Consider the following 192,652-nt stretch of genomic DNA (forward strand, 5'->3'; position numbering starts at 1 on the left):
TGATCACCGCCTCGCCGCCGATTTCCGCTAAGGATTCCAGAGCGCCCACCCCCCCCCCCCCCTTCCCCCCTCCCCCTCCCCCCCCCCCCCCCCCCCCCCCCCCCCCCCCCCCACCCCCCCCTCCCCCCCCCCCCCCCCCCCCCCCCCCCCCCCCCCCCCCGGAGCCGAGGAACGATGAAGGAGGGAAGAAGGGAAGGGGGAAAGGGGGGAAGGAGCCCGGGGGCCCAGGGGCCTTGACTCAGCCGAGCGGCGGCGGAGCGGTGGACCCCCGCACGACGAGCTCGGGCTCGAAGAGAAGCTCGCCGGGGTCGGTCTGCGTGCCCTGGATCTGGGCGCAGAGCAGCTCGACCGCCGCGCGACCCATCGCCTCGATGGGCTGGCGGACGGTGGAGAGGGGCGGCTCCGTGCAGTTCATGAAGGCGGAGTCGTCGAATCCGACGACCGACACCTGCGACGGAACCGAGAGCCCGCGCCGGCGCGCGGCCCTTATGACCCCCAGGGCGAGCGGGTCACTGGCGCAGACGATGCCGGTGACCCCGCGCTCCAGGAGGCGGTTGGCGGCCGCCTGCCCTCCTTCGAGGGAGAAGATCGACCGGACGACATGCTCGTCGGGCAGCTTGGAGCCCGCCGCTTCGGCCACCGCGCGGGCCGCTTCGAGCTTGCGCCGCGACGGGATGTGGTCTCTCGGGCCGAGGACGAGCCCGATCCGCTCGTGCCCGAGCGAGGCGAGGTGGCGCCACGCCTGCTCGACGGCGACGGCGTCGTCGCAGGAGACGCAGGGGAAGCTGAGCCCCTCGATGGAGGCGTTGATGAGGACCACCGGGATGTTGCGCTCCGCCAGCTGGTGGTAGTGGTCGTGCGGCGCGTCGGCCTGCGCGAACAGTCCGCCGGCGAAGACCACGCCGGACACCTGCTGCTGGAGGAGGAGTTCCACGTAGTCGGCCTCGGAGACGCCGCCCTTGGTCTGCGTACAGAGCACGGGGGTCAGCCCCTGCTGCGCGAGCGCGCCGCCGATCACCTCCGCGAACGCGGGGAAGATGGGGTTCTGCAACTCGGGCAGGACGAGCCCGACAAGGCGCGCGCGCTCGCCGCGCAGCTGGGTGGGCCGCTCGTATCCGAGCACGTCCAACGCCGTGAGGACGGACCGCCGCGTAGCCTCGGAGACACCGGGCTTGCCGTTGAGCACACGGCTGACCGTCGCCTCGCTGACTCCCACCTTCTTGGCCACTTGAGCAAGTCGTCGCGTCATGAACGCAAGACTATCGCAATTCACGCAAGAATGTTGCGTGCCCCCGTCAACGGAGGGGGACCTCGAAGCCGCGACGTGGACGTCTGCCGGTGCGCGCTGACGGCGAGGTCCGGGACGGAAACCCAGGCCATCAGGAAGTGGTGCGGTCCGGTTGCGGGCCGCCGATGCCGGCCGTGGCGGAGCACGGGCAGGGTATTGGTGAGCGGGCAGAGGCCCACCTCGCAGTCGAGCGAGCCGTCGAGACCGGGGCGGTACGCGCCGTCCACGGTTCAGCGTCCGGAGTCGTTGCGCAGGTCCGACTCCCGAGTCGGCGCCGCCGTCTCGACCGTGACGTGGAGGCGCGAGGTCACGTAGCCGTCGGAGGTTTCGAGCGTGTACGTCAGCCAGTACGGCTCGGGGTCCAGAGCGACAGCGCGTCCGCGCGCGGTCAAGGGAGCCCCGGGCGAGGTCGACCACGCGGCCGAGTAGCCCGAGCCGGGGAAGATTTCCCAAGTGCGCGCGAGGCGCCGGGATCCGCTCATGCGGGCCACGCGCGCGGCGGCGTGGCGTCCGCCCCGAACTCGGCGGCGACCTCGGCGAGCGCGGAGGTGAAGCACGCGGCGAAACCGGCCGCGACAGCTGCTCCGGGTTGGTGGTGCCGGGCACCCTCTTGCGCGGCGGGGCGAGGCGGACGTCCATGACCCGGCAGTCCCGGCCCGGCCCGGGAACGCCGCCGGCTCCCCGGAAAGGAACGTGAGCGCCGCCTGGTGGCCTAACCCCGCGCGCCCGGTGCGCGGTCCCTGCGCAGAGTGAGTCCCACACGACGCGACGGCGCCGGCCCCTTCCCCTTGCGGGGCGGCGCCGGCCCGCCGGAACCGAGGGAAGGCAAGGCACAGCATGAACAGCGCGGCACAGGTCGACCTGACGGGCAAGCAGGCTTTGGTCACCGGCGGGGCCCGGGGGCTGGGCGCCGCCATCGCGCGGCGGCTCGCAGCAGCCGGCGCCTCCGTCCTGGTCGCCGACGTGCGCAAGGACCTCGCTCAGGAGCTCTGCGCGGACCTCGTCGTGGCGGGCGGCCGGGCCCGCTTCGTCGAGATGGACGTGTGTGACCCCGACGCGGTGGCGGCCGTCCTCGGGGACGTCGAGGCGGACGGCGGTCGGGTGGACGTCCTCGTCAACAATGCGGCCGTCGACGTGTCCAAGTCCGTCGAGCACCTGACCGCGGAGGAGGTCAAACACGTGGTGACCACCAACCTGCTCGGCCCGATGTACCTGTGCCTGCAGACGTACCGGCGCATGGTGGCCGCCGGCGGGGGCCACATCGTCAACATCCTCTCCACCGCCGCCAACCGGACCTGGACGGAAGCGGGCCCCTACGCGGCGAGCAAGTCCGGGCTGCGGGCGTTCACCCACACCCTGTTCAAGGAGGCGCAGCGGGACTGCACCGGGATCGGTGTCACCGGGATCATCGCCGGCGGAATGGAGACCGCCTTCATCATGGACCGGTTCCCGGAAGCCGACACCGCTCTGCTCCAGAGCCCGGAGATCGTCGCCGACACGGTCATGTACGCGCTGTCCGTGCCCGCCGGGAGCGTGGTCGGCGAACTGGTCGTGGTGCCCCGTCGCGAACCCTCCTGGCCCTGACGGGAGGCTCGACCATGATCCGCCCTCTGAGGTTTTCCCCCACCACGGTGGTGGTCACCGGTTCCGACTCGGGAATCGGCCGCGCCGTCGCCGTGCGTCTGGCCACGGCCGGACTGGACGGACGACCAGGAAGGCACGGGTGCAGGGCGGGCACCCCGCGGTTGCCCGCCGATCCGCGACCGACTCAGGTGTGCGGGCGGCTGGCAGGCGACTACGGCCTGGCGGCTGAGCCTGCTGTCCCCTACCGGCGCGGTCGACGCGGGTTCGTGGCAGCCGGCTGCTAGCTTCGCCCGGTAGCAGCGGACTGACGGCGGAAGGACCCACCGGTGGGCGGCGCGGGAAGCACGTACCAGGGCGTCGGGCAGCGCGCGTACATCGGTTCGTTCACCTCCGGCGGAGGCCTCGGGATCACCACGGCGGCCGTGGACCCCGTGACGGGGGCGCTCACCGCACTGAGCGTCGTCGACGGTCTCGGGGACGCCTCGTGCCTGGCCCTGTCCGTCGACCGACAGGTGCTCTACGCCGCCGGGGGGACCGATCACGGGCTGGCGGCCGCATACCGGATCACCGCCGACGGTCTCACCCCGCTCGGACGGCCCGTATCCGTCGACGGCCTCGGTCCCGCACACCTGAGCGTCCTCGGGGACCGGCTGCTGATCGCCAACTACACGTCGGGCAGCGTGAGCGTTCTCCGGGTCTCGCACGACGGACGTGTGGAGGGCCCCGCCGTCGTCCTCGGCCACCGCGGCCGCGGGCCTGACCCCGAACGACAGGCCGGCCCGCACGCCCACCACGTGATGCCCGATCCGAGCGGCCGCTGGGTGCTCAGCGTGGACCTCGGAACCGACTCGGTACGCGTGTGCGTGCCCGATCCGGCCGGCGGGCCCCTCCGCGTACGTACCGAGACGCCGCTGCGTGCCGGGAGCGGTCCCCGGGAGGTGGCCTTCCACCCTCGCGGTGACGTGGCCTACGTGATCCACGAGCTGGAACCGCAGTTGACCGTCTGCCGGTGGGACGCCGGCTCGGGGCGCCTGCACCGGACCGGTGAGCTCGCGCTGGGCTCGGGCGACGACGCGGCGGACGCCAGGGAGTACCCGTCGGTCGCGCTCGTCTCGGGGGACGGCCGCTTCGTCTGGGCGGCGATCCGGGGCAGCAACCTCATCACCACCCTGTCGCTGTCCGACGGCCCCGAGATGCCACGGATCACGGATGTCGCGAACTGCGGCGGTCAATGGCCGCGGCATCTGGCGGTCGGCCCGTCGGCGCGTCATCTGTACGTGTCCAACGAGTGGTCCGGTGACGTCACCTGGTTCGAAACCGATCCCGGCAGCGGGCGACTCCACCTGGCCGGCAGGCTGGACGTCCCTGCCGCCGCCTGCGTCGTCCTCGCCTGACCACGGCCGCGGTCACCCGATTGCCTGCTCCCACGTGCCGGTCCACCCCGGCTCCAGCAGGCTGAGGGGCGTACCTGCGGGGTTCTTCCCGGCACGAGCGGGCCCACCTCCCGCCCCTCCCGGTTCCTGCGTCCCGCGCTGTCCCCGTCAGCACGAGGAGATCACCATGGGCTCATCGCATGTGCCGCGCTGGGAGCATGCTGTCGTCACCGGCGGTGCGGGCTTCGTCGGCTCGCACCTGTGCTCCGCCCTGCTGGCCGCAGGGACCGCCGTCACCTGTGTCGACGACTTCAGCACAGGGCGGCCCGAGAACGTCTCGGAACTGGTCGACCATCCCGGATTCGCCCTGCAGGAGACGAACGTGTCGCGGCCGTTCAGCGTACGAAGGGACCCGGACCTCGTTCTGCACCTGGCCTCGCCCGCTTCCCCCGCCGACTACCTCCGGCTGCCGCTGCACACGTTGGAGGCCGGCAGTCTCGGCACGCGCAACGCCCTGGAACTCGCGCACCGCAACGGGGCCCGCTTCGTCCTCGCCTCCACGTCCGAGGTCTATGGCGATCCGCAGGAGCATCCCCAGAACGAGCGGTACTGGGGGCACGTCAACCCCGTCGGCCCCCGTAGCGTCTACGACGAGGCCAAACGCTTCGGCGAGGCGCTGAGCACGGCTCACGCCTCGGCCCTGGGTACGGACGCGTGCATCGTGCGGCTGTTCAACACCTATGGTCCGCGCATGCGGGGTTATGACGGTCGCGCCGTTCCCACGTTCATTCGTCAGGCGCTCGCAGGTACCCCCCTGACCGTCACCGGCGACGGCCTGCAGACCCGTTCGCTGTGTTACGTCGAGGACACCGTCGCCGGTATCCTCGCGGCGGCCGACCACGGGATGCGGGGGCCCGTCAACCTCGGCAACCCCGACGAACTCACCATGCTGGAGCTGGCGCGGTGGATCGTCGAACTGACCGGTTCCTCCTCGGAGATCGACTTCATCGAGCGGCCGACCGACGACCCGACCGTGCGCTGCCCCGACATCACGCTGGCGCGGGACAAGCTCCAGTGGGAGCCGCGAGTGGGGGCGGAGGACGGGCTGCGCCGCACGATCGCCTGGTTCCGCGCGCACTGCGACGACTGACCCCCTGCGGGCTCCCTCGGACGTGCGCCGGAAGCTGCGCCTGCCCGTGCGCGGCCCCGCCCGGCACCCCCAGCCGAAAGGTCTCTCTCACGATGCGCATTCTCGGAATCAACGCGCTCTTCCACGACCCTTCCGCCGCACTCGTCATCGACGGCCGTACGGTCGCCGCCGCCGAGGAGGAACGGTTCTCCCGTCGCAAGCACGGCAAGCGGCCGGTGCCCTTCTCCGCGTGGGAACTGCCGGAACAGGCCGCGGCCTGGTGCCTGAAGCGTGCCGGCCTGCGTCCGCAGGACCTCGACGCCGTGGCGTACTCCTACGACCCCGCTCTGGCGCGGCCGGCCGACGCCATGGGTCTGGACGATCCGTGGGACCACCTCCGCCAGACGTACGCGCGCGAGGCCCCGGGATTCCTGGCGACCGCCCTGCCCGGCCTGGACCCCGGCCTCGTGCGCTTCGTTCCGCACCACATGGCCCATGCCGCGTCCGGCGCGTTCGCGGCCGACGGCGCGGACCGGAGTTCCGTCCTGGTCCTCGACGGACGCGGCGAACGCGCTTCGCACCTGGCGGCGCGCAGGATGGGCGACAGGCTGGAGCCGCTGTACGCGCAGGACCTCCCGCACTCGCTCGGACTCGTCTACGAGGAACTCACCGAGCACCTGGGGTTCTTGAGGTCCTCCGACGAGTTCAAGGTGATGGCACTCGCCTCCCACGGAAGCCCACGGATGCTGGCCGAGCTCCGCCGCTACGTGTACCCCACGGGCGACGGCGGCTTCCACGCCACCGGTGTCCCCTGGAAAGAGTTCTGTCCACCCCGCGGCGCGGACGAGTGGTGGACCGGGGCCCACGCCGATCTCGCCGCCAGTGCGCAGGCCGTATTGGAGGAGACGCTCCTCGACCTGGTCCGCTGGCTCCACGGCCGCACCCACGACGACGTCCTCACCCTCGCCGGGGGCGTCGCGCTGAACTGCGTGGCCAACTCCCGCATCGCGCGCGAGGGCCCGTTCTCCCGCGTGTGGGTCCAGCCCGCCGCCGGAGACGCGGGAACGGCGCTCGGTTCCGCGCTGCTCCTCGCCGCCGGGGCGGGGGACGCCCCCGAGCCCATGGCCGGAGCGGATCTGGGCCGCGACTGGTCGGACGCCGAACTCGGTGCCTGGCTCAAGACGGCGGGAGTCCCCTTCGAGCGGCCCCCGGACATCGCGGTCACCGTCGCGGAGGCGCTCGCCGACAACGCCATCGTGGCCTGGTTCCAGGGGCGTTCGGAGTTCGGGCCGCGGGCCCTGGGGCATCGATCGCTGCTGGCCCATCCCGGGCACGCGGGGAACCTGGAGCGTCTCAACGACGTCAAGGGCCGCGAACAGTTCCGCCCCGTGGCCCCGATGGTGATCGCCGAGCGGGCGTCCGAGATCTTCGACGGACCGCTGCCCAGCCCGTACATGCTGTTCGTGCACGACGTGGCTGCCGGTTGGCGCGAGCGCATCCCGGCCGTGGTCCACGTCGACGGCACGGCCCGCATCCAGACCGTGGATCCGCAGCGTGAGCCCCTGGTGGCGCGCATGCTCACCGAGTTCGAACAGCGCACCGGACTGCCGGTCGTCGTCAACACCAGTCTGAACACCGCCGGCCGGCCGATGGTCGACGACCCCCGGGACGCCCTGGAGTGCTTCGGCTCGTCGCCGGTGGACCTGCTGGCCATCGGGCCCTACGCCGTGCGCCGGGACGGCATCTTCCGTACCACCGAGGAAGGTTGACCACCATGCTCCAGGCGTCCGCGCCCCCGCCTCCGTACGCGATCGTCGTGCCCACCCTCGGCCGGCCCAGCCTCAGGGCCTGCCTGGACGCCGTGGCGGCCACGACGGTCTCCGGGCGCGGCCCGGTGCGGATCGTTCTCGTACACGACCGTCCCGGCCCCGACGGAACTCCGCCGGCCCTGGACGTTCCCCCGGTGCTCCACTCGATCACCACCGTCGTGGCCGGCCGGGCCCGCGGCCCCGCGGCCGCCCGCAACACGGGAATGCGGGCGGCCGGTCCGGTGCCCTGGATCGTGTTCCTCGACGACGACGTGGTGCCGGGACAGGGCTGGGGCGAGGACCTGGCGCGTGATCTGGTGTCGGCTTCCCGCGACACCGCGGCCGTCACGGCCCGCATCGACGTCCCCCTTTCGTCCGGCCGCCGCCCCACGGACTGGGAGCGCAACACCGCAGGCCTGGCCACCGCCCGCTGGATCACCGCGGACATGGCCTTTCGCCGGGAGGCGTTGGACGCCGCGGGCGGCTTCGACGAGCGCTTCCGGCGCGCTTTCCGCGAGGATGCGGAGCTGGCCCTGCGCCTGATCGAAGGCGGCTGGGTCCTGAGCCCCGGAAGTCGCCGTACCACTCATCCGGTCCGCCCCGCAGACCGCTGGATCTCGGTCCGGCTCCAGGCCGGCAACGCCGACGACGTACTGATGGGCCAACTGCACGGGCACGACTGGTGGCATCGGGCGGGCGCTCCTCGCGGGCGCCTGCCGCGCCATGTCGCCGTGACCGCGGCCGCCGCCGCGGCCGTGGGCTGTGCGGTGACAGGCAGGAGGGGCGCCGCCGCGTGGTGCGCGGCCGGCTGGATGGCGGGCACCGCCGAGTTCGCCGCCGCCCGGATCGCACCCGGCCCGCGCACCCGGTCCGAGGTCGTCACCATGGCGCTCACGAGCGCGGTCATCCCCGCTGTGGCGGTCTGGCACTGGCTGCGCGGGACGGTCGTACACCGCCGTGTCCACCGAGCGGATCCGGCGGCGCCGCCCGGGAGCCGCTCGGCGGCTCCGGAGGAGGTCCCCCGCGAGCAGGTGCGGTCATGAGGAACAGGCCCGCCGGAGGCACGTCCGTCGGTGGGTCGCCGGCCGGAGCCCTCCCCTGGCTGTGGGACCGCCCCGGTGCGGCCCGCATCCCGCGGCGGTCAGGGACGGCAGGCCGGCTTCCGGAAGCGGTCCTCTTCGACCGTGACGGCACGCTCGTCGTCGACGTCCCGTACAACGGCGACCCCGCCCGGGTCTCTCCCATGCCCACGGCGCGGGCCGCGGTGACCGCGCTGCGCGAGCTCGGGGTTCCGGTCGGTGTCGTGAGCAACCAGTCGGGCGTCGCCCGCGGGCTCCTGACGCAGGAGCAAGTGGCGGCGGTACGCCGACGCGTGGACGAACTGTTCGGTCCGTTCGACGTGTGGGCCGTGTGCCCCCACGGCCCTGCGGACGGCTGTGGCTGCCGCAAACCCGCTCCGGGCCTGATCCTCGCCGCGTGTGAGCGGCTGGGCGCGGCCCCCGAACGCACGGTGGTCGTCGGGGACATCGGCTCCGACGTGCGGGCCGCCTCCGCCGCGGGGGCGCGCGGGGTGCTGGTGCCGACGCCCGTGACCCGTCCCGAAGAGGTCGCGGCCGCCGGCGAGGCGGCGTGCGATCTGCTCACCGCCGTGCGCCTCTTCTCGTCCCCGGCCGGTTCCGGAGCCGGCCGGGGCACGGACGTCGTGCCGATCCGCGGACCGGTGCGGGAGCGCCCGCACGTTGTCGGCGGTGGCGGATGAACGCCCCGCGCAGTCTCGTCGTACGCCTCGACAGCGCCGGGGACGTGCTGCTGGCCGGTCCTGCCGTGCGCGCGGTGGCGGCCTGCTCGTCCCACACCACGCTGCTCTGCGGGCCGCAGGGTGTCGCCGCGGCTCGGCTGTTGCCCGGCGTGGACCAGGTGCTGGTGTACGAGGCACCTTGGGTGGGGCTGGAGCCGGGCCGCACCTCGCGCGAGGAGTGCGGCCTGCTGGTCGACGCCCTGGCAGCCGGCCGCTTCGACCGTGGCGTGGTCCTGGTGTCCCACCACCAGTCCCCGCTGCCGGCGGCCCTGCTGCTCGCGCTCGCGGGAGTGGAGCAGGTCGCGGCCGATTGCGAGGAGTACCCGGGATCCCTGCTCGCGCTGCGCCACCACCGGCTGCCGGGCCGGCACGAGGCGGACGCGGCGCTCGACCTGGTGCGCGACTTCGGTTTCACGCTGCCCGACGGCGACGACGGCGCCCTCCGCGTGTCCGTCCCGCCCGACACGACGCGGTTGACCGGCCCCGAACCCTACGTGGTACTGCACCCGGGAGCCGCGGTGGCCGCCCGCGCCTGGAGCCCGGCCAGGGCGACGCGTGCCGCGGCCGCGCTGCACAAGGCGGGGCACCGGGTGGTGGTCACCGGCAGCCCTGCGGAGAAGGGGCTGACCGCCGAGGTGGCCGGCCGTCACGGACTCGACCTGGGCGGCGTCACGGGTGACCTGCACGAGCTGGCCGGTGTCCTGGCCGGCGCGCAGGTCGTGGTGGCGGGCAACACGGGTCCGACCCATCTGGCCGCGGCCGTCGGTACGCCCGTGGTGTGCCTGTTCGCACCGGTGGTGCCGGTCGACAGGTGGCGGCCGTACCGGGTGCCGCACGTGCTGCTCGGCGATCAGCGGGCCTTGTGCGCGGGCAGCAGGGCGCGGGTCTGCCCCGTCGAGGGGCACCCCTGTCTGGACTCGGTGGATGACGGCGAGGTGCTGGCGGCCGTCGCCGGACTCCTCACGGACAGCCGGACGGGTGGCCGCCGGCCGCGATCGCCCGAGCCGAGCGAGACCGATGGAGGAGTGACCGTATGAACATCCTGCTGTGGCACGTGCACGGTTCCTGGACGACCGCGTTCGTCCAGGGACCGCACACCTACCTCGTACCGGTCACCCCGGACCGGGGGCCCGACGGGCTGGGCCGCGCCCGCACCTTCAGCTGGCCCGATTCGGTGCGGGAGGTCACGCCGGCCGAACTGGCCGATGCTCCGGTGGACCTGGTCGTGCTCCAGCGGCCCCACGAGATGGAGCTGGCCGAGCGCTGGCTGGGCCGCCGCCCCGGACGCGACGTTCCCGCCGTGTACCTGGAACACAACGCACCGGACGGCGACGTACCGCGCACCCGTCACCCCTGCGCCGACCGCGAGGACCTGACACTGGTCCACGTCACCCATTTCAACCGGCTGTTCTGGGACAACGGTGCCACCCGCACCGAGGTCATCGAACACGGCATCGTCGACCCCGGGCACCTCTACACCGGTGCGCTCCCCCGTGCGGCGGTGGTGACGAACGAACCGATCAGGCGGGGCCGTCACACCGGAACGGACCTCCTGCCCGAGCTGGCCCGGGCGGCGCCGCTGGACGTCTTCGGCATGCGCACCCAGGGCATCGCCGAGCACCTGGGGCTGCCCGAAGAGCGCTGCCGTGCCTACGAGCTGCCCCAGCGCGAGCTGCACGCGGCGATGGCGGAGCGCCGTCTGTACCTCCACCCCGTGCGCTGGACCTCGTTGGGGCTGTCGCTGCTGGAAGCCATGCACCTGGGCATGCCCGTCGTGGCGCTGGCCGCCACGGAGGCCGTGGAGGCCGTCCTGCCCGGCACCGGGGTGCTGTCCACCCGGCCGGAAGTGCTGGCCCGAGCGGTCGTCCACTACCTCAACGAACCCGAGGCGGCCGCCGAGGACGGCGAGCGCGCAAGGCAGGCCGCGCTCGAACGGTACGGCCTCAAACGCTTCTTGGCCGATTGGGAGCGACTGATGACGGAGGTCTGGTCATGACACCCCCCACCGCCCGTTCGATACGGACGCCTCACCGGCTCCGGCCCCTGTCGTTGGCCCTCGTCTCCGAGCATGCCAGCCCCCTCGCGACACTCGGCGGTGTCGACGCCGGCGGCCAGAACGTGCACGTCGCCTGCCTGGCCGGGGCGTTGGCCGACCGAGGTCACCGCGTCACGGTGTACACGCGGCGGGATTCCCGGGAGCTGCCGGAAAGCAGCCGGTTGCGGCCGGGGGTTACGGTGCATCACGTGTCGGCGGGACCGGCCGAACCATTGCCCAAGGACGAACTGCTGCCGCACATGCGGGAGTTCTCGTACTACCTGATGCGCCACTGGCAGGAGACCGGGCCGCCCGACCTGGTTCACTCGCATTTCTGGATGTCCGGGCTCGCCTCGCTCGCGGCGGCGCGGGAGCTGGCTCTGCCGATGCTGCACACCTACCACGCGCTGGGGACCGTCAAGCGGCGGCACCAGGGAGCCGCCGACACCAGTCCGCCCTCACGCATCGGTTGCGAGCGGGAGGTCGGATTCGGCTGCGACCGGGTCGTGGCGACCTGCCGCGACGAGGTCACCGAACTCGCCCGGATGGGCATCCCGGAGGACAAGGCCGACATCGTTCCGTGCGGCGTGGACGCCGAGCGGTTCCGGCCGGACGGACCGGTCGCCGAGCGCGGAACCGCCCACCGCCACCGGCTGCTCCAATTGGGCCGGCTCGTTCCCCGCAAGGGGGCGGCCCTGTCCATCGCCGCTCTCGCCCGCCTACCCGAGGCGGAGCTCCTGATCGCGGGCGGCCCCCCACCCGGCAGTCTCGACTCCGATCCCGAGGTGCGGCGGTTGCGCGCCGTCGCCCGGGAGGCGGGAGTCCTCGACCGCGTGCGCTTCGTCGGCGCGGTGCCCTGCGACCGCGTGCCGGCCCTGTTGCGCAGCGCCGACGTCGTGCTGTGCCCGGCGGACTACGAGCCGTTCGGCATCGTGCCGCTGGAGGCCATGGCCTGCGGCCGGCCGGTCGTGGCCAGCGCCGTCGGCGGCCAGCAGGACACCGTCGCCGACCGCGAGACCGGATGCCTCGTGCCGCCGGGAGACGTCCTCGCGCTCGCGTCGGCCACCGCCGAACTGCTGGCCGACGACACACTACGCCGGGCGTACGGGGAAGCCGGGCGACGGCGCGTCCTGAGCCGTTACGGCTGGGCCCAGGTCGCCGCCGCGACGGAACGGTCCTACCGCTCGGTGCTCGCCGGTCGGCTCGTGGTCGCCGGGACGACGACGTGAGCCCCCTCTGCCGCTCCTCAGTCCGTCCTGCCTCTGTCAGACGAACGTGTCCGGTCGGTCACGACCGGACCGGTCTCCGTGCAGTACCGATTGCCTGAAGGAGGTGGGGTGCGGTCTGCTCTCCCGAGCGGCCGCCCCAACGCCATGAGCCGATCTCCCGCAACCACAGGAGCCCAACAGCACTGCCAGGCACTGGAGGACGCGCTGAGACGTTTGCGCGCCCAAAGTCTGGACCAGCTCGCCCACTGGGGACAACGGCTCGCCGCAGTGCTCCCCGCGGGAGGTCGGCTTCTCGCGGCCGGCAACGGCGGCAGCGCTGCCCAGGCACAGCACCTGACCGCTGAGCTGGTCGGCCGCTACCGCGAGGAGCGGCCGGCCTACTCGGCCATCGCCCTGCACGCCGAGACGTCCAGTGTCACCGCAATCGGCAATGACTACGGATTCGAGCAGGTCTTCGCCCGGCAGGTCGCGGCGCACGGCCGGGACGGTGACGTCCTGGTCCTGCTGTCGACGTCGGGGCGCAGCGGCAATCTGCTGTCGGCCGCGATGACGGCCCGCGCGGCGGGCGTGGAGGTGTGGGCCCTGACCGGAGCTGCCCCCAACCCGCTGGCGGAGGCCGCCGACCAGTCGCTGTGTATCGACGCCGCCTCGACGGCGACCGTGCAGGAGGCCCACCTGGTGGCCGTGCACCTGCTGTGCGAATCCTTCGATGCGGCCCTTGCCCCCTCCGGCACCGCCGTCGTCAGGACGGCGCCTCGACGCGCCGTCGCCGCCGTCAGGAGGACTCCGTGACCGGCCGCGAACCGCTGGTCGTGGTCGGCGACGTCCTGCTGGACCGCGACATCCAAGGGGTCGCGTCCCGTCTTGCTCCGGATGCCCCGGCGCCCGTGGTCGACGTCACCGACGACCTCTCACGACCCGGAGGCGCCGGACTGGCCGCTGTGCTGGCCGCCCGTTCCGGCCGGGAGGTCATCCTGATCACGGCACTGGGCGAGGACCGTGCCAGCAACCGCGTACGGGAGCTGCTGGACGGCCGTGTCCGGCTGGTGGGGCTTCCGCTGGAAGGCTCCCTGCCGGTCAAGACCCGGGTGCTGGCCGACGGCCGTCCCCTGGTCCGCGTCGACCGGGGCGGCGGCCGGGTCGGGCCCCCCGATGCTGCCGTGGGCCGGGCCTTGGCTGACGCGCACGCCGTCCTGGTCGCGGACTACGGCAGGGGCACGGCGCAGGCGCTGCGACCCCTGCTGACCGACAGCGCCCGCCGCGTCCCGTTGGTGTGGGACCCTCACCCGCGGGGCGGACCACCGGTACCCGGAGCCCGCCTGGTGACACCGAACGCGGCGGAGGCGACCGCGCTGTGCCCCGATGAGGGGGACTCCTTGGCGGCGCACGCCCGGCGCGGCGCGGAGCTGGCGGAGCGCTGGGGTGCCGCTGCGGTGGCCGTCACCCTCGGCGAAAGGGGGGTCCTGCTGACCCGTCCCCTGTCCGAGGCGCCGATGCTCGTACCGTCCCCGTACCGAGCCGTGGGCGACGCGTGCGGAGCGGGCGACTGCTTCGCCGCAGTGGCGGCCTCCGCACTCGCGGACGGAGGCCTGCCCGAGGAGGCGGTACAGCAGGCGGTGGCCGCTGCCGCGGCCTTCGTGGCGGCGGGTGGCGCCTGCGACCACGACCTGTGGAGAGCGTCCTCCCGGAGCGGCTTCGCCCGGCCCGCGGGCGGCGACGCCTTCGCGACGGCCGCGAGCGTACGGGCCCGGGGCGGAACGGTGGTCGCCACGGGCGGCTGCTTCGACCTGCTCCACGCCGGGCACGTCGGCCTGCTGGACAGCGCGCGGCGGATCGGCGACTGCCTGATCGTCTGCGTGAACTCTGACGCCTCGCTGCGGCGTCTCAAGGGGCCGGGGCGCCCGCTGAACCCGTTGGAGGACCGCGTACGGGTGCTGGCGGCGCTCGGCAGCGTCGACGCCGTCGTGGCCTTCGATGAGGACACGCCCCAGACGTTGCTGAGCTTCCTGCGGCCTGACGTGTGGGTCAAGGGCGGCGACTACTCGGCCGACGATCTTCCGGAGGCGCGGGCACTGCGCGCCTGGGGCGGTCAGGCCGTCGTACTGCCCTACCTCGACGGCCGTTCCACGACCGGGCTCGCCGATCGCGCAGCCCGGGCCGCCTCCGATGCCCGTTCCCCCGCCCCCTGAGCGGCCCGGGCCGGACGCCCTGGGGCGCGGTCAGGCGGCGGTGCTCAGCCGGGCCCGTGTGGGCACGACCGCCTCGGGAACCGGGATGAGCGCTCCGCCGCGGGGTTTGCGGCCCTTCAGCAGGTAGCCCGTGACGACGAACGTGCCGATGGCCAGTCCGCCCACGATCAGTGTGACCCGGACACCGGCCAGCTCCATGGAGAGGCCCAGCATCGGCGGCGCTGCCAACCCCCACACGGTGCGGATGCTGGACCAGGCGCCGAGCACACGGCCCCTCATGTGGGCGGGCGGGTCCGTCTGGAGCACCGTGGACTGGGCGGTGTCCCCGACGGATTCCGCGATCGCCATGGGCACGACGAGGACCAGGAGCACCAGGAGGGAAGGGGCCAACCCGGAGAGAATTTGCAGGAGGGCCCCGGCCAGGGTCAGGACGGCCACCATGCGGACGCTCGGCCTGCGCAGCCGGGCGCCCAGGACCGCCCCGACGATCCCGCCGACGGCCAGCATGGTGGAGACCTTGCTGAAGGAACCCGCGTCCCCGGCGAGGGGTCCGGTGACCAGGACCACCAGGGTGAGCGAGTAGTTGCGGCCGAACAGCGCACTGACCCCGTTCAGGGCGGCGAGGGCGACCAGTCGCGGGCGCCGCATGAAGAAGGCCAGCCCCTCCCGGGCGCTCATGCCCTGCGCCGCGACCGTCTCGGGTGCCGGCCGCTCAGTGGGGGAGGGTTCCGCCGGCCGGGTTGCCGCATGGGGGCGGGCCGCCTTGAGGAACGGGATCACGCAGGCCACGAACAGGAACGACAAGCCGTTGGCCGCATAGGCCGCCGCCGTGCCCAGGAAGCCGACGGCCACGCCGGCGAGTGCGGCGCCGGCGAGCCTGCCGGCGCTGTGGACGAGCGAACCCACCCCGATGGCCGACGGCACGTCCGGGGCGCGGACGAGATCGTTGCCGAGCAGCGCGCACGCAGGGCCGTCGACCGTGGCGATCAGGCCGGTCACCGCGGCCAGCGCCAGCAACACCGGGAGATCGAGACCGTCCAGCGCGACCAGCAGGGCCGTCACCAGCGCCACCGCACCGAGCAGGGCCTGCGCGACGGCAGCGGTCAGCTTGCGGGGCAAGCGGTCGACGGCTGCGCCGCCCGCAAGGCCGAGGAGCAGGCCGGGCGCCATCTGGATGGACACGGACAGGCCGGTGGCGGCCGCCGATCCCGTGATCTGCAGGACCAGAAGGTTCTGTACCGTCAGCTGCATCCAGGTGCCCGCGTTGGACACGAAGTTCGCGACGGCCCACCAGCGCATGCTGCGGTAGCGGAGGGAGCGCCACGGAGATCGGTCGACGGAGCGGTCGGGCACGGGGGCGGAAGAGGACGCGGACACAGAGGCAGACACAGGCAGGACCCAGGGTGGAGCGCGAAGCGCAGGAGGCGGAGGGAACGGGCGTTCCGCACCGCCCGACGCGCACGGCGACGCCCGGCAGCAGAAGGGGGAGGAACTGGCCCGCGGACCATGGTGGCAGAACCTCCCGCCCGCCTCGGTGACCCGGGCCACCCGACGGGCCCACTGCGAGGCCCCGGACCCTGGCCTGCCAAGGCCGACGGGGCAGCCGGTGTGTTTGCTCACAGCGGCCGTCCGGAGCCGTCGGAACACCTTGCGGCCTAGCCCGGCGTGCCCCGGAGCACGCTCCTCGGGACAGTGGAGTGCAGCAGCCGCGCGACGCGGGCTCTTTCTGGGTGGAGCGGCTCGGCAGCGACCCTGGAGGGAGCACCGCTCAGGTGCGGATCCCGACCGGCGACAGCGGTCGGATCAGCGGCCCGCCGCCCCTCGCGAGCTTCGGAAGGACCTCATGAGTCTGCACCATCCGGCAGGCCCAGCTCCGACAGAGCACAAGCTCGCCTACAGCCGCCCCCAGGTCATCGTCCTGCGGGCGCTGGGCCTCGGCGACCTCCTCACGGTGGTGCCCTGCCTCCGGGCGCTGCGCAGGAGCATGCCGGACCGCGACATCGTCCTGGCCGCACCCGCCCGGCTGGGCACCGTCGCCGTTGCCGCCGGCCTCGTCGACCGTGTCCTGCCGACGACCGCGCGGGGCCGCGGCGTGCCCACCGCACTGAGCTGGGCGGGACCGCCGCCAGAGCTGGCTGTGGACCTGCACGGGAACGGGCCGCCCAGCCGTATGCTCCTCCAGCGGCTGCGGCCGCGTCGGCTCCTCGCCTACCGGCACGCGGGGACGGGGACCCCGGACGCCCTCGGACCCGAGTGGCGCGACGACGAGCACGAGCGCGAGCGCTGGTGCCGCCTGCTGCGCTGGTACGGCATCGAAGCCGACCCCACCGACCTCTCGATCGCCGCCCCTGCGTGCGCCTCGCCCGCCCCGGGTGCCGTCGTCGTCCACCCCGGCGCCGACGCCGGTGCTCGACGCTGGCCCCCGGAACGGTTCGCGGCGGTTGCCCGCGCCTTGCGCCGAGCGGGCGAGGACGTGGTCGTCACGGCGGGCGTGGGCGAGGGGGCGCTGGCGCGACGGGTGGCGAGCGACGCCGGACTGCCACAGGAGGCGGTCGTCGGCGGCTCGTGCGACGTGCCCTTCCACGAACTCTGCGCACTGGTCGCCGGTGCGCGCTGTGTCCTGGTCGGCGACACGGGTCTGGCGCACCTCGCGACGGCCCTGGGTACGCCGTCCGTCGTCCTCTTCGGCCCTGTGGCCCCCTCCCTGTGGGGCCCGCCCCCTCACGCGAAACACCGGGTGTTGTGGTGCCCGCGCGAAGGAGAGGACCCCTTGCGGCCCGGCGACGCGCACGCATCCCTGCCCGATGCGCGGCTCCTGCGCATCTCCGTCGGCCAGGTGGTCGAGGCGGTGCTCGGCCTGCCCTTGAACGGCGGCGGACCGCGTGGGTGATCGTGCGGTACCCGTGGTGAGCGCCTTGCAGAGGATGAATCAGACGCCCCTGCCGTCCTGCATGCATGTCCGCTAAACGGCCCAAGTCGAGCACGCCTCTGGCGCCTTGGCCTGCTGCTCCCCTCTGCATGCGAGGCACGCAGGCAGATGCCGACTTCGGCTCCGGACACGTAGCGCCGGCTGGTGCGGCCCGCTGAGGGGAGGGGCGGGTGGTCAACGAGCGGAGCGGAAGGTGCCTGGTCTGCGGCTGAGTCCGGCGATGGCTCCGGACGGGACGAAGTCAGCGCTTGCGCTGGCCCTGGATGTGCCGTGTTCGTGGCCCTCGTGTGCGCGGAAGTCGAGAACGCGGCGCAGGGCAGTTGCAGCGGCCCTGCGTTCTCGGATTTTGCCGTCGGGCAGGCTGCCCAGCTTGTCGATGAGGTCCAGCAGCTGCCGGGGTTGCGGCCGCCAGGCGTAGACGATCAGCCGAACGCCGCGGAATTCGAGCCGGCGGGCCAAGGTGAGGAGACAGTGCAGGCCATTGAGGTCCATGAACGGGACGCGCTCCATGGTGCAGGCCACGACCGTGGTGCCCTCGCCAGCCGCGTGATCGACCTGGTCGAAGGCGGGACAGCTGTCAAGGTCGAGGTCTCCGACGGGTGTCAGGCAGAGGGTGGTGCCGTAGCGCCTGGTCGCAATACGGAAGGCCGGTTTCATGGCGGCTCACCTCGCCATCTCTGGAGCACCATAGGCACGGCGCCCCCGACGACACGGTCTCTTGAAGGAATTTTCGGCCTCAGCCGCACCTAGGGCAAGTAGGTGAGGCCGAAACCGCCGGACGGTCTTGCACCCGCTTTCCGCGCTGAGGCAGGATCGAGTAGGGCCATTCCCGTCCACAGCGGGCGGGAGTGCACCAGAACGGCCGGTCCTGGCGAGGTGATACCCATGGAACGCGACTTGCGGATCGTGACGCGACGTTTCGGGCCCACCGTGCACCTGGCTCCGGACGGCGAACTCGACTTCGACTCCCGCTCCGTCATTGCGGAAGCCCTCACCGTCCTCGACGAGAATGTCGTCGTGGTGGTGTGTGACATGACACGCCTCCGGTTCCTCGACGTCACGGGCCTGCACGCACTCCACGATCTCGCCGCGTGGCTCCACGAGCGCGGGCTCGCGTTCTTCGCCTTCGGATGGCAGCCACAACCGCAACGGCTCCTGGACATCATCGACAGCCTCTACCCGTCTCCGGAAGCCGGCTCCGAGCCCACAGCGCTGCTGCGCCGCTCCCTGCGTGACGCGGCTGCATCCCAGCGTGAGGCCGGTGCGGAGGCAGCCCGGGCGAACGCTGTCGTCTACGGGGCCCCGAAACCCGGCTAGCGGGGCGCCAGGGCTTCCGCGCGGAATCCGGCCGGCGCGTGGCACCGCGCAGGGCCGGGCTGCGGGATGCCGACGACCTCGGCCCGAGCCGCCGGACGGGGTTGCCAACAGTTCCTGGCTCCGCTGGCCACCAGTCGTCCCGCGCTACCAGTACCGGTCACATCGCACGGGCTCTGGACGATGCGGTACGAGCTGGCCATCCGCCCACCACGCGCTGCAGGCCCAGGAGCTGCCTGGGCAGATGGAGCGGGACTTGGCCCGGCGCCTTCGGGGTCGGGGGTTGCCTGTGCGCGGCGCCGGACGATTCCGCCGTCCGCCGGGCGTTCGATGGGCCGCGGTCAACGACTCCCGCCATTGCACGCACGCACGCCAACCCGCCGCGGGTGCTATCGCTCAGGACGGCGACCGGGTCGAGGGAGCGTGGAGGCGGCTTGCGCCTTCGGCGGGGGTGATGTCGGTGGTGGCGGCGAGCATGCCGCTGGCGGTGTCGAAGATCGCTTTCCCGGTCAGGGCGGTCTGCGTGCGGGTGGTGACGTCCTCGGGTCGCAGCGGTTGGCGGTTCCTGAGCGCGCCGGTGGTCAGCCTCGTGTGGCGCAGGGGGAGGGCGTGGACCGCGTTACCGGTGGTGAAGGCCTCGATGCACGGTCCCTGCTTGACCTCGGACTGCCAGATCTCGGTGGGTTCCGCGGCGTGCTCGGTCGCGATCCCACGCGCTGCGAGCGGCCAGGGCCTGCCACGGTGCGGGGCGCGCACAGCCCCACTGGCTTAGCTCCGGCTGCTTCGGGCAGGCGCCTTTTGTGCCAGCAGCGCCTGGTCGGGGCGCGGGCAGGCCCGGCACAGCGCCCTCTGAGACGGCCGGTGCTGTGGAGTGAGCGCGTCTGAGGACGTACGGCATCGAGTGGGGCCTTATCAGGCGCCTTTTCAGTTTCGGGGCGCCAGGTACGGGAAAGGCCGCTGCGGCATTCCCGTCCGCTCGCACATGAGCCGCAAGGACCTCGTGCAAGCGCGCCCTCTCCCGGAGCTAAGGGCGAAAGGCGAAAGGCAGGCGACCAGGTGACGTTGCGACCACCGGTGGAGCCGATGCTGGCGCAGGCCGTGGAGTCGGTGCCCGGCCCCGGCGTGCTGGGCGAGCTGGCATTCGAGCAGAAATTCGACGGCTACCGGGTCCTTCTGTTCACCCCCACCGGCCCGGACGGCGCCTTGCTGCTGCAGACCCGGCGCGGATCGCTGGTCCAGGACCGCTTCCCCGACCTCGTCGTCGCGGCGGACAAGCTGCCCGGCGGCCTGGTCCTGGACGGGGAGCTCGTCGTCTGGGACATCAAGGCGGGTCGGCTGTCCTTCGAGGGACTGCAGCGCCGCACCGCTGCCCGCGGCCGCCGCAGCACACGCGCTCTCGCCGCTTCGCTGCCCGCGTTCTTCATCGCCTTCGACATCCTGCAGCAGGACGGAAGCGAGCTGACCGGCTACCCCTACCGCCAGCGCCGCCTCCGCCTCGAAGCGCTCTTTGCCCTCCACCGGCTCACGTCCCCCTGGACGCTGTGCCCCATGACCACGGACCTGATCAAGGCCCAGCAATGGCTGGAATCCTGGACCGAGATCTCCGGCGTCGAAGGCATCGTCGTCAAAGCCATGAACCAGCCCTACCACCCAGGACACAGAGGCTGGTACAAACTCCGCCGCCGGAACACGACGGAGGCGATCATCGGCGCGATCACCGGCACCATGACGCGACCGCAGCTCCTCCTCCTCGGCCGTCGCGACGCCTACGGCGACCTCCGCTCGATCGGCCGCACGGCCCCGCTCCGTGCCGAGCTGACACGCCTCGTCGGCGGCAACGTGATCGCGGCCGATGCGGGACATCCCTGGGAGGGATGGCACTTCGCATCGGCGCGGGGCAGCCGGGGCCTCCTGGACGTGACCCTCGTACGGCCGGAGCTGGTCGCGGAGATCAGCGCCGACACGGCCGTCGACGGAAACGGCGTCTTCCGACACCCGGCCCGCTTCAAACGGCTGCGCCTGGACGTGACCGCGGAGGAGGTACCGCTGTTCAGTCCCGGGCCGTCACGGCCACCAGCTGAAGGTTCTGGGTGAGCACCTGCACCGTGGGAAGGGTGTGCTCACGGGTGACAGTCGGGGGCCGCTCAGCGCGCCGGCCGGATAACCTGCTCCGTCCGCTCGGCGACTTCGCCCGCCGGACCGCAACACCTGCGACGGGGGCGGCGCGCTGCTTTCGACCCACGCACGCCGGAATCGGAGTTCTTCGTCGGTCATTTCCTCCTCCCCGGCGCCTCGGGTCAGTTCAGGTCCGCAGACTGCCGTGCAGCCGTCCGGCACGCGGATGATGGCCGCGACCAGGTCCGTCACCGGCGGTCTCCCAGGTCGGGATGGTCGAGCAGGCCGACGTCGCTTGGGCCCGGCCCTTCCTCCAGGTCGGCCACCTGCTTGAGGCTCTCCGTCCACTGACGCCACTTTCGGATCGGCCTGGAAAATGCGGACGGACTGGGCCGTGACGTTGCCCGCACAGAGAACGTTGAAGTACCGCCGGAGCGGCGCACCTACCCGGGCCGCCCCGCTCCGGCCACCGACGACGGGTGGAGGACGCTGTTCGGGGTGACCGCCGCCGCCACCGGACTTCTCGTCGCCGCGTTGCGAGGCGGACTTGCCCTGGGTCGAACTGCGGCTCGCCGTCTTGCGTTCGGGAGGCGTGCGTCTACCGGGCGGCGCGCACGTGGCACGACGTACGAGCAGAGGATGTGAACGGCCATCTGCGGGCCGGAGCCGACGTCGATATCACGGCGAAGGACTTCCGCACATGGCACGCGACGGTCCTGTCCGCCGTCGCCCTGGCCGTCTCCGAGGACATGGCCCATGCCTCGCGCCACCCGTCGCCGGAGCCCGGAGGCGCATGCGGTCCGCGAGGTGAGCCGATACCTCGGCAATACGCCCTGCCGATCACCTGGACGCCCGGGAGCCCGTAGACGCGATCGGTGCGTCGATGGGCTGCGGCACCTGCCTTCACGCCGCCGTCCGGCAGCCGGACCGCTTCTCCCGGCTGGTGCTGCTGCTCCCGGCGACCGCCTGGGCGAGCCGGGAGGGGTATGCCCGCGCGCACCGGGCCGCCGCCGACACCATCAGCGGCAAGGAGCCGAGCACTGGCTCGCTACCAGGGGGGTGCGCAGGGCTCGTGCGGCGGCTCGAGGTCAGCTGCCCTCTTCGCGCGGGCCATCCTCCTCAGCTCCAGGAGCCTCTGGAGGCGCCTTCTTTTCGCCGCTGCGAGTGCGGGAAGACCGGTCGGTGTCAGGGCGAACCGGATTCAGACCCGCGCGACGTGTCTGCTCCTTCTCTTGGCGGCTCTGGTCCGCTTCCGGACGCCGTCCATGTGCACGACCCATAAGGCTTCCTCCTCAGCCAGGAATACCTACACAGTCCCCCGAATGGCCGCGATGCGCATTCTTGGGGCCCGGCCGCTGTCACACCGAGGGCGGGGCGGGCGCGCACTCGCCGCGTTCAACTGTGTCGGCACAGTGGAAATCCTCCGTATGGACGGTACCGTCCGGTGCCCGACAGGACGGTACCTGGCCACGGTGCAGGCGGGCAGCCCTGTCAGTCGACGGAGAGGGCCTGGAGGAGGTCGCCGACCTGGGGGTCGGGCAGGGCCCGGGCGACGTCGGCCTGGGCGACGATCCCGACGAGTCGGTGGCCGTCGATGACGGGCAGGCGCCGTACCTGGTGGTCGGCCATCGTGCGCATGATCTCGGCGGCGTCGTCATCGGCTCCGATGGTGACCGCTTCGCCCTGGGCGAGTTCTCCGGCCTTGCACTGGGCGGGGTCCTTGCCGGCTCCGAGGACCTTCACGACGATGTCGCGGTCGGTGAGCATGCCCTTGAGCTTGTCGTCGGTGCCGCAGATCGGCAGCGCTCCGACTCCCATCTGCGTCATCTTCTTCGCGGCCTCAAGGACCGTTTCCTCGGCGCCGATGCACTCGGCACCTTCCGTCATGATCTCGCGAGCCGTGGTCATCCGGCCGCTCCTCTCGGTAGGCGTCGTCATGGCCGTGCCCTTGGGCCGGAACGGCGGGTGTGCGGGCACTGCCCGGGCCGCTGCCCGGGCGCCCGCGCACCTGCGTTCCACTCAGGTGTACTCAGGTGTGCAGGCGGCTGTTGGTGCCGTCGTGGCTGTCGGCGTGGTCCTCGTCGAACCAGTAGTCGCCAGCGGCCAGGTAGCGGAATGAGTGCACGCTCTTGCCGGGCAGGGCGACGGTGACCGCGCGGGTCCCGTCTTCGCGGGGCAGCAGGGTGTGCATACCGGGCTGCCACTCGTTGAAGTCACCGACCACGCTGACCGGGCCGGGGGGTGTATCGACGGGCAGGACGAAGGTGACCTGGGTGCGGTCCTTGAGCTGCTTGCGTTCCAGCACGGAGTCTCCCGGCGGCAGGGGCGGATCGTCGCGGACCATCCTCCATCCGGCGGCGCCCGGCGAGGGTCGGACACGCCAAGAGCAGTCACCTTCATGGTCCTGCACTGGGCCGAAGCGCGTACATGCTGCCCGTGCCCGTGCCCGTACCTTGCTCGTGCCAGCGCGGAGGCGGGCCCTCCGGTGCAATCCGCAGGCCCACAACGGTTTCTGCTTCACACGCTGCCTTCGCTCGTCGCTACCCCTAGCCGAAGGCCCTGCTCAACGGCGGGGCAGCGGTGCGGGAAATCTCGCGCGTAACGCCTCGAGGAGTGGGCCTGCCGGCCTGCCGGCCATGCTCCCGTGTCGCCGCCGCTGTCGGACACGGTGGCTGGACGGACAAGGCAATGTTGCCGTGATCCTCTTCGCTGCTCGAGACGAGTGGCGAGTCCTTCGGTGGAGCGCAGGCCTACCGCTACTGGCTCCGGGGACTCCCGAGGCGATCACCGTTCAAGCCCGCACTCCGTCCCCGTCCAGGAGGCGGGCCGCCGCCTCGACGGCCGGCGGCAGCGGACGGCGTGAGCGCAGCGCCGCCGGAAGCCGCCTGAGCATCCCCACCAGCGCCTGGCGGGCCTCCGGGTCGCGCGGGGCCTCAGCCGCGAGCCGGCGGGTGTGCTCCACAGCGACGCCCACCGGGCGGCGCAGCCACGCGGTGAGGGCGGCGTTGCGGCGCTGGACCGCAGGTCGGCCGGGCCGCACCCCACCGGTCGGCCGGTGCACGGCCACCACGTCCGGAAGGTGGCACACGCCCCACCCGTATGCGGTCAGGTCGTAGGCGAGCAGGGTCTCCTCGCCTCCGAGGAACAGGATCGGGTGATAGCCGCCGGCTTGGAGGTAGGCCTCCCGTCGGGCGACGGCGGCGCAGGCCAGGAACCCGAGCACCTGTGGGCCGGGCAGATCGACGGCGCGCCCGAGCGGGGAGGCGGCGAGCATGCCGTTCAGAGGATCGGGTTCGCCATCGGGACCCACGCGGACGCAGGCGGCGAGCAGTCCGAGGCGCGCGTGCCGGTCCAGCAGGTCCGCCGCGCGCGCCAGGGATCCCGCCTCCCACCAGGAATCGTCGTCGCTGAACGCCACGTACGGCGTACGCGCGTGGCGTACGCCCAGATTCCGGCCCGGAGCGCCGAGATTACGGCCGGGCGACAGCAAGGTGACCTCCGGCCGCAGCCGCGCGACGGCCTCTGGGGTCCCGTCTGTTGAGGCGTTGTCGACGACGATCAAAGGCGGCCGCTCGGGCAGCGCTGCCAGCCGGTCGAGCGTGTGCAGCAGCTGGTCGCGGCGGTTGTGGGTGATGACGACAACGCTGGTACGGGGATCGGGCGTCACGGCGGGGCCACCTCGAGTGGGGTTGACGGGATGCACGAGGCCCACGGGAGGCCTGTCGGATCGCATGAGGCCCCGTGGGATACGTGCGGAGAAGGCGGGTCAAGCTGGTCCGGCGCCCTCAGCCGCCCGGCGCGGTAGGGACCCCCCTCGGTGCCGATCGGTTCTCAAGGGCTTCTCGGCTTGCTCCTCAGGTGCGGCCTCGACACCGGCCGGGGACTCCCCGACGGGTGCCGGCCTGGTGGTAACCCTCGCGGGCGCTTGCCGTGCCCGGCACGACGTGCTCCCGCGCCTGACTCTCCGAACCCGAGTGAGCTCCCGGTTCCTCGCTGCTCCGGGCACGCTCGTACGTGGTCTGCCGCGCGGCGTCCGGTGGGTGCTTGGGCATCTCGGTGTCCTTCTGTCTCGATCACCCTCTTGGGGCGGCTGCCGCGACAGGCAGGCGAAACAGCGGTGAGCGCCGGGCCGGCGGCACCTGTCGCGCAGGAGCCGCCGGCCCGGCGAAGGGGGAGATGCCGACCTCTCAGGAAGGTTCTTTGCCTCGCCCGCTCATCGCGTCACGCAGGCGGTCGACGAGCCCGACCCCCGGGGCGAGAAGCTTGTTGGCGGGCGGCTTGTCCGGGGCGGACGGGTGAGGACGCGTGGGCGCCGTCTTCTTGGCCTGGCGCACCTTGTCGCCGAGCGTCTCCAGCATCTCCGCGGAACAGGCTTGCCGCAGGCGAGGAAACAGATTGTTCTCCTCGTCGTTCACGTGCCTGCGGATCTCCGTCATCAGCTTCGTGATGAGCTCGTCGAACCGGGGATGATCGGCGTCGCATCCCTCCAGTTCCTTCATGATGCGTTCCGCTGAGGCGTGATCCTCCAGTTCCCTGTCGGCCATCGTGTCGCCGTCCGGAACGTGCTCGCGCACGGCGGGATACAGATGCGCCTCTTCGGCTACCGAATGCCGGACGAGTTCCATCGTGACCTGGTCGGCGTACATCTTCCTGCGGGCGTCACCGGAGGGCATTTCCTCGATGTTCGCGAAAAGTTCCTCGACCTCCTCGTGGTCGGTCATCAATTCCGCGATCACATCACCGCCGTGTCCCATGGGGAGCGCCTTTCTTTGTGAGGTTGCCAGCCACCCAGTGAAGCGCGGGACGCGCACAGAACGTGGTTCCGCTCAACTCAGCGTGTCGCCCGCACGGCGCCGAAGGCGCTGTGACCTGCGCCGTTCGGACGTCCGCCGGGCGATGAAGTCTCCCTTTCCTCCCTTTCGCTATCCCTCTTACTCCCAATGGCCCCCCATGTCGGCAGACTCCTGTCTCCCCTTGCGCATTGCGGCGACGGCCCGCCGCGTGCTCGGCAGTCGGCCTTCGGCATCAGCGGCATGCGGGCGGCCGAGTGGCTGCGGGCCGCGATGGAGCGATGGCTGATGGCGCACGCCCACCCCGCCGCGCCGGTGCCAATCGGCGCCTCGGCGTCACCGCAGCGCTGAGGCGCCATAACGACATCGAGCCTCCCCCCCCATGCCGTAGCCGGAGCATGTGGCCGGTGCGCCGGCTCGGCGTGGAGTCGCAGAGTGCGTCGCCTGCGCGCCTGCGCGCCAGCCGCGCCTGCGCGCCTGCGCGGCTGGTCGGGTGGTCTGCGGGGGACGAAGGGGGTCGGTGGGTACTGGCGGGGCATACGTACGAGATGCCGCAGTGGTGGTGCCCCAAGGGGGGAAGTCGCGTGAACCTGATCCTGATGTCCGGAGCGGTTTCGCCGGGCAGACCGGCGCTGGAGCGTACAGTCGGCGCGCTCCTGTGCGCAGGCACGGTCGCCGTCCTCGTCGGCGGGTGCGGAGCACCCGCAGCCCGGGTGGACGGGGCACGGGCCGCCGGTGAACGGTTCGAGCGAGCTCTGGCATCCGGGGACCACGAGGCGGCCTGCCTGCTGCTGGCACCCGAGACGAGCGGGCAGCTGGAGCAGGACGAAGGAAAGGCGTGCCGAGAGGCGCTGGGTGCGGAGGAGCTGCCGGCGGCGGGGGCGGTCCGCACGACCGAGGTGTACGGGCGGCAGGCCATGCTGAGACTCGTCGGCGACACGCTGTTCCTGTCGCAGTTCAGCGGGGGATGGAAGGTCGTCGCGGCCGGCTGCACCCCGCAGGGGGAACAGCAGCCCTACCAGTGCGTGCTGAAGGGCGGCTGAGGATGCGCTTCCTCTTCGTGACCTGTCTCGTGGTGGTGGTGGGCGGGCTCGGCTACTTCATCGCGATCGGGGCGATGCAGCGATGAGTGACGACAAGCACGGGAAACCGCGACGGGGCGGGTTCTGGCGGGACAACAGCCTCACCCTGGCGTTCGGGATCGCGTTCCTGCTGGTCCTGCTCGGGCAGGCCGTCGCCGGGCACGCCGAGTTCAACGACCAGCTCACGGTCGACGGCCTCCAGCGGATCGGCCTGGGGGAGTACGTGACGACCTCCGACTTCGCGGTGGACGTCACCGAGAACTGGCAGTCGGAGTTCCTGCAGTTCTTCCTCTACATCTTCGGCACCGTGTGGCTGGTCCAGCGGGGCTCACCCGAGTCCAAGGAACTCCACAAGATCGGTACCGAGTCGGACGAGGAACAGCACCTGGGCGACCACGCCAGGAAGGACTCGCCTCGCTGGGCGGCCACGAAGGACTGGCGGCAGCGCCTGTACTCCCGCTCGCTGGGCGTCGTCATGGGGTGTCTGTTCATCGGGTCCTGGTTCGCGCAGTCGATCGCGGGCACGGCGGCGTACGACGAGCAGCGGCTGCGGCAGCTCCAGGCCCCCGTCGGCTGGGGCACGTACCTGACCCTGCCGGACTTCTGGAGCCGCACCCTGCAGAACTGGCAGTCCGAGCTCCTTGCGGTCGCCGCCATGGTCATCCTCTCCGTCTACCTCCGCCAGCGCGGCTCACCCGAATCCAAGCCCGTGGGCACCGCCCACACATCGACGGGCGTCGAGGGCTGACGCCTCAGGCGAGGTGAATGAACCAGTGCCTGCTGTAGTGCTCCGTAACCGCGTCAGCGCACTCAGGGCGCGGAGCGGTCGACACGGGAGAGCGTTCACACAACGAGCAACGAACACCAGGGTGGACGGGCGGCGATCAAGTGCCCGTTTTGGCCTGATCTGGCGGGGCGGGTGTGCGCCATGGACCAATCCAGAGCACCGGTACTCGAAGCGCTGGCCGCTGACCACGAAAGCGGCCAGGCCTCGAACCCATTCGTGCCCCTGGGACGCGGAGAGGGGCGTGGCACCCACCCCCGCGCGCGCGGCCCGCGCTCGGCGAAGCGTTGAGATCGCTGCCCCGATCATGAACCACATGGCCCTGACGGAGCTGCGGGACGCAACCGCGGTCGACGACTTCCTTTCCCGGCACACGCCCGCCCTCCTCCTCATCGACTCTGGCGGCCTGGATGAGCAGCCGGATGCGGTCCTGTCAGGCGTCCGTACCCGCCGGCCACGTGTACGCGCGGCATTGCTCCGCCCCGGAGCCCGACGGCGTCAGCCGTCTGTCGGATCCTCGCCGAACGGAGCCCAAGCCCGCAGTACGTCGCAGCGCTGGTGGCCGCCGGTGATGCTCGACCCGGAGTGGGTGAGTGCCCACCGCGAGGACTTCGATGTCTTCCACCTGCACTTCGGCTTCGACGCCCAGAGCCCGGCCCAGCTCTCCGCACTCGTGGACGCTCTTCGCCGGCACGGGAAACCTCTGGTCCATACGGTGCACGACCTCCGCAATCCCCATCAGCCGGACCCGGCCACCCACGATGCCGCCCTCGACGTGGTCATCCCCGCGGCCGACCACCTGATCACCCTGACTCCCGGCGCGGCCCAGAGCATCCGCACGGCGGGCTCCTGGGCCCGCGGGTGGCCTCATGGGCGTCGCGAGCATCGTGGGAGGTCGCCGGGCGAACCGGCTGTGGACGGGTTCAACGGTGAGCGGGAGGGTAGGCGACGGCCACGATCCGGATCCGCTGGCGAAAGGCAATCACCGATGTTGATGGCTCACCCGGCCGTGCTCCCCGGTCTCGTCGACCGCTACTGGGCGCTGTCCGTACTCGACGCCGCCGAAGGCGAGTCGCCCGTGCGCGGTGAGATCGAGGACGTCGCGCGAGCGCTCTGTGTGTCCACCGGCACGACGGACGTGCACGCCGCCCTCATTGCAGCCCGCCACCACCTGCCCGGCACGGGCACCCTCGACGACTCCGTGCTCGTCTCGGGCTGATCGATCAAGCAGTCGGAGGCGGGGCGGGATGCGTGTGGAGCGTGTGGTGCGTGCGGTTCGGGGGCACGCTGCAGCCTGCGGGCGGTTGGTAGGACGCGGACCGACCACGGCCGGTGCCGATGGCGGCAGTTGCCCCGCGAAGTTCACCCGTTCGGACGCGAAGGGGTGCCAACGCGCTCGGTGCGGCAGAGGCTGGGCCCATGGCCGCCAAGCTGATCATCTATCCCCCCGACCAGCAGGGCTGGCGCCGTGTCCGCTATGACGGCGTCGCCATCGGAGTGGCACACCGCCCAGCCGATGTCCGAGCCTTCCTCGCCGCTGCCGGGATGGAGAACGCCGAGGACGTCGACCTCACCGATCCCGACTTCGTGGAGTGGCGTGGGGCCGGCCCCGAGGCGTGGGAACCCTTTCCCTGACCTGCCTCCCCGTTCAGCGATCCCACGCCGACCGTGGACGGCCGTACGCCGACCAGAGGAGAAGAGCGGTGACTGAGACGGGCCCGATCGTCGTGTTCGCGAACTTCCTCTCCGACTTGGCGGTGGATCTCGACGAGGGTCAGATCCTGACCACGTGGGCCCAGCAGGCGCCGCGGAAGGCGTGGCTGCTTCGGCCGGGGGACGTGTTCGTCACTCCTGTGCCGCTGAGTCGGGAGTTCTTGCGGTACGTGTACGACCTGACGGGGGTGCCCCCGGACTCGGTGGCGGTCGTCGAGGTACCACCCGCCGGCGCCGTTCCCCTGGCCCGGGCGGTGCGCGAGGCGGGCCTCGTCGAGCACGTCCGGGCTCTCGCGGGGGACAGGGGCGCGGCGCTGCTGCCGACGGCGCTCGACGCGTCGGCGATCGCGTTCGCCCGGGACACCGGCATCGCGGTGCACCCGTACCCGACGGTCGAGGCCGCCGAGGTAGCGCTCCAGATGACCATGCTGCTCAACACGAAGACCGGCTTCCGTGAGACGGCCGGGCAACTGGGCATGCGGCTGCCCGCGGGGCGGATGTGCCGGCGCCCGGAGACCGAAGGCGTGGCCCGCGAGCTCCTGCGGGACCACGAGCGTGTCGTGGTGAAGCCCGACCGTTCGGCGGGAGGGCACGGAATGCGCTTCGTGTCCCGCGATGATCTGAGGGGCGAGGCGAGCCTGCTGCTCGATACGGTCGGCGGGCCCGAGGGCCTGTGGGTGGTGGAGGAGTGCCTCGAGGTGGCGGAGTCGGTCAGTATCCAGATGGAGGTAGCGGCCTCCGGGGCACACGCGCTCTTCAGCGGTGCGATGCGCACCGTTGAGGGATCCTTCACGGGATACGCCTCTCCCCTGCCGCCGTCCTGCGCGCACGTGGCCGGCGAACTGGAGGAGTGGGGGACGGCCCTCGGCCGGCACCTCGCCGACCGCGGCTACGGCGGGCCCTTCGGGCTCGACGGGCTGGTCGACTCGGACGGCCTCGTGTACGCGAGTGAGAGCAACATCCGTCGTACGGCCACCACCACCCCCCACGCCATGGTCACCCGGCTGACAGAGGGAAAAGCCGAATCCGACCCGGCCTGGTCGGTGTCGAAGGGTTGGACGCGGAGCCCCATGGACTTCGAAACGGCTCTCTTCCGGCTGCGCGCATCCCGCCTCGCGTTCGACCCGGAGCGCGGCGAGGGCGTGGTTCTCTACGCGGACGCGCCGCCCGACGGCCGTTCCTGGCGGTACGCGGTGATCGCCGGGAACGCCGGCGACGTGGACGAGCAGGAAGCCGCGTTGGCCGAGGTCTTCGGATTCGAGGGCGGGTGACTCCTACGACGCCGGTCCCGACACCCTCCTGGGTGTCGGGACCGGCGTCGTCGTGCGGGAATGCGATCAGGCGGGTCGGCCGCCGAAGGGGGCGCCGGTGCCGTAGTACGTGCCCAGCTCCTCCCGGTAGCCGGCGTCGCCGAGGTGCTTGTCCCGGTGGAACTCGGGAGCGTTTTTGATCTGTTCCTTGGTACGGCTGACGAAGACCTTCTGGTCCTCCGTGTCGATCCTGACGACGGTGCCGGCCGGCAGGAGCACCTCCTTGCCGAAGATCCACACGCCGGTGTCCACGACCAGGTAGGCGTCACCGACCTCGTCGGAGTGCTTGTCGACCTTGCCGATGCTGCCGTCGGTCGCCTCGACCTTGTAGCCGGTCAGATCGGTACCGGCCAGGTGGCCCGCGGTCGGCTGGTAGCTCCACACATGCTCAGTCACGCGAAAAACAACTCCTCCGGTCAACGGGAGACGGCGGAATAGCGAACTCTCCACCGAACCTCCCTGTTCCGTACGTCGTGTTCGGCGGTTGTGCTGCGTTCCGCCTGGACTTCGCCTTCCCCGCCTTTTGCGACTTCACGCACCCGGATCGAAATACGGGACCGGGGCGGCCGTCGGGCACACGACATGCATTCGATTCCTATGTGTTTCTTATCCTGATGGCTGGACAAGAGATTCTGCCTGCATTCTGCGACGACGCGACGGCGCGACGGAGCGGTGTCGGGGCCGATGCATCTGGGGAGACGTTTTACGCCGCTTGGCCCCATCCCCCAACCGATGAAGCGTCCTACGGGCAGAACATCTTCCATGGACAGCAACCACGAGATGGATCCGGCACACCAGGTTCCTGACGGTGTCGACGAGAAGACGGTGCGCGCTCTGGGCGCGCTTTCGAAGGCGCTGGAAACCACGGAGCGGGCCCGCGGTCACCTCTACGGGTTCCATCAGCTGACCGGGACCGCGGACTTCGAGCTCGGCGACGCGGCCCGGCTCTTGCGCGAGGCAGGGCACGAGGAGCAGGCCGATCGGGTGGAGCGTGAGATCGTGGGCCGCAATGTCATCCCGGGCCACTGGACGTTCCAGATCGTCGAGGCCTACAACTCCACCTACTACCAGCCCTTCGCCGCAGTGGAACGGGACGTCGTCGACGAGGTGGCCGGCGGGCGGGGTCACCTCCTGGAGGCCCGCCTCAAAACGATTCGCCGCACCCACCACCACCCCGACCACACCGCAACGCCCCCCGCCTGAAAGAAGGCCGCGTCGGCGGGGCGCGGGTGAGTCCTCCGGAACTCAGCTGACGACCGGGCCTCATCAGACGGGATGGAGCGGGAGCGCAGAAGCTCCCTCATGCCGCGGCGTGCGCTCCGACTGCCTGCCGGTAGGCCACGTGCCCGCCCAGCGCACCGCTGACGGCTACCGCAGCCATCCCGCCCAGTGCCCACAGCCGGCCCTTCGCCGAGCGGCCGCGGAGCCGAGCGGCCAGTGACGCGGTGTAGCAGGCCACCGCACAGACGTTGGAGGCCGCGTGGACCAGGCCGACCCGGGCCTGCTCGGGCGGCAGGTCCGCCCAGTCCGCCCAGCCGGCCACCGCGGCTGGTGCGACACCGGCCAGTCCGACGGCGGTCAGGATGGTCGCCGAGTGGTGTGTCCCGGGCACGAAGTCGAGTACCGAGGCCGACAGCCAGCATCCGATGGGTACCTGCACGAGCACGGGGTGCGCGGGGTGGCCCAGCGGCCTGCCGCGCAGCAGATCGCGCATGCCGCCCAGGGGGAGCGAGCGGATCCCCCGCTGCAGCGCCTTGATGGCCGGATCGGCCACCGTTGTCCGTTCGAGCCGGGCCAGGGTCTTCAGCCAGCACGCCGAGGCAGTGTCGAGCACCGCGGTCGGCCCGGCCGTGGGTGAGGTGTCGATGCGTGAGTTCATACACGACGCCTACCCGCTGCCCTGCCGTCGTCCCGTCCTGGCCTCGACTGCACCCGAACGACAGGCCCGCCAAATGGGGGAGCCGCGCTCTCCATCACCGTCCCGATCCGGCGGGTTTCCGGCCCTGCCGGTGGCTGTGCTCGCCGGGAAGCGGCAGATCGCACTCCGATGAACGACCGACCCCGACCCGCTCCCGGCGCTCCCGCCTCCGAGACGAACGCACTCGCGACGAAATCGGCCGGACCGTCGAGGCTCCGGCCGCCGGCCGACTTCAAGGCACAAACCAAGGAGGCCGCCGCGCAGGTGGGGGACGGCGCGGCCCGTGCCGGCCAGTTCGCGGCGGACAAGCCCCCCGATCGGGCGCCGTGGCCTAATCCTTCTGGTCGCGCGCATGCTCGTCCGGGGTCTGCCAGGAGTCCTCGCGGCGCTGGGCGACGGGGTTCTGCGCGGCCGGAGGTGCCTCCCGGCGCCTGCGTCTGCTCCCGTACCAGAATGCACCGATCAGGAGGACGACGAGGACCACTCCGGCGAACATGAGGAAGAGCGAGGCCTGGCCTTCGGCCGCGAGTGTTTCGATAGCGGTCATGCGCGGCCCCTACCCGCGATTCACGGACCTACCAGACGCCGAACGGGTTTATGTCGAAGGGTGTGCATGCGCGGCGTACCCAAGCGGACGGCGTAGGCGTGTCGCCCATCCTGGCCAATCCCGTGTTTCGGACGAGCACTCGGAGGGTGGGCCGGGTACACGGGCGTGGGGTGGCGGTCGCGTCGCCCGGCAATTGCGAAGTCTGGAGGCTGTGGTGGACGGGATCGTGCTGCTCAAGGAAGACCACAAGACGGTCGAGAGGCTTTTCAAGCAGTTCGAGAAGGCCGGCGAAGATGCCCACGCGGAGAAGCGGAAGATTGCCGACCAGGTGATCGACGAGCTGACCACGCACACCTGGATCGAGGAGAAGATCTTCTATCCGGCTGCCCGGGAGGCGGCGCCCGACACCAAGGACCACGTCCTGGAGAGCATCGAGGAGCACCACGTCGTGCTGTGGATGCTGTCCGAGCTGAAGGACCTGGACGCGGCCGATGAGCGGTTCGACGCCAAGATGAGCGTGCTGATGGAGAACGTCCGTCACCACGTCGAGGAGGAGGAGAAGGAGTGGTTCCCCGATGTCCGCAAGGCCATGGGGCGCAACCGCCTGACTGAGCTCGGCGAACAGATGGAGGCGGCGAAGAAGAAGGCTCCGGGCGAGCCCCTTGCCGTCCCGAGCGCCAAGCACTGACCGGGGGTTTTCCCCCTTCTCCCGACTGTCGCTCGCCGCCCACCCATAAGCCCGCGGGTGGGCGGCGCGCGACGGTCAACTCGCCGGATAGGGCGCTGCCTTGAGGTGTCGAGCGAGGTGGGCGGTGTTGGCTGCCAAGGTGGCCGTGGTGGCGGCGGTCTTCTCGGGGGTCTTGTCGAGGTCCTGGTAGTCGGTGCCCTGCATGGCTTCACCGACCCAGTAGGTGACGGCGTTCGGTGCGAGGGAGAAGCCCACGTCGTTGAGGCCCTGGAGGAGGTCGGCGCTGACCTTGTGGGCGCCGTCCTCGTTTCCGACGACGCAGACCGCGGCGACCTTGCCGTAGGTGAGCATGCGGCCCTCGTCGTCGCTCTCGCCGAGCTCCGCGTCCAGGCGCTCCAGGACCCGCTGGGCAATGCTGGACGGGTGGCCGAGCCAGATGGGCGTCGAGAGGATCAGGATGTCGCATCCCAGGATGGTGTCCCGGATCTCCGGCCAGGCGTCTCCGTCGCCCATGTCGGTCTTCACACCGGGCTTCACGTCGTGGTCGGCGATCCGAATCGTCTTGCCCGTCACGCCGTGCTCGGCGAGGGCGGCCATCGTCTGCTCGGCCAGCAAGTGGGAGCTGGACGGAGCGGGCGAGGACGAGAGGGTGCAGACGAGCGCGACAGCACGGAGCGGAGTGTGAGTGTTGAGGTCCATGATGTCCGGCTACCCGCACACCCCGCTTTGATGTCGTAGGCGACCCCGTTCATCTGCTTTGGCTCATTCAGTCAGAGGTCGCCCTCGGCCACTGATCGAGCCCGCCTGGCGTCTCTCCCGTCCCGTCTACCCCACCCCTACGCACACACCACGCCGGGCCATGCGGAATCGCGGAACCTCACGTACTGGCGACGCTCTGCCAGCCCGACCGGAGATCGGCCAGGAGGCGGCCGGCATCCGTGAGGAGCGTGCCCTGCAAGGCGTGTACGGCCGGGGAGGCGTCCGGGGTGGTCCGTTCCTGCCGCTGGACCCGCTCGAGTTCTGCGGCTGCTTCGTCGATCTCCGCGTGGAGGAGGTCCGGGTCGGTGGGGGACGCCTGGCCGATCTCCTCCATCGCGGTGGCCACGGCGCGCAGGACAGCGCTGAAACGGGGCCGGAAAGGGGCGGGGAGATTCCCGAGTTCCCCACTGTCCAGGGCGTAGTCCAGGGTTCGGGTCATGGAGCGCAGGTGGTCCATGCCGCGTTCGGCGACGGTGATCGCTTCCCGGGCGCGGGGGAGGGCCTCGTCGGAGCCGCCGGTGGGCCGGCGGGGGTTCATGCGGCCGTTTTCGATCTCGGTGTCGATGGCGCGGCGGATGCGCTCGCATTCGGCGGACAGCCCGTGCCAGTCGCGTCGCCACTGGCGCAGGTGGTCCCGGGCGGGCTCGCTTGCTTCGAGGGTGTCGGCGAGGTCGGTGAGGCGCTGGGCCATGGTGGTGTAGAGCTCGCTGACGGCTTGCTTCCGATGGTGGGTGTGCCGGGCGGGAGCGAGAACGAGATGGGCGGTGAGGCCGCAGAGCGCGCCGATGCCCACGGCCGCGATCAGGTGGCCGATGTAGTCGATCTGCCCCTGGCCGGAGGAGAACGCGAAGAAGCCGACGACGGCGACCTGGGCGCCCTGCTGCCCGAAGCGCCGGACTTTGCCGACGCAGAGGGCGGCCAGGGTGAGTATGCCGAACGTCCACCCGTGGATGCCGGCCAACGCCGCCAGGGAGGCGGCGAGCGTGGCCCCCGCTGCCATGGCCAGCACGTACTGGAGGCAGTCGCGCACCGAGCGGTACACGGTGGCCTGTAGTGCCACCAGAGCGGTGAACGGCGCGAACGTCGAAACCGACGGTGGCAGCAGGTAGCGCGCCAGGACCCACGCCGCCATTGCCGCCATCACGGTCTTGGCGCCGAGCAGGACCTCGTCCCGTTCGCTCCCGGCTCCTCGCGCCGCGCGCCGTAGATAGTCGGCCCGCTCCGTCAGCGCCGACCAGATCCTTCGCACCGTTGCCTCTTCGGACAAGCTCGACCACCTCCGGTGCGCGCCTGCCCCGCCGATTGCGCTCGACGCTCCGACCCACGTGAGACCGGGCCTTCAGGGAGCCGCGAAGCGCCGATGAGCGCTCGGCCGCGGAGCCGGTCGAGGCGAACCGGGCGAACGCCCGCATGGCGTCATTCGGCGCGTCTGCTCGCCTGCAGCCGTTGCACGGGACATCGGGACCCCGAGGAGCGGCTCTGCCCGGAACCTTCTGGCGCTGGAGGCCTCCCATGGGGAGAACGCGCAGGGCGGCGGCATGGGCGGGGCGGGGCAGGGCAGGTGCGGGGCATCTGACGGTTTGATGCACAGGCGGCGACATGCGAAGCGTAGGTGTGGAAGAAGAGCTGCTGCTCGTGGACGCGGACAGTGGCGCCCCGCTCGCTGTGTCGGGGGCGGTGCTGGCGGCTGCGGAGCGCTCGGCCTGGCGGCGCCCCGGCACGAGCGGTCGAGGGGACCACGAGTTCGAGAAGGAACTGCAGAAGGAGCAGCTGGAGTTCGCCACGAAACCCGTCACCGAGATGGGTGAGCTCCAGGAGGAGATCGTGCGCATCCGCCGCGAGGCGGCTCGCCATGCGGCGACTGCCGGAGCCGTGGTGGCGGCGGTCGCGACATCCCCGCTGCCCGTCAAGCCGTCGTTGAACGTCGGACGACGCTACCGCTGGCTGGGCGAGCAGTTCGGACTGACCGCGCAGGAGCAGCTGACCTGCGGGTGCCACGTCCACGTGTCGGTCGCGTCGGACGAGGAGGGCGTCGCGGTCCTGGACCGCATCAGGCCCTGGATGGCCGTCCTGACGGCGATGAGCGCGAACTCGCCCTTCTGGCAGGGCGAGGACAGCGGCTACGGAAGCTACCGCAGCCGGGTGTGGAACCGGTGGCCGTCCGCCGGCCCGGTCGACATCTTCGGCTCCGCCGACCGCTACCACGAGCAGGTCCGCGCGATGATCGACACCGGAGTGCTGCGCGACAAGGGCATGATCTATTTCGACGCCCGCCTGTCGGCCACCTACCCCACCGTTGAGGTCCGGGTCGCCGACGTCTGCCTGGACCCCTCCACTCCGGTTCTGCTCGCCGCCCTCATCCGCGGCCTGGTCGAGACGGCGTCCCGTGCCTGGCAGGACGGACGGCCTCCGGCCAGGATCGGTACGAGTCTGCTGCGCCTGGCCTCCTGGCGGGCCGGCCGGTCCGGCCTGGACGGACCCCTGCTACACCCCGGAACCATGCGGGAGACGTCTGCGGAGGACGCAGTCGAGGCCCTGTACCGGCACGTGCGCGAGGCGTTGAAGGACCAGGGCGATGACGAGCGGGTCCGGGAGGGCATCGCGCACCTGCACGAACGGGGGAACGGCGCCCGCACGCAGCGCCGGTTGCACGCGGACGGGCAGGAACTCGCATCCGTCGTCACTCGCTGTGCGGAGATGACGGTCGAGCCCTGAGGCGCTGCGGCGGCTCGGGCAGGTCCCCTGGCGGCGGCCGATGTGATGTGAGTGCCGAACTGGGCAGACGCGGGGCGTACCGATGTGAAGGTGAAGAGCGATGAACGGAGTGCGCGATGACCAAGGCCAGGAAGCACGACCCGGCGCCCACCCCTCCGTCGCAGGCCCCCGGCGAGAGCGGCGACCCGGAGGCCCGCGAGGAGGCGGAGGAAGCGGTGCTTGCCGGCACGCACGCAGGCGAGGCCGGCGACGCCTTGACTCCGAGCAGCGATGCGCAGCGTCGGGCCGCTGAGAACGCGAAGACCGCCGACCGGGACGTCTGACCGGGGCCGTAGTACGGGCGGGCCGAAGCGGCTGCGCGAACGGCCCGGCAGTCAGCCGGCGCTGCGCGTTCCGGGCGGATCCTGCGGGTCGACGCCGGTGGAGGCGGATGCGTCCTTGGTACCGCTGGGGCGTTGCGAGCGGCCCTTGGGGCCCGTGTCGTGCATGCCCTCCTCGTCGCTGCCCGCCTTGCTCCGGTCCTCGCCGCGATCGCTCATGCTCTTCACGGGCCGGCCGTGCGGGTTTCCGGCTTCCTCCTTGGAGACCTTGCGGCCGGGGCCCTTGGCGGGGGCGTGCTGCTCTGGGTGGAAGGAGCGATGGGCGCTCGGATTGTCCTGCTGACGGGTCTCGTCGACGTCGGGCGACCAACCGTGCTGCTCGGTTCCCTTGTGCGGGCTCGGGCCTTCGCCGTGCCGGGGTTGGGATGACTTCGGCTGCTTAGCCATCATGTGGCTACCTGCCTTCCGGATAGAGGGACCCCCCTCCCTCCGCGCTGTGCGGAGCACCCCGAGCTGATGGTTCCAGCCAACAGGCGCCGGCCACTGGTGCCTGCGTCCTGGGCTACCCCATCCAGCGTAGGCGCATCCGGCGATCGGCGTATGGGGGCCGACGCACTGCGGGCCCGCCCCACTACGGGCCCGACCGCCCCCGCACCCGCCTGGACGTGCAGTCGCGGGCCAGCCCGGCGGCCGCCGCGTCGGAGAGTGGCACGCCCGCCCAGTCGCGGACGGCGAGGGCGAGGACGTTGGCGGCCTCGTCGAAGAGCACCACGCGGTCCTGCAGCCGATCGGCCATCGCTTCGCGCCACCGCCGGGTGACGTGCTCGCCCAGCGCGGCGACTCCGGCGCCGTCCTTGAGGAGGGCGATGAACATCGCCTTGCGCACCCGGTGCACGTCTCCGTCGAGGGTGTGGACGGCACCCTGACCGAAGAGGGGTCCAGGACCGGGTCGGGCAGGGCCGCGGTGCGTACGACGTGCTTCTCGTCGTAGAAGAAGGCGACCGCGTCCGGGCCGCGCAGGGCGATCGCGGGCCGACCCATCAGGCGGGTCCGGACCGTGCCGTCGAGGCTGCGGCGTAGGTGGCCGTATGCCTCAAACGCGCTGGGCGCGGTGGAGGAGGCCGTGGAGGCCGTGCGCGCGCAGGGCGGCCCGTGCGGCGTTCGCACCGGGTGCTCCGTGGACGCCGCCGCCGGGGTGGGCGGCCGCGGAGGCGAGGTAGAGGCCCTTGACGGGGGTCTCGGGCCGGCCGGTGCCGGGAGTGGGACGGAAGATGGCCTGCTGGTGCAGGGCGGCGGTGCCGTTGTTGATGGCGCCGTTGTGGAGGTTCTCGTTCATGGCCTGGAGGGTGGTGGGGGCCAGGATCCGGCGGGCGCCGATCAGGGCGCGGAAGCCGGGTGCGAACCGTTCCACCTGTGCTTCGACGCGGTCGGCCATAGCCTCCTGTTCGCGGGCGTCCCAGCGCCCGGTGATGTGGTCGGGGCCGGCGTCGGAGGTGATGTGCTGCGGGAGGTGGGTGTAGGCCCACGCCGATTCCGTGCCGGCCGGTGAGCGGCTGGGGTCCGCGGTGGTCATCTGGCCGAAGAGGGCGAACGGCTCGTCGGGGACCTGTCCCATGGCGATCTGTGCGGCGAACCGGGTCAGGCCGTCGACGCCGTCGGCCAGGTGGACCGTCCCCGCCCCGGTGGCCTGCGGCGCCGTCCACGGCACCGGGCCGGTCAGCGCCCAGTCGATCTTGAACGTCGCGAAGTCCCACTGGAAGCGTTCAAGGTCCCGCAGAAGGCGGGAGGGCAGATGCTCCTCGCCCACGAGGTCCCGGTACAGGGCCAGGGCCGACGTGTCGGCGAGCACGGCCCGCCGCGCGCCGACGGTCTCCCCGCCCGCGGTCCTGACCCCGACCGCCGTGCCCCCGCGTACGACGACGGACGCGACACGCTCCCCGCAGCGCAGGACACCTCCACGGCGCCGCAGGCGACTCACGAGCGCCGCGGTCAGGGCGCCGGCCCCGCCGACGGGGACCGGGAAGCCGTGGCTCTGTCCGAGCATCGACATCAGCCAGCCGAAGCCACCGCTGCCCGCGGCCTCCGGAGCAAGATCGGCGTGCAGGGCGTTGCCGGCCAGCAGGAGCCGTCCGCCCTCGCCCCGGAACGCCTCCTCGCCCAGGCGGCGTACCGGAAGGGCCAGCTTCCGGGCCAGCCGCAGACCCCCTGCGGCGCGAAGTTTCGCGGCCAGCCGGAGCCCGGAGCGGACTGGGGGGAAGGGCGTGAACAGGGCCTGCACGAGGTCCGGCCCCACCCGGGTCCACGTCCGGTACAAGTTCTCCCAGGCGTCGGCGTCGGCAGCCTCAAAGCCGGCCAGTCCGGCGCAGGTGTCCTGTACCCGTCGCTCCAGCACCGCGCACCTGCCGTCCAGCAGTGGGTGGGCGAGTACGGAGGGGGCGCGGCTCCACCTCAGGCCCTCCGCGGCCAGGTCGAGACCCGCGAGGACCGGGGAGGCGGCGGCGAGCGGGTAGAAGGCGCTGAAGACGTCCGAGACGAATTCCGGGTGCACGCCGCGGTCACTGCGTACGGCTCCTCCGGGCTCCTCCTGCGCCTCCAGGACCTCCACGCTCCACCCGGCGTCGAGCAGCACGTTCGCGGCCACCAGTCCGTTGGGGCCGGCGCCGATCACCACCGCGTCAGGCACGGAGCACCTCGTCGGGCTGCTGCTCCACGACCCTGGCCAGACGGGCCAGCATGCCCCGGTGCCGGAACTGGAGGGCCGCTTCGCTCACGGAGTTGTGCAGGGAGCCACCCAGGCCGCGCAGGGGGTGCTCGTCGCAGATGACAAGGGTGTCGTCGCCCCACGGCCGGAGCTGGAGGAAGATCCTCGCTGTGCCGAGGGCCTTGAACGAGGCCTCCAGCTCCAGCTCCTTGCCGAGTTCCCTGTGGCGTACCGTCGTCACCCCTTCGGCCGACCAGGGGCCCGCCCGCACGGTGTAGCGGAGCCGGGATCCGACCTCTGGCCAGAGCTGATCGAGCGGTGTGGACTCGGACGGGCCCACCACCCACTCCCCGTACAGGGTCGGGTCGGCGAGGACGGCCCATACGCTTCGAGGGGGGCGCCGGATGAGCTGATGACGGACGGCCACAGGGAATCCTCCTGCTTCCGGAGAGGTAGGTGTATGGCACACCGCGCGGTAGGACAGCGAACGGAAGGGGTCGGGCCGGCCCCGGCCCGAGGGCGCGTCACACGGTCAGCGGCCGAGGGCGTTCTTGAGCTGCTGCTTGGTCATCGTGGAACGGCCCTCGATGCCGCGCTTCTTCGCCTCCTGGTAGAGGTCGTCCCTGGTGCGTTCGGAGGAGCTGCCACCGCCACGGGACTTCTCGCCGCCGCGCTGCGAGGCGGACTTGCCCTGGGTGGAACTGCGGCTCGCCGTTTTGCTCTCTCCCGACTGGGCGCGTTCCTTGTTCACCGTTCGGGAGGCCATCTCCTTCGCGCGGCCTTCCGACATACCGCGCTTTTCGCCCGACTCCTTGATGTGTTCGTACTGACGCTCGCGCTTGGGGCTGGAACCTCGGGGCATGACGGAACCCTTCATCGACGGTGTGTGTCACGGTCATGGTGCGCGTACCCCGACCACGGCGCATCTCACGCAATTCGGACCAGGAGCTCTCGTCGCGAGGTCGGGCCCGTGCCGTTCCTTGCGGCACATGGGGAGATCGGGGTCCGATCGTCCCAGGGGACGTGTGCGGGCGCGTTACTCCGGGGCCTCTGCCAGGCTCGCCGTGTGCCCGCAGGGCAGTGGGTCGCGGCACACACGCGTACCGGTCGCACCGCCGTATCGGAGGAGGGGTAGCCGGTGACGGCACGAAGCGCCGCGGACCGGGCGTCAGAGGCCCGCCACCGCCTTCTCCCGCTGGCGGGCCCAGGCCCGGGCGGCGAATCCGGCGTCGGCGAGGACGTCGGCTGCCGTGCAGGCCAGGGCGTCGGCGGCCGCCAGCATCACCTCGCGCCCCCGTTCCGAGGCGGCGGCGCGCGCGAAGGCGGGGGTGTGGTCCGAGGCCTCGTCGCCCAGGATGGCGACGAACGGGTGGATGGCGGGGACGCGGCTGCTGACGTCGCCGATGTCGGACGATCCAAGGAACACCCCGCCGACGGGCTGGGTGAGTCGAATGCCCGAGCGTGCGAGATGCAGGCCGAACCGGTCCGAGAGGACGTCGTTGTCCCGGAAATGGGCGTAGCCCTTGCCCAGCCGGGTCACCTCCACCGTAGTGGCGGTCGCGGCCGCCACCCCTTCCGCCCAGGCGCCGATTTCGGCCACCAGCGCATCGAGGGCGGCGCTCGTGGCCGCACGCAGGCCGAACAGGCCTTCGGCGAAGACCGGCACGATGTTGGTCGCCCTGCCTCCGTCGGTGACGATCCCCTGGACGTGTGAGCCGGACGGCAACCGCCTGCTCATCACAGCGGCCGTGTTGAACAGCTGGATGAGGGCGGCCAGGGCGTCGATCCCGCGGGTGGGATCGCCCGTCGGATGTGCTGCCCGGCCGTGAAATCCCACCCGTACCTGCGTCTGCGCGGTCAGCGGCGCCCATGACCAGTCGTGCACGCCGGGATGGAACATCAGCGCCGCGTCCACACCGTCGAACACGCCGGCGTCGACCAGGGCGACCTTGCCCCCGCCCCGCTCCTCCGCCGGTGTCCCCACGGCGAGCACCGTGCCCTCGAACTCTTCCTCCAGGACGGCGTGCAACGCCAGTGCGGCACCCAGCCCGGCCGCGGCGATCAGATTGTGTCCGCATGCGTGCCCCAGGTCAGGCAGCGCGTCGTACTCCAACAGCAGTGCCACGCACCGCCCCCGCCCGCTTCCCGCGCGGGCCACGAAAGCCGTGGCGAGTCCGGCGGTCCCCGGCTCGACGGCGAATCCCGCCCGCCGGAGTTCGTCAGTGAGCAGCCGGGCCGCACGGTGCTCCTCGTAGGCGAGCTCGGGATCCGCGTGCAGGGCACGGCTGACGGCCCACAGATCGTCCGCCCGGCGGCCGCACTCCCGCCGCAGTCGCGCGTACAGCTCATCGGATGGATCGCGCACGTCGCCCATGTCGCCTCCTCGCAGCCCTGTGCCCGCTTCTGTCCAGCGGGCGGCCGATTACGCGCTTGTGCCGGGCGGTGAAGCCCTCGGTCTGCGGGTGACTGCTCAGCGGGCGCATCCTGGAAACAGGAGGACCGGACGACAGGGTTGCGGATGGGCGGTGGCGACACGTGGGCATGCGGAGGGACAGCCGGCCCCTGCGGGGCCGCACGGTCGTGGTGACCGGCGCGGCGCGCGGGCTGGGAGCGGCCCTGGCCCGGGCGTTGGACGACAGGGGTGCGCGACTGGCCCTCCTGGGACTGGAAGGAGCACGCCTCCAGGAGGTGGCCAGCTCATTGCGCAACGAATCGTCCTGCTGGGAGGTCGACGTGACCGACGATGCGGCCATGGCCGACACGGCCCGGCAGGTCCGCACCCGTCTGGGACCGGCGTCCGTAGTGGTGGGCAATGCGGGCGTGGCCGAAGGAGGCCCGTTCGCCGACTCGGATCCGCAGGTCTGGCGCCGTGTCATCGAGGTCAATCTGATCGGCAGTGCTGCGACAGCACGCTGCTTCCTGCCCGACCTCCTCGACACGCACGGTTACTACATGCAGGTCGCCTCCCTGGCGTCGATGGGGACGTCCCCCCTCATGAGCGCCTACTGTGCCTCCAAGGCGGGCGTCGAGTCCTTCGCGCACGCCCTGCGCGCGGAACTCGCCCACCGAGGTGTGGCAGTCGGCATCGCCTACATCAACTGGACCGACACGGACATGGTCCGGGACGCCGACCGCCATGCCGTCCTGCGCGAACTGCGCGCCCACATGCCGGCGCCCGCACGCAAGGTGTACCCGGCGGATCAGGTAGCCGACAGGCTGGCCACCGCCGCGGAACGACGGGCGACGTCCGTCTACATGCCCGCCTGGCTTCGTGCCGTCCAACCGGTACGGGCCTGTCTCCCGGCCGTCGTCACTCACATCGCCCGCACCGAACTGCCGCGCATCGAGCGTACGCAGCCCTTCGAAGCCACCGGTCTGCTGGGCGCCGGCGGCCACGCCGACGAACGCCGCGCTACCGCGCGGCGTTCGGAGCGGGGGAGCGCGGACGGACCCGGCGGGTAGACACGCGGTATGTCCCATGTCGGAGCAACTGAGCCCCCCGGGGGGCGGGGCCGGTCGTGAGACTCCGTACGAGTCGTCCAGATCGACCGGGCTGGACCCGTCGGCGCGCCGGGAGCGGATTCCGCTTCGTCGACTCCGAAGGCCACCGCATCGCCGCGTCCTCGTCGACGCCCGGACACTGCCGACCCCCGCGACAGGTTCCTGGCTGCCGCCCCGGCCGGACGTTCTGCGGCGGCGCCGCGGCGTGGTCGCGGCCGCGAACGGCGATCGCCCCCGACGAGTCGGATTTCGAGCCCGGCGCCCTTGCCGGGGCCGGTCCGGGTCAGGGCAGAGGTGTGCCACCGGTGGCGTTGACGATCTCTCCGGTGATGTAGCTCGCCTGGGGCGATGCCAGGAATACGTAGGCCGGCGCCATCTCGGCGGGCTGGGCGGGGCGGCCCAGGGGTGACTGCTCGCCGAACTTCGTCGCGTCGGGCATCGTCGCGGGGATCAGCGGCGTCCACACGGGCCCGGGTGCGACTGCGTTGACGCGGATGCCGCGCTCGGCGAGCATCTGGGCCAGCCCGTGGGTGAAGGAGATGATCGCCGACTTCGTCATCGCGTAGTCGAGGAGGTGCGGGCTCGGCTGGTACCCCTGCACCGAGGTGGTGTTGACGATCGAGCCGCCACGCGGCATGTGTGCGAGGGCCTTACGGGTCAGCCAGAACATCCCGTACAGGTTGGTCTTCATCACCCGGTCGAACTGCTCCGTGGTGATCGCCTCGATGCCGTCGGGCTGAGACATCTGGTAGGCGGCGTTGTTGACGAGGAGGTCGATGCGCCCGAGTTCGTGCACGGCCCGGTCGATCAGGGCCGCGCACTGCTCCTCGTCACGGATGTCACATGCGACAGGTACGGCCTTGCGGCCCGCCTCGCGGATCAGGCGCGCGGTCTCGGCCGCCTCGTCCGCCTCTTCGGGGAGGTGGGTGAAGACGACGTCCGCACCCTCGCGGGCGAACGCCAGGCAGACGGCCCTGCCGATGCCGGAATCGCCGCCGGTGACGACGGCCGCCCGGTCAAGCAGTACGTCGTGACCCTGGTAGGAGTCCTCGCCGTGGTCGGGTCGTGGCTCCATCCGCTCAGTGGAACCGGGATGGTCCTGCTCCTGGTCCGGAAAGGGAGGGCGAGGGTGAAGTGTCACCGGGTCGGGGAGCTGGGGCTCTTCCTGAGGCATGTGATCTCCGTCGGGGCCCTTCTCGGGCAGATGGGGGGTGTGACGTCACGGTCATGGTGTGCGCATCCCCATCGGCCCGCCATCTGACGGCGGCGGCCGGCCCTGCGCATCCGGCGTGGACGGCGTCCAAGGGGCGAGAGGCGTTCTACGCCGACACACCGCAGCCGCGATCAGGCATGCCGGTGAGAGCGCCGGCCTCCGATGACCAGGCGGTAAAGGGCCAGGAGTATGACGGAGCCGATGATGGCGGCGATCCAGGTGGAGAGGTCGAAGAAGCCGTCGATGGAATCGACACCGAAGATGACCTTGCCGAGCCAGCCGCCGAGAAGGCCTCCCGCGATACCGATGAGCATGGTGATGATGATGCCGCCCGGGTCCTTGCCCGGCATGATCGCCTTGGCGATGAGGCCGGCAAGCAGACCGATGAGAATCCACGCAATGATGCCCACGATGCGTCTCCTGCTTCTTGAGATAAGGCCAGGGTCACATCGCTTCTTCACGCGTCTCGCGCTCTCAAACGTGCGCCGCGGCCCCCGGGGGCCGCTGACCGGCCCGCGCTCACGAACGGTGGTGGACCTCGTGAGCACGTCCCATCGGCCCCACCACCCCGGATGACAGAGACTGGAACCAGCAGACGGATCGAACCTCGCGAGCCCGCGCCCACGGCGGTCCGCCGCCGACGGACGGTGACAGGCTGGACGGACGGGACGAAAGGCGGCGGCTTCCATGCCTCGCACAGCGCTCATCGTGATCGACATGCTCAACACCTACGCACACGAGGACGCCGAGGCCCTGGTCCCGTCCGTCCGTCAGGCGCTGCCCGGGGTCACGGGACTGTTGAAGCACGCCCGGGCCAGCGACTCGCCCGTCATCTATGTGAACGACAATTTCGGGGAGTGGCGCTCGCACCACGGGGAGATCCTGCGGGCTGCCCTCGACGGCCACCACAGCGACCTGGTGGAGCCGGTCGCGCCCGACGAGAACTCGCTCTTCGTCGTCAAGGCGCGGCACTCGATCTTCTACGAAACCCCTCTGGCCTACCTGTTGGGTCAACTGGGGACCGAGCGCCTGGTCCTGTGCGGGCAGGTGACCGAACAGTGCGTGATGTATTCGGCTCTGGATGCCCACATCCGGCACTTCGACGTCGTGGTAGCGGCTGACGCGGTCGCCCACATCGACGCCGACCTGGCCGAGGCGGCCCTGCGGATGATGCGTTGCAACATGTCCGCGGACATCTGCGCGGTGGACGACATCACCTTCGATGCCCGACGTGTGGAGTGAACAAGGCGGGTGACGGGCGTCGCTCGCCGTGAAGAGCCGCCGACCGCTGGAGCACCCTGCTGGACTGCCCGCCCCCCCACCCCGTGGGCACTGCTCTCGGCCTTCCCGCAATGTCACCGGGAAGCGGAGGTGTGTTTCGCGGCGACACCTGAGGTGCATGAGGCGCCCGTGCCGGGGCAGGCGGCGCATCGGGGCGGTAGGCACCCTGTGACTCCGACGTGTGTGAAGGAGCAAGATCGTGATGATGACTCACCCCGCGGTGCTGGCACGTCTGGTGGAGGAGTACGAGAGGGAGTCGGAGCTCCGGGCCTCCGGCCCCCACGGACCGGTGCGGCAACAGATGGAGGACGTGGTCTACACGCTGTGCGTATCGACAGGGACGCGCGACATAGACGCAGCGCTGGCCGCGGCGCGAGAGCGGCTGCATACCGCATGGCTCGGTGACGCCGATGACGCGGAGGCGGTGGCACGTGCGGCGGGGTGAGCGGGCCGCCGCCGCTCAGACGGCAGTGGCCAGGACGGCGTCGACGCTGACGACGTAGCGAAAGCGCCGCCGGGAACGGGTTTTGCCCCGCGGGGCCCTCAGCACCGAGCGCGAGCGCGGCCACCCGTTCCAGCTCGGGCCCATCGGCCCGGCGCCGGCGGGTAGGCAGGCGAGGGGAAGACGGCGTCACCCACCAAGCACGCCTACGACGGCCGGCCGCCGAGAGACGAATCCAAGCCCGTCGGCACCGCCCACACATCGACGGCCCGCATCGGCCCCCGCGTCCGCCCCCGCATCGGCAGTGCGGTCCTGGGGGGGCGAGGAAGAGCGACCGCTTAACGAGCGCTGGGGTGGGCAGGTGCCTCATATGTCGATCGCCTGCTTGGGCCGGCCTGCCCATCGTCGGCCGAAGGGGCGCGGGAGTGTAGTAATGGCGTACGTGACCAGGTGCTCCACGATCAGCGAGGCCCTGTGCCCCCGAGGTGCCGTGCATGCGGGGGGCTCCCCGTGTGCGGCTTGAGCGGGGAGGTGCGTTTCGACGGCCGGCGACCAGACCTCGCTGCCGTCGAACGCATGACCGATGTCTTGGAGTCGCGGGGACCGGACGGCAGAGGGTCGTGGTCGCAGGGCGCCGTGGCGCTCGGGCACCGGCGTCTGAAGATCATCGATCTTTCCGAGTGGGGCTCCCAGCCCATGACCGATGCGCAGCTGGGACTCACCGCGGTCTTCAACGGTTGCGTCTACAACTACCGTGAGCTGCGTGACCGCCTGGAAGGGCTCGGTCACCGCTTCTTCTCCCGCTCCGACACCGAGGTGGTCGTCAAGGCGTACGCCGAGTGGGGCTGGGAGGGCGTCGAGTCCCTCATCGGCATGTTCGCCTTCGCGGTGGTGGAACACCACACCGGCCGTGTCGTACTGGGCCGCGACCGACTGGGCATCAAGCCCCTGTACGTCACACAGGACAGCGACCGGCTGCGCTTCGCCTCCTCCCTGCCCGCGCTACTGGCGGGCGGGGGCGTCGACACGTCCCTCGACCCGGTGGCGCTGCACCAGTACCTGAGCTGGCACGGCACGGTCCCGGCGCCCCGCACCGTCCTGAACGGCGTACGGAAGCTGCCGCCGGCCACCGTCCGCGTCATCGAGCGGGACGGTACGCACCGCGACCACTGCTACTGGCAGCCGTCGTACACCCGGCACTCGGAGTTCGGCGAGGACCCGGCGCTCTGGCAGGAGGCGGTGCACGACGCGCTGCGCACGGCGGTGCGGCGGCGCACGGTCGCGGACGTCCCCGTGGGCGTCCTCCTGTCGGGCGGGCTGGACTCCAGCCTGATCGTGGCGCTGCTCGCCGAGGCGGGGCAGGAGGACATCGCGACCTTCGCGATGGGCTTCGAGGCGGAGAACGGGGAGGACGGAGACGAGTTCCGGTATTCGGACCTGATCGCGCGACGGTTCTCGACGGACCACCACCAGCTCATGATCCCCTCCGACCGGCTGCCGTCCGCGCTGGAAGCCGCGATCGGGGCCATGAGCGAGCCGATGGTGAGTCACGACGCCGTGGCGTTCCACATGCTGTCGGAACAGGTCTCCAAGGAGGTCAAGGTCGTGCTCTGCGGCCAGGGCGCGGACGAGGTGTTCGCCGGCTACCACTGGTACCCGCAGATCGCCTCGGCCGCCCGGCCGGATGCCGAGGGGGCTTACGCGGACGCGTACTTCGACCGGACGCACGCCGAACTCACCGCCATGCTGCACCCCGGCTTCGCCGCCGACCACGACGCCTCGATGGAGTTCGTCCGGGCGCACATGGCCGCACCGGGAGCGGAGACCGCCCTCGACGCGACCCTCCGCATGGACGTCCACGCGCTCATGCCCGACGACCCCGTCAAACGGGTCGACAACATGACGATGGCCTGGGGCCTGGAGGCGAGGGTGCCCTTCCTGGACCACGAGCTCGTCGAGCTGGCCGCGGCCTGCCCCCCGCAGCTCAAGCTCGCACAGGGCGGCAAGGCCGTGCTCAAGGACATCGGACGCGAGATCCTTCCCCTTGAAGTCGTCGACCGGCCGAAGGGCTACTTCCCGGTCCCCGCGGTCCGGCACATGGCGGAACCCGTGCTCGCTCGCGTACGCCACGCCCTCACGGCTTCGGAAGCACGCCGGCGCGGCATCTTCGACCAGCGCATGGTCCACGAGCTGCTCGAGGCACCCAACCGCCATCGCACCAGACGCGGGGCCAACACCCTCTGGCAGATGGCGTCGTTGGAAATCTGGCTGCAGACGCACGGAATCAAGTGAGCGGTCGGCCTGAAGCGGAAGCCCGGGAGAGGCGGCCCATGCCCCTGGACCACACGAGACCCCTGAGGCGCACGCACGAAACGCCCCGCGGGCCGGCCGGTCGCCCCGATGCCGGAGGGTTCCCGGCAGAAGACCCGCTGCCCGGTCCGGCGCCGGCCCCGGCGCCGGTTCGGATGCCCGGCCATCGCGGCGTCGACCCGCCGACCCTCCTGGCCGCTCATGGATGCTGGTACCCGTCGGCCGACCCGACGGGCGAGCGCGTGGCGTTCATCTGCGACAGGGCCGGGGTCCCCCAGCTGTGGAGCGGGCCCGCCCGGGGGACGGAGGTGCACGTGCTGGACGGCGACCCCGACCCGGTGACCGAGGTGTCCTGGTCGCCGGACGGGCGCTGGATCGCCTACACCTCGGCGCCGGGGGGCGGGGAGCACACCCGGGTGCTGGTGGTGCGCCCGGACGGCACCGGGCGTCAGGTGCTCGCGGGCGCGGAGCCGGGGAGTTCGGCCCACCTCGGGTGCTGGACGCGTGACGGCACCGCCCTCGCCGTCACGGTCGTCCAGCCCTCCCCGGCGCGCTCGGAGCACGCCGGACCGGGACACCTGCTGCCGGAAGCGGAGGGTGCGTCGCCGGCCGGGGGAAGGACAGCGACCGCGGCGTCGCCCGAAAGCGACGGCCCCGCCCTCGGCCCGGCCCGGAGCGGCGGGCTGGCGGCCTACCTGCTCGACCCGGACGCGGCAACCGCGCCGGTTCTGCTGTTCGGCGAGGAGGGAGCTCCCTCCTTGCGCGTGTGCGACATGAGCGCGGACGGTCGCTTCGCGCTCCTGCGCCGCGGCCCGCGCGGCCGCCGGGAGGCCCTCGTACGCGACACGGCCGCGGGCCGCACCACCTTCGCGCTGCACGTCGCCGACGGGGACCCCTGGACCGGCCGGTTCTCCGCCGACGCGCGCACGCTATGGCTGCGCAGCGACGCGGAACGGGAGTTCGCGGCCCTGCTGAGGGTACGGCTGGACGAGGAGGGCAGGTCCCGGGGGCTGTCCGTCGCCGTCGAGCGGGAGCAGTCCGCCCTCGATCTGCTGAGCGTGCCCGACCACGGCCGGTGGGCCGTGCTCGCCTGGAACGCGCACGGCGCGACCGAGCTAGAGACCGTGGGGCTCACCCCCGACCATACGGTCGGCGACTTCGGACCGCGCCACCATCCCGTCCTGCCCCACGAGGTGGTGACCCGGATCGCGCCCGTGGAGCGCGGCGGGCTGTTCGCCGCCCTGTCGGGATCCCGGCGCAGGCCCGGCATCTGGGAACTGGACGAGGCCCTCGTCCCCGCGCGCACCGGCTGGTCGGCGCGGGACGAGGACGCGGTCCCGCCGGGGCGGCCTCCCGTACGCCCGGTTCCCCTGCGCTGCGAGGCCCGGGACGGGCTCACACTCGGTGGCTGGTACTACCGTGCGCCGGACCAGAACCCGGGCCGGCCGGCCCCGTGCGTCATCCACCTCCACGGCGGACCGGAGGAACAGGAACGGCCCGTGTTCGATCCGCTCTACCACGAACTCCTCGGCCGGGGCCTGGACGTGTTCGCCCCCGACGTCCGCGGCTCGTCCGGCCGGGGCCGGTCCTTCGTGGACGCCGACCTCGGCGCCGGCCGGTTCGCGGCGATCGACGACGTCGCCGACTGCGCCGCACACGTGGTCTCGCTCGGCTACGCCGACCCGCTGAGGCTCGGGGTGATGGGCCGCTCGTACGGCGGCTACCTCACCATGGCCTCCCTCGTGTGGCATCCGGACCTCTTCCGGGCCGGGGTCGCGGTCTGCGGAATGTCCGACTTCGGCACCTTCTTCGCCGGTACGGAGCCGTGGATCGCGCAATCCGCGGCCGCCAAGTACGGGCACCCCGAACACGACCGGGAACTGCTGCGCTCCCTGTCCCCGATGAGCCGCATCGATCAGCTGCGCGCCCCGGTGCTGGCCGTCCACGGGGAGCACGACACCAACGTGCCGCCGACGGAATCGGAGCAGTTCGTCCGCGCGGCGCGCGACCGCGGCGTGCCGGCACGGCAGCTGACGCTACGCAACGAGGGCCACGAATTCCTGCGGGCGGACAACCGGCGGCTCTACCGGCGCGCTGCCGCGGACTGGCTGGAGCGGCATCTCGGTCCGGCCCCGTGACGATGTCCGTTTTTCGCCGACGGTCTCGGGGCAGGCGCGAGGCATGAACCAGTCGAAAGCGCCGGTACTCGATGCGTTGGCCGCCTACCACGAGAGCGGGCAGACGCCGTTCACGCCTCCGGGCCACAAACAGGGACGGGGCGCCGACCCCAGGGTGCGGGCCGTGCTCGGCGAAGCGGTGTTCCGGTCCGATGTGCTCGCCACCAGCGGCCTGGACGACCGTACGTCGTCCCACGGCGTCCTGGAGGAAGCACAGGCACTGATGGCGGACGCCGTCGGGGCGGACCACGCGTTCTTCTCCACCTGCGGCAGCTCCCTGTCGGTGAAGTCGGCCATGCTGTCGGTCGCCGGTCCGCACGAGAAGCTGCTGGTGGGACGGGACGCGCACAAATCGGTGGTGTCGGGACTGATCCTCTCGGGCATCCGGCCCGTCTGGGTGGACCCACAGTGGGATGCCGAGCGTCATCTCGCCCATCCGCCGACCGCCGAGGACTTCGAGGCCGCCTTCGCGGAGCACCCCGACGCCCGCGGCGCGCTCGTGACCACACCCACCCCCTACGGCACCTGCTCGGACCTGGCCGCCATCGCCGAGGTCTGTCACCGCCGGCACCGACCCCTGATCGTCGACGAGGCGTGGGGAGCCCACCTGCCCTTCCACCCGGACCTGCCGACCTGGGCCATGGACGCCGGGGCCGACGTGTGCGTCACCTCCGTCCACAAGATGGGCTCCGGACTGGAACAGAGCTCCGTCTTCCACCTACAGGGCGACCTGGTCAAACCGGAGGTGCTCAAGAGCCGTGAGGACCTGCTGGGAACCACCAGCCCGTCCTCGCTCGTCTATGCGGCGCTGGACGGCTGGCGCAGGCAAATGGTCCAGCACGGCGAGGCCCTCTACGACCACGCACTCACCCTCGCTCAGAAGACGCGTGAGCGGATTTCCCGCATCGACGGCATGCACGTGCATGGCCGCGACGACTTCTGCGGGCCGGGCCGGGCGGCGGACATGGACCCCCTGCAGATCATCATCGACATCAGCGCGTGGGAGGTCACCGGCTACCGCGCCGCCGACTGGCTGCGGGACAAGCACCGCATCAACCTCCACATCGCCGACCACCGCCGCATCAGCGCGCAGCTCACCCACGCCGACGACAGCGACACGGCCGAACTGCTTCTGACGGCTCTGACCGACCTGGCCGCGCATGCCGCGGAGCTCCGCACCGGACAGCCCGTGAAGGTCCCGTCGCCGTCGCGGCTGAGGCTGGAGCAGGCCGCGCTGCCCCGCGACGCCTTCTTCGGTCCCGCCGAGCAGGTGCCGTGGGAGAAGGCCGAAGGCCGTATCGCCGCCGAAATGCTGACCCCCTACCCGCCGGGCATTCCCGCGGCCCTGCCCGGCGAACGCCTCACCGCAGACGTCCTGCGCTACCTGCGGACCGGGGTCGAAGCCGGCATGGTCGTGCCGGACGCGGTCGACACGGAGGTCATGAGCGTCCGCGTGCTCCGCGAAGAGTGACCACGGTGCGGAGCGGGAGGGCTTCGCCTTGCTGCCCGCTCCGGAGGGGTGGCGGGCGGCAGGACCGCGGGGCGGGTGGGGTGCGGTCGCTGTCCTCGACACCCACCTCGACGCACCCGTCCTGCACCTCAAGGGCCGGCCGGTACGGACCGGGGGCGTAGGCGCGGGACGGCTCGACCCGCCAGGCCTCGGCCCCGGGGTGCACGCAGGCAGGAGGAACGTCCGGCGTCGTGGTGCCTTCGGCCGCCGCGAGGGAGGAGGATGGAGGAAGCGGGCTGCGGCAGGAGGTGGAGCACCGTGGAATCGGTCCCCCCGGAGAACGAGCAACGGGTCGTGGCTGAACGCGGCCGAGAGCGATCATGAGGAGGTTCACCAGACCACTGGAATGATCATGGTGCATCCAGGGGTCGATCCCCCCGATGCACTGGCCCGCCTGAGGGCCCACGCCTTCTCCCACGGAAAATCCGTGACGGATGCGGCTTTCGACGTGATCGCCGGGAGAATCAGGTTCCATGATGAGGCCCGCCCCCACCGGTGGGTTGGAGCAGTGAAACGGTGACACCGGCATGACCACCACTCGAGAGCAGCAGCTTACCGAGGCGTTCGTCGCGCTCAGCGACACCCTCGGCGTCGACGTCGATCCCCTTGTCCTACTCGGACGCCTCGTCCACCACAGCGTCGCCCTGACCCCCGTCGACGCGGCCGGCGTCATGCTCGCCAACAGCCGCGGCGGCCTGCGCTCCGCGATCACGACCGAGCACGCCGCCGAGCTCACCGAGATCTGGCAGTCCGAGGTGAAGCAGGGGCCGTGCATCGAGGCCTTCACCACCGGCAACGTGGTCCACGCCCCCGAACTGGCGTCGCAGCACAATCGCTGGCCCGACTTCACGCCGCTCGCCCGGGCGGCCGGATACGAAAGCGCCCACGCCCTGCCCCTGCGCCATCGCGGGCAGACCATCGGCGCGCTCAACCTCCTGGCCCGCCACCCCACCGCCCTCACCGACGCGGACACCACCCTCCTACGGGCCCTCGCCGACGTCGCCACCACCGCCGTGTTGGCCTGGGACCGCCAACCGCTGCGACCCGAGGACGTCACCACGCGCACCCAGACGGCCCTGACGGGGAAAGCGATCTTCGACACCGCCAGTGGCATGCTCGCCGCCACCGCCGACATCACCCCCGCCGAAGGAGCGAGCCGGCTCCACGGCTACGCCCGCAGCCACCACCTGCGCCCCACCGATGTCGCCGACCAGCTCGTACGCCGCACCCTCGACCTTCACACCGTCCTGGCGGCACGCGCTTGACCCCCGGCGGGGCTGCGGGAGCCCCGCTACCAGCGCCAGGCCGGAGGCTTACGGAGGCGCACCGGGTCCTGTCCCCTGTCCCGGGGAGGCCGAAAGCATGACCCTGAGACCCGCCCGGGCCGGTTCCCACACCGTGCGGAGGCCGCACCGATGCGCTGTCGCTCCGCCGGTCACCCGCTGTGCTGAATCGGGCACGCCGGAGGGAAAATCCCCACAGTCCGGTTCGCCGGGCGAGCGCAGGGCACGCGCACGGTGGGGGGCACAGCCACAGCAGCGACCGATAGAAGCGAAGCAGCACCGTCTGCGAGGAGGCGTCATGCGGGCACTCACCTGGCACGGGAAGCGGGACGTACGCGTCGACACCGTGCCCGACCCCACGATCCGCGACCGCGACGACGTGATCGTCAAGATCACGACCACTGGTCTCTGCGGCTCGGACCTGCACCTCTACGAGGTTCTCGGTGCGTTTCTCGACGCCGGCGACATCCTGGGCCACGAACCCATGGGCATCGTCGAGGAGGTGGGACCGGACGTCACTTCTCTGAAGCCGGGGGACCGAGTGGTGATCCCCTTCAACATCTCGTGCGGAACGTGCTTCATGTGCGACCAGGGGCTGCAGTCCCAGTGCGAGACGACACAGGTCCACGAGCACGGCACAGGCGCGTCGCTCTTCGGTTACACGAAGCTCTATGGCCAGGTCCCGGGCGGGCAGGCCCAGTACCTGCGCGTCCCGTTCGGGAACTCTCTTCCGATCCGGGTTCCTGACGGGCCGCCGGACGACCGCTTCGTCTACCTGTCCGACGTGCTGCCCACGGCCTGGCAGGCCGTCGAGTACGCTGCCGTTCCCGAGGGTGGCAGTGTCGCCGTCCTGGGCCTGGGGCCCATCGGCGACATGAGCTGCCGTATCGCCGCTCACCGCGGCGCCGGCACGGTCATCGGTATCGATCTCGTTCCCGAACGCCTGGAGCGGGCCCGCCGGCGCGGCATCCACACCCTCGACATCCGGGAGTGCGGCGAGAGCCTGACGGACGCCGTCCGAGCGCTCACGGGAGGACGGGGCCCCGACGCCGTCATCGACGCCGTCGGCATGGAGGCCCACGGCAGCCGTATCGCCGCAGCCGCGCAGGGCATCACCACCCTCCTGCCGGACTCCCTGGCCGCGGCCATGATGAAGCGTGCAGGAGTCGACCGGCTGTCCGCGCTCCACACCGCCATTGACCTCGTCCGACGCGGCGGCACGATCTCGGTGTCCGGGGTCTACGGCGGTGCGGCCGATCCACTGCCCCTGCTGACCATGTTCGACAAGCAGCTCACGCTGCGCATGGGGCAGGCCAACGTCTGGCGCTGGGTCGACGACATCCTCCCCCTGCTCACCGACGGGGATCCCCTCGGCGCCGAGGACTTCGCCACGCACCGGCTGCCGCTCGAACAGGCGCCGGACGCGTACGCGATGTTCCAGAAGAAGCAGGACGGCGCCGTCAAGGTCCTCTTCACCCCTTGATCCGACAGGTCGCGGCCGCCCGCGGTGATGCGTCGCCGTTTCACTCCGACGGACGGGCAGGCGATCAGGCCGGCAGGCAGATGCCCGGAACGCCGCTGAGGCGGGTGAGAAGCACCTGGCCTCCGTTTGGGAGCGGGTGCCTCCCGGTCATGGCTAGAACGTACAGCAGCCCGTCCCCTGGAGACATGCGATGACCACGAAGCACAGCCCTGCCGCCCCGGAGCCGGACGAGAACGGCGTGCCGGGCAAGCCGGGACCGGTATCACCGGCCGTGGCCGAGCCGACGCAGCCCTCCGAGCCCCTCCCGCCGAAAGCGGACCAGGAAGGGCCGGAGACCGTGAGCCCCACCGGGCAGGCCACCGGGGCGGAGCAGGCGCGGATGGCGCAGAGCGGTGCCTATCTCACCACCGCCCAAGGGGCACGGCTCCACGACACCGACCATTCGCTGAAGGCCGGAGCGCGGGGGCCGGTTCTACTGCAGGACCACCATCTGCGCGAGAAGATCACGCACTTCGACCACGAGCGGATCCCGGAACGGGTGGTCCATGCGCGCGGCGCCGCCGCCCACGGGGTCTTCCAGGGGTACGGAACCGCAGGCGAAGTGACGCGTGCCGCCTTCCTCGCGAAGGACGTGGAGACGCCCGTGTTCGTCAGGTTCTCCACCGTGCTCGGTTCACGCGGCTCGGCCGACACGGTGCGCGACACCCGCGGGTTCGCGACGAAGTTTTACACCGAGGAAGGCACATTCGACCTGGTCGGCAACAACATCCCGGTCTTCTTCATTCAGGACGCCGTCAAGTTCCCCGACATCATCCACGCCGGCAAACCGCATCCCGACCGGGAGATCCCGCAGGCGCAGAGCGCCCACGACACCTTCTGGGACTTCGTCTCGCTCCACACCGAAGCCACGCACCACACCCTGTGGAACATGTCCGACCGCGGCATCCCGCGGTCCTACCGGATGATGGAGGGCTTCGGCGTCCATACGTTCCGCCTGGTCAACGCGGCCGACGAAAGCGTGCTGGTGAAATTCCACTGGAAGCCCAAGCTGGGCGTGCACTCCCTGGTCTGGGAGGAAGCGCAGCTGATCAACGGGATGGACCCCGACTTCCACCGCCGTGACCTCTTCGACGCCATCGAATCCGGCGCCTTCCCGCAGTGGGAGCTCGGCATCCAGGTCTTCCCCGACACCCCGGACCAGACCTTCGAAGGCATCGACCTCCTCGACCCGACGAAGATCGTCCCTGAGGAGCTCGCGCCGGTCCAGCCGATCGGGCTCATGACCCTGAACGCGAACGCCAAGAACTACTTCGCCGAGACCGAGCAAGTCGCCTTCCACCCGGGACACTTGGTCCCGGGCATCGACGTCACCGACGACCCGCTGCTCGCAGGACGGCTCTTCTCCTACCTCGATACGCAGATCAGCCGACTCGGCGGCCCCAACTTCGGGCAGATCCCGATCAACCGGCCGCACGCGCCCGTCAACGACATGCTCCGCGACGGCATGCACCAGACCGCTGTCCACACCGGGGTCGCCCCCTATCACCCCAACAGCCTCGATGGCGGCTGCCCCTTCTTCGCCGGAGCCGACATGGGCGCCTTCATCGAAACGCCGGTGAAGGTTCCGGCGGCGAGCAAGGTCCGTGAGGCACCCGCCTCGTTCTCGGACCACTTCTCCCAACCGCGGCTGTTCTGGCTCAGCATGACGCCGCCCGAGCGTGAGCACATCATCGCCGCGTACACCTTCGAACTGAACAAGTGCTACGAGCAGGCCATCAAGGAACGCACCCTCCAGGTCCTCGCGAACATCGACCCGCAGTTGTGCGAACAGGTCGCCACCGGTCTCGGACTGCCGGCCCCCGCGGCCACCGAGCCGCTCGCCGAGTCCGACCCCAGCCCGGCCCTCTCCCAAATGGGCGGCACCTGGCCGACCGACGGCCGCGTCATCGGCATCATCGCCGATCCGGAGGCCGACCTGGACGGTGTACGGGCCGCCCGGCAAGCCATCCTCGACGCCGGCATGGTGCCCCTCGTCATCGCCCCGACCGGCGGCACCCTCGACCCCGACGGCGCTCCGATCACCATCCAGCGGACCTACGCCACCGCCCGCTCCACCGAATTCGACGCCGTCCTGCTCGCCGGCGTCCCCGCGGCAGGGGCGGACGCGTACGGCGCCCGCGACGCCAAGGCCGGCACCGCCCGGCCGCCGCGAGCCGTCGATCCGCGCGTGCTCCTGCTCGTCACCGAGGCGTACCGGCACGGCAAGGCCATCGGCGGCTGGAACGGCGCGGGCCGGCTCCTCGAGACCGCCGGCATCACAGCCGGCGACCCGGGTATCGCCCTGGGCGAGGACGGCGCAGCCGTCGTGGAGACCATGACCGCAGCCCTGGCCGAGCACCGGGCCTGGGACAGGTTCCCGCCCGCCGTCTGAGGGGCCAGAACGCCGGGAAACAACGGGAACGGGCCCACCGCGACGTGGCTGCGGTGGGCCCGATCTCTGGCGCCGCTCGCGCGACAGCGGGGCGTCAGCCGGGTCCGCCCAGCGCGATCTTCCACACTCGGGTCGCCACCTGGAGGTTGAGCCGGTCTTCGACGTTCGCGAGGTCGTTGCCGCTGATGTCGCGGATGCGCTGGAGGCGATAGCGCAGCGTGCTGCGGTGGATCGCGAGGGATTCGGCGGTCTCGTCGTAGTTGCCCCCGCAGTCGAAGTACCGGGACAGGGTCTCCACCATGGCCGCGTGGTGCCGGGAGTCGTAGTCGATGAGCTGCCCGAGCCACTCGTGGACGAACGTCTCCAGCTCCCGGTAATCGTTGCCAGGTCCCAGGATCCGGTAGAGGCCGAGCTCGTCGAAAAAGGTCGTGCCGTAGCGCTCGCGGGAGTGGCGGCGCACTTCCATCGCGCGCTGCGCCTCCTGGTAGCGGTGGGGGATGTCGTCCAGCGATTCGCACGGGGCGCTCACCCCGATCGTCCCGGACCGTGTCCCGGTCTCCAGGGCGAGCGCCTCGTACAGGGCGCGGGCGTGCGGTCTGTCGTCGGCGACCAGGACCACGTGGTCGGAACGTCGGGTCAGCAGCGAGCGCATGCCCACGGCAGAGGCCGCCCGGCCCACGGTCTGCGCGAAGGAATCGTCCGTCGTCCGGTTCGACCACTGCACCACGATGATGTAGTGGCTGCGGTGCAGGTCGTGTCCGACTGCCTCGGACCGGGCGTAGGCGCTCGCCTCGTCCGTCCCTGCCAGGAGGTCGTCGACCAGCTCGCGGTGCAGCCTCAGCTCCACTTCGGCCAGATTGCGCAGGTGTGCCAGCTCCAGGGCGAGCGACGTGGCGGCGTGTTCCAGCGCGAGTACGGTGTGTTCGTCGGTCTGGCCCCGGGCGTCGACCAGGGCGAGAACGCCCAGGATCTCGCCGTGCGGGCGGACCAGAGTGATCAGCCGGTCCTTGATCCGTACCGGTCCGACCTCCCGGGCAACGGCGTGCAGCATTGCGTCCTGGCGCACGGGGTCCGGTTCCGGATAGGGGTCGGGGCGGCTGGGGCCGGTCCAGGACCTCAGCCGACCGAAGCGGTCCTCGACCAGCGCGGGGAGTCCAGTGAACTCGTGCAGTGCGCGGGTGATGGCTTCCTCGCCGCCGCCCGAGGCAGCGACGTCGGCCATGAGCGCGTGAACGGCCCGCTGGTACCCCAGCTCGGCCACGACGGAGATCAGCTGCCGCTGGAGGGCTGTTCGTTCCTCCCTCAGCCGGTGCATCTTCAGCGCGTCCTCGCGTTGGCGGCGGTGCATGAAGGCGACCGACAGAGCAGCAGCGGTGTGCCGGACGAGCGTGGCGAGCAGGGATCGCTCGGCCACGGTGGGCCGGGATCGGGACGTCACCACGAGGTAGCCGTGGAGTCTCTCAAGTCCGCGCAGCCCCAGGGCCCGGCCCCAGGGCCGGCCGGGTACGGTCACGGGGCCGTCTTGCCCGGCCAACTCCCGCACCCTCCGGTCCACGGCCAGGGCAGGGATCTGCCCGTCCCTCGGGCTGGGGACCAGCTCGCCGTCCACCCGCAGGTATCCGGCCTCGGCACTGTACGGCCCTGCGGCGGTTATGTGGTCCATGGCCAGGCGCAGGATCTCGGCTTCGTCCCGGGTGTCGAGCAGGGCACAGGAGAGCACCATCAGTTCGTGGGGGGCATGGTCTCCCGGGGTGGGAACGGGTGGGCGGGGCCCACTCCGCGCGGCTGTGGACTGCCGTCCGGCCCTGCCCCGTGGAAGGCTGCCCTCCCGGTCGGAGCGGCGGAGGTACGGGTTGTGCGCTCGGCTGCCGGCCATGGGATCACTCCACTCTCGCCGAGGTTCTCCCCGAGCCGGCGGGGTACACGTTCCCGGCCGTTCCCGGCCCAGCCAGCCGGCCAGGGGAGTACCCCTTCTCCGGGCCCTCAGAGAGGTGACGGTGACCCTTCCTGTACGCCTCCCCTATCAACGTACCCGGGATGTCCGGAGTCCTCGTGTCGTGCTCGCAGGGCGAGGGACGCCGTTGTTCTTTGACCTGTCGGGGGCAGGCGTATCGCTGCTCGGTGCGCCAGTCTGGGACGTGCCGGGGGGCCGTCGTCCGCACCGACAGGAAGGACCGGACGACGACCGAGCAGCCTCGCAGGAAGCCGAACGCGCCGTCGACCACCTCTCGGACCAGGGATTCCCGGTGCGCTGATCGGCTGGCTGTTCGGCCGGAGCCGCAGGACTTCGCCTCCGTCCCCCGGGCGCAGCCCAGCCGGTACGACGTCGTCGTGGACGAAGCGGTCGACGAGGCCGTACGGCTGCTCGGCGGGCTGCGGACTACCGGTGCCGGCGGGCGTCCCGCCCATACCTGAACGATCGGATCCGCAGTGTCGGCGCATGCCGCCGCACGGGGAGGAGTTCCTCATGGCCAAGGCAGTGGGCATCGATCTGGGCACCACGAACTCGGTGATCGCCGTGTGGGAGGGCGGCGAGCCGTCCGTCGTGCCCAACAGCGAGGGCAACCGTACGACGCCGTCCGTGGTGGCCTTCACCGATACCGGCGAGCGCCTGGTGGGCCAGCTGGCCCGGCGCCAGGCGATCCTCAACCCCAAGGGCACCATCTACTCGGCCAAGCGGTTCATCGGCCGGCACTTCGACGAGATCTCCGAGGAGGCCAGGGCGGTGGCGTACGACGTCGTCGAGGGCGACGGCGGGGCGGCCCGCTTCAAGGTGCGCGACAAGCTGTATGCGCCTGAGGAGATCAGCGCCCAGGTGCTGCGCAAACTCGCCGACGACGCCTCCAAGCAGCTGGGGGAGCGGGTCACGGAGGCGGTCATCACGGTGCCCGCCTACTTCAACGACGCTCAGCGCACCGCCACCAAGGACGCCGGACGGATCGCGGGTCTGGAGGTGCTGCGGATCATCAACGAGCCGACCGCGGCGGCCCTCGCGTACGGCATGGACAAGAAGGAGCACGAGACGGTGCTGGTCTTCGACCTGGGCGGCGGCACCTTCGACGTGAGCATCCTCGACGTCGGCGACGGCGTGGTGGAGGTGCGGTCCACCGCCGGCGACAGTCACCTGGGCGGTGACGACTTCGACCGGCGCCTGGTGGATTACCTCGCGGACGACTTCCAGAAGGAGAACGGCATCGATCTGCGCAAGGACCCGCAGGCGCTGCAACGCCTGTTCGAGGCGGCGGAGAAGGCCAAGACCGAGCTGAGTTCGGTGACGCAGACGCAGGTCAGCCTGCCGTTCGTCACCGCCGACGCTTCGGGCCCCAAGCACCTCACCGACTCGATCATGCGGTCCACGTTCGAGCAGATCACCGGCGACCTGGTGGAGCGGTGCCTGGGACCGGTCCAGCAGGCCATGGCCGACGCCAAGGTCGGCGAGAGCGACATCGACGAGGTCATTCTCGTCGGCGGCTCCACCCGCATCCCTGCCGTACAGGCCCTCGTGCGCCGGCTGACCGGCGGCAAGGAACCCAATATGAGCGTCAACCCCGATGAGGTCGTGGCCCTGGGCGCCGCGATCCAGGCCGGGGTGCTCAAGGGCGAGGTCAAGGACGTCCTGCTGCTCGACGTCACGCCCCTCTCGCTGGGCGTGGAGACGCGCGGCGGCGTGATGACGAAGATCATCGAGCGGAACACCACCATCCCGGTGCGCCGCTCCGAGACCTTCTCCACTGCCGAGGACAACCAGCCGGCCGTCGATGTGGTGGTCCTCCAGGGGGAGCGGGAGCGCGCCGCGGACAACCGGGTGCTCGGCCGGTTCCAGCTCACCGACATCCGGCCGGCGCCGCGGGGCGAACCGCAGATCGAGGTCACCTTCGACGTCGACGCCAACGGCATTCTCGAGGTCAAGGCCCGCGACCGGGACACCGGCAAGGAACAGGGCATCACCATCAGCGAGAGCTCCAACCTGGACCGCGGCGAGGTCGAACGCATGGTCCAGGAGGCCGAGAGCAACCGGGGCCAGGACCAGGCGCTGCGCGAGGCCGTCGACGCCCGCAACGAGCTCGACGCCGTCGCGTACCAGGTCGAGAAGCGCCTCGCCGAACTGGGCGACGCAGCCCCCGCGCACGAGAAGGCACGCGCCGAAATGCTCGTGTCGGATGCCCGGGCGGCGGTCAAGGAGGAGGCGGGCGCGGAGCGGGTGCGGCCCCTGACCTCCGAACTCCAGCAGGTGCTGGCAGGGCTGGTGGCGCATCAGGGCGGTGCCGCCACGGGAGGTCCCGGCCAGGACACCACCGGGGGCGGCGCGACAGGCGGTGGCGGTGACGACGACGTCATCGACGCCGAGTTCGACAAGGACTGAGGAACCGCCATGCCGATCCACCCCAGGGAACCCGACCCCGCCGCCCCGGACCAGGCCGGCCCGGCTCCGCAGGGCGCCGTACGCCCTCCCCGCGGCGATCTTCCGCCCTCGGGCCCGCCGGCCGGGCCGGGGTCTGCCACGGACGAGGAACCCGGCCCCGACGCGGCCGGCGGCCCCGCACCCTCCGAGGACGAGTACACGACCGCGATCCGGGAACTGGAGGACCGCTGGCGGCGCGCGCTCGCCGACCTCGACAACCTCCGCAAGCGTCACGCCAGGGAACTGGAGCGCGAGCGGATGGTCGAGCGGTCCCGGACGGCCGCCGCCTTCCTGCCCGTCCTGGACAACCTCGAACTCGCCCTGACCCATGCGGGAGCCGACCCCGGCGCGATCGTGGAGGGCGTCCGGGCGGTCCGCGACCAGGCGGTGAACGTCCTCGAACTGCTCGGCTTCCCGCGGCACGCGGAGACCGGCATCGCCTTCGACCCGGCCCGGCACGAGGTGGTCGCCGTCGTCCAGGACCCCGACGCGGAACCGGGCACCGTCGTCGAGGTGCTGCGCCCGGGCTACGGAGACGGCGAACGGCAGCTCAGGCCCGCCGCCGTGACGGTCGCGAAGCGGGAGTGACCGGTCATGGCACGGGACTTCTACGAGGTGCTGGGCGTGTCGCGGACCGCGAGCCAGGACGAGATCCAGCAGGCATATCGCAAGCTCGCCCGCAAGAACCACCCGGACGTCAACAAGGACCCGGAGGCGGAGGAACGCTTCAAGGACCTCAACGAGGCGTACAGCGTCCTGTCGGACCCGAAGACCCGGGCCCGTTACGACCGCTTCGGCGAGGACTTCCGCAAGATCCCCGAGGACTTCGACGAACGGGTCGCGGCCGGAGCGGGCGGCGGCTTCCGCGGTGGGAGGACCGCGGGCGCGGGCGGCCCCCGCGCCCGGTACACCACCGGCTTCGGCGACGACTTCGCAGCGGAGGACATCGACATCGAGGACCTGTTCGGCTCGCTCTTCGGAGCCGGCGCCGCCCGCGCCGGTGTACCGGGAGCCGACCAGGAGGCCGAGCTGCCGCTCACCGTGGAGGAGGCGTACCGGGGCGGCCGTCGCACCGTCACGCTCGCCGGTCCCACCGGGCAGCCGCGGCGGTACGAGGTCAACGTGCCGCCGGGCGTCACCGACGGGCAGCGCATCCGGCTGGCGGGCGAGGGCGGCCGGGGCCGTGGTGACGCCTCCGCGGGCGACCTGTACCTGCGGGTGCGCGTCCAGCCCCACCCCCGGTTCCGGCTGGACGGCCGTGACCTGCACGTCCAGCTCCCGATCGCCCCCTGGGAGGCGGCCCTGGGCGCGACCGTGCCGGTGCCCACCCCCGGCGGCGGCACGGCCAAGGTCACGGTGCCCGCGGGCTCCTCCAGCGGCCGGAGGCTGCGACTGCGCGGCGAGGGCATGCCGAACCCGCGCGGCGCAAGCGGCGACCTGTACGCCGAAATCCGCGTCATGGTGCCCCCCACCCTCGGCGACCGGGAACGCGAACTGTTCGAGGAGCTCGCCGCCACCTCCTCGTACGACCCCAGGAGGACGCGATGAACGACCGACCCCCGGGAGCGGCAGGCATCGGCCGGGCCGGCATGGGCGACCGTCCGGTACGAACGGGCACCGACGTCACCACCTCGACGGCCGTCCGGTACGCGCTCGTGCGCGTTCCCAGGCTGTCCCTGGACGCCGTGGCCCGGCGCTCGGGCCTCCACCCCGACCTGGTCCGCCGGTTCGTCGCCCTCGGCCTGGTCGACGCCGAACGCGACGCCGCGGGGCACCTGGTGTTCGATCCCACGGCACCGGCGGTCCTCGCCCGCATCCAGCGGCTGCGCTCCGGACTCTGCCTCAACTACGCCTCCATCGGCCTGGTGCTCGACCTGCTCGACCGCATCAGCCTGCTCGAAGCCGCCCTGCGCGGCCGCGGCACGAGGAGTGAAACACCCCCATGGACATGAACCGTCTCACCCAGAAGTCCCAGGAAGCCCTCCAGGAAGCCCAGACCGCGGCCGTCCGCATGGGCCAGACCGAGGTCGACGGGGAACACCTGCTGCTCGCACTTCTCGACCAGGAGGACGGTCTGATCCCGCGGTTGCTGCAACAGGCCGGCACCGAGCCGGAGGGACTGCGCGCGGCCGTGCGCGAGGATCTCTCCCGCCGCCCGAAGGTCACCGGCCCCGGCGCGGCACCCGGCCAGGTCTTCGTCACTCAGCGCCTCTCTCGCCTGCTCGACGCCGCCGAACGGGAGGCCAAACGCCTCAAGGACGAGTACGTGTCGGTGGAGCACCTCCTGCTCGCCCTGGTCGAGGAGGGCTCCGCGACCGCCGCCGGGCGCCTGCTCAAGGAGGCCGGCGTCACCAGGGACTCGTTCCTGAGCGCGCTCACCCGGGTGCGCGGCAATCAGCGCGTCACCTCCGCCAACCCCGAGGTGGCCTACGAGGCGCTGGAGAAGTACGGCCGCGATCTCGTCGCCGAGGCCAGGCACAGCAGGCTCGACCCGGTCATCGGCCGGGACGCCGAGATCCGCCGCGTCACCCAGATCCTCAGCCGCAAGACCAAGAACAACCCCGTCCTCATCGGCGACCCCGGCGTCGGCAAGACCGCCATCGTCGAGGGCCTCGCCCAGCGCATCGTCCGCGGCGACGTGCCCGAGGGACTCCGCGACAAGATCGTGTTCGCCCTCGACATGGGCTCCCTGGTCGCCGGCGCCAAGTACCGCGGTGAATTCGAGGAACGCCTCAAGGCCGTGCTCAGCGAGGTCAAGGCCGCCCAGGGGCGCATCCTGCTCTTCGTCGACGAACTGCACACCGTCGTCGGCGCGGGCGCCGCCGAAGGAGCCATGGACGCGGGCAACATGCTCAAGCCGATGCTCGCCCGCGGCGAACTCCACATGATCGGCGCCACCACCCTCGACGAGTACCGCAAGCACATCGAGAAGGACGCCGCCCTCGAACGCCGCTTCCAGCAGGTGGTGGTCGACGAGCCCAGCGTGGAGGACACCATCTCCATCCTGCGCGGACTGCGCGAACGCCTGGAGGTCTTCCACGGCGTGAAGATCCAGGACACCGCGATGGTCTCCGCGGCCACCCTCAGCCACCGCTACATCACCGACCGGTTCCTGCCCGACAAGGCCATCGACCTCGTCGACGAGGCGTGCGCCCGGCTGCGTACCGAGATCGACTCGATGCCCGCCGAACTCGACGAGATCACCCGCCGCGTCACCCGCCTGGAGATCGAGGAGGCCGCCCTCTCCAAGGAGACCGACCCCGCCAGTGAAGCCCGCCTGGAAGAGCTGCGCAGGGAACTGGCCAACTTGCGGGCCGAGGCCGACGCCAAACACGCCCAGTGGGAGGCCGAACGGCAGGGCATCCGCCGCGTGCAGGAACTGCGCAAGGAACTGGAACAGGTCCGCCACGAGGCGGAGGAGGCCGAACGCGCCTACGACCTCAACCGCGCCGCCGAACTCCGCTACGGCCGCCTCCAGGACCTGGAACGCCGACTCGCCGCGGAGGAGGAGCAACTGGCCTCCAAACAAGGGAAGAACCGGCTGCTGCGCGAGGTCGTCACCGAGGAGGAGATCGCCGAGATCGTCGCCGCCTGGACCGGCATCCCCGTCGCCCGCCTCCAGGAGGGCGAACGCGAGAAACTGCTGCGCCTCGACGAGATCCTGCGCGAGCGCGTCATCGGCCAGGACGAGGCCGTCAAGCTCGTCGCCGACGCCATCATCCGCGCCCGCTCCGGCATCCGCGACCCGCGCCGCCCCATCGGCTCGTTCATCTTCCTCGGCCCCACCGGCGTCGGGAAGACCGAGCTGGCCAAGACGCTGGCCCGGACCCTGTTCGACTCCGAGGAGAACATGGTCCGCCTCGACATGAGCGAGTACCAGGAGCGGCACACCGTCAGCCGGCTCATGGGCGCACCGCCCGGATACGTCGGCTACGAGGAAGGCGGCCAGCTCACCGAGGCCGTACGCCGCAAGCCGTACTCGGTCGTCCTGTTCGACGAGGTCGAGAAGGCGCACACCGATGTCTTCAACACGCTGCTGCAGATCCTCGATGACGGCCGCATCACCGATGCTCAGGGCCGCACCGTCGACTTCCGCAACACCGTGATCATCATGACGTCCAACATCGGCTCCGAGCACCTCCTCGACGGCGCGACCGCCGAGGGCGAGATCAAGCCGGACGCCCGCGCCCTGGTGATGGGCGAGCTGCGCGGGCACTTCCGCCCGGAGTTCCTCAACCGCGTCGACGACATCGTGCTGTTCAAGCCGCTCGGCGAGCGGCAGATCGAACGGATCGTGGAGCTGCAGTTCGACGAGCTGCGACAGCGGCTCGCCGAACGCCGCATCACCGTCGAACTGACCGACGCGGCCCGCGAGGTGATAGCCCACCAGGGCTACGACCCCGTGTACGGGGCCCGGCCGCTGCGGCGCTACATCTCCCACGAGGTCGAGACACTGGTCGGGCGCGCCCTGCTGCGCGGCGACGTCCAGGACGGCGCGACGGTCCGTGTCGACGCCGAGCACGGAGAGCTGGTGGTCACCTACGACCAGCAGGAGGAGGGGGCCCGGGAAGCGAGGGCGGCGTGAGCACCACCCGGACGACGACGGTGACCTGCCCGAACTGCGGGCGCGGCAACCGCATTCCCGTGGCCGCAAAGGGCCGACCCAAATGCGGCCACTGCGAACAGCCCCTGCCCTGGATCGTCGACGCCGGCGACAACGACTTCGCCGAGATCGCCGATCAGGCCACCACGCCCGTCGTCGTCGACCTCTGGGCCACCTGGTGCGGTCCCTGCCGCATGGTCAGCCCCGCCCTCGAACAGGTCGCCCGCGACCTCGCCGGACGGATCAAGCTCGTCAAGGTCGACGTCGACCAGAACCCCGGGCTCGGCCGGCGGTTCGAGGTGCAGGCGGTGCCCACGCTGCTCGTCCTGGACCACGGCGAGACGATCGCCCGGCAGGCCGGGGCGGCACCCGCGCACGTCCTGCGCTCATGGGTCGAGCAGGCGATGGCCAGCCGCCACACCGCTGCAGGAGGGTGAACACGATGGACCGGATGGTGCGGAAGCCCATGAAGCAGCGGCCCCGAATCCGCCTCCCGCGGGCCGCAGCCGAGCTGCCCCACCCCACGGAAGGAGAACCATGACGCACGGTGCGGTCCGTGAGACACCGGACCGGTACGGGGCGTTCCCGCGCCTGACACCGGAGCAGCTCCAGGATCTGACCGCCCACGGTGAGCGTCGCGGGACCGCCGAGGGCGAGGTGCTGTACCGCGAGGGCGAGCCGTTCCGGGAGTTCCTAGCGATCCTCAGGGGAACCGTCGAGATCCTCCACGACCACGGCGGGCCCGACGAGCGCACGGTGGCGGTGCACGGACCCGGCAGGTTCCTCGGTGAACTCGGACTGCTGGAGGGGCAGGCGGCATTCGACACCGCCGTGGTGCGCGAGGCCGGCGAGATCCTGGCCGTGCCGGTGCAACGGCAACGCGCCCTGGTCGGCAGCGACCCCGTCCTCGGCGACCTGATCCTCCGCGCCTACCTGGGCCGCAGGTACCTGCTCATCGGCCTCGGCGCCGGCTTCCGCATCCTGGGATCGTGCTACTCACGGGACACGCTGCGGCTGCGCGAGTTCGCCGCCCGCAACCGGCTGCCCCACCGCTGGGTGGATCTGGAGAGGGACAAGGAGGCGGAGTCACTGCTGCGCCGGTTCGCCATCCGCCCAGAGGAGACACCGGTGGTCCTCTGGAAGGGCGAGCGGGTGCTGCGCAATCCGAGCAACGCCGAACTCGCCCGGCTCATCGGGCTGCCAGCCCCCTCACCCGAGACCGGACGGTGCGACGTCATGGTGGTCGGTGCGGGCCCCGCGGGACTCGCCGCCGCCGTTTACGGTGCCTCCGACGGCCTCACCACGGTCACCGTCGACGCCGTGGCCACCGGAGGCCAGGCCGCGACCTCATCCCGCATCGAGAACTACCTCGGCTTCCCCTCGGGCCTCTCCGGGGGCGAACTCATCGAACGCGCGGTGCTCCAGGCCCACAAGTTCGGTGCCCGCCTCATGGTGCCGGCGCAGGTCAGCGGGCTCACCCCGCAGGACGATGAGTACGTCCTCACCTTCACAGACGGGTCCCGGGCCCGGGCCGGCGCCGTGGTGCTCGCCTCGGGCGTGTGGTACCGCAGGCTCGACGTGCCCGGCATCGACCGCCTGGAAGGCATCAGCGTCTACTACGCGGCGACGATCCACGAGGCCAGCCTCTGCCGGGCGGCCCCGGTCGCCGTAGTGGGCGGCGGGAACTCCGCGGGGCAAGCGGCGCTGTTCCTCGCCGACCACGCGTCCAGGGTCCACCTCCTCGTCCGGGGCGGCGACCTCAACGCGGACATGTCGCGCTATCTGGTGGACCAGGTGGAACGGCACCCCAAGATCGAGGTGTCGCTCCGCACCGAAGTCCAGGGCGCCGGCGGAGAGGAGAAGCTGGAGTCGCTGACGGTGGAGGACAACGCAACCCATGAGCGCCGCGAGCTGCAGGCCGCGGCGCTGTTCGTGTTCATCGGGGCCCGGCCGCACACGGAATGGCTCAGGGGCGTGCTGGCCCTGGACGAGAAGGGCTTCGTCCTCACCGGCGCCGACGCCCAGGCGGCGGCCGACGCGAACCAGTGGGTCTCCCTCGGCCGCGATCCGTTGCTGCTGGAGACCACCCTTCCCGGGGTCTTCGCCGCCGGGGACGTCAGGAGCGGCTCGGTGAAACGGGTGGCCTCGGCGACCGGTGAAGGCGCCATGGCCATCCGCCTCGTGCACGAGCACCGCGAAAGGAGGGGAAACCTGGTCACCGCCGGCCCCGAGGGTCGTCGGCCGGTAGCGGGCCGGTCGGTGTCCTGACGCGACCCCTGGCAATGGTGCAGACGGCCCGGCACACGCTCGGCTCCCGGTGACCCCCAGCAGACCCCGCCGACGGGTAGCCCCCGGCCAGGCGTTGTCGGGAGACGACGAAACCGCATGCCCACGAAGGAGGGTCCAGCCATGGGGAAGCCGTCTCGGGGCGTGACAGTCGTGGCTCTCTTGGCGGATCCGGACGCGCCGACGGAGATCGCACAGCGCATGGCGCGGCTGCTTCCCGCTCGGCTCGCCGACAAGTCGGGCCGCGGGCGTCGGTTTGACGTGGAGGTGATCAGTGAGCCCTTCACCTCGGGCACGGAGGACCTGCCCACGTTGATGCGCAGGATCATGGACCGCGGGATCAAGGAGAACTGGGACATCGTCGTGGCCCTCACCGACCTTCCGCTGCACTCACACGGGCGCAAGGTGGTGGTGGATCTGAGTCACGAGCACGGCTTGGCGCTGCTGTCTCTTCCTCCACTGGGGGGTCTGCGGCTGCAGACGAGGGCTCGGCGCGCCGTGGAAGAAGCCGTGCTCGGCCTGGAGGATGCGCGTGCCCTCGGCGCTGAGGGGGCCTCGCGAAGTCAGCCGCTTCAGGGACCCTTCGCCGGTCGTCACACGCCCATCCACCTGGGCGCGGTCGGCGAGGAGGAGACCGCCGATCTTCGCTACGTCGTCAGCGGGCCGCGCGGCTACCTGAGGGTGCTTGCCGGCATGGTCCGCGCCAACCGGCCGTGGCGGTTGGTGCCGGGCTTGTCGAAGGCCCTGGCGGCCGCGCTCGCCACGGGAGCGGTCGCCACCGTGAACTCCACCACCTGGAGCCTGGCTGAAGCCCTGAGCCCGCCACGCCTCGTGATCGCCATGATCGGGTCTGTCGGGGTCATGATCGGCTGGCTGATCATAGACGGGGAACTATGGCATCGATCGGGTGAGCGCTCGCCGGAGGCGAGGCAAAGGGCGAGACTCTACAACGCCTCGACGGTCATAACCGTGGGCATCGGCGTACTCGTCTGCTACGCGGGCCTGATCGCCATCAACTTGGTGTGGGCACTGTTCATCATCAACGACCGAGTGTTCACTTCCGCGACAGGAGCCCCGCTGCACGCCACGGAGTACCTGACGTTGTCGTGGTTCGTCGCTTCGGTCGCCACCGTGGGCGGCGCGCTGGGATCAGGCTTGGAGAGCGACGAGGCGATTCGGGCAGCCGCCTACTCCAAGCGCGAACAGGAACGTCGCCACATGCTCCGGGACGACTCCGGTGACCAGTCCTCGGAGTGAACCGGTGCCGGCGCGAACGGCTCACGGACGAGGGTGACGGCATCACCGCTCACTGTCGGCCGACGTGCCTGCGGTCCGGCTACGCACGGTCGGCCTTCGGACCAGCCCACGCCGGCTGGACAGGAACCGGTGCGCCCCAGGGGCCTGACGTCGCGCGAGGCGCAGGAGGCGCTCCACGCGGGGGGCCGTGGCCGCGCGAGGGGACGGATCAGGGCCCGCGCCCCGGGGTGGGTGACGGTTCCGGCGACGAGGAGCCCCGCGCCTCCTGGCGCGGGAAGTAGTCCCCCGGCCGTGTCGAGCGCCGCCACACGTACGTCGCTGCGGCCATCACGAGGATCAGCCCTGTCAGGATGAGCAGTTCGATCCCCTCGACGTTCCACCGGAAGGACTTCTCCGCCTCGGCCGTCACGATGAGCACCTTGCGGATGCCGGCAATCAGGCCGACGACGAGGAACGGCTCCGCGTCGAGGGTCTGGTTCCTGATGGTGAGGCGGACGGTGTGGAGCAGCTCGGCCACGATGAACAGCACGAGGCCGTTGTCCAGGGCGGAGAGAACGACCGCCTCCTCCTCGTACGGCCCCTGGATCGACCTGATGACGTCGTGGACGACCCCGACGGTCAGGAGCCCCGCGAGCAGTACCAGGAGCGCCGCGACGACGAGGTGGATGCCGTCCTCGATGAGCTGCAGGAGGCCCTGTACCCGGCCTCCGTCCTCGGTCTTCGGGAGTTTGGGTCTCACAGTCGGCATTCTAGGGGCGCCCCGGCCGGCAGGCGCGGTGTGCTGCCAAACGGGTGGCTTAGGGGATTCCTCCCGAGAGGCGCTTCGTCGGTCAGCGGCTGAGCTGGACGGCGGTGGCCGCGACGGGGATCGGGATTTCGAAGTGGACGGTCCCGTAGCCGCCGTGCTCGCCCGTCGTGCGGGCGTCGCAGACCTCGTCGGCCATGCCGCGCCAGAAGACCTCCGCGCCGGGGATGTCGACGTTCGTGTGCAGGTAGATGGCGTCGTAACCGGGGACGCCTGCGGCGAACTCGCAGGCCGTCCTGACCATGGCACGGGCCAGTCCGTGTCTGCGGTGGTCCGGGCGTACGTACACCCGCAGGAGCTGCGCCGTGCGCCCAGAGGGGTAGCGCTCGCTGAGCCAGCGGGGGTGCGGGGGGTGTGCAGGGCCGCGGGAGTTGAGCGCGGTGGTGCCGACCACCTCTTCGCCCAGGACAGCCACGACGAGGGTGTGGCGTGGGTGCGCGAGGTAGGTGCTGTCGAGGTCCACGACGTCGTCGTGCCACTGGGGTACGTACCCGTAGTCGAACTCCCGGTAGAACGTGTCGAGCATGACGCTCCGCGCGCCGGGCACGTCCCCTCGCCGGGCGTGCCGTACCACGTACGGGCAGATCTCTTGCCCCTGTGTCAGGTCCCTCATGGCTCGGTGGCTCCCTTCCGGCACTCCGGTCTCGTGAGCGGCAGGCTACCGGAAATCTGACCTATTGGAAATGAAAACGATTTCAGGTAACTTCCTCCTCGGTTCGGTGCGGACGTCTCCCGTCAGGCGGTCCGCTTCGCAGGTATGCCCACCTGCCGTGACGGCATTTTGAGAGGAAGTCCCTTGGCGCATCTGCTGGTTGTCGAGAGCTGGGTGGGGTCGATGAGCAGGCTGCTGCCCAGGGCGATCGGGGAAGGCGGGCACGAGTTCACCTTCGTCACCCGGGACCTGCACCACTACCTGCGCGGCGCCGGTTCCGACGGCACGCACCCGCTGCTGGCGGCGCGCAACATCATCACCGCGGACACCAACGACATGGCGGTGCTGCTGCCCCACCTGGACCGCCTCCACGCGGTGCTCGCCTTCGACGGGGTCGTCTCCTCCTGCGACTACTACCTGCCGGCCGTCGCCCGGATCGCCGAGCGGCTGGGCCTGCCGGGCCCGGCCGTCGAAGCCGTCGGAGGGGCGTGCCGCAAGGACGTGACCCGCCGGGCGCTGGCCGAGGCCGGCGTGCCGGGCCCCCGTTTCGCGCTCTGCGCGGACACGGGGCAGGCCGAGGCCGCCGCCCGGGAGATCGGCTATCCGCTGGTGGTCAAGCCCGTGGACCTGTGCGCCGGGATGCTGGTCCGCGAGGTCCGTGACGAGCGCGAACTGGATGCGGCCTGCCGGGCCCTGGCCGAGTTCCCGGTCAACGCGCGCGGGCAGGACCGGATGCCTATCGTCCTCCTGGAGGAGCTCCTCACCGGCCCAGAGGTCAGTGTCGAGACCGTCTCCTTCGGCGGCGTCACGCGCGTGGTCGGTGTCACGGACAAGAGCATCGGCGGGGCGCCCGCCTTCATCGAGACCGGTCACATGTTCCCGGCGGACATCGCACCGGAGTCGGAGCGGGAGGCGGTCGATACGGCCGTGGCTGCGATCAAGGCCCTCGGCCTGGAGCACGTCGTGTGCCATACCGAGATCAAACTGACGCCTGAGGGCCCCCGGGTGGTCGAGGTCAACCCCCGGCCCGCAGGCAACCGGATCACCGAACTCGTCCGGCACGTGACGGGCATCGACCTGGCCGCCGCCTGCGTGGACGTCGCCCTCGGCCGCACGCCCGACCTCACGCCGCGCGCGACCGGCGTGTACAGCGCCGCCATCGCCTTTCTGCTTCCCGACACCACCGGCACTCTCATCGGCATCGAGGGCGCCGCCGAGGTCCGGGCGCAGCCCGGGGTCCTGGAACTCACCCTTGCCGACCCGGGCCGTTCCGTTCGGGCCGCGACCAGCAACAACGAGTACCTCGGCCACATCATGACCGCCGACACCAAGGGCGGTGGGGCAAGGGAAACCGCCGAGCGGCTCCTCGCGCACCTGCGTCCCACTCTTGAAGAGCAGGGTGCCGCGTCGACGTCGGTGGTGCCGGCATGACCGCACCCACGCTGCACGAGCCCGCCGTACGCACCGTCGACCAGCTCGTCGAGGCGGTCCGGGCGGGGACGTACGGCCCCGATCCCGCCCGGGAGCGCATCGCGCTCGCCTTCACCACCGCCCAGGCGGTCCGCCACGTCGGCCGCGGCAGCGGATACCGCAACGAAGTTCTCAGCCTGCGCCTGGACGCGGCCGTCGGATCCTGCGCCGTTGAGCCGGGCGCCCTGCCTGCTGCGGCACTGGACGACTGCGTCGGCGCCTCGGTGGCCGAGCTCCTCGGCCACCCGATGCTCCCCGTACGAGTCGCCGCGCTCGACGCCTACCTGAGTCACGTCCGCCCCCACACTCCAGACCACGGCGCCCGCCCTTACGCCCTACCGGCCGGTGGTTCCCTGCACCGGTCCAGAGCCCGTGCACGCGCTGTGGTCGATCTGCTGCCCGCGACCGGGCTTCGCCGGGTCCTCGTCATCGGCGTCGTCAACTCCCTGCTGGAACAGCTCCGTGGGCGCGGCCTGGAATACGTGCCCTGCGACCTCAAGGGTGGCACCACCGAGTGGGACGAGTCCGTACGGACCGATGCCCTCGCGGAGCTGGAGCACTGCGATGCCGTCCTCGCCTCCGGCATGACCCTCGGGAACGGCACGTTCCAGCCGCTGCTCGACCATGCCGCAGCCACCGGTAAGCCCCTGGTGATGTTCGCGCAGACGGGCAGCGCGGTCCTCCCGCGCTTTCTGGGTGCCGGAGTCAGCGCCGTGTCGGCGGAGCCCTTTCCCTTCTTCTGGCTCGACGGCGGTCCGGGCGTCATCCATCGCTACGGAGGCACCCAGTGACCGTCGCACCCCTGCTGTACCGCCCGCTGGCCCACAGCACCAGCCCGGAGCTGCTGTCCCTGGTCGGCCGTACTCCGCTCGCGCGAATCCGTACGGAACTGCCGTACGCGCACCCGGGTTTCTGGGCCAAGCTCGAATGCCTCGGCGCCGGCGGAATGAAGGCGCGGTCCGCCGTGTCCATGCTGCGCGGTGCCCGACAGCGCGGCGAACTCCGCCCGGGCGCCACCGTGGTCGAATCCACGTCGGGGACCTTGGGGATCGGGCTCGCCTTTGCCGGACAGGCCCTCGGGCACCCGGTCGTCCTGGTCGGCGACCGCGAACTCGAACCGTCCATGCGGCAGTTGCTCCGCGCGTACGGCGCACACCTGGAGCTGGTGGAGCGGCCCGCCCCCGAGGGCGGCTGGCAGGCGGCCCGGATCGCCCGGCTGCGCGAGGTCCTGGCCCGGATCCCGGATGCCTACTGGCCCGACCAGTACAACAACCCCGACAACGCGGCGGGTTACCTCGCCATGGCCGCCGAACTCTGCGGGCAGCTGGACCACTTGGACGTCCTGGTGTGCAGCGTCGGTACCGGCGGCCACAGTGCCGGGCTGATCGGCCCGCTGCGCCGCCGCTGGCCGCGCCTGAAGGTGATCGGCGTCGACTCGGTCGGCTCCGCCATCTTCGGCCAGCCCGCCCGCCCGCGCCTGATGCGGGGGCTCGGCAGCAGCATCCATCCGCGCAACGTCGCCCACCACGCCTTCGACGAGGTGCACTGGGTGGGCCCGGCCGAAGCGGTCGACGCCTGCCGCAGGCTCGCCCGTACCAGCTTCGTCAGCGGCGGCTGGAGCACCGGAGCCGTCGCCCTCGTCTCCGCCTGGGCCGCCCGGGTGGAAGCGGGCGCGGTCGTCGCGACGGTCTTCCCCGACGGGCCGCACCGCTACCTCGGCACCGTCTACGACGACGACTTCTGCCACGCGCACGGCCTCGACCGGGCCGAACTCGCCCTGCGCCCGCTGGAGATCGCCCACCCGCACGCGACCGAGGCCGTCGGCTGGACCCGCTGCCGTACCGTCGTCGACCCGGCGGCAGCCACCTTGCCGCGGCTGCCCGCGCCCGCTCGGGGAGGCGCCGCATGAAGCTCACCTGGCACACCACGGGACTGGAACTGGCCGAGCCGCTGCGGATCTCCCGCTCGGTGATGGCCCGCCGCGACGCGGTCTGGGTCGCGATCGAGCACGGCGGCATGACCGGCTGGGGCGAGGTCGTCAGCAGCGACTATCTCGGCCTGCCCACCACCCGCATCGTCCGGCACCTCACCACGGCGTGCCCCGCCGTCGAACGCCTTCCCGACCCCGAGACCGCGTGGGGCGAACACCTGGCGGACGAACCGCCGGGCTTGCCGCAGCTGCCGGCCGGTGTGCTCGCCGGGCTGGAGGCGGCTCTGCTCGACCTGGTCGGCAAGCGGGCCGGCCAGCCCGCCTTCCAGCTGCTGGGTACGCACACTGCACCGGCCGCGCAGACCACCCGTACGATCGGCATCACCGCACCCGTACCGGCCGCCGCCCAGGCGGCCCGGCTCGCCATGGGCGGCTTCACCGCCCTCAAGGTCAAAGCGGGATCTCCCGATCCGGCACAGGACCTCGCGCGCGTGGAGGCCGTACGCACCGGAGCCCCCGAGGCGAGCCTGCTGCTCGACCCCAACGGGGCCTGGACGGAGCGCCAGGCCCTCGACCTGCTCCCGCGCTTCGCCGACCTCGGCGTCACCGCGGTGGAGCAGCCCATCGCACCGGGCAGGCCAGACGCGCTCGCCCGCGTGGCCAAGGAATCCCCGGTCCCCGTCATCGCCGACGAGGACGCCGTCTCCTACGAGGACGCCGTCGCGCTCGCCGGACTGGTCCACGGAGTGAACGTCAAGCTCGCCAAGTGCGGCGGCGTACGGGCCGCCCTGCGCATCCACGAGGCCCTGCGCGGCAGCGGCACCGACCTCATGCTCGGCTGCCTCACCGCCAGCTCCCTCGGCATCGCACCGGCCGTGCACCTCGCCGACCGGGCCCGCTGGGTCGACCTCGACGGACACCTGCTGCTCGCCGACGACCCCTGGACCGGCATCGGCGGCACCGACGGCACCGTACGGGCCGCCGACCGGGCCGGACTCGGCGTCAGACGTACTCACATGGCGGTCGTACGGTGAAGATCCTCAGCTCGCTGCGGGGCTTCCCGGTCGCCGTACGTCTCCTCCTGGTCAACCAGCTCGGCGTCAACACCGGCTTCTACCTGCTCATCCCGTACCTCGCCACCCATCTCACCGACGACCTGGGGCTTTCGGCCGTTGCCGTCGGCATCGTCCTCGGCCTACGCAATCTCAGCCAGCAGGGCCTGTTCCTGATCGGCGGCTCGGCCGCCGACCGGCTCGGCGCCCGCGGGGTGATCATCGCGGGCTGCGGGCTGCGCACGGTGGGTTTCGGCTTGTTCGCCCTCGGCGACGGCCTGCCGCTGCTGCTCGCCGCGTCCATACTCAGCGGGCTGGCGGGAGCCCTGTTCAACCCCGCCGTGCGCACCTACGTTGCCCAGGAGGCCGGCGAGCGCAAGGCCGAGGCGTTCGCGCTGTTCAACGTCTTCGCCACCATGGGGGCGCTGCTCGGCCCGCTGCTCGGCACCCTGCTGCTCCTCGTGGACTTCCGGGCCGCAGCCGTCACCGCAGCCGGGGTGTTCGCCGTCCTCACCCTCGCGCAGCTGCTGGTGCTGCCCGCCCGCGAGGTGCCGGCTCCCGACACCGGTGTCCTCGCCGACTGGCGCGAAGCGGCGGGCGACCGTCGGTTCCTGGCGTTCTCCCTCGCCATGGTGGGCATGTACGGCCTGCAGAACCAGTTGTATCTGCTGCTGCCCCGTGCGGCGACCGATGCCTCCGGCTGGGGCGGCTCGGTCGGACTGCTGTTCCTCGCCGGGACCGTCGCCAACCTGCTGTTCCAGCTGCGCATCACCCGCGCACTGAAAGCCCGGGGGAGCAGGGGGCGCTGGATCGCCATCGGCCTGGGCATCATGAGCCTGGGATTCCTGCCCCCGATGCTCGTGGCGGGCCCCGCCACCGCCCACCCCCTGCGCCTCCTGCCGGTGCTCGCCGGAGCCCTGCTGCTGCACCTCGGGGTGATGGTCGCCCAGCCATTCGTGATGGAGCTGATACCGGCCTTCGGCCGCGCGAACCTGACCGGCACGTTCTACGGCCTCTTCTACGCGGTCTCCGGAGTCGCGGCGGCTGCCGGCAGCGCGGCCATCGGCTGGTCCATGGACACGGCCGGCCACACCGGCCTTTCCTGGCTGCCGTACGCCTGCTGCCTCGCCCTCGGCCTGATCTCAGCCGCGGCCGTGGCGCACCTGCACCGAAGACGGGCCCTGCCCCGCGACCCGGCCCCGGAACCCCTGCCCCTTCGCGCGCCCGCGCGCCCCCGAAGCGAGACCCGATGACAGCGACCACCAGCGGCAACCTGCTCACCGACAACCCTGCGCTCTACGAGGAGCGCTTCCCCGACCCCGAACGGCTCGCCGCCCGCTGGACCGAAGACGTACTGGCCCGCCACGGGGCCGGTCCCCGCGTGCTCGATGTCGGGTGCGGCACCGGGCGGGACGCTGCCTGGCTGCACCACCACGCCGGCCGCGAGGTCACCGGCATCGACACCTCGCAGGCCATGCTGGCCCACGCGCGCACGCACCACCCCGGCCCCGGCTACCACCCGGCCGACATGCGCGACTTCGACCTAGGCGATGCGACGTTCGACGCGATCGTCTGCCTGGACAGTGCGCTCCTCTACTGCCACACCAATGAGGACCTCACCGCCTTCCTCGCCCGCTGCGCCGCCCACCTCGCCCCCGGCGGGCTCCTTGTTGCCGAAATGCGCAACGGGGCCTTCTTCCTCGGCAACACCGAACTCCTCGACGGCCCGCGCACCAACACCGTCGCCTGGCGTGGCAGCACGTACACGTCCCACACCACCCTGTGGATCGACCACGGCGCACAACTCCTGCGCCGCCGGAGAATCTGGACCGCCGACGACGGCTGCCCGCAGGAAGAGCAGCGCTCCGCCTGGAGGCTCCTCTTCCCGCAGGAACTCCGGTACTTCCTCACCACCGCCGGGTTCGAGGTCCTCGCACTGCACGACGGACCCGGCCCCCGCACCGAACCGCCGTGGAGCGAAGGCGAGGCCCCGCACGAGAGCACGAGTTCCGACCGCCTCCACCTCATCGCCCGGCTCACGCCCCACCCCAGCAACGGAGACACCCCCGCATGAACGACGCCCGTTCCAGCCTCGCCCGCAGAGGCTTCCTCATCGCCACGGGCGCCACCGCCCTCGCCTTCACCGCCGCCTGCGGCACGGGCGCCACCACCCCGGACGCCAAGAACGCCGCCGACGGAGCTCCCAAGCGGGGTGGCCGGCTACGCGCCGCCTTCGCCGGTGGCGGCGCCAACGAGACCCTCGACCCGCACGCCGCCAACCTGTTCGTCGACGCGGCCCGTGCCAAAGCACTGTTCGACAAGCTCGCCGACTTCGGTGCCGACCTCGCCGCCGTCCCCCGGCTCGCCGAGCGCTGGGAGCCCAACGACGCCCTCGACACCTGGAAGATCACCCTGCGCAAGGCCGTCTTCCACGACGGCCGACCTGTCACCGCGGAGGACGTCCTCTACAGCTACCGCAGGATCGCGGACCCCAAGGGCACGTTCCGGGCCAAGGCATCCCTGGAGCCGATCGACCTCGACGCCACGCGGGCGGTGGACGCCTCCACCGTCGAGTTCAAGCTCAAGCGCCCGTACGCAGAATTCCCCCACGTCCTTGCCGCGTTCGGCGCGTACATCGTGCCCAAGGACGCCACGTCCTTCGACAAGCCCATCGGCTCCGGACCGTTCGGCTTCGTCTCCTTCAAGCCGGGCAGCTCCCTCGTCGTCCAGCGCAACGACGCCTACTGGGAGGGTGCCCCGCACGTGGAGGAGCTCGAATTCGTCGTCGCCGGCGAGGAGTCGGCACGGGTCAGCGCTCTGCTCGGCGGTCAGGTCGAGTACGCCCACGAGCTGAATCCGGCCACCGCCCGCACCCACGAGGGCAAGGGCAAGGTCGACATCGTCCGCCTTCCGGGCAGCGCGATGCAAGGCTTCGTCATGAAGACCGACCGCGCGCCGTTCAACGATCCCCGGGTCCGACAGGCCTTCTTCCTCATCGCCGACCGCAAGGAACTCGTCGACGGCGCCCTCTCCGGCGCCGGCGAGGTCGGCAACGACCTCTTCGGCAAGGGCTACCAGTACTACCCCGCCGGCCTGCCGCAGCGCGCCCAGGACCTCGACCAGGCCCGCGCCCTCCTCAAGGAGGCCGGCGCCGAAGGGCTCAAGGTCACCCTCGACACCGCCCCCGCAGCCACGGGCTTCGTCGAGGCCGCCGGGATCTTCAAGGAGCAGGCGGCGAAGGCCGGGGTCACCGTGGAGATCAAGGTCGGCAACAAGGACACGTACTGGAAGGACATCCTGAACGCCGGCACCTTCGCCTCCTACCGCTCGGGCGCCATGCCGATCGAGTCCCACATCTCGCAGCGGCTGCTGACCGGCTCCACCACCAATGCCACCAAGTGGCAGCAGAAGGACTTCGACGACCTGTACCAGCAGGCGCAGTCCACTCGTGACGACAAGCAGCGCGCCGCACTGTACGAGCGGATGCAGCGCCGGCTGCACGAGGAGGGCGGCTTCCTGATCTGGGGCTTCGCCGACTGGATCATCGCCACCGCACCGAAGGTGCGCGGGGTGTCCAAGACGGCCCCCGCCAACACCCTCGACTGGGCCCGCTTCGACAAGATCTGGATCGCGTGACACCTCACCTGTCATGGATCGGCCGCCGCCTGCTCCTCGGCCTGGGGCAGACGGCGGCCGTCGTCCTGTTCGTCTTCGCCCTCACCGAGGCGCTGCCCGGTGACGCGGCCGTCGCCCTCGCCGGCGACCAGCCCGATCCCGCCCGCATCGCGCTCATCCGCGAGACGATGGGCCTGGACAGGCCCGCCCCCGAACGCTTCGCCGACTGGGCCGTCGGCCTCCTGCACGGCGACCTCGGCACCTCCCTGGTCAGTGGACGGCCCGTCACCGATTACCTGACCGACGGTCTCGGCCCCACCCTCCTCCTTGCCGGCGCCACCCTCGCGCTACTCGTCCCCCTCTCGGTCGCGCTCGGCGTCCTGGCCGCCCACCGCGAGGGCGGGCCGCTCGACCGAACCGTCAGCGCCCTGACCCTCGCCGTGCACGCCGTACCGGAATTCGCCGTCGGAGTCCTGCTCGCCACGCTCTTCGGACTGTGGCTGGCCTGGCTGCCGCCCACCGCCGTCGGCGCCGACCCGTTCACCGAGCCCGCCGTCCTGGTCCTGCCCGTCGTCGTCCTGCTGTCGCGGCCCGTGTGCACCATCAGCCGCCTCGTGCGCGCCGGGATGATCGACGCGATGGCATCGCCGTACGTCGCCCAGGCCCGCCGCTACGGGGTCTCCGGCGCCCGGATCACCTGGACCCACGCCCTGCCCAACGCACTCGCCCCCGCCACCCAGCAACTGGCCCGTACCTGCGACTGGCTCCTCAGCGGAGTGATCGTCGTGGAGGCCCTCTTCGTGATCCCGGGCCTCGGCACCGTACTCATCGAAGCCGTCGCGGCCCGAGACATCCCCGTCGTCCAGGGCATGGCCGTCGTCTTCGGCATCGTCACCGTCGCGGTCAACCTCGCCGCCGACCTGACAGCCCGCCGCTTCGCGCCCCGATCCGAGGTGGCGGCGTGAGGCAGACACCATCGAGGTTCCTCCTCGCCCTCGCGCTGATCGGACTCCCCATCCTCCTCGCCCTGGTGGGACCTCTTGTGGCGGGCCCGGCCGGCCCCCGCTCGGTCTCCTTCGCCTCCCCCGAAGGGCACTGGCTCGGCACCGACTTCAGCGGACGCGACGTAGGGCACCAGGTGCTCCTCGGCGGCCGCTCCGTCGTCCTCGTGGCGCTCGCCGCCACCGCCCTCGCCTACCTCGTCGCCGTCCCGCTGGGCCTTACCGCCGCCCTCACCCGCCGTACCTGGCTGGAGGAGGCACTGATGCGGCCCCTGGACGTGGTCATCGCGGTCCCCTCCCTCCTGCTGGTGCTGCTCGTCGCGTCCACCCTCACCCCGGGTCCCGCCGGACTGACCGTCCTGGTCGGGCTGGCCGCCGTGCCCGACGCCGCCCGGGTCGTGCACGCGGCGGCCGTCGAGATCTCTTCCCGGCCCGCCGTGGAAGCACTCCGGATGCAGGGCGAATCATGGTGGCGCACCGCCATCGGGTACGTGGCCCGCTCCATGCGCCGCACTCTGGCCGCCGACGCCGGGATCCGCCTCACCGGAGCCCTCTACCTGGTCGCGACCGCCGCCTTCCTCGGCGTGGGCGTCCAGCCGGACGCCGCCGACTGGGCGGTCATGGTCGACCGCAACCGCACCGGCCTCTTCCTGCAGCCCTGGGCGGTGGTCGTGCCCGCCCTGCTCATCGCGGCCCTTTCGATGGGCACCAACCTCCTGTTCGACGCCGCCCTCCAACGGCACACCCCCCGGAAGGGAGCGACGCGATGACCCTCGTCGCAGAGGTACGAAACCTGCGGGTCGACATCGGCGGACGCGCGATCGTGAACGGCGTGAGCCTCGCCGCGTGCGCGGGCAGGATCACCGCCGTCATCGGCCCGTCCGGCAGCGGCAAGACCACCACGGGGCTCGCCCTCCTGGGCGAGTACCCGGCCGGCGCCGTCGTCGAGGGGGAGGTGCACACACCCGCGGGCCCGGTTGGATACATCCCCCAGCACCCGGCGTCGGTCCTCAACCCCGCCCGTCGGGTGGGCGCGCTCCTCGCGGACATCGCCGCCCGACAGCGAGGAGACAGGCACGCGCGCAGGCGCCGCGTCGAAGAGGCCTTGCGCCTGGCTCAGCTCCCGGATCCAGAGGCCGTGCTGCGCCGCTTCCCCCACCAGCTCTCCGGCGGCCAGCAGCAGCGGATCGTGCTCGCTCAGGCACTGCTGCTGGGCGCCCGCGTCATCGTCGCCGACGAACCCACCACCGGGCAGGACGTCCTCACGAAACAGGGCATCGTCGCGGAGCTGGCGGCCGTGGCCGCTCAGGGAATCGCCGTCATCCTCCTCAGCCACGACCTGGACGTCGTACGGCAACTGGCCGACGAGGTCGTGGTGATGCGAAACGGGTGGGTCGTGGAGCGCGGACCCGCGTCGTCAGTCCTGGAGGCCCTCACACGAGAGAAGCCGGGCGCTGCGCGAGCGCCCCGCCCGCGAGGGACGGTGCGTGTGGAGACGCGGAATCTGACCGCACGGCACCGCACCACGCGCGGGGTATCCGAGGTGCTGAGCGACATCGGAGTCTCGGTCGCGGCGGGGGAGTGCTTGGCGCTCGTCGGTCGCTCCGGCAGCGGCAAGACCACCCTGGGACGCTGCCTGGCCGGGCTACACCGCGCGTACGAGGGCACGGTCCTGCTCAACGGGATGCCGCTGCCGCGCAGCCTGCGCTCCCGCAGCAGCGCCGAACTGGCCGCCGTGCAATACGTCTTCCAGGACGCGAAGGCCGCCTTCGACGAACACCGGCCGGTCCTCGACCAGGTCGCCCGCAGCTCCGTACGGCTCCAAGGCGCCACCCCGGCAGAAGCGCGCCGTACGGCCGTGAGCACCCTCGGCGAGTTCGGCCTGAGCGAAAGGCTTGCCGGGCGCCGCCCCGGCGAGCTCTCCGGCGGCGAACTCCAACGGGCGGCGCTGGCCCGGGCCCTGCTGGCCGGGCCCAGCGTCCTGATCTGCGACGAGATCACCTCCGGCCTCGACGCGAAGACGCGGACCACGATCCTCGACGCCCTCGCTCGGCTCAGGGAACACAGCGAACTCAGCCTGGTGTTCATCACCCACGACCTCGCGGCCGCCGGAGCCCTCGCGGACCGGATCGCGGTCCTGGACGCAGGGCGCATCGTCGAGGCCGGCCCGGCCCGTCAGCTGATCGAGCGGCCGCAGCAGGCGATCACCAACGAGCTGCTGTCCGCCTCGCTGACAGCGCTGACAGCGCTGACAGGCCACGCGCCGGAGTGCTGAGGGCGCGGTGCCGGGTCGGTAAGTAGAGGGCCGGGTCAAACGGGGAGATAGTGGAAGTGATGACCGTTTCGGTTTCTCACCGGCAGGCTGCCGGTGTTGAGCGTCGCCTTCGCGCTCGTGGCGATGGAGGGGGGCATCCTGCTCGCCCTCGGCAGCACCATCCCGATCAGCCCGTACGTCACGACCACCTCGTTCCGGATCTACCTGGTGTGCCGACTGGCCGGCGGTCGGCGGCGCACCGCCCCGGGGGTCAAGGCGGCCCGGGCTCGGCTCGACCCGGTGGGCGCGGCGGGTCCACACTGAGGAGGAGGCCGTCGCGCCGTCCGGCGTGTACGGAAGGAGCTGCGCATGCACCCCCTCGCGATAGCCGGTGCGGCAGCCGGCAAGCTGGCCCATTACGCGATATCCGGCGTGGTGGGCGGACTGATCATCAAGAACGCACCCGCTGCGGCACCGGCCGCCCGCAAAGCGCTCGTCAGCGGTATCGCGGGCGGGATCGTGGCAGGCAGATGGCTGTCTTCGGCAGCCGAGGAGGCCCGGCTCAAGGCCGGTGACATGCTCGCCGAGGCCCGTACGACGCTCGGCGAAGAGGTACCCCCGCCGTCCGCGGTCAACGTCAATCACGACGATCACGGACACGAGCACTGATCATGTCGACCGTCCTGGTCCGCTCGGTGGCCGCGGGGCGCGTCCGACTGTCGGTGCCCTGGCTGAGAGCACGGCCCGGCTGTGCCGGCCTCGTCGACGACCGGCTGACCGGCATCAGCGGCTTCCGCGCGCTGCGGATCTTCCCGCGTACCGGCAGCGTCGTGATCTGGATGGCCCCCGACCACTTGAACGTCGAACAGCTCATCGATGCCCTCGAAGAGTCCCCGCCCGCCGCCGTGGTCGCGGCCAAGCCTTCCCGGTCCCTGCCCGACACCTCCACCGGAGAGGTGGCCCGGCTCGTGATCGGCGGAGCGGTCCTGGCCTTCGTGGCGCTGCGGCGCCTGCTGGGCAGGCCCCGGATCTCCTTCGGATCCTCCGGGCTGCTCGGCGTGGTGACCGTCTTCACCGGTCTGCCGTTCTTCCGGGGAGCCTTGAGCACACTGCGCGGCCGCAGCAGTCCCGGTACGGACACACTCGTCACGGCGGCGACTGTCATCTCCCTCGTACTCCGGGAGAACGTGGTCGCCCTCACCGTCCTGTGGCTGCTGAACATCGGCGAGTTCCTCCAGACCCTCACCCTGCGCCGCACCCGCCGCGCCATCGAGGAACTGCTCACCATCGGTGACGAGCGGGTCTGGCTGGTACGCGAAGGAGTCGAGCTCGAAGTCGAACTGGAGACCGTGGAGCCCGGCGACACCGTTGCCGTGTACGAACACCACCGCATCCCCGTCGACGGGCACGTGGTCACCGGCGAGGCCCTGGTGGACCAGGCAGCCGTCACCGGTGAGGCGCTGCCCGTCTACGCCCGGGAAGGCGCCCACGTCTACGCCGGCACCATCGTCACCTCCGGCTCGCTCACCATCCGCGCGGACTTCGTCGGCCGGGACACCACGGTCGGCAGGATCATCAGCCGGGTCGAGGAGGCCCAGTCGGACCGGGCTCCCATCCAGACCGTGGCCACCCGCTTCACCCAGCGCTTCGTCCCGGTCTCCTTCGCCCTGGCCGCGCTCACCTACGTCGTCACCCGTGACGCACGGCGCGCGATGACCATGCTGCTCATCGCCTGCCCCTGCGCGGCCGGGCTGGCCACGCCGACCGCCATCAGCGCGGCCATCGGCAACGGCGCCCGGCGCGGCACCCTCATCAAGGGCGGCACGCACCTGGAGGGCATCGGCCGGGTCACCGCGGTCGTCTTCGACAAGACGGGCACCCTCACCTTCGGCAAGCCGCTGGTCACGAGCGTGGTGACCCTCAGCGAGGACGTCACCGCCGACGAGGTGCTGAGCCTGGCGGCCTCCGGCGAACTGCACGCACGCCACCCGCTCGCCCAGGCCATCGTCGCGCGCACCGAGGAACAGCACCTCCACGTGCCGATCCACCAGGCGTGCGAGGTCGTCCTCGGCATGGGCATGAGGGCCGAACTCGACGGCACCCGCCTCCTCGTCGGCAGCCCCGCCCTCCTGCGCCGGCACGGAGTCGACCTCACCGACGATGCCCAGAGCTGGACGGACCGGCTGCGCGCGGGCGGTGAGACGGTCATCTGCCTCGCCCACGACGAGGACCTGATCGGGATGCTCGGCGTCTCCGACGCCGTACGGGCCGGCGCCGAAACCGTCGTGCAGCAGCTGCGCGACCTCGGGGTATCCCGCCTGATCCTGCTCACCGGCGACGCGCCGGAGACCGCGCAGGTCGTCGCCGACACCCTCGGGATCACCGAAGTCCACGCCCACGCGCTCCCGGAAGCCAAACTCCAGCTGATCCGGGACCTCCAGGCGGAAGGCCACACCGTCGCGATGGTCGGTGACGGCACCAACGACGCCCCGGCCCTGGCGCTCGCCGACGTCGGCATCACCATGGGCGAGCACTCCTCCCATGTGGCCCTGGAGACCGCCGACATCGCCCTGGCGGGCAACGACCTGCGCCAGGTCGCGGCCGTCGTGGAACTGAGCCGTCACACCCTGCGTGTCGTCCGGCAGAACTACGGGCTCGCGATCGGCGTGAACCTGCTGGGCCTCGTCGCGGGCGCCGGTGGTTCCATGAATCCCGTTCTCGCGGCCCTGCTGCACAACACGAGCAGCATCGCCGTGGTCGGCAACTCGGCACGCCTGGTCAACCACACTCCGCACCTGCCCCGCGTGGGCGACGACGTCCTGCGGCGGGCCCCGCTGGAGGAGCGCCGCGTGGCACACCGCGATCCGTCGCGGCGAATCGACGACGAGCCCGAGCAGTAGCCGCGCCGGTTCCTTCAGAGCACGGGCTGTCCGCTATCGGGCGGCGTACGGGAGCAAGGCCATCTCGCGTGCGTTCTTGATGGCCAGGGCGAGTTGGCGCTGCTGCTGGGCGGTGACGCGGGTGACGCGGCGGCTGCGGATCTTGCCCCGGTCGGAGATGAACTTGCGGAGCAGGTCGGTGTCCTTGTAGTCGATGTACGTGATTCCTGCCGTGTCCAGCGGGTTGGGTCGGGACTTCAGCGGCTTGCTGGGGTTGGGGCGGCGGGCCATGCGTATTCCTCGGGGTGCAGGTGTCAGGGGTGTCGGGTCAGCGGGTCGGGCGGGTCAGGAGACGGAGTCGAGCAACGGGCCGAAGGCGGCGGGGAGCTCCTTCCACGCCTCCCGTCCGGCCGTGTACTCGGCCTCGGTCAGGAGGCAGGAGTCCAGGAGCTGTTCGATCCCGTCGCGGTCGAGGCCGGGCGAGGTGAACACCAGGTGCTGGCAGCAGTCGCCGTGCTCGGGGTCCCAGTCGAGGGCGGCCGCGGCCTGACGCATGGCGGGGACCAGGTCCCAGGCGGCGTCGGGGAGCGAGGCCAGCCAGGGGCCGGCGCTCTCCACGCACAGCGCGCCGCCCGCGGCGTCCCAGGCGAGCAGGGTGTCGGGACGGTCGGCCAGCCAGAACCGGCCGCGGCTGCGGGCCGCGGCGCAGCACAGGTCCTCCAGGGCCTCGTAGAGCCGCTCGGGGTGGAACGGCCGGCGGCGCCGCCAGACCAGCGTGGCGACTCCGGCCTCGTCGGCATCCTGGGGGAGGAGCGCGCAGGCGGGATGCTGGGCGGCGGCAGCCGTCTCCACATCGAAACCGGCGAACACCAAGCGGGTGAGTTCGCTGGAGCCGGTGGGCACCCGGCGGGCCGTCGGGTGCAGTTGGGCGAGCAGGGCGCGGTCCTCGTCGTCGGCCTCCTCGCTGTCGGCGATCGCGAGGACCGGCGCGTATTCGAGCTGACGGGCCCACGTGTCCCCGACGGTCCGCTGGTCGGTGGCCGCCGCGGCGAGCCCGGCCTCGCTGAGGTCGTCCCCGTTGCCGAGACAGGGCAACGCGAGCGCGGGGTCGACTGCGGTGATCACATTGGTGAGTTCCAGTACGTCACCGGCGTGAGCGGCCACGACCTCGGCCATCGCCCTGGGCTCGACCGAGTCCCAGAGTTCCACGACGGCCAGGCGGGTCAGTCCGCCGGCGGCCAGCCGCTCCAGCTCGGGTACGAGGTCCTCGCGCAGTGCGCAGCAGGCGCAGTCGTTGACCAGCGGAGTCTCGTCGGCGGATATCGCACCCCCGGAATCGCGCAGTGTGCGAAGGACGTTGCCGTCGGCTGCCGAGGACAGATCGTGGTGCAGGGCGATGCTTCCCGGCACGGCGCGCAGCAGGTGCTCGACGGTCTCCTTGCGCGCGTCGGCGTGCATTCCGCCGACGATCACGACGGGGAGGGTCACTTACTCCCCCCGTAGCGGCGCTCGAAGCGTTCGACGCGGCCGGCGGTGTCCAGGACGCGTGCGGTGCCGGTGTGGAAGGGGTGGCTCTGCGAGGAGATCTCGACGTCGATGACCGGGTAGGTGTGGCCGTCCTCCCACTCGACCGTCTTCTCGCTGGTGGCGGTCGAGCGTGTGAGGAACGCGAAGTCGGCGGCCTTGTCGCGGAAGACGACGGGCCCGTAGGCGGGGTGGATTCCAGGCTTCATGGGGTTGCTCTTTCTGCAGGGCGGGAGCGGTCAGCGCTCTTCGCGGAAGTCGACGTGCCGGCGGACGACCGGGTCGAACTTGCGCAGCACCATGCGGTCCGGGTCGTTACGCCGGTTCTTGCGGGTGACGTACGTGTAGCCGGTGCCGGCGGTGGAGCGGAGCTTGACGATCGGACGTACTTCGTTGCGTGCCATGGCAGCAGTATACGGGAATGGGAATCATTTTCAATAACTGGTCGGGCTCTCCCCTGGAGGAGCGCCGGACCTCACCGGCGATGTGTCCCTTGGGGGACCGGGCCGGACGGTGCCGTGGCTGCGACCACCGTCCGGCCCGGAGTTTCAGGCCGCTTGAGGGGCGGCGGGTTCGTGCTCGCAGGCGTCGTCGATCCCGTACGTCTCCCAGTCCGGGAAGTCGTCCACGGCGGGCACGGCTTCGCCCGGGCCGAGCAGGCAGGCTTCGAGGGCCGCCCGCAGTGCGTCGGCGCGCAGGCCCGTGCCGATGAAGACGAGTTCCTGGCCCTGCGTGGCGTCCGGTCCGCGGGCGCCCGAGGGCTCGAAGCGGGCCACCGCGCCGGCCTGGGACCAGAGGCCGGTCACGCGGGGGCGGCTGGCCAGCCAGAAGAAGCCCTTGGAGCGCAGGATCTGCCCGAACGTCCCGCTGTCGAGCCCCTTGGTGACGAAGTTCCAGAGCCGGCCGGGGTGGAACGGCAGGTCCGAGCGGAACACGAGCGAGGAGATCCCGTACTCCTCGGTCTCCGGCACGTGGTCGCCGTTGAGCTCCTTGACCCAGCCCGGGGCCTGCTGGGCCCGCTCGACGTCGAACAGGCCCGTACCCAGCACCTGCTCAAGAGCCACCTGCCCGCGGACGGCGGGGACGATCCTCGCCTCAGGGTTGAGCCGCGAGAGCGTCGCGCGGAGCCGGGCGACCTCCGTCGGCCCGACCAGGTCGAGCTTGTTGAGGACGATGACGTCCGCGAACTCGATCTGGTCCATGAGGAGGTCGCTGACGGTGCGCTCGTCGTCCTCGTACTGGTCGAGTCCGCGAGCGGTGAGCTCATCGCCGCCGGCGAGTTCGGGCAGGAAGTTCGCGGCGTCCACGACGGTGACCATGGTGTCGAGACGGGCGAGGTCGCCCAGGGTGGCGCCGTCGTCGCGGGGGAACGAGAACGTGGCCGCCACGGGCATCGGCTCGGAAATGCCGCTGGACTCGATGAGGAGGTAGTCGAAGCGCCCCTCGCGGGCCAGCCGGTCGACCTCCTCCAGCAGGTCGTCGCGCAGGGTGCAGCAGATGCACCCGTTGGTCATCTCGACCAGCCGCTCCTCGGTGCGCGACAGCGCGGCCTGTCCGCCGCGGACGAGGGCGGCGTCGATGTTGACCTCGCTCATGTCGTTGACGATGACCGCGACGCGCAGGCCCTCGCGGTTGCCGAGGACGTGGTTGAGCAGGGTGGTCTTGCCGGCTCCGAGGAACCCGGACAGAACGGTGACGGGGAGCGGGATGTTCGTCGGGCGTGCCATCGGCTCAGCCTTCGGGGTGCAGCAGGCCGCGTTCGTACGCCTTCACCAGTCGCTGCGGGACCTGGTACACGGAGCCGTCGACCGTGATGGGGACGAGCTGCGGGGTCGTGGCCTTCCACCGGGCCCGGCGGTGGCGGGTGTTGCTGCGGGACATCTTCCGCTTGGGGACGGCCATCGGGATCTCCTGAGGTGTCGAGGTGTTCGGCGCGAGCCTATATGAAAACGACGACCATTTTCAATTGACGTTCTTACTCCGCCTCCCCTGATCTCGGCTTGCCGCAGTCGCACCGGCCAGTGGTGCGCTCTTCGTTGAAGTGGGAGGCCCGGGCGGAGTGGTCCGCTCGGTGGATCGTGGATCGCGGCCGACGCACCCCACCGGATCCCTGTGGTGGGGTGCTGGCCGCAGCGGAGTGTCATCCGGGTGGGATCACCAGGAGGACTTGGTTACGCCGGGGAGGAAGCCGGCATGCGCCTGCTGGCGGGTGCGTACGCGGGAGAGTCCGAACTTGCGCAAGTAGCCGCGGGGGCGGCCGTCGACGCTGTCGCGATTGCGCACGCGGGTTGCGCTGGCGTTGCGCGGCTGTCGGCGCAGTTGCGCCAGTGCGGTCCGGCGCTCGTCCTCGGTGGACGAAGGGCGGCGGATGATCTCCTTCAGTTCGGCCCGCCGCGCGGCGTGGCGCTCGACGACCTCCTTGCGCTTCTCGTTCCGCGCGATCTTGCTCTTCTTCGCCATCAGACCTTCACTCCTCGCGCCCGGATCCGGGCCACGGCGGCCTCGATGCCGATGGCGTCCACCGTCTTGATCGCCTTGGCGCTCAGGGTCAGGCGGACGTTGCGGCCCTCGCTGGGCAGCCAGTAGCGCTTGCTCTGGATGTTCGGGTCGAAGCGGCGTGACGTGCGCCGGTGCGAGTGGGAGATGTTGTTGCCGAACCCGGGCTTGGAGCCTGTCAGTTGACAGTGGGCGGACATGGGTGATTCCTGCCTCTCTCTAGGCGTATTTATTGGTAATGGAAACCATATCCATATACTAGCCTCCTCGTCTGCGAGGTCTCCGCCCGACCGCCGGCTTGGTCCACCACGGGAGCCGACTCCACCGGCGTCGACCACAGGAAGCGTCGAAGCGCCCGCGCGATCGTGGACGTGGCGGGCCCTCCGGCGAGGCTCGCGCTGCGTCGGTGATGACGTGGTGCTTCGAGCCGGGCCGGGCACGGTCGATCGGGCTCGGCCCGGTTTTGGGCCGCCCCGACGGGCCTGGTGGTGGGAGCCGTCGATCACCGTCCGGGGCCAGTCCAGCTTCCCGGCACGGTGCGGCTCGGTCAGCGGCGCCTGGTGCAGCCGGTCCCGCACCCCGGCCTCGTGCCAGTCCCCCAGCCGGCACCAGGATGTCATCCCGGACCCGAAGTGACTCGGTCAACGAGCTGGCCAGGAAGGGGATATGGCTACGACCAGGCTTTCGATGAGGTGCCCTTACTCCCGTAGCTGACGGCCTGCAAAATAGGGTGCGGTCGGCTGAACTGGGGTGATAGGTAAGCGATGTGACAGAGAGTCTTGAGTTTTCCGCCCTGCTGCAACTGATCGACGAGCGGTCGGCCGCGTTCCGGAGTGCGGTTGCCGCCGCGCCCGGCCTTGAGGCGCCGGTGCCGTCCTGCCCCGAGTGGACGTTGTTCGATCTGGTGCAGCACCTGGGTACGGGCCAGCGCTGGTGGGCCGCAATCGTCGCCGAGGGCCCGGCCGAGGCTCCGCCGGCCAAGGATGTCGCGGCGGTGCCGCGCGAGCTGGAGGCGCTGCTGGCCTGGTACGCCGAGTCGAACGAGCTGCTGCTGAGTGCGCTGCGCGGGGCCGGCCCGGAGCGCGGGTGCTGGACGTGGTGGGGCGCCGGCGTATCGCCGACGAATGCCTGGGGCGTTGCCCGGCGCCGGGTGCACGAGGTGCTGGTGCACACCTACGACGCCCAGCTCGCCGCAGGCGCCGTGCAGCCGATGCCGGTGGACGTAGCGATCGACGGCGTGGCCGAGTTTCTCGACACCTGCAACTCCACCCCGGCGGCCTGGCCGCACGAGGCCGCCACCATCCACTACCACGCCACCGAGGGCCGCTCCTGGCTCCTCGCGTTGGACGGCACCGGTGCCTGGCCCGCACCCCTCACGGACGACGCCGTGCCCGCCTCCGCTGCGGCCACGGGCACGGCGGAGCAGCTGCTCCTCTTCGTCTGGGGCCGCCTCACGCTGAGCGACCTGAAGATCGAGGGCGACCAGCAGGTGTTCGAGCAGCTGATCGCCTGGGAGCCCGAGGAGTAGCCAGTCATACCGCCAGCGAACGGCCTTGATGACGTCCGCCTCGGTGAACATCGCGAACAGCTGCGCGTCCGCGCGGCGGACGGCCAGTACGGTCTCGTAAGGGGATAGGGCCGCTCTGTCCGTACGGCGCGATGGCATTCGGGATGGGCGCCGTGAGACATTCTCGCCGGCCATGGACGAAGGGTGGAACACCGGCTGGGCCGGGTGCTCGGGCACCGGAGACGCGGTTCGTGCGGGGAAGGATCCAGGCGCCCTCGCCGAACAGGGCTTGCCCCGTACGCAGCATCCTCGTCGGCAGCTCGCTCGCATACGTGGCATGGGGGTACTCGCCAGCCGCGTCGAATGCGGCTTTAACCGAGTCCCAGGCTCCCTCGTCACCGCTGAGGCAGAGGCGTCTCGTGATCCTCTCACCTGACGCTGACATCGACTCCGGGCGAGGCACCCACCGGTGGAAAGCCACAAGCAACCCGGCGATACCCCACACCCCCGACGGGATAAAGCGCTCTTTCAGGCCGGATCCGCTACCGCGCAGTCCGCTTGCCCGCTCTGCCGCCGGGCCGGGTCAGGCCCGGAGGCGGCGGGATAGAGGAGTCGGGCCGACTCAAGGGCGGTCGCGACGAAGGGGCGGATGGCGGGGGAGTTGTGCGACTTCAGCCAGACGGGAGCCCGGTCCAGGCGTGGCATGCCGGTGAGCGGGACGTAGGCGATGCCGGGACGGGTGTAGAACCGGGTGACCTGCTCGCCAACGATGACGGCGCCGGTTCCTGAAGCGACCACTTGCAGGGCTTCCATGAACGTCTCTATCTCGGGGCCCGGGGCGATCGGCCTGCCTTGTGGCGTGCGGTCGGGCCAAAGCTCGGAGAGCCATGTTCCGGGGGGCGTGCCGGCGACGCGTACGAGCGCGACGTCGGCGAGGTCCTCCATGGTCACGCTTTCGCGGCGGGCCAGGGCGTGGTTCGCGGGAACTGCCAGCATCCGCGGCTCGGAGAAGACCACGGGCCCGACGGCGATGTCGGGTTCGGTGATCGGCAGGGCGAGGATGAGGATGTCGACCTCTCCCTCGCGAAGTCGCGTCAGGGCGTTGAAGAGCTGGACCTCGCGGATGTGGACGCGCCAGCCGGGCTCGCGTTCGGGGAACATGTCGCCCGCCTGATGGGCGATCTGGCCGGCGGCGGCACCCATGAAGCCGACCCGCAAGGTGTCGACGGTCGCGCGGGTGCTGCTGACAGCGCGGGCGAAGGCGGCCTGGATCTCTTCGTACGCGGGCCGGACTTCGTCGTGAAGCCGGTGGCCGAGCGGAGTCAGGCGCACGCTGCGGTTGGTGCGCTCGAACAACGGCGCCCCGACCCTGCGTTCGAGTTTCTTGATGAGCTGGCTGACCCTGCCGGTGGTCACGTGCAGGCGTTCCGCAGTACGTCCGAAGTGCAGCTCCACGGCCAGCCCGAGGAACGCTTCCATTTCCAGGCGTTCGAGCACCCGGCCACCACCCCCTCGTTCGGCCCGTGTGTTGAACCTGGCTAAACACGGGTTCCCATATTGAGTGTTGTTCGGACGATCTCCAAAACGAGAGGCTGTGGGTCGGCCCGGCCGGCGATCGATCGCCCAGCCAGGATGCCGCAACCACCCGCTTCTCATCCGAACCGAGGAGATCTCCCTTGGGCAAGATCGTCACCCTGCCCTGCCCGTCACGCGACGACGTCACAGAGGTGTGCCCGTGACGCCACCGTCGTTGTGGAGCAGGCGCCGGATACTCAGCGCCATGGCCGGGGCCGCCGCGGTGCCGGCCATGGGGTCCGTCGTCACCTTGAGCGCCGGCCCGGCCCGGGCCGCCGAGGGCGACCCGGGCAACGGGCTGCCCCATACCGATCGGGGCAAGGCCGTATGGGCCTACAAGAGCGGCGGGCGGGCGGTCCGCGAGGCCGCTGCCGCCGCCCTCGTCGGCACCCCGGCCGCAGTTTCCGCCTTCCTCACGGGCGAACTGCCGCTCGCGACGGCGGACGACAACCGGTTCGGCGTACTCGCCGTCCTCCCCCTCGCGGACAAGTCGGTCCGCGAGAGCGCGAACGCGGCCCTGTCCGCGGGGGACGCGGCGATCGCCGCCTACCTGCGCGGCGGCTACGCGCAGTCGCTCGACACGGACACGCGGGCAGCGGTCTTCACCGTCATGAACAACAGCGGGACCGCCGTCAAGCGGGAAGCCGCCAAGGCGCTGGAGCTCGGCACCCCGGCGGCCATGCGCACGTTCCTGCAGACGACGCAGCACACCGCGCAGCAGGAGGACGAGCGGGCCGAGGTCTTCACGATCCTCACCACCGCCTCCCCCGAGGTCAAGAAGTACGCGGAGCGCGCCCTGGGCGACGGTTCTCCCGAGGCGATCCGCCAATTCCTCGCCTCCGGCCAGCACATCGCGCGTGCCCGTGACGAAGAAGCCGCGACGGTCGACCAGTTGGTCAAGATCGTGATCCGGGAGGGCAACCGGGCGAAGCTGCAGACGGAACAGGCCGTGGCCGCCTCGAACCGGGCCAAGGACGCCGCGGAAAAGGCGAAGGCCGCCGCGCTGAAGGCCGCCGCCGAGGCGAGGGCGGCGCAGAACGACGTACGGAAGTCGGCCAAGGCGGCGAACAGCGCCGCGAGTGCCGCACGGGGCGCCGCGAGCGCCGCACACACGGCCATCTCCGCATCCCGTACCGCTCAGGCCGCCTCCAGCCGCGCCGCGCAGGCCGCTCAGGCCGCCGCCGGCGCCGCCGCCGCCGCGGGCCGTGCCGCCTCGCGGGCCTACGGCGCGGCCATCGCCGCCTCGAAGGACGCCGGCAAGGCCTCAGCCGCGCGCCAGGCCGCCCAGGGCGCACGGGACGCGGCCGGGCGTGCGCGCACGGCTGCCGCTGCCGCCGAACAGGCCGGCGTCGCCTCGCAGCAGTCGTCCTCCGCCTGCGCCGCCGCCACGAGCGCGGCCCAGAACGCGGCGGCCGCCGCGAACGCCGCCGCCGACGCGGCCGCCGCCGCCGGCAGCGCCAAGTCCCAGGCGGCCGAGGCCAGGGCTGCTGCGGCCGAGGCAGACACGGCCGCCGCACGCGCCGCCCGCGCCGCGACCATTTCGCAGACCCTCGCGAACCGGGCCGCCACCGCCGCCCGTGCGGCACGCGACGCCGCCAACAGTGCCGCGGCCCATGCGGAGAAGGCCGCGGCAGCCGCGGACGACGCCGCGGCGAACGCGGGCAAGGCGATCGACTACGCCAAGCGTTCCACCGCCTACTCGGAAGCCGCGCTGCAGGCTGCCAACGCGGCGGCCGAGGCGGTCAAGGAAGCCCGGAGCGTGGAGCAGGCGGCCCGGGACGCGGAGGGCGCCCGTATCGCCGAGGACACCGCGATGGGAGTCGAGGAGGCCCGCCTCAGGGCACAGGCCGAGATCGACGAAACCGCTCGGGCGGCCAGGGAGCGCACGCAGGCGGACAAGACCGCCTCGGACATCAAGGACCTCGTCGCGAACGCCACCGCGGCATTGCGCGGCGGTGACTCGGCCACGGCCGTCACGGTCGGCCGGATGGCCGCCGTGAGGCTCCTGGACTCGCCGGGCACGTGGACGCGCGACGCCGCGGAGTTCGCCCTCGCAGGCGCCGAACACGATGTCGCCAACTGGCTCGACACCGACCGTCTCCTCGCCGAGCAGCAGGACGACCGGGAGACCGTGCTCGCCCTGGCCGGGACGGCCGGGGCGGAGGTCGCCGAGGCCGCCCACCGAGCGCTGGCGAGCGAGGATCCGAACGCGGCCCGCGATTTCCTCACCCACGGGGTCATCGAAGCCTCCGCCACGCGGAACCGCGTCATCGTGTTCGAGCTCCTGAACCAGAACCCGGGCAGGAACGTCAGGGCCAAGGCCGAGGCGGCCCTGGCCGAGGGAAGCGCCACGGCCCTGCACCGCTTCCTCACCATCGAACTGGTGGACGCGGTGAAGGTCGACGACCAGGCCGAGGTGTTCGCCCTCCTCTCCGCCGGCGGCCCCTACATGAAATCGGCCGCGCAGATCGTGCTGGAGGGCCCCGCCCGCATGCGGCGGAGCTTCGTCCTGGAGGACCGGTTCAACGTCGCCCGCCTGGACCAGGACCACGCCACCCACGTCGCCGCGATCCGCGCCTCCATCGCGCACGCCGCCAAGGTAGCGGCGAAGGCCCTGGAGGACGCGGCACTGGCTTGCAAGGCGGCGGCCGAAGCCCGTCAGTCCGCGGTGGACGCCAGCAGTTGGGCTCTGAAGGCGCAGGGCCATGCCGCGGACGCCGAGAACGCGGCGCGGGACGCCCGGACGAACGCCGATGCCGCCGACGCGTCCGCGGCAGAGGCGGCCAAGTCGGCGGCGAGTGCCAAGCAGGCGGCATCCGCGGCCCAGGTGGCCTCCCGTTCCGCGAACCATTCGATGCGGCAGGCCGTGTCGTCGGCGCGGCAGGCGGTCTCCTCCGCGTCGAGCGCCCAGGCGAGCGCCAGTCAGGCCGGCGCCTCCGCCCTGCAGGCAGGTCGGGACGCGAAGGCCGCCGCCGACGCGGCCAGCGAAGCCCGCGCGATCGTCATCGCGAAGTGCAGGGCCGAGGCCGTGGCAGCGGCGCGGCAGGCGGCCGAGAAGGCCAGGCAACACGAGGCGAACGGCACCGACCCCTCCCAAACCTCCGCCAGCGACACTCCCTGGTACGTGGAGAAGGAACTGTGGCCCGCCGACACCGGCAGCGACAAGGACTGGGCGCTGGTCACCAAGCACTGGTCCACGATCGCCGGCCTGGCCTCGCTCGGTGTCATGTTCGGTGGATTCCTGTTCCCGCCTGCCTCGCCTGTCCTGGGCCCAACCGCTCTCGTGCTCGGCGGCGTCTCCGTGGCCATCAAGGGAGTCAGCACCTATTTCACGGGCCAGGCATACGGCTGGGACAGCAGCGAATTCCACACATCACTCGGGCTGTTCGTGCTCGGCGGCATGTTCCTCGGGAAGTCCGCCTGGCTCGAAAAGTCGGGCCTGGCCCACGCGGTGGGCGGCAAGATCTCGGACTTCACGGATGAAGCGGTGAGCACGATCATCGGCTTGCTGAAGTGGTAGACCCCTCGGCCCATCCGTGTTCACGGCTGCCGCGGCGGCCGACTCCCTCCGCATGAAAAGGAACGACACAATGAAGCTCGTACGACGCGTCATCGCGACCACGGCGGCAGCGGCGGCCTGTATCGCCCTCGCCGTCACCGCGACGCACGCCAGTGAGGCCCCCGCCCAGGGCACGGCTGCGGTGAGCGCCGACCTGCCCCCGTACGCGATGGAGGACTTCGCGTACCCGGACGCCGCGAGGATCCAGTCCGAACTCGGCATCACCCTCAAGCGCGGCGACGGGCACATCACCCTCGCCGACTGCGCCTCCGCCACGGGTCTGATGGAGGTGTACTCCCGGACCAAGGGCAAGTTCTGCTTCCGCGCCACCGGGAAGACCGGCCACCTCAGCCTGGAGATACCCGCGGTCTACGGAATGAAGGGCGACGCCGCCCACCAGGCCGATGTGACGCTGACCGCCGAGGGCAGCAAGCAGAACGTGACCGTGGCCCCGAACGAGTGGAAGGGCGTGGGCGAGGCCGCCGACCCCGAACGTCGCGACCACGTCCTCGTCGAGATCACCGTCTCCTCGTAGCCCTTCACCGACGGCCGGCGGGGGGAGATCTCGCCGGAGCGTCGCCTTCGCCCCCCTTCCGTCCGCCGTCTCGCGCGGCCGGAACGCCCTGACTCGATTTTCGGAGAACGTCATGTCGAACGTACGTAGGCGCAGAGCGTGGATCGGCGGCTCCGCCGTCGTCGCCGCGATGGCCGGAGGCCTGCTGGCCTCGCCTTCGCACGCCCTGCAGGGAACCGCGGCCGACGCGGCCACCCACGCCCACACCGCCAGCATCGTCATCGGCAACGCCGAGCGCGCTTGCACGGGCACCCTCGTGGCCCCCCAGTGGGTCCTGTCCGCCGCGAGCTGTTTCGCCGACGCGACCGGCGCCGTCCAGCCCGGCAAGCCCAAGACCGCCACCACGGTCACCGTCGGCAGGACGGACCTGACCCAGACCACCGCGGGAGCCACCCGCTCCGCGATCCGGCTCGTCCCGCACCCTGAGCGGGATCTCGTCATGGTGAAGCTGGACACCGGCATCGCCAACCTGAAGCCGGCTGTCCTGGCCACCACTCCCGCCGGGGCCGACGAGGCCGTGCGGGCGGCCGGCTTCGGCCGGACCAAGACCACCTGGGTCCCCGACCGCCTGCACACCGCTGCCTTCACGGCGGTCGGCAACGGCTCCGCCGACCTCGCTCTGACCGCCTCCGGCGACGGGGCCATCTGCCAGGGTGACGCGGGCGGCCCCGTGCTGCGCGAGAAGAACGGCACCCAGGAGCTCCTCGCCGTCACCAGCCGTTCGTGGCAGGGGGGATGCCTCGGCACGCCGTCCACGGAGACCCGTACGGGGGCCGTCGCGACCCGTGTGGACGACGTGCGGTCCTGGGTCGCGAGCACGTCATACGCCGTTCCGGGCGACCTGACCGGCGACAACAAGCCGGACCTCGTCGCGGTCGATGACACCGGCCAGCTGCGCCTGTACCCCGGTACGGGCACCGGCGGCCTCGGCACGCACACGATCATCGGCACCGGCGGCTGGTCGGGAGCCTCCGTGACGCACCGGGGCGACTGGAACGGCGACGCCATGGAGGACGTCGTCGCCCGCGTCGGCGGCGAGGTCCGCGTCTACCCCAACCTCGGCAACGGCACCCTGGGCGCGCCGATCAAGATCGCCGCTGGTCTGCCCATCGCCGCCCAGGTCGTCAGCATCGGTGACACCAACCGCGACGGGAAACCGGACCTGGTCGTCACGCACACCAACAAGCTCTTCCTGTACCCGGGTGTCGTCGGCACCGCCGCGGCCGTCGGCGCTCCCGTCGTCATCGGCAACGGCGGCTGGGACGTCATGGACCTGAGCGCTCTCGGCGACGCCAACAAGGACGGCCGCCCGGACCTGCTGGCCCGCGACACCCGCGACGGCATCCTCTACGCCTACCTCGGCCAGCCCGACGGGAAGACCTTCAGCGACCTCAACGAGTTCGGCCGCGCCTACACCACCGCCAACCGACCGCTCATCGCCGGCGCCGCGGACGCCAACCTCGACGGCACGGCCGACATGTGGGCCACCGCCGGCGACGGCACCCTCAAGTTCTACAAGGGCGGCGCCGACATCCACGGCCCCATCGACGGCCCGAGCATCCAGGTCGGCAGCGGCGGCTGGGGCGCCATCAAGTCCATCAGCTGACCCGGCACCGGGCTCCGGCCCGGACTCCGACGTCGCCCGCCTACCGGCCCCGGCAAGAACTCTCTTGCCGGGGCCGGTGGGCGCTGCGTTCCTGTGTCCGTCTTGCCCCCCACACGTCGGTGACGTGGTCATCGCTCCATGGCAAAGCCCCAGGTCAGCGACCTGGGGCTTTGAGTCTGTCGCTACCAGCTCTGCCACGCCGGGGCGGGGTAGAGGGGTGCGCGCCGCTTGCGGGCTTCGAGCCCGAGGAACATGGCTCCCGAGGCGAGGGTCGCGAGGAATGACACCACCATGGCCAGCGGCAGCAGAACGTTGGCGGGTTCCCCCAGGCCCAGCCACAGCGCTGCCGTACCCATCGCAAGGGCCACCAGCAACAGAATCCTCGCCGTGAGCGACAGCTTGCCGCTCACCGCGACGAGGGCATACCCGATGAGCAGCCCCGGCGCGACGGCCACCATCAGGCCCAGGAACAAGAAGACGAGCAAGGCGATGATCATGTCGTACCGACCTCCGGATCTCATGGCCAACTCGCGCCGAAGGCAGACGGATCCACGTCCCCCTGGTCTGGCAGGCCTTTCCGAACGCCATGCTGTCAGATGTTCTGAACGCGTTCAACTCGGCTCGTGGACGGTGCCGCAGGAGGGGAGCAACGCCCCGGTACCCCGGGAAGGGCCGTGCCGGCAGGCTTTCGTTGTGTCGCCCGTCGGCCCGCACATCCGGGGGAGGCCGATGGACCGGAGAAGCTTGACGCGAAGGGCCCCCGCGCTGCGTGCGCGGGGGCCCGGTGGCGGTGGCTCAGTCCTTGTCGGGCCGGCCGGGAGGGATCAGGAGCTTCGCCGGATCGGTCAGCCCGGTGCTGTACTCGGTACGGCTCCGCCCGTGCCGGTGGCGGCCGGTGCGGTCAGCCGATGAGTTCGGCGAGGATCCACTCGGCGAGACGCTCCGTCACGAGGCTGTGCTCGGAGTTGGTGTCGTCGCAGTGGAAGGCGTCCAGCTCGCTACGGCCGGCAGGGAGGTCGTTGAGGGGGGTGGTGAGGTCGACGTCCCAGGTGACGGGGTCGTACTTGAGGGCGACGGCGCTGACCGAGGGCACGAAGCAGCCGGAGCGGTGGCGCTCGTCGATCGTGGCGCCGAGCGCGTCGGCGAGCATGCCGTAGGAGGCGAGGGTGCCACCGGGCGCGCCGTCGAGTGGGGGGACCTCGCTGGTTCGGCTCGTACGGTAGCCGAGGACCAGGGCCGACATCCGTACGACTTCCTGGAGCCGGCCGAAGGCCGGCTGGGTGCGCAGTACCGCGCGGGCGATTCCCGGGGCCCTCCAGTCGAAGACCAGCTCGTCGGGCAGCAGCGGGCCCGCGGTGCCGTCGCCGGTGCCGTTGGCGACGCCGATCCTGCGCAGGCCCGGCTTGGACGGGAACCATCCGATGTCCTTCAGGTCCTGGAGGAACCGGACACGCTTCTCGCTCCAGGTCGCGACGGCGCCGGAGTCCTTGGCGTTGGGCACCCAGGCCCACAGGAGCTGCTGGGCGGCGGCGCTCCTGATCAGCTCGGCCTGCTTCGGCTTGCCGGAGGGATCGGGGACGGACTCGAAGAAGTACGCCAGCTGCTGGAGTGCGACCGGGATCCAGGCGCCGTTGTGCGGGGAGTCGTAGGACAGGTAGATGCGGCTCTCGTGGTCCTCGCCCTCGTTCTCCATCCAGGCCAGCGCGTATCGGGTGATGAGTCCGCCCATGCTGACGCCGCCCACGATCAGGGGGGCGCCGCCCTCCTGCCGGTCGGCGATGGCCTTGCGGATGGCGCTGACCGCGACGGCGGCGTTGGCCTGGATGTGGGTGTGGCGCTCCTTGAAGCCCAGCAGGATGACGTCCACGCCCGCGGCGAGCAGCTGGCTGAGCAGCCGCTTGCCGTCGGCGTTGTAGGGCGCGTCGAGGTGGGCGTAGAGACCGCCGAGTTCGCTCTCGCCGTAGTTGAACCCGTCCGCGAAGATCATCGGGTTGACGAGGCCCTTGTGGGGCGTGCCGTCGGGGGCGAGGCCGTAGTAGACGGCGGCGGTGCCGGTGGCCGTCTCGCCCTCGTACTCCCACGCGCCGGTGAGCTGCCACACCGTATTCGGCTTGTTCACCTTGCGGGCCGTGTCCGCCCGCAGTGCGGGGGTGAACAGCACTCCCTGCCGCAGGGATTCCGGCGCGCTGCCCTGCTTCTTGTCGGCGCCTTCCGCGTCCGTCCACGGATCGGGGCTGACGTCGACCCTCGGTTCGCCATTGCGCATAGCCATGTACTGCCGCCTTGCCTTGTCAGTCGGATGAGTCACCGCAGGGACCGCCTTCGGCCGGGTGGTGCCGCGCCCCGGTGGCCGTTCTGGCTGCCCGGGTACGCCTGGCGCCCGCGCCGGTGTCGCACCACCGATGGCCTGCGCGGTCCTGCCAACGGGGAAGGTATGTGCGCTGATCGGGTCCGGGTGGCAGCGACACCGGGCGCGCGCACCGCGCCAAGGCGCACCGGCCCCATCGGGCCCCGCGCCCCCGTGCGCCTCCGGCAGCGCCTCCAGGAGCAGGTCCTCCAGCCCACGAAGACCGAAAAGCCGGCCGGGATTTCCTGTACCTCACCGCCGATGGACGACTTCGGGGGACGTGACCGGGTCCGGTGTCGGTTGCACGGGGCGCTCACGGGGTGACCTCGTCCGCCTTCCTGGCCGGCTCCGGGGCCGGCGGGAGGTCCTGTCCGGCGCGGAGTGGGCCCGTCAGGAGGAGCAGTGCGCACAGCGCGTTGCCGCCGTAGAGGAGCCACAGGGCGTCGCGTTCGCCGAGGAGGGCGCCGAGGGCGCCGCCGAGGAGGCTGCCGACGGGAATCGTCCCGTACATCACGAAGCGGATGGTGGAGCCGACCCGGCCCAGCAGGTCCGGCGGGCAGTACGCCTGCCGGAAGCTCACGATGATGACGTTCCCGGCGACCACCCCGGTCATCAGGCAGAACTCCCCGACCAGGAAGGCCAGCAGCCCCACCCCGTCCGTCGTGAGCGGGATGAGCAGGCCGAACGGGCCCCCGCAGAAGGCGCACAGCAGGACCGCCCGGGCCGTGCCGAACCGGCGGGCCAGGCGCGGCGAGATCACCGCGCCCAGGACCCCGCCCAGCCCGGCCAGCGCGATGAGGGCACCGATCAGCGCGCCCGGCGCGCCCACCGTCCGGCTCAGGAACAGGATCGACAGGGACTGCGCCCCGGCCAGGAACAGGTTCATCGCGGCGTCGCACAGCAGGATCGTCCGCAGGAACGGGTCCCGGGTGAGGAAGGCCACGCCCGCGCGGATCTCCTTGACCAACGACCGTTTCGCGGCGGCCCGTTCCCCACCGCCCGGCGGGCCCTCCGGGGTCCGGATCCGCATCAGCAGTGCCGCCGAGACCAGGAAGCTCAGGCCGTCGGCGAGGAAACCGGCGGCCGCGCTCCCGGCCTGGGCCAGCGCTCCGCCGGCCCCCGGTGCGAGGACCTCCGCGACCGATTCGCTGGTCTGGAGCCGGGCGTTGCCGTCGGCGAGCTCCTCGTGTGGCAGCACGGTCGGCAGGTACGCGCTGTAGGCGGCCCGGAAGAACACGTCGGCGGTGCCCGCCAGGACGGCCACCAGCATCAGTTGAGCGGTCGTCAGGGCCTCCAGCCAGACCGTCGCGGTCAGCGACAGCATCAGCAGCGCCGACACCACGTTGCACACGATCATCACCGGCCGGCGGCGCATCCGGTCGGTCCACGCCCCCACGGGCAGCCCGAACAGCAGCCACGGCACCCAGGCCGCGGCGTTCAGCACCCCCATGGTGAAGGGCCCCGCGTCCAGCGTGTCCACCGCGATCAGCGGCAGCAGCACCCGGGTGGCCGCGCTCCCGAACTGGCTCACGGACTCTCCCGCCCACAGCAGCCGGAAGTCCCGGCGGCGCAGCGCGCCGCGACGGGCGCTCACCGGCCCACCGTGCCCTCGCCCAGCAGCGCGGCGATCTCGGCGGCGGGCTTGGGCGCCATCATCTCGCCGTGCGCGCAGGGCACTTCGTGGTGGGCGACTGAACCGGTGACGTACGGCTCCCACACCCGCGGCCCGGGCGCGTCCGGCTCGTGGGCGGCGGCGGCCAGCGTCACACCGCCCCGGAACACCCCCGGACGGTGGGCGGCGGCCAGCCGGTCGTGGTGGACGTAGGCCGCGCCCAGGGCGGCGACGGTGTCCCCGTCGAAGACCGACAGCGGGCCCTCCTCGGCGGCCGCCGCCGCCACCAGCTCGGCGAGGGTCAGCGGACCCCCTCCGGCCGCGCCGTACTCCTCCCGCGGCGGATAGCCGAGCGATTCCAGCAGGTCCCGCAGCGGGTCCGCGGCCGGGGCCGCCGTCTCGCCGGGGGCCGCCGGATACCCGTCCAGCAGGGTGAGCCCGGCCACCTCCTCGCCGTCCTGCTGGAGCGTCACGGCCACCTCGTGCGCGACCACCGCCCCGAAGGACCAGCCCAGCAGGTGGTACGGGCCGTGCGGCTGCGCCACGCGGATCCGCGCCGCGTACTCCGCGGCCATCTCCGCGACGCTCCCGGGCCGTGCCCCCGGCTCGCTCAGCGCCCGCGACTGCAGGGCGTGCACGGACCGCTGCGGGTCCAGGTGTTCCAGCAGCCCCCGGTACACCCAGCCGGTGCCCGCGCCCGGATGGACGCAGAACAGGGCGGGCGCGCCGGGCGCCCCCGTGCGCAGCGTGACCATCGGCGCCAGCGGGTCCGCGTCCCCGCGGGGGACCGCGCCGCCGGAGCGGGCGGCGAGCCCGGCGACCGTGGGCGCGGCGAACAGGTCCTGGACCCCGAGCTCCTCGCCCAGCGCCTCGCGCACCCGGGCCATCAGCCGGGCCGCCAGCAGGGAGTGGCCGCCCAGGTCGAAGAAGCCGTCGTCGGCGCCGACGACGTCGACGGGCAGCCCCAGCACCTCGGCGAACAGGCCCGCCAGGACCTCCTCCCGCCGGCTGCGCGGCGCCCGGCGCACACGGCCGTCCCCGGCCGCGCCGGGCTCCGGCGCGGGCAGCGCGGCCCGGTCGAGCTTGTCGTTCGGCGTCCGCGGGAACGCGTCGAGCACGACGAACGCCGACGGCACCATGTGCGCCGGCAGCGTGCCCGCCAGATGGGCGCGCAAGTCCGCCGCGTCCACCGCGGAGCCCGTGCCGCCGTCGCCGCCGGGGGCCGGGACCACGTACCCGACCAGCCGCTTCGCACCGCCGGGGCCGTCCTCCCGTACGGTCACCGCGGCCCGGTCCACCCCGGGCGCCGCCGCGAGCGCGGCCTCGATCTCGCCGGGTTCGACGCGGAAGCCGCGGATCTTGACCTGGTCGTCGGCGCGGCCGAGGTACTCGATGCGGCCCTCGCGGTCCCAGCGGACGAGGTCGCCCGTGCGGTACATGCGGGCCCCGTCCTCGAAGGGGCAGGCCACGAACCGCTCCGCCGTCGTCCCCGGGCGGCGCAGGTAGCCCCGCGCCAGCCCGGCACCCGCCAGGTACAGCTCGCCGGGCACCCCCGGCGCCACCGGGTTCAGCGCCGCGTCGAGCACGTAGGCGCGGACGTTGGCGACGGGAGCGCCGATGAGCGGGCGCTCGCTGCGCGCGGTGTCCCACCACAGGGCGTCGACCGTGCACTCGGTGGGTCCGTACAGGTTGTAGGCGAGCATCCCCTCCGTGGCGCGCAGCCGGCTCCACAGGCCCTCGCCCGCGGCCTCCCCGCCGATCAGCAGCAGCCGCGGCGGGGCGTTGAGCAGGCCCTCCTCGATCAGGTGCTCGGCGTGCGTCGGCGTGGTGTCGACGACGTCGAGGGCGGCGTCGGCGACGTGCCGGGCGAAGGCGGCGGAGTCGCGGCGCATGGCGTCGCCGATCAGGTGGAGTTCGTGCCCGGCCACCATCCACATCAGGGCGTCCCAGGAGGCGTCGAAGGACAGCGAGGCCACCAGCGCCACCCGCAACTGCCTTCCCGCAGAGATCCGTTCCGCCTCCGCCATGGTGTGGGCGCGGTGGAAGGCGTACAGGTTGCGCAGCGCGGCGTGGTCGACGACGACGCCCTTGGGCCGGCCCGTGGACCCCGAGGTGTACACGACGTACGCGGCGTCGCCCGGCCGGGGCCGCCGCAGCGGCCCGGCACCGGGCGCGGAGGCGGCGGCCGCGTCCTCCTCGTCGGTGAGGACGAGCGGGACCCGCGCCGTCCCCGCGAGCGGCAGCAGCGGGGCGGTCGCGGAGTCCGTGACCAGCAGCGCCGGGGCGGAGTCGGCCAGCATGTGCGCGATCCGCTCGGCCGGGTATCCGGTGTCCACCAGGACGAACGCCGCACCGGCCTTGAGGACGGCGAGGATCGCGGCCACCGCCGCCGGGGAGCGCGGCAAGGCGATGGCCACCACCCGCTCCGGACCCGCCCCGTCCCGAACGAGACGCCGGGCGAGCCGGTCGGACCAGGCGTCGAGGGCGGCGAAGCCGATCCGCTCGGCGCCGTCCACCAGCGCGGTCGCGTCCGGGGTGCGGGCGGCACGCGCCGCGAACAGCTCGGGCACGGTGGCGTCCGGCACCGGCAGCGCGGTGTCGTTCCACTCCGTCAGCATCCGCCGGCGGGCCGCGGGCGTCAGCGGGTCGGCGGCCGAGACCGGCAGCTCCGGCGCCGCCGTGAGCAGCCGGACCATCCGTACCAGGGCCGCGGCGAGGTCCTCGGCGGTGGCGTGGTCGAACAGCTCGGCCGCGTACTCCAGGAAGCCCGAGATCCCGGCGGGGCGGCCCTCGGCGTCCCGGCGTTCCTGGACGTCCAGCGTCAGGTCGAACTGGGCGACGTCGAAGCGGAACGGCTCGGGGCGGACGTCGAGGCCGGGTAGCGCGAGCGTCCCGTCCTCGCCGTCCTGCACTTGGAGCAGCACCTGGAAGAGGGGGTGGCGGGCGAGGGACCGCTCGGGGTTGACCGCCTCCACCACCCGCTCGAAGGGCACGTCCTGGTGTTCGTACGCCGCGAGGTCGGTCTCCCGGACCCGGCCCAGGAGTTCGGCGAAGGTCGGATCGCCCGAGACGTCGGTGCGCAGGACGAGGGTGTTGACGAAGAAGCCGACGAGGTCGTCCAGGGCCTCGTCCGTACGGCCCGCGACGGGCGTCCCGATCGGTACGTCGGTCCCCGCGCCGAGCCGGGACAGGGTCACGGCCAGCGCCGCCTGCACCACCATGAAGAGGGTGCAGCCGGACTCGCGGGCCAGTTCCAGCAGTCGGCCGTGCAGCTCGGCGTCCAGGCCGACGGGGACGGAGCCGCCCGCGAAGTCCGCCACCGCCGGGCGCGGCCGGTCGTAGGGCAGGGCCAGCTCGGCGGGCGCGCCGGCCAGTGCGTCGGTCCAGAAGACGAGTTGGCGGGAGACCGGGCTCGCGGGGTCGTCCTCCGCGCCGAGCAGCTCCCGCTGCCACAGGGTGTAGTCGGCGTACTGCACCGGTAGCGGTTCGAAACCGGGCGCGGCGCCCGCGCACCGGGAGGCGTACGCCTCGGACAGGTCCCGGAACAGCGGCCCCCAGGACCACCCGTCGAGCGCGATGTGGTGCACCACCAGGGCCAGCACCCACTCCTGGGGCCCGGCCGCGAGCAGCGCCGCCCGTACGGGGGGCCGCGCGGCCAGGTCGAACGGGCGGGCCAGCAGCGCGTCGAGGGCCCCGGCGGTTCCCCCCGGACCGCATTCCACCAGGTCCAGGGGCACGCCGCCCCCTTCGGGCAGCACCCGCTGGTACGGCTCGCCCGCCGCCTCCGGGAACACCGTGCGCAGGGCCTCGTGCCGGTCGGTGACGTCCCGCAGGGCCGCGGCCAGCGCCGACGTGTCCAGCGGGCCGCGCAGCCGCAGCGCGAACGGGCAGTGGTAGCCCACGGACTGGCCCGCCCGGCTCAGGAACCACAGCCGGCGCTGGGCGGCCGACAGCGGCGGGGCCCCGGGCCGCTCCGCCGCCGCGGTCAGCGCCGGACGGGGGGCCGCCCCGGCCGCGGAACCCTGCGCCAGGCAGGCGGCCAGCCCGGCCACCGTCGGGTGCTGGAACAGCAGGCGGATGCCCAGGTCGCCGCCCAGGACGGCCCGGATCCGCGAGAGCAGCCGGGTCGCGAGCAGCGAATGCCCGCCCAGTTCGAAGAAGCTGTCCTCGGCGCCCACCGACGGCAGCCCCAGTACCTGCGCGAACAGCTCCGCCAGGAGCTCCTCGCGGGGCCCGCGCGGGGCGCGGGAGGAGAGCAGCGCGCCGAAGTCCGGCGCGGGCAGCGCCGCCCGGTCCAGCTTCCCGTTCCGGTTCATCGGGAAGGCCTCCAGGACCACGAAGGCCGAGGGCACCATGTGGTCCGGCAGCCGTGCGGCGAGCCAGCCGCGCAGCGCGCCCGGCTCAGGCCTGCGGCCCGCGGCCGCCACCACGTACGCCACGAGGCGCTTCCCGGCGGGCCCGCCGCCCCGGGCGAGCACCGCGGCCTGCGCCACCTCCGGGCAGGCCCGCAGGCAGGCCTCGATCTCGCCGGGTTCGATGCGGAAGCCGCGGATCTTGACCTGGTCGTCGGCGCGGCCGAGGTACTCGATGCCGCCCTCGCGGTCCCAGCGGACGAGGTCGCCCGTGCGGTACATGCGGGCCCCGTCCTCGAACGGGCAGGCCACGAAGCGGCCCGCGGTGAGCGAGGGGCGGTTCAGGTAGCCGCGGGCCAGGCTCGGTCCGGCCAGGTACAGCTCGCCCGGGATGCCCGGGGCGACGGGCCGCAGCCCGGCGTCCAGGACGTACGCCCGGGTGTTGGCGAGCGGGCGGCCCACGAGCGGCTCCTCGCTGAGGGCGGCGTCCCACCACAGGGTGTCGACGCTGCACTCGGTGGGCCCGTACAGGTTGTGGCAGAGCATCCCGTCGGCGGCCCGGACCCGCGTCCACAGGGCCGCGCCCGCCGCCTCGCCGCCGAGCAGCAGCACCTTCGGCCGGTGCGCGGGATCGTCCAGCAGGCCCTCCTCGACGAGCTGTTCGGCGTAGGTCGGGGTGACGTCCAGGGCGTCGATGCCGGCGCGGGCGATGTGCCGGACCAGCGCGGCCGCGTCGCGGCGGGTGTCGTCGTCGATGAGGTGGAGCTCGTGGCCGGCCACCATCCACAGCAGCCCCTCCCACGACGTGTCGAAGGACAGCGCGGCCGTCAGCGCCATGCGCATCCGGCGCCCGCCGTGCAGCTCCTCCGCGCGGGCGATGACCCCGGCCCGGTGGAAGGCGTAGAGGTTGCGCAGCCCCGCGTGGTCGATGACGACGCCCTTGGGCTCGCCCGTCGACCCCGAGGTGTGGATCACGTACGCGGCGCTGCCGGGCAGGATCCGGCGGCCCGGGACGGGACCGGGGGCGCCCTCCCGGACCGGGCCCGGCGCGTCGACGAGGACGCGGACGGCGCCGGTGTCCGGGAGCCCCGGGGCGGTCGCGGCGTCGGTCACGACGGTGGTCGTGGTGCCCAGCAGCCGGGCGATCCGCTCGGCCGGGTAGTCCGTGTCGACGGGAACGAAGGCGGCGCCCGCCTTGAGCACCGCGAGCAGCGCCACGACGGAGTCGGCGGACCGGGGCAGAGCCAGGGCCACCAGGTGCTCCGGGCCGACCCCGTGCCCGGCGAGCCGGTGCGCCAGTACGTCGGCGCGGGCGTCGAGTTCGGCGAAGGTCAGCGCGGTGTCCCGGAAGACCAGGGCGGTCGCGCCGGGGGTGCGGGCGGCCCGCTCCTCGAACAGCTCGGGCAGGGTCTCCGCGGGCACCGGCGCGGCCGTGTCGTTCCAGCCGGACAGGACCAGCGCGCGCTGCTCGGCCGAGAGCGGGTCGGCCTGCCCGACCGGGGCGGCGGGGTCGGCGGCGAGGCGCTCCAGCACCCGGGTGAGGGCGGCCGCGAGGTTCTCGGCGGTGGCCCGGTCGAACAGGTCCGTCGCGTACTCCAGGGCTCCGCCGATCCCGGCCGGGGCTCCGCCCGAGTCCCACCGCTCCTGGAAGTCGACGGTGAGGTCGAACTTGGCGACGTCCCAGGCGGCGGACTGCTCCGCGCACTCCAGGCCGGGCAGGGCGAAGGCGGGGCCCTCGCCGCTGTCCAGGGTCATCATCACCTGGAAGAGGGGGTGGCGGGCGAGGGACCGTTCGGGGTTGACCGCCTCGACGACCTGCTCGAAGGGCGCCTCCTGGTGCTCGAAGGCGGCGAGGTCGCTCTCCCGCACCCGCTCCAGGAGCTCGGTGAAGGCCGGGTCCCCGGAGAGGTCGGTGCGCAGGACGAGCGTGTTGACGAAGAAGCCGACGAGGTCGTCCAGTGCCTCGTCCGTGCGGCCCGCGACGACGGTTCCGATCGGGATGTCGGTGCCGGCCCCGAGGCGGGACAGGAGCACCGACAGGCCGGCCTGGAGGACCATGAAGAGGGTGCAGCCGTGCTGCGGGGCCAGTTCCAGCAGCCGTCCGTGCAGCCCCGCGTCCAGCTCGACGGGGACGGAGCCGCCCGCGAAGCTCGCCACCGCGGGGCGCGGCCGGTCGGCGGGCAGGGCAAGTTCGGCCGGGGATCCGGCCAGCTCCCGCGTCCAGAAGGCCAGTTGCTCGGCGAGCAGGCTCTCCGGGTCGCCCTCCGCGCCCAGCAGTTCGCGCTGCCACAGCGTGTAGTCCCGGTACTGCACCGGCAGCGGCTCGAAGGCGGGCGCCCCGCCCGCGCACCGGGCGGCGTAGGCGGCGGCCAGGTCGGTGAGGAGCGGCCCCCAGGACCAGCCGTCGGTGGCGATGTGGTGGATCACCAGGGCCAGCACCCACTCCTCGTCGCCCAGGGCGAAGAGGCGGGCCCGCAGGGGGAGTTCGGCGGTCAGGTCGAAGACGTGCCCGGCCTCGGCGGCCAGCGCGTCGGCGAGCGCCGCCTCGCCGAGGCGGACGACGGGCAGCTCCGGCGCGCAGTCGGTGATCTGTTGCACGGGCTCGCCGTCCACCTCGGGGAAGACCGTCCGCAGCACCTCGTGCCGCCCGGTCAGATCGCCGAGGGCCGCGGCCAGCGCCCCCGGGTCCAGCGGACCGCGCAGCCGGGTGGTGAGCGGGCAGTTGTACGCGGCGCCGGTCTCGCCGAGCTGGTTGAGGAACCACAGCCGCCGCTGGGCGAACGAAACGGGAAACACGGGACCTCCGGGGGCGTGCGTGGTGGTGCGGGGGCGGGGGGACGGCTCAGGCACCGGCGGCGCGGCGGAGCGTGGGACGGGCCTTCGGCGCGTCGGTGAGCAGGGCGGCGGTGCGGGCCGGGGTCGGGTGCTGGAAGAACTGGCGGATCTTCAGCTCCCGGCCGAGTTCGGTCCGGATCCGGCTGATCAGTCGGGTGACGAGCAGGGAGTGGCCGCCCAGGGCGAAGAAGTTGTCGTCCGGGCCGACCTCGTCCCGGTCGAGGACCTCGGCGTACAGGGCGCGGACGCGGTCCTCGGTGCTGCCGCCCGGGTCCGCGGCCGGCTCCGGCGCGGCGGGGGCGGCCGCGGCCGTGCGCGGGGCCGGGCCGTCGACCGAGCCGACCGCCCGCTCCGGGGCGGCCGCGAGACCGCGCAGCACCAGGGCCAGGTCCGCCGCCAGCCGCTCGGCGCTCGTACGGTCGAACAGCTCGGTCGCGTAGGTGAGTTCCCCGATGAGGCCCAGCGGGGTGCCGTCGGCGGCGCGCTGCTCCCCGAGGTCCACGCCGAGGTCGAACTTGGACACCGCCCACTCGACGGGGTGCGGCTCCGCCGTGAGGCCCGTCAGGCGGGGGAGGGCGGGCGGCTCGTTCTGGACCTGGAGCAGCACCTGGAAGAGCGGGTGCCGGGCGAGGGACCGCTCCGGGTTCACCCCCAGGACGACCCGCTCGAAGGGCACGTCCTGGTGGGCGTAGGCGGCGAGGCCGGCCTCCCGGACCCGGGCGAGGAGGTCCGTGAAGGACGGGTCGCCGGAGAGGTCGGTGCGCAGGACCAGGGTGTTGACGAAGAAGCCGACGAGGTCGTCCAGTGCCTCGTCCGTGCGGCCCGCGACGACGGTCCCGATCGGGATGTCGGTGCCGGCCCCGAGGCGGGACAGGAGCACCGACAGGCCGGCCTGGAGGACCATGAAGAGGGTGCAGCCGTGCTGCCGGGCCAGTTCCAGCAGCCGTCCGTGCAGCTCCGCGTCCAGCTCCAGGGGGACGGAGCCGCCAGCGAAGCTCGCCACCTCCGGGCGGGACCGGTCGTAGGGCAGGGCCAGCTCGGCCGGGGCGCCGGCCAGTTCCTTGGCCCAGAAGTCGAGCTGACGGGTGATCGGCGCGTCCGGGGCGCCCTCCGCGCCGAGCACGGACCGCTGCCAGACGGTGTGGTCCCGGTACTGCACGGGCAGCGGCTCGAAGGCGGGCTCCGCGCCCGCCAGGCGGGCGGCGTAGGCGGTGGCCAGGTCGGTCAGGAGCGGCCCCCACGACCAGCCGTCGGTGGCGATGTGGTGCACCACCAGCACCAGCACCCACTCGTCCCGCCCCAGCTCCAGCAGCCGGGCCCGCAGCGGCAGTTCGGCCGAGATGTCGAAGCAGTGGCCCGTCGCCTCCCGTACCGCGTCCGCGACGGCACCGGCGTCCGCGACGGCACCGGCCTCCGCGACGGCGAGGACCTCCAGCGGCACGTCGGCCGCCGCACCCTCCAGCAGCCGGATCACCGGTTCGCCACCGCACTCGTCGAAGACGGTCCGCAGCACCTCGTGCCGGGCCACCACGTCGCCGAGCGCCGCACGCAGAGCCGGCGCGTCCAGCGGGCCCCTCAGCCGGTAGGCGAAGGGCACGTTGTGGTGGCCGGACGGGCCCTCCGCCTGGTGCGCGAACCACAGCCGGTGCTGCGCCGAGGACAACGGCGTGCCCTGCCCGGGCTCCGCACGGCGCAGCGGCGGCCGCGCCCGGTCGGCGCTCCCGGCCAGCTCCGCGAGCGCGGCCACGGTCTGCGCGCGGAAGACGTCGCGCAGCGGCAGCTCGACCCCGAGGGCCGTACGGATCCGGCTGACCAGCCGGGTCGCCAACAGCGAGTGGCCGCCCAGGTCGAAGAAGCCCGCGTCGGCGGCGACCGCGTCGAGGCCGAGCACCTCGGCGAACAACCCCGCCAGGATCTCCTCCCGGGGGGTACGGGGGGCACGCCCGCCGGCAGCGGGCAGCGCGGGCTCGGGCAGGGCCCGGTAGTCCACCTTGCCGTTGGGCGTCAGCGGCAGCGCGTCCAGGACCAGGACGTACGAAGGCAGCATGTAATCCGGCAGCAGCCGCTCCAGCCGACGCCGCACCGAGGGGCCGGAGACCTCCCCGACCACGTACCCGGCCAGCCGCTTCTCGCCGTCCGCGGCGGCCCGTACGGCGACCACGGCCTGGCGGACGCCCGGGCAGGCGGCCAGCGCGGCCTCGACCTCGCCGGGCTCCACACGGAAGCCGCGGACCTTCACCTGCTCGTCGGCCCGGCCGAGGAATTCCAGCAGCCCGTCGCCCCGCCACCGGGCGAGGTCGCCGGTGCGGTACATGCGCGTCCCGGGCGCGCCGAACGGGTCGGCGACGAACCGCTCCGCGGTGGCCGCGGGACGTCGGTGATAGCCGCGCGCCACTCCGGCACCGGCGAGATACAGCTCGCCCGGGGTGCCCGGCGGCACCAGCCGCATCCGCTCGTCGAGCACGTAGGCACGGGTGCCGTCCAGGGGGCGGCCGATCGGCACCGGGCCGTCGGCGTCCGCGGCGCCGGTGATCAGGTGGGTGGTCGCGCACAGGGTCGCCTCGGTGGGCCCGTACAGGTGGCGGACCACGGTGTCCGGGCAGGCGGCCAGCACGGCGCGGACCGCGGCGGGGCTGACGACGTCGCCGCCGGTCAGCACCTCGCGGACGCCGGCCAGCAGGCCGGGGTCCTCCTCGGCGACCACGCGGAACAGACCGGCCGTCAGGTGCACGGCGGTGATGCCCGCCCCGCGGATCAGGGCGCCCAGCCCGGCGACCGTCGGCTCGCCCTCGGGGGCGACGACGACCTGCCAGCCCGACAGCAGCGCCACCCACAGCTCATAGTCGGCGATGTCGAAGGCGTGCGGCGCGTGGAACAGGACGCGCTCGGCGCCCCGGGTGTGCCAGCCCCGGTCGGCCACGAGGTCCAGGACGTCCCGGTGGGTGACGGCGACGCCCTTGGGCGCGCCGGTCGAGCCCGAGGTGTGCATCAGGTAGGCGAGCTGCTGGGGCGGGCACGGCGCGGGGGTGAACCCCCCGCCGTCCGCGAGAGCGCCGGGGGCCTCCGCCGCGCCGGCCAGGACCGTCCGCACGCCCTCCGGGGCGAGCCCGGCGTGCGCCTCGTCGACCAGCAGCACGGAGCAGCCCGCGGCGTCCAGGATCCGCCGGGTGCGCGCGGCGGGCTGGCCGGTGTGCAGCGGGAGGTACGCGCCACCCGCCTTGAGGACGGCCAGCATCGCCACGACCACGTCGGGGGAGCGCCCCATCAGCAGCCCCACCGGGGTCTCGGCGGTGACACCGAGGCCGGCCAGCCGCCGCGCCAACCGGTCGGCGCGCCGGTCCAGCTCCCCGTAGGTGATGGCGTCGGGGCCGGACACCAGGGCCACGGTAGCCGGGTGCAGCGCGGCCCGGCGGGCGAACTCCTCGTGCACGGTGCCCGCCGCGGTCTGCTGCGGTCCCTGCGGCAGCCAGGCGCCGAGCAGCTGCTCGCGCTCCTGCTCCAGCAGGACCTCCAGCGCCGAGACCCGGCCGCGCGGCGCGCGCACCGCGGCCCGCAGGACTCCCCGCAGCCGTTCCACGAGGGCGCGCACGGTGGCCTCGTCGAACAGGCCCGTACGGTACTTGGCGACCGCGCGCAGTCCCTCGCCCGCGGAGTCCGCCTCGGTGAACTGCAGCGCCAGCTCGAACTCGGCCCGCGGTACGTCGACCTCCTCAGTCACCGCGGTCAGCCCAGGCAGCTCCAGGCCGGCGGCGGCCGCCCGGCGCATCGTCAGCGCCACCTGGAACAGCGGGTGGTGGGAGAGCGAGCGGCGCGGGTTGACCGCCTCGACGACCTGCTCGAAGGGGACGTCCTGATGGGCGAAGGCGGCCAGGTCGGTGTCCCGGACCCGCTCCAGGAGTTCGGCGAAGGTCGGATCGGCGGAGACGTCGGTGCGCAGGACCAGGGTGTTGACGAAGAAGCCGACCAGCTCGTCCAGGGCTTCGTCGGTACGGCCCGCGACGACCGTCCCGATCGGCACGTCGGTGCCCGCGCCGAGCCGGGACAGGACCACCGCCAGCGCGGCTTGAAGCACCATGAAGACGGTGCAGCCGTGCGCCCGGGCCAGCCCCTCCACCTGCGCGGTCAGGGCCGCGTCCAGTCCGAAGGCAACGGCCGCGCCCGCCGGATCGGCCACCTCCGGCCGGGGCCTGTCGGTGGGCAGCACCGGCTCCTCCGGCAGCCCGGCCAGCGCGGTGCGCCAGTACGACAGCTGCTCCTCGGCCGCGCGGTCCAGCAGGGCGCGCTGCCAGAGCGTGTAGTCGGCGTACTGCACGGCCAGCGGCGGCCGCGGCTCGACGCCGCCGCCCGTGCGGGCCGCGTAGGCGTACGAGAGGTCGCCGAGCAGCGGCCCCCAGGACTCGCCGTCGGTGGCGATGTGGTGCAGGGCCAGCACCAGCGTGTGTCTCTCGGGCCCGGCCGTCAGCAGCGCGGCCCGCAGGGGTGTGTCGGTGGCCAGGCCGAAGGGGCGTGCGGCGATCTCGTCGATGTCCGCGCCGGCCGCGTCGAGGAGCTCCAGGGCCGGCGGGGCCGGGGGCAGCACGACCTGACGGGGCTCGCCGTCGGCCTCCGGGTGGACGGTGCGCAGGATCTCGTGCCGCTCGGCCAGGTCGGCCAGTGCCCCGCGCAGCGCCTCCACGTCGAGCGGACCGCCGAGCCGGAGCGCGACCGCGCTGTGGTAGGCCGGGTTCGGCCCGTCGAGCCGGTCCAGGAACCACAGCCGGCGCTGCGCCGGGGAGAGCGGCAGCTGCGCCGGGCGCGCCTGCGGCCGCAGCGCGGGACGGGCCCGGTCCGCGCCGTCGATCAGCGCGGCAAGCGCGGCCGGAGTGCGGGCGGTGAACACCTCACGGATGCCCAGCTCCGCGCCGAACGCCCCGCGCACCTGCGCCACCAGCCGCATCGCCAGCAGCGAATGGCCGCCCAGCTCGAAGAAGTCGTCGTCGGCGCCCACTTCGGGCAGGCCCAGCACCGACGCGAACAGGCCCGTCAGGATCCGCTCCCGCTCGGTGCGGCCACTGCGGCCGCCGGCGCGCAGGGCGGGGGCGGGCAGGGCCCGACGGTCGAGCTTGCCGTTCGGCGTCACCGGCAGCTCGTCCAGCACGACCACGGCCGGGACCATGTGCTCGGGCAGCGCGGCGGCCAGCTCGCCGCGCACCCCGGCGGGCGTCGGCGCGGCGCCCGGGCGGGGCACCACGTACGCCACGAGCCGGGGATCGCCCGGGCGGTCCTCGCGGACGACGACGGCCGCGTGAGAGACGCCCGCGCAGCCCGCGGCGGCGCTTTGGACCTCGCCCGGCTCGATGCGGAAGCCGCGGATCTTCACCTGGTCGTCGGTGCGGCCCAGGTACTCCAGGACGCCGTCGGCCCGCCAGCGCACCAGGTCGCCCGTGCGGTACATGCGGGCCCCCGGCTCGAAGGGGCAGGCCACGAACCGATCGGCGGTCAGAGCGGGCCGGCCGAGATAGCCGCGGGCCAGTTGCACGCCGGCCAGGTACAGCTCGCCCGGGGTACCGGGCGCCACCGGGGCGAGCCGGCCGTCCAGGACGTACGTACGGGTGTTGGCGGCGGGACGGCCGATCGGGACGGTGGCGTCCCCGGCCCGGCAGGGCCAGAGCGTGACGTCGACCGCGGCCTCGGTCGGGCCGTACAGGTTGTGCAGCTCCGCGCCGGGCAGGACCCGGAAGAAGGCGTCCTGGGTGTGCGGGGGCAGCGCTTCGCCACTGGCGATCACCCGGCGCAGCGAGCGGGCGTCCGCCGCGGCGGGCTCGCGCAGGAACACGTCGAGCATGGACGGCACGAAGTGCGCGGTGGTGACGGACTCCCGGGCGATCAGGTCGGCCAGGTAGGCGGGGTCCTGGTGGCCGCCGGGCTTCGCGACGACGAGGGTCGCCCCGGTCAGCAGCGGCCAGAAGAACTCCCACACCGAGACGTCGAAACCGCTCGGCGTCTTCTGCAGCACCCGGTCCCCGGCCCCCAGACCGTACTCCCGCTGCATCCACTCCAGCCGGTTGACGATGGCCCGGTGCGGGACCAGCGCGCCCTTGGGGCGGCCGGTGGACCCGGAGGTGAAGATCGCGTACGCCGGGTGGTCGGGAAGCACCACCGGCCGCGGTGCGGGATCCGCCGCGGGGAGCGGGACGTCCAGCCGCAGCGTCGGCGTCCCCGGCGTCTCCCAGCCGGTGCTCAGCACCAGTGCCGGGGCGGCGTCGGCCATGATCCCGAGGTTGCGCTCCTCGGGCTGGCCGGGGTCGACGGGCAGGTAGGCGGCCCCCGCCTTCAGCACCCCGCACAGGGCGACCATCAGGTCGAGGGAGCGCGGTACGGCGACCGCGACCAGGCTCTCCGGTCCGATGCCGCGTGCCGCGAGCACGTCCGCGAGGCGGCCCGCCCGCTCGTCCAGCGCCCGGTACGTCAGGGACTCCCCCTCGAAGACGACGGCGGTGGCGTCCGGGGTCCGGGCCGCCTGCTCCGCGAGCAGCGCGGTCAGCGTCGACCGGGGGAGGGCGGCGGCGGTGTCGTTCCACTCGGCCAGCACCCGGTGGCGCTCGGCCGCGGTCAGCGCGTCCAGGACCTCCACCGGCGCGTCCGGGTCGGCCGTCCATCGCTCCAGCAGCCGCACCAGCCGCTCGCCCAGCTCCCGCACCCGCTCGGCGGCGATGAGCGCGGGGTGGTGGCTCAGCCGCAGCCCGAGCGCCGCGCCCGGCTCGACCACCAGGGTCAGCGGGAAGTGCGTGGTGTCCCGGAACCGGATCCGCGCTTCGAGGCCGAAGCCGGGCAGGTCGAGCGCGTAGTCGCTCATCGGGAAGTTCTCGAAGACCAGGTTCGTGTCGAAGAGGGCGGACGGGGAACCGGCCAGCTTCTGGATCTCCGTCAGCCCCAGGTGATCGTGGTCCACCAGTTCTGCCCGGTCGCGCTGGAGCTCCGCGCAGACCCGGCGCAGCGGGGCGGCCGCGTCGATCCGGGCCCGCACGGGCACGGTGTTGATCAGCATGCCGATCATCCGCTCCGAACCCGGCAGTTCGGCGGGGCGGCCGCTGACCGTGAGACCGAAGACCACGTCGTCCTGTCCGGTGGCGCGGGCCATGAGCACCGCCCAGGCGCCCTGGACCACGCTGGTCAGCAGCAGCCCGCACTCCCGGGCCCGCGCGGTCAGCGCCGCCGTCCGCTCCTCGTCCAGCCGCACCACCACGTCCTCGGGGGTGGCGCCGGGGGAGACCCGGCCGGCGCCGTCCGCGATCCGGCCGGGGGCACCGAGACCGGCCAGGGCGGTGCGCCAGGCCTCCTCGGCGGCGGGCCGGTCGCAGCGCGCGAGGTGCGCCAGGTACTCCCGATAGGGCCGCACCGGCTCCGGCTCGCCACCCGCGTACAGGGTGAACAGCTCGCGGAAGAGCAGCCCGAACGACCAGCCGTCCAACAGGATGTGATGAGCCGTCACCAGAAGCCGGTGCCGGTCGTCCGCCAGCCGCAGCAGCGTGAACCGCAGCAGCGGCGGGCGGCGGCTGTCGACGCCCTGTGCCCAGTCCTCCTCCGTCAGCTCAGCGGCCCGTTCCGCGGCCGCCCCGGCGGGCAGAGCGCCGAGGTCGTGCTCCTGCCAGGCCGGCTCCATGTCCCGGCGGACCACCTGGACGGGATCGCCGTTCTTGCGGTGGGTGAGGACCACCCGCAGGTTGGCGTGGCGGCGCAGCAGCTCCCCGGCGGCCCGGCGCAGCCGTCCCGCGTCGAGCGTCCCGTCCAGGTCGACGGTGAACTGGGCGATGTAGAGGTGCTTGGAGTCCTCGTCGTACCCGGAGTGGAAGAGCATGCCCTCCTGCAGCGGGGAGAGGGGCAGGACGTCCTCGATGGCCGGCCGGCTGGTGTTCATGGCTGATGTCGCTTTCTGGGAAACCGTCGGAGAGCGGCGGCGGGGCGGGGGTGCGGTCCGGTGGGGGTCAGAGGAGGCCGAGGGAGGCCGCGAGGTCGTCCAGTTCGTCCTGGCCGATCGCGTCGAGCGTCAGGCCGGAGGCGGGCGGGACGGTGGACGGGACCGCGGGGCCGGTGTGGTCGGCGTGGACGACGAGGGCGCCGAGCATCCGGAACCAGCCCTCGGCCAGCGCCCGGACCTCCGCCTCGTCGTGGACGCCGTCGGCCCAGGCCCAGTCGGCGTGCAGGACGGGTCCGTCCGCCGACTCCAGCACGAAGGCGTTCACCTCGACGGCGTGCGCCATCGGCATGCCCGGGCCGGGGGCGTCGAGCCGGGCCCCGTGGGCGGGCAGCAGCTGCCAGTCGCCGCCGCCCGGACCGCCCAGCCGGCCCAGGTAGTTGAAACCGAGGCCCGCGGGCTCCGCCGCGGCGAGCTCCTTGCCGACGACCGGGTCGAGGTGGCGCAGCAGGCCGTACCCGATGCCCTTGCGCGGGATCGCCCGCAACTGCTCCCGGACCCGCCGCAGCGCCTCGGCGGCGGTGGGGCCGCCGTCCTCGGCGTCCGCCGCGCCCAGACCGTCCAGGGCGAAGCGGGTGGGGAAGAGAGTGGTGAACCAGCCGACGGTACGGGAGAGGTCGGCCTCGGCTCCGATGTCCTCCCGGCCGTGGCCCTCCAGCTCCACCAGGACCTCCGGGCCGCAGGGCCGCCACCGGGCCAGGGCCAGGGAGAGCCCGGTCAGCAGCACCTCGTTGGCGTCGGCGCCCAGCCGGTCGGCCGCCGACGACAGCAGCGGCCCGGCCGTCGCCGCGGGCAGGGTCAGGGCGAGGTGCCCGGCGCGGTCCTCGTGGTCGCGGGCCGGGTCCAGCGGGCGGCGGCCCGCGATGCCCGCACCCGGCCGCACCACACCGCTCCAGTACGGGGCTTCGGCCGCGGTCCGCTCCCCGGCCGCCTCCGCGGTGAGCAGCTCGGACCAGCGGCGGAACGAGGTGGCCACCGGGTCGAGGGCGCCGGCGGGAGCCCGTCCGGCGGCGACCGCCCCCCAGGCCCGGGTGAGGTCGCCGGTCAGCACCCGCCAGGAGATCCCGTCCACGACCACGTGGTTGACGACCAGGGCCAGCGCCCCGGGCAGCCCGGCCCCGGCGTCGAACCAGACGGCCTGCACGATCACCCCGCCGCCCACCGAGAGCCGGTCGCGGGCCGCGCGCACCTCCCGCCCGACCTCCTCGGCGGTGGCCTCGCGGCCCTCCGTCGCCACCCGGCGCAGGCACTCCGCGGCGCGCACCGACCCGGCCGGGCGGGTCCGCCAGCCGGAGCCGTCCCGGACCACGCGCAGCATGTCGTGCCGGTCCAGGACCGCCTGCAGCACCTCGGCCGCGCTCTGCCCGGTCAGCCCGGCCGGGGTCCGCACCACCAGGTACTGGTAGTAGCGGTCGGCGGGCCCGCCGCGCTCGTCGAGCCAGCGCATCACCGGCGTCGGCCGGACCGGCCCGACCCCGTCGTCGGCACCCGGCCGGGCGGACCCGGCACCCGGCCGGGCGGCGGCGGCCAGGGCCGCGATGTCCGGCAGGGCCAGCACGTCCCGGACGGTGATGCGCAGCCCGGCGCGGCGGGCCGCACCGACCACCTGCACGGCGATGATGCTGTCACCGCCGAGCCGGACGAAGCCGTCCTGCGGGCCGACCTCAGGGATTCCGAACAGGTCCGCCAGGACACCGCACAGGATCCGCTCCGCCTCGGTCACGTCGATTCCTCTCATGGTCTTCCTCGTTCTCGTTCGCCGCGGGCCTCCACGGGCACCCGCGCGTGCTTGTCAGACGGCGGCGCGGGCCGGGGCGAACAGCGCCCGCAGGGCGGCCCGGTCGACCTTTCCGTTGGCGGTCACCGGCAGGTCCTCCACGGGCCGGAAGTGCCGGGGCACCATGTACGCGGGCAGGTGCGCCGCGCACGCCGCGGCCAGTTCCACGGGCCCGGGGCCGTCCGCTCCCGTCCGGGTCCACACGGCTGCGAGCCGGCGAGACCCCGCGACCTCCACCGCCACCACCACGGCCCGGCGGACCCCGGGGACCGCGCCCAGGACCGCCTCGACCTCGCCGGGCTCGACCCGGTACCCGCTCACCTTGAGCTGGTCGTCGGCCCGGGCCACGAAGTGGAAGTCCGCCCCGTCGAACCGGACGACGTCCCCCGTGGCGTACGTACGGCGCGGGGTCCCGTCGCGGTGGGGCAGCGTCCGGAAGCGGGCCGCGGTCAGCTCCGGGTCGCCCAGATAGCCGAGGCCGACACTGCCCCCGCCGACGACCAGCTCCGCCTCCTCGCCCGCCGCGAACGGCCGCAGCACGCCGTCCGCCTCGCGCAGCAGCTCCGCCCCGGCGACGGCACCGCCGATCGGCGGGTGCTCGGGCCAGGACGCGGCCTGCCGCGGGTCCAGCCGGTACTGCGTGACCACGTGGGTCTCGCTGGGCCCGTACTCGTTGACCAGGGCGACCCCGGCGGCCGCGCAGAAGTCCCGCACCTCGGAGTTGACGACGAGGCGCTCGCCCGCGACCGCGATCTCCCGCAGGTCGGGCATCGCGTCCGGTTCGAACACGGCGGCCGTGGCCAGCGCGTGCAGCCCCACCACCGGCAGGAACAGCCGGGCGACGCGCTGTGCGCGGATCAGGTCCATCAGCGCGAACGGATCCTGGCGTTCCTCGTCGCAGACCACGACCAGCGCGGCCCCGGCCAGCCAGGTGGCGACGATCTCCTCGTAGCCCACGTCGAAGCCGATCGAGGCCGCCTGGAGGGTGTGCGGCGGGCGGTCGTGGGCCCAGTGCCGCACGTGCCAGTCGCCGAGCGCGGCCAGCACCGACGGGGGAACGGCCACCGACTTGGGCTCACCGGTCGATCCGGACGTGGGGATGACGTACCCGACGGTCCCCTCGCGCAGCTCCTCCAGCGGGGCGCCGCGCAGCTCGCCGAAGGCGACCTCGGCGGGGCCGAGCCCGGTCGGCGCGGTGTGGTCGGGACGCACCAGCAGGGCGCAGAGCCGGGCGATCCGCGCGGCCCGCGGCGCGGGCATGCCCGGGTCGACGCAGACCACGCCCAGGCCGGCCCGCCAGGCGCCGAGCACCGCGGCGCAGCGCTCCCAGGACCGTTCGCCGTGGACGGCGACCACGTCGTCCGGTCCCAGGCCGCGGGCGGCGAGCCCGCCCGCGATCTCGGCGGACAGCCGGTCGAGTTCGCCGTACGTGCGGGCGACGCCGCCGTCGACGACGGCCACCGCCGCGGGGTCGCGCCGGACGGCACGGATCAGGGGCCGGACGAGCGAATGCCGCGGTCCGGGCGCGTCGTCGGTGTGCATGGACGTTCCTTCTGGGGATGGTGCGGGGCAAGGGGGGAGGAGTGCGGGCGGGGCGACGGGCTCAGGCATGCGGTGCCGCGCCGTGCTCGCCGATCAGCGCCGCCAGCCGGTCGAGCCCGTCCTCGATCCGGTCGGGGTCCAACGAGCTGCACGACAGCCGCAGTTGGCGCCCGGCCCGCTCCTGGTCGCTGAAGTGGCGCATCGGCGTGAAGAGCACCCCGTGCCGGACGGCGGCCTCCTCGACCAGGGCGTCGGTCACCGGGAACGGCACGTCGAGCACGACGAAGAAGCCGCCCGCGGGGGTGATCCACCGGATCCCGGGCATCCGGGCGAACCGCCGGTGCAGCCCCTGGAGCAGACAGCGCAGGTTGCGCCGGTAGACGTCGATCTGGCGGCGGTTGGCCTCCAGCAGGCTGCCGCCGTGCTCCAGCAGCATGCCGCCGACCAGCGCCTGCGTCACCGGCGAGGTGTTGACGGTCAGCATGCTCTTGGCCCGGGCCAGCTCGTCGGCCAGCAGCGCCGGGCCGCCCGCCCCCGTGACCCGCTGGTCCGCGACGGCGAAGCCCACCCGGGCGCCGGGGAAGCAGGTCTTGGCCAGCGAGCCCAGGTAGACGACCCGCTGCCCGGTGTCGAGGGACTTCAGCGTCGGCGGCCGGGAGCCGTCCGCCAACCGGAAGTACCCGTACGGGTTGTCCTCCAGCAGCAGCACGTCCTCCTGCTCCGCGACCTCCAGCAGCTCCCGGCGCGTTCCCGTATCCAGGCAGTGGCCGCTCGGGTTGGAGAAGTCCGGCACCAGGTACAGCGCCCGGGGCCGCTCGCCGGCCGCGCGGACCTCGCGGATCCGCTCGCGCACCTGCTCCGGACGCACCCCGCGGGGGCCCTCGGGCACCGACCGCACCGGGAGGTCCAGCAGCCGGGCCGCGCCGGTCAGCCCGACGTACGTCGGGTCCAGGGCCAGCACCACGTCCCGCGGGCCTGCCTTCAGGGCGCGCAGCACGAGCCACAGCGCTTCCTGCGCGCCCACCGTGACCAGGACGGCCTCCGGGTCGCAGACGATGCCCTCGTCCCCTTCGAGGTGACGGGCGATCAGCTCGTGCACGACGCCCTTGGTGCGGCCGTACTGGAACAGCTCCCGCCGCACCCCGGCCTCGTCGTAGCCCTTGTCCGCGGTGAGGTGGTGGATGTACGTGTCGAGGTAGCGGTGCAGGTCGGATGGGTCGAAGAAGTCCTCCGTCGGCCGCCCGGGGGCGAAGGAGACCGCCTCGGGGAACCGTGCCGCGATCTCGTTGAGGAAGGTCATGGACAGCAGCGCGGGGTCCGCGAGGGACGCGTGCAGATCGGCCCGGTCCAGGGCCACAGAGGTGAGGGTCACCGGCCCGCCCCCAGCGTCGTCAGCCAGGGGGCGTCGGCGGGGGTGCCGCAGCCCGACAGCTCCAGGGCGGAGCGCAGTTCGGCCGCCAGCAGCCCCAGCACCCGGGACACGCCTTCCGCGCCGTCCGCGGCCAGGCCCCACAGGACGGGCCGGCCCAGCAGCACCCCGTCCGCGCCGAGCGCCAGGGCCTTCAGGACGTCGGTCCCGCCGCGGATCCCGCTGTCCAGCAGCAGCCGGCAGGACGGCGGGACCGCCTCCCGGACCGCGGGCAGCATGTCCGCGCTGGCGACCGCGCCGTCGAGCTGTCGGCCGCCGTGGTTGGAGACGACGACGGCGTCCGCACCGACCGCGGTCGCGGTCGCGGCGTCGCCCGGGTCGAGGATCCCCTTGACGATCAGAGGCAGTCCCGTCTGCTCCCGCAGCCGGGCCAGGTCGTCCCACCCCAGGGCGCGGGCGAAGGACTCGGCGGTGTGCTCCGCCACCGCGCACGTCCCGGCCCGGCGCTCGGCGGCCCGGCGGGTCGTGGCCGGGTCGAGGTGCGCGGCCGCCACGCCCGCCGGCAGGGCGAAGCCGTTGCGCAGGTCGCGCAGCCGCCGGCCCATCGAGGGGACGTCCACCGTGACCATCACCGCGGCGCAGCCCGCGTCCTCGGCGCGCCGCACCAGCTCGGCGGTGAGGCCCGGGTCCCGCTGGCAGTACAGCTGGAACCAGGTGACCCCGCCGAGCGCCGTGACCTCCTCCACCGGCACGCTGCTCAGCGTGCTCAAGGTGAACGGCACCCCGGCGGCCGCCGCCGCACGGGCCGTGGCCAGCTCGCCCTCGGGGTGGAGCAGCCGCTGGTAGGCCATCGGCGCGACCGCCACGGGCAGCGCCGCCCGGCCGCCCGGGAGTTCGGCCGACGTGTCGAGGGCCCCGGGGCCCGACAGGACGCGGGGGACGAGGCGGATCCGGTCCAGGGCGGCCCGGTTGGCGGCCAGGGTCAGCTCCTCGCCGCTGCCGCCCGCGATGAAGTCCCAGACCTCCGGGGGCAGGGCCCGGCGGGCGGGACCGGCGAAGTCCTCCAGACGGACCGGGACCGTCGAGGTGTCGTGACCGCCGCTCACCGCAGGACCTCTCCGGCGCCCAGCCGCTCGGCCTCGACGGCCTCGTACAGGGCCTTGATGTTGCCGTTGCCGAAGGTGCGGGCGCCGAACCGCTCGATCACCTCGTGGAAGAGGGTGCGGCGCGGGTGGGTGGAGCGGGTGAAGATCTGGAAGAGCTGCCCGTCGTGGTCCTCGTCGACCAGGACGCTGATGCGCTGGAGCTCCTGCGTGGAGTGCCGGGCCAGGTCGAGCCGGTCCGCGAGCATCGTGTAGTAGGTGTCGGGGACGCTCAGGAACTCCACGCCGCGCTCGCGCAGCGTCCCGACCGCCCGGACGACGTTCCGGGAGGCGAAGGCGATGTGCTGGACGCCCGAGCCGCCGTGCTCGGCGAGGAACCGGTCGATCTGCCCCGGATCGCGGGAGGTGTCGGGCTCGATCAGGGTCAGGGTGACCTCGCCGGAGGCGCTCTGCACCACCTTGGAGTTCATGGCCTGCGCGCCGACCCGGATGAGCTCCTGGAAGATCATGCGGAAGCCGAGGACGCGGGTGTAGAACTCCACCGTCCGGGCGAGCTGCCCGGCGGGCAGGCAGACCGCGAAGTGGTCCAGCTCCTCCAGGAGTTCGCCGTCCGCGTCCGGTGCGGCGGCGCCCGGCAGCGGGGTGAAGCCCGGGGGCAGCCCGGCCGGGTCCGGCTCGACGAGGGTGTGCACGACGTCGCCGAACCCGGAGATCACGGCCCGGGTGCGGCCGTCGGGGTGCCGGCGCGGCACGGTCAGGGGGACCGCGCCGCGGGAGACCGCCTCGTCGAAGACGGCGGCCACGTCGGGCACGCTCAGCGCGATGTCGGCGACGCCGTCGCCGTGGGCCAGGACGTAGGCGGCGCCCGGGTGGTGCGGCGAGCGGGCCTGGGTGAGGACGAGGGAGATCCGGCCCTGGCACAGGAGCAGGGACTCCGCGTCGGCGGACGCGGCGCGGGCGACCGCACGGAAACCGAAGCGGCCGGTCATCTCGGCCGCCGCCGACGCGAGGTCGGCGACGTAGGACTCGACGTGGCTGATGCCGAAGGCGGGGGAGAAGGTCATGGAGCTGCCGTTCGTCATGGGGCCGCCGTCCCTCGCGGGGCGGCGGACAAGGAGAGGACGGGGGCGGGGGCCGCGGCGGCCCCGTTCGTCAGCGAGGGGATCCGGGCGGGCAGGCCCCGCCACACCTCCGGGGTGTAGAAGTGGCCGCCGGGCAGGACGTCGTGGCGGAACGGGCCGTCCGCCAGCGCCGCCCAGCGCGGACCCACGTCCTCGCCGATGACCGGATCCGCGTCCCCGGAGAAGACCTGGAGCGGGACGCCGGTCCGGGCACCGGGGGTGTGGGTGAAGGTGTCCCGTGCGGCCAGGTCGGCCCGCATCAGCTCCACGGCCATCTCGGTCAGCTCGGGTTCTTCGAGGACGTGTCCGGGCAGCAGGCCGTGGGTGGTCATCCAGCCGAGCAGCTCGTCGTCGCGCTGTCCCTGGGCCAGGAACCGGTCCCGGTCGGTGACCCCGCGGTCCGGGGCGTTGCAGGCGGAGACGACCAGGGCGCGCGGCGGGGGCGCGCCCGCCGCGGCGAGCCGTACGGTGACGTCGAAGGCCATCCAGCCGCCCATGCTGTGCCCGAACAGGACGTACGGGCCCTGCCCGGCCACCGCCGCGACCCCGGCGGCGGCGTCCGTCGCGAGCTCGTCCCAGGTCCGGGCGAACTCCTCGGCGAACCGCCCCTCGCGCCCCGGATAGCAGACGGCCACCAGGCCGGCGCCGTCCGGCAGGGCCGGGATCCAGTCGTGGAAGGTGGCGGTGCCCCCGCCGCAGAAGGCGAGGCAGACCAGAGTGGGCGCTCCCTCCCCGGTCTCCTTCAGGCGCACCGCGGTGGTGTCGAGGACGCTCACGAGGCCTCCCCGACGGCCGGGGCGCGCACCGACCGAGCGTGCCGGGCCAGGTCCGCGAGGACGGGGAAGCGGTAGACGTCCTTGGTCCGCAGCGCGATCCCGGCGTTCTTCTTCAGCCGGGACACCACGCGCAGCGCCAGCAGCGAATGGCCGCCGAGCGCGAAGAAGTTCGCCTCCGCGTCGACGCCGTCCCGGCCGAGGACCTCGGCCCACACGCTCGCGATCAGCTCCTCCAGCGGGCCCTCGGGGGCGCGCCCTGAGGACTCCGGCCCGGCTGCGGGGGCCGTCGGCAGCGGCGGCAGCGCCTCGGTGTCCACCTTGCCGTTCGGCGTCAGCGGGAGCGCGTCGACCGTGACGAAGACGGACGGGACGAAGTACGCGGGCAGCGTGGCCCCGCAGTGCCGGCTCAGCTCCGCGTCGGTCACCCGGGCCCCGGGAAGCAGGACGCAGTACGCCGCGAGGAGGGTGTCGCCGTCCGGCCCGGTCCGGGCCACGGCGACGGCCGCCTCCACCGCCGCGTGGTCGCGCAGCCGGTCCTCCAGCTCGCCCGGCTCCACCCGGAAGCCACGGACCTTGAGCTGCCGGTCGGTGCGGCGCAGGAACTCCAGACCGGAGCCGGCCCGCCAGCGCACCAGGTCGCCCGTGCGGTACATCCGGCTGCCGTCGGTGGCGAAGGGGTCCGCGACGAACCGCGAGGCGGTCAGCCCGGGCCGGCCGACGTAGCCGAGGGCCACTCCCGGCCCGGCCAGGTACAGCTCGCCCGTGGCGGCCGGCCGCAGCCCCTCGTCGAGGACCTGGGCGCGGACCCCGGCCAGCGGCTCGCCCAGGCGTGGGGTGGCCCCGGTGATCCGGGTCGCGGTGGCGTCGACGGTGCACTCGGTCGGGCCGTACAGGTTCCAGGCCTCCACGGCCGGGTCCTCGGCCAGCGCCCGCCACATCGGTACCGGCACCGGCTCGCCGCCCAGCAGCAGCCGCAGCGGACGCCCGGGCCGCAGCCGCGGACCGGTCAGCCGCCAGTGCGAGGGGGTGCAGTCGAGGTCGGTCACGCCGTACGCGTCGAGCAGCGCGTCGAGCCGGGCCGGGTCCGTGCGGTCCTCGTCGTCCAGGACGACCAGGGTGTCGCCGCGGCACACGCGGACCCACTGCTGCACGGACGCGTCGAAGGACAGGCTGGCGTTCCAGGCGACCACGCGGTGGCCGGGCGGGTAGACGCCCCGCTCTTCCAGGCCCGCGACGAGGGCGGTGACGCCGGCGTGAGTGACCTCCACACCCTTGGGCAGCCCGCTGGAGCCCGAGGTGTGGATGACGTAGGCCGCGGTGGCCGGGTGCCCGGCACGGCCGGACGGCTCCGCGTCGGCCTGCGCGGCAGGCGCCGCCATGCCCGGGTACGCCGTGTCCGGGGCGGGCGTGTCCGGGGCAGCCGTGTCCGGGTCCAGGACCGGCAGGCCCTCGGCCCACTCGGGCGCGTCCCCCGCCCGCCCGACCACCGCACGCAGCCCGGCGTCGGCCGCGATGTGCGCGAGCCGCTCCCCGGGGTACGCCGGGTCCAGCGGGACGTAGGCCGCACCGGCCCGCCACACCGCCAGCGGGACCACGGCCCAGCCCGTGCCGCGGGGCAGGCTCACGCCGACCCGGTCGCCCGGGCGGACGCCGAGCCCGCGCAGCGCCGCGGCCAGCCGGGCCGTGCGCCCGGCCAGCTCCTCGAAGGTCAGGGCACCGTCCGCGGCGTGCACCGCGGCCCGGCCGGGGAAGGTCCGGGCGGTCTCCAGGAACCGCTCCACCAGGTTCGTCGGCTCAGCCACGGGACACCGCCGCCACGGTTCCGGCGCGCGGGGCGACGGTCGGGGCGCAGTCCGCCACCGCGACCGGGTCGCCCATGGCCACGACGATCCGCCGGTCGCCGCGGAAGGGGTCGCGGCCGTGCGCGGTCAGGACGTTGTCGACGATCAGCAGGTCCCCGGGCTGCCAGGCGCGGCGCACGGTGACCCGCTCGTAGGCGGCGTTGACGGCCGCCAGGTCCGCCTCCGTCAGCGGGACGCCGTCACCGAGACCCGTGTCGAAGGGCAGCCCTTCGGGGCCGAGTTCGTCCAGCAGGACCTCGCGCAGCTCCTCGTCCAGCGAGAAACGGTTCCAGAACGCCATGTGGTTGAACCAGACTTCGTCGCCGGTCTGCGGGTGGCGGACGATGCCCGGCCGCACCTGGCTGGTGCGCAGCGTGCCCTCTTCGTCCCAGGCGCAGGCGATGGCGTTCTCGGCGCAGTACGCCTCGACCTCCTCGCGGGTGGTGGCCCCGAAGGCGGACTGCCAGGCGACCGAGAGGGTCTCCGAGTAGGTGCGGGTCAGAACCCAGCCGGAGGCGCGCATCCGCTCGACCAGAGCGGCGGGGAGCGATCGCAGCACCTCGCGGCAGTCGGTGACGGGTGTCGCGCCGCCCTCCTCGGGGGCGGTCAGGCAGCCGAAGAGCAGCAGGCCGGGGAAGGTCAGTGTGTAGCTGTTCTCGTTGTGCGGGCGGATCGCCTGCGCGGCGGGCAGGTCGGTGGAGGAGAAGACGCCGGAACCGAAGTCGCTGCGGGGGGTGGCCTTCTCGCGGTACGGGGTGGCCCGGCGGACCAGCTCGTCGCGGACGACGGCGAAGTCGTCGACGCTGCGGACCGGCAGCCCGCTCACGTACACGGCGCCGAACCGGTCGAGTCCGGCGCGCAGTTCGGCGCCGTGCTCGGCGACCCAGTCCCGAGCGGCGGCCGCGTCGGCCAGCTCGGGGGCGCGGACGGTGGCCGGGGCGCCGGGCTCGATGAGCCAGTCGAGGACACCCGCGAGGGGGGCGGCCTCCGTGGCGGTGGCCTCGGCGGCGGTGGCCGCTGCGGGTGTGGTCGGGTGGGGGCTCATGCGGCACCACCCGCGGTCGGCGCCTGCGCGGCGTGACGGAGCTCCAGGGTGCAGCACTTGACGCTGCCGCCGCCCTTGAACAGTTCGGACAGGTCGACGCCGATCGGCGTGAAACCGCGCTCGGCCAGCCGGTCCGCGAGCCCGCGGGCGGCCTCGGCGAGCAGGACGTTCCGCCCGTCGGAGAGCGCGTTCAGCCCGAAGGCCTCGGCGTCCTCCTCCGTGGCCAGCAGCGCGTCCGGGTACAGCTCGCGCAGCACCGCCTGCGACTCGGCCGAGAAGGCACCGGGGAAGTACATGATCTCGTCGTCGTCGAGCACGGCGAGGGCGGTGTCCAGGTGGTAGAAGCGCGGGTCGACCAGGGTCAGGCCCACCACCGGGGCGCCGAGCACCCGTTCGGCCTCGGCGTGCGAGGCCGCGTCGGTGCGGAAGCCGGTGCCCGCCAGGATCCGGGACCCGGCGACCAGGTAGTCGCCCTCGCCCTCGTTGACGTGCTCCGGGGCGACCACCTCGGCGTAGCCGTTGGCCTCGAACCAGGCCTGGTAGGCGGGGGCTTCGGCGGCGCGCTCGGGGTGGCGGAAACGGGCCATCAGGACGCGGTCGCCGAGCACGGTGGCACCGTTGGCCGAGTAGACCATGTCGGGCAGCCCCGGAACCGGTTCGATCAGGTCGACCGTGTGCCCGAGCTCCTGGTAGAGGGCGTACAGCCGCTCCCACTGCAGGACGGCCAGGTCGGTGTCGGTCGGCTTGGCCGGGTCCATCCAGGGGTTGATGCGGTAGTCGACGGTGAAGTGGGACGGGCGGCACATCAGGTAGTGCCGGGGACGGGCGGTGCGCTGGACGGTCATCGGCTCAGACCTCCCCGAGGGCGGCGACCAGACCGGCCGGACGCAGATCGGTCCAGGTCTTCTCGATGTGGTCCAGGCAGTCCTGGCGACCGGCCGGGCCGTGGGTGGCCGTCCAGCCGGCGGGCACCTCGATCGAGGCGGGCCACAGGGAGTGCTGGTTCTCCTGGTTGACGAGGACGAAGTAGGTGGCTTCGTCGTCCTCGAAGGGGTTGGTCACGGGTGCTCCAGTCACGTCGTGGTGGTGGGGATCGCGCCGGGTCGCGCGAGGCTGGTGGGTCCGGTGGCGAGTTGCCAGCCGTGGAAGGGGGAGGGAGGCGCGAGCACGCGGCGGCAGATGGCCAGGGCGGCCTCCGCGGCGGTCGTCCCGGGCGTGGCCACGGTGAAGAGTCCGAGGTCCACGCCGTGCGGACCGCTCCGCACACTGATGTGCTCCAGGCGCTCTCCCGGGCGGGCCGCGCCCCAGAGCAGGCGGAGCAGGCGGCCGTCGTCCGCGGGGCCGGGGCCGGGGCCGGGCCCGGGCGGGACGAGAGAGACGAGGGTCAGCTCCACGCGCCCGGGTCAGTCCCAGATGAGGCCGTACGTGACCGCGCCCGGGGCGGCCGGGAGGGGCGCCGAGGCCGCCAGGACGGTGGCGGCCCCGGCCGTGTCCGCACCGGACGGCCCGCCGCCGGCGGTGAGCGCGAGGGCGGCGCAGGCGACCGCCGCGGCGACGGCCACGGCAGCGGTGCGGACCGGACGGACGGTGGTGCGGACGCGAGAAGTCATGGAGGTGCCCTCATCGGGAGTGGGGAAGGGGTGCCGAGCGGCACGCCTCCATCCTCGCCAAGGTGTTGACCTGGGGGAACGGGTTCAGGGGTGGCGGAAGCGGCCAGGACGCTTTGGGACAGCCGCCCCCGGCCAGGCCCCCGGCCGGCGGCCGGCCGGAGCCGCGTTGACCCGCGTTGACCCGCGTAGAGGGCGTGTCTATGTCACGTAGATCTCCGGCAGACAGGCTGCTCGCAGATCGATGGGGGCGACCGCATTTCAAGAGGGGAACCGATGTCCGTGACGCTCGACCTGGAGGAGCTCGACCAGACGGTGTACGAGGAGGTGCTGGCCCGGCCCGAACTGGGCCTGGTCGAACTTGCAGCCCGGCTCGGGGTGGAGCCCGACCGGGTCCGCGACTGCCTCGACCGGCTTTTCGAGCTGCGCCTGGTCCAGGCGTCCTTCGAGACGCCCGGCCGCTTCACCGTCGTCGACCCGGTCCTCGGGATGCAGCGGCTCTTGGACCGGCAACACGAGGAACTCGTGCGCCGGCACCGGCAGGCCGCGGGCCACCAGCAGGCCCTCGTCCGGATCCTCGCGGGCGCCGGCTCCGGTGGCCGCCCGGCCGAGGGCGTCGAGCGGCTGGCCGGACTCGACGCCGTGCAGCGGCGGTTGGAGCGCCTGGCGCTGGAGGCCAGGACCGAGGTGCTGACCTTCATGCCGGGCGGCCCCCAGTCCGCGGCCGCGCTGGAGGCCGCCGAACGCAACGACGCCCTCGTGCTCGGCCGCGGCGTCGCCATCCGCACCATCGGGCTGGACCTCGTACGGGAGGATCCGGGCACCCTGCGTTACAGCCGGGAGCTGCTCGCGGGCGGCGGGGCCTTCCGTACGGTCGCCGCGCTGCCGACCCGGATGGTGCTCGTCGACCGGACCCACGCCCTCGTTCCCATCGACCCGGCGGACAGCCGCCGGGGCGCGCTGTTCCTCTCCGCGCCCGGCATGATCGCCCCGCTGGTCGCGCTCTTCGAGCGGGAGTGGGGCGCGGCCGTACCGCTGGGCGCGGATCCGTCGGAGGGCGTGTACGTACCCACTGAGCAGGAGCGCTCCCTGCTGGGCCTGCTGGCCGAGGGCCACACCGACGAATCCGCCGCCGGACAGCTGCACATCTCGGCCCGCACCGCCCGGCGGATCATGGCCTCGCTGATCGAACGGCTGGGCGCCCGCAGCCGGTTCGAGGCGGGGCTGCGCGCGGCCCGCCTCGGATGGGTGTGACCCGGACGCGGTCCCTCCGCTCCGCCGCGCGGACCCGGCCGGGCCGCCACCGCGACCCATTCCGACGGAATGGTCATATGAACCGCTTAGGATGACGCTCCGTACATCGGCGGGCCAGGACAACTGGGGACCAACCGCCGTGTGGAGCTGTGCGCGCGCACAGGGGGAACTCGTGAAATTCTTCGTGCTCGGATCCGTGGGCGTGTCCCACGGGGGACCGGTGCAGACCGGTGGACCGCCGCAGCAGCAGGCCACCCTCGCCGTCCTGGTGCTCCGCGCGGGCCATGTCGTGCCGCTGCACGAACTGACCGCCGCGGTCTGGGGGGAGTCCGCCCCGGGCTCCGCGGTGATGATCCTGCGGACCTACGTCTGGCGGCTGCGGAAGCTGCTGGAGGGCGGGGAGCCCGGGAAGAGCGGGGCCCAGATCCTGGAGTCCGCGAACGACGGCTACCGGCTCGCGGTGCCGCCGGGCTCGGTCGACGCCGTACGGGCCGAGGAGCTGGCCGCGAAGGCCGCCCGCGCCCACGCGGCCGGGGAGCCGGAGGTCTGCGCCGAAGCACTGGCCGAGGCCGGGTCCCTGTGGCGGGGCGAGCCACTGGCCGGGGTGCCGGGGCCGTTCGCCGAGAGCCAGCGCTCGCGCTTGGCGGAGCTCCGGCTGCACCTGCTGGAGGAGCGCCTCGGGGTGGACCTGCTGCTCGGGCGGCACGAGCGGGCCGTCCCCGAGCTCACCGCCCTCATCCGCGAGGAGCCGCTGCGGGAGCGCCCGTACGGGCTCCTGATGCGCGCGCTGTACGCCGCGGGGCGGCAGGGCGACGCCCTCGCCGTCTTCGGCCGGGCCCGCGAGGTGCTGGCCGACGAACTCGGCCTGGACCCGGGCCCGGACCTCCGCTCCCTGCACGCCCGCGTCCTGTCGGGCGACCCGGCCCTCCTCCCCGCCGCCGCGTCCCCGGCCCCCGGCCGCGAGGGCATACCGCCCGCACGGTTCCCGGCCGCGCCCTCCGGCGCCGCGCCGACGGCACCCGCGGGAGCGCACGGTGTCGCCCCGGGCGGCGCACCGGCTTCCGGTGGCGCGCCCGCGGGACCCGAGGGGTTCCCGGTGGTGTCCGCCGGGGCCGCCGGGACCGCCGGGGCTGCCGGGGCCGCCGGGGTACCGGCCGGGTTCGCGGGGGCGCTCGCCGCAGGGCCGGCGGGGGCGTACGGCATCGGTCCGGCCGGGGGGCCGGGGACCACGGTGGCGGGGGCGCACGGGCCCGGGGCCGCGGCAGCCACCGGGGTCCCCGGGGTTCCCGCGGCCTTCGGGGCTCCGCGGGCCGGGGACCCGGGAGCCGACCATGCCGGGACGCAGGACGGGGCCCGGACCGCGGAGCCCGGGCCTGCCGCAGCGCCTGACCTCGCGCAGGGGCACGGCGCGGCCGCGGCCGGGTACGCCCGACCCGCCCAGCTCCCGGCCGACATCGCCGACTTCAGCGGCCGTGCCGCCGAACTCGCCGCCCTCACCGGCGTCCTGAGCGACCCGGCCCGCACCACCCTGGCCGTCGCCGCCGTGAGCGGGATGGGCGGCATCGGCAAGAGCGCCCTGGCCCTGCGGGTCGCGCACCACGTCAAGGACGCCTACCCCGACGGCCAGCTCTACGCCGACCTCCGCGGCACCGGCAGCGACCCCGCCGACCCCGGCACCGTCCTGGCCAGCCTGCTCGGCGCCCTCGGCGTGCCCCGCCGTGAGGTGCCGCCCTCGACGGAGGACCGCGCCCGGCTCTTCCGTACCGTCCTGGACGGCCGCCGGCTGCTCCTGCTGCTCGACGACGCCCGGGACATCGCCCAGGTCAAGCCGCTGCTCCCGGGCGCCGCGGGCTGCGCCGTCGTCGTCACCAGCCGGGCCCGCCTGGGCGGGCTGCTGTCGGGACGCCACGTCCAGCTCGCGGAGTTCACCCCGGCGGAGGCGCTCGGGCTGCTGCGCCAGATCGTCGGCGCCGACCGGGTGGACCGGGAGGCCGCGGCCGCGGCCGCGCTGGTCGAGGCCTGCGCCCGGCTGCCGCTGGCGGTCCGCATCGTCGCCGCCCGCCTCGCCGCCCGGCCCGGATGGACCGTCGCGCACCTGGTGGCCCGCCTCGCCGACGAGCGGCGCCGGCTGACCGAACTGCGGGCCGACGACCTGGCCGTCGCCGCCGTCTTCGAGCTCGGCCACCGCCAGCTGACCGCGCCCCAGTCGAGCGTGTTCCGCCGGCTCGCCCCCGTCTCCCGGCCCGGCATCGGGCTCGCCGCGGCGGCCGCCGCCCTGGACCTGGCCGAGCCGGAAGCCGAGGAACTGCTCGAAGCCCTGGTGGACGCCGCCCTGCTCGAATCACCGGAGCCGGGCCGCTACCGCCACCACGAGCTGGGCCGGGACTTCGCGCTCAACCTGCCCGCCCCGGCCGGTGAGCCCGGCCCGCCGGTGCAGCACCGCCTCCTGCACCACCTGCTGGACATGGCGGCCGAGGCCTTCCAGTGGATGATCCCCGGGGACCCGGTGCACCGCTCGATCGTCGCGGCGGCCGCCGAACCGGGGGAGGGACGGCTCGCGGACCTCACCGAGGCCCGCGACTGGGTCGTCGCGGAGTTCGACTGCGCACTGCACGCCGTCCAGCTCGTGGTGCGGCGGCCGGACGCCGCGGACACGGAGCAACTGACGATGGCCGCCGACCTGCTGGTCGCGCTCAGCTCGTTCGGGCAGGACATCCCGTACGCGCGGATCACCGCGACCGCCGCCGAACTGGCCCGGGCCGCGACGCTGCGCGGCAACGACCGCGCGGCCGGGCGCGCCCACTTCCTCACCGGGAACGCGGCGCTCCAGGCCACCGATCTGGGCCGCGCCCGCGCCGCCTCCGAGCTGGCCGTGCGGGCCTGCCGCCGGGCGGGCGACCGGGCGATCCTGCAGCAGGCGTACAACGACCTCGGGGTGATCGCCCAGTTCGAGCACCGCTTCGGCGAGGCGGCCGAGTGCTTCGACGAGGCGCTCGTCCTGGCGAGGGAGCAGGGCCACCGCTCGGGCGCCCTGACGATCACCCTCAACGCCGCCCTGGCCCGCGTCCGCGGCGGCCGCGCGGCCGAGGCGCTGCCCGCGTGCGACGAGGCCCTGGAGGCGCTGCGGGAGATGGCCGACCACCACGGGGTCGCCCACGCGCTGTGCGTGCGCGGGCAGGCCCTGCACGAGCTCGGCCGGCTGGAGGAGGCGCTGGCCGCGTACGAGGAGTGCCTCGACCTGTGCGACGCGGTCCGGATCCCGGGCCAGCGCGCGCAGGCCGAGTACCGCTGCGCCCGGACGCTGAGCGACCTCCGCCGGAGCCGGGAGGCGCTGGAGGCCTCCGCCCGGGCCGTGGCCCATCTGCGCACGGTGCCGGGCCGGGGCCGGGACCGCGGCTACGCCCTGCTGATCCACGCCGGGGTCTGCCTGGCGGCGGGCCGGCGCGAGGAGGGGCTGAGGCACGCGGGCGAGGCACTGGAGGTGTTCGAGCGGGCGGGCCTCCCGGAGGCCGAGGAGGCCCGCACCCTGCTGGGATCGGGCGTGGCGGTCAGGCGCGGCTGTTGAACTCGTTGTGGTCGTGGCGCGGGCGGGGCCCGGTGGCATCGTCGGCCGTGACGCTCGTGCCGCGGTCCGCGGTGAGGACGGGGGCGCCGGCGGTGGCACCGACGGCGAGCAGCGCGAAGAGCGCGGCGGGAACGAGGAAGGCCAGACGGCGCGTGACGGACGTGCGGAGGTGCGGCACGGTGGATCCTGTCTGTTGGTCCAGGTGCCGTGTGCGGCCCCTGGCTGGCTTGCGGGCGGTTCTGCCGAGGAGACTCGCAGCCGTCCATCTACGTTTCATATACGCGGGTCAACCGGTGAGGGCAAGCGCCCTCCGGGGCCTCGGCCGGGGACGGGCCCCGGCTACTGCCAGGGCGCCCGCGCCGGGCCGGCCCGGTTCGCAGACACCCCTCGGACGGGACCATCTAGGATGTCGGCCGCGCGTTGATGTCACGTGCGGTTGACGTCGCGCCGGGCCGTGCCTCATGGGTTGTCTTGCGTCCGTGAGCCGTCCGGGTAGCTGTTCCTACGGGGGAGAACTTCGGTGTTCGGAATGATCAGGCCATGCCGTCATCGCCTGGGCGAGGGCTTGCGTACCGAGTGGATGGCGCATCTGTGCGGGCTGTGCCTGGCTTTGCGCAGCGAGTACGGGCAGTTCGCGAGGGTGGCCACCAACTACGACGGCTTGATCGTCTCGGTGCTGACCGAAGCGCAGTCGGTGCGTACCGGGGACTGGCGGCGGGGTGCCGGTCCGTGCCCGCTGCGCGGGATGCGGTCGGCGGACGTGGCACAGGGTGAGGGCGCGCGGCTGGCGGCGACGGTGTCGCTGGTGCTGGCCGCAGCGAAGATGCGTGACCATGTGGCCGACGGCGACGGCCTGGTGGGGCGCCGCCCGGTGGCGCTGGCGGCACGCCGGATCGCCCGCAAATGGGACCGTGCGGGCGTCGCGGGCGGTGAACGACTCGGCTTCGACACCGCGCTGCTGCTCGCGGCGGTCGAGCGCCAGCCGGACATCGAGCGGTCGACCGGCCTCGGCGGCTCGCTGCTGACGGTCACGGAGCCCGCGGAGACGGCGACGGCAGCCGCCTTCGCGTACACCGCCGTGCTCACGGACCGCCCGGGCAACGCCGAACCGCTGGCGGAAGCCGGCCGCCTGTTCGGCCGGCTGGCGCATCTGCTGGACGCGGTGGAGGACCTGGAAGCGGACGAGGCGTCCGGCGCGTGGAACCCGATCGCCGTGACCGGCGCGGACCGCGCCGAGGTGCGCCGGCTCTGCGACGACGCCGTCCGTGGAATCCGACTCGCCCTGAACGACGCCGTGTTCGTCGACGGGCGACTGGTGCAGGCACTTCTGGGTGGCGAGTTGGAGCGTGCCGTCGATCGGGTCTTCGACCCTCGGCACCGTCACCATCAGCACCGCCGCCAGGCGCCGGGTCCGCGCATGCTGCCCTGGCTGGGCCGCCGTACGGAGCCGGAAACGCGCTCGGGGGCCGGTACGGGCACGGGCACGGCCTGCGGCGTGGGGGAGCTTACGGGCGCGGCCCCGGAGAGCGGGGTGATGGCGTCGGGCCGACCGTCGGAGGGGCAGTGCCGGCGGTGTCACGCGTGGGGCCGGTTGTGCCGGGATTGCCGGTTGTGCTCCAGATGTTGCCGCTGTGACGACGACGCCGGCCAGGATGACGCAGAGCCCGTGCAGTTCGGCGACGGCAACCGCAACGGCGGCTCGAGCCGGGATGGTTCCGGCAGGGACGGTTCCGGGGGTGACGGCTGGTTCGGCGGCCAGGGCGGCGGCAACCCGGGTGGGCCCTCCGGTGGTTCGGGCGGCGGTCATGGGTCCGGTGGCTCTGGTGGTTCCGGCGGTGGCTCGGGTGACGGCTGTGGTGGTGGCGGCGGTGGCTGCTGCAATCCGTGCAAGTGCTGCTGCGACTGCTGCGACTGAACGAAACGGATGAGCGTGGTTCCCCGCCCGGCGGGGAACCAGGTGCCGCACTTCTCGTCGCTGTGCGTCGACGAAGGCGTAGGCCACCGGCCGTACCGCCCCCTGTACGACTTCGGTGCCGAAGAATCCGGCGCAGAGCGGAAGAAGGGGGTCTCTGCGTCGTCGGCGCCGGTCTGCTCCGGAAGCCATGCCTTCGCCGTCCCGGGTCGGCAAAATGGTTTGAGCTCTGGCGGCGGCACCGACAGGATCGGAGAAGACCGATGAGTTCTGCCCGGCGCCGCAGTCTGTCAGTGGGACCGCCACGCGCGGAGGACACTCACATGACGGAAGGCACCATGCCCGCACCACACGAAACCCCCACCCTCTCGCCCGCCCGCGTCACCGCCGTGCTGCGGATTCTCGTGCTGTCCACGTTCGTCGTCCTCCTCAACGAGACGATCATGGTCAACGCGATCCCGCGGCTCATGCGCGATTTCGAGGTCACCGCAGCCGCCGCAGGGTGGCTGTCCACGGCCTTCATGCTCACCATGGCCGTCGTCATCCCGGTGACGGGGTGGTTCCTCCAGCGCGTGACGACCCGAACCGCCTTCGGTCTCGCCATGGCGCTCTTCCTCGCCGGCACGGCTCTGGCCGCGGCCGCGCCCGCCTTTCCCGTACTGCTGGCCGCCCGCGTCATCCAGGCCAGCGGCACCGCCGTCATGATGCCCCTGCTCATGACGACGCTGATGACCCTCGTGCCCCCGCACGACCGCGGCCGTGTCATGGGCAACATCACCCTCGTCATCTCCGTCGCACCCGCCCTCGGCCCCGCCTTCTCCGGTGTGCTGCTGCAGCTGGGGTCATGGCGCCTGCTGTTCCTGGCCGTGATTCCCATTGCCGGAGCCATGGCCATATTCGGTCGGCGCAACCTGGTCAACATCGGCGAGCCGCAGGCGGCCCCGATCGACTGGTTGTCCGTGCCCCTGGCGGCAGCGGGCTTCGGCGCCCTGGTCTACGGTCTGAGCGGGCTCGGTGCCGAGAACGCGGCCCAGGCCCCCGTGCCCCCGGAGGCCATCACCCTGGCCGGCGCCGTGCTCGTCGGACTGTTCGTATGGCGACAGCTGGCACTGCAGCGCTCGTCCGCACCGCTGCTCGACCTGCGCGCACTGACGTTCCGGCACTTCTCCGTGGCGCTCGGCCTGATGTGCCTGTCCTTCATGGCCCTCATGGGTGCGTTCATCCTGCTGCCGATCTACCTGCAGGAGGTGTGCGGCCTGACCTCATTGCAGACCGGGCTGCTCCTCATCCCCGGTGGCCTGACCATGGGCCTGCTCGGACCACAGGTCGGCAAGCTCTACGACCGGTTCGGCGCACCGCGCCTGGTCGTACCCGGAGCCGTGCTCACAGCGCTTTGCCTCGCGCTGTTCGCGCTCACGGGCGAAGAGACCTCGCCGTGGCTGGTGCTCGCCCTGCACGTGGCACTGAGTGCGGGCATGGCGTTCGTCTTCACCCCCGTCTTCACCTCCGGCCTGGCCGTACTGCCGCCGCACCTCTACCCCCACGGCTCCGCCATCCTGGGCTCGCTCCAGCAGGTCGCGGCCGCCGCCGGCACCGCCCTGGTCATCAGTGTCATGTCGGGACACGCCGCCACGGCGGCAGCCGAGGGCGCCGACGCCACCGGCGCCCTCGCCACGGGCATCCGGTGGGGATTCGGCGTCGGCGCCGTGCTCGGCGCCCTGGCCGTGCTGGTCGCGTTGCTGATCCGCACTCCGCCCGTTCCACAACAGCCTGCTGAGCGGGAGGCCCAGGACGAAGACGGCACCACGACGAACAAAACCGCCCACTCACCCACGTGAGTACGCGTACTCACTCCGGGACCGGTAACCGCACTCATCCGCCGCACATCCCGCTCGCATAGCGTCCTCGTATGCCCCACGAGACCGTGCCAAACCTCGCCACCCCTGACTCGATCCAGTCCAGGGCCTCCTCTTGCCTCCTCAGGGCTCTGGGATGCGGCGGCGCGGCGCTCGTCGGCGTACTCGCTCTGGTCGTCACGCTCGCGTGGGGGTCGACGGACCTCCCACGCGTCGCACCCGAGGAGATGGCGGACCGTGCCCTCCAGCGTTCCCAGAAGGCCTACGAGGTCATGGGGTTCGAGCGCACCATAGAACCCGGAGTCGAGGACATCGGAGTCAGTACGGAGAACACCTTCGGCTCCGGGTTCTGCTACGACGGGGGCCTGCTGGGACTGGAGGACAAGACCGTCGACGGCGCCTACTCGATGAGCCACAACTGGGCACTGGACCACGTGCCGGCGAGCCAGGCGGTTCCCGGCCTCCGCCGACTGCACCGGTTCTTCCAGGACAATGGCTGGAAGGTCACGTCCTACGGCGAGGGCGGGCAGGGCAGGGACTGGGAGTTGTTCGTCCAGCGGGCCGGCGGCGACGAGCGGATGTCCTTCACCTGGTACCCGGACCGGGAGTACTTCACCGGCGGCGTCAGCATGCCCTGCGCCTACGATCCGGAGTGGAAGAACGGGGACTCCGGCCCTGCCGGGGACGACCAGAGGCCACCCGCCTTCGGGCCCGCACGGCGGGACTAGCCCGCCGCTCAGGAAGGTCCTCCCTCGGCCTCGACGAGGGAGGACCCCGCGTGCAGGTCAGCGAGGGGTGAGGAGGCAGAACTCGTTGCCCTCCGGGTCGGCCAGAATCGTCCAGGCGATCGCGGACTGGTCGATGCCGGGGTCGGTGGCGCCCAGGGCGCGCAGTCGGGCTGCTTCCGCTTCCAGGTTGTCACCGGGGTACGGGCAGATGTCGAGGTGGACGCGGTTCCACACGCTCTTGGCATCGGGCGTGCGGTTGAACTCCAGGTAGGGGCCGACGCCCTTGGCGGAGCGCATGGCCGCGTGGTCGTCGGTGACCTCGTGCAGCGTCCAGTCCATCGCCTCGTCCCAGAACCGGGCCATCGCTCGCGGATCGGCGCAGTCGACCACGACCGCGGCGATCGGCCCGGTGTCCCGGTAGATCGGACGGGGCTCCAGGACGCAGAACTCGTTGCCCTCCGGATCGGCCATGACCGTCCAGGGGACATCGCCCTGACCCACGTCGGCGAGCGTCGCGCCCAGAGCCTTCAGGCGCGCGACCAACTCCGCCTGATGGGCGGTCGAGGTGGTGGCCAGATCAAGGTGCACCCGGTTCTTGACCGTTTTGGGTTCCGGGCGGGCGATGATGTCGATGCAGACGGCCGCGGGGTCGGGGTACGCGAAGCCCACGGGTTCGAGGTTGGTCACGCCGGGTCCCTCGCTGTCGACACCCCACCCGAGTGCCTCTGCCCAGAACCGGCCGAGCGCGGAGTCGTCCTGGGCCTTCATATTGATCTGTACGAGTCTTGTCGCCATGCCTGAGATCCTAGAAGCCGCCTGCCGCCTGCCGCCTGCCCGGTGCTGGAGGTCCGAGCCGATCAGCCGCTGCCGACGAACAGCGGCGCGGTGATACTGAAAGTAGGCCGACTGCTCAATCCCTGGTCTCTGATCACTCTGGGTAGTCGCCGCGGCAATGCCCGCTGTGCGGTCCGTTCGGCAGGTCGAGCAGGTCGAAGGGTGGCAGCGATGGACGCACCGGCGCCGGGCTCGGGCGAGGTGCCCGAGGACCCGTTCGAGCTGCACAACTCCGCCTCGGCGGTTCTGGACGACCACGGCAGGGTCGTCGGCTGGAGCGAGCGCGCACAGGAACACCTCGGCTACCCGCCCGAGGAGGTGCTGGGCCGCATGGCCCTGGAATTGCTGTTCGACCGCCGTGATCATGGCGTGGTCCGGGAAGCGGCGGCCGCGTGCGAGCGCGACCGGGGCTGGTCCGGCGTCCTGCCCGTCCTGCACCGCAGCGGGCGACGGGTGGAGCTGGGGTTCCGTGCGCGCGCCGTCATCCGCGCCGGCTCGGCCCGCGAGTGGTTCCTCGTCGTCGCCCCGGCGGAGGAGATGCGCCAGTGGGAGACGGATCGGTCGGTCCTGGACGGTCTGTTCCGGCGCTCCCCGATCGGTCTGTCCGTCCACGCCCCCGATCTGAGCATCCTGCGGATCAACCGGGCGCTGGCCCGGTTCACGCAGCTTTCCGCGGCGGATATCCGGAGCCGGCGCATCGGCGATTTCCTCATCGGTCCGGACGTGGAGACCATCGAAACCCGGCTGCGACGGGTGCTGGAGACGGGCGCCCCCCTGATCTTCACCGAGCAGCCCTGTCGCCTGAGGAGCGACCCCGAGCACGAGCGCGTGGTGTCGGTGTCGGCGTTTCGGATGGAGGATCCCTCCGGCGGGATCCTCGGCGTCACCCAACTGGTGGAGGACGTCACCGACCGCTACCGGGCCCGGCGGCGGCTCGCCCTGCTCAACCGGGCGAGCGCCCGCATCGGGACCACACTGGATCTCGGCCAGACCACTCGGGAGCTGGCCGACGTCGCCGTCCCCGACCTCGCGGACGCCGTCTCGGTGGATCTGCTGGAGTCGGTCGCCCGAGGCGACGAGACCGCCGAGGAGGCGAGCGGACCGGTCCGCAGAATGGCCGTCCACTCGGTCGTGCCAGAGGCGCTGAAGGTCATGTACTCCGCCGGAAACGTCTTCCGCTTCGACCCCCGTACCCCGCACGCGCGGTGCCTCGCCGAACAGCAGCCCATCCTCGAACCGGTGCTCCGGAGCAGCACCGGCTGGTACTTCGCGGATCCGGAGCGCAGGCGGCGCGCCCTCGCCCTGGACGCTCACTCACTGATCGTCGTACCGCTGACGGCGCGCGGTCTGCTCCTCGGCCTGCTCAGCCTGTGGCGGGCCAGGCGGCCCGAGCCGTTCGAGGAGGACGACCTCACGCTCGCGGAGGAATTCGCCGCCCGGGCCGCCGTGTGCATCGACAACGCCCGCCGCTACACCCAGCAGCACCAGGCCGCCTTGACCTTGCAGCGCAGCCTGCTGCCGCAGGAGTTGCCCGAATACAGCGCGGTCGAGGTCGCGCACCTCTATCTGCCGGCCGATCCCGCCACCGGCGTCGGCGGCGACTGGTTCGATGTCATCCCGCTTTCCGGAGCACGCGTCGCCCTCGTCGTCGGCGATGTCGTCGGCCATGGGCTGCACGCCGCGGCCACCATGGGCCGCCTGCGGACAGCCGTGCACACCCTGGCCAGCCTCGACTACGCTCCCGACGAGGTCCTCTCCCACCTGGACGACCTGGTCAACCGCCTGGCAGATGAGCAGGAGCCTGCCGGCGGACGCTCGGGGGGCCGGCAGATCGTCGGCGCGACATGCCTCTACGCCGTCTACGATCCCACCTCGCGGCGCTGCACCCTGGCCCGGGCGGGCCACCTGCCCCCCGCCGTGGTGGCCTCCGACGGCACGGTGACCCTGCCCGACCTTCCCGAGGGGCCGCCGCTGGGTCTGGGGGGACTCCCGTTCGAATCGGCCGAATTGGAGCTCGCGGAGGGAAGTCTGCTGGCGCTGTACACGGACGGCCTGGTCGAGGCCCGTGGCCTCGACCTCGATGAGGGACTCTCGCGGCTGCGAGAAGCCCTGTCCCGGCCCGGCCGCTCGCTGGAGGAGACCTGCACGGCGGTGCAGGACGCCCTGCTGCCGGATCACCCACCGGACGATGTCGCGCTACTCCTCGCCCGCACCCGCGTGCTGGCGCCGGAGCAGGTCGCCTCCTGGGAACTGCCCTCGGAGCCTGCTGCCGCCGCCCGGGCACGGCACCTGACGGCGGCCACCTTGACCAAGTGGGGCCTGGAGGAGCTGGCGTTCACCGCCGAACTGGTCGTCAGCGAACTGGTCACCAACGGCTACCGGTACGGCGGCGGCACGCCGGTGATGCTGCGGCTCATCCGTGATCGCAGCCTGATCTGTGAGGTCTCCGACGGCAGCAGCACCGCTCCGCACCTTCGGCGGGCGCGTATCACCGATGAGGGCGGGCGCGGTCTGTTCCTGGTGGCCCAGCTCACCGAGCGATGGGGTACCCGCTACACCCGGGACGGCAAAACCGTCTGGACGGAGTTCCCCCTCGCCGCGGCAGCGGAGAGGCAGTTCGCGGCCGTGACGAACACCGCGCCCCTCGGTGACGCCGGGTGAGCCGAAGCCAGTGGTGCTCCGTCGGCACGAAGGTCCGATGCGGGATCCGGCGCTGCGTCCGGAGGTGACGATCAGAACAGGCCGAAGGCAGGACAGCCGCGCGCCATTTCCAGCCCGGACCCCCGCGTCCGGTTCCGACCGTCTCCCACGCCGTCGGCGAGCTCTCCAAGGGCGCGTTCGACGGGTTCGGCGCGATCCTCAACCGGATGGCCGCGCCCTGAGCCAAGGCATACCGGAACACCCTCAGGGCGTCGGCACCGCGGTGGTCTCGTCCGTGCCCCGGGCGGGTCCGTGCCCGTACGACATGCGCGCGCGCCGGTCGGTGCGGTCGGGTGCCGCCGCCAGGGCGCGGGAGATCGACACGAGCAGGTCGCGGTCCTCGGCCTCCGCGGCGTGCATGGCGGCCACCGCGAGGTTGCTCTGGTCCGTCCCCGGCGGCGACTTGCGCGTACGGGCGTCGGCCGCCGCCGTGAACATGGCGGCGAGTCCGGCGGCCACGGCCTCGCGCTCCGGGGCCCCGCTGTCCCTGGCCCGTCGGTAGGCCGGCTCGCGCACCTCGTCCGTGCAGTAGGCGCACAGTTCGAGCATCCAGTCGTGGATGGTGGTCATCCGGTAGAGCAGGACCTGCTCGGGTCCGGCGTACCAAGGCGGGGGCAGGAACATCGCGTTCCTGGGGGAGGGACCGGGGCGGCGTACCAGACGCCACAGGGGCCGCAGGGCGGTGATGCCGAGCAGTGGGTTCCACACCCGGTCGATCAGACCGGGTCCGTAGGCCGGTACGAGGAGTCCGACACTGATCATCATCCCGCTCACCGTGATGAAGGGCGCCAGGCTTTCGTTCAGCGCGTCCCAGTTCCGTCCCGTCCAGCGGGCCGCTATGGCGGTCAGCTTGAGCGAGCCGAAAACGATGTTGCCCAGGGCCGCGATCACCAGGACGAGCAGCCCGACCCGCAAGGACCTGTCGACCGTGGTCTTCGGCTCGTGCGCCGTCCTGCTGTCGATGTCGAGCACCCACTTCCAGCACACGACGGTCGTGGCCACGCCGGCAGCGACGTACGCGAGGAGATAGGTCACGAGCATCGCGCTGATGAACGGGGTGGAGGCGTAGTACGTGTCGAAGTCCCGCGGACGTTCCACCGGCACCTCGCCCAGGGCGAAGAGCCCTACGAGAGCCACGATCACGACGCCGCATCCGATCTTCCACACCCGCACGCGCCGGCGCGTACGGGCGAACTCCCCCGATCCGCCTCGCCAGTAGTCCAGCAGCACCAGGGACGCGCACGAAAAGGCGGTCAGGATGCAGTGGACGAGGAGGGCCGAGAGGTTGCTGATGCCGGTCAGCCGGTTGACGGCGGTGATGGTCGGTGCCGAGGAGAAGACGAAGCCCGCGCAGGGCAGGAGCAACAGGAGGTTCACCATCCGGACCGCCGGACTCCGCCACCCCCGCAGGAGTGCGGGCAGCTTCGCCAGGAGGGCGGCGCCCAGTAGGAGGGCGGGAACGTAGTAATCGGCGCCTTGGTGGACCATCAGCCCCCCATCGATGCCCAGATGCGGCCGGCCAGATCGTCGGGCGGCGTGCTGCCGCGCTTGCCGAGCAGGAAGGGCCGGAACTTCGCCGCGAGCATACGGCCGAACCTCTCCGCCCGCCGTTCCTCGGCCACGCTGTAGTCGGTGCGCGCCGCGACATCGGTGACCACGTCACCGACGGTCCACTGGTTCCCGAGCGCGCGCGCGGCCACGGCCCTGTCGGCGACCCTGCCGGGCCGACCGGACCTGTGCTCCTGGCGGTGCCACAGCTCGTGCCCCAGTATCACCATCTGGTGCATGTGCAGGGTGTTCTCCTCCACCACGACCAGTTCGTGGTCGCCCAGGTCCAGCCAGAGCCCGCTGACGGTGTTCGGGGGGAACGTCGCCAGCATCAAACGGACTTCTCGGCCGCTGCTCTCCGTCAGATAGGCGCAGATCGCCCGGAACAGCTCATGCGGATCCTGTTCGGCCGGGCGCGACACCCCTGCGAAGAGTTCGTCCCGATGGCGTTTCATTGCGCGCGAAAGATTTACTGCGTCCCACATGTCTTCCCTACCCGGACGCATCCCTTGTCGAAGACGTTCTCGAACCTCGAACGCTGCGCGGCCACACGGTCGGTTCATATTGCCAGACGACGCGATCGGTGCGATGCGGATCATGCGGTGGCGTCGGCGTACAGAGGCTCCGGGGTCCGGGGCCCGGGGTCCGAGACGGGCTGGTCACGGACACACCCTCCCGCGGACCGGGACTGGTACGGACATCCCGCGTTCGCGACAGTAGTCACTCCGCAGGGCTCAGGCAAGCACGGCCTTGACACGCATCGTCCCTGGCCAGCGGCCCCTTGACCGGATCGCCCCGCCGGAATTTCGGCTCGGGGTGAGGCGGCTGTCCGTGCGCGTCCGCGCGGCCGGCGGAGCGCAGGAAGACGATCCGGGCCACCACCCGGCGGTGGTGCTCCTCCACCGGCTCGGCCCGGCTGCCGTCACCCTGCGACAGCGGCTCACCGCGCGGCGCTGGCGCCGGGCGACCCGCCGGGCGAGACGTACGCCGGCACCCGAGCCGGTGAGGTGATCGTTGAGGTACACGGTGAGGAAGGACGGCCCCGGTCCTGCCGGGGACTTGACGTCGCGCATGGCGAAACCTCCGATCGGGGCATCCGGCACCGGTGGCCGGCCGCCTGCACGGGCCGGCGGACTCGGACGCGGCCACGGCCGGTCATCCGTCGAGGGCGGGCAGCACCTTCTCGCGGTAGGCGGCGAAGAAGGCCTCCTGCCCGGGGCCCATCTGCCCGACATAGACCTCCTCGAAGCCCGCGTCCACGTAGGCGCATACGGCGGCCACGTGCTCCTCGACGTCGTCGCCGCAGGGCACGTTCTCCGACACCTGCTCGGGGGTGACGAGTTGGCTCGCCTGCTCGAAGTGGGCCGGTGTCGGGAGGACTTGGGCGAGCTCGCCGGGAAGGTGTTCCGTGGGCCACAGCCGGTGTGCGGTGTCCACGGCTCTGTCGCGGTCCGTGTCCCAGCACACCTTGAGACCGCCGATCACCGGTTTTTCCCCACCGCCGGCGTCCCGGAAGCGGCCGATGGCCTCCTGGTCGGGGCCCATGGTGACGAACCCGTCGCCGATGCGGCCGGCGAGTTCCGCGGCCTTGGGGCCGAAGCCGGAGACGTGGACGGGCAGCCGGCCGGCCGGCGTGGTGTAGAGGCGGGCGTTGTCGACTGTGTAGTGCGTGCCGCGGTGGCTGATCTGGCGGCCGGTGAAGAGTTCGCGCATCACCTCGACCGCTTCCTCCAGCATGTCGGCACGCTCGTCGAAAGAGGGCCAGCGGTCGCCGAGGATGTGCTCGTTGAGTGCTTCGCCGGTACCCACGCCGAGGGCGAAACGCCCCTCCAGCAGTCGGCTCGACGTGGCGGCCGCCTGGGCCGTCACGGCTGGGTGCAGGCGCATGGTGGGGCAGGTGACGAGGGTGGTCACCGGCAGGTCCACGGTCTGCGACAGTGCTCCGATCATCGACCAGACCAGCGGGCTGTTGCCCTGCGCGTCGTTCCAGGGATGGAAGTGGTCGGAGATGGCCAGGCGGGTGAAGCCGGCGTCCGCGGCACGGCGGGCCTGCTCCAGCAGTTGGCCCGGGGTGAATTCCTCGCAGGCCAGGAAGTAGCCGAACGACGTCATGGGTCTCGTACCTCCGTGGAGACGGTGGAGACGGAGCGGTCGCCCCCGGTCGGCGCGTGCCCATGACGCGGAGGGACAAACATCGCAGGCCAACGCTGTCGACGGTGCCGCCGGGAGGTGGGCCGTGGCGAAGACGACCGCACCCGTCATCATCGACAGACTCAACGCGTACGACCACGAGGACGCCGAACGCCTGATCCCGCCCGTCTCACGGGCCCAGCCCCGCGGTGGCGGACGTGCTCGAACAGGCCCGGGGGTCGCCCGGGACGCCGTCGCGCACCTTCTCAAGGACCTGGCCGAGGCGGCCCCGCGCATGAGGGAGATCAACAGGTCCGCCCGCATCGTGACCGCGGCCGACGCCTTCCGTTAGCGGGCCCACGCCCGGGGTAGTCGCTTGATCGGGGCTGCTTCCACGACCGCGCGAGAACGTGAGGAGGGGCCATGACCGGCGCGGAAAGGCTGGCGAAATATCACAGGCGGCGGGACTTCGCGAAGACGGCCGAGCCACGGGGCGGGGCTGCGGGAGCTGCGGCCGACGGTGCGCCTTCTTACGTCGTGCAGATCCACGATGCGCGCAGCATGCACTTCGACTTTCGTCTTGAAGCCGACGGCGTGCTGAAATCCTTCGCCGTGCCCAAGGGGCCTTCCCGGGATCCGCACGACAAGCGCTTCGCCACGCCCACGGAGGACCATCCGCTGGAGTACCGCGACTTCGAGGGCGTGATCCCACCGGGCGAGTACGGCGGAGGGACGGTGATCGTCTGGGACGAGGGCACCTACCGCAACCTCACGTCGGACCGGGACGGCAACGAGGTTCCGCTCGCCGAGGCACTGGACCGCGGCCACGCATCGTTCCGCCTCGACGGCCGCAAGCTCCACGGCGGCTACGCGCTCACCCGGATCCGAGACACCGGCGACGGGACGCGAGAGGCGTGGCTCCTGGTCAAGGAGGCGGACGAGCGGGCCACCTCCGCCGATACGCCCGACCCCCGGCGGGCCCGGTCGGCCCGTACCGGCCGCACGCTCGGGCAGGTCGCGGCGGCCGCACGGTCGGCGGGTGACGAACGGCTCCTGAACCTCACCGGCACCCGCTCACTCCTCACCTGAACGGGTGCGCCGGACCCGGAATGAGATGACCGGGGGCGGGAAGGCGCAGCACAAGTGCCGGGATCGCACATACGAGCCGAGGAGGGTCGTCATGCCTCGTGGTTCCAGCCCCAAGCGGGAACGGCAGTACGAGCACATCAAGGAGAGCGCCGAGGAGCGCGGCGAGAGCACGAAGCGCGCCAAGGAGATCGCCGCCCGCACCGTGAACAAGGAACGTGCCCGCTCCGGTGAGTCGAAGACCGCCTCCCGGTCCTCGACCGAGGACATGTCCTCCTCCCGGCGCGGCGGGCAGCGCTCCCACAGCGGTGCGCAGGGCCCCACCAAGGAACAGCTGTACAACGAGGCGAAGCACAAGGGGATCGAGGGCCGTTCGAAGATGGACAAGGCAGAACTGAAGCGGGCGTTGGGCCACTGAACGGTCTGTGCGCATGAGGAGAGGAGGCTGCTGTGACCGAGTTCGACATCTGGGTCTATCGTCCGGACACGGGGTACCAGGCCGGTACTGACATCGTCGGTTACAAGGTCGAGGCCACGGACGGCAGCATCGGCAAGATCAGCAAGCACTCCGAGAAAGTCGGTGCCTCCTACCTGGTCGTGGACACCGGGGCGTGGATCTTCGGCAAGGACGTGCTGCTGCCCGCCGGAACGATCAGACTGATCGACACGGCGGAGGAAAAGGTCTACGTCGACCGGACCAAGGACCAGATCAAGGACGCTCCCGAGTTCGACGCGGCCAAGTACGGCGGCGAGCCGTCCTACCTCGAGCAGTTCGCCAAGTACTACGGCCAGCCGCACATGTAGCGGGTACCGGCCACCGCCTGACCGTTGCGTCTGGGACGCAGAGGGCGCGTGCGGTGTTCGAGTCGGTACGGCAGCAGGGGGGGGGGAGGGGGGGGGGGGGGGGGGGTTGGTCCCTTCGGTGTCTGGCTTTTTCCTTGGTTCGTGTTTCCCTCTCTTTTTCGTTGGGGATACGGAGTGCTTTCTTCGTTGTCCCCGCCGCCCACCCCCCCCCCCCCCCCCCCCCCCCCCCCCCCCCCCCCCTGCCCCGTGCGGTGCCGGCCTGCGGCGGCGGTGCGTCAGCTCTGTGCGGTGTCGTCGCCCGCTCGCGCGGCGCCTTCGGTTGCGCCGGCCTTCTCGCGCATCTTGCGCACCAGCTCCGCCTTCTGGTCGGCCGCGCCCCGGCGGTCGAGGTTGCGGTGCGGGCCGTTGTTCTGCCGTTCGGCGCGGGACAGCCTCTTGCGCTGGCCTCCGCCCTGGCCCACGGGGTTGTTGATGTTCTTGCTCACGGTCACGGGTTCTCCCGGTAAAGATGTGAAGTGATCTACGGATTCATCGGTGGGGGACGGGCAGCGACGTCGAAGGACGTCAGCAGGGGCCCATCACGCCCTCACTCGTAAATCGGCCTCTGGAAGAACATGACAAAGACGTTACCCGCTTCCCCCGGCCCCGGAGACCACCCCTTGACGCACCGGGCCGGGACCGGTGGCTTCGCCACAGGTCCCGGCCCTCCGGGGTACCGGCTCGTTACATCGGATCGGGGAAGATGTCCATCATGCTCCAGGCGACGCTGAAGCAGGGCGGGAAGGAGTAGGTCTCCGGCTCGGTGTCCAGGGCCTGGAGCGCGAGGATCTGGCTCATGGATGCTCTCCGCTTTCTTCTCGGGGTCGTGTCGGTCGGTCACGCAGACCTCGGCACGGAGCTGCTCGCCGCCGTGCCCAGGTGTTCATGGGGCGCCCTCCCGGCGCCGTCAGCGGGCTGCCGGGATCCGGGGACGCGCGTGCCGGGGCTCCGCCAGGAGCGGGCCGGCCAGTAGGCGGTGCAGGGCCAGCAGGACACCGGCCCCGCCGCTGGACAGGTCGGCGGTGAACCGCTGAGAACCCGCTCCGAGGAAGCGGACACCGCGCCGGTACGGGACGGCGTACTTCAGCAGGCCGGTCGCGGCGCGCACGGCGTCCCCGCGGGCGGCGTCCGTGCCGGTGAGCTCGGCGTGCTCGGTCAGGAACCAGGTCAGTCCGGCCAGCCCCCGGTACAGGCCCGCCTCCTTCGTGGCGCAGGAGACCCGGACGCCGGCGACCAGCCTCGGCAGCGCCGCGGCGCAGCGCTCGTCCGGGGAGGTGGCCACGTAGCGGGTGAGCACCGACGCGACCCCGGCCGCGCCCGTGGCCAGGTACGGCATGGCACGGGTGAGCCGCGCGTTGTCGGAGACGGACAGGGAGCCGTCGTCCAGCGGAAAGGTCCGCTCCAGTTCCTGGTGGAGCAGCAGGCGGCCCGCCTCCAGCCAGCGGGCCTCGCCGGTGTCGCGGGCCAGGCGGTGGAGGAAGAGGGCGAGCCCCGAGCGGCCGTGCAGCAGGCCGCGGGCGTCGTGCTCGCCGAGGGCGGCCGGCAGGTCGGGGGTGCGCAGCAGTCCCTCCGCTGCCGCGGCGGCCCGCTCCAGGTGGCTGTTCTCCCCGGTCAGCCGGTGCAGGGCGAGCCAGCCCAGGCCGACCCCGGCCCGCCCGCCGGCCAGCGTGCCGCAGGTGGCGGTGAGCGGGTGGTCGTCGGCGTCCCGGAGCAGGTCGACGGCCTCGTCCAGCAGGCCGAGGCCGGCCAGGACCCGGGCGATGCCGGCCGAGCCGACGAGCAGTCCGGGCGGCAGCGCGTCGCGCAGCGCCAGCGTGTCGCGGCGCAGCCGTTCGCGGATCTCCTCCGGCACCGCGGCCCCGGCGTGGTGCAGGGCGTGCACCACCCCGGCCGTGCCGTAGGCCAGGCACACGTTGTTGGTGTGGAACGCCTCGGGCGAGGGCGGGAAGGCCCACTCCGGCCGGTCGGCGTCAGCCATCTCCAGCAGGCCCGAGGCGACCTCCCCGGCCAGCCGGGTGAGGCAGCCGCGCGGATCGCTGTCCAGTTCGGCGGGGGAGGGCGGGCGGTCGGGACCGTCCTGGTCCCGGGCCCGGTCCTCCGTCAGGTGGAAGGCGGTCGCCCGCTGCCACAGGTCCCGCGGCGGAGCCACGTCCGCCAGGTCGCGGCGCAGCAGCGCGAGGTTGGCGGGCGCGTGTTCGGCGATCTCGTGGAACGGTGCCAGGAAGGCGAACGCGACCGCCGACATGCCGTACCGGTCCTGCAGCAGCGGATCGGCGTCGGCCCGGAGCAGGCCGGGCGGCGGAGTGAACCCCGGGGTGCCCATCGCGGAAGGTGCCCCGGACAGCGCCGAGGCCGCCTCGAAGTCCACCAGCCGGACCCCGCCCGACGGCGTGACCAGGACATTGCCCAGGCTGAGGTCACCGAACCGGTAGCCGGCGGCGTGCAGCCGCTCCAGCGAGGCGTCCAGCGCGGCCAGCAGGTTCCGGCACGCCTCGTAGTACGCGGAGACGGATCCGGCCGTGCGGTCGGCGCGGGCCAGCGGGGAGGACCGGCTCAGCCAGCCCACCAGCGGCTGCCCCGCGACGTACTCGGTGACGAGGAAGTCGTGCTCCCACTCGGTGAAGTGGTCCAGCGGCTCCGGGCCCACCCCGGGCGCGGCGGCGTGCAGCTCGCGCAGCACGCCGTATTCGTGCCGCAGCCGCTGCTGCGCGTCGGTCCCGTCGAAGACCAGGCCGTTGTGGGCGCGGGCCTCCTTGAGGAAGACGGTGCGGCCGGTCCGCCGGTCCCGGGCCTGGTAGGCGCCGCCGGCGTTGCTCAGGCGCACCGCGCGGGTCACCTCGTAGTCGCGGATCAGGATCGGGCCCGCGTGCGGCTGCTCCTCCTGCTCGGCGAACGGGTCCGTGATCCCCGCGGGCAGGTGGAAGGCGGGCAGCCGCGGGTCCGGGACCTCGCGGCCGGAGCCGTCGCGGACCAGCCCCTCCCGGGTGCCGTCGGCCCGCAGCCGGCTGAGGGCACCGAAGGAGCCGTAGCGGTAGTGGACCGTCCGCGAGTCGCGAAAGCGCCGGTCGGTGAGGACGTACGGCCCCTCCTCCCCGTCGAGCGCGTCGCGCAGGCGTTCCAGCAGCCGGCGGGCGGTCGCCGTGTCCGGCGGGTACACGGCGCAGAACTTGCCCGACTGGGCCCGTCCGGCGTGCTTGTGGTGGAGGAACAGGAAGAAGAGCCGGGCGCTCAGGTGTTTGAACGGCACGCCTTCGGAGAAGCAGATCGCGGCGACCGTGTCGAGCACGTGCTGCGCCCGGTCCAGCCGCGCCGACACGTGGATCTTCCAGCCCTCTTCGGCGAGGGCGGTCCGCTGACCGCCCCAGACCGTCCAGATGCCCTGGGCGACGCCGCGCACGCCCGGCGGCACCTCGCCGGGAGCGAAGCGCGGCCCGGGGTCGGCCACGCTGGGCAGCGGCAGGTAGTACTCCCGGTCCGCGAGCGCTTCGCCGAAGCCTTCGAGCACGGGATCTCCTTGCGGGGTGGTGGTGGGCGGTCGCATCGGTCGTGCCAGACGCTAGGGCGGGGAGGTATGGATTCGGTTCGGCGGCGGCATGCGACCGGTATCCCACCGATGTGGGCGCTTGGCCGGGATCCCGGGCCGGGTGGGGAAAACATGGGGGACTCTCCCCCATGCGGGACGGGCACCCCCCGTACCAGGATCGTGCGTGGCACGGAGCGGTGGGTCGGGGCGGGGAGCGGCGATGGTGGCGGGGCAGGGGCAGGGGCAGGTGCGGGCCGGGGATTCGCTGTCGGCGGTCGAGCGGTGGTGGGGAGCCGGGCTCGTCGGCGGTGGCGGGGGTGAAGGGCGGCCGGACTGGGCCGCGTTCGCCGAAGAGGCGTCGGCTGAGGCGCCGCAGGAGGCCGTGGCGCCCGAGGGGCACCATCCGGGGCTGAGCGGTTTCGAGTGGGTGCTGCGGCCGTTCACCGTCTGCGCGGGGGAGCGGCTGGAGCGGGGCCTGTCGGGGCGGGCGCGGGGCCTCGTGGACATGACCGCCGTGCGGGAGGATCTGGAGAGGCACCTCAGCGGCAGGCTGGCACGGGCAGCGGCGCGGACGCTGGTGCTGGAGCTGTACGAGGCGCGGAGCGCCGGGCAGCTCGACGGGGACGACACGCGGGCCCGGTTCCGGGACTTCCTGGGGCGTACCGCGTCCCGGCGCGGACTGGCGGCCCTGCTGGCCGGCCGGCCGGTGCTGGCGAGGATCCTGGGGCGGGCCGCCCTCGACGCGGCGGACGCCGTCGCGGAGGCGCTGGAGCGGCTGGCGGACGACCACGCCCGTCTGACCTCCGGTCTGCTGGAGGAGTCCGGCGGGGATCCGGGGCTGCTCGTGGGCGTCGAGCCGGGCGCCGGCGACGGGCACCGGGGCGGACGGAGCGTGATGCTGCTGCGCTTCGCCGACGGGACCCGGCTGGTGTACAAGCCACGGCCCCTCTCCGCGCACCACCACTTCAACGACCTCGTTGCCTGGTTCAACGGACTGCCCGGCTCCGTGGACCTTCGTACGCTGCGGCTGCTCGACCGGGGCGACTACGGGTGGGTGGAGTTCGTCGCAGGCGGGCCCTGCGCCTCGGTCGCGGAGATCGAGACGTTCTACCGCCGCCAGGGCGCGCTGCTGGCGCTGCTGCACCTGATCGACGGGACCGACCTGCACCACGAGAACCTGATCGCCGCCGGCGCCCACCCGGTGCTCGTCGACGTGGAGACCCTGTTCCACCCGCCGCTGCCGGGCACCGACACGGAGGACCCCGCCGCCCGCGCGCTCCATGACTCCGTGTACCGAGTCGGGTTGCTGCCCCAGCTGCTGGTGGGCGACCACAGTGCCCTGGACGTGTCCGCGGTCGGCGGCGGCCGCGAAGCGGTGTCGCCCGTCGTCCGGGCGGACTGGGCCGACGCCGGCACCGACCGGATGCGCCTGGTCCGCAGGGCCGGGAAGTTCGGCGAGTCCGCCAACCGGCCACGTCTCGCGGATGGCGGGTCCATCGAGCCGGCGGCCCACATCGAGGCACTGTGCGCCGGATTCCGCGCCGGGTACACGGCGATCGGCGCGGCCAGAGGGGAACTGTTGCACGAGACGGCCCTGTTGAAGGCGTTCGCCGAGGACGAGGTGCGGGTGGTGGTACGTCCCACCTGGGTGTACAGCACCCTGCTCGACGAGTCGACGCACCCCGATCTGCTGAAGGACGCGGCCGAGCGGCAGCGGGTTCTGGAGACCCTGCGGACCGACGTGTTCGGGACGGTCCACGCGCCCGACCTGGTCGACGAGGAGATCGCCCAGCTCTGGGCGGGCGACGTACCGGTGTTCACCGCCCGTCCGGGCCGGGACCGCCTGTGGGGCGCGCCGGAGCGGCCCTTGGCCGGCCGAACGGACCTGTCCGGGATCGCCCGAGTCGCCGCGCGGCTCGCCGCCCTGGACACGGTCGACCGCCAGGACCAGGAGTGGATCGTGCGGGCCGCGATGGCGACGGCCTCCCGCGCGCCCGTGCACCGGCCCGTCGAGGACCGGCGCACCCGGACGGCGGAGCGCGCCCCGGAGCCGGAGCGGCTGCTGTCGGCAGCCCGGTCCGTCGGGGACCGGCTGGTCTCCCTCGCGTACCGCGAAGGACCGCGCAGCAACTGGATCGGCCTGGAGCTCCTCGACGACCGCTACTGGCGGATCGGGCCGATGCCGGCCGACCTGGCCGGCGGGTACACCGGGCCGGCCCTGTTCCTGGCCCAGCTGGCGGCGCTCACCGGTGCCGGACACTACGCGGAGGTGGCCCGTACGGCCCTGGCGCCCGTGCCCGGGCTGCTCGACGCGCTGCGCGCCCGGCCCGCGGACCTCCGCGCGGTGGGCTCGGGGGCCTTTTCCGGCCTCGGCGGCATCGCGTACGCGCTCGCCGAGACGGCACGGCTGCTGGACGATCCGGAGGTCGGCTCATGGGCGTTGGCCATGCTGCGGCTGGCGGGCGCGGCGGCTCTGTCCGAGGAGGAGCACGGGGTGGGCGCGGGCGTCGCGGGCGGGCTCGCCGCACTGCTGGCCGCCCACCGGGCCGGTGCCGGTGCCCGGGACGAGCGGCAGGCGACCTGGCGGGACGCGCGGGCCTGCGCGGACCGGTTGGCCGCGGTGGATCCCACGGCCGGCGGGCGGGGCTTCACGACGGGGGCCGCCGGGCTCGGCTGGGCCCTGCTGCGGTTCGCCGAGGCCGAGACCACCGAGGGGTGCGGGGGCGGGGCGGCGGCGGGGTTCGGGGGCGGGGCCGCCGACGGCAGTGAGCGGTACCGGCTCGCGGGCCTGTCCGCGCTGCGGGCGGCCGTGGGCGGGGAACCGGACGCGGGCCCGGGTCCGGGTCCGGGGGGCCACGGGGGTGCCTCCGTACGCTCACCGGCCGACGGGCCCGCCTACGTTGCCCGGGCCTCGGCCTGGTGCGGGGGCCGCGCCGGCATCGCGCTCGCGGTGCTGGACGCGCCGGGCGCCCTGGACGACCCGCACCTCGCGGCCTGGTCCCGCAGGACCGTCGAAGGGCTCGGCCGGGACAGGCCGGCCGCCGACGACAGTCTTTGCCACGGCGAGGCCGGATTGTGTGAACTCCTGGGCCACAGCGCCGTCCCGGAGGTCCGCCCGCACTGGATCCGTCGGGCCGGAGCGCTCCTCGCGTCCGTCGAGGAGACCGGTGCCCGCAGCGGCGCTCCGGACGGGGTTCCGCATCCCGGTCTGCTGACCGGGCTGGCGGGGATCGGGCACGGACTCCTCCGGGCGGGGTTCCCGGAGCGCGTGCCGTCGCTGCTCCTCCTGCAGACGCCCGGCTGAGGACTGATCCGGACGACGGGCCCGCCGCCCGCCGCCCGACCGCCCCCCGGCATCACGGACGCCGCCGTCCGCGGTGTTCTCCCACGGAGCATCCCGACCGATCGACGGGACACACCGCACCACCCCACACCACCCCACGCCTCATCACGACCACCACACCCGCGGATACGAAGGACGGACGATGACCATGCAGATCAACGACTCGGTGAGGTACGTCGACAGCAGCGTCGGCGCGGACACCGCGGCCCACGACCACCCGGTGGGCGAGGTGATGTTAGGGGCGAGCGGCATGCTGGGACTGCGCAGCCGACTGCTCAGGACGTCGGACTCCGACGCCGCCGCCTCCGTGGACGTGCCCTGGACCACCGGCTCCCTCACGCTGTTCTGAGGAGCGGACGCGTACGTCGCCCGGTGACATGGCCGGTATGACACCTTGACGGATCGAGCGGCGGCCGGGGGCCTCCCAGGCCCTCTGCCGCGCGCGAAAAAGATCAAGTAGCCTGCGCCCATGCGAGCGACGTCGTCGGTCATCGTGGGGCGGGACGCCGAGATCCGACTGCTGGACGAGGCCTTGGAGAGCGTCGGGAAGGGTGCCGGACGGGCGGTGTTCCTCGTCGGCGAGGCGGGGATCGGCAAGTCCCGGCTGGCCGGCGAGTCCGCCCTACGCGCGTACGACCGGGACATGCCGGTGCTGCGCGGCCGCGCCACGTCCACCGGGCTCGTCGTGCCCTTCCGGCCGCTGGTCGAGGCGCTGTCCTCGCGGTTCCGGGCGGCGGGCGCTCCGGACGACCCGGAACTCCAGCCCTACCGGCCCGCGTTGGCCGGCCTCGTGCCCGAGTGGCGGGCCGGCACGGTGGCGCCCGGATACGCGATCTCGCTGGTCGAACTGGCCGAGGCGCTCCTCAGGTTGCTGGCGGTGCTCGGCCGCGAGCGGGGCTGCGTGATCCTGCTGGAGGACCTGCACGACTCCGACACCGAGACGATCGCGGTCGTCGAATACGTCGTCGACAACGTGGCGGATCTACCGGTCCTCCTGGTCGGCACGCTCCGGCCCGACCCCGGCCCGGCGCTGGACCTCGCGCTCGCCGCCGAGCTGCGCAACACCGCCTCGTTGAGGGAGCTGCGGCCGCTGGACGAGGCCGCCGTACGGGACATGGCGGCCGCGTGTCTGGACGTCGGACCGGGTGAGGTGCCCCCGGCCGCGCATCGGCACCTCTGGCAGTGGGCGTGCGGGAACCCGTACCTGGTGGAGGTGCTTCTGGCCGATCTGCTGGACACGGGACGGCTGAGCAGGGCCGACGGCGGGTGGCAGCTCGCGGAGCACGGCGAGGCGACGGTACCGACGGGCGCGGTCCGCAGTTGGGCGCGCCGGCTGGACCGGCTCGACGAGCCGGTGCGTGACCTGCTGCTCGTCGCGGCGACGCTCGGCGGCCGGTTCTCCGTCGGCGCTCTCAGGGCGGTGACCGGACTCGACGACCGGGCGCTGTTCGCCCACCTCCGGTCGGCCTCCGAGGTGGGGATCATCGCCCCGGACGGGGCCGCCCACGACCACTACACGTTCCGTCACGTCCTGACGGCGGACGCGCTCAGGGCCTCGCTGCCGCCCGCCGAGCAGGCCGCGCTGGCCCGGCGCGCGGCCTCGGCCATCGAGGAGTCGGCCGGCGAACTCTCGGGGGATCAGCGCCAGTTGGTGGCAACCTTGCGGCTGGCGGCGGGCGACAAGGTGGCGGCGTCCCGGCAGTTCGCCCAGGTCGGCCGACAGATGTTGGACGCCGGTGCGTCGGGCTCGGCCGCCGTGCTGCTGGAGCGCGCCCGGGGGCTCGCGGCCGACGAGGAGCGGGACGAGGTCACGGTGCAGCTGGCGATCGCCCAGGCCGAGTCCGGGCGGCTCGACGAGGCGGCCGCGCTGCTCGACGATCTTCCGCCGGCACCCGCCGGATCGCGTGCCGCGGAGGAACGGGCGCAGGCACACACGCAGGTGGCGTGGGTCGCGACCATGGCCGAGCAGCAGGGGGAGGCGCGCCGCCGGATCCGGGCGGCCCGCGCCCTGCTCGGGGTCGCCCCGCGGCCGGAGCAGGAGGCGGCGCTCGCGGTGGTCGAGGGCCATCTCGCGCTGCTGCCGGAGCGGGACGGCCGGGGCGGGGGGCGCGGTCCGGTGGACCCGGGCGGCGAGGACGGCCGCGAGCGGCTGGAAGAGGAGGAACGTTCCGCCCGGTGGGCCGCGCTCACCGCGGAGCAACGCGGCCGGCCCGTGGTGGCCTGCCAGGCGTGGCAGCTGCTGGCCATGCTGTCCCGGGAGCGCGGGTTCGACGAGGCCGACGCCTGCCTGGAACGGATGCTGGCGGTCGCCGAGGAGCACCGGCTCGCGGTATACCGGGCCGAGGCACTCGTGCGGCTCGGCACCAACGCGTTCATGCGGACCGGTGAGGCGACCCGGCTGGAGACCGCCCGCACGGCGGCGCACGAACTCGGTTCGCTGGCCCTGCTCCAGTCCGTCGACGGGTTGCTCGCCATGCAGAGCGTGCTGGGTGGGCGATGGGACCGGGCCCGGGGGATCGTCGAGCGCTCGGTGGAGGCCAGCGCCCGCCTCCAGAACCTCTCGACGCACCGCTATCTGCTCCTCGTCGACGCCACGCTCGCCGCCCACCAGGGGCGGGCCCGCGAGCAGGAACGTGCCCTGGTCCGGTTCCGCCGGGCGGGCGGCGAGGAGTCCATGCTCGTGCCCCTGCAACGCGGACTGTGCCAGGCCGTGGGCGCGCTGATGGGGGAGGACCGGGAACGGGCGAAGGCCGAGCTCGACGCGGCGCTGGCCTGGGAGCGGGAGCACCCGAGCTTCTTCTACCTCAGCGGCCGGTACGGACTCGCCCCCCTGTTACGGATCCTCGACGGCGAGGAAGCCGGCCGGGAGGCGTACCGGGAGGCGCTGGCCTCGCCGGGCGGGCAGCTGGCCTGGAACCGGATGTTCCTCGGCATGGCGGACGCGGTGTTACGCGGCCGGGACGGCGACCCGGACGGTGCGCAGCGCGCCGTCGAGCAGGCCGGCCGTGCGGCGACGGTGTTCCCGCAGGCGTGGCATCTCGCCCTGCGGCTGACCGCCGAGGCGGCGCTCGCCGATTCCTGGGGTGAGCCGGTCGCCTGGCTGCGGACCGCTGAGGAGTACTTCCACGAGGCGGGCGTGCTGCCGGTGGCCGGGGCCTGCCGGGCCGCCCTGCGACAGGCGGGGGTCAGCGTCCCGCAGCGCCGGGGCGGCCGGGAGCGGATCCCCGCGAGCCTGCGCACCGCGGGCGTCACACCGCGCGAGTACGAGGTGTTCGTGCTGCTCGCGGAGCGCCCCGGCAACCAGCAGATCGCCCAGAGCCTGTGCATCTCGCCCCGAACGGTGGAGAAGCACATGGCGAGCCTGATGAGCAAGACCGGCTCCGCGGACCGCTCGGCACTGTGCGCCCTGTCGGCGGAGTGCGCGGACACGTAGCCGGCCCGGCCCGGCCCTGGGGATGGGGGGACTCTCCCGTCTCTATGGGGGCCCGGTCCCCCATGAGAGGGTCACGGGCGGCGTGACTGTGCGGGCCCGGCACCGATGTGTGACGGGTACGGGCCGCGGATCATGGAGTGGACCGACCAACTCCCGTCACCCCACGGAGGTTCGCTCGATGCCGCGTCCGTTCGCGCAGCCCGCAGCGCCACCCGGCACGCTCCGGTTCTCCGTCCTCGGCCCGCTCACGGTCCACCGGGACGACCGGGCGCTGCCCCTCGGCCCGTTGAAGCAGCGGGTCGTGCTGGCAACCCTGCTCGGCTCCGCCAACCATCCGGTCTCCGTCGACGCGTTGACCGACGCGGTCTGGCAGGAGGAACCCCCGCGCACCGCCCGCAAGAACCTCCAGGTGTACGTGAGTGCCTTGCGCGCCCTGCTCGCGGACGACGACCAGAACCGGCCGCGGCTCACCCACACGGGTGGCGGATACGTGCTGCGCGTGGCGGAGGACGAGCTCGACCTCCTGCGGTTCCGCTCCCTGGTGCGGGCCGCAGAGGGACAGGAGCAGGGGTCCCGCCCGGCCGCCCGACTCCTGCGTCAGGCCCTCGACTTGTGGCAGGGGCCGCCGCTGGGCGACGACCTGTGCCAGTCCCCCCGGCTGGCCGAGGAGGCCGAGCGGCTGGAGCTGCGCCATCTGACGGCCTACGAGAGCTGGGCGGAGGCCGAGCTGGAGCTGGGCGGCGCTCCGGCGGTGGTCGAGGGGCTGCGCGACCTGGTGGAACGGCACCCGCTCCGGGAGCGGCTCCGGTCCGCCTGGATGCGCGCGCTGAGCGCATCCGGCCGGCAGGCCGAGGCACTTGCGGCGTACGACGACTACCGGCAGCTCCTCGCCCGGGAACTGGGCCTGGAGCCGGGCGGCGCCATGGCGGCCCGCTACCGGATGATCCTCGCGGGTGACGCCCGTACCGGGGCGGGCGCGGCCGCGAGGCCGGCGGCCGTCCTGCCGCCCGACCTCGTCGACTTCACCGGACACGGTGAGGAACTGCGGCACCTCGTCGACCTCTTGGAGGACGACAGCGCCGGCCGCGTCGTCCTGCTGTCGGGCCCCGCCGGGGCCGGGAAGACCACGCTGGCGGTGCGGGCCGCCCATCTGCTCGGCGACCGGTTCGCCGACGGGCGGCTCTGCGTCTCCCTGCGGGACGCGGACGGCCGTACCCGCTCGCTGTCGACGGTGCTCGCGGAGCTCGGTGAACGGACCGGCCAGGTCGGGCTGTCCGGGCCCGAGGCGTGGCGGGAGTGGCTGGCGGAGCACCGGGTACTGGTGATCCTCGACGACGTGCCCGACGAACGCGCCGTACGACCGCTGCTCCCGTGCGGCGGGCGGGGCCGAGTGCTGCTCACCGCGCGCGGCCAGCTGGGCGGCCTGGCACCCGTGCACCGGGTCTCCGTCCCGCCGCTCGGCACCGCCGAGTCGGTGCAACTGCTCGCGAGGCTCGTCGGCCAGGGCCGGGTGCGGGCCGACCGGGAGGCCGCACTGCGCATCGTGGGCGCCTGCGGCGGATCGCCGCTGGCGGTCCGGGTGAGCGGGATGCGGCTCGCGGTGCTCCGCCACGTGCCGCTGCGGGAGTTCGCGGACCGGCTCGCCGACCCCGCAGGGGCGCTGGACGAACTGACCTCCGGGGACGTGTCCGTCCGGCGGTGGCTGGCCGACGGCTGGGAGGCGCTGCCGGAGGAGTGGGGCCGGGACGCGGGACGGCTCGCCGCGGGCACCGGGGAGGGTCCCTTCGGCCTGACGGAGGCGGCCGAGGCCCTCGGTTGCGACGAGCGGCACGCCGTACGGGTGGTGGAGGCGCTCATCGACGCCGGAATGGTGACTTCGCCCTGCGGCGAGGTCACCGCGCACGCGGCGCAGTACGAACTGCCGCACCTGATACGGATGTACGCGCGCGGCTCGGGGTTCGGGACCCCCGTGCCGACCTGCGGCTGAGCGGCGCCCCGGGCCGGTGCGGCCACGGACCACCGCTGTTCCCGGACCGGCCCCGGCCGCCCCCGTCGGGCGGCCGGAGCCGGCGTTTCAGGGGGTCGCCGGACCAGGACGTGCCGGGGCCGGGAGCCCCACCTGCTCCGCCAGGAAGGCGAGACACTCGGCCTGCAGGGCCACCGCGCGGGACGCGGACCGGTCGCCGTGCCCGACGCCGCGCTCCAGCCGCAGCAGCACCGGACCGGTGCCGGAAGAGGCGTACTGGAGCGCAGCGCACATCTTGCGGGCGTGTAGCGGATCGGTCCGGGTGTCCCCGTCCGCGGCGACCAGCAGCACCGCCGGGTAGGCGGTCCCGGGCGTCACCCGGTGATAGGGGGAGTAGCCGAACAGCGTCGGCAGCAGGGCGGGGTCCTGCGCGCTGCCGTACTCCGGCGTCCAGCTGGGCCCGAGGCCGGACCGTTCATAGCGGACCATGTCCAGGAGGGGGGCCATGCACACCACGGCGGCGTACTTCCCCGGTTGCTGGGTGAGGGCGGCGCCCACCAGCAGCCCGCCGTTGGAGCCGCCCATGATCGTGAGGCGGCCCGGCTCGGTCCAGCCCTCCGCGATCAGGCAGTCGCCGGCCGCGGCGAAGTCGTCGAAGGTGTTCTGCTTGTTCCTCCCGCTGCCCGCCAGATGCCAGGCCTCGCCCTCCTCGCCGCCGCCGCGCAGGCCCGCCCAGGCGAACACCCCGCCGGCCCTGACCCAGGCGAGGACCTGGGCGCGGTACCGGGGCGACATCGTCTTGCCGAAGCCGCCGTAGCCGGTGAGCAGGGCGGGGCGCGGCACGTCCGGGCGGCCGGTGGGGGAGATCACGAACATGCGCACCGTCGTGCCGTCCCGCGAGGGGAAGGCGACCTGGCGGGTGACCGCGCCGCCGACGCCCGGGACGTCCGGGGCGTCGCGCTCCCAGCGCGTCGCACGACAGGTCAGGGCGTCGAAGCGGAGCACCCGTGGCGGTGTGACGAAGTCGGTGTAGGCGAAGTAGGCCTCGTGACTGCCGGGCGGCCCGGCCGAGAAGTCGCCGACCGCGCCGGTGCCGGGCAGCGGGACCGTGGCGATCTGCCGGCCCTCGACCAGGTCGTGCACGGTCATCTCGGCCACCGTGTCGCGGGTCCAGGCGGCCAGGCCGAGCGGGTGCTTCAGCTCCGGACCGGACAGCACGACGAGGTGGGTCAGCACCGCGTCGGGCCGTTCGGGGATCACCTCGCGCCAGGCGCCGGGGCCCAGGCGCAGTTCGGCCGGCCGGCACGCGACGACGCGTCCGCGAGCGGCGTCGCGGTCGGTGCGCAGCCACACCAGGTCCCGCGGGCCGGTGCCGGGCACCGCGTACAGGCGGGTGGCGGCGTCCATGCCCTCCTGGACGGGCCGCAGTTCCGGGCGTTCGAGCGGCCCCGCCGACAGGTCGGCCAGGTGGAGATCGGTGCCGCGGCCGGTGCCGAGGGTGGCCGTGACGCCGAGCCAGCGGCCGTCCGCGGTGACGGAGACGCTGTAGAACCGGGTCTTGTCCCGCCCCTCACCGAAGACCAGCGCGTCCGTCTCGGGGTCCGTACCGACCCGGTGCAGCCACACCCGGCGGTGGTAGCGCCCCTCGCCGGGGTGCAGCCGAGGGTCGAGGTTTCTGACGTAGTAGTACGCCTCACCGCCGGGCAGCCAGCCGATCGACGACCTCCGCACCCGGTCCACCGGCCCGTCGACGACCTTCCCGGTGGCCACGTCGAGCACCCGGAGCAGCGAGTCCTCCGTGCCGTTGCGGGACATCTGGAAGGCCAGCAGATCGCCCTCCACGGAGGGCTCCCAGGTGTCGAGCACGGTGTGTCCGGACGGATCGAGGGCACTGGGGTCCAGCAGCACCCGTTCCGTCGTGTCCGTCCCTGCCTGCGCCACCATGAGGACCGGATGCTCCTGGCCGGCGTCCTGCCGCAGCCAGAAGACCCTGCCGCCGCGGACCTTGGGCGACCGGGCGCGGTCCACGGCGTCGATCGCCGCCACCTCCGCCTTCCAGTGCTCCAGGTCCGCCCAGGACGCCCGCTCCGCCTCGTAGAGCGCTTCCTGCTCCGCGCCCCAGCTCAGTGTCGCGGGTGACTCGGCGTCCTCCAGCCGGCGGTACGGGTCGGGGACGCGCAGACCGTGCAGTTCCTCGACGACGTCCTGCCGCTCCGCGTACGGATGGCGGCGGGGCTCCGGGGTCACTTGTCGCTCCCTCATCCGTCGGTGGGTCAGAGGTCGTTGGACCGGTTGATGACGCAGGCGGCGAGTTCCTCGTCGTCGTTGTGGGCGACGACCTCGATGTCCTCGCCCTCGTTCGGCTCCGGGTTCGTCGTCTCGGTCTCGGGCATGTGCGTCCTCCTTCGGGTGAGGCGTCCGCCGCGCGGTCCGTGCGCGAACGGACGGGTCTTCGGTCGGGACACGTGGTGCGACGCGGGCGGGCGGCCACCGGGTGGCACGGCGGTGTCGTCGCCGGAACTCCCGGCGGCCTTCCCGGTGGCCTTTCCGGTGGGCTTTCCGGCGGCCGTCTCGGTGCCTTCCGCGCCGGGCAGGGCGGCCAGCGCGAAGACGCCGGCCAAGAGGACGATCAGCCCCGCCGCGGCGATGATCATGTCGACGGGGCCGAACCGGAGCCCGCCGAGCGAGCCCCCGACGTCCCGCAGCACGGATCCTGCGAGCCAGCCGGACAGGGCCGCGGAGAGCATCGACGCCAGCCTCGTCACCGGGTAGAACACGGCCATCACCCGGCCCCGGTAGTCCGGGGGCGCCGCCGCGAGCAGCAGCGGTGACATCGCGGTGTTCAGCATGGTGAGCGGAACGGTGAACACGAAGAGCAGGGCGACACCGCCCAGGAAGCCGGTCTGCCGGGAGTAGGCGACCAGCAGCACACCGCTCACCAGCAGGCCGATCCAGGTGGTCCTTCGCGCCCCGAGCCACTGCACCACCCGGCCCCCGCTCAGTGCTCCCACGATGCCCCCCACACCCATGGCCATGCCGAGGTACCCGTAGAGGTGGGCGTCCGCGTGGAGGTTGTCGGTGGCGAAGAAGACGTTGAGGGTGCCCAGTGTCCCGACCCCGAACTGGCCTATGGCGGCGAGCAGGAGCAGCGCCACCAGGAACCTGCTGCCCGCGAAGAAGCGCAGTCCGTCCGTGAACTCCTGCCGCAGCATGCCCTTGTGCCGTTCGACGGGCTTCTGTGTGCGGCCCGGTCCGGCGGAGCCCGTGCCGGGCTCACGTACGCCGATGGAACGGATCGCGATGTACGACATCGCGTACGAGAGGCCGTTGAAGAGCAGGGCCCACTGCAGCCCGGCGGTGAACAGCAGTGGCGCGGCGAGGGGCGGCCCGATGATCCAGGCCGTCTCACCGGTGGCCTGCGCGATGCCGGCCGCCCGGGCGCGGTCGGCATCCCCGGTCACCAGGTCCGCGAGGACCGCGAAGCGCGCCGGGGAGAAGAACTGGCCGGCCGCGTGGAGCAGGAGCACGGTCGCGTAGATCAGGGCGAGCCAGACACCGCTCGGCAGGGCGCCGGCCGGCAGGAAGGTGACGGCCGTCAGCACGGCCACCAGAGCGCCGCGGAGCACCTCCGTGCGCAGCATCGTGGCGCGCTTGTCCCAGCGGTCGACGAACACGCCCGCGAGCGGACCGATGACCAGCACGGCGACGCTCGACGCCAGCACGATGCCGCTGACCGCCAACGGCGCCCACGACTCGTCCTTCGCCAGCACGGTGGCCACCCACAGCACCAGCGTCGTGCTGAAGACGGCGTCCCCGACGGACGAGACGGCCTGGCCGAACCAGAGCCGGGTGTAGTCGCGGTTGATCAGCGTCAGCCGCGGTGTCATGACGGCCTCGGCGACGAGACGATCAGTGCCATGAGGGCGGTGACCAGGGTCGTGTGGTACGCCTTCCGGAAGAACTCCCCGCCCGCGGCCTGCGAGTGCGCCGCGAGCGCCGCCGACCGCCCCGGGATCGCCCCGTCGGGCCGCTGGGCCCGCACCAGGCACTCCACGGCCGCGGCTCCCGAGGGCGTGTCCAGCGGCTCGCTCCCCAGGATGAACCGGGTGAGGACCAGCTCCGCGGCCAGGTCCCATTGGTCGTGCTCGACGCAGTGGCGCAGCAACCGGTCGACCAGGTCCAGGGCGTGCGCCAGGGCGCGCCCGCCCAGCCCGGGGGCGGTCCGGCCGAAGTCCCCGAGATAGAAGGCGGTGTGCGTCACGGCGTACGCCTGCGGTGGGGTGAGCGGCGCCCCGTCCTGCGACGTGGCGTCCCCCGGCTCGGCGGCGCGGAACGCGACGAGCGGGCTGTGCGGCAGGAGTTCGGCGTACGGCTCGACGGTGTGGCGGACACCGGCCTTGTCCGCGTAGTGGCGGATCTCGACGCGCTGGTACGGGGACTTCCCCCGCGGCGAGAGGAACTCGGGGTCGAGTCCTGCGAGCGTCGCCCGGACCTGGGTGTCGTCGATCGCGTCGGGGGCCAGTGCGGCGTAGATCAACCCGTAGGTGGACGCGTACTTCGGGACGTCGGTGAACAGCCGCGGCAGGTCCGGGTCCTGCCAGAGCTTGCGGACCAGGGCCCTCGCCTCGACCAGCGCCTCCGGAGGGTCGGCCAGGCGGGCCGCGCAGTGGCAGAGCAACGCCAGTTCCAGCGCGGCCTTCGCCTTTCCGTGGGTCGCCGACCGGGAGCTCGCCGAGAACGGGTCGAAGTGGTCCAGATTCCCGCCCAGCCAGTCGAGCGCGCCGGCGCAGAGCCGCTCCAGAGGTGACGACATGACTACAGGCGCCCCGTCTCTTGCAGGTAGTCGAGCAGGGCCGTGTCGACGGAGTCGCGGAACCGTGCGAGCGTGCGGGCGTCCTCGTCGAAGCGGTAGAGGTCCTGGCAGGCGATCCAGCGGTCGCGGGTCTGCGCGCCCGGCAGATAGCCGTCGGTGACCGTGCCGACCTCCCAGTCGGGTTTGCCCGCGGTCTCCCAGCAGCTGGCCAGGGTGCCGTCCGCGCTCACCACCGCGCCGTAGCGGCCGTCGGTGTGACCGCAGGTGACACAGGTCTTGCGGGCGCCGGGGCGGCCCACGGTGAAGCCGAGGTCGAGCGCCCGGCGCTGCCACCGGGTGAAGGCGGCCGACAGTTCGCCCGTGTGCAGCAGACTGTTGGCGTAGCCGACCCCCACGTCGCCGATCCGGGCGAAGTACAGCGTGCACCGGGCGGGGTCGAGCGCGGCGGAGAGCCGGTCGATCAGGGCGTCCACGCCGTGGAAGGTCTCCTGCGAGACGTTCACCCGCAGCGTCCACTGGAGCGGAGTGTCCGCGGAGGCCTTGGCGATGTTGCCGACGATCTTGTCGAAGGTGGCGCCGCCGTCCGCCCGGCCGATCCGGATCCGGTCGTGATCGGCGCGGTCGCCGTCGAAGGTGACCTGGACGGACGTCAGTCCCAGGCCGGCGAGCCGGCGGGCGAGGGACGGAGTGAGCAGCGTGGCGTTGGAGATCATCCAGGCCGAGGTCGGCGCGATCCCCGCGGCCCGCTCCAGCAGTTCCAGACAGCCGCGCGGGTTGAGCAGGGGCTCCCCGCCGAAGAGCAGGATCCTGAGCTTGTCCAGGCCGACCGCGGCCATCTGCCGCTCGGTGAAGCCGAGGATCTCGGTGATGGTCTCCGAGGTGAGACGGGTCTGGGCGATGCGGGGCGGCCGGCTGCCGCCCGCCTGGTCCTGGGCGGTGTTCTGGAAGCAGTACCCGCAGCCCAGGTTGCAGTGGGTGCTGGTGAGGACGGTCAGTGCGTAGGCGCTGATCCGGCCGGGGGTGAACATGCCGCTCTCGTGCAGCCGCTGCTCGGCTTCAGGGCGCAGGGCCCCGTTGGCCGTGACGTGCCGGTCGCGGAGACGGGCCACCCCGCCCGGGCCCAGGAACCACCAGTTCCGCTCGCCCTTCAGGAGACGGGCGCCGGAGGGGAGGGGCTCCGGCGGGGCGGCGGGGCCGAGGTTCACGGGCAGGCCGATATTCACCGCTTGGTCGATGCTCACAGGGTCTCCCGTATTGCCGTTGCCGTTGCCGCTGTCAGGGCAGGTTCGTCGGTCCGGCCGCCGGTGACGACAAGCGTCATCAGCGCCACGACGAGGGTCACTTTGTAGGACTTCCGGAAGTACTCCACGGGCGTGGCGTCCACCGAGGCCCGCTCGGTGGCGGAGCGTCCGGGGATCGCCCCGTCGGGGGCCTGGGCCGCGGCGAGCATCCGCAGGCCGGCCGCACCGGAGGGGGTGCGCAGCGGATCCGCGCCCAGGCAGTACTGGGCGAGCAGCAGCTTTGCCACGACGTCCCAGTCGCCGAGTCCCACGCAGTGGTCCGTCAGCCGTTCCACCACGCGCAGCGCCCGCTCCCGTTCCTGCTCGGGAAGGCGGGGATCGCGCAGGCCGAAGTCGCTGAGATAGAAGAGGGTGTGCGCGACCTGGCAGCCGTCCAGGTCGGCCACGGGCAGCGTGGCGGCGCGGGGGAGCAGACTCGCCTCGTACAGCTCCTCGTACGAGGCGAACCGGTGCGGGGCGCCCGCGAGATCGGAGTAGAACCTGGCTTCCAGATGCAGGAAGGGCGGCTTCCGGCCCGGCGTCAGGTAGCTGCCGGCCGCCAGCCGGGCCAGCACGGCACGGGGCGCGTCGGTGGCGGCCCCGGCCGGTGCCAGTGCCGCGTACATGAGCTCGAACTGCCGGGCGTGCCTGCCTGCGAGGGTGAGGAGCTGCGGGAAGTCGGAGCGCTGCCAGACCTGTTCGACGACCCCGGTCACCTCGGCCAGGGAGGGGTCCGCGGGCGCGCACTTCTCCCAGTAGCGGCGAAGCATCGCGAGTTGCAGGAGGGCCTTCGCGCGCGGGGTCACCGGCAGTTCGGCTTGTGCGGCCGTGGAGTTGAGGTAGGCCGCGTGCAGCCCCATCCACCGCCGCGCGCCCACCGACAGGCTGGTCACGGCCTCATCGGGGCCGACTGATCGCGTACTCATGGTTCTCCTTTGCGGAAACGGACGCCTCGGCCGAGGGGGCGGCGGGCGCCCCGCCCGGGTGGGCGGCGGTGGCCCCGGCCGAGGAAGCGGCGGATGCCCCGGCCACCCGCTCGACGATGTCGGCCGCGCGGGCCGCGCTGTCCATCGCGGCCAGCCTGCTGCCGAGCGCCTGGGCGCGAGCCCGCAGACCGTCGTCGCGCCACGCGGACTCCAGCAGCGCCGAAGCGCCCACGGAGGGGCTCTTCGGGAAGTGCGCGGCCACGCCGGCCCGCAGACAGGCGCCGGTGAGCAGCGGCTGCTCGGAGCCGTTGGGCGAAAGCGCGAGGGGCCGGCCGTGCAGGAGCGCGGCCAGCACGGGCGCGGAGGTGCCGCTGCTCAGCACGAGGCCGGCGCGGTCGACGAGCGGTGCCATCCATCGCTTGCGGACCAGCAGGATGTCGGCACCCGCGGCGGGCTGGGGGTCGGTCGAGCGGCCCCGCTCGACCACGGCCTGGAACCGGCCGCCGGTGAACGCCTCGTTGAGCCGCGGCCACAGGCTCTTGCCCTCGAAAGAGCGGCCGAGATGGACGTAGACGACGGGCTTGCCGTTCCGCGACAGGTGATCCCCGATCGCCTCGACCTCCGCCGGGTCGGGCGTCGGTTCCCAGGACAGCGGCCCCACGTGCCGGACCCGCTCGGGCAGTTGCGCACCCGGATACTCCAGCTCCGGATCCCCGCGCAGCAGCAACACGTCGCCCAGCAGCGGTTCGTCCCCCCACCGGGAGGCACGCCCCGCCAGACCGGCCTGCTCTCGGAGGCCGGTGTGGATCTGCAGGCAGTCCTGGGTCCGGCTCTGCCGGGTCCGGCCCAGGTGCGGCTCGTCGTCGCCGCCGGCCCGGTAGTCCCACAGGTGCACCGAGAGCCCGACCACCACCACCGGGATGTCCAGTGTCTCGGCGGCGACCAGGGCGCCGTTGCAGAGTACGGAGGTGACCAGGAGGTCGGCCCCCGTTTCCCGGGCCGCGCGTACGGTCGCCCGGTACTGCGCCGCGCCGGTCGGCCCCCACCACGTGGCGGAGAACGCCCGGTGGCCGCCGAATTCCTCCGCGGCCGCGAACGGCAGTCCGGCATCGGTCGCGACGGCCTCCGCGGTGGACCGGCCCAGCACACTGACGTCATGGCCCCGGCGCCGTAGTTCCCGGCCGGCCGCGATCGCCGGGTAGAGGTAGCCGCCGTCACTGAGCGGGCAGAGAAGGATCTTCATGATGTGCCGCTCCCTCGGTGGCGGTGGCGGTGGAGATGGCGGTGGCGGTGGAGATGGCGGTTCCGGTTCCGGTTTCGGTGCCAGGGTGTGGCCGCGGGCCCCCGGCTCAGGGCAGGATCTGCCGAGAGCCGGGGGGCCCGCGCGGTGCTCAGGCTCGACTACGAGCTCAGAGCTCGTGGGAGTGGTTGACGACGCAACCGGCCTCGGCCTCTTCGTCCTCGCCGTGGGCGATGACCTCGATGTCCTCGTTCTCGGTCTCCGGGTTCGTGTTCTCGGGCATGTTCTTCTCCTTCGTTGACGGCGTCGTCTCGCCGGCTGAGAAGAAAGTTATGGACGCCCGGTACGGGAACGCCTGGCCGCCGGTTCGGCGCCGGTATACGCCGAGCACACGGACGCGGTACGCCCCCGAAGAGCCGCCGCACGCCCCGCCGCGCCCCGGCGTCCGGCCGCCTCGACCTGCGGATCAACCGATCACCAGGCGTTCGTGAACCGGAAGTCTGCCGCGCGCCTGCACGATCGGAGCCATCATCCGCGCGCGGCACGAGCGCGCGGCGCGAGCACGCAGGAGGAGACATGGAGCTGGCGGAGCTCATCGGCCTGCGGCCGGTGCCCTGCGGTGGCCTGCTGGTGGCGCTCACCCGCCGCTGCCCCATGAGCTGCGCACACTGCTCCACCAGCTCCTCCATGGCGGTCTCCGAGCAGCCCGACCCGGAACACCTGCTGCGCTTCATCGGATCGTTCGGCGCGGAGGACCGCCCCGAGGTGGTCATGCTGACCGGCGGCGAACCGCTGCTGCTGCCGGAACTGGCCGCTCGCCTGGCCGGTCTCGCCCGCGCCGCGGGCTCCCGCGTGGCGCTGCTCAGCGGAATGTTCTTCGCCCGTGACGGACGCGTCCCGGACCGGATCATGCGAGCGATCACGGCCCTCGACCACTTCTCGGCGAGCCTGGACGTCCACCACGAGCGCGAGGTCCCCCGGGCGGAGGTGTTGCGCGCCCTCCGGGCCGTGCTCGACGCCGGGATCCCCGCCAGCATCCACCTCACCGGTACCGGCCCCGACGACCCGTATCTGGCGGACGTCGTCGCGGACGTCCGCCGCGTCTTCGCCGGCCGCGTGCCCATGCTCGTCAACGAGGTCCGGCCGCTCGGCCGCGCCGCGGGCCTCGTCCGGGCGACACCGGCCGGACCGGACGGCTCCCTGGCCACCCCGTGCACCCTCGCGGCCTGGCCGGTGGTCGCCTTCGACGGGACCGTCGCCGCCTGCTGCAACCAGTGGACCGTGGACCGCCGCCCCGTCCCCCGGCACCTCCGGCTCGGACACATCGCCGACGACGACTGGCCGGCCGTACGCGAACGCTCCCTCGGCTCCCCGGTGCTGCGGATGCTGCGCGCCGTCGGCCCCCAGCGGCTGCACGCCCGCTACGAGACCTCGCCCGCCCCGGCCGGCTACTGCCAGAGCTGTCACGCGCTCGCCGACCGCCCCGACGTCCTCGCGGGCGCGGACCGCGACGCCGGCGGCCGGGTCGGCGAACTCCTCGACCGGCTCAGCGCGGAGCAGCAGCTCGCCGCCGGACCCGCCGCCCTGGTCAGTCGCCTGGGCTGCGCCCGCTACGCGCACCTGGTCGAGTCGCTTCCCGCAGAGGAGAGGAGCCGCCGATGACCGCCACCGCATCCCTCGCGCTCAGGACGAAGCTCGCGCCCACCACCACCGTCCTGAGGGCCGCGACCGCGGTCCTCTGGCGACCGGACGGACTACGGCAGCGCTACCCCCGCTACCTGGCAGCCATGCATGCGCTCGTACGGGCCTCGGTGCCCTTGCTGGAGCGGGCCGCCGAGCGCTGCGCCGACCTGGACGGCCCGGCCGCGCGGACCCTCGCGGCGTACTACACCCGCCACGCCGAGGAAGAGCGCGACCACGACACCTGGCTGCTCGAAGACCTCGCCGCCGCCGGTGCCGGGCCGGCCGCCGTGCCGCCCCCCGTCGTCGTCGAACTCGCCGGGGCGCAGTACTACCGGATCGAGCACGAACACCCCGTCACGCTGCTCGGGTACATCGCGGTCCTGGAGGGCAACGCCCCCGGGCCCCGGCTCGCCGACCGCCTCACCGAGGCCACCGGGCTCCCTGACGGCGCGTTCCGCACCCTCAGGGAACACGCCGAGCTCGACGGCGGCCACCTCGACGACCTTCACCGGGTGCTCGACGAACTCGCGCCGCCCCCGGCCCAGCAGACCGCCGTCTCCGTCAGCGCGCTGCACACGGCGAACCTGCTCACCCGGCTCTTCCTCTCCCTCGCCGCCGACCCCGGAGGACACCCGTGACCGAGGACACCATGCCGTATGACGAGGCCTCGTCCGGTGATTTCCCGTCCGAGCCCACCCTGGAGGCGCTGACCGCCGCGGGGTTCGACCTCGACGCCCTCAGCGAGGAGCAGTACGAGGTCCTGCGCGCGCTGGCCCCGGAGGAACTGGCCCTGCTCGTCGACATCAGGGGGCGGCTCGACGCGGCGGCTCCCGAGGTGCAGGCCCACGCCGACGTGGCGGGCGGCGCCCTCTTCTGACCCAGGCCGCCCCGCCGTCCAGCGTCCACCGGAGGAACCCATGCCGTGCACCTCGTGCCGGAGCGCACTGCCGCCCGACGCCCGGTTCTGCCCCTACTGCGGCAGCCCGTGCGCGCACGGGCCGGTCACGGCCAAGCCGACCGGCCGCAAGGTGGTGACCGTCCTCTTCTGCGACCTGGTGGGTTCCACGGCGCTCTCCGGAGCACTGGACGCGGAGACCCTGCGCTCGGTGACGCTCCGCTGGTTCGACCTGATGAGGCTGCGGATCGAGGAACAGGGCGGCACCGTGGAGAAGTTCATCGGGGACGCCGTGATGGCCGTCTTCGGCATGCCGGTCGTTCGGGAGGACGACGCCCGCCGGGCGGTCGCCGCCGCCCTCGCCATGCGCGAGGCGCTCGCCGGGTTCAATGTCCGGCTGGAGCAGGGCGTCGGCGTACGGCTGGAGATGCGCATCGGGCTCAACACCGGTCAGGTGGTGACGGGTTCGGCAACCCTGCGGCAGGCGATGGTCTCCGGCGAAGTGGTCAACGTCGCCGCGCGTCTGGAGCAGAACGCCGCCGCCGGGGAGATCCTCATCGGGCCGGACACCGTGGCGGCCGCCGGGCCGGGCGTCCGCACGACGGAGGCCGGCCCGCTGCTGCTCAAGGGCAAGAGCGACCGGGTCACCGCTCACCGCCTGCTCGGCCTGGACGAGGGGGAGGGCCCGGAGGCGCTGCGCCGCTTCGACCTCGCATTCGTCGGCCGGACCCGCGAACTCGCCCTGATCGACCAGGCGTTGGACCGTGTGACCCGGACTCGCCGGGCCGATCGCATGGTGGTCGGCGGGGAGGCGGGCCAGGGCAAGACCAGACTGGTGCGAGAGTGGCTCCACAGGGCCACGGCCACGGCCACGGCCGGCGGTCCACGGCACGGCGTCGGGCGCTGCCGGGCCCGTGGCGAACAGCCCAGCCTCGGACCGCTCGCCGACGCCGTGGCCGACCTGCTGAGGACCGGCGGCACGGCCACAGCCTCGCCCGAACTGGACCTGCTCCACCAGGGCCTGCTCCTCAACGGGACGCCCAACCCCTCGCCGGCGGACACCTGCGCCGCGCTCGCCAAGGTCCTCGCCGGGCTCGCCGAAGCCGAGCCCGTGGTACTGGTGATCGACGACTGTCACTGGGCCGCGCAGCCGCTCTTCGACGCCCTCGACCGGCTGCTGCGGGCACTCAACGGCGCGGCCGTGCTGATCATTCTGCTCACCCGCCCCCCACTGTTCGACGTACGGCCCGAGCTGGCCCTGGACACCGTGCCGCTCGGCGGGCTCTCCGACGCCGAGGCGCAGCTCCTCGCGGCCGAGCTGACCGGGGGCACGGCGCACGGCGAGCCGCTCGGCCCCGAGGTCCTGGCACGGGTGGGCGGAAACCCGCTGCACCTGGAGCAGTTGCTGGTCGCGGGTCACCCGGTCGACGCGGACAGCGTCCCGCTCCCGCTCCAGGCCCTGATCGGCGCCCGGATCGACGCGCTCGACCCGCCCGAGCACCGGGCCCTGGGCCTGGCGTCCGTCCTGGGCGGCGAGTTCACCGCCGGCGAACTGACGGCGCTCGCCGGACAACCCGCGCCGGCGTGGACCGGGTCCGAGCTCCGACCCCTGCTGCACCGGCTGGTCCGGCACCGCCTGATCAGGCCGGACGGCGGGGCGTTCCGCTTCGCCGGAGGGCTGATCCAGGAGGTCGTCTACGCCAGCCAGTCCAAGCAGGACCGCGCCGACCAGCACGAACGGGCGGCCCGACTGGACTCGGTCCGTCAGCGGGGCAGCGCGGCGGTCGGGGGCCATCTGGAACAGGCGTACCGCTACCGGGTCGAGCTGGGCGCCCAGGACGCGCACACCGACGGGCTGCGCCGTCGCGCCGCCGACGCGCTCGCCGAGGCCGGGCGGCTGGCGCTGGCCCACGCCGACCCCGTCTGGGCAGCCGACGTACTGTCCAGGGCCACCGCCCGGTACGCGGCCGGCGAGCCGGGAAGTACGGCGACACGCCGTCGGCTCGGCCAGACGCTGCTGGACCTGGGGCGCGGCACGGAAGGCAGAGCACTGCTCGAAGAGGTGCTGGCCGAGGCCCTGGCCGGCGGCGGGGAGGCGGTGGAGACCGCGCACGCCCGCCTCGCCCTGGCCTCGGTCGGCCGGTCCGCGGGACCGGACGAGTCACCGGCAGCAGCCGCCGGCGCCACCCTGCCGGTCTTCGCGGCGGCCGGTGACGACCTCGGCCAGGCCAGGGCCAGCCTGCGGCTCGCCCAGCACGCCCAGGAACAGGGCCGGCACCGGGCGGCGGAGCGTCTGCTCGGCCGCGCGCTGGACCACGCGGTACGCGCCGACGCCGAGCCGGAGCGGGCCGCAGCCCTCGGCGCGATGGGGGTCTCGCTCTGGCGCGGCCCCCAACCGGTCGCGGACGCGGTGGCCCGTTGCCGCGAGCTCCTCGCCGACCAGGGGGCCGGCCGCCGGGCCGTCCGGCTGACGCTCAACTGCCCGCTGGCGGTGGTGCTGGCCCTCCACGACGACCGGGACGGGGCCCTGGCCTGCCTCGCGGAGGCGGAGCACCTCGCGAAGAGGCTCGGCTACGCCGAGGCCGGCGCCTTCCTGCCGATCTTCACCGCGACCGTGGACGACCTGACCGGGCGCCGGGAGGAGGCGCTCCGGAACCTGGAGCGGGCCGCCGCCGCCGCGCGGGACCTGGGCGCCACGGCGTTGCTGCGCAGTGCCCTGCTGGACACCGCCCGCATCCGGCTGGACCTCGGCGACTGGCGTGCCGCCCGCGGCACCCTCGCCGAACTGGACGGGGAGCGGGCGGAACCGGCCCGACCGCGAGCCGAGTCGGCGGACCTCGACGGCCTGCGCGCCCGGATCGCCGCCGCGCGAGGACAGTCCGCCATCGCCACCCGACTGGCCGCCAGGGCGCTCGCCACCGCCGCCCGCACCGACTCGCCCATCGTCCAGGGCATCGCCGCCCTCGACCTCGCCCGTACCGCCCTCGCGCTGGGGCGCCCGGCCGACGCGGCCGTGGCGGCGACGCGCGCCCGCCGGAGCTTCGCGGTGAAGGGCCATCTCCCCGCCGTACGCCACGCCGAAGCCGTGGTCTCCCGCTGCCACGGCCGCCCGCCCGGGCACGGCCCCGCCGTCGGACGCGTCACCGGAGCCGGAAAGGGAGCACCACGATGACCACCGCGCAGCAACCGGCGCCCGCACTCATGTGGGGCCTGCGAGGGCGGGGCCCCGCGGACGTACCCGTGGAGGCCGACGCCCCGCCGGACCCGCCCGAGCAGGGTCTCCTCGGAGGTACCGGGCGCGGCGTACGCGTCTGCGTGGTCGATTCGGGTGTCGAACGGGACCACCCCATGGTCGGCCCGGTCGCCCGGTCATGGCGGGTCTTCAAGGATGGTGAAGGGGTCCACGTCGAGGAGACGGAGGAGGGGGACTCCTGCGGTCACGGCACCGCCTGCGCCGGGATCATCCGGCGCACCGCACCGGACTGCGAGCTGTCCAGCATCCGGGTGCTCGGCGACCGGTTCTCCGGCAGCGGGGACGTCCTGCTCGAAGGAATCCGGTGGGCCGTGCGCCAGCGGTTCGACGTGGTGAACCTGAGCCTGTCCACCACCCACGACCGCTTCGTGGACGAGCTGCGCCGACTCGCCGACGAGGCGTACTTCCAGCAGACCGTGATCGTCGCCTCCGCGCACAACACGCACGTGGAGAGCTTTCCCTGGCGCTTCTCCTCGGTGATCTCGGTCGGCAGCCACCAGGAGGACGATCCGGATCTCCACCTCTACAACCCCGACCCCCCGGTGGAGTTCTTCGCCCCCGGCCAGAAAGTCCAGGTGGCGTGGCTCGGTGGCACGTCGATCCGTACCTCCGGCAACAGCTTCGCCACCCCGTTCATCGCGGGGCTCTGCGCGCGGATCCTGTCGAGCAGCCCCCGGCTGACGCCGTTCCAGCTGAAGAACGCCCTGTACCTGTCCGCAGCCAACGTCCGTGTCCACGGACGCCGGTAACGACCGGCGCCGGAAGGGAAGCCCCATGGCTCAGACGATCGCCCCTGCCGTGTCCGCAGCATCCAGGCCGGATCCGGCTGTGGCGGAGCTCTTGCAGTCGGTGGTGGACACCGCGCGCGCCATCTTCGGCGCGCAGGCGAGCTCCATCATGCTCCTCGACGCCGCGGCGGACGAGCTCATCTTCGAGGCCGTCTCCGGCCAGGGACAAGAGTTCCTGGTGGGCCGCCGGTTCCCGGCGGGCCGGGGCATCGCCGGGTGGGTCGCGGCCTCGGGGGAGCCGATGGTGGTCGACGACCTGCACGAGAGCGCTTCCTTCGACAGGGACATCGCCGAGTCCACCGGCTACGTCCCGAACGCGCTGATGGCCGCCCCTCTCATCCGCAGGGACCGGGTCCTCGGCGTCCTGGAGGTGCTCGACCCGTCCCCACAGGCCCGGTCCGGCCTGCCGGAGCTCGACCTGCTGGGCCTCTTCGCCCGTCAGGCCGCCGTCGCCCTGCACGTCCTCACCACCTACGCGCCCCGGCCCGCCCCGTACGCCCCCGACGACCCTTCGCGCACCGAACTCCTGCGCCTGCTCTCGGAAGCCCGCCGCTTCCTCGGAGAGTGAGCCGTGCTCTCGGAATGCGGGACATTCCCGATTCGGCCGGTGGAGGGCCGTTTCCCGCCGGTTGGGGAGGATCCGGGGCCTGAACGCGCGGGCGCGGGTGTGGCGTACCGGTCGAAGGGGCGGCCCCCCAGCCGCCGGTGATCGTCAAGTCGGCCCAGGGGCCGACCAGTTCGGTGATCGCACCGCGCAGCGCGGCCAACGAGCCGGCGCGCGCGGCGTCCACCGTGTAGTCGGCGCCGCCGAGGCCGACCGGGTCGCGACCCGGCCCGCCGCTCCGTTGCCGGGCATGCCGGGAAGCGAGTCCTCGGTCCACTCCGGTGAACGTTCCAGGTAGCGGCGCATGACCTCGTCGGCCTGTCGGCCGGAAACTCCGGCGTCCCGCCCAGATCCTCGACCAGTTCGTCGCGCCGCTCTGCCTGTGGGCGATCTTCCGCATCGACCCGCCGGCCTCCGGCTACCCGGAACTCCTCGTGAACCGACTCCTCGGCAGCGCGGCCACGCACTCATGAGAGCGCGTTGACGACTCCGAACGGGATGTGAACGCTGGGGGTGGCGGCCGCGGTGCCGTTCAGGTGGGAGACCTGGTCGTCGAAGAACATGTGCGGATCCAGGACGCTCATGACGGCAGCCTTGTCGATGCCGCCGAGGAAGAAGGCGTCATCGACCCGTAGTCCCCACCGCTTGAGGCTCAGCACGGCACGTTCATGCGCGGGGGCGTCCCGAGCGGTGACCAGGGACACCCGGAGGCGGGGCTGATGTCCGGGATTCTTGCGGCGCTCGTCCTCCTCGCGGCGCTGGATGCGGTTGATGCCGGCGAGGAACGCGCTCAGCGGTCCCGGGTCGTGAGGCGTGGTCGCGTTGCGGACCTCGTGCGCACGGAACTCGTCGAGGCCGGCGCCCTGGAAGATCCGCTCGGAGGCGTCCCCCGCCAGCACCCCGTCGAAGTCGAAGGCGATGCGAAGTTCGGGGTCGGTCTCGTCATCGACCCGTGCGGTCTCGAGCACGTGCCCCGCCGGCAATCCGGCCGCCACCGCCTCACGAACGTCAGCCCCGTTGGCCGACAGGAACAGCGACATGTTCAGCGCCGGCATGAACCGGTGTGGTGAACGACCCTGCCGAAAGACGGCTCGGCTGATGGGCAGACCGTGCGCCTTGATCGAACGCATGACGCGGAGCCCGGTGTCCGGGTCGTTCCGCGACAGGATGATGACCTCGACCAGCGGATCGGACGGATCCGCGAGGTCGTTCAACGACAGCAGGCGCCGTACGAAGGGGAAGGCCACCCCCTTGGCCAGGACATCGTCCACGTGCGCCTCTTGGTGGGAGCGGTACGCGTCCTCTCCCCGCTCGCGAAACACCGCGTCGCAGTCGGTGAGGTCGAACAGGGCGCTGGAGGCGATCCCCATCACCAGGCGACCGGACAGGTCGTACTTCATGTCGCCCCCAGCCGGCCCGCGCGCAGTGTTGGGATGGTTATCACCCCGAGGCGCCTCCGAAAACATCTGCGGCGCCTGAGGGTGGGGATGTGGTGGCCCTCGCACGTCAGGGCTGCCGGGTCGGTCGGCGGGCTCAGTCGTCCGCCGGATGGACCACCTCGACGCCCTGGTCGCGCAGCGCTTCGACCGCGGGGGAGTCCGCGGGGGCGTCCGTGACGACGACGGCGATCTCCTCCATGGAACAGACACGGCCCAGCGTCGTCGAGGTTGTAGGCGGTGGCGCCCTGGACGGGGGCGGCCCCGCAGCAGCCCTTGAAGGCCTGCACCAGCGCGTGGCCGTGGAAGGACAACTCCTCGGGGCGCACCTGCCCGCCGGGCAGGACCAGTTGGATGCCGGGGTGCGCGGACAGGGCGAAGGCCGCGTGCGGTGAGAGGGGTGCGACGGTGAACTGGCGGTCCGAACAGGGGCTTCGCGACGGCTACGGCGGTCGTGCCCGTGTCCAGCGCGACGGTCTCGCCGTCGGTGAGCAGTTCGACCACGGCGCGCGCGAGCCGTTCCTTCGCCTGCGATCCGGACATGGCCCGGATCGCGTAGGGGGCTCGACGCACCAGGCAGGCTGCTCACGGCGCCGCCGCGCACCCGGCGCAGTGCTCCCCGGGACTCCAGTACCTCCAGGTCCCGGCGGATGGTCATCTCGGACGCCCCGGTGGCCTCGGCCGGCTCGGCCGGTGATCGGCGCCCTCCAGGCGCTCTACGCTCAGGCGATCCCGGCCCTGCGGGACGAGTACGGCATCAGCCCGGCCGTGGCCGTGCTGAGCCTGTGGCTGCGCCGCAACGCCCCCGAGTCCGACGGTCCGCATCGCACTGCGCTTCGACGGTCCCGCCGATCCGGATACCCCGTACACGTACCACTGTCACCTGCTGTACCACGAGGACAAGGGCGTGATGGGCCAGTTCGTCGTGGTCGACCCGGGGCAGCCGGCGGCCGCCCCGAAGCTCCCGACCGCACCCGGCTCACATCGGCACCAGGGCAGGGCGCCGGGCCCGGCGAGGAGGCCGGGGCCGGGGCCCGCGGCCTCCCGGAGCGTTCAGCCGACCGGGGAGGGGCTGCGGGGGTCGGCCGGGCGGGGCACGAAGACCGGGGAGTCCGACTGGTAGAAGAGGTCGATGTCGGCCTCCTCGCCGCCGACGATCAGGGTGTCCCAGGCGCCGCTCTCGCGCAGGGTGCGGAGGGTGGCCGGGGCGATCGAGACGAGGTGGGAGCGGAGTTCCGCGTCGCCGGGCAGGCCGGGCATGCGGGGCGCCAGCCGTTCGCGGATTCCCGTCATCCGGTCCAGCAGTGCGTCCAGGTCACTCCCGTCCGCGGCACCGGATCCGGCGGCACCGGATCCGGCGGCACCGGCACTGGATCCGGCACCGGCAGCCGCACCCCCGCCGGCCTCCGCGCTGCCCGCGATGATGTCCTTGATGGCGCGGGTGACGCCCTGTTCGTCGGTGGTCACCATGGCGTTCCAGGCCCGGCTCTTGTGCCGGTACTGGAGCATGGACATCGCCGCCTCGTGCCGGATGAAGTCGGCGTCCCGCAGCGGCTTGCCCTGCCAGGCGCGGCTGAGCGAGCGGGCCAGCGAAGTGGCCGAGGCCAGACCGCTGTTGAGGCCGCGCCCCGGCCAGAAGTGGATGGCGTTGGCCGCGTCGCCCAGCAGGAAGCCGTAAGTGCCGGGGGTGGTCGTGGTCGGCCGGTGCAGCTGTGCCGTGAACCGCGGGCGCTGCACCATGTCCAGCCGGAACGAGGTGATCGCGGACAGGTCCTCCTCGGCCACCCCGAACAGGCGCAGGCCCTGCCGGATCTCCTTCCAGAGCGGGGAACCGCGCAGCAGGGCGGGCAGGAAGAGGGTGCCGTGGGTGGGGCAGCGGAACTCGTTGTCCTCCTCCTGCCGGCTCATCAGGCAGGGGCGGGCGGCGATGCACTCCTCGAAGACGTGGCGTACCGGATCGATGCCGATGACGCTCTTGGTCTCCTCCCGGGTGAGCCGCATGTTCAGGAAGCCCTCGCCGCGCAGCGAGTTGAGCAGGAACCGGTTCTGCGACACGGTGAGCAGCACGCTCATCGGGTCCGGCAGCTTCGACTTGACGCGCAGCCCCAGCACGACGTCCTGGAGGTGCTCGCCGTCGAGGGAGTAGATCGAGGCGTCGGCGGCGCCGAAGCGGTCGGCGTAGTACTCCCGGGTGCGGGAGCGGCCGCCCTCGGCGACGACCAGGATGTGTTCCTGGGTGATCCGGTTCTGCTCCTCCGCCACGTCGAAACGCTTGGGGACGAGGCGGATCGAGGGCTTCCGGTTGGCCAGGTCCAGCAGCCGGTCCTCGATGTGGGCGATCCGGATGTTGCGGGGCGGGCGGCCGTCGACCGAGTCGGGGCCGACGGGCCACATCTCGGAGTAGGCGCCGTCGTCGTCGAAGAGGGCGGCGAGCACCTCCTCGGGCAGGGCGAGGTACTGCCGGCTCTGGACGGTCACCACTTGCTGACGGCGGAAGTTCCCCTGGGTCTCGTCCTTCCAGACGACCGAGGAGCCCTTCCTGGTCCAGCGCCCGTCGTAGAGGGTGATGGCGGTCCGCCCGGGCAGCAACTCGTCGAGCGCCAGGGCGAAGGCGAGGCCCACCGGGCCGCCGCCGGTGATGGTGACCCGCAGGGTTCCGGGGTCCGCGGCGCTCGGCCGGGGCACATCCAGGAGGGAGAGGTCCATGACCGTCTCCATGGCGTCCTGGGCCTCGTAGAGGAACGTTTCATCGCCGATCCGGATGCGGTCGTTCGGACGGAGCACATGCCGCGTGACGCGCTGGTCGTTGACGAACGTGCCGTTCCGGCTGTCCCTGTCGTAGAGGACGTAACCGGCGTCCTCGGTGAGGATCTCGGCGTGCAGCCGGGAGGAACTGGGGCTGACGATCACGACGGTGTTGTCGCTCTTGCGCCCGAAGCTGACGGGCTCGCCGTCCAGGACCACGCTCTGGCCGGTAAAGGGACCCGTGCTTCCAACGATGACCGAAGCCACTCCACACTCCTTGAGAAAGACGCCTGCTGACTCCTCGTACGACAGCAACACGCGTGCGCGAAGGTGTTCGGTTCAACCAAATTCAAAAATATTCGGCCACTTCGTGAACCGGAAGTCGCGGTTCGTACGTGATGTTTGCGTCGGTAGGCGATCAGAGGAGAACCGCCCCCATGCACAACGAGGAATCCGAGACCGTGACGGAGAGCACGCTCGCGGCCACCACGGCAGTCACGGCCACGACCGCGGCCGCTGGTATGACCGCGGGCACGATGGCGACCGCGGGCACGATGGCGCCCGAGGCCGCCCCTGCCGCCCCGGGCGGGGAACGGCTGATCGCCGGCCGCTACCGGCTGCTGTCCCGTCTCGGCGAGGGCGGTATGGGCACGGTCTGGCGGGCCCGCGACGAGACCCTGCACCGCGAGGTCGCCGTCAAGGAGGTCCGCGCCCCGGCCCATCTGCGGGCCGGCGACATCGCGCGGATGTACAGCAGGCTGGAACGGGAGGCGTGGGCGGCGGCCCGGATACCCGACCGCAATGTGGTGACGGTCCACGACGTGGCCATGGAGGACGACCGGCCCTGGATCATCATGGAACTGATCCGCGGGCAGTCGCTGGCCGATCTGCTGCGCGCCGAGGGACCGCTCACACCCCGGCACGCCGCGCACATCGGCGCGGAGGTGCTGAGCGCGCTGCGCGCCGCGCACGCCGTCGGGGTGGAGCACCGCGATGTGAAGCCGGCGAACGTGCTGCTCGCCGAGGACGGGCGGGTGGTGCTCAGCGACTTCGGCATCGCGATGGTCGAGGGCAGCACCGCACTGACCCTGACCGGCGAGGTGGTGGGCTCCCCCGAGTACCTGCCGCCGGAGCGGGCGCTGGGCCGCCCCTCGGGCCCCGAGTCGGACCTGTGGTCCCTCGGGGTGATGCTGTACGCGGCCGTGGAGGGGATCTCGCCGTTCCGGCAGGACAGCGCGCTGAGCACCCTGCGGGCCGTCGTGGACGAGGAACCGCCGGTGCCGACGCGGGCCGGCCCGCTCGCCCCGGTCATCGCCGGGCTGCTCCGCAAGGAGCCGGCCGAGCGGACCCCCGCCGGCGACGCCGCCGCGGCCCTGCGGGGCATCGCCCACGAACCGGACGCCACCACGACCGCCGCCCGCGTCCTGCCGGCTCCGGAGGCTTCCGCGACTTCCGCGACTTCCGCGACTTCCGCGACTTCCGCGACTTCCGCGACTTCCGCGGCTCCCGCGGAACCCGCCACGGCAGCCGCTCCGGTCCCGGCGGAGGTGCCGGACGCCACCACCACGGCAGAGCCCGCGGTGGCGCCGACGCACGCGTCAGCGGCGTACGCGTCCCCCGCGCACCCGGCAGCCGCAGAGCCCGCCGCCCCGCCCCGCAAGCGCCGTACGGTGGCCTTCGTCGCGGCCGGCGCGGCCGCCTGCGTCCTGATCGCCGCCGGGGTGGCCTACGCCCTCAGCGGCAACGACGAGGACGCCACTCCTGCTGCGGGCGGCGTACGGATGTCGGTGGCGGGCGCGAACACCACCTACACCGGCAGGTGCCCGACCCCCGAGAGCCAGGCCCCGGCGTTCACCGCGACCTTCACGGCCTCCGAGCCCACCCTGATCTCCTACCGCTGGGTATCCGGCGACGGCTCGGTGGTGGATCCGCACTGGCGCACCATGTCCATCGGGGGCAAGGCCAACCCCACCGGGCTCGACACCGTGCGGCTGACGACCTACGCGAAGTCCGGCACCCTGACCACCGGAATGGCCGTGGAACTCCAGAGCCCCACCCGCACCACCTCCAACCCGGTCCCCTTCTCGATCACCTGCACCGGCTGATCGCGGCCCGATCTCACCCGGCCGCCTCGACGGCGGCACACGAGCGGCACAGGGCGCTCGTCGGCGCCGGCGGGGGCGCCGAGCTGTCAAGCCCCGGGATTCCGTGCCGTGCCCCCGGCTCCGAGTCGGGGCCCCGCAGCGGCTCCCGCTCGACAGGGCGCTGCTCGCCGATGCCCGGGAGGCCTCGCCCCACCCGGACGGCGTCGGGTGGCGCTGGAGTCGGGTCCTGTACCGGCTGGAGCGCGAGCACGGGACGGCGAGACGATGCTGGACGAGCGCCTGCTCGCCGCCGCGATCAAGGCCCGCCGTGCGATCGTCTCCGACGCCGCTTGCTGATGCTTGACCTTGCCGCAGCGTCACGGTTTCTACTGAGTGGCATCCGGCCCGAGGCGATCACAGAGCTCACGGGCGGTCCCCTGGAGAGGACAGCGAGATGACCACCACTGCCGAGAAGAACACGGCTCTGCTGCGTACGGCATTCCGGGCCGTGGAGAGCGGCGACCTCGACGCAGCCGAGGGGATGCTGACGGAGGACTTCATCGCCAACCTCCCCGGCAGCCCCGAACCCCTGCGCGGCCGCGAAGTCTGGCGCATGGGCGCCCAGGCCATGCTGGGGGCCTTCCCCGACCTGAAGATCGAAGTCCAGGACATCTTCGGCGTCGACGACAAGGTCACGGTGCTGCTCCGGTTCCAGGGAACCCAGTTGGGCGCGTTCCAGCACCTCGCGGCGACGGGCCGGCAGGTGAGCTTCCGGAGCATCGAGGTCTACCGCATGGAAGGCGACAAGATCGCCGAGGAGTGGGTCGCCCCGGACATCATCGGCCTCATGCAGCAGATCTCACCCACCCCTGCCGGCGCCTGAGCCCGCCAGGTCCACCCGACCCGCGCTGCTGGGCGCTGCTCTGAGTCCGTACGGCGCGTGCTGTGCGGCTGTGGCTGTGGCTGGGGCTGCGGCTGTGGAGCGGGCGGGAGCGCCCGATGGGCCATCCGGATGACGGCGGTGCGGGGAGGCTGCCAGACGTGCCGGATTTCGAACAGCCGGGCGTAGACCGGGGCTCCCTCGCGGACGCAGCCGAGCAGGCCCGGCGCGGATCGAGTGAGATCCGGGGCGCCGCGACGAGGGTGTGGGCGACGAGGGTGTGGGCGTAGAGCACGCGGCAGAGGACGACGTTCATGAAGAACCGCTCGCTCTCGTTCCCGGCCTCCGCGAGGGCGCGGTTCCCGAGGTAGGCGGCGACGACGCTCCCGTTGTGCGCCCGGTACCCGGCCCGGGCGGTGGGGTGCTCGGCGAAGGACAGCCACTGGCCGTCGTCGTCTAAACTTCAAGGCGGTTGCGGGGGCGGTGACTCGTCGCCGTGCGTGGCAACTGCGGAACGGTCGGTCCGGCCGGTCGCGGAGGGGGGCCCGGACCAGGGCCTCGGTCCGGGACAGGGACCACATGGCGTCGATCATGAAGATCTTTGGGAATCCAATGACCGCTGGCACATGTCTCAGTGGTGTGGGGTGTCCAGCCCACCCGCCCGCGATCAGAAGAAACCCAGGGAGAAGTGAGGTATGTCAGTGATCTGCGTCGGAGGCATGATCGGGATCGGCAAGACGAGCGTCGCCGAACTGCTCGCCAAGGAGCTGGGCAGCGAAGTCTTCTACGAGAGCGTGGCAGACAACCCGATCCTTCCGCTCTTCTACACGGCGAGCCCCGAGGAGATCCAGGCGAAGCGCTACCCCTTCCTGCTCCAGCTCTACTTCCTGCAGACACGGTTCGCCTCGATCAAGGAGGCGTACAAGCAGGGCGACAACGTCCTCGACCGGTCGATCTACGAGGACTGGTACTTCGCCAAGGTCAACCACGACCTGGGCCGGATCAGCTCCCTCGAAATGCAGGTGTACGACGGGCTGCTCAACGAGATGATGCGCGAGATCGACGGCCTGCCCTACCGCAAGGCACCCGATCTTATGGTCTACCTCAAGGCGGACTTCGAGACGGTGCTGTACCGCATCGGGCTGCGGGGCCGCGATTTCGAGCAGGACGAGAGCCTCGTCGAGTACTACCGGACGCTGTGGTCCGGCTACGACGACTGGGTGCACAAGCACTACTCGGCCAGCGAGGTCCTCATCATCGACATGAACCACACCGACGTGGTGAACAACGCCGAGGACGCGGCCCGCGTGGTGCAGGAGGTCAAGGACGCCCTGGCGGCGGCCAGGCTCCGGGCCTGAAGCCCGCCGGGCCGGTCGCCGCGACGAGCAGGAGTCGGCTGCAGGCGTGCAGCCGAACGGTCCGGCCCGCAAGGCGCGTTGCGGCGAACCGGGTCCGCGGGGCTGCGGCCGCGACCCGTTGCGGGGGGCGCCGGCAGTTCCGGGGTGACCTGCGGGATGGCCATGCCGATCAGCAGCCCTGTGGGCGGCGCCGGCCGAGCCGTCGCCTGAAACCTTACGAAACGCGGACACCGCATCGCGTGGCGGCAGGCCGGCGTCCGCACGGGCGGGCTCGATGTCACTCTTGAGCCATGGCATCCAGCATCGAAACCGGCCGCGGCCCCGTCTCCGGCGACGTCACGGGCCGCGTCCTGGTCGTGGACGACGACCCGACCGTCTCGGAGGTCGTCGCCGGCTATCTGGAGCGGGCCGGGTTCACCGTGCACCGGGCGGCCGACGGCCCGGCCGCGCTGGAGATCGCCGCCCGGCACCGGCCCGACCTCGTCGTCCTGGACCTGATGCTGCCCGGCATGGACGGCCTGGAGGTCTGCCGTCGGCTGCGCGCGCACGCGAACGGGCTGCGCTCCGTAGCCGTCGTCATGCTCACCGCGCGCGGCGACGAGGACGACCGGATCCTGGGCCTCGAAGTCGGCGCGGACGACTACGTGACCAAACCCTTCAGCCCGCGCGAGCTGGTCCTGCGCGTGCGGTCGGTCCTGCGCAGGGCGTCCTCGGCCGTCCCGGCCGGCGAGCCTTTGCTCGGGGCGGCCGGCCTCACCGTGGACCCTGCGGCCCGTCGGGCGACTCGGGACGGGGCGGAACTGGCCCTCACCCTCCGGGAGTTCGACCTCCTCGCCTATTTCCTGCGGCACTCCGGGCAGGTCTGTGACCGGGAGCGGCTGATGCGCGAGGTCTGGGGCTGGGACTTCGGCGACCTCTCCACCGTGACCGTGCACGTCCGCAGGCTCCGCAGCAAGATCGAGAAGGATCCGGCCGATCCGCAACTGATCCGGACGGTGTGGGGCGCCGGATACCGTTTCGAGGCGGCCCCCTACCCGTCCGCACACGTGGAATCCACGGCCGCTGCCGCAGCCGCAGCCCGGGTGGCGGAGGGCGGGCATGCGTGACGTGCTGCTGATCGCCCTGTACGCCTTCCTCGGCGCGGCCGGCGCCGGGCTGCTCGGCGCCGTCGCACTGCGGATCCTGCGGCGGCGCAGCGTCGCCGTGTCCCTCGCGGTCGTCGCGGCGGTCGCCGTGTCCGCGATGCTGGCGGGGACGCTCGCGGTGGCCTGGGCGATGTTCCTGTCCTCCCACGACCTCGCCGTGGTGACCACGGTCGTCGCGATGGCCGCCGCCGTGTCGCTGGGCACGGCCCTGCTGCTGGGCCGGCAGGTCGTGCTGCGCAGCCGGGAACTCGTCGGAGCGGCACGCGACTTCGGGGAGGAGGGCACCTTCTCGGCTCCCGCTGTGCCTGCCCCCGCCGAACTCGCCGCGCTGAGCCGCGAACTGGCCCTCACCAGCGAACGCCTCGCCGCCTCCCGTGAACGCGAGCGGGCCCTGGAGACGTCACGGCGCGAGCTCGTGGCGTGGATCTCGCACGATCTGCGGACCCCGCTGGCCGGCCTCCGCGCGATGTCGGAGGCGCTCGAGGACGACATGGTGGCCGATCCGGCCCGCTACCACCAGCAGATGCGCGCCGAGGTGGAGCGCCTCAACTCCATGGTCACCGACCTGTTCGAGCTGTCCCGCATCCATGCCGGGGCCCTCTCCCTCAGCCCTACCCGCATGTCCCTCTACGACCTGGTCGGCGACGCGCTCGCGGGCGCCGACGCCCTTGCCCGTGAGCACGGGGTGCGGCTGGCCGGCGGGAGCGTCGCCCCGCTACCGGTGGAGGTCGACGGGAAGGAGATGACGCGGGTGCTGTCCAACCTGCTGGTCAACGCCATCCGCCACACCCCGGCCGACGGGACGGTGGCGATCGCCGCGGAACGCCGCGCGGACGCGGTCGTCCTGTCCGTCACCGATGCCTGCGGCGGGATCCCGGAGGAGGATCTTCCGCGTGTCTTCGACACGGGCTGGCGGGGGTCACAGGCGCGCACGCCTCCCTCGGGCGCGGGTCTGGGGCTGGCGATCGTCCGGGGCATCGTCGAGGCCCACTCCGGCCACGCCGACGTTCACAACGTGCCCGGCGGATGCCGCTTCGAACTGACCCTCCCGGCCCCCGGGTAGGCCGGATCGGCCCCGTTCACCGGGTACGGACCGGAGGCGACTCGCACGTACTCAGCCGACGGTGCCCGCCGACGCGCGCTGCCCGGCCCGGGCGAACTCGGTCATCCCCTCGACGAAGCCCACCTCCGGACGCCAACCCAGATCCTCACGCAGCCGGGTGGAGTCGGCGGTGATGTGCCGTACGTCGCCGAGCCGGAACTCCCCTGTCACCACGGGGGCCGGTCCGCCGTGCGCGGAGGCCAGCTCGGTGGCCATCTCCCCGACGGTGTGCGGTTCCCCGCTGCCGGTGTTGTACGCGGTCAGCGCGCCGGCCGGCGTGTTGCCGACCGCCTCCAGCGCCACCGCGTTGGCCGAGGCCACGTCCGCGACGTGCACGAAGTCCCGGCGCTGCGCGCCGTCTTCGAAGACGCGCGGTGCCTCGCCCCGGGCGAGCGAGGAGCGGAAGAAGGACGCGACACCTGCGTACGGGGTGTCACGCGGCATCCCCGGCCCGTACACGTTGTGGTAGCGCAACGAGACCGCCCGGCCTTCCGTGCACCGCGCCCACGCGGCCGCCAGATGCTCCTGCGTGAGCTTCGTCGTGGCGTACACGTTGCGCGGATCGGTCGGCGCGTCCTCGCCTACCAGACCCGGCGCGAGCTCGGCCCCGCACGCGGGACAGCGCGGCTCGAACCGGCCGGCCGCCAGGTCCGCCGCCAGCCTCGGGCCGGGGCGGACCACCCCGTGGCGCGGGCACGCGTAACGGCCCTCCCCGTAGACCACCATCGACCCGGCGAGGACGAGCTCCCGCACCCCGGCGGCCGCCATCTCCGCCAGCAGCACGGCCGTCCCGAGGTCGTTGCAGCCGACGTACTCGGGGGCGTCCGCGAAGTCCTTGCCGAGGCCGACCATGGCCGCTTGATGACACACGGCGCGGACCCCGCGCAGCGCGGCCCGTACGGCGTCGGCGTCTCGTACGTCGGCTCGAACGAACTCCGCGTCGGGCAGTGGTGGCGCGCCGGGGTGGGCGGCGGGCAGCAGGGCGTCGAGGACCACGGGGTCGTGCCCGCGGTCCTTGAGGGCGGTGACGATGTGGGAGCCGATGAACCCGGCTCCTCCGGTGACGAGTACGCGCATGGCTGACACGTTACGCAGCGCGGAATCCCCGAGCGGTCTCCCACGCGTGGCCGTAAGACTTCCGTCATGGAGGCCCGGTTGCCGCGCGCCGGCCGGACTGGAGGGAACAGGTCCGTGCCCACGCGGGGGCCAACGCCCCACGGGACGACGGATACGGCACCGGCACGTTCGTGATCCTCAACGCGGTCTCCTCCGCCCTGGAGGAGGCCTCGTTCACCGCGGTCGCCCGCGCCGCGGCAGCGTACGGTCTCGGCTGCGAGGAGGCCGCGCCCGCGAACATCCCGGGGTACCGGCCGCTGGACAACGACCGTGCCCTGCGCGCCTGGTACCTGCCCGACGAAGGCTTCCTCGACGCCCGGGCCTGGCTCGCCAACTCTGGACGCGGCCCTCGCCGCCCTGCCCCGCACCCTCCGCACCCCCGCGGGCACCCTCACCGCGGCCCCGGGGGGCGGCTACCTCCTCGACACCCCCGCGGGCGTCTTCAAGGCCCCGTGCGCGGTGGTGGCGGCGGGAGCCTGGACCACCCCGATCCTCGAAGCCCTCGACCCGGACCTGCCCGTCGTACCGGTCCTGGCCGCGGCCGGCACCGCGGTGACCGTGACCGGCCCCGAAGCGCTGTCCGCGGTGATCCGTATGCCCAACCGCGCCGCACGCTCTGCACGCCTCCCCACTGATCGCCGCCGGCCTCGCCGACGCACTCCTCGCCCCGCCGCCACCGGCCTGTCGGGGCCGTTGGCCGCATTCGCCCCGTGCGGGAACTGATCGCCGATCTCACCGTCAAAGAGGCGGCCGACGAAGCCGCCAGGCAGCACGCGGCGCTCGCTGCCGAGGCGCGTGTGCGGCCTCCGCTGACCGGCGCCTGGTTCCAAGCCCTGACCGACACGTACGCCGGCCTGCTGGACCGCGCCTACGCGGCCGTGCCCGACGGCTACGTCCCGCCCCCGGACCTCGCCCCCCTCGCGTACGAGACCACCGGCCCGGCCCTGGCGGAACTGGCCGCCGCCCACCTCCCCCGCCACGGCAGGGCCCACGCCTGACGCCGGCCACCTCGGCATGGCCGCCTGGCGCCCGCCGAGGCGAACGACACCCCGTACGGAGCGGCCCCGGGCGTGCTCAGGAGGTCCGCAGGCCGACGGTCAAGGTGAGGCTGCCGGGAAGCGCGGTGAAGGCGTTGCTCAGGTCGGTTCGCAGGCCGCTGAGGGTGGGGGCGCCCGGCCGGGAGGTCCAACTGTCGAGTGCGCAGTGGAAGGCGGCGACCAGCATGTCCAGGGCGAGTCGCGGTCGCAGGTCGTCGGGGGCGGTGAGATCGAACCGACGGCGCAGGGTCTCGAGCGCCGTGCGGCTGGTCTCGTGGCAGAAGTGCAGCCCGTGCGCATCGATGGACGGGGTGCTTTCGGCCAGCCGTCGGCTGAGCAGGACCCGGCGGGGCCAGCCTTCTTCAACCATCTGCTCGAGCGCGGCGAACAGGGCCTGCTGAAGCGTTTCCGCCACCGGCCGGCCGTCGGGTTCGCACGACTCCAGCTCATGGAGGAAGGCACCCCACAGGTCCTGGGTCGGCGCCATGGCCACGTCTTCCTTGCTGGTGAAGTTACGGAAGAACGTGCGCTTGGAGACGTCCACGGCGTCGCAGAGTTCGTCGAGCGTCACCCCGCTGAAGCCCCGCGTGGTGAACAGCTCCAGGGCGGTGTCGATCAGGGCCTGGCGCGTGCGGAGCTTCTTGCGCTCACGCAGCGGAAGCCGGTTGTTGTCGGTGGGCGCGAGCTCAGCGGTCATGACCCGATCGTACCCGAGGCGCAAGCGCCACTTGCGCGCTTATGCCACTCAGTGGCATAACTGGGGAGTCTTGATCATCACCGAAAGGGTGAACGCCATGCGTGCTCTGCTCGTCGACCGATCCACTCCCGCCGGACTGCGCCTCGGGCAGGTCCCCGACCCCGAACCGTCCCCCCACCAGGCGCTGATACGGGTGACCGCCACCTCCCTCAACTACGGCGAAGTGCGGTTCGGCCTGCACGAAGCGCCCGACGGTGCCGTCCTCGGCTGGGACGCGGCCGGCGTGGTGGAACGGCCCGCCGCCGACGGGTCCGGCCCGGCAGCCGGCACCCCCGTCGTCACGCTCGGCCTCGACGGGGCATGGGCCGAACTGCGCGCCGTGCACACCGACTGGATCGGCACGGTCCCGCCCGGCGCCGACGCGGGAGCCGTCAGCACGGTCCCCGTCGCCGGAACCACCGCCCTGCGTGCCCTGCACCGGACGGGCCCGCTCCTGGGCAGGCGCATCCTGATCACCGGCGCCACAGGCGGCACCGGCCGGTACGCGGTCCGACTCGCCCGCCTCGGCGGAGCGCACGTCATCGCGTCCACCGGAGACCCGGACGGGCACGGCGAGAGCCTGCGGGCAGACGGGGCGCACGAGGTCGTGGACGGGCCGCTCGCGGTCACGGGGCCGGTGGATGGCGTCGTGGACCTGGTGGGCGGCCGGCAACTCGTCGACGCCTACGGCTTGCTCGCGCAGGGTGGCACCTTGGTCGCGGTCGGGCACTCCGCGCACCAGGGCGAGACCTTCCCCTTCGGCGCGCTCTTCGGCGATCAGGGCCGGCACGACCGTTCGCTGGTCACGTTCTCCCTGCCCGCTTGCTCGGGCCTCGCGCCCGACCTGACCTGGCTCGCCCACCGCGTGGCCGCCGGCGAACTCGCCCCGCAGATCTCATGGCGCGGCAATTGGGACGGGGTCGCCGACGCCATCGAGGCCCTTCTCCAGCGCCGACTCCACGGCAAGGCGGTCCTGGACATCGTCTGACACGGCAGGTGGTGATCAACGGCCGAGGCCGGTTGATCAGCTCCGGACTGCGGCCCACCGCGCCGCGGCGCCGCCGTCCATGTCGGTATCCCCTCGCGCGACTGAGGTGCCGAGGGCGGGGCAGGCGGAAGGGAACGGACGGCAGGCGACCGCTTGCTGTGGTCCCCGCCTGCCCCGTCCGAATCGCGCGAGCAAGGAGACTGGCCATGCGCAGTGCCCCGTCGGACCCTGAACTTCCGGATCGTGTGCCGGAGAAACGCGACGCCGTCACACCTGACCTGCCGCCCGCCGGCCCCCGCGCCCCCGACCTCCCGGACACCGCGGCGGCCGGACGGCCCCGGCACGACGACGAGAAGGCCGGGAGCGAGGAGAGCGAGCAGCCCGCTGCCGGCCCGGGCAACGCCAAGCCGCAAGAGCCGACCGACTGACCCGCGCCCACGGGCACGTACCGGCGAACGGCCCAGCCGGAGGACGGCCAGGTGGTCGGCGCGTCTTCCGGCTTTGAGCTCTCTGGTCGGCAGGCCCGTGCCCGTCGCGCGCTGCCGTGCCCGCCACCCTGAACGTCCTGGTAGTCGCGCCGCACTCCGACGATCTGGTCATCGCCGAGGTCGGGGCGGGGCGTGACGGGCGGCCCCGGGCGCCCGGCCGGGGCGGGAGCTGGGGCGTGGGGTGTCCGGGTGCTGCGGGGCCTGGGTCAGGGGATGTGGAGGCTGTCGAGGAGCCGCTCGTGCATTGCCTTGAGGGCCTTCTCGTTCGCTTCGGGACCGAGGACCAGGGCCTGTACGAGGTGCTTGTCGTCCGCGATGAGGCGGATGAAGCCGGTGAGGGTCTCGTCTTCCGTCTCGGAGGTCAGGCGTGCGTCGAGGGCGGGACGGCCGTCGAATGTCACCTTCCGTACGTCGCTGCTGGTCAGGGGCTCGGCGGTGTTCTGCATGTACGACTCGAGAACGCTCTGGAGAATGTCCTCGAGCGGGAACTGGTCGCCCGGCGTGTCGTGGACGAAGAAGCCGACCGCTCCGTCCGGGGTATCCAGGCCGTACCCGCGCGCGTCGACGGGCTTTCCTTCGATGGAAACGGTCGCCTTCCGCACGGTGACCTTCCCGGGCAGCTCCGCGGTGATGCCGGAGGGCGGATCGGTGGTCTCCACCCAGTCCACGACGGGCGCAGCGGGCAGGGCCGCGACGTGCAGCAGCGCAGGGGCGGAGGGGGCGGCCGGCGCGGTGGCGGAAGCCGGCACACCTCCCGCGATCAGGACCGCGGAGGCCGAAAGCATCACGAGGTGCTGTGTCCGAGAACGGTGCGGCATTCCGATCACTTCCATAAGGGTTCGCTCACTGACGGCTCGGTCACCCGCTCCCCAGCCCCCTCCCAGCGTCCGCCCCGATCACTTCGGATGCACCCGGACGAAGGAGAGGCCCATACCCCCGCCATGAACGTCGCCATCACGCAGGCCGTGATGACGCCGACCAGGTCGGGTCTGGTGGCCGTACGCGGGCCGCCGGTGCGCGACAGGGGTGCCGTGCGGCTCGGCCGCCGACCGCCTGGCCGTGTGTCGGGGCTCCTCCCTGTCACGCGGCTGTGACAGTCGGCGGACAGCGTCGTGAAGTGCGGAGGTCAGTCTTTAACAGAAGGACAAATCAGACATTTCGGCACAGTCCTTCGAATCTTCCCCCCACCCCCCTTTATTTGGAGTAATCCTCATGGCTCGCACTTCTCGGAAGCAGCGTTTCTCGATGTTCGCCGTC

157 protein-coding genes and 3 pseudogenes are annotated in these 192,652 nt (G+C 72.7%); 89 read left to right on the plus strand and 71 right to left on the minus strand.

Annotation, left to right across the window (positions count from 1 at the left end; all coding sequences use genetic code 11):
* Positions 1-238: 238 nt before the first annotated feature.
* Genes ACZ4VT_RS13640 through ACZ4VT_RS13650 form a run of 3 tightly spaced genes read right to left on the minus strand, consistent with a single transcriptional unit; the run spans position 239 to position 1,770 of the window.
* On the minus strand, positions 239-1,249 hold the full coding sequence (locus ACZ4VT_RS13640) for a LacI family DNA-binding transcriptional regulator (RefSeq protein WP_467949220.1): 1,011 nt from the start codon (positions 1,247-1,249) through the stop codon (positions 239-241).
* Positions 1,250-1,269: 20 nt separating this feature from the next.
* Positions 1,270-1,515: a putative glycolipid-binding domain-containing protein gene (locus tag ACZ4VT_RS13645; RefSeq protein ID WP_467949222.1), complete on the minus strand. Its 246-nt coding sequence runs from the start codon at positions 1,513-1,515 to the stop codon at positions 1,270-1,272.
* 3 nt (positions 1,516-1,518) lie between these two features.
* A complete protein-coding gene (locus ACZ4VT_RS13650) occupies positions 1,519-1,770 on the minus strand; it encodes a putative glycolipid-binding domain-containing protein (protein ID WP_467949224.1) in 252 nt (83 codons plus the stop codon).
* Between the two features lie 355 nt (positions 1,771-2,125).
* Between ACZ4VT_RS13650 and ACZ4VT_RS13655 the strand changes: the two genes are divergently transcribed.
* From ACZ4VT_RS13655 to rfaE2, 11 genes are all read left to right on the plus strand, one after another.
* Positions 2,126-2,872 (plus strand): SDR family oxidoreductase, encoded by a 747-nt coding sequence (locus tag ACZ4VT_RS13655; protein ID WP_356810964.1) that lies wholly within the window; start codon positions 2,126-2,128, stop codon positions 2,870-2,872.
* A gap of 326 nt (positions 2,873-3,198) precedes the next feature.
* On the plus strand, positions 3,199-4,266 hold the full coding sequence (locus ACZ4VT_RS13660; RefSeq protein ID WP_467949226.1) for a lactonase family protein: 1,068 nt from the start codon (positions 3,199-3,201) through the stop codon (positions 4,264-4,266).
* Positions 4,267-4,432: 166 nt separating this feature from the next.
* Positions 4,433-5,395 carry an NAD-dependent epimerase/dehydratase family protein gene (locus ACZ4VT_RS13665; protein ID WP_467949228.1) on the plus strand — a complete coding sequence of 321 codons (963 nt, stop codon included), beginning with the start codon at positions 4,433-4,435 and terminating at the stop codon, positions 5,393-5,395.
* 92 nt (positions 5,396-5,487) lie between these two features.
* Entirely contained in the window at positions 5,488-7,143 is a 1,656-nt protein-coding gene (locus ACZ4VT_RS13670) for a carbamoyltransferase family protein (protein ID WP_467949230.1), read from the plus strand.
* 5 nt (positions 7,144-7,148) lie between these two features.
* A complete protein-coding gene (locus ACZ4VT_RS13675; protein WP_467949231.1) occupies positions 7,149-8,225 on the plus strand; it encodes a glycosyltransferase family 2 protein in 1,077 nt (358 codons plus the stop codon).
* On the plus strand, positions 8,222-8,941 hold the full coding sequence (locus tag ACZ4VT_RS13680) for a D-glycero-alpha-D-manno-heptose-1,7-bisphosphate 7-phosphatase (RefSeq protein WP_467949233.1): 720 nt from the start codon (positions 8,222-8,224) through the stop codon (positions 8,939-8,941). Before ACZ4VT_RS13675 ends, ACZ4VT_RS13680 begins: the two co-directional genes overlap by 4 nt.
* Positions 8,938-10,017, plus strand: coding sequence for a glycosyltransferase family 9 protein (locus tag ACZ4VT_RS13685; RefSeq protein ID WP_467949235.1), 1,080 nt, complete (start codon positions 8,938-8,940; stop codon positions 10,015-10,017). The genes ACZ4VT_RS13680 and ACZ4VT_RS13685 overlap by 4 nt, the downstream gene beginning before the upstream one ends.
* On the plus strand, positions 10,014-10,976 hold the full coding sequence (locus tag ACZ4VT_RS13690; protein WP_467949237.1) for a glycosyltransferase: 963 nt from the start codon (positions 10,014-10,016) through the stop codon (positions 10,974-10,976). The genes ACZ4VT_RS13685 and ACZ4VT_RS13690 overlap by 4 nt, the downstream gene beginning before the upstream one ends.
* Positions 10,973-12,244: a glycosyltransferase gene (locus ACZ4VT_RS13695; protein WP_467949239.1), complete on the plus strand. Its 1,272-nt coding sequence runs from the start codon at positions 10,973-10,975 to the stop codon at positions 12,242-12,244. The genes ACZ4VT_RS13690 and ACZ4VT_RS13695 overlap by 4 nt, the downstream gene beginning before the upstream one ends.
* Before the next feature lie 144 nt (positions 12,245-12,388).
* A complete protein-coding gene (locus ACZ4VT_RS13700; RefSeq protein WP_467949240.1) occupies positions 12,389-13,036 on the plus strand; it encodes a D-sedoheptulose-7-phosphate isomerase in 648 nt (215 codons plus the stop codon).
* Positions 13,033-14,433, plus strand: a complete 1,401-nt coding sequence (gene rfaE2 / locus ACZ4VT_RS13705; RefSeq protein ID WP_467949242.1) for a D-glycero-beta-D-manno-heptose 1-phosphate adenylyltransferase — start codon at positions 13,033-13,035, stop codon at positions 14,431-14,433. The genes ACZ4VT_RS13700 and rfaE2 overlap by 4 nt, the downstream gene beginning before the upstream one ends.
* Before the next feature lie 30 nt (positions 14,434-14,463).
* Here the strand turns inward: rfaE2 and ACZ4VT_RS13710 are convergent, their stop codons facing one another.
* On the minus strand, positions 14,464-15,732 hold the full coding sequence (locus ACZ4VT_RS13710) for an MFS transporter (RefSeq protein ID WP_467949244.1): 1,269 nt from the start codon (positions 15,730-15,732) through the stop codon (positions 14,464-14,466).
* A 544-nt stretch (positions 15,733-16,276) separates the two neighbouring features.
* On the opposite strand from ACZ4VT_RS13710, the gene ACZ4VT_RS13715 reads away from it, so the two are divergent.
* Complete coding sequence (locus ACZ4VT_RS13715) at positions 16,277-17,323, plus strand: glycosyltransferase family 9 protein (RefSeq protein ID WP_467949246.1); 1,047 nt, start codon at positions 16,277-16,279, stop codon at positions 17,321-17,323.
* A 213-nt stretch (positions 17,324-17,536) separates the two neighbouring features.
* Here ACZ4VT_RS13715 and ACZ4VT_RS13720 read toward each other — a convergent pair whose 3' ends face one another.
* On the minus strand, positions 17,537-18,019 hold the full coding sequence (locus ACZ4VT_RS13720) for an STAS domain-containing protein (RefSeq protein ID WP_467949248.1): 483 nt from the start codon (positions 18,017-18,019) through the stop codon (positions 17,537-17,539).
* A 228-nt stretch (positions 18,020-18,247) separates the two neighbouring features.
* Here ACZ4VT_RS13720 and ACZ4VT_RS13725 point away from each other — a divergent pair, with 228 nt between their 5' ends.
* The gene (locus ACZ4VT_RS13725) at positions 18,248-18,679 is read left to right on the plus strand and encodes an STAS domain-containing protein (RefSeq protein WP_467949249.1); all 432 of its coding nucleotides are present in this window, start codon (positions 18,248-18,250) and stop codon (positions 18,677-18,679) included.
* A gap of 393 nt (positions 18,680-19,072) precedes the next feature.
* Here ACZ4VT_RS13725 and ACZ4VT_RS13730 read toward each other — a convergent pair whose 3' ends face one another.
* Positions 19,073-19,432, minus strand: coding sequence for a hypothetical protein (locus ACZ4VT_RS13730; RefSeq protein ID WP_467949251.1), 360 nt, complete (start codon positions 19,430-19,432; stop codon positions 19,073-19,075).
* A gap of 300 nt (positions 19,433-19,732) precedes the next feature.
* Between ACZ4VT_RS13730 and ACZ4VT_RS13735 the strand changes: the two genes are divergently transcribed.
* Entirely contained in the window at positions 19,733-20,770 is a 1,038-nt protein-coding gene (locus ACZ4VT_RS13735) for an ATP-dependent DNA ligase (protein WP_467949252.1), read from the plus strand.
* Positions 20,771-22,282: 1,512 nt separating this feature from the next.
* On the opposite strand, the gene ACZ4VT_RS13740 is transcribed toward ACZ4VT_RS13735, so the two are convergent.
* The 4 genes from ACZ4VT_RS13740 to ACZ4VT_RS13755 form a co-directional block, all read right to left on the minus strand.
* Positions 22,283-22,699, minus strand: coding sequence for a CBS domain-containing protein (locus ACZ4VT_RS13740; RefSeq protein ID WP_356811782.1), 417 nt, complete (start codon positions 22,697-22,699; stop codon positions 22,283-22,285).
* Between the two features lie 121 nt (positions 22,700-22,820).
* Positions 22,821-23,135, minus strand: coding sequence for an early set domain-containing protein (locus ACZ4VT_RS13745; protein ID WP_467949254.1), 315 nt, complete (start codon positions 23,133-23,135; stop codon positions 22,821-22,823).
* Between the two features lie 447 nt (positions 23,136-23,582).
* Positions 23,583-24,458 carry a glycosyltransferase family 2 protein gene (locus tag ACZ4VT_RS13750; RefSeq protein ID WP_467949256.1) on the minus strand — a complete coding sequence of 292 codons (876 nt, stop codon included), beginning with the start codon at positions 24,456-24,458 and terminating at the stop codon, positions 23,583-23,585.
* A 520-nt stretch (positions 24,459-24,978) separates the two neighbouring features.
* Positions 24,979-25,545, minus strand: coding sequence for a hemerythrin domain-containing protein (locus ACZ4VT_RS13755; RefSeq protein ID WP_467949257.1), 567 nt, complete (start codon positions 25,543-25,545; stop codon positions 24,979-24,981).
* Between the two features lie 620 nt (positions 25,546-26,165).
* On the opposite strand from ACZ4VT_RS13755, the gene ACZ4VT_RS13760 reads away from it, so the two are divergent.
* The 5 genes from ACZ4VT_RS13760 (at position 26,166) to ACZ4VT_RS13780 (ending at position 30,431) form a co-directional block, all read left to right on the plus strand.
* Complete coding sequence (locus tag ACZ4VT_RS13760) at positions 26,166-26,624, plus strand: hypothetical protein (protein ID WP_467949259.1); 459 nt, start codon at positions 26,166-26,168, stop codon at positions 26,622-26,624.
* 82 nt (positions 26,625-26,706) lie between these two features.
* Positions 26,707-27,411: a DUF6766 family protein gene (locus ACZ4VT_RS13765; RefSeq protein ID WP_467949260.1), complete on the plus strand. Its 705-nt coding sequence runs from the start codon at positions 26,707-26,709 to the stop codon at positions 27,409-27,411.
* Positions 27,412-28,435: 1,024 nt separating this feature from the next.
* Positions 28,436-28,666, plus strand: a complete 231-nt coding sequence (locus ACZ4VT_RS13770) for a DUF5133 domain-containing protein (protein ID WP_467949262.1) — start codon at positions 28,436-28,438, stop codon at positions 28,664-28,666.
* A 200-nt stretch (positions 28,667-28,866) separates the two neighbouring features.
* On the plus strand, positions 28,867-29,082 hold the full coding sequence (locus ACZ4VT_RS13775; RefSeq protein ID WP_125539589.1) for a hypothetical protein: 216 nt from the start codon (positions 28,867-28,869) through the stop codon (positions 29,080-29,082).
* Positions 29,083-29,150: 68 nt separating this feature from the next.
* A complete protein-coding gene (locus ACZ4VT_RS13780; protein WP_467949264.1) occupies positions 29,151-30,431 on the plus strand; it encodes a preATP grasp domain-containing protein in 1,281 nt (426 codons plus the stop codon).
* 66 nt (positions 30,432-30,497) lie between these two features.
* On the opposite strand, the gene ACZ4VT_RS13785 is transcribed toward ACZ4VT_RS13780, so the two are convergent.
* Positions 30,498-30,866, minus strand: a complete 369-nt coding sequence (locus tag ACZ4VT_RS13785; protein WP_467949266.1) for a PRC-barrel domain-containing protein — start codon at positions 30,864-30,866, stop codon at positions 30,498-30,500.
* Positions 30,867-31,232: 366 nt separating this feature from the next.
* Here ACZ4VT_RS13785 and ACZ4VT_RS13790 point away from each other — a divergent pair, with 366 nt between their 5' ends.
* The gene (locus ACZ4VT_RS13790; protein WP_467949267.1) at positions 31,233-31,673 is read left to right on the plus strand and encodes a hypothetical protein; all 441 of its coding nucleotides are present in this window, start codon (positions 31,233-31,235) and stop codon (positions 31,671-31,673) included.
* 97 nt (positions 31,674-31,770) lie between these two features.
* On the opposite strand, the gene ACZ4VT_RS13795 is transcribed toward ACZ4VT_RS13790, so the two are convergent.
* A complete protein-coding gene (locus ACZ4VT_RS13795) occupies positions 31,771-32,349 on the minus strand; it encodes a DUF2231 domain-containing protein (protein WP_467949269.1) in 579 nt (192 codons plus the stop codon).
* A 370-nt stretch (positions 32,350-32,719) separates the two neighbouring features.
* Positions 32,720-32,935 (minus strand): DUF6479 family protein, encoded by a 216-nt coding sequence (locus tag ACZ4VT_RS13800; RefSeq protein ID WP_467949271.1) that lies wholly within the window; start codon positions 32,933-32,935, stop codon positions 32,720-32,722.
* A gap of 214 nt (positions 32,936-33,149) precedes the next feature.
* Here ACZ4VT_RS13800 and ACZ4VT_RS13805 point away from each other — a divergent pair, with 214 nt between their 5' ends.
* The gene (locus ACZ4VT_RS13805) at positions 33,150-33,623 is read left to right on the plus strand and encodes a hemerythrin domain-containing protein (protein WP_467949273.1); all 474 of its coding nucleotides are present in this window, start codon (positions 33,150-33,152) and stop codon (positions 33,621-33,623) included.
* A gap of 75 nt (positions 33,624-33,698) precedes the next feature.
* Here the strand turns inward: ACZ4VT_RS13805 and ACZ4VT_RS13810 are convergent, their stop codons facing one another.
* On the minus strand, positions 33,699-34,322 hold the full coding sequence (locus ACZ4VT_RS13810; RefSeq protein ID WP_467949275.1) for a flavodoxin family protein: 624 nt from the start codon (positions 34,320-34,322) through the stop codon (positions 33,699-33,701).
* 178 nt (positions 34,323-34,500) lie between these two features.
* Entirely contained in the window at positions 34,501-35,649 is a 1,149-nt protein-coding gene (locus ACZ4VT_RS13815) for an FUSC family protein (protein WP_467949276.1), read from the minus strand.
* 332 nt (positions 35,650-35,981) lie between these two features.
* Between ACZ4VT_RS13815 and ACZ4VT_RS13820 the strand changes: the two genes are divergently transcribed.
* Entirely contained in the window at positions 35,982-37,097 is a 1,116-nt protein-coding gene (locus ACZ4VT_RS13820) for a glutamate--cysteine ligase (protein WP_467949278.1), read from the plus strand.
* A 116-nt stretch (positions 37,098-37,213) separates the two neighbouring features.
* The gene (locus ACZ4VT_RS13825) at positions 37,214-37,420 is read left to right on the plus strand and encodes a hypothetical protein (RefSeq protein WP_467949280.1); all 207 of its coding nucleotides are present in this window, start codon (positions 37,214-37,216) and stop codon (positions 37,418-37,420) included.
* A gap of 51 nt (positions 37,421-37,471) precedes the next feature.
* On the opposite strand, the gene ACZ4VT_RS13830 is transcribed toward ACZ4VT_RS13825, so the two are convergent.
* The 6 genes from ACZ4VT_RS13830 to ACZ4VT_RS13855 all read right to left on the minus strand — a co-directional run bounded on the left by ACZ4VT_RS13830 (position 37,472) and on the right by ACZ4VT_RS13855 (position 42,492).
* On the minus strand, positions 37,472-37,864 hold the full coding sequence (locus ACZ4VT_RS13830) for a hypothetical protein (RefSeq protein ID WP_467949282.1): 393 nt from the start codon (positions 37,862-37,864) through the stop codon (positions 37,472-37,474).
* Between the two features lie 184 nt (positions 37,865-38,048).
* Positions 38,049-38,303 carry a hypothetical protein gene (locus ACZ4VT_RS13835; protein ID WP_467949283.1) on the minus strand — a complete coding sequence of 85 codons (255 nt, stop codon included), beginning with the start codon at positions 38,301-38,303 and terminating at the stop codon, positions 38,049-38,051.
* Between the two features lie 207 nt (positions 38,304-38,510).
* Positions 38,511-40,100, minus strand: a complete 1,590-nt coding sequence (locus tag ACZ4VT_RS13840; RefSeq protein ID WP_467949285.1) for a phytoene desaturase family protein — start codon at positions 40,098-40,100, stop codon at positions 38,511-38,513.
* Positions 40,093-40,545: an SRPBCC family protein gene (locus tag ACZ4VT_RS13845; protein ID WP_467949287.1), complete on the minus strand. Its 453-nt coding sequence runs from the start codon at positions 40,543-40,545 to the stop codon at positions 40,093-40,095. The genes ACZ4VT_RS13840 and ACZ4VT_RS13845 overlap by 8 nt, the downstream gene beginning before the upstream one ends.
* Positions 40,546-40,650: 105 nt before the next feature.
* Positions 40,651-40,980, minus strand: coding sequence for a plasmid stabilization protein (locus ACZ4VT_RS13850; RefSeq protein ID WP_467949288.1), 330 nt, complete (start codon positions 40,978-40,980; stop codon positions 40,651-40,653).
* 306 nt (positions 40,981-41,286) lie between these two features.
* Positions 41,287-42,492: an amidohydrolase gene (locus tag ACZ4VT_RS13855; RefSeq protein ID WP_467949289.1), complete on the minus strand. Its 1,206-nt coding sequence runs from the start codon at positions 42,490-42,492 to the stop codon at positions 41,287-41,289.
* Between the two features lie 167 nt (positions 42,493-42,659).
* Here ACZ4VT_RS13855 and ACZ4VT_RS13860 point away from each other — a divergent pair, with 167 nt between their 5' ends.
* On the plus strand, positions 42,660-43,580 hold the full coding sequence (locus tag ACZ4VT_RS13860; protein WP_467949290.1) for an SDR family oxidoreductase: 921 nt from the start codon (positions 42,660-42,662) through the stop codon (positions 43,578-43,580).
* A gap of 322 nt (positions 43,581-43,902) precedes the next feature.
* On the opposite strand, the gene ACZ4VT_RS13865 is transcribed toward ACZ4VT_RS13860, so the two are convergent.
* Positions 43,903-44,793: an SDR family oxidoreductase gene (locus ACZ4VT_RS13865; protein ID WP_467949291.1), complete on the minus strand. Its 891-nt coding sequence runs from the start codon at positions 44,791-44,793 to the stop codon at positions 43,903-43,905.
* A gap of 170 nt (positions 44,794-44,963) precedes the next feature.
* Positions 44,964-45,242 (minus strand): GlsB/YeaQ/YmgE family stress response membrane protein, encoded by a 279-nt coding sequence (locus ACZ4VT_RS13870; protein ID WP_467949293.1) that lies wholly within the window; start codon positions 45,240-45,242, stop codon positions 44,964-44,966.
* A gap of 277 nt (positions 45,243-45,519) precedes the next feature.
* Between ACZ4VT_RS13870 and ACZ4VT_RS13875 the strand changes: the two genes are divergently transcribed.
* The 8 genes from ACZ4VT_RS13875 (at position 45,520) to ACZ4VT_RS13910 (ending at position 57,749) form a co-directional block, all read left to right on the plus strand.
* Positions 45,520-46,074 carry a cysteine hydrolase family protein gene (locus ACZ4VT_RS13875; protein ID WP_467949294.1) on the plus strand — a complete coding sequence of 185 codons (555 nt, stop codon included), beginning with the start codon at positions 45,520-45,522 and terminating at the stop codon, positions 46,072-46,074.
* A 241-nt stretch (positions 46,075-46,315) separates the two neighbouring features.
* A complete protein-coding gene (locus tag ACZ4VT_RS13880) occupies positions 46,316-46,558 on the plus strand; it encodes a DUF5133 domain-containing protein (RefSeq protein ID WP_467949476.1) in 243 nt (80 codons plus the stop codon).
* A 507-nt stretch (positions 46,559-47,065) separates the two neighbouring features.
* Entirely contained in the window at positions 47,066-48,847 is a 1,782-nt protein-coding gene (locus ACZ4VT_RS13885; RefSeq protein ID WP_467949296.1) for an N-acetylglutaminylglutamine amidotransferase, read from the plus strand.
* A gap of 173 nt (positions 48,848-49,020) precedes the next feature.
* Positions 49,021-51,003: a S9 family peptidase gene (locus ACZ4VT_RS13890; protein ID WP_467949298.1), complete on the plus strand. Its 1,983-nt coding sequence runs from the start codon at positions 49,021-49,023 to the stop codon at positions 51,001-51,003.
* 43 nt (positions 51,004-51,046) lie between these two features.
* On the plus strand, positions 51,047-52,513 hold the full coding sequence (locus ACZ4VT_RS13895; protein WP_467949300.1) for an aminotransferase class I/II-fold pyridoxal phosphate-dependent enzyme: 1,467 nt from the start codon (positions 51,047-51,049) through the stop codon (positions 52,511-52,513).
* 566 nt (positions 52,514-53,079) lie between these two features.
* On the plus strand, positions 53,080-53,817 hold the full coding sequence (locus ACZ4VT_RS13900) for a GAF and ANTAR domain-containing protein (protein ID WP_467949302.1): 738 nt from the start codon (positions 53,080-53,082) through the stop codon (positions 53,815-53,817).
* A gap of 316 nt (positions 53,818-54,133) precedes the next feature.
* Positions 54,134-55,318 carry a zinc-dependent alcohol dehydrogenase gene (locus ACZ4VT_RS13905; protein WP_467949303.1) on the plus strand — a complete coding sequence of 395 codons (1,185 nt, stop codon included), beginning with the start codon at positions 54,134-54,136 and terminating at the stop codon, positions 55,316-55,318.
* 190 nt (positions 55,319-55,508) lie between these two features.
* Positions 55,509-57,749, plus strand: a complete 2,241-nt coding sequence (locus ACZ4VT_RS13910) for a catalase (protein WP_467949305.1) — start codon at positions 55,509-55,511, stop codon at positions 57,747-57,749.
* 94 nt (positions 57,750-57,843) lie between these two features.
* Here the strand turns inward: ACZ4VT_RS13910 and ACZ4VT_RS13915 are convergent, their stop codons facing one another.
* Positions 57,844-59,625 (minus strand): PucR family transcriptional regulator, encoded by a 1,782-nt coding sequence (locus ACZ4VT_RS13915; RefSeq protein ID WP_467949307.1) that lies wholly within the window; start codon positions 59,623-59,625, stop codon positions 57,844-57,846.
* A 591-nt stretch (positions 59,626-60,216) separates the two neighbouring features.
* Between ACZ4VT_RS13915 and dnaK the strand changes: the two genes are divergently transcribed.
* From dnaK to ACZ4VT_RS13955, 8 genes are all read left to right on the plus strand, one after another.
* On the plus strand, positions 60,217-62,112 hold the full coding sequence (dnaK, locus tag ACZ4VT_RS13920) for a molecular chaperone DnaK (RefSeq protein ID WP_467949309.1): 1,896 nt from the start codon (positions 60,217-60,219) through the stop codon (positions 62,110-62,112).
* A 9-nt stretch (positions 62,113-62,121) separates the two neighbouring features.
* Positions 62,122-62,739, plus strand: coding sequence for a nucleotide exchange factor GrpE (locus ACZ4VT_RS13925; protein ID WP_467949311.1), 618 nt, complete (start codon positions 62,122-62,124; stop codon positions 62,737-62,739).
* A 6-nt stretch (positions 62,740-62,745) separates the two neighbouring features.
* The gene (locus ACZ4VT_RS13930; protein ID WP_467949313.1) at positions 62,746-63,699 is read left to right on the plus strand and encodes a DnaJ C-terminal domain-containing protein; all 954 of its coding nucleotides are present in this window, start codon (positions 62,746-62,748) and stop codon (positions 63,697-63,699) included.
* A complete protein-coding gene (locus ACZ4VT_RS13935; RefSeq protein ID WP_467949315.1) occupies positions 63,696-64,103 on the plus strand; it encodes a chaperone modulator CbpM in 408 nt (135 codons plus the stop codon). Before ACZ4VT_RS13930 ends, ACZ4VT_RS13935 begins: the two co-directional genes overlap by 4 nt.
* A complete protein-coding gene (gene clpB / locus ACZ4VT_RS13940) occupies positions 64,094-66,736 on the plus strand; it encodes an ATP-dependent chaperone ClpB (protein ID WP_467949317.1) in 2,643 nt (880 codons plus the stop codon). The genes ACZ4VT_RS13935 and clpB overlap by 10 nt, the downstream gene beginning before the upstream one ends.
* On the plus strand, positions 66,733-67,191 hold the full coding sequence (gene trxA, locus ACZ4VT_RS13945; protein ID WP_467949319.1) for a thioredoxin: 459 nt from the start codon (positions 66,733-66,735) through the stop codon (positions 67,189-67,191). The genes clpB and trxA overlap by 4 nt, the downstream gene beginning before the upstream one ends.
* A 100-nt stretch (positions 67,192-67,291) precedes the next feature.
* Complete coding sequence (locus ACZ4VT_RS13950) at positions 67,292-69,022, plus strand: FAD-dependent oxidoreductase (RefSeq protein WP_467949321.1); 1,731 nt, start codon at positions 67,292-67,294, stop codon at positions 69,020-69,022.
* 117 nt (positions 69,023-69,139) lie between these two features.
* Positions 69,140-70,297, plus strand: a complete 1,158-nt coding sequence (locus ACZ4VT_RS13955; RefSeq protein ID WP_467949322.1) for a hypothetical protein — start codon at positions 69,140-69,142, stop codon at positions 70,295-70,297.
* Between the two features lie 208 nt (positions 70,298-70,505).
* Here ACZ4VT_RS13955 and ACZ4VT_RS13960 read toward each other — a convergent pair whose 3' ends face one another.
* Positions 70,506-71,045 (minus strand): phosphate-starvation-inducible PsiE family protein, encoded by a 540-nt coding sequence (locus ACZ4VT_RS13960; RefSeq protein WP_467949323.1) that lies wholly within the window; start codon positions 71,043-71,045, stop codon positions 70,506-70,508.
* Positions 71,046-71,127: 82 nt separating this feature from the next.
* Positions 71,128-71,715: a GNAT family N-acetyltransferase gene (locus ACZ4VT_RS13965; protein ID WP_467949324.1), complete on the minus strand. Its 588-nt coding sequence runs from the start codon at positions 71,713-71,715 to the stop codon at positions 71,128-71,130.
* Positions 71,716-71,898: 183 nt separating this feature from the next.
* Between ACZ4VT_RS13965 and ACZ4VT_RS13970 the strand changes: the two genes are divergently transcribed.
* The 13 genes and pseudogenes from ACZ4VT_RS13970 to ACZ4VT_RS14030 all read left to right on the plus strand — a co-directional run bounded on the left by ACZ4VT_RS13970 (position 71,899) and on the right by ACZ4VT_RS14030 (position 85,976).
* Complete coding sequence (locus ACZ4VT_RS13970) at positions 71,899-73,185, plus strand: ATP-grasp domain-containing protein (protein WP_467949325.1); 1,287 nt, start codon at positions 71,899-71,901, stop codon at positions 73,183-73,185.
* Positions 73,182-74,015 (plus strand): Rossmann-like domain-containing protein, encoded by an 834-nt coding sequence (locus ACZ4VT_RS13975; RefSeq protein ID WP_467949327.1) that lies wholly within the window; start codon positions 73,182-73,184, stop codon positions 74,013-74,015. The genes ACZ4VT_RS13970 and ACZ4VT_RS13975 overlap by 4 nt, the downstream gene beginning before the upstream one ends.
* The gene (locus tag ACZ4VT_RS13980) at positions 74,012-75,133 is read left to right on the plus strand and encodes a PLP-dependent cysteine synthase family protein (protein ID WP_467949328.1); all 1,122 of its coding nucleotides are present in this window, start codon (positions 74,012-74,014) and stop codon (positions 75,131-75,133) included. Before ACZ4VT_RS13975 ends, ACZ4VT_RS13980 begins: the two co-directional genes overlap by 4 nt.
* Positions 75,130-76,188, plus strand: coding sequence for a dipeptide epimerase (locus ACZ4VT_RS13985; protein ID WP_467949329.1), 1,059 nt, complete (start codon positions 75,130-75,132; stop codon positions 76,186-76,188). Before ACZ4VT_RS13980 ends, ACZ4VT_RS13985 begins: the two co-directional genes overlap by 4 nt.
* The gene (locus ACZ4VT_RS13990) at positions 76,185-77,459 is read left to right on the plus strand and encodes an MFS transporter (RefSeq protein WP_467949330.1); all 1,275 of its coding nucleotides are present in this window, start codon (positions 76,185-76,187) and stop codon (positions 77,457-77,459) included. Before ACZ4VT_RS13985 ends, ACZ4VT_RS13990 begins: the two co-directional genes overlap by 4 nt.
* Positions 77,456-78,280, plus strand: coding sequence for a class I SAM-dependent methyltransferase (locus ACZ4VT_RS13995; protein ID WP_467949332.1), 825 nt, complete (start codon positions 77,456-77,458; stop codon positions 78,278-78,280). Before ACZ4VT_RS13990 ends, ACZ4VT_RS13995 begins: the two co-directional genes overlap by 4 nt.
* Positions 78,277-79,842 carry an ABC transporter substrate-binding protein gene (locus ACZ4VT_RS14000; RefSeq protein ID WP_467949334.1) on the plus strand — a complete coding sequence of 522 codons (1,566 nt, stop codon included), beginning with the start codon at positions 78,277-78,279 and terminating at the stop codon, positions 79,840-79,842. Before ACZ4VT_RS13995 ends, ACZ4VT_RS14000 begins: the two co-directional genes overlap by 4 nt.
* Complete coding sequence (locus tag ACZ4VT_RS14005; protein WP_467949335.1) at positions 79,839-80,786, plus strand: ABC transporter permease; 948 nt, start codon at positions 79,839-79,841, stop codon at positions 80,784-80,786. The genes ACZ4VT_RS14000 and ACZ4VT_RS14005 overlap by 4 nt, the downstream gene beginning before the upstream one ends.
* Entirely contained in the window at positions 80,783-81,592 is an 810-nt protein-coding gene (locus ACZ4VT_RS14010; RefSeq protein ID WP_467949337.1) for an ABC transporter permease, read from the plus strand. The genes ACZ4VT_RS14005 and ACZ4VT_RS14010 overlap by 4 nt, the downstream gene beginning before the upstream one ends.
* Positions 81,589-83,097, plus strand: a complete 1,509-nt coding sequence (locus tag ACZ4VT_RS14015) for an ABC transporter ATP-binding protein (protein WP_467949339.1) — start codon at positions 81,589-81,591, stop codon at positions 83,095-83,097. Before ACZ4VT_RS14010 ends, ACZ4VT_RS14015 begins: the two co-directional genes overlap by 4 nt.
* Before the next feature lie 87 nt (positions 83,098-83,184).
* Positions 83,185-83,400: pseudogene (locus tag ACZ4VT_RS14020) on the plus strand (metal ABC transporter permease); the annotation flags it as partial.
* A gap of 45 nt (positions 83,401-83,445) precedes the next feature.
* Positions 83,446-83,745, plus strand: a complete 300-nt coding sequence (locus ACZ4VT_RS14025; protein WP_467949340.1) for a DUF1490 family protein — start codon at positions 83,446-83,448, stop codon at positions 83,743-83,745.
* A 2-nt stretch (positions 83,746-83,747) separates the two neighbouring features.
* Positions 83,748-85,976: a heavy metal translocating P-type ATPase gene (locus ACZ4VT_RS14030; protein WP_467949342.1), complete on the plus strand. Its 2,229-nt coding sequence runs from the start codon at positions 83,748-83,750 to the stop codon at positions 85,974-85,976.
* Between the two features lie 33 nt (positions 85,977-86,009).
* Here the strand turns inward: ACZ4VT_RS14030 and rpsR are convergent, their stop codons facing one another.
* From rpsR to rpmB, 8 genes are all read right to left on the minus strand, one after another.
* Positions 86,010-86,246, minus strand: a complete 237-nt coding sequence (gene rpsR, locus ACZ4VT_RS14035) for a 30S ribosomal protein S18 (protein WP_467949344.1) — start codon at positions 86,244-86,246, stop codon at positions 86,010-86,012.
* Between the two features lie 54 nt (positions 86,247-86,300).
* Positions 86,301-87,413, minus strand: coding sequence for a CobW family GTP-binding protein (locus ACZ4VT_RS14040; RefSeq protein WP_467949478.1), 1,113 nt, complete (start codon positions 87,411-87,413; stop codon positions 86,301-86,303).
* A gap of 26 nt (positions 87,414-87,439) precedes the next feature.
* On the minus strand, positions 87,440-87,688 hold the full coding sequence (locus ACZ4VT_RS14045) for a type B 50S ribosomal protein L31 (RefSeq protein ID WP_467949345.1): 249 nt from the start codon (positions 87,686-87,688) through the stop codon (positions 87,440-87,442).
* Positions 87,689-87,718: 30 nt separating this feature from the next.
* Positions 87,719-87,883: a 50S ribosomal protein L33 gene (rpmG, locus tag ACZ4VT_RS14050; RefSeq protein ID WP_030162346.1), complete on the minus strand. Its 165-nt coding sequence runs from the start codon at positions 87,881-87,883 to the stop codon at positions 87,719-87,721.
* A gap of 144 nt (positions 87,884-88,027) precedes the next feature.
* Positions 88,028-89,206 carry a GTP-binding protein gene (locus ACZ4VT_RS14055; protein ID WP_467949347.1) on the minus strand — a complete coding sequence of 393 codons (1,179 nt, stop codon included), beginning with the start codon at positions 89,204-89,206 and terminating at the stop codon, positions 88,028-88,030.
* Between the two features lie 4 nt (positions 89,207-89,210).
* Entirely contained in the window at positions 89,211-89,381 is a 171-nt protein-coding gene (gene rpmF, locus ACZ4VT_RS14060) for a 50S ribosomal protein L32 (protein ID WP_467949348.1), read from the minus strand.
* Positions 89,382-89,633: 252 nt separating this feature from the next.
* Positions 89,634-89,939, minus strand: a complete 306-nt coding sequence (rpsN, locus tag ACZ4VT_RS14065) for a 30S ribosomal protein S14 (RefSeq protein WP_467949350.1) — start codon at positions 89,937-89,939, stop codon at positions 89,634-89,636.
* Entirely contained in the window at positions 89,939-90,175 is a 237-nt protein-coding gene (rpmB, locus tag ACZ4VT_RS14070) for a 50S ribosomal protein L28 (protein WP_467949352.1), read from the minus strand. The genes rpsN and rpmB overlap by 1 nt, the downstream gene beginning before the upstream one ends.
* A 566-nt stretch (positions 90,176-90,741) precedes the next feature.
* Between rpmB and ACZ4VT_RS14075 the strand changes: the two genes are divergently transcribed.
* On the plus strand, positions 90,742-91,503 hold the full coding sequence (locus tag ACZ4VT_RS14075; RefSeq protein WP_467949354.1) for a maleylpyruvate isomerase family mycothiol-dependent enzyme: 762 nt from the start codon (positions 90,742-90,744) through the stop codon (positions 91,501-91,503).
* A gap of 507 nt (positions 91,504-92,010) precedes the next feature.
* Here the strand turns inward: ACZ4VT_RS14075 and ACZ4VT_RS14080 are convergent.
* Positions 92,011-92,979, minus strand: a complete 969-nt coding sequence (locus tag ACZ4VT_RS14080; RefSeq protein WP_467949356.1) for a LysR family transcriptional regulator — start codon at positions 92,977-92,979, stop codon at positions 92,011-92,013.
* A 283-nt stretch (positions 92,980-93,262) separates the two neighbouring features.
* Here ACZ4VT_RS14080 and ACZ4VT_RS14085 point away from each other — a divergent pair, with 283 nt between their 5' ends.
* The 3 genes from ACZ4VT_RS14085 (at position 93,263) to ACZ4VT_RS14095 (ending at position 98,796) form a co-directional block, all read left to right on the plus strand.
* On the plus strand, positions 93,263-96,577 hold the full coding sequence (locus ACZ4VT_RS14085) for an ALF repeat-containing protein (protein WP_467949357.1): 3,315 nt from the start codon (positions 93,263-93,265) through the stop codon (positions 96,575-96,577).
* A 70-nt stretch (positions 96,578-96,647) separates the two neighbouring features.
* On the plus strand, positions 96,648-97,151 hold the full coding sequence (locus ACZ4VT_RS14090; protein ID WP_467949359.1) for a hypothetical protein: 504 nt from the start codon (positions 96,648-96,650) through the stop codon (positions 97,149-97,151).
* Positions 97,152-97,263: 112 nt separating this feature from the next.
* Entirely contained in the window at positions 97,264-98,796 is a 1,533-nt protein-coding gene (locus ACZ4VT_RS14095; RefSeq protein WP_467949361.1) for an FG-GAP-like repeat-containing protein, read from the plus strand.
* 182 nt (positions 98,797-98,978) lie between these two features.
* Here ACZ4VT_RS14095 and ACZ4VT_RS14100 read toward each other — a convergent pair whose 3' ends face one another.
* The 17 genes from ACZ4VT_RS14100 to ACZ4VT_RS14180 form a co-directional block, all read right to left on the minus strand.
* The gene (locus ACZ4VT_RS14100; RefSeq protein WP_467949363.1) at positions 98,979-99,281 is read right to left on the minus strand and encodes a hypothetical protein; all 303 of its coding nucleotides are present in this window, start codon (positions 99,279-99,281) and stop codon (positions 98,979-98,981) included.
* A gap of 416 nt (positions 99,282-99,697) precedes the next feature.
* Positions 99,698-101,068 carry a lipase family protein gene (locus ACZ4VT_RS14105; RefSeq protein ID WP_467949366.1) on the minus strand — a complete coding sequence of 457 codons (1,371 nt, stop codon included), beginning with the start codon at positions 101,066-101,068 and terminating at the stop codon, positions 99,698-99,700.
* A 388-nt stretch (positions 101,069-101,456) separates the two neighbouring features.
* Positions 101,457-102,737 carry an MFS transporter gene (locus ACZ4VT_RS14110; RefSeq protein WP_467949368.1) on the minus strand — a complete coding sequence of 427 codons (1,281 nt, stop codon included), beginning with the start codon at positions 102,735-102,737 and terminating at the stop codon, positions 101,457-101,459.
* Positions 102,734-109,903: an amino acid adenylation domain-containing protein gene (locus ACZ4VT_RS14115; protein WP_467949370.1), complete on the minus strand. Its 7,170-nt coding sequence runs from the start codon at positions 109,901-109,903 to the stop codon at positions 102,734-102,736. Before ACZ4VT_RS14115 ends, ACZ4VT_RS14110 begins: the two co-directional genes overlap by 4 nt.
* Positions 109,904-109,949: 46 nt before the next feature.
* On the minus strand, positions 109,950-117,839 hold the full coding sequence (locus ACZ4VT_RS14120; protein WP_467949372.1) for an amino acid adenylation domain-containing protein: 7,890 nt from the start codon (positions 117,837-117,839) through the stop codon (positions 109,950-109,952).
* Between the two features lie 67 nt (positions 117,840-117,906).
* Positions 117,907-119,634 (minus strand): condensation domain-containing protein, encoded by a 1,728-nt coding sequence (locus tag ACZ4VT_RS14125; protein WP_467949374.1) that lies wholly within the window; start codon positions 119,632-119,634, stop codon positions 117,907-117,909.
* A 54-nt stretch (positions 119,635-119,688) separates the two neighbouring features.
* The gene (locus tag ACZ4VT_RS14130) at positions 119,689-121,215 is read right to left on the minus strand and encodes an AMP-binding protein (protein ID WP_467949376.1); all 1,527 of its coding nucleotides are present in this window, start codon (positions 121,213-121,215) and stop codon (positions 119,689-119,691) included.
* 61 nt (positions 121,216-121,276) lie between these two features.
* Positions 121,277-122,587, minus strand: coding sequence for an aminotransferase-like domain-containing protein (locus ACZ4VT_RS14135; protein WP_467949378.1), 1,311 nt, complete (start codon positions 122,585-122,587; stop codon positions 121,277-121,279).
* On the minus strand, positions 122,584-123,690 hold the full coding sequence (locus ACZ4VT_RS14140) for an alpha-hydroxy acid oxidase (RefSeq protein WP_467949381.1): 1,107 nt from the start codon (positions 123,688-123,690) through the stop codon (positions 122,584-122,586). The genes ACZ4VT_RS14135 and ACZ4VT_RS14140 overlap by 4 nt, the downstream gene beginning before the upstream one ends.
* Positions 123,687-124,769: a 4-hydroxyphenylpyruvate dioxygenase gene (gene hppD, locus ACZ4VT_RS14145; protein WP_467949382.1), complete on the minus strand. Its 1,083-nt coding sequence runs from the start codon at positions 124,767-124,769 to the stop codon at positions 123,687-123,689. Before hppD ends, ACZ4VT_RS14140 begins: the two co-directional genes overlap by 4 nt.
* Positions 124,766-125,584, minus strand: coding sequence for a thioesterase II family protein (locus ACZ4VT_RS14150; protein WP_467949384.1), 819 nt, complete (start codon positions 125,582-125,584; stop codon positions 124,766-124,768). The genes hppD and ACZ4VT_RS14150 overlap by 4 nt, the downstream gene beginning before the upstream one ends.
* The gene (locus ACZ4VT_RS14155; protein WP_467949386.1) at positions 125,581-127,386 is read right to left on the minus strand and encodes a non-ribosomal peptide synthetase; all 1,806 of its coding nucleotides are present in this window, start codon (positions 127,384-127,386) and stop codon (positions 125,581-125,583) included. The genes ACZ4VT_RS14150 and ACZ4VT_RS14155 overlap by 4 nt, the downstream gene beginning before the upstream one ends.
* Positions 127,379-128,470 carry a TauD/TfdA family dioxygenase gene (locus ACZ4VT_RS14160; RefSeq protein WP_467949388.1) on the minus strand — a complete coding sequence of 364 codons (1,092 nt, stop codon included), beginning with the start codon at positions 128,468-128,470 and terminating at the stop codon, positions 127,379-127,381. Before ACZ4VT_RS14160 ends, ACZ4VT_RS14155 begins: the two co-directional genes overlap by 8 nt.
* Positions 128,467-129,315 carry a dimethylargininase gene (gene ddaH, locus ACZ4VT_RS14165; RefSeq protein ID WP_467949391.1) on the minus strand — a complete coding sequence of 283 codons (849 nt, stop codon included), beginning with the start codon at positions 129,313-129,315 and terminating at the stop codon, positions 128,467-128,469. Before ddaH ends, ACZ4VT_RS14160 begins: the two co-directional genes overlap by 4 nt.
* Before the next feature lie 4 nt (positions 129,316-129,319).
* Positions 129,320-129,532 carry an MbtH family protein gene (locus ACZ4VT_RS14170; RefSeq protein WP_030157721.1) on the minus strand — a complete coding sequence of 71 codons (213 nt, stop codon included), beginning with the start codon at positions 129,530-129,532 and terminating at the stop codon, positions 129,320-129,322.
* A gap of 11 nt (positions 129,533-129,543) precedes the next feature.
* Complete coding sequence (locus ACZ4VT_RS14175) at positions 129,544-129,864, minus strand: hypothetical protein (RefSeq protein ID WP_467949393.1); 321 nt, start codon at positions 129,862-129,864, stop codon at positions 129,544-129,546.
* A gap of 9 nt (positions 129,865-129,873) precedes the next feature.
* On the minus strand, positions 129,874-130,080 hold the full coding sequence (locus ACZ4VT_RS14180; RefSeq protein ID WP_467949395.1) for a hypothetical protein: 207 nt from the start codon (positions 130,078-130,080) through the stop codon (positions 129,874-129,876).
* A 273-nt stretch (positions 130,081-130,353) separates the two neighbouring features.
* Here ACZ4VT_RS14180 and ACZ4VT_RS14185 point away from each other — a divergent pair, with 273 nt between their 5' ends.
* Both ACZ4VT_RS14185 and ACZ4VT_RS14190 read left to right on the plus strand, forming a co-directional pair.
* A complete protein-coding gene (locus ACZ4VT_RS14185; RefSeq protein WP_467949396.1) occupies positions 130,354-131,331 on the plus strand; it encodes a LuxR C-terminal-related transcriptional regulator in 978 nt (325 codons plus the stop codon).
* 172 nt (positions 131,332-131,503) lie between these two features.
* Positions 131,504-134,896 carry an AfsR/SARP family transcriptional regulator gene (locus ACZ4VT_RS14190; RefSeq protein ID WP_467949398.1) on the plus strand — a complete coding sequence of 1,131 codons (3,393 nt, stop codon included), beginning with the start codon at positions 131,504-131,506 and terminating at the stop codon, positions 134,894-134,896.
* Here ACZ4VT_RS14190 and ACZ4VT_RS14195 read toward each other — a convergent pair.
* The gene (locus ACZ4VT_RS14195; RefSeq protein ID WP_467949400.1) at positions 134,880-135,074 is read right to left on the minus strand and encodes a hypothetical protein; all 195 of its coding nucleotides are present in this window, start codon (positions 135,072-135,074) and stop codon (positions 134,880-134,882) included. The genes ACZ4VT_RS14190 and ACZ4VT_RS14195 overlap by 17 nt on opposite strands.
* Positions 135,075-135,425: 351 nt before the next feature.
* Here ACZ4VT_RS14195 and ACZ4VT_RS14200 point away from each other — a divergent pair, with 351 nt between their 5' ends.
* The 3 genes from ACZ4VT_RS14200 (at position 135,426) to ACZ4VT_RS14210 (ending at position 139,392) form a co-directional block, all read left to right on the plus strand.
* Entirely contained in the window at positions 135,426-136,811 is a 1,386-nt protein-coding gene (locus ACZ4VT_RS14200) for a DUF5685 family protein (RefSeq protein ID WP_467949480.1), read from the plus strand.
* 320 nt (positions 136,812-137,131) lie between these two features.
* Positions 137,132-138,646, plus strand: coding sequence for a DHA2 family efflux MFS transporter permease subunit (locus ACZ4VT_RS14205; RefSeq protein WP_467949402.1), 1,515 nt, complete (start codon positions 137,132-137,134; stop codon positions 138,644-138,646).
* Positions 138,647-138,717: 71 nt separating this feature from the next.
* Positions 138,718-139,392: a hypothetical protein gene (locus tag ACZ4VT_RS14210; RefSeq protein ID WP_467949403.1), complete on the plus strand. Its 675-nt coding sequence runs from the start codon at positions 138,718-138,720 to the stop codon at positions 139,390-139,392.
* Between the two features lie 57 nt (positions 139,393-139,449).
* Here the strand turns inward: ACZ4VT_RS14210 and ACZ4VT_RS14215 are convergent, their stop codons facing one another.
* Positions 139,450-140,187, minus strand: coding sequence for a VOC family protein (locus ACZ4VT_RS14215; protein ID WP_467949405.1), 738 nt, complete (start codon positions 140,185-140,187; stop codon positions 139,450-139,452).
* Between the two features lie 210 nt (positions 140,188-140,397).
* On the opposite strand from ACZ4VT_RS14215, the gene ACZ4VT_RS14220 reads away from it, so the two are divergent.
* Positions 140,398-142,887, plus strand: a complete 2,490-nt coding sequence (locus ACZ4VT_RS14220) for a SpoIIE family protein phosphatase (RefSeq protein ID WP_467949407.1) — start codon at positions 140,398-140,400, stop codon at positions 142,885-142,887.
* A 243-nt stretch (positions 142,888-143,130) separates the two neighbouring features.
* Here ACZ4VT_RS14220 and ACZ4VT_RS14225 read toward each other — a convergent pair whose 3' ends face one another.
* Entirely contained in the window at positions 143,131-144,414 is a 1,284-nt protein-coding gene (locus ACZ4VT_RS14225) for an MAB_1171c family putative transporter (RefSeq protein WP_467949409.1), read from the minus strand.
* Complete coding sequence (locus ACZ4VT_RS14230; RefSeq protein WP_467949410.1) at positions 144,414-144,806, minus strand: toxin-antitoxin system, toxin component; 393 nt, start codon at positions 144,804-144,806, stop codon at positions 144,414-144,416. The genes ACZ4VT_RS14225 and ACZ4VT_RS14230 overlap by 1 nt, the downstream gene beginning before the upstream one ends.
* A gap of 499 nt (positions 144,807-145,305) precedes the next feature.
* Here ACZ4VT_RS14230 and ACZ4VT_RS14235 point away from each other — a divergent pair, with 499 nt between their 5' ends.
* Complete coding sequence (locus ACZ4VT_RS14235; RefSeq protein WP_467949412.1) at positions 145,306-145,485, plus strand: hypothetical protein; 180 nt, start codon at positions 145,306-145,308, stop codon at positions 145,483-145,485.
* A 144-nt stretch (positions 145,486-145,629) separates the two neighbouring features.
* Here ACZ4VT_RS14235 and ACZ4VT_RS14240 read toward each other — a convergent pair whose 3' ends face one another.
* Positions 145,630-146,586: a TIGR03557 family F420-dependent LLM class oxidoreductase gene (locus tag ACZ4VT_RS14240; protein ID WP_467949413.1), complete on the minus strand. Its 957-nt coding sequence runs from the start codon at positions 146,584-146,586 to the stop codon at positions 145,630-145,632.
* A gap of 124 nt (positions 146,587-146,710) precedes the next feature.
* On the opposite strand from ACZ4VT_RS14240, the gene ACZ4VT_RS14245 reads away from it, so the two are divergent.
* The 4 genes from ACZ4VT_RS14245 to ACZ4VT_RS14260 all read left to right on the plus strand — a co-directional run bounded on the left by ACZ4VT_RS14245 (position 146,711) and on the right by ACZ4VT_RS14260 (position 148,494).
* The gene (locus ACZ4VT_RS14245; protein WP_467949415.1) at positions 146,711-146,956 is read left to right on the plus strand and encodes a hypothetical protein; all 246 of its coding nucleotides are present in this window, start codon (positions 146,711-146,713) and stop codon (positions 146,954-146,956) included.
* Between the two features lie 71 nt (positions 146,957-147,027).
* On the plus strand, positions 147,028-147,693 hold the full coding sequence (locus tag ACZ4VT_RS14250; protein ID WP_467949416.1) for a DNA polymerase ligase N-terminal domain-containing protein: 666 nt from the start codon (positions 147,028-147,030) through the stop codon (positions 147,691-147,693).
* Between the two features lie 91 nt (positions 147,694-147,784).
* Complete coding sequence (locus ACZ4VT_RS14255) at positions 147,785-148,108, plus strand: plasmid stabilization protein (RefSeq protein ID WP_467949418.1); 324 nt, start codon at positions 147,785-147,787, stop codon at positions 148,106-148,108.
* Positions 148,109-148,140: 32 nt separating this feature from the next.
* Complete coding sequence (locus tag ACZ4VT_RS14260) at positions 148,141-148,494, plus strand: PRC-barrel domain-containing protein (RefSeq protein ID WP_467949420.1); 354 nt, start codon at positions 148,141-148,143, stop codon at positions 148,492-148,494.
* Between the two features lie 275 nt (positions 148,495-148,769).
* Here the strand turns inward: ACZ4VT_RS14260 and ACZ4VT_RS14265 are convergent, their stop codons facing one another.
* Both ACZ4VT_RS14265 and lanKC read right to left on the minus strand, forming a co-directional pair.
* Entirely contained in the window at positions 148,770-148,985 is a 216-nt protein-coding gene (locus ACZ4VT_RS14265; protein ID WP_467949422.1) for a DUF6243 family protein, read from the minus strand.
* A 455-nt stretch (positions 148,986-149,440) separates the two neighbouring features.
* Entirely contained in the window at positions 149,441-152,038 is a 2,598-nt protein-coding gene (gene lanKC / locus ACZ4VT_RS14270) for a class III lanthionine synthetase LanKC (RefSeq protein ID WP_467949424.1), read from the minus strand.
* 238 nt (positions 152,039-152,276) lie between these two features.
* Between lanKC and ACZ4VT_RS14275 the strand changes: the two genes are divergently transcribed.
* The 4 genes from ACZ4VT_RS14275 (at position 152,277) to ACZ4VT_RS14290 (ending at position 160,819) form a co-directional block, all read left to right on the plus strand.
* Complete coding sequence (locus ACZ4VT_RS14275) at positions 152,277-155,360, plus strand: type 2 lanthipeptide synthetase LanM family protein (RefSeq protein WP_467949426.1); 3,084 nt, start codon at positions 152,277-152,279, stop codon at positions 155,358-155,360.
* 181 nt (positions 155,361-155,541) lie between these two features.
* Positions 155,542-155,748 carry a hypothetical protein gene (locus tag ACZ4VT_RS14280; protein ID WP_362806652.1) on the plus strand — a complete coding sequence of 69 codons (207 nt, stop codon included), beginning with the start codon at positions 155,542-155,544 and terminating at the stop codon, positions 155,746-155,748.
* Between the two features lie 120 nt (positions 155,749-155,868).
* Positions 155,869-158,832: a helix-turn-helix transcriptional regulator gene (locus ACZ4VT_RS14285; protein WP_467949428.1), complete on the plus strand. Its 2,964-nt coding sequence runs from the start codon at positions 155,869-155,871 to the stop codon at positions 158,830-158,832.
* A gap of 178 nt (positions 158,833-159,010) precedes the next feature.
* Positions 159,011-160,819: an AfsR/SARP family transcriptional regulator gene (locus ACZ4VT_RS14290; protein WP_467949430.1), complete on the plus strand. Its 1,809-nt coding sequence runs from the start codon at positions 159,011-159,013 to the stop codon at positions 160,817-160,819.
* Between the two features lie 87 nt (positions 160,820-160,906).
* Here the strand turns inward: ACZ4VT_RS14290 and ACZ4VT_RS14295 are convergent, their stop codons facing one another.
* From ACZ4VT_RS14295 to ACZ4VT_RS14320, 6 genes are read right to left on the minus strand one after another with little or no spacing between them, the layout of a single operon-like run.
* On the minus strand, positions 160,907-163,045 hold the full coding sequence (locus ACZ4VT_RS14295) for a prolyl oligopeptidase family serine peptidase (protein ID WP_467949432.1): 2,139 nt from the start codon (positions 163,043-163,045) through the stop codon (positions 160,907-160,909).
* Positions 163,046-163,071: 26 nt separating this feature from the next.
* Positions 163,072-164,685 carry an MFS transporter gene (locus ACZ4VT_RS14300; RefSeq protein WP_467949433.1) on the minus strand — a complete coding sequence of 538 codons (1,614 nt, stop codon included), beginning with the start codon at positions 164,683-164,685 and terminating at the stop codon, positions 163,072-163,074.
* Positions 164,682-165,611 (minus strand): DUF6895 family protein, encoded by a 930-nt coding sequence (locus ACZ4VT_RS14305; protein WP_467949434.1) that lies wholly within the window; start codon positions 165,609-165,611, stop codon positions 164,682-164,684. Before ACZ4VT_RS14305 ends, ACZ4VT_RS14300 begins: the two co-directional genes overlap by 4 nt.
* A gap of 2 nt (positions 165,612-165,613) precedes the next feature.
* Complete coding sequence (locus ACZ4VT_RS14310) at positions 165,614-166,852, minus strand: radical SAM protein (RefSeq protein ID WP_467949436.1); 1,239 nt, start codon at positions 166,850-166,852, stop codon at positions 165,614-165,616.
* Complete coding sequence (locus ACZ4VT_RS14315; RefSeq protein WP_467949438.1) at positions 166,849-167,817, minus strand: DUF6895 family protein; 969 nt, start codon at positions 167,815-167,817, stop codon at positions 166,849-166,851. The genes ACZ4VT_RS14310 and ACZ4VT_RS14315 overlap by 4 nt, the downstream gene beginning before the upstream one ends.
* On the minus strand, positions 167,789-169,060 hold the full coding sequence (locus tag ACZ4VT_RS14320) for a glycosyltransferase (RefSeq protein ID WP_467949439.1): 1,272 nt from the start codon (positions 169,058-169,060) through the stop codon (positions 167,789-167,791). Before ACZ4VT_RS14320 ends, ACZ4VT_RS14315 begins: the two co-directional genes overlap by 29 nt.
* Positions 169,061-169,633: 573 nt before the next feature.
* Between ACZ4VT_RS14320 and ACZ4VT_RS14325 the strand changes: the two genes are divergently transcribed.
* The 6 genes from ACZ4VT_RS14325 to ACZ4VT_RS14350 are packed head-to-tail and all read left to right on the plus strand — an operon-like array spanning position 169,634 to position 176,244.
* A complete protein-coding gene (locus tag ACZ4VT_RS14325; protein WP_467949441.1) occupies positions 169,634-170,719 on the plus strand; it encodes a radical SAM protein in 1,086 nt (361 codons plus the stop codon).
* Positions 170,716-171,378: an iron-containing redox enzyme family protein gene (locus ACZ4VT_RS14330; protein WP_467949443.1), complete on the plus strand. Its 663-nt coding sequence runs from the start codon at positions 170,716-170,718 to the stop codon at positions 171,376-171,378. The genes ACZ4VT_RS14325 and ACZ4VT_RS14330 overlap by 4 nt, the downstream gene beginning before the upstream one ends.
* Before the next feature lie 11 nt (positions 171,379-171,389).
* Positions 171,390-171,617, plus strand: a complete 228-nt coding sequence (locus ACZ4VT_RS14335) for an aroma-sacti cluster domain-containing protein (RefSeq protein ID WP_467949482.1) — start codon at positions 171,390-171,392, stop codon at positions 171,615-171,617.
* Positions 171,618-171,657: 40 nt separating this feature from the next.
* A complete protein-coding gene (locus ACZ4VT_RS14340; protein ID WP_467949445.1) occupies positions 171,658-174,807 on the plus strand; it encodes an adenylate/guanylate cyclase domain-containing protein in 3,150 nt (1,049 codons plus the stop codon).
* Positions 174,804-175,637, plus strand: a complete 834-nt coding sequence (locus ACZ4VT_RS14345) for a S8 family peptidase (protein ID WP_467949447.1) — start codon at positions 174,804-174,806, stop codon at positions 175,635-175,637. The genes ACZ4VT_RS14340 and ACZ4VT_RS14345 overlap by 4 nt, the downstream gene beginning before the upstream one ends.
* A 25-nt stretch (positions 175,638-175,662) precedes the next feature.
* Entirely contained in the window at positions 175,663-176,244 is a 582-nt protein-coding gene (locus ACZ4VT_RS14350) for a GAF domain-containing protein (RefSeq protein ID WP_467949449.1), read from the plus strand.
* Positions 176,245-176,747: 503 nt separating this feature from the next.
* Here the strand turns inward: ACZ4VT_RS14350 and ACZ4VT_RS14355 are convergent.
* Entirely contained in the window at positions 176,748-177,680 is a 933-nt protein-coding gene (locus ACZ4VT_RS14355; protein WP_467949483.1) for a 5'-nucleotidase, read from the minus strand.
* Between the two features lie 236 nt (positions 177,681-177,916).
* Between ACZ4VT_RS14355 and ACZ4VT_RS14360 the strand changes: the two genes are divergently transcribed.
* Positions 177,917-178,111, plus strand: a complete 195-nt coding sequence (locus ACZ4VT_RS14360; protein WP_467949450.1) for a hypothetical protein — start codon at positions 177,917-177,919, stop codon at positions 178,109-178,111.
* A 200-nt stretch (positions 178,112-178,311) separates the two neighbouring features.
* On the opposite strand, the pseudogene ACZ4VT_RS14365 reads toward ACZ4VT_RS14360, so the two are convergent.
* Positions 178,312-178,386: pseudogene (locus ACZ4VT_RS14365) on the minus strand (DeoR family transcriptional regulator); the annotation flags it as partial.
* 144 nt (positions 178,387-178,530) lie between these two features.
* Here ACZ4VT_RS14365 and ACZ4VT_RS14370 point away from each other — a divergent pair.
* Positions 178,531-178,839 (plus strand): annotated as a pseudogene (locus ACZ4VT_RS14370) (multicopper oxidase domain-containing protein); the annotation flags it as partial.
* On the opposite strand, the gene ACZ4VT_RS14375 reads toward ACZ4VT_RS14370, so the two are convergent.
* Entirely contained in the window at positions 178,770-180,728 is a 1,959-nt protein-coding gene (locus tag ACZ4VT_RS14375) for an FHA domain-containing protein (RefSeq protein WP_467949452.1), read from the minus strand. The pseudogene ACZ4VT_RS14370 and the gene ACZ4VT_RS14375 overlap by 70 nt on opposite strands.
* A gap of 287 nt (positions 180,729-181,015) precedes the next feature.
* Between ACZ4VT_RS14375 and ACZ4VT_RS14380 the strand changes: the two genes are divergently transcribed.
* The 5 genes from ACZ4VT_RS14380 (at position 181,016) to ACZ4VT_RS14400 (ending at position 186,991) form a co-directional block, all read left to right on the plus strand.
* Positions 181,016-182,566 (plus strand): serine/threonine-protein kinase, encoded by a 1,551-nt coding sequence (locus ACZ4VT_RS14380; RefSeq protein WP_467949485.1) that lies wholly within the window; start codon positions 181,016-181,018, stop codon positions 182,564-182,566.
* 433 nt (positions 182,567-182,999) lie between these two features.
* On the plus strand, positions 183,000-183,428 hold the full coding sequence (locus ACZ4VT_RS14385; RefSeq protein WP_467949454.1) for an ester cyclase: 429 nt from the start codon (positions 183,000-183,002) through the stop codon (positions 183,426-183,428).
* A gap of 692 nt (positions 183,429-184,120) precedes the next feature.
* Positions 184,121-184,783 (plus strand): deoxynucleoside kinase, encoded by a 663-nt coding sequence (locus ACZ4VT_RS14390; RefSeq protein ID WP_467949456.1) that lies wholly within the window; start codon positions 184,121-184,123, stop codon positions 184,781-184,783.
* Positions 184,784-185,073: 290 nt separating this feature from the next.
* Positions 185,074-185,889, plus strand: a complete 816-nt coding sequence (locus ACZ4VT_RS14395; RefSeq protein WP_467949458.1) for a response regulator transcription factor — start codon at positions 185,074-185,076, stop codon at positions 185,887-185,889.
* Positions 185,882-186,991, plus strand: coding sequence for a sensor histidine kinase (locus ACZ4VT_RS14400; protein ID WP_467949460.1), 1,110 nt, complete (start codon positions 185,882-185,884; stop codon positions 186,989-186,991). The genes ACZ4VT_RS14395 and ACZ4VT_RS14400 overlap by 8 nt, the downstream gene beginning before the upstream one ends.
* A 51-nt stretch (positions 186,992-187,042) precedes the next feature.
* On the opposite strand, the gene ACZ4VT_RS14405 is transcribed toward ACZ4VT_RS14400, so the two are convergent.
* Positions 187,043-188,107, minus strand: coding sequence for an NAD-dependent epimerase/dehydratase family protein (locus ACZ4VT_RS14405; RefSeq protein WP_467949462.1), 1,065 nt, complete (start codon positions 188,105-188,107; stop codon positions 187,043-187,045).
* A gap of 309 nt (positions 188,108-188,416) precedes the next feature.
* On the opposite strand from ACZ4VT_RS14405, the gene ACZ4VT_RS14410 reads away from it, so the two are divergent.
* Positions 188,417-188,869: a hypothetical protein gene (locus ACZ4VT_RS14410; RefSeq protein WP_467949464.1), complete on the plus strand. Its 453-nt coding sequence runs from the start codon at positions 188,417-188,419 to the stop codon at positions 188,867-188,869.
* Positions 188,857-189,144 carry a hypothetical protein gene (locus tag ACZ4VT_RS14415; RefSeq protein WP_467949466.1) on the plus strand — a complete coding sequence of 96 codons (288 nt, stop codon included), beginning with the start codon at positions 188,857-188,859 and terminating at the stop codon, positions 189,142-189,144. Before ACZ4VT_RS14410 ends, ACZ4VT_RS14415 begins: the two co-directional genes overlap by 13 nt.
* 76 nt (positions 189,145-189,220) lie before the next feature.
* Here the strand turns inward: ACZ4VT_RS14415 and ACZ4VT_RS14420 are convergent, their stop codons facing one another.
* Positions 189,221-189,880: a TetR/AcrR family transcriptional regulator gene (locus ACZ4VT_RS14420; RefSeq protein WP_467949468.1), complete on the minus strand. Its 660-nt coding sequence runs from the start codon at positions 189,878-189,880 to the stop codon at positions 189,221-189,223.
* A 97-nt stretch (positions 189,881-189,977) separates the two neighbouring features.
* Between ACZ4VT_RS14420 and ACZ4VT_RS14425 the strand changes: the two genes are divergently transcribed.
* Both ACZ4VT_RS14425 and ACZ4VT_RS14430 read left to right on the plus strand, forming a co-directional pair.
* Positions 189,978-190,907, plus strand: coding sequence for a zinc-binding dehydrogenase (locus ACZ4VT_RS14425; RefSeq protein WP_467949470.1), 930 nt, complete (start codon positions 189,978-189,980; stop codon positions 190,905-190,907).
* 245 nt (positions 190,908-191,152) lie between these two features.
* Entirely contained in the window at positions 191,153-191,335 is a 183-nt protein-coding gene (locus tag ACZ4VT_RS14430; RefSeq protein WP_467949472.1) for a hypothetical protein, read from the plus strand.
* Between the two features lie 266 nt (positions 191,336-191,601).
* Here the strand turns inward: ACZ4VT_RS14430 and ACZ4VT_RS14435 are convergent, their stop codons facing one another.
* Entirely contained in the window at positions 191,602-192,180 is a 579-nt protein-coding gene (locus ACZ4VT_RS14435) for a hypothetical protein (RefSeq protein WP_467949474.1), read from the minus strand.
* Positions 192,181-192,652 lie beyond the last annotated feature (472 nt).

Source organism: Streptomyces sp. NPDC029164, from assembly GCF_055563995.1.

Coding starts and splice junctions, on each gene's coding strand:
- ACZ4VT_RS14045 (WP_467949345.1), bottom strand. CDS start 87,688: ATGAAGCCTGGAATCCACCCCGCCTACGGGCCCGTCGTCTTCCGCGAC.
- ACZ4VT_RS13810 (WP_467949275.1), bottom strand. CDS start 34,322: ATGGACCTCAACACTCACACTCCGCTCCGTGCTGTCGCGCTCGTCTGC.
- ACZ4VT_RS13960 (WP_467949323.1), bottom strand. CDS start 71,045: ATGCCGACTGTGAGACCCAAACTCCCGAAGACCGAGGACGGAGGCCGG.
- ACZ4VT_RS13770 (WP_467949262.1), top strand. CDS start 28,436: ATGTTGATGGCTCACCCGGCCGTGCTCCCCGGTCTCGTCGACCGCTAC.
- ACZ4VT_RS13950 (WP_467949321.1), top strand. CDS start 67,292: ATGACGCACGGTGCGGTCCGTGAGACACCGGACCGGTACGGGGCGTTC.
- ACZ4VT_RS13675 (WP_467949231.1), top strand. CDS start 7,149: ATGCTCCAGGCGTCCGCGCCCCCGCCTCCGTACGCGATCGTCGTGCCC.
- ACZ4VT_RS14130 (WP_467949376.1), bottom strand. CDS start 121,215: ATGCACACCGACGACGCGCCCGGACCGCGGCATTCGCTCGTCCGGCCC.
- ACZ4VT_RS13775 (WP_125539589.1), top strand. CDS start 28,867: ATGGCCGCCAAGCTGATCATCTATCCCCCCGACCAGCAGGGCTGGCGC.
- ACZ4VT_RS13930 (WP_467949313.1), top strand. CDS start 62,746: ATGGCACGGGACTTCTACGAGGTGCTGGGCGTGTCGCGGACCGCGAGC.
- ACZ4VT_RS13855 (WP_467949289.1), bottom strand. CDS start 42,492: ATGGGCGACGTGCGCGATCCATCCGATGAGCTGTACGCGCGACTGCGG.
- ACZ4VT_RS14380 (WP_467949485.1), top strand. CDS start 181,016: ATGGCGCCCGAGGCCGCCCCTGCCGCCCCGGGCGGGGAACGGCTGATC.
- ACZ4VT_RS13820 (WP_467949278.1), top strand. CDS start 35,982: ATGCGAAGCGTAGGTGTGGAAGAAGAGCTGCTGCTCGTGGACGCGGAC.
- ACZ4VT_RS13875 (WP_467949294.1), top strand. CDS start 45,520: ATGCCTCGCACAGCGCTCATCGTGATCGACATGCTCAACACCTACGCA.
- ACZ4VT_RS14205 (WP_467949402.1), top strand. CDS start 137,132: ATGACGGAAGGCACCATGCCCGCACCACACGAAACCCCCACCCTCTCG.
- ACZ4VT_RS13895 (WP_467949300.1), top strand. CDS start 51,047: ATGAACCAGTCGAAAGCGCCGGTACTCGATGCGTTGGCCGCCTACCAC.
- ACZ4VT_RS14055 (WP_467949347.1), bottom strand. CDS start 89,206: ATGGCACGCCCGACGAACATCCCGCTCCCCGTCACCGTTCTGTCCGGG.
- ACZ4VT_RS14395 (WP_467949458.1), top strand. CDS start 185,074: ATGGCATCCAGCATCGAAACCGGCCGCGGCCCCGTCTCCGGCGACGTC.
- ACZ4VT_RS13830 (WP_467949282.1), bottom strand. CDS start 37,864: ATGGCTAAGCAGCCGAAGTCATCCCAACCCCGGCACGGCGAAGGCCCG.
- ACZ4VT_RS14215 (WP_467949405.1), bottom strand. CDS start 140,187: ATGGCGACAAGACTCGTACAGATCAATATGAAGGCCCAGGACGACTCC.
- ACZ4VT_RS13850 (WP_467949288.1), bottom strand. CDS start 40,980: ATGCCCCGAGGTTCCAGCCCCAAGCGCGAGCGTCAGTACGAACACATC.
- ACZ4VT_RS14425 (WP_467949470.1), top strand. CDS start 189,978: ATGCGTGCTCTGCTCGTCGACCGATCCACTCCCGCCGGACTGCGCCTC.
- ACZ4VT_RS14025 (WP_467949340.1), top strand. CDS start 83,446: ATGCACCCCCTCGCGATAGCCGGTGCGGCAGCCGGCAAGCTGGCCCAT.
- ACZ4VT_RS14255 (WP_467949418.1), top strand. CDS start 147,785: ATGCCTCGTGGTTCCAGCCCCAAGCGGGAACGGCAGTACGAGCACATC.
- ACZ4VT_RS14435 (WP_467949474.1), bottom strand. CDS start 192,180: ATGCTTTCGGCCTCCGCGGTCCTGATCGCGGGAGGTGTGCCGGCTTCC.
- ACZ4VT_RS13935 (WP_467949315.1), top strand. CDS start 63,696: ATGAACGACCGACCCCCGGGAGCGGCAGGCATCGGCCGGGCCGGCATG.
- ACZ4VT_RS13685 (WP_467949235.1), top strand. CDS start 8,938: ATGAACGCCCCGCGCAGTCTCGTCGTACGCCTCGACAGCGCCGGGGAC.
- ACZ4VT_RS13915 (WP_467949307.1), bottom strand. CDS start 59,625: ATGGCCGGCAGCCGAGCGCACAACCCGTACCTCCGCCGCTCCGACCGG.
- ACZ4VT_RS13710 (WP_467949244.1), bottom strand. CDS start 15,732: ATGCGCTGGTGGGCCGTCGCGAACTTCGTGTCCAACGCGGGCACCTGG.
- ACZ4VT_RS13910 (WP_467949305.1), top strand. CDS start 55,509: ATGACCACGAAGCACAGCCCTGCCGCCCCGGAGCCGGACGAGAACGGC.
- ACZ4VT_RS14350 (WP_467949449.1), top strand. CDS start 175,663: ATGGCTCAGACGATCGCCCCTGCCGTGTCCGCAGCATCCAGGCCGGAT.
- ACZ4VT_RS14320 (WP_467949439.1), bottom strand. CDS start 169,060: ATGAAGATCCTTCTCTGCCCGCTCAGTGACGGCGGCTACCTCTACCCG.
- ACZ4VT_RS13790 (WP_467949267.1), top strand. CDS start 31,233: ATGGACAGCAACCACGAGATGGATCCGGCACACCAGGTTCCTGACGGT.
- ACZ4VT_RS14160 (WP_467949388.1), bottom strand. CDS start 128,470: ATGAGCCCCCACCCGACCACACCCGCAGCGGCCACCGCCGCCGAGGCC.
- ACZ4VT_RS14180 (WP_467949395.1), bottom strand. CDS start 130,080: ATGACTTCTCGCGTCCGCACCACCGTCCGTCCGGTCCGCACCGCTGCC.
- rpsR (WP_467949344.1), bottom strand. CDS start 86,246: ATGGCCCGCCGCCCCAACCCCAGCAAGCCGCTGAAGTCCCGACCCAAC.
- ACZ4VT_RS13665 (WP_467949228.1), top strand. CDS start 4,433: ATGGGCTCATCGCATGTGCCGCGCTGGGAGCATGCTGTCGTCACCGGC.
- ACZ4VT_RS13725 (WP_467949249.1), top strand. CDS start 18,248: ATGGAACGCGACTTGCGGATCGTGACGCGACGTTTCGGGCCCACCGTG.
- ACZ4VT_RS14200 (WP_467949480.1), top strand. CDS start 135,426: ATGATCAGGCCATGCCGTCATCGCCTGGGCGAGGGCTTGCGTACCGAG.
- ACZ4VT_RS13740 (WP_356811782.1), bottom strand. CDS start 22,699: ATGACCACGGCTCGCGAGATCATGACGGAAGGTGCCGAGTGCATCGGC.
- hppD (WP_467949382.1), bottom strand. CDS start 124,769: ATGACGAACGGCAGCTCCATGACCTTCTCCCCCGCCTTCGGCATCAGC.
- ACZ4VT_RS14345 (WP_467949447.1), top strand. CDS start 174,804: ATGACCACCGCGCAGCAACCGGCGCCCGCACTCATGTGGGGCCTGCGA.
- ACZ4VT_RS13715 (WP_467949246.1), top strand. CDS start 16,277: ATGAGTCTGCACCATCCGGCAGGCCCAGCTCCGACAGAGCACAAGCTC.
- ACZ4VT_RS14085 (WP_467949357.1), top strand. CDS start 93,263: ATGGCCGGGGCCGCCGCGGTGCCGGCCATGGGGTCCGTCGTCACCTTG.
- ACZ4VT_RS14185 (WP_467949396.1), top strand. CDS start 130,354: ATGTCCGTGACGCTCGACCTGGAGGAGCTCGACCAGACGGTGTACGAG.
- ACZ4VT_RS13655 (WP_356810964.1), top strand. CDS start 2,126: ATGAACAGCGCGGCACAGGTCGACCTGACGGGCAAGCAGGCTTTGGTC.
- ACZ4VT_RS13695 (WP_467949239.1), top strand. CDS start 10,973: ATGACACCCCCCACCGCCCGTTCGATACGGACGCCTCACCGGCTCCGG.
- ACZ4VT_RS13955 (WP_467949322.1), top strand. CDS start 69,140: ATGCCCACGAAGGAGGGTCCAGCCATGGGGAAGCCGTCTCGGGGCGTG.
- ACZ4VT_RS13865 (WP_467949291.1), bottom strand. CDS start 44,793: ATGCCTCAGGAAGAGCCCCAGCTCCCCGACCCGGTGACACTTCACCCT.
- ACZ4VT_RS14290 (WP_467949430.1), top strand. CDS start 159,011: ATGCCGCGTCCGTTCGCGCAGCCCGCAGCGCCACCCGGCACGCTCCGG.
- ACZ4VT_RS14250 (WP_467949416.1), top strand. CDS start 147,028: ATGACCGGCGCGGAAAGGCTGGCGAAATATCACAGGCGGCGGGACTTC.
- ACZ4VT_RS13985 (WP_467949329.1), top strand. CDS start 75,130: ATGAAGCTCACCTGGCACACCACGGGACTGGAACTGGCCGAGCCGCTG.
- ACZ4VT_RS13900 (WP_467949302.1), top strand. CDS start 53,080: ATGACCACCACTCGAGAGCAGCAGCTTACCGAGGCGTTCGTCGCGCTC.
- ACZ4VT_RS13700 (WP_467949240.1), top strand. CDS start 12,389: ATGAGCCGATCTCCCGCAACCACAGGAGCCCAACAGCACTGCCAGGCA.
- ACZ4VT_RS14225 (WP_467949409.1), bottom strand. CDS start 144,414: ATGGTCCACCAAGGCGCCGATTACTACGTTCCCGCCCTCCTACTGGGC.
- ACZ4VT_RS14405 (WP_467949462.1), bottom strand. CDS start 188,107: ATGCGCGTACTCGTCACCGGAGGAGCCGGGTTCATCGGCTCCCACATC.
- rpmG (WP_030162346.1), bottom strand. CDS start 87,883: ATGGCACGCAACGAAGTACGTCCGATCGTCAAGCTCCGCTCCACCGCC.
- ACZ4VT_RS13965 (WP_467949324.1), bottom strand. CDS start 71,715: ATGAGGGACCTGACACAGGGGCAAGAGATCTGCCCGTACGTGGTACGG.
- ACZ4VT_RS14105 (WP_467949366.1), bottom strand. CDS start 101,068: ATGGCTATGCGCAATGGCGAACCGAGGGTCGACGTCAGCCCCGATCCG.
- ACZ4VT_RS14210 (WP_467949403.1), top strand. CDS start 138,718: ATGCCCCACGAGACCGTGCCAAACCTCGCCACCCCTGACTCGATCCAG.
- rpsN (WP_467949350.1), bottom strand. CDS start 89,939: ATGGCGAAGAAGAGCAAGATCGCGCGGAACGAGAAGCGCAAGGAGGTC.
- ACZ4VT_RS13670 (WP_467949230.1), top strand. CDS start 5,488: ATGCGCATTCTCGGAATCAACGCGCTCTTCCACGACCCTTCCGCCGCA.
- ACZ4VT_RS14125 (WP_467949374.1), bottom strand. CDS start 119,634: ATGAGAGGAATCGACGTGACCGAGGCGGAGCGGATCCTGTGCGGTGTC.
- ACZ4VT_RS13640 (WP_467949220.1), bottom strand. CDS start 1,249: ATGACGCGACGACTTGCTCAAGTGGCCAAGAAGGTGGGAGTCAGCGAG.
- ddaH (WP_467949391.1), bottom strand. CDS start 129,315: ATGACCGTCCAGCGCACCGCCCGTCCCCGGCACTACCTGATGTGCCGC.
- dnaK (WP_467949309.1), top strand. CDS start 60,217: ATGGCCAAGGCAGTGGGCATCGATCTGGGCACCACGAACTCGGTGATC.
- ACZ4VT_RS14390 (WP_467949456.1), top strand. CDS start 184,121: ATGTCAGTGATCTGCGTCGGAGGCATGATCGGGATCGGCAAGACGAGC.
- ACZ4VT_RS14240 (WP_467949413.1), bottom strand. CDS start 146,586: ATGACGTCGTTCGGCTACTTCCTGGCCTGCGAGGAATTCACCCCGGGC.
- ACZ4VT_RS13995 (WP_467949332.1), top strand. CDS start 77,456: ATGACAGCGACCACCAGCGGCAACCTGCTCACCGACAACCCTGCGCTC.
- ACZ4VT_RS13860 (WP_467949290.1), top strand. CDS start 42,660: ATGCGGAGGGACAGCCGGCCCCTGCGGGGCCGCACGGTCGTGGTGACC.
- ACZ4VT_RS14335 (WP_467949482.1), top strand. CDS start 171,390: ATGCCGTATGACGAGGCCTCGTCCGGTGATTTCCCGTCCGAGCCCACC.
- rpmF (WP_467949348.1), bottom strand. CDS start 89,381: ATGGCCGTCCCCAAGCGGAAGATGTCCCGCAGCAACACCCGCCACCGC.
- ACZ4VT_RS13800 (WP_467949271.1), bottom strand. CDS start 32,935: ATGACCGCTATCGAAACACTCGCGGCCGAAGGCCAGGCCTCGCTCTTC.
- ACZ4VT_RS14305 (WP_467949434.1), bottom strand. CDS start 165,611: ATGTCGTCACCTCTGGAGCGGCTCTGCGCCGGCGCGCTCGACTGGCTG.
- ACZ4VT_RS13825 (WP_467949280.1), top strand. CDS start 37,214: ATGACCAAGGCCAGGAAGCACGACCCGGCGCCCACCCCTCCGTCGCAG.
- ACZ4VT_RS14000 (WP_467949334.1), top strand. CDS start 78,277: ATGAACGACGCCCGTTCCAGCCTCGCCCGCAGAGGCTTCCTCATCGCC.
- rpmB (WP_467949352.1), bottom strand. CDS start 90,175: ATGTCCGCCCACTGTCAACTGACAGGCTCCAAGCCCGGGTTCGGCAAC.
- ACZ4VT_RS14040 (WP_467949478.1), bottom strand. CDS start 87,413: ATGCACGCCGACGCGCGCAAGGAGACCGTCGAGCACCTGCTGCGCGCC.
- ACZ4VT_RS14280 (WP_362806652.1), top strand. CDS start 155,542: ATGACCATGCAGATCAACGACTCGGTGAGGTACGTCGACAGCAGCGTC.
- ACZ4VT_RS14420 (WP_467949468.1), bottom strand. CDS start 189,880: ATGACCGCTGAGCTCGCGCCCACCGACAACAACCGGCTTCCGCTGCGT.
- ACZ4VT_RS14230 (WP_467949410.1), bottom strand. CDS start 144,806: ATGCTGGCGACGTTCCCCCCGAACACCGTCAGCGGGCTCTGGCTGGAC.
- ACZ4VT_RS14285 (WP_467949428.1), top strand. CDS start 155,869: ATGCGAGCGACGTCGTCGGTCATCGTGGGGCGGGACGCCGAGATCCGA.
- ACZ4VT_RS14095 (WP_467949361.1), top strand. CDS start 97,264: ATGTCGAACGTACGTAGGCGCAGAGCGTGGATCGGCGGCTCCGCCGTC.
- ACZ4VT_RS14400 (WP_467949460.1), top strand. CDS start 185,882: ATGCGTGACGTGCTGCTGATCGCCCTGTACGCCTTCCTCGGCGCGGCC.
- ACZ4VT_RS13755 (WP_467949257.1), bottom strand. CDS start 25,545: ATGGGACACGGCGGTGATGTGATCGCGGAATTGATGACCGACCACGAG.
- ACZ4VT_RS13650 (WP_467949224.1), bottom strand. CDS start 1,770: ATGAGCGGATCCCGGCGCCTCGCGCGCACTTGGGAAATCTTCCCCGGC.
- ACZ4VT_RS14360 (WP_467949450.1), top strand. CDS start 177,917: ATGGAACAGACACGGCCCAGCGTCGTCGAGGTTGTAGGCGGTGGCGCC.
- ACZ4VT_RS13720 (WP_467949248.1), bottom strand. CDS start 18,019: ATGAAACCGGCCTTCCGTATTGCGACCAGGCGCTACGGCACCACCCTC.
- ACZ4VT_RS13880 (WP_467949476.1), top strand. CDS start 46,316: ATGATGACTCACCCCGCGGTGCTGGCACGTCTGGTGGAGGAGTACGAG.
- ACZ4VT_RS14315 (WP_467949438.1), bottom strand. CDS start 167,817: ATGAGTACGCGATCAGTCGGCCCCGATGAGGCCGTGACCAGCCTGTCG.
- ACZ4VT_RS13690 (WP_467949237.1), top strand. CDS start 10,014: ATGAACATCCTGCTGTGGCACGTGCACGGTTCCTGGACGACCGCGTTC.
- ACZ4VT_RS13745 (WP_467949254.1), bottom strand. CDS start 23,135: ATGGTCCGCGACGATCCGCCCCTGCCGCCGGGAGACTCCGTGCTGGAA.
- ACZ4VT_RS13975 (WP_467949327.1), top strand. CDS start 73,182: ATGACCGCACCCACGCTGCACGAGCCCGCCGTACGCACCGTCGACCAG.
- ACZ4VT_RS14330 (WP_467949443.1), top strand. CDS start 170,716: ATGACCGCCACCGCATCCCTCGCGCTCAGGACGAAGCTCGCGCCCACC.
- ACZ4VT_RS14120 (WP_467949372.1), bottom strand. CDS start 117,839: ATGAACACCAGCCGGCCGGCCATCGAGGACGTCCTGCCCCTCTCCCCG.
- ACZ4VT_RS13905 (WP_467949303.1), top strand. CDS start 54,134: ATGCGGGCACTCACCTGGCACGGGAAGCGGGACGTACGCGTCGACACC.
- ACZ4VT_RS13680 (WP_467949233.1), top strand. CDS start 8,222: ATGAGGAACAGGCCCGCCGGAGGCACGTCCGTCGGTGGGTCGCCGGCC.
- ACZ4VT_RS14385 (WP_467949454.1), top strand. CDS start 183,000: ATGACCACCACTGCCGAGAAGAACACGGCTCTGCTGCGTACGGCATTC.
- ACZ4VT_RS14275 (WP_467949426.1), top strand. CDS start 152,277: ATGGTGGCGGGGCAGGGGCAGGGGCAGGTGCGGGCCGGGGATTCGCTG.
- clpB (WP_467949317.1), top strand. CDS start 64,094: ATGGACATGAACCGTCTCACCCAGAAGTCCCAGGAAGCCCTCCAGGAA.
- ACZ4VT_RS14220 (WP_467949407.1), top strand. CDS start 140,398: ATGGACGCACCGGCGCCGGGCTCGGGCGAGGTGCCCGAGGACCCGTTC.
- ACZ4VT_RS13765 (WP_467949260.1), top strand. CDS start 26,707: ATGAGTGACGACAAGCACGGGAAACCGCGACGGGGCGGGTTCTGGCGG.
- ACZ4VT_RS13795 (WP_467949269.1), bottom strand. CDS start 32,349: ATGAACTCACGCATCGACACCTCACCCACGGCCGGGCCGACCGCGGTG.
- ACZ4VT_RS14015 (WP_467949339.1), top strand. CDS start 81,589: ATGACCCTCGTCGCAGAGGTACGAAACCTGCGGGTCGACATCGGCGGA.
- ACZ4VT_RS13890 (WP_467949298.1), top strand. CDS start 49,021: ATGCCCGGCCATCGCGGCGTCGACCCGCCGACCCTCCTGGCCGCTCAT.
- ACZ4VT_RS14300 (WP_467949433.1), bottom strand. CDS start 164,685: ATGACACCGCGGCTGACGCTGATCAACCGCGACTACACCCGGCTCTGG.
- ACZ4VT_RS14355 (WP_467949483.1), bottom strand. CDS start 177,680: ATGAAGTACGACCTGTCCGGTCGCCTGGTGATGGGGATCGCCTCCAGC.
- ACZ4VT_RS14325 (WP_467949441.1), top strand. CDS start 169,634: ATGGAGCTGGCGGAGCTCATCGGCCTGCGGCCGGTGCCCTGCGGTGGC.
- ACZ4VT_RS14090 (WP_467949359.1), top strand. CDS start 96,648: ATGAAGCTCGTACGACGCGTCATCGCGACCACGGCGGCAGCGGCGGCC.
- ACZ4VT_RS13925 (WP_467949311.1), top strand. CDS start 62,122: ATGCCGATCCACCCCAGGGAACCCGACCCCGCCGCCCCGGACCAGGCC.
- ACZ4VT_RS14030 (WP_467949342.1), top strand. CDS start 83,748: ATGTCGACCGTCCTGGTCCGCTCGGTGGCCGCGGGGCGCGTCCGACTG.
- ACZ4VT_RS14340 (WP_467949445.1), top strand. CDS start 171,658: ATGCCGTGCACCTCGTGCCGGAGCGCACTGCCGCCCGACGCCCGGTTC.